Here is a 227762-nt window from a genome sequence, read left to right on the forward strand (position 1 = left end):
GGGTTCCCCATAGCCGGGCGGTGCCTCGTAACCGGGGGCCTGGTAACCCGGCGGTGCCTGGTAACCGGGCGGGGGCGGAACCGTCGGCGGTCCGAAACCTGCCGGAGGAACATTGCCTGCCGGAGAAGGCTGGGCTCCCGGCCGCTGCAGTGGAGGTACCTCGTCAGGGTTGCTCATGGCACTTACTGTAGACCGCGAGGGTGCCAGTATCGAGGGGTTGGGAGCATGGCGCCGGGCATGTCGACAATGTTGGGCATCCCCTGCGTCCCCGGGGTACAGTCCTATACCTCCTTCGGATGACACGGCGTCAGGCATCGGCCCGTTCAGGTTAAACGCAGCACCCCGCAAAGTCCAAGGACAATGCGGGGTGCCGACGGCCGGAGGCCGCAGGAGGGCCGGTCCTGCCAGCCCTCCGGGTGCAGCCGACTATGCTGCCGGTGCGATGAAAGCCAGTTCGAGGTTGATGGCGACCTTGTCACTGACGAGCACGCCGCCGGCTTCGAGGACGGCGTTCCAGGTCAGGCCGAAGTCCTTGCGGCTGATCGTGGTTTCGGCGGACAGTCCGGCGCGGGTCATGCCGAACGGGTCAACCGCAACGCCGTTGAACTCGGTCTCCAGGGCAACCGGACGGGCAACGCCCTTAATGGTGAGTTCGCCCTGGAGTTCGTAAGCGTCGCCCTTGGGGACGATGGCGTGGGAGACAAAGGAGATCTCCGGGAACTTCTCGACGTCGAAGAAGTCTTCGCCGCGGACGTGGCCGTCGCGGTTGGCGTCGCCGGAGTCGAAGCTCGCGGTCTTGATCGTGGCGTTGACCTTGGAATCAGTGATGTTCTCGGCGAGGTCAAGGCTGGCTTCCGCATCCTTGAACTGGCCGCGGACCTTGCTGATGCCCGCGTGGCGGACGGTGAATGCAATCTCGCTGTGGGAGTTGTCGAGGGTCCAGGTGCCGGTGGTGACGTTGGCGGGAAGTGCCATGGTGGTTCTCCTTGAGTCGGGTGGGCAGTTCAGGTGGGCTGATCGTCAGTCGGCTCTTCATTTGTTGAAGTCTCAACTAACTGCTTCACCCAGTATAAACATGCATTTGCATCTTTTATTCCAACCGCAGGGAACATTTCGTAAAACTCTCGAGTTCTACTTGTCGTAGAAGATTTCGTCATTACCCCTGCCCTTTGAGAAACTGGTACACATGCCCCAAGCCACTGTCCATTTGCTCCGCCACGGCGAGGTCCACAATCCCGACGGCGTCCTGTACGGCAGGCTGCCCGAATTCCACCTCTCCGAGCTCGGCCAGGAGATGGCCCGGATGCTGGCGGAACACTTCAGTGCGAGGTCCGCGCAGGGAGCGAACATCGTCCACCTCGCAGCCTCCCCGCTAACCCGAGCGCAGGAGACGGCCCAGCCCATTGCCGCCGCCCTGCACCTCGAGATCGCCACCGAGGGCCGGATCATCGAGGCCGCCAACTACTTCGAGGGCCTCCACGTCGACAAGGCTGAACTCCTCCGGCCCAAGCACTGGCCCATGCTGCGCAACCCCTTCCGGCCCTCCTGGGGCGAGGCCTACAAAGACCAGGCCGCCCGGGTCATCGCTGCGGTGCAGGATGCCAGGCTGCGCGCCGTCGAACTCGGCGGTGACGGCGCCGAGGCGATCCTCGTCAGCCACCAGCTGCCCATCTGGACCACCCGGCTCAGCGCCGAGGGCAAGCCGCTGTGGCACGATCCGCGCAAACGCGAATGCACCCTTACCTCGGTCACGTCCCTGGTGTTCGACGACGCCGGCAGCCTCCTGCGCGTCGAATACAGCGAACCCGCGGCCTCCCTGCTTCCCCGTGCCTCCAGCACCCCCGGAGCCTGAGGATGAGCCGAAAACGCGCCTCGTCACCCGTGTCCCGCCGCAGTGTCCTGACGGCGGGCGGTGCCGCGCTCGCCGTCGTATTGGGGCTCTCCGGCTGTGCGCAGGAGGATGCGCTGGCCCAGCAGGCCAGAGCGGGCGACAACAAGAACTACGTCGCCGGTGACGGTTCGGTGACGGAATTCGCCGTCGCGGACCGCAAGAGCCCCATCGCCATCCAGGGGACCCTCTTTGACGGCACGGCGGTGACGGCTGAGGCGTTCCAGGGCAAAGTGACAGTGCTCAACTTCTGGTTTGCGGCCTGCGCGCCGTGCCGGGTGGAGGCGCCCACGCTGGAAGAGCTGCACCAGGAGTTCAAGAGCCAGGGTGTGCAGTTCTTCGGGGTCAACCTCCGGGACGAGAAAGCAACGGCGGAGGCCTTCGACGAGACGTTTAACCTGACGTATCCGAGCTTCAACGACAAGGACGGGGCCGTCCTGTTGGCCGTCTCCGGTCTGGTTCCGCCGGGAGCCGTGCCCACCACGCTGGTGCTCGATAAACAGGGCCGGGTCGCGTCCCGAGTGCTGGGCGAGATCCAGAAGGGCACCCTCAAGTCCCTCATCGCCGCCGCCGTGGCCGAGTAGCGGACAGGCGCCGCCGTGAACAGCCCCTTCGCCGAAGCCATCCTGAGCGGGTCGCTGCTGCTTGCCATCCCCGTGGCGCTGCTTGCCGGCTTTGTTTCCTTCCTGTCCCCGTGCGTACTTCCCCTCGTCCCGGGGTACCTCGGCTACGTCACGGGGCTGACCGGCGTCGACCTCCAGAAGCAGAAGCGCGGCCGCATGCTGGCCGGGATCGGGCTCTTTGTCCTCGGGTTCTCGGTCATCTTCGTATTGCTCGGCGGTGCCTTCGGGCAGTTGGGGACGCTGATCACCGGCTCGCAGAACGCCTGGATCACCCAGATGCTGGGCATCCTGGTGATCATCATGGGTGTGGTGTTCATGGGCGGCTTCGGCTGGCTCCAGCGTGACGCGAAAATTCAGTCGAAGCCGCCGGCGGGGCTGTGGGGGGCGCCGCTGCTGGGCATCACCTTTGGCCTCGGCTGGGCACCCTGCATCGGTCCGACCTATTCCGCGGTCCAGCTGCTGAGCCTCTCCGGTGGGTCCTCGGCTGCCAAAGGAGCGTTCCTTGCCTTCGTGTACAGCCTGGGCCTGGGCATTCCGTTCCTGCTGATCGCGCTGGCTGTCCGCCGGGGGATCGGCGTGATGTCCTTCTTCCGCAAGCACCGGCTTGCAATCCAGCGCATTGGCGGCGGAATCCTCGTGGGCCTTGGCCTGCTGATGGCCAGCGGCGTGTGGGGAACCTGGGTTTCCGAGTTGCAGTACTGGTTCCAAACCGATGTGAAATTGCCGATCTGATGAGCGAGCGAGTGAACGTAGAGAAGAATGCCCCGGCCCCCGGCCCCACGCCTGACAACACCACGCCTGACGGCCCCGCACACGAGCGCACGGCCGGTAAACCCGGTACGTCGCGCAGGCCCGGCAAGCCGGGCAGGTCCGCAGCGGGCAGCACGGTGGCCGCCGCGAAAGCTGAAGCTGTCCTGCCTACTCTTGGTCCGCTGGGCATGCTCCGCTGGGCCTGGACCCAGCTGACCAGCATGCGCACCGCGCTGTTCCTGCTGCTGCTGCTGGCCGTCGCCGCGGTACCCGGCTCGCTTTTCCCGCAGCGGCCGGCCAACCCGTCAATCGTCACGCAATACATCAAGGACCATCCGGACTACGGCAAGATCCTCGACTCGCTCCAGCTGTATGACGTTTACTCTTCGGCGTGGTTCTCCGCGATTTACATCCTGCTGTTCATCTCGTTGATCGGCTGCGTGGTCCCGCGCGCCATTGCGCACTACAAGGCCATGCGGTCGCAGCCGCCGCGGACGCCCGCACGGCTGTCCCGCCTCCCCGAATACGGCACACTGGTGATTTCCGCGGACGCCGGCGTCCCGGCGTCGCGCGCCATCACCGATGCCGCCGGATTGCTGAAGAAGCGCGGCTACCGCGTGGATATCCGCGACCGCGACGGAGCCTGGCCGTCTGTGGGCGCCGAGCGGGGGTTCCTTCGGGAGGTCGGCAACCTGCTCTTCCATACGTCATTGATCGGTGTACTGGTGTCCGTCGCGGTGGGTGGCCTGTTTGGCTACAGCGGACAGCGGATCCTGGTGGAGGGCGACACCTTCGTCAACACGCTCGTCGGCTACGACCAGTTCACCCCGGGCTCCAACTTCCAAAGCAGCCAGTTGCAGCCGTACTCGGTCCAGCTGGATAAATTCCAGATCACCTTCGACCGGGAGTCCAAGGGCAAGTTCGGCCAGCCCATCGACTTCAAGGCCGATGTGACCACGAAGGAAACACCGGATGCCCCCGCCAAGAAAGAAGTCCTGAAAGTCAACGACCCGCTCAGTCTGGGTGGCACCAGCATGTACCTCACCGGCAATGGCTACGCACCCGTAGTGACCGTCCGCGACGGCGCAGGCAACATTGCGATGCAGGGCCCGGTGGTCGCCAAGCTGCAGGGCGAGAACTACTACTCCTCCGTGGTCATCAAGGTCCCCGACGCCAAGCCGGAGCAGCTCGCCTTCGCGGGGTTCTTCCTGCCCACCGCGTTTGTCACCGATGCAGGCGTCTCCTTCAGCGGGGATCCCGAGCTGATCAACCCGCAGCTGACCCTGAACTCCTACTACGGCGACCTCGGCCTGAACGATGGTGCGCCGCAGAACGTCTTCGAACTCGACGTGAAAAAGCTGACGCCGCTCAACGCCCGTAACCTCGACACCAAGGGCATTGTCCTGACGCCGGGGACCACCCACACCCTTCCGGACGGCAAGGGCACCATCAGTTTCGACGGCGTGAAGCGCTACGTGGGCGTCGACATCCACCACAACCCGGGCCAGCTCTATGCGCTGATCTTCGCACTTCTGGCGGTGGCCGGTCTGGTCACCTCGCTGTACGTGAACCGCCGTCGGGTCTGGGTCCGGACCGGCACCCACGAGGACGGCCGCACCATGGTCGAATACGGGCTCCTGGCACGCGGCGAGGACCACCGGCTCGCCGGGGAGGCAGCCGCGATCCGCAAGCTGTTCGCCGGTGCCTGGGACCTTGACGACGACACCTCCCAGACTGCTCCCAGCGGAAGGGCGGATAATGACCGGGCGGATAGCACACAGCCCGGTGCCGGGACCGAGCCCGCCCCCGCACACCCCGCAGCGGGCTTCACCCAGTCCGCAGCAGGCTTCACCCAGTCCACAGCAGGCTCTTCCGAGTCAAAGAAGGATAAGTAATGTTCCCCATCAACGAAACCATGGGCCAGTACAGCGAGTTGTTCATGCTCCTCGCGGCCGGCACGTACACGGTGGCCTTCATCGCCTTCGCCTGGGACCTGGCCAAGAGCAGCGAGACGCTGCGCGCAGTGGACCTCAAGGCGGCGGAACTGTCCGGCGCCGAGGCAGTCCGCGTTCCGGTGGGCGCCGGCGTCGGGGCCTCCGGCGGAACTGTTGACCGGGCCGACGCAGACGTGGCCGGGCCGGTGGGCCGGGCCGAACGCCCGTCGTCGGCCGTGGCAGGGGCTGGCGGTGGGAATGCCGCCGGCGTGGGCCAGACTGCTGACGGCGCCATGCGGTACTCCGCTGAACGCCGTGCTCCCGCACGGGTAGCTGTGGCCCTGACTGTGTTGGGCGTCGCCATCCACGCAGCCGGCGTCATCACCCGGGCCATCGGTTCGGGCCGGGTGCCGTGGGGCAACATGTACGAGTTCCTCACCACCGGCGCGTTCGTCGCTGTAGCTGTTTTCTTGGTGGTCCTGATCCGTCGCGACCTGCGCTTCCTGGGTACATTTGTGGTGGGCCTGGCAATCATCATGCTCGTGGCTGCCTCGGTGGCCTACTGGACCCCTGTGGGCCACCTCGTGCCGGCGCTGCAGAGCTACTGGCTGATCATTCACGTCTCGATCGCCGTGCTGTCCTCCGCACTGTTCACCTTGACCTTCGCCATGTCCGCACTGCAGTTGGTTCAGTCGCACCGGCAGAAGACCATCGCGGCAGGCGGCGCCGACAAGCTTGGCTTCATGCGCTTGGTTCCGTCCGCGCTGAGCCTGGAGAACCTTTCCTACCGAATCAATGCCATCGCCTTCGTCGGCTGGACCTTCACGCTGATGTTCGGCGCCATCTGGGCCGAAAAGGCCTGGGGCCGCTTTTGGGGCTGGGACACCAAAGAGGTTTGGACCTTCGTGATCTGGGTGGTCTACGCCGGCTACCTGCACGCCCGCGCCACCCGTGGTTGGACCGGAACCCGTGCGGCCTGGCTGTCGATCGTCGGTTACCTCTGTGTGGTCTTCAACTTCACCATCGTGAACCAGTTCTTCAACGGACTGCACTCCTATTCGGGGCTCTAGCCCTCGCCTCACGGGCTTCCCCGCCGTTTCCGGGCCTGCCCCGGAAATGTGCCACAAATGGCCGCTAAGCCGCACCGCTTAGCGGCCATTTGCGTCAGGTGGGTGGCCGGGGTCGCGGCTTGGCGGCCATTTGCGTCAGGTGGGTGGCCGGGGTCGCGGCTTGGCGGCCATTTGCGTCAGGTTGGTGGCCGGGGTCGCGGCGCTTCGCTGGGAGACCGTGATGGGCTCGGCCGCTACCATCCCCAGCCCTGCCGGGCCTGGCGCTCCGTCGGTTCGCCACAAATGGCCGCTTGGCGGTTCCGTCCGGCGCCCATCCACCACAAATGGCCGCTAAGCCGCACCGCTTAGCGGCCATTTGCGTCAGGTTGGTGGCCGGATCGCGGCTTAGCGGCCATTTGCGTCAGATGGGTGGCCGGGCTTGCGGCTTGGCGGCCATTTGCGTCAGGTGGGTGGCCGGTGAGCAGGCCGATAGATCGGGAAAGCGGCTACGAGGGTCGCCTTGGCATAGAACCACGGCCCGGCGCCCAGCCACGCTCCGTCAGGGCCCTGCGCACCCTTGTCACGGCACTCGGGTCCATACCGGGCGCCAGAGGGTGCAGGTCGCGTTGCGTCAGCACGACGACGCGCCACCCCGCATCCCGGGCGTTCTCATCCCGGTAAATGTCGCTGCGGCGTTGCAGGGGATCGGCGTGGTGCCCGCCGTCGTACTGGATCGCTACCTTTTCCCGTTCGTAGGACAAATCAGGATCTTGAATCCAGTTTCCGTTCTCGTCCAGGATGGGAATGTTCACTCCGGGCTCCGGCAAGCCGTATCTAACCAGGATCAGGCGGAGTTCGGTCTCCTTAGGGGAGTCCGTGTTGGCGCGCATCAGTGCCCGGGCCTGCGTGGCGCGCCGGTAGCCTTTCCTGCCGTGTTTCCCGGACAGAAACTCGTCCAAGGTGGCCGGTGTCGTGAGCGGGTTTCTTCGCCGCAGGAGGAAGTCGCCAGCGATCACCAGGTCATCGAGGCTGAGTATTCCGGCAAGGTCGAACCAGGTCCGTACGGGGGAGGTGCAGTTCATCCAGGCGCCGGTTACGACTTCGGCAGGCTCAAGGAACTGCTGATGGCCCACCACATACTTGTGCCGCACGGCCCGCCTGCTCGGATCACATGTCAGGTGGATGACAGCCGGACTCTCCAGCGCGGGCGGCAGGGGGAATCGCCAAAGCACGGCCGCGGACAGGTGACTGACAACTGCGCCGGTCACAGCAGCCAGCGCGCGCAGACGTGCCGTCCATATGTCCGGCATGGCGGCCGCGGTTCGGACTCCGTGACACGGGCTTGCGAGATCCCGAGCCCGTGTCCGACGTCGGCTTAGGCCTGCAGCGCGGGCCTGGGCTACAGTGAAGGGCCGGTTTTGAAGCTGCGGGGGAAGGTCATTGGCCGGACGCATACGAGTAGCCTGCGCCCGGCAGCAGTGAACTCTGGGGTTTTCCACAGAGTGGAGGACGAGTGCGGGGCACGGGATCTCTGGGTGCCTGGCGCGGCCGCGGGAAGGAAGGCCGGGGGAGTGGCTGGAGTGCCTGGAGAAGGCTACTTGACCCCGTCGGTGCCTTGCGGATCGCCGCTGCCGTGGGCTTCGCCCGGTTCATTCGTGTGCTTGCCCGAGTCGTCTCCCACGGTGCGCTCCTTCGCATCAAGATCTGCCTTGAGCTTCTTGAGGCGGTCCGCCTCGGCCTGGTTGCGGCGGCGGAGCTCCAGGTTGCGCAGGAAATCCGGGTCGTCGTCCGGCGCTACGGTGTGGCTGTACGCGGGACGGGCGGGGGCTGTGCCGCGGGGTCGGCCGATAAGGAACCAGAGGATGGCCCCAATTACCGGAAGGACGATCTGCACCACAATCCAGGCTGGCTTCGAAATCCCCTTGGTCTGGCGCGAATCAGTGCGGATCACGTCGATGAGTCCGTAGACAAAGACAACGAGTATTGCGACGGCAACCACTACACGGAGGAGCATGCTTCCAGTTTAGCCGTCGGGGGAGCTCACGGCGCCTCCTCGTCCGCATCGTACGCAGGATGCAACCTCGGTGGGGCGGGCCGGCCGGCGGCGGCTAAACTTGGAGTGTGGATTTCTTGAAATACTCCCTGATCCGACTGGCGCTCTTTGTGCCCTTGTTCGCACTGTTCGTCTACCTTCAGCTCGGCTGGCTGCTCGCCGTCCTGTGCGCAGGTATGATGGCGTTCGCGATTAGCTTCCTGTTCTTCCAGAAGCAGCGCGACGCCGCTGCTGCGTCGCTGCACCAGCGTTTCTCCGGCAAGGCCAAGCCTTTGCGCAGCGCTGGGGAAATGGCAGACGCGGACGCCGAGGACCGCCTGGTTGATGCGCACCCGGACATCACCGTGCACAAGGACAGCCGCCCGAAGGACTCCTAGCTCCCGAGACCGCTGGCACTGCTGGACTGGCGCCGCTGACCCGCGGCCGCTGGACGGGCGCCGCTGTGCCCCAGCGTCTATGCCCGCAGCGTCTACGCCCGCGTCCGCAGAAACGTGTCCCGGAGGCCGCCGAGGGACCAGGCGCCTAGAAACCGTGGCTCAGCACCAAACCGAGCGAGAACAACACGGCGTAGCCAAGATTGATGAGTCCGGTCTGTTTGAGCACCGGGATAAGGCTCTTGCGGCGCCGGCCGGCAATCATCAGCCAGGACGGCATCAGGCTCGCCGGGATCAACAGCAGCACAATCAGCACCCACGGCCGGGCCGGTGCCAGCACAACCGGCAGCAGGATGGCCACGGCGAGCATCAGCACATAGCTCTCCCGGGCATGCTTGTCCCCGAGCCGCACGGCCAGAGTCCTCTTTCCGGCTTGCCGGTCGGTGGGGATGTCGCGGACGTTGTTGGCCATGAGCAGCGCGCAGGCGATGAGGCCGGTGCCGATGGCGCCGACGATGGCGGGGACGCTGATCTGACCGGCCTGCGTGTACGTGGTGCCGAGGGTCGCGACGAGGCCAAAAAACACAAACACGAACAGATCGCCCAGGCCCAGGTAGCCGTAAGGGTTCTTCCCGCCTGTGTAGCCCCAGGCAGCGAGAACGCAACCCAGACCCACCAATATCAGCCACCAGGCCTGCGAAAGGATCACCAGGCCCAGGCCGAACACCATAGCCAGCCCGAACGCAGCGAACGCGGCGTACTTGACGTGCTCGGGTTTTGCCGCGCGGGAGCCCACCAGCCGGAGCGGGCCCACCCGGTCCTCGTCGGTTCCCCGGATGCCGTCCGAATAGTCGTTCGCGTAGTTGACGCCGATCTGCAGCAGCAAGGCGACCAGCGCGGCCAGTACGGCGTTGAGCGGGCGGAAGGAGTCCAGTTCGAACGCGGCGGCGGTGCCGATCAGCACCGGCGCGATCGCGGCCGGCAGGGTGCGCAGTCGGGCGCCTTCGATCCATTGAGCGGCTGTAGCCACGTTTTAGTACCTCGTGTTGGTTGGGCGGGGCCGGGAGTGCCCGGCTTATCTATTTTCCCTGATGGAGCTCGGAGAGCCGAACCGTCATGGCAAGCCGGTCCGGTTTCCCGTTCGGCAGCCACAGCAGGTCAGCGGCGGCCAGCACTGTTTTGGGGGCCCGAGAACCCAGGGCGGCAGCCCACGGGACCCCTGCGGTGAAGGCCGCCAGGCCCTGCGGTGAGCTGTCCTCTACGACCACGTACGCCGCGAGGGCCTGGCCCCATTCTGCGGAGGGGACGCCGGCGACGAAGGCTGCCAGGACGCCGTCGAACTGCTCAAGCTCCGCCTGTACGTGCGCTGCGGACACCTTCAGGCCGCCGGTGATGACGACGTCGTCGGCCCGGCCCAGAACGGTCAACTTCCCCGTAGCGTCGATGGAGCCGAGGTCGCTGGTGCGGTACCAGCGGACACCGTCCTCCTCGAAGAAGGCGGCTGCGGTGAGTGCGGGTTCGCCGAGGTAGCCGGCGGCCAGAGTGGCGCCGCCCAGCAGGATCCTGCCGTCCCCGTCCACCCGGGCCAGCACGTCCTCAAGCGGGAAGCCGTCGTACACGCAACCGCCGCAGGTCTCCGCGGAACCATAGGTGGTGATCACGCGGGCACCGGCGTCGCGCGCGGCGGCCAACAGTTCGGGCGAGGCAGGGCCGCCGCCGAGCAGGATGCCGTTGAAGCGCCGCAGCACGGCAAGCGTCTCGGCCGAGGGGGAGTCCAACAACCGCTGCAGCTGGGTGGGAACGAGTGAGGTGAACCGGATCTTATCTGTGAGCTCCAGGGCGGCCGCGGTGAACGCAGCGGGCGTGAACCCGGCGGAGAGGTCCATGGCCCACGGCCGGGTGCCGGCGAACAGGGAGCGCACCAGCACCTGTACCCCGGCCACGTACTGCACGGGCAATGCGAGCAGCCACTGGCCCTCACCCTTGAGTGCGAAGGCCGTTGCCACGGAGGACGCCGCCAGGGCGTCCACGGTGAGGACCGTCGCTTTGGGCGTGCCCGTGGATCCGGACGTCCGCACCACGACGGCGGCATCCTCCACAGCGGGCGTCTCCACCAGTTCCACCACGGCGGAACCGTCAGTTCCCGCGGAAAGCTCGACGGCGGGACCCTCGCCGCCGAGGGCAGCCGCGAGCGCCGCCAGCACTTGATCGAGGGTTACAGCTCCGGAGGTCATGGGGCCGCCTTAGAAGTAGTACGGGAAGCTGGACCAGTCCGGATCGCGCTTCTCGAGGAAGGCTTCCTTGCCCTCCACGGCCTCGTCCGTCATGTACGCCAGCCGGGTGGCTTCGCCGGCAAAGACCTGCTGGCCGGCCAGGCCGTCGTCGGCCAGGTTGAAGGCGAACTTGAGCATCCGGAGGGCCTGCGGGGACTGCCGGGCGATGTCGGCGGCATACTCCAGCGCCACCTCCTCCAGCCGCTCGTGGTCCACCGCCTCATTCACGGCCCCCATCCGGACCATGTCCTCGGCAGAATATTCGCGGGCAAGAAAAAAGATCTCCCGGGCCGCCTTCTGCCCGATCTGGCGGGCCAGCAGCGCCGAGCCGTAGCCGGCGTCGAAGCTGCCCACAGTGGCATCGGTCTGCTTGAACTTGCCATGCTGCCGGGAGGCGATGGTGAGGTCGGAGACGACGTGCAGGGAATGGCCGCCGCCCGCGGCCCAGCCGTTCACGACGGCGATCACCACTTTGGGCATGGTGCGCATGAGCCGCTGTACTTCCAGGATGTGCAGGCGGCCGGCACGGGCCGGGTCGATGGTCTCGGTCGTTTCGCCCTGTGCGTAGCGGTAGCCGTCCCGGCCGCGGATCCGCTGGTCCCCGCCGGAGCAGAACGAGTGGCCGCCATCCTTGGGGGAGGGGCCGTTGCCGGTGAGCAGCACGGTGGCCACGTCCGGTGTCATCCGGGCGTGGTCCATGGCGCGGTAGAGCTCATCGACTGTGCCGGGACGGAAGGCGTTGCGGACCTCGGGCCGGTCGAAGGCAATGCGCACCGTCGGCAGGTCCCGGACGGTGGCGCCGTCGGCGGAACGCTTCACCTGCCGGTGGTAGGTCATGTCCTGAAAGTCGTCGAAGCCGGACACAGTGCGCCAGCGGGAGGGGTCAAAGACGTCGGATACCTTGGCGGGGATTTCGTTGCTCACAGTCCGAGTCTAGTAATCGGCTCAGCTGATACAGAACTCGTTCCCTTCCGGGTCCGCCATGGTGTACCAGGAATGCGGGCCTTCGTTGGCGGTCCAGAGGTAGGTGGCGCCGCGGGCTTCGAGCGCTGTCCGGACCTCGTCCTTGTCGGCGCCGGCCAGGTTGACGTCCCAGTGGATGTGGTTCTTGCCGGTCTTTTCCTCCGGAACGCTCTGGAACAGGATGCGGCGGGTGGGCAGTTTGGCGTGAAGTTCGTCCGGCGGCCGGATCGCGGCTCCCGTCCGCCAGACGAGGTTGCCGTGGTGTCGGGTGGTTTGCTCCTCCGTCGCGAAGCCCTGCTCGATCATGGAGCGGATGAAGCCTTCATCCTGGGGCTCCACGGCCCACTCCAGGCTTTCGGCCCACCAGTCGGCGAGTTCGTGCGGGTTCCGGCAGTCGACGACGATCTGGATGTTCAGTGTCATGGAAAGAACCTACGACGCCGGAGCCCCCGGCGGTAGGGGCACGGCGGATGTTTAAGCTGCCCTCCGGACCCGTGGCGGGCTGCATTTCAGCATGCCGCCGGCGGACCCAGCGGGGTTCTTGAGTCCGCGATGCGCCAGATCGTTCCATCCCACTGCATGACGTAATCCAGGGCCCAATCCGAGCAGGTTTGACCCGCTGGCCCGTGCCCGGCATCCTGGACAGTCCGAAGCCGGACCGACGCGATCAGCTCCGGTCCCGACGTTCTGACGTCTGCGATGTCCAGACTGCGCCAGAAGGATGAGCCCAAACCTGAGCGCCATGTCTCCAATCCGCCCATTCGCTGCTGCATCTCAGGGCTGAGGACGGCAAAGGCCTGGTCGTAGGCGCCCAGATTGATGGACTGGCCGTGGAAGACCAGGCTCCGTGCGATGTTAACGGCTTCGACGTGGTTCGAGCTGACGGTGACAGCAATGGAGCTGGCTTCACCAGCTGGAGGCGTCCCGCAACTGACCGGGGCCACTCCCGCGGTACGGTTCCGCCAGCTCTCGACCGCAAGGGCAGCTTTGCGGCCGTCCACCGCAAAAGCCGTGCCTTCGGCACTGTAATTATCAGGGCCGCTGGTCCCGAAAACCCAGGCCCGTTTGGAGCTGACGACGCCGGCCACCTCGCCCTCCAGCGTCAGCAGGGGCCCGCCGCTATTGCCGGGATTGATGGCCGCGTCCGTTTGAATCAGGTTGGTGACGGTTCGGGTGCCGATTGTTTGCTCCCGGTTGAGTCCGCTGACACGGCCTGCAGTGAAGGTGAGATCTGCATCCAAAGGGTAGCCCAGCGCTGCCACCTCTTCGCCAAGTTCCGGCGCGTTGCCCACGAACCCGAAGACGTGGCCGTCGACGGGACGGGCGGTGCGCAGGAGTGCGAGGTCAGCTGGTTCGTCGACACCCAGCACCTCGGCGCCCACGATTTCCGTTCCGACGCTGACGCTAATGTCAGCCTGGTCCTTGACGACATGGGCCGCCGTCACGATCAAATCATTCTTAACCAGAAACCCTGTGCCCACCCCTCCGCCGTCGCAGAGCGTGACGTTGATCTTCGCCACCCCGGAGCGGACGTCGGCCACAGTGTTGGACCAGCCAGCAGGAGGCTGGACTGGGGTTGTGGCCGCAGTGACCGGCGGCATGGGTGCAGCCGTAGAGGGTGCAGGCGGCGTGGCCGCAGGCGGCGTGGCCGCAGGCGGGGTGGAGGCGGGCGGCGGAGCAGCCGCCGGCGCCTGGGACTGTGCCGACGCGGTATTTGGGGCAGGCGGGGAATTCTGCGGCGGAACGTTGATGCAGCCTGACAAGGACAGGATCAGGCTGACGAGCGCCGCCGGTACCGCAACTGCGGCTGGAGCGGAGTTTCGGGAGGCAGGTGATGTCATGGCGGTCCTTCCCCGCAACGAGGTTGCCGCTTTAGCCCGCCCAAACTATCGCGAAGTGACCCCAAGATAGCCCATCAGCGGGCCTGCGACCAGAGCCAAAGCGGTCTTTGTCTGCCACAAGGGGCGCAGACTGGTGCCCATATCCCTGCCGCCTCGGCTTAGCCCTGGACTTTTTGGAGCTGCTCCATAACATCCGGCGGGATGGCGTAGATAAAGACGACGGCAAGCAGATTCTTCACAGCGTGAACGAAGTAGGAGAACATCATGTTCTTGCCGGTCCAGACGTAGACGAACACCAACACGGCGCCCATCGCGAGATATGGCATGAGCACCGGAAGCGTCAGGTCCTCCTGGCCCACGATGTGCAGGGCGGCGAACAACGCAACTGACAAAGCACAGCACACCCAGAGGTTAACCCGCCGGCTGAGTTTGCCAATCAGCAGGTTCCGAAAGATGTACTCCTCCACGAAGGGCCCCACGATCACGAGCAGGGGCACCATCAGCCAGGCCGGAACCTGCTGCATCAGCGCCTGCAGACCGGCCTGGTTGGCGGACGTCTGCGGCGTCCCCGTGATGGAAACCAGGACCGCCGTGAGGATCATCATGGCCGCCAGGGACAGCGGGATCATCAGCAGGGTGAACCAGGGCCGGGTGGCGAGGACCCGCAGGTCGCGCGCGGCGACGTGCCGGACCGCGGCCAGAGCCAGGATCCCGATGCTGCCGTAGAAGATGAGGTTCACCGAGTAGGACGCCACGGCAGGATTTGGCGACAACTGGAGCATCAGCGGGACAAGAAGGCTCCCGGCCACCGCAAAGAAAGCAGCCACGGCCACGTAGAGCCCGGCCGTGAGGTAATCAAGCCGTGAGAACCGGTACAGTTCCGGCCGGGATGCTGGTGTGCGAAGAGCGGTGCCCATGCCACCAGCCTAGCGCCGCGGCAGGACGGCCGGGCCATGTGCAACCGGTCACCGCCAGCGTCTTAGTACCTCAGCCACAGCCGTCGGTGTCATACTTGACGACTCCGGTCGCCGACGGGCAAGCAGCCACCTATTTACGAGGACACCTTGAGCGAACATCTCCGCCTTTCCGGCGTATCCCATGGTTACGGGGACCGCCAGCTGTTTGCCGGCGTCGACATCGCGATCACGGTTGGTGAACAGGTGGCGATCGTCGGTGAAAACGGTGCGGGCAAATCCACGCTGCTCCGCATTTTGGCCGGCCTCGAGACCCCGGACGAGGGCGCCGCCGTCACCCTGGGCCGCGTGGGGTACCTGGCCCAAACCCTCGGCCTGCCAGAAGCATTCACGGTGAGCAATGCGATCGACGCCGCACTGGAATCACTTCGCGCCTTGGAGGCCGAGCTGGAGCGTCTGGAAGACGGGCTGGCCGACGCAGAGGAAGCGGAACTGGAACTCTACGGAAACCTGCAGACGCAGTACCAGCTCCGGGAAGGCTACGCCGCGGAATCCCGGGTCGAGGCGGCACTTGACCGGCTTGGCCTGGGCGGGCTGGACCGGACGCGGACCCTGGGCTCGCTCTCCGGCGGTGAACAGGAACGCGTGGCACTGGCATGCGTGCTGGCCGATCCTGCGGACATCCTCCTCTTGGACGAACCCACTAACCACCTCGACGCCAGCGGTACGGCCTGGCTGGAAGGGCGGCTGGCCACCCACCGCGGAACCGTGGTGGTGGTCTCCCACGACCGCGCCCTCTTGCGCAAAGTGGCATCGACTGTGATTGAAGTCGACGCCGAACGCCTAGCGGTCCACCGGTATGGCAACGGTTACGAGGGATACCTGCGGGAAAAAGCGTCCGAACGCCAGCGCTGGGCGCAGCAATACCAGGGATGGCTGGACTCGATGGCGGCCGAACGGCTCCAGGCGGACACCGTCGCGGGAAAGATGGGCTACGCCCGCCAACGCGACAACGACAAGATGGGGTTCGACTTCAAAGCCGGGACGTGGCAGAAGGCGGCCACCAGCAAAGTCCGCAACGCCCAGGAACGTCTCCGCAGGCTGGAAGAGAATCCCATCGACCGTCCTCCGGTGCCCCTGACGCTGGCAACGGATCTGCAGGCGGACGTTGCAATGGGTCCTGCCCTTGAAGCGACGGGGGTAATGGTGCCCGGGCGCCTGAAACCGACAGACGTCCAGGTGGAGGCGGGCCAGAAGATTCTTATCACGGGGCCCAACGGTGCAGGCAAATCCACGCTGCTCTCCGTCCTTGCGGGCGCGCTGGAACCAGCTGGTGGCACCGTGGTGAGACACGGCCGGGTTGGTTACCTGCAACAGGAACTGGAACTTCCGCGACGCCCCGGGCTCCGTCTGTTGCCAGCCTTTGCGGCGGGCCTGGGAGGCAACATCGATGAGCACGCCGAGGGGCTGTTGCGGCTTGGGCTCTTTCGGACCAGCGAGTTCCACGTCCCGGTGGGCAGCCTTTCCGCGGGCCAGCAACGCAGGCTGGCGCTGGCCCGGCTTCTTCTGGGCGGTTTTGGGACGATGCTCGTGGATGAGCCCACCAACCATTTGGCGCCCGTGCTGGTGGAACAGCTGGAAACGGCCCTTTCGGATTTCGATGGGACGCTGGTCATGGTCAGCCATGACCGGGCACTGGGCGAGTGGTTCAGCGCACGCGCCAGCGAAAACAACACCAGGAACGGCTCCGGGCACGGGACGGGGGCCGGAAGCTGGCTCCGCTACACCATGACGGACGGCGCCCTGGTGTTGCCCGCGTCACGGCCCGGCCCAGTTTGCTAGTACGATGGATGAGCCGCGCGAGCTTCGACACTTGTGAGGTTTAGTACACGGGTTGGCCCCCGTAAGTGGGCTGACCCCGAATTTTGTGTACTCTAACCTCCGGTCCTCTCCCGGCCCACCACGACCTACAAGGAAACAGCTGTGCCATCAATTACCCCCACAGAATCTAAGAGCCGCACGGCGCCGCCCGCCGTCGTCGACTCGACCCTCAGCGCCGAGGGCTACAAGAAGTCCCTGAGCGGCCGCCAGGTCACCATGATCGCAATGGGCGGCGCCATCGGCGTCGGACTGTTCATGGGAGCCGGCGGCAGGTTGGCCTCCACCGGCCCGGCCCTCGTCTTTTCCTACGCAATTGCCGGCGTCATCGCCTACCTGCTGATGCGCGCCCTGGGCGAACTGATCATGTACCGCCAGACGTCGGGCTCCTTCGTTAGTTACGCCGGGGAAATGTTTGGCAAGAAGGGCGCCTATGTGTCCGGCTGGATGTACTTCATCAACTGGGCCATGACCGGTATCGCCGAGCTCATCGCGATCGGTCTGTACTTCCAGTTCTTCTTCCCCAATGTGCCGGTTGAACTCTCCGCCATCGCTGCGCTGTTGCTGCTGGTGGGTGTGAACCTCCTGAGCGTCAAGGCGTTCGGCGAATTCGAATTTTGGGCCTCCTGCCTGAAGGTCGGCGCCATCCTCATCTTCCTCGTGGTGGGCACTTTCATGGTGGTCACCAACGCCCAGGTGGGCGACGGCAACGCCTCGGTCAACAACCTCTTCGCCGCCGAAGGGGGCATGTTCCCCAAGGGCGCGCTCGTGATGATTCTGGTCCTGAACGCCGTGATCTTCGCTTACAACGGGATCGAACTCGTGGGCATCACCGCCGGCGAAATGCAGGATCCGGCGAAGGAAGTACCCAAGGCCATCCGCGCTGTTGTCTTCCGCATTGTGGTCTTCTACGTCGGTTCGGTGACGTTGCTGGCCATGCTGCTGCCCTCGGACCAGTACGTGGCCGGTACCTCGCCATTTGTGACCGTGTTCGGCCAGATGGGCCTCGGCTGGATGGGCGACGTCATGAACATGATCGTCATCACCGCAGCCCTGTCCTCCTGCAACTCGGGTCTGTACTCGATCGGCCGGATCTTCCGCACCATGGCCAACAACGGTCATGCCCCGCAGTGGTTGACCCGGATGTCCAAGAGCCACGTGCCGTACGCCGCCATCCTGGCCATCGGCGGGGTCTACCTCGTGGGCATCCTGCTCAACATCTGGCTCGGCGGTTCGCATGCCTTTGACCTCGCGCTGAACTCCGCGTCGATCGGTGTGATTTTCACGTGGGGTGCCATCTTCGCGAGCCAGATCGCGCTGCGTAAGACCAAGGGCAAGGTGTCATCGCTGCCCGCACCCGGCGGCGTCTGGGTCAGCTGGGCGGGCCTGGTGGCCTTGCTGGCCATCACCGTGCTCATCGGTTTCGACACCATGACCAGCAAGTCCGGCGAGGTCTTCCCCCTCGGACTCTGGACCCTGGCGACCATTCCATTCTTCGCGCTGCTGCTGTGGCTGGGCTGGCACAAGGTCAAGAACAACGAACCGAAGAACGCGCTCTTCAACTAGGGCCTCCCGCCCCACGCAGCAACCGACGACGGCGACCCCCACCGCGGGGGCCGCCGTCGTTGCGTCTACAGCCTGCACCGCTTTGTCTTCTGCGGGCCCGGATTGCCGTGCCGTGCCGTTGCCGCATCGACTTGACGGAGATGGCCGCCATACGGGGTGGCATGGCGGCCGTTTGCGGCGACTCGGCGGCCGGGTTGGTGGCAGGGTGGCCGTTTGCGGCGACTCGGCGGCCCGAAAGTTCTCTAGGGCGTCCCCGCTCCGAGGCAGCGGCATGGCCTGGCGCGTCCGGGCACAAAAAAGCGACGGCGGTCATCCCCCAAAGGAATGGCCGCCGTCGCGAGTTGTGAAAACTAGTCCTTCTTGAAGGCGTCCTTGACGTTCTCGCCGACCTTCTTTGCGTCGGACACGACCTGGTCCTTCTGGCCCTCAGCACGCATCTCGTCGTTGTTCGTTGCCTTGCCAGTAGCTTCCTTGGCCTTGCCGCCGAGGTTCTCTGCCTCGTTCTGAATCTTGTCTCCGATACCCATGGCGTGAACCACCTCTCGTTTACAGTTGAACTACAACGTTTTCCAACACTAACACAAAGCATGCTTAGTAACTCAAGGGTCCACCATGGCGCCGGGATTAAATCTGCGGCGAGGCCGGGCTAGGCTCGAAGCCATGGACGATGAAACCAGCCTGACCCAGCATGTCAACGCGCCGGCAGACAAGAGGTGGGCGGTTACGTCCAACCTTCCGGGCTCCGCCGCCACGTTGTCCGGCGTCGATTCCAGCCGGAGGCTGTCCGCGGAAACAACGGCACGGGCCGTGACGCCCTGATGGCACGGACGGCAGGTCAGAAAGCGACGAAAGTGACCGCCCCGCGGCTCAGCCCGGTCCGGTTGGAGGACCTCCGGGAGGACCACTCCCCGGACTTCCGGTCCGGCGAACGTTACGACGGCGTCCGGTACACCAAGGCAACCGCGGACGGGCTGGATCTTGGCGGCACCGACTTCGCTGAATGTGATTTCCGGGGGATTTCCTTCAATGAGACCCAGTTGCGGGGTGCGTCCTTCCGGGACTGCATCCTCGCAGAGCTGTACGCCCCGGTGTTCACGGCCGCCCGGAGCACCCTGCGCGACGTCGAGATCGGCAATCCGCGCTGGGGTTCCGCTGAGCTCTACGAGAGCGGCTGGCAGTCCGTACGGATCGACGGCGGAAAACTCGATTACCTCAACCTTCGCGGTTCCAAACTGACAGACGTGCAGATCAGCGACTGCATCATCAACGAACTGGACCTGGGGTCCTGCGCTGCGACCCGGATGTCGCTGAAGAACTGCACCATCGGCACCCTCGATATCTCCGGCGCCCGGCTCAAAGACGTCGACATCCGCAGCACGGACTTCCGTGCCATCAGCGGACTGGAAAGTCTTGCCGGCCTCGTGATCGATGATTACCAGCTGGGCCTGCTCGCCCCATTAATGGCCGGCCACCTGGGCGTCGTCATCGCGTAACGCCACGGGGCCCCGATTGACCCCCTTGCCGCGCCGTGTAATCTTTATAGAACGAACGGTCGGTAATTTGGCGCCCCTGCGGAACGAGTGCAATGGGCGCCGCCGATGAGAATTCTTTCGATGACAGTGCCGTTTATCGCGTGAAGGGTGTACCCATGGCATCAGCAGTTGCAGGACCACAAGCATTTCTGGTGGGCGGTGCCCGTACTCCGGTGGGCCGGTATGGCGGCGCGCTCTCCGCGGTCCGCCCCGATGATTTGGCTGCCCTGGTGGTCCGCGAGGCCGTGTCCCGCGCCGGCCTGGACCCGGACAGCATTGACGAGGTGATTCTCGGCAACGCCAACGGCGCCGGTGAGGAAAACCGGAACGTCGCCCGGATGGCCACCATCCTGGCCGGCCTGCCGCTGCACATTCCCGGGATCACCGTCAACCGGCTCTGCGCGTCCGGGCTGAGCGCCATCATCATGGCCAGCCACATGATCAAGTCCGGGGCCGCTGACATCGTGATCGCCGGCGGCGTCGAATCCATGAGCCGCGCCCCCTGGGTCCAGGAGAAGCCGCAGACCGCTTTCGCCAAACCCGGGCAAATTTTCGACACTTCCATCGGCTGGCGCTTCGCGAACCCGCTGTTCCAGAAAGGCGAGCTCTCCCGCGGCGGGAAGATGACCTATGCCATGCCGGAAACGGCCGAGGAAGTCGCCCGCGTGGACGGGATCAGCCGCGAAGACGCCGACGCCTTTGCTGTCCGCTCCCACGAACGCTCCCTCGCGGCTATCGCCGCCGGCCGCTTCGCCGACGAGATCGTCCCGGTCACGGTCAAGACCCGCAAGGGCGAAACCGTCGTCGATACCGACGAGGGCCCCCGCGCCGGCACCACGATGGACATCCTCGCCGCCCTCCGCCCTGTCGTCGCCGGCGGCACGGTGGTCACGGCCGGAAACTCCTCCACCCTCAATGACGGGGCCTCCGCCATCATTGTCGCTTCTGAAGCCGCCATCGAGCGGCTTGGGCTCACGCCGCGCGCCCGGATCATCGACGGCGCCTCCGCCGGCTGCGAGCCGGAAATCATGGGCATCGGCCCCGTCCCGGCCACCCGGAAAGTGCTTGACCGGACCGGACTGAGTGTCGGTGACCTCGGCGCGGTCGAACTCAACGAAGCCTTCGCCACACAGTCGCTCGCCACCATGCGCCGGCTCGGCCTGGACCCCGAGATCGTCAACCGCGACGGCGGCGCGATTTCTTTGGGCCACCCGCTGGGTTCCTCCGGTTCCCGGCTCGCAATCACCTTGCTGGGCCGGATGGAACGCGAGGACGCCAGGGTCGGCCTTGCCACCATGTGCATCGGCGTCGGCCAGGGCACCGCGATGCTGCTGGAGCGTGTCTAGTGGCGGCCGCCGCGACGGGTTTGGACCCGCAGCATTTCAGCACGCTGCTGGTCGACGAGCGCGCGGACCGGCTGGTGGTGCTCCTGAACCGCCCCGAGGTCCGCAACGCCATCGACCAGCAGATGGTCGATGAACTCCATGCCGTCTGCGCCGCTTTGGAGCAGACCCCGAAGGTGCTCATCATCGCCGGCACTGAGGGGGTCTTCGCCTCCGGAGCGGACATCGGCCAGCTGCGCGAACGGCGCCGCGATGACGCGTTGCAAGGCATCAACTCCACCATTTTTGTGCGGATCGCGAAGCTGCCGATGCCCGTCATCGCGGCCCTGGACGGGTTCTGCCTCGGCGGCGGCGCCGAGCTGGCGTACGCTGCGGACTTCCGGATCGGCACCCCTTCCGTCCGGATCGGCAACCCGGAGACAGGCCTGGGCATCCTGGCCGCCGCCGGTGCAAGCTGGCGTCTGAAGGAGCTCGTGGGGGAGCCGGTGGCCAAGGAGATTCTCCTGGCCGGGACCGTGCTGCGGGCCGATCGGGCCCTCGCGGTCAACCTCATCACCGAGATTCACGAAGCACCTGAACTGATGGCAGCAGCCCATGCCTTGGCTGACAGGATCGCGGGCCAGGACCCCCTGGCGGCGCGGATCACCAAATCGGTGTTCCACGCCCCTGCTGAAGCCCACCCCCTGATCGACCAGTTGGCGCAGGGAATTCTCTTTGAATCCCAGGCCAAGTTCGACCGCATGCAGGCTTTCCTCGACCGAAAGTCCGAAAAGAAGTCCGAGCAGGATCCAGACCGGAAGAAGAACTGACGATGAGCAACTCCGTACTTCCCGCGAACCTTCCTACCGCCGTCGGGGTGCTGGGCGGTGGCCGGATGGGTGCCGGCATCGCGCACGCTTTCCTGATCAACGGCGCCGACGTCCTCGTCGTCGAGCGCGACGACGAGTCGGCCGAGGCGGCCCGGGAGCGGGTGGAATCGGCGGCGGCCAAGAGCATCGAGCGGGGCGCCACGGATGGCAATCTGGACGAGATGGTCTCGCGGCTCTCGGTGACAGTGGACTACGACGATTTCAAGGACTGCCAGCTGGTCATCGAGGCCGTCCCCGAGGACTGGGACCTGAAGGTCGCCTCGCTGCGCGGCATCGAGGAGCGCTTGGCCGGCGACGCCTATCTCGCCTCCAACACATCCTCCATTTCCGTCGATGCCCTCGCGCGCGAGCTGCAGCGCCCGCAGAACTTCCTGGGCCTGCACTTCTTCAACCCGGTGCCCGCGTCAACCCTCATCGAGGTGGTACTCGGCGAACACACCTCCGAGCAGCTGGCCCAGGCCGCCCGTAGTTGGGTAGACGCGCTGGGCAAGACCGCCGTCGTCGTCAAGGACGCCCCCGGATTCGCGTCCTCACGGCTGGGGGTCGCGATTGCCCTCGAAGCGATGCGCATGGTGGAGGAGGGCGTGGCATCCGCCGAGGATATCGACAACGCCATGGTCCTGGGCTACAAACACCCCACCGGCCCCCTGCGGACCACGGACATCGTGGGGTTGGACGTCCGTCTCGGCATCGCCGAATACCTCGCCTCCACCCTGGGGGAGCGGTTCGCCCCGCCCCAGATCCTGCGCGATAAGGTGGCCCGTGGCGAACTCGGGCGCAAGTCCGGCAAGGGCTTCTTCACCTGGGACAAGTGACCCCGGACAGATCAGTCGAGGATGCCCACGATGTAGCCGATAAAGTAGAGCATCATTAGCAGCACCACCACGGCGATCATGATGATCCACAGGTACTGGACGAAGCCCCGGCCCTCGCGGATCCGCGGCCCTTGGGGTCCCACCGAGGTTCCCTCCCCGGGTGGTGTTTCGCCGGGCGGCACGCCGCCGCCCGGCTCGAGGCCGGTCAGGTTGTTCTCGAGGGGATCCGGATTCTGGGATGTCACGGTGTGCTCCTGTTCCGCACAGCGCCGCTACAGCGATGCTTGGGAGTCGAGGGTCTTTTTCATTCCGTCCATGGCGGGGCCGGAAAGGGAGTTGAACGCCGGCCGGACAAACGGTTCAGCGGCTTTGAGCCAGCCCTTGAGCTGGAACTCCGCCGTGTAGTCCACCTTGGAGCCCGCCCCGGACGGCGAGACTTCAATGGTGTCCACAGAGATCACTGACTTGTTCTCACCGCGCAGCTTGATACGGCTGGCTGTCAGTTCGATCACTTCATAGGTCAGCGCCTGGCGCTTGCCTCGGAACTCGGCTTCGGCGTGGTACCGGTGCCCTACGGCCACCGGCCCTGTGGAGAGCTTGTTCACCACAGGGGTTCCGGGGTCCCACTCCGGCGTGTGCTCAAACGTTGACAGGTAGTTGAAGGCCCTTGCGGGGTCAAGGGCTGAGGTGGCGGTGCCGCGGACTGTGATCATGACCCCAGCCTAACGAGGTTGCCGGGCGTCAAACCAGTGGGGGGCAATCCGGTCCACCTCCCGGATGCCCCTAGGATGGTGCCGTGACTTCCCTGGACCGGCCTGCGATCGCCCCTATCACCTTGACCGGTAAGCTCGTCGTCCTTGAGCCGCTCAGCCGGGACCACCACGACGGCCTCGTGGAGGCTGCCCGCGACGGAGAACTGTGGCGCCTTTGGTACACGTCAGTGCCCGCCCCGCAGCAGATGGCCGGCGAGATCGCCCGGCGCCTGGCCCTGCAGGAGGCCGGCGCCATGCTGCCCTTCACCACAAGGCTGCTTAACCCCGCCACCGGGGCGCCCGGCAAGGTGATCGGCATGACCACCTACATGAACATCGACGCCGCTACGCCGCGGGTGGAGATAGGCTCCACCTGGAACGCTGCGTCAGCCCAGGGCAGCGGCAGCAACCCGGACTCCAAGCTGCTGCTCCTGCGGCACGCCTTCGAAACATTGGGCTGTCCCGCCGTCGAGTTCCGGACGCACTGGCTGAACCACCAATCCCGCGAGGCGATCGCCCGGCTGGGTGCCAAGCAGGACGGCGTCCTCCGCGCCCACACCCGCAGTAGCGACGGAGCGCTGCGGGACACCGTGGTGTTCTCCATCCTGGCGCACGAATGGCCGATGGTCCGGAACGCCCTGGAGTTCAGGCTGGCCAGGCGGCGCTAGCGGGAGGAATAGGCTCCGGCCTTACTCAACGCTGCGTAGTACGCCTCGTAGCCTTCCGCGTTTGGGTGGAAGTTGTCGGGGCTGCCCAGGTTGGCGAGGTCCAGATTGATCCAGGGATCTGCCGAGTTGATGCCGTGGCCGGCGAAAGCAGTCCTGACATCGACATACGTCGCTCCGGTGGCAGCGGCAGCGCCCGCAATGGACCCGTTCAGGCCGTCAGCCAGGAAAGTGGCCTTGTCGATGAATACTGACATGGGATCGGCCGGATCGAGCGTGCCCGGGTTGTAGAGGTAGGGGTAGCCGGTCAATACCACCTTGGCATTCGGTGCCGCGGCCTTCACGCTCTTAACCATCTCGGCCACGGCGCCGGCGAGTTGTCCGCTGGCGAGCTGGGCCGCCGCATCAGCGCTGGCCTTGTCGCACAGCGGAGCCGCGGTGGAATCGACCATGGCGTTGCCACACTTGGTGACTATATCCCCGAACTTAAGGTCGTTGCCGCCTGCGGTAATGGTTACCAGTTCGGTGCTCTTGTTCAGCTGGCGCAGCTGGGTGTCCACGACCTCCTGGGTGGTTTTGCCGCTGCAGGCGGCATTCCTGACCAGCTTGATGGCTTTGACTTCAGCAGCGAGTTCGGAATAGGCACTCTCACTGCGGTAACAGCCATCCAGATACGGACCCGCTCCCTGCCCGGCGGCGTACGAATCGCCGAGCGCAATATATTTCATCTTGTCCACGGCCTGCGCCGGGACCGCCGCCGCGCCGACCGCCATCGCCAGAGTGGCGAGACCAGCAGCCAGGGCCGTTCGCCGGCGTCCAAGTGTTGCCATTCCCATGGTGTTCCCCTCAAAGGCGGGTAGATTCAGGCTCCCGCGCCGGGAGGTGAACCAGTCCTGGCGGCAGGCGTACTGAAGAAAAGCGCCCGGCGGCTACCGGGTCAACGCCACCTTACGCGGACACCTCCACCCGCACCACGGCCAGGAGACCCGTTGCCGAGATCCTTCGAATTCGGGTTCTGGATCGGCGCCGGAGCGTGTGCTTAACTTTCTTAGATGACCCATCCTGCCGATTCCGGTGGCCCCGCCCAGCCAACGGGTGCGCCAGGCGCGTTCGGGCACTCCGGTCTGGATGACCAGGACGCAGCAGTCCGGTGGAACGGCGCGGTCAACGCCTGGCACGTTGCTGGAAGCGTTTTTCGGATGGGGCGTCGCGAATGGCTCACCGAGGCGGGGTGGCAGCAGGCGTACGACGACGGCATCCGGACGGTGATCGATCTCCGCAACCCCGACGAGATCCGCCGCCGGGACACCGATCCCCTGGTTGGAGCCGAGGCTTTGGCGGTGTTCGACGTCGTCCATGCCCCTACCGAGGACCCCGGAAACGCCGAATTCCGAGCACTCTGTGTTCCCTACCTGAATGATCCGGCATCCTATGCGGACAACGCCCGGATCTTTCCGGGAAAGCTGGCCGGAGTTTTCAGAGCCGTGGCGTCGGCGCGCGGCGGCGTCGTGATTCACTGCTCCGCGGGCCGGGACCGCAGCGGCATGATCGCGGCCATGCTCCAAGACCTCGCCGGAGCCGGCGAGGACGCCATTGCCAGGGGTTACGAGCGCGCCATGCGCGGTATCAACGAACACCACCGGGTGTCGGGAGTGCCGCATCCGCATGAGCGGTATCTGCCCGAGGACGTCCTCGTGTCGATGCTGGAGATACGGCTGGAGAGCCTGCGGCGGTTCATCCGTCATGTGGGAACCAGGGAATTCCTGCGTCACAATGGCATCACAGACCGGGAGTTGGCAGCCATTCTCGCCAAGGTGGGGCGCTAGAGTGACCGGGTGAAGACTCCCAGGAATCAGCTGACAGGGCGGGCGGTGGCGGCTGCCGCCATCGCGCTCGCGGGATCGTTCTGCTCCGTTCCCGCTCTGGCCGAAACCGGGGGGCCGGACCCCGCGCCGTCGGTCTCGTCGGCAGCTCCGACGACGGCGGTTCCCAGGCCCACGGCGGACGCTGCGACCAGTGCCGTTTCAGCCGTGCCGGCGGTTCCGGGGATCAACGAAGCCGGGCTCGCCGCGGCCGTCCAGCGGGATCTGGGCATGACGGTTGAGCAGTTCAATGCAGCCGGCCAGCTCGGCAGGACGGCGGCCGACGCCGTGCCGTCGCTGCGCGGACTGCCGGGTTATCTGGGCGTCCGCCTGCGGGACGGCAAGATTCTGGTCGAAGGCAGCGGCCCTGAGCTGCAGGCCCGCGTCGATGAGCTGAACGTGGCCGCGGCCGTGTTTGCGCTCGTGGCGCCCGTGGCGGAGCCTCCGACCACCCCGGTTGCACCTCCTGCGGAACTTTCAGCGGACCCGGTTGCGCAAGCGCCCGCACATTCCGCCACGTCTCCGTCGAAGGCGGACCTCGTGGCCTCCAGTACCGAGCAGCTGTTCCAGGAGTACGTCCGCGAGGTGGGCGCCGCCGGCCTGCAGGCCGTCGCCTATTCCGGTGGAAGCTTCATCATCCGTACCGGCGGGACCAACACAGCGGAAACCGCGCTATCCCCGCAGCAGCAGACCACTCTGCAGCCGCAGACCGGCAAGGCGTCCACGGCTGAGGCCGCGCCGGGAAAGATCTCTCCGGCCGACTTCGTGGCGCGTTACGCCAACGTCCAGCTGGAGCTTGCAACCCCGGTCGCCACCGAAGCGGACGTGTACGGCGGGGACGGTTATGTCATCGATGCACCGCCCTGGCGGACCATCTGTTCCACCGGCTTTGGAGCGTACAACGGAAGCGGCCTGCCGGTCGTACTGACCGCCGGGCACTGCACCGAGGACGGCACCGGCGCGGTCCTGGGTCTTGAGCCCCGGGCGTCGGCCCCGGCGGGCGGCACGGCGCCCCTCCCGGAACGCCTCGCGCCGTTTGGCACCTTTGGATACAGCCAGTTCGGCGGACAGGACAACTCCTGGGTCCTGAACCCCGACTGGAACACGGGCGATGTGGGCGACCCCGGCAACGTGGGCACGGACATCGCCGTCGTCGAAGCACTCAGTGACGCCGTCAACCTCCGGCCCGCCGCGAACACTTGGGCCAGTGCGGCAAACCCCGGCGCCACTGCCGTGAAGATCATCGGCACGGTGGCGCCGTTCAAGGGCCAGAACGTGTGCCGCTCCGGACGGACGGACGGCTGGTCCTGCGGGCAGGTGGAGGAGACCGGCATCTATGTTGTGGGCGGACGGACCACCAATCCAGCGGATGTACGGGCGTTCCGCGGGTTTCTCTCCAAGAACGTCCAGTCCAGCGGAGGCGACTCCGGCGGCCCCTGGATCAGCGGGAACTTCGCTGTGGGCACCCACTCGGCCGGCGAGGCCCCGCCGGCGGATGGACAACCCGCAGCCCCGAACTTCGCCATCGCCACGACGCTGGAGGACTCCCTTACCAAGTTCCCGTCCGCCGTCGAACTGCAGCTGTTCCTGAACAAACCTCAGCTTGCGGCAGCGGTTGATGGGACCGTCATGGCAGGTCAACCCATCATGGGCCGGATCCCGGCAGCCCCGGCATCTGCCGTCGCCGCCGGCTCAAAGGTTCGCATCGTTGTTGGCAACAAGAAGCCGGTGGTGGTGCCCGTGGACTCCGCCGGGAACTGGTCGTTCCCCGCACCGGAGACCACCGGCCCGCTGCGGTTCACGGCCGAGACGGTAAACGGTTTCAGCCGCTCGGGCGCGGCGTCCCTCATGGTTACGGTTTCGGACCTTGACGCGCCGGTGATCAGCACGCCGGCCGAGGGGGCGGCGTTGAAAGAGCTCGCCCGCATCGACGGCACCGGCACGCCGGGGCTGGCGGTTCACGTCACCGGCGGTATCAGCGGCTCCGCCGTCGTAGCTCCGGACGGCAGCTGGAGCGTTCCCACCGGCGGGCCCGTCGCTGGCCGGATCTCGTTCCACGCCGTCCAAACGTCCCCCGGCGTCGTGGACAGCCCCTCCGCCACCCGCACCTTCACTGTGGCCCCGGCAGCCCCGGCCCTCACCTCCGTCAACGATGGTTCCCGCCTCAGCCAGGACTCGCTTCCTGCAACGCTCTCGGGAACGGGAATCGATGGCGCGGCCATCGCCGTCGTGGTCGATGGGAGCCCGGCAGGCGCTGCCCGGGTGCTGGCGGAGGGCGGACGCTGGAGTGCGCCGTTCCCGGCAGACCTTGCCACCGGTGTGCATACACTTTCGGTCACCCAAGCGGTCGACGGGGTTGTTTCGGACCCGCTGCTGGTCACCTTCAGCATTGAGGCGTCCGCAGTGGTGCCCGCGGCACCCGGCCCGGAGCCTGACCTTCCGGCCGTCGTTCCGCCCGCTCAGGCACCCGTGCTTCCGGCCGGCGCCGGGCAACCGGTTGACACCGGCGCCGGGCAACCGGCCGGCACCGGCGCCGGCCAACTGGCGGACACCGGCGCGAGCCTCCTGGTGCCGACGGCGGGACTAGCCGGCGGCACGATCCTGCTGGGCGTGGTCCTGCTGGCCATGACCCGGCGCCGGGTCATCCGTTAGCCACCGGGGATACTGATATCAGTGCCGATCGCAGTCGCCACGCCACTTAGCCGAGTCGACCACCTGGACGGCAACGCCAAGGGTGCCGTTATCCAGACTGCCCCACGCATACACGATCGTGTTTTTTCCCGCCGTCACCGGGACGTCCGCCGGGCCGATCAGGGGCGCGGTTGTTCCGGCGGCCGCAACCGACGCGGACACCGTCCCTGCCTCCAGGGTCAGCACCTTCTGCTTAGGGTTGCGCAGGTTCTTAATGACAGCGGTGTCGCCGGCCAGGATGTCAACGGCGGGCGCCGCGGCCACGTGCCTGACGGTCAGCTTTCCCTGGCCCTCGGGACTCGCCGAGGTGCTGTTCTTAAACAGGGTGGCAGTGGGCGCTCCGGCAGCATCCAGGTGCGCCACAGCGGTGTAGTTCCGGCCTTCCTTGAGATGAACCTTGACCGGTCCGATCACCGGGTTGTCCGCGCTGGTGGCGTCGGCTGCCGTGATCGCGATCTTGTAATCGCCGGCGTCAAGTTTCAGCGGCCCCGCGAGGGTTCCGGGGGTGAAGTCGTCCAAGGTGAGCTTGCCGTCCACCCACACGTCCACGGTGAGGCCCGGGACGCCGTGCAGGACGGAAAGCAGGGCGTCGTCGCCATGGTGCCGGCCGCCGTCGTGATTTCCGCTCGCCTGGGCGGGGGCTGCGAACGTGAGCGCCGCCAGCAGGGACAGTGTCCCGGCGGCATAAACGGATTTGCGCATGTCTAACTCCTCATTGAGTTGCCCGGTTCCGGGCGGTGATGTGCTTACACCGTTACTACCGGCCGGGGAGCGCCTTTGGATGCAGTTCTCGGAATCCCTGCCCGCAACCTCAGCCTTTGCGGTCCAGCAACAGGTTGGTGATCCGCAGGGTGCAGAGCCGCTGACCGGCCTCGTTGGTGATCAGCACCTCGTGGGTGGTCACGGTGCCGCCCAGATGGATGGGCGTCGCGGTGATGGTGATGAGGCCTTCACGGGCGGACTTGTGATGGGTGGCCGAGACGTCGACGCCGACGGCCGTTTTGCCCATCGTGCTGGCGTGGATGACCGCCGCCCAGGAGCCCACAGCCTCCCCGACGGCCAGTGAAGCTCCGCCATGAAGGAGCCCGAACGATTGCCGGTTGCCCTCCACCGGCATGGTGGCCACGACCCGGTCGACCGATTCCTCGACGATCCTCACGCCCATTTTTTTGTCGAGTTCACCAAGGGTGATCTTCCACAGCTCGGTGTTCGAGGGCTCGGGCGTCATCGCGTCTCCTTTATGGCCTGCAGACCCAAGGGCTCGGGCCGGTCCGTGCCGCCGCAGCTAGTGTGCGGCAGGCCTCATTCATGTACTGTAGACATATTACCGAACGGACGGTCAGTAATGCTGGCCGTGTTGATCTTGCCCCTGTTGGAAGGACCCGTCAACGATGACCACCACTGCAACCGCTCCGGAACCCACAGTAGACACTGTCGGGATCGTTCCAAGCTTCATCCGGGATTCCTGGTGGACCCCCGACGCGGGATCGGCGGCTGGCGCCGCCTCCGTGCGGGACGCCAGCACCGGTGAACTCCTCGCCAAAGTGAGCACTGAGGGACTGGATCTTGCCGCCGTCGTTGACCACGGACGCACCACCGGCCAGGCGGAACTGGGCAAACTGACTTTTCACCAGCGCGCGCTCAAGCTCAAGGAGCTGGCGCAGTACCTGAACGGCCGCCGCGAGGAGTTCTACGCGCTCTCCGCCCAGACCGGCGCCACTAAAATCGACTCAATGGTCGATATCGACGGCGGCATCGGGGTCCTCTTCACGTTTGGATCCAAGGGCCGGCGTGAGCTTCCCAACTCCCAGGTCATTGTGGACGGCCCCATGGAGGTGCTGTCCAAGGACGGATCCTTCGCCGGCGAGCACATCTACACCCGCATCCCGGGCGTAGCCGTGCAAATCAACGCCTTCAACTTCCCCGTGTGGGGCATGCTCGAGAAGCTGGCACCCGCGTTTATCGCCGGCGTGCCTACTATCGTCAAGCCCGCCACCCCCACCGGGTACGTCACCGCCGCCGTGGTCAAGGCCATCATCGAATCCGGCATCCTGCCCAAGGGCTCCCTGCAGTTGGTTTCCGGCTCGGTCCGGACCCTGCTGGACCACCTCGATTACCGCGACCTCGTGGCTTTCACCGGGTCGGCGACCACTGCCAACACGCTCAAGTCCCACGTCAACGTGGTGCGGGGCGGGGTCCGCTTCACCTCGGAGACCGACTCCCTGAACGCCTCGATCCTGGGCCCGGACGCCGTCAAGGGCACCCCGGAGTTCGACGCTTTTATCAAGTCCCTGGTCAGTGAGATGACCGCCAAGGCCGGGCAGAAGTGCACGTCCATCCGCCGGGCCATTGTGCCGCAGGAGCTGGTACAGGACGTCATCGCCGCCGTGGGGGAACGGATCAACGAGCGCATCGTCCTCGGAGACCCGCGCGCCGAGGGCGTCAACATGGGCGCCCTGGCATCCCTGGAGCAGCTTGCCGATGTGCGCGCCGCCGTCCAGTCCATGCTCGACGCCGGCGGGGAACTCGCCTACGGCACGCTCGATTCGCCGAAGGTCACCAGCGCGGACGGCAGCGTTGGCGTCGTCGCGGACGGGGCGTTTATGTCCCCTGTGCTGTTGAGCTGGGCCGACCCGGAAGCCGGGGAGGTCCACTCCCTGGAGGCCTTCGGTCCGGTCTCCTCGGTGATCGGTTACACGGACCTGGCCGACGCCGTCCGCCTCGCCGCCCGCGGCGGCGGCTCGCTGGTCGCCTCGGTCTGCACCAACGATCCGGCCGTTGCCCGCGAACTCGTCACCGGCATCGCCGCCCACCACGGCCGGGTGCACATGCTCAACCGCGAGGACGCGCGCAGCTCCACCGGCCACGGTTCCCCGGTCCCGCATCTGGTCCACGGCGGACCCGGCCGTGCCGGCGGCGGCGAGGAGCTCGGCGGCATCCGTTCCGTCCTGCACCACATGCAGCGCACCGCCATCCAGGGCTCACCGAACATGCTGACCGCCGTCACGGGCGTCTGGCACACCGGAGCGGACCGGAACTTCACCCTCGAGACTGAGGGCCAGCACCCGTTCCGGAAACACCTGAGCACGCTGCGCATCGGTGATTCGATCCGCTCCGGGCTCCGCGAAGTGACGCTGGAGGAAATCACCAAGTTCGCGAATTCCACCGGCGACACTTTCTATGCCCACACCAACCAGGAGGCAGCGGCGGCCAACCCGTTCTTTCCGGGCATCGTGGCCCACGGGTACCTGTTGCTGGCCTGGGGCGCCGGGTTGTTCGTGGAGCCTGCGCCGGGTCCGGTCCTGGCGAACTACGGACTGGAAAGCCTGCGCTTCATCACGCCGGTGGCCGCGGGCGATTCGATCCGGGTCACCCTGACCGCCAAGAAGATCACGCCGCGCGAGACCGACGAGTATGGCGAGGTGGCCTGGGATGCTGTCCTGACCAATCAGAACGACGAGATCGTCGCCACGTACGACGTCCTCACCCTCGTGGAGAAGTAGACCCCTTCCGACGCTCCCTCAGGTCTGGCGGTTCCCGGATGGATGCTCCCTCACCCTGAGGGAGCATCCATCCTTGGGGTGCCGAACGTGCGGGAGCGTCACCAGGGTGGGGAGCCGGCAGGCTCTTTTTGCCCGCCACCGGCGTAAAATCGTCCTCGTAGGAGGTGGCGATATGACCCTAGTTTTGAACACAGCCACAACGGTCCTGCCAGTCGATGATGCAGAGCGAGCCCACCGCTTCTATGCGGACACACTGGGCCTCCCGCACCGTGGAGTGACAGAGGACGGTAGTGAATTATTCGGCAGCGACGGCGGCCCCACGCTGCAGTTGATGCCCGTCAGGGACGGAAAGCATTCCGAGCACACAACCCTGAGTTTTGAAGTCTCCGAGATCGAGCGGACCGTCCAGGAGATGGAGTCCAGGGGCGTCCAGTTCCAGGACTACAACCTGCCGGATCTCAAGACCGAGAACCACATCTGCACAACGGATTCGCAGAAGTGCGCCTGGTTCATGGACACGGAGCACAACATCCTGTGCGTTCACGAGAACATCACGACGGCAGCTGACTACCAGCTCTAGCCGGCAACGTCTCACCCAACAGCGTCCCGGCCTGCCGGGGCGCTGTTCCATGCACCGCGCGGCGCCTCAGCCTGCCCCCGGGCCGCCCGGGCCGCCCGGGCGGGACCAGGGCGAGACGGGCCGGGATTGAAGCACACCGTCGACCGTCAGGTCGACCCGCTCATTGAAGAAGCTGATAAGCCCGTGGATCTGGGCGGCATCGAGGAATCGCCGGTCATAGCTCCACGCGATGTTCCGGCCCTGCGCCGAGCCCGGGACGCTCCAGTAGCTGGCCTGGCCCTTGTACGGGCAGAGCGTCCGCTTGGGGCCCTCCTCCAGCAGGTCCAGCCGCACATCCGCGGGCGGGATGTAATAGCGCACCGGGAGCAACGTCTCGTAGAGCAGTTGTGCGCCGTGGGTGCCGGCCAGCTTCACGCCGTCGAACACCACCTCCACCTCCAGGGACGACGCGCGGATGTCAACCCGGTGGAATGGATCCCGCGGATGGCCGATGATTTCCTCGTCGTCCTCAAGCCAGGTGAAGGCATCAAATTCCAGGACGACATAGCCGGCCAGATCCGTGTCCTCGAACCGGAACGCGCCGCGGTGAACGGTCGCCACTGGTGTCACGACGTCGAGTTCCTCGCCGGCGCAGGTGTGCCTGCCAAACCCGGTCCCGGGGTCCAGCGCCGTTGGCGCCCCGCCCGCCCGAACGGCGAAGGGGTGCTCTTCGACGGCGGCCGGCGCCAGGGAAGGCGGTGCGAGGTCGGCGCGAAGGTCCTGTTCCGGCACGGCATACAGGGGTGTGATCCGGCGCGGTTCCCAAACCAGGCAGGCCTGCAGTGTGTCGACGACGGTGATCCGGCTGTGGCTTGCTCGGATCCTTTTGGCAGTGGGCTCGTACCTCAGCTGCGGGAGGGTGCCCAGGAGCACCTGGGAAAGTTTGGTGGCCATCTTCTCAGCGTGGCCCGGGCGCCGGTCGCGGTCAATGGGGTCTTGCTGGCGCCCCGAACCATGCCCCTAGCGGGGGACGTGCAGGCCGTGGAAGGCCATGGTGATGACGTCGTCGGCGAGTTTCTCCGGAGAGAGGGAGCCTCCGGGTTTGTACCATTCGACGATCGAGTTGATGGTGCCGAAGAGCAGCCGGGTCACGGTTCGGGGGTCGATGTCCTGGCGGAGTGAACCCTCGTCGCGGGCCGCGGAAATCAGGGCCGCCACCTTGTGGTCGAACGTGCGCCGGCGTTCCATGGCGTTCCGCTCAATTTCGGTGTTCCCGCGGAGGCGCAGCAGCAACGTGACGAACGGGAGCCGTTCCACCAGCACCGAGATGGTCTCGCGAAGAACGAACTCAAGCCGCGCCTCGGCCGTGCCGGTCAGAGCCTGGGGCTGGTCCAGGATGGCTTCGAGCCCACCGAGGGCGTGGTCCAGTGCCAGCTTCAGGAGGTCCCCCTTGGAGGGGACGTGGTGGTAGATGGCGGACTTGGAGATGCCCAAGTTCTCCGCGAGGATGCCCATGGAGGTGGCATCGTAGCCGTGGCGGTTGAAGACGTCCACGGCGATCACCAGCACCGACTGCTGGTCATAACCGGGACGGCCGCGCTTGGTGCTGCTTGCTGTGGTGGGCATACTCGCTAGTTTCTCATGAACGGTCGGTCGGCCCGGCAGGTGTGGCTTTTCAAGGGACACCCAGCCGGGCCGGCCGTCGCGGCGGAGCGTGGAAAGGGGCTCAGGCCTTGGGGCGCATGTCGTAGATCCGGCGGAGCTTGCCGTTGGACCGCTCCAGGGAGCCGGGCTCGACGACGTCGACGGTGCAGGAGGAGCCGACGTGGATCTTGATTTGTTGCTGCAGGACCTTGGCCGCGGAGGCGACTCCCTCGACTGTGACGGACTCGCGGCGTTCGATCCTGACGGTCAACTGGTCCATCCGCTGGCCCTCGGGACGGGTGAGTTCCAGCTGGAAATGCGGGCTCAGCTCGGGGACCCGGAGTGCGATCTCCTCAATCTGGGAGGGGAACAGGTTCACGCCGCGAAGGATGATCATGTCATCGCTGCGGCCGGTGATGCGGCCCATGCGGCGGTGCGCGGGCCGGGCGGTGCCGGGCAGCAGCCGGGTGAGGTCCTTCGTGCGGTACCGGATGATGGGCAGCGCTTCCTTGGTCAGGGACGTGAAGACCAGTTCGCCGTGTTCTCCATCGCCCAGGACCACCGAGGGATCGAAGGCGTCGATGATCTCAGGACGGAAGTGGTCCTCCCAGATGTGGCTGCCATCCTGGGTTTCCACGGCCTCGCCGGCGACGCCCGGGCCCATGACCTCGGAAAGCCCGTAAATGTCGCAGGCCTTGATGTTCATGGTCGCTTCGAGCTCATGGCGCATTTCCTCAGTCCACGGCTCTGCGCCCAGGACGGCGTACTTGAGCGAGGTGGAAGCCGGGTCGATGCCCTGCTTCATCATGGCGTCGGCGATGGTCAGCAGGTAGGTCGGGGTGGCCAGGATCGCATCCGGCTTGAAGTCCTGGATGAGGGTGATCTGGCGTTCGGTCTGGCCGCCGGAGATCGGGATGACTGTACAGCCCAGGGCCTCGGCGCCGGCGTGGGCACCCATGCCGCCGGTGAACAGGCCGTAGCCGTAAGCGTTGTGGACCTTCATGCCGGGGCGGACGCCGGAGGCGCGCAGCGATCGGGCCACGAGCTTGGCCCAGTCGGCGAGGTCCTGCTTGGTGTAGCCCACCACCGTGGCGCGGCCGGTGGTTCCCGAGCTCGCGTGGATGCGGGCCACCTGCTGCTGCGGGACGGCGAACATGCCGAAGGGGTACTCCAGCCGAAGGTCCTCTTTGGTGGTGAAGGGGAACTTGGCGAGGTCGGAGAGTTCGCGGAGGTCGGCGGGGTGGACGCCGGCTTCGTCGAACTTGCGCTTGTACAGGGGGACGCGGTCGTAGGCGTAGGCCACGGTGTGCTGGAGGCGGCCGAGCTGCAGCGCTTCGAGTTCGTCGCGTGAGATGGTTTCTTCGCGGTCCAGGACAGCATCACTGGTGGTGGCGACGGTTTCTTGGGTCATCTGGGGTTCCCTGTTTCTATTTCTTGGAGATGGTGCGGCTGCGGCCGCGGAACTCTGCGATGAGTTCCCACGCAGTGGCGTTGGTGGCTGTGTCGGTGGGGAGGCTTCCCGGAACCGTGGCGGGGACCTGGCCGGCGGGTGCCGACTGCGGTGCCGTCGGCGTGCCCGCACCGGGATCGGCGGCGTAGATCTGGATGTCGTAGAGGCCGCTTCGTCCGGTGCTGGCGCGGCGGTTGGCGACGGCGGTCAAAACCTGGCCGCGGAAGGCCGGTTTGAGGAAATTGATGTCGACCCCGGACGCCACGGTGATGGTGCCCGGGTCGATTCCGGCTTCGCCCGGTCCCGGGGTGGCCGGATTGCAGGCCAGCGCGAAGGCTGTGTCGCCGAAGGCGAAGATCATGCCGCCGTGGGCCATCCCGAACCCATTGAGCATTTCCTGCCGGAGTGTCATGCGGATCGTGGCATGCCCGTCGTTCAGGGCCACCACCTCAATGCCCATCCATTCCGAGGCATAGTCGTCCTTCAGGATGGGGTGGGTGGTCCCGGACATCGTCAGTTCAGCCATGCGTCATTGCCTCCAGCTTTATTTACCGAATGTTCATTAGGTAATCCCATTCGGGTGCCTTCTGTCAAGAGATGGCGACGCGGAGGCCCGGGTTGTAGACACATTCCGGGGGGCAGCGGTGGGGGAGAATAAGGACTCAGCCCCGTTGGAACGTCAGGTCCCAGGGTTCGCGGCCGCGCCCGGTCTGGGCCCATCCGTCGCGCTGAAGGTCCCTGACGAGCTCCTCCAGGCTGCGGGTCAGCCCCGGGGCCCAGGCCTCCTCGGGTGGCACCGGTGAGACCGGCGTCGGGGATGAGAACGTCGAACTTGAGTAGCGGATTTCGCCGCCCACACGGCCAATGAACCGGAGCTGAGTGCTTCCCGTCTGGGACGTGAGGGTGGTGAAGATGCGGGCCCACCAGGCCGTGCCGCCGACATCCTGCAGTTCAATCCGGCAAGTTTCCGCGTGATCCTCCATGCTCCCCACACTGGCTTGCGGGTCCCTGGCGGGCAAGAGGCCAAAGTCCTGCGGCCGGTGTCCGCGGCTACGTGGAGAAAGCGGTACAACAAGTGAAAGTATGGACGGACCGAGCACCACTCCGGCACAACCTAAGGGCGGACCATGGCCAAGGGGATTTACGTCAGCGCGACCACACCGGGATCCGGGAAGTCACTCGTAGCGCTGGGGCTGGCGGACACGCTGCACCGCCACGCGGACCGGATCGGTTTCTTCAAGCCTGTGGTCAACGGATCCGACCCCGCCGCCGACCCCATGGTGGCCCTGATGAAGTCCCGGTTCGACCTGGATGACCAGCGCTGCCGCGGGGGCCTGACCTTCGCCGAAGTCCGTGGACTCCTGGCCGAGGGGAACAGGGCCGAGATCGACGCCCGCTGCGTGGAGATGTTCGCCGAAATGTCACATCACGCCGACGTGGTGATCATCGAGGGAACCGACCTTACGGGCCAGGACGCCGCCGTCGAATTCGACCTCAATGCCCGCCTTGCCAACAACCTGGCCGCGTCCATCGTGGCCGTCGTGGGCGCCAAGGGACGGACTGTCGCGGAGGCGGCCGACGCCGTCGAGGTCGCCCGGAAGGAACTCCTCGCCGAACGCTGCTCGCTCCTGGCGATAATGGTGAACCGGGCCGACCCGGCGGACCTGGAGGCCATTGCGGCAGCCGTCCGTCCCGGCGCCTCGGGCCGGCCCGTGTATGTGCTGCCGGAGCTGGAGGCCATTGCCCGGCCCACCACCGGCGAGGTTGCCGCAGCCCTTGGCCTGGGCCAGGTGGCCGGATTGCCGGACCTGGAACGTGACGTGCATTCGGTCAAGGTGGCCGCTATGAACGTGGCCAACTTCCTGCACGTGCTCGACGACGGCGCCCTGGTGATCGTTCCCGGTGACCGGGCCGACGTGCTGGTTGCCTGCCTGGCGTCGTCGTTTTCGCATGACTTCCCGGTCCCGTCAGCGCTGATTTTGACCGGCGGCCTGGCTCCGGATCCCACCATCTATTCGCTGCTGGCACAGGCCCCGTTCCCCATTTTTGCCGCCCAGGATGACACCTATTTCACTGCCAAGCGGGTCTCTGAGGTGCGCAGCGAAATCTGGTCCGGGCATCGCCGTAAGGTGGCCTCTGCCCTGGGTTTGTGGGCCCGACGGGTGGACGAGGCCGAGCTGCTCGAACGGCTGCACCTGCCGCGGCCGGAACGGATGACGCCGTTGCGGTTCCTGCACGACCTCATCGAACGGGCCCGGCTGCAACGCCGGCACATCGTGCTGCCCGAGGGGGAGGACGTGCGGATCCTGCGGGCCGCTGAAATCCTGCACCGCCGGGACGTGTGTGAGCTCACCATCCTGGGCAACGAGTCGGCGGTCCGGGAGCTGGCGTCCACCCAGGGCGTCGACCTCGCCGGCATGAATATTGTGGACCCGGCGACGTCGGAGCTGCGCCAGGAGTTTGCCCGGAAGTATGCGCAGCTGCGCGCGCACAAGGGTGTGGACCTCGCCCGGGCGCTGGAACTCATGCTGGACGGCAGCTACTTCGGCACCATGATGGTGCAGCTCGGGGTGGTGGACGGCATGGTTTCCGGCGCCGCGCACACCACCGCGCACACCATCCGGCCGGCGCTGGAGTTCGTGAAGACGCGCGAGGGCGTGAAGATCGTCTCCTCGGTGTTCCTGATGCTGATGCCGGACCGGGTGCTGGTCTACGGCGACTGCGCGGTCAATCCCGATCCAAACGCCGAGCAGTTGGCGGACATCGCCCTGGCCTCCGCCGAGACTGCCGTTCAGTTCGGCGTGGAACCGCGTGTGGCCATGCTGTCCTACTCCACCGGCGGCTCGGGGACCGGCGAGGCGGTGGACAAAGTCCGGCAGGCCACCGAGATGGTCCGCACCCGCCGCCCGGATCTCGCCGTCGAAGGCCCCATCCAGTACGACGCGGCCGTGGACGCAGCGATCGCCCAGTCAAAAATGCCCGAATCGTCCGTCGCCGGGCAAGCCACGGTGTTCATCTTCCCGGACCTCAATACCGGCAACAACACCTACAAGGCAGTGCAACAGTCCTCGGGAGCGGTCGCCGTCGGGCCCGTCCTCCAGGGGCTCCGGAAGCCCGTCAATGATCTCTCCCGCGGGTGCACCGTGGAGGACATCGTCAACACGGTGGCCATCACCGCGGTCCAGGCGCAGTCCGTGGGGCCGGCCGTGGAGCCGGCGCCCGCGGCTGTGCATGCCTAGCCAACCGTCTTCCGGGCAGCTGTTTCCCGGTCAGCTGTTTCCCGGCTCCACCGGGCTGTCCGGGTCTTCCTGCTCGGCAGGTTCGTCAGCCAAACCTGCCGGTGTGAGGTCCAGGTCCTCCAGGTTCTCGGGGGGCTGGGGCGCTTCTCCGACCTCGGCGGCCTTGAGGTTGCCCGTGTCGTCCAGGGCCGGGTTGGCGCCTTCGACGCCGGTGGGATCTGTTGATCCGGACGTGCTGGGCTCGGTGCTCTCCGGCTCGGTGCCCTCTGGCTGGGTTGCTTCGTCAGTCATGTAAATCCCTTCGTGAGTGTCCTGGTGGTCCGCCGACTCTAGGCGCCCGCCGGAGCTTTCGCAACGGATGCCCGCGCGTGCCGGTCCGGCAATTTATAGTGGGTCCCACGGAGTGCTCTGCCAGGCTCCGGCGAATGCCAAATCCGGCGCACCCTCCGGGGTCGGCGCAACAGCCAAGGCGTAGGAGGCCCCATGCTCGTGCTCGTTATCAACTCAGGCTCGTCCTCGCTTAAGTACCAGGTCCGCGATATTGAAGCCGGCAGCGTGCTCGCCGAGGGACTGGTCGAGAAGATCGGAATGGGCACCGGCGGCGACGGCGACGGCCAGATTGAGGGTCCCCGCGACCACGCAGAGGCGCTGGAGCAGGTGGATGAGGAGATCCATGCGGCCCTGGGCGGCCGGGTTCTTGACGCCGTGGGGCATCGGGTGGTGCACGGCGGGGAGCGATTCTCCGCCCCGGTCCTGATCAACAACGAGATCACGCGGGCCATTGAGCGGCTCAACCCGCTGGCGCCCCTACACAACCCCGCGAACGTGCTGGGCATCCGTGCGATCTCGAAGAAGTGGCCGGACATGCCGCAGGTGGCCGTGTTCGACACGGCCTTCCACCGCACCCTCCCGGAGCACGCCTGGCGCTACGCGGTGCCGGATGAGCTGTATACCAATCACGGGATCCGCCGCTACGGCTTCCACGGCACCTCGCACGAGTACGTCGCGCACCGGGCGGCAGCGCTGCTGGCTGTTCCGGTAGAGGAGTTCGACGCCGTCATCGCCCACCTGGGCAACGGAGCCTCCGTCACGGCGATCCGCGGCGGGCAGTCTGTAGACACCTCGATGGGCTTCACTCCGCTGGAGGGTCTGGTGATGGGCACCCGATCCGGCGACCTGGACCCGTCCATCCTGGTGTTCCTCGGCCGGGCCGGCTGGTCCCCGGAGGATCTGGACGCGATGCTGAACCGGCAGTCCGGGCTCAAGGGCCTGGCCGGTAACAATGACATGCGCACGGTGGTGGAGGCCGCCGACGCCGGGGACGCCAAAGCGGCCATGGCACTCGCCGTGGCGTCCTACCGGCTCGCAAAGTACATCGGCGGCTACCACGTGGCCGTCGGCGGGGCCAAGGCGCTGGTGTTCACCGCCGGAATCGGGGAGAACTCGCACCGGTTCCGTGCCCTCGTGGCGGAGCGGCTCGCTGCCCTCGGCGTGGAGCTCGACGCCGGCCTGAACGGCGAACGCTCCAAGAAACCCCGGGTGATTTCCTCGGCGTCCTCGGCCATTCCTGTCCTCGTGGTGCCCACGGACGAGGAGCGTGCCATCGCCGAGGCCACGGCCGCCGTCGTCACCGGCTCACCCGCTGCTCCTTGACGGCGCTTTTGCGGTCCGGAACGGCACGTGTGGACCAACCAATGGGTAGCGTGGGGGCCATGACGGAACTGAACCTGCCCCTGCGCACCAAACGGCTGGTATTGCGCCCCTTCGAGGCCACGGACCTGGACCCATACTTCGCTTACCAGTCGTTGCCCGAGACCGCCCGGTTCCTGCCCGGGGAGGCGAAAAGCTACACCAAGTCCATGGAATCCGTGGGCAAGTATGCCAACTTCGTCTTCGAGAAGGAGGGCGACTGGATCTGCCTGGCCATCGAGGCCGCAGACTCGCCCGGGCTGCTCGGCGAGGTGGTGCTGAAGTGGCTGCCCGGCCGCGGCCAGGCCGAGATCGGCTGGAGCCTGGCCCCGGAGGCCCGCGGCAAGGGAATCGCGTCCGAGGCCGCCGGTGCGCTGCTGAAGCTGGGTTTCGGGGAACTCGGCTTCCACCGGATCAACGCCAAGCTCGATGCGCTCAACACGGCCTCTGCGGCACTGTGCGAACGGCTCGGTATGCGGCTGGAATCCACCCAGCTGGATAAGTGGCACTACAAGGGCCAGTGGGCCACGGAAGTGGTCTACGCCCTCCTCGCGGATGAGTGGATTGCCCGGCAGCCAGCCAAAGGCTCTACGGCCTGACGGCCTGCCCGTGCAGGGCCCACCGGTTCGCCACAGATGGCCGCTAAGCCACACCTTGAAACCGGCGGTCCCATAGCGGCCATCTTCGGCAGATGGGCGCCCGAAACAGACTCCGGCCAAGGGGCGCCGGCGAAAGTGTCTGCCCCCGGCTCCGGGGCCCGAAGGCCCAAGCGCACTCACGGCCTCGGCCGCCCAGACGACCTACGGCGCCGGCGGGGCCGTGGCTTTCGGCGTCGGCGGGGCCGTGTTTGTCGGAGCCGTGTTTGTCGGGTCCAGCGACGGCGTGACCGGAACCGGCGCGGTGGCCGTGCCTGCGGACTGCGTGGGCTGCGGCTCCGCACTCGCCGGGGACGTGGCGGCCGGGGCCATACCGGCGGGAACGGTGGCCGCGGTCCCGCCTGGCGTGGGGCGCGGCGCAGGGTCAGTAGTAGGGCCGGGGGTCGCCGTCGGGCTCGGTCCCGGCAAGCTGCCCGTGGTGGCGGGAGCCGTGCCGGACGAAACACCCGGTGTGGCGCTGGGGTCGCTCTTGATGACGTCCATGATCTGAACCTTGAAGGCGTCCAGTCGCCCCTGGATCTCCGAGAGCGGCACATTCTGCAGATTCCGGCCGTATTCCGTGATCTGCTGCCAGAGCCCATTGAGCCGGGCCATGCCATCGGCGCTCAGCGGCCCGTCCAGCGTGAGGACCAGCTGGCTCGCCAGGGCGTAGGTCAGGCACCGGACGCAGTTGTAGCTCGCGGCTGCAGACAGATTCTCCGGAACAATCACGTCGGTCTGGCCCACGATCAGCACCACCTGGAACCCGACCGCGACGGCGGCGCAGTCCGCGCAGTTGGCGAAGGCATAGGCCTCGTTCCGGGTGGTCACATCCGTCCCGTCGTCGGCCCAGACCAGCGCGAAGGCGACGTCGTAGACAACGGAACCGTCGGTGGTGTTGACGGCGAGCGACTGGTTGCCGTCCTCCTCCGGCGCGGCCGGCTGGTCGAAGGGGAACACCCACGACGGCGCCGCCGCCGTTCCGGCAGAACCGGCAGTACCGGCGTCCCGCGGCACCAGCACCATGCTGAGTTGCGGTTCCTCCCGTGTGGGCTTCCTGGCGCCGGCGGGCCAGAGCGCGACGGTCCGGCCGGCCTGGCCTTCCCGTATCCCGGTGGCGGTGCCGGCCGGGAAGATCGCGGTAGTGGCGTCGGCCAGCGTGCCCCGCTCATAGGGCTGGACGGGACGGTAGCTCTCGGCGCCGGGCCACCACGCCCAGGCAAGTCCGGCCGCCACGGCCACGATCGCCGCAAGGGCGGTCCCGCGCTGGAGTGCCTTGCCCCGGGTCTTCTGCCACACACCGGTGAACAGTTGCCGGCCCAGGCGGAACAGGATGAAGAAGATGCCGACGACGGGCAGGGCAACCGCGGCGATCGCCAGGATCCGCACGGCGGCGTCGACCACGTCCCCGCCAGCGAGGCTGTGGTTGAACATTGCGTACTGCTTTTGCCCGCTGTCCCATGCGGTTCCGAGGAGCCGCGGCACGGACAGCACCATCATGACCAGGCTGAAGACCAGCAGGGGAACGGTGATGAGCACCCACGCGGTCACCACGGCACGGGCCCACGGCTTGAGGACCTGCGCTTCCGGATCTTTCGGGCGCCACGGCAGGAGGCTCAGCAGGGTCGGCTTGATCCGCTGGAACAGGTCCGGGACGCCGGCGGCGTCCGCGAGGATGTGGTAGCCGTCGAAGCGGACCAGTGGCATCAGCTGTCGGACCATCTGCAGCACCTGGGTCACGACGACGAGCAGCAGCGCATCGAAGCCGGTGGCCCACCAAATGCCCATGATGGCAACAGCGACGATCGCGTTGAAGTACAGGCCACCGAGGTCGGTCCGGAAGCGCCCGGCCCGGCCCAGCCGGTAGGAATCGGTGACGTCGGTGAAGAACGCGGGCCAGATCAGGTAGAGGCCGGTGCCCATCGCTCCCGGGGTCGCTCCGCCGCGGCGGGCCGCCGCAGCATGCCCGAACTCGTGGAAGCCGGCGGACAGCACGGTCACGGCCAGGATCAGCAGCACGAGTCCCGGGTTGGCGAAGGCCTCGTGCGTGGCCGAAGCCAGGCCCTTCACCATCAGCACCCACCAGCAACTGGCGAGGAACGCCGCGGTGACAAGGACCACGATCAGCGGATTGAAGAGCACCGCGAAGGGCGCCGTGATCCGGCGGGTGCGGTCCGGGTCGCTGACGGTGTAGCGGAACTTCATTCCCAGCAGCGGGTCGGCCTTGCGCACTTCGGGCTGGGAACCGTCGGCCAGCTGCAGCAGTCCCAGCGGCAGCAGTTGTGAGTCGATCAGGGTCCGGACGTTGTCAGCGCTGACCAGCCGGCCGGACCCGGTGCTGGCGTGGTTGGCGATCTCCTCCATCCCGCGGGTGCCGTCCATCGCTTCGAGGACCAGGTACAGCAACCGGGTCAGCTGGAGGGCTTGGCCGTCGGCGCGGCGGACCAGGGAAGGCGCCTCGCGGTAGCCGGAGCCCTGTGTTTCGCCGAGCAGCTGGACGCCGCCGGCCCGGACCGGGACCATCGCCGTGCCAGCCGCGGACGACGGCGCAGCGGAGACCGGCGGGCCGTCCGGGAGGGACGGCCCGCCGTGCGGAATGCTCATCCGGGGAACTACTGCCGGAGGTCGGACTGCTGGTCGGCCGTAGCCGTGGCTTCGCCCGCGATGTTCTGGTTGATGACGGCGTCCTGCTGCGAGACGGCGAAAGCGTTGCTGTCGATCGAACCGATGTTTGCGGCGACGGCGGCATCGATCGGGGCGGCGACGTTGGCGTTGGCGGCCACGGCACCGTTGATCGGGGCGGCGATGTCGGCAGCGGCGTCCAGGTCCACGTTGACGTTGAGCAGGTTGGAATTGAGGGCGCTGTTGACGTCGGTCGGCAGTGCGCTCTCCTCCGCCGTGACATCCGTGGCGCCAGTGTCGGTGCCGTCGGTGCTGCCGGTGTCCTGCTCGATCGAGCTGTCCTGCGCGGATTCAGCCGTGGCGTCGGCGTCGATGCCCTGGTTGATGATGACGCCCTGGTCTGAAAGCGCCTGGGCGTCCGAGCCGAAGGACAGGATGTTCGCCGAGGCCGCGGCATCGATCGGGGCGGCGACGTTGGCGTTGGCCGCGACGGCGAGGTCGATCGGCGCAGCCGCATTGAGGCCGAGGTCAAGGTCGGCGTTAAGGTCCAGGACGGAGGCCACCTCCTTGTCCGGAAGTGCAGTGCCTGCCTCCGCCATCAGCTCGTCGTCGCTCAGCGGTGTCAATCCCTGTTCAGTGCTCACGAAAAACTCCCGTTCCGGCACGGCTTCTGCTGCCCCCAGTGAGCAGTGTCCAGACCGATGTGCCTCATGCGAGTCAATAGTAAGCATTGTTAGCATTTATCCGGTAGGCGGCTCCCGAAATTCCGCGCCAAGGCCGTCACCAGCCTCTGAACAGCCACAACACCCACGGAGCTGCTGAAGCCCCCGGACCCCGGCGTCAACGGGAGCCTTGTGTCCCATGCGAGTCACCTGCGCCCCGCCCAGTTGCCACTGCCCGCACCACCGGGAAACCGCGGCAACCCCCGGATACACCCCGCTCCCCGTGGCTGAGCCGGCCTCCCGCTGCGAGCAACTGGGCTGGAGCGCCGCGCCCGGCGGCCCGGCCCGGACCGGGACACGGATGATGCCGGCGCATCCCGACGACGGAGCAGCCGATCCTCAGAGGGGGCGGCCTACGTGAGCCCGGCCCCCGGCAGCAGCCCGGTCGCGCCCAAAGAGTCGGCGACGAAGGCGTAATCCCAGGCCCGTTCCTTCCACTGCACGTAGCGGCCTGACGCACCACCGTGGCCGCCCTCCATCTCGATCTTCATCACGATCGGCTCGCTGCCGGTGTTCAGTTCGCGCAGCCGCTGCACCCATTTGGCGGGCTCCACGTAGAGCACCCGCGTGTCGTTGAAGGAGGTGACCGCCGCAATCCTGGGGTAGTCCACCGCGCGGACGTTCTCGTACGGCGTGTAGGACTTCATGTACTCGTACACGTCCCGGTCCGTGATCGGGTTGCCCCATTCCTCCCATTCCAGGGCAGAGAGCGGCAGCTCGGGATCCAGGATGGTGGTCAGGGCGTCCACGAACGGGACTGCAGCCACTATTGCCGCGTACTTTTCGGGTGCCAGGTTGGCCACAGCGCCCATGAGGAGGCCGCCGGCCGAGCCGCCCATGGCCGCAATCCGCGCCGGGTTTACCCAGCCGGATCCAGCCAGCCAGTCGGTGGCCGCGATGAAGTCCGTGAAGGTGTTCTTCTTGTGCAGCTTCTTGCCGTCGTCATACCAGTGCCGGCCCAGTTCCCCGCCGCCGCGGATGTGCGCGATCACAAACACGATACCCCGGTCCAGCAGGGAGAGCCGGGCGATGCCGAAGCTGGGATCCATGCTCATCTCGTAGGAGCCGTAGCCGTAGACCAATCCGGCTGCCGTGGAGTCGCACGCCACCGAGGCATGGCGCAGCACCGAGAGCGGGATGCGCGTCCCGTCGGGTGCCACTGCCCACTCCCGTGTGGCGATGTAGTCCGCGGCGGAGTAGCCGCCCAGGACCGGGCTTTCCTTGCGCAGCAGCAACTCGCCGGCGGGCTGCTCCGCGGTGGGCAGCACAAAGTCGTAGACCCTCGACGGCGTGAAGTAGGAGGTGTAGCCCATTCGGATCACGGGGGCCTCGTAGTCGGAGCCGGCGACGCCCGCGGTGTACAACTCCTCCTCAAACGCCGGCTCTACCGGGGTGCCCTGCGCCGGGGTGCCCAGCCGGGCCAGCGGCAGGACCTGCACCCGTTCGATCGTGTCCTTCCGGATGGAGACCACCAGGTGGGTGGAGGTGACTCCGGCCCCGTTGACGCGCACCTGGTCGGAATGATCGACGACGGTAATCCAGTGCTGCTCGGCCACCGGCTTGGCGAGCTCGGCCGGGTCCACGAGCGAGACCATGGAGTTGATGGCGTCCCTGTTATGGGTCAGCAGGATGGTTTCGGTGCGGGCCCCGGAGGCGTCGGCCAGCAGGAAAGGCTCCGCCTCGTAGAGGATGCGTTCGTCCCGGGAGATCACGGTGCGGAGTCCGGCCTCGAGGGCGTCGAAACGCAGCAGCCGCGTCTCGCTGAATTCGGAACAGCCGATGCCCAGCACCAGGTGCCGCCGGTCTGCGGAGAGTTCGAAGCCAAGCCACATGGCGACGTCGTCCTCCTGGTAGATGACCTCGTCGGACTCGACGGGTGTGCCGAGCACATGGGCTTTCACCTGGTAGGGCCGCCAGGCGTCGTCCACCACGGTGTAGAAGATCCGGGTGCCGTCGGGGGAGAAGGAGATGCCGTAGAAGACGTTCTCGATCACGTCCGGCAGGAGCTCGCCGGTCCGCAGATCCTTAATGCGCAGTGTGAACCGCTCGTCGCCGGCGTTGTCCACGGCGTAGGCGTAGAGGTTCCCGTCGATGCTGACGGCAGCGCCGCCGACAGCGAAGAACGGCTGGCCCGCCGCCTCGATGTTGCCATCCAGCAGGATTTCCTCGCCTTCAATGCCGACGCCGACCTCGACGGCGGGAGGCGTCCAGTCCGCGACGCTGTCCCCGGTGTCCTGGGCGCGGACGCGGCACTGAATGCCGTATTCCTTCCCCTCCACCGAGCGGGTGTAATACCACCAGCCGTCCTTGCGGTTGGGAACGGAGAGGTCCGTTTCCTGGGTGCGGCCTTTGATTTCCTGGAAGATCGCCTCCCGCAGCGGCTCCTGGGACGCGGTAACGGCTTCCTGGTAAACGTTCTCCGCTTGGAGCAAAGCCACCACTTCCGCTGATTCCTTGTTGCGCAGCCACTCGTAGTTATCCTCGAAGGCGTCGCCGTGGTGCGTACGGACGGCGGGAATTTTCTTGGCAACGGGGGGCTGCGGGGACGGCCGCACGGGAGTCTGGGTCATGGCACCAATCTACCGCCCAAGCGGGGGCGGGACGCCCGTAACCGGCGCCCGCCGCGGGCCGGCCGCCGGAGTGGCCACCGGGTGATGCAAAGTCAGTTCCCGTTCTGCAGATTGTTGGCGGCGATGTACTCGGGCAACGTCCCGGCGGTCAGGGCGGCGGCGACCGCGGCGGTGGCTGCACGATCCTGCAGGACGATGGACTGTCCGTCGTTGCTGGTTCCGGTGCCGGCGGTGGGAAGCGTGAAAAACACGGCGTTGCCGGCCGGTGTGCTCCGCAGGCTGAAGGCCAGCCGTTCCAGCGTCTCCAATGTAAGACCGGGATCCACCGTGACGTGGGGGAGGACGGTTGCCAGGAGTTGCTTCACGGTGTTGCGGTCCGACAGGCTACCCTCCGCGGCCATCTTGGCCATCACAGCCTGGATAAAGGCTTGCTGGTTCCGGACCCGCTGGTAGTCGCCGTCGGCGAACGCGTGGCGCTCGCGGACAAAGGCCAGGGCTTGAACGCCGTTGAGCCTGTTCACACCCTGCGGAAAGGTCACGAAGTCATCGACTGTCCCTTGGAACGCCTGTTTGATGTCGACGTCGACACCGCCGAGCGCATCGGTCAAAGCAGCGAAGCCCTGGAAGTCCAGCATCACGGTGTGGTCGATGTGCTGGCCCAGCAGCGACTCCACCGTCTGCGTCATGAGGGGCACGCCGCCCAGTTCGAGTCCGGCGTTGACCTTGGCGGCCCCGTAGCCGGGGATGTCTACCCAGAGGTCGCGCATGACGGAGATGCCGTAGACATGCTGGCGGTCCGCCGGGAGGTGGATGAAGACGAGGGCGTCCCCGCGCTGGTCCGAGGCTGCGCCGGAGGCCGCGATGGCCCGTTCGTTTACCCGGCTGTCGCTGCCGATCAGGAGAATGTTGAGGGCGCCGGGCGGCGGATCCGGGGTCGGGGTCGGGGCCGGGGAGGACTCCGCCGCGGGCGCGGACGTTTGGACCGGGGCCGCGGATTCGGTGCGGGGCCGGTTCAGCAGGAACGCCGCAACAGCGAGGGCAAGGACCACCAGCCCGGCAATGACGGAGATGGCGATTGTTCGACGGCGGTGCCTCCCACCGGATGCCGCGGCAGGGCCGGCGGCGTCAGCTGGTTCCGGTGTGGTTCCCATGGCCGGACACTACCACCGCGACCAATTCAAGCGGACGGGTACAAGGACACATGTGGAAGCCGGCGGTCTACCCGACCACATGTCGGTGTGCTTGACGCATCTCCAGCCTTCCGCATATCCTGAACGAACGGTCGGTAATTATTTATCGGAAATGCATAGGAGCAACCATGGCATCGCAGACCCTGCAGTCAGTGCCCGGAGGGCCATCAGTGGCACAGCACGAACAGAGCCTCGAAGATGCGGCCCGGCACGACGCTGACGGCCAGGCATACTTCGACAAAGTCATGGCGGATGATTCGCGGATCGAACCCCGCGACTGGATGCCCCCGGCGTACCGGAAAACCCTGTTGCGCCAGATTTCGCAGCACGCGCACTCGGAGATCATCGGCATGCAGCCGGAAGCCAACTGGATCTCCCGCGCCCCCAGCCTTAAGCGCAAGGCCATCCTCATGGCCAAGGTTCAGGACGAGGCCGGCCACGGACTGTATCTGTACTCCGCTGCCGAGACCCTCGGCCAGCCGCGCGATCAGATGATGCAGGACCTGATGGATGGCAAGGCCAAGTACTCCTCCATCTTCAATTACCCCGCCCGCACCTGGGCGGACATGGGCGCGATCGGCTGGATGGTCGACGGCGCCGCGATCGCCAACCAGGTGCCGCTCTGCCGTGCCTCGTTCGGTCCCTACGGACGCGCCATGGTCCGGGTCTGCAAGGAAGAATCCTTCCACCAGCGCCAGGGCTTCGAGATCCTGCTGGAACTCTCGCACGGCACGCCCGAGCAGAAGCAGATGGCCCAGGACGCCGTGAACCGCTGGTACGCCCCGGCCTTGATGATGTTCGGCCCGCCGGATGATGATTCGCCCAACTCCAAGCAGTCCATGGCCTGGAACATCAAACGCTTCAGCAACGATGAACTGCGCAACCGCTTCGTCGGCATGATGATGGAACAGGTCAAGGTTCTGGAGCTCACCCTCCCGGACAAGGACATCCGCTTCAACGAAGAGACCAAGAAGTGGGAGCACGGCCCCTTGGACTGGGAAGAGTTCCACGAAGTCCTCGCCGGCCGTGGCCCCTGCAACGCCCAGCGCCTGGAACGGCGCCGCGAAGCACACAATGACGGCACCTGGGTCCGCGAAGCCGCCGCCGCCTACGCGGAAAAGCAGGCCGCGAAGCAAGCAGAAAAGGAATTTGCAGCATGAGCCCCCACGGCAACCCGGAGTTTCCGGCCAGCACCGCAGACAGCGGCTCCCGCGCCCTTGACAATGCGGAAAACCAGTCCGCGGAGCGCGCAGCAGCTGCGGCGCCCGCAGCCACCAAGGCCGTGACGGGTGAGCCCAGCTCAGCCAAGGCGCCCCGCCCCGCCGGTGTGACCGCCAACGTCTGGCCCATCTGGGAAGTCTTTGTCCGCTCCAGCCGCGGCCTCTCCCACGTCCACGCAGGATCCCTGCATGCTCCCGACTCTGCCATGGCACTGCGCAACGCCCGTGACCTCTACACCCGCCGCAACGAAGGCGTGTCCATCTGGGTTGTCCCGGCAGACGCGATCGCTTCCAGCGATCCGGACGCCAAGGGCTCGTTCTTCGAGTCGCCCCAAGGCAAGGACTACCGGCACGCGACGTATTACACCAAGAGCGAGGGCGTGAAGCACCTGTGAGTACTCTCGACGAAACTGCCGGCCACGGGGACCTCTCCGTCGGTATCAAGACCTCCGGTAACAGCGGCGAGGCAACGGCCAGCGCCACCCGCATCACCCCCGGCAACGCCCTCCGCCCCGAAGACATTGCCCTCGCCGTGAGCCGCGGCGCCGCGAAGCCGAGCGAGGACGCCGCCGAGTTCGCCCTGCGCCTCGGCGATGACGCCTTGATCCTCGCGCAGCGGCTGGGCCACTGGATTTCCCGGGCACCTGAGCTCGAGGAAGACATCGCCCTGGGCAACATTGCGCTGGACCAGCTGGGCCACGCCCGGTCCTTCCTCAGCTACGCCGGCGGCATGGACGGCCGAAGCGAGGATGACCTCGCCTACTTCCGCCGCGAGCATGAATTCCGCTCCGTGGAATTGTTCGAGCAGCCCAACGGCGACTTTGCCGTCACCATCGCCCGCCAGTTCGTGGTCAGCTACTACCAGTTCGAGCTCTACCGCCGGCTGACGCAGTCCACCGACGCCACCCTTGCCGGCATCGCCGCCAAAGCGGTCAAGGAAGTCGATTACCATCGCGACCACAGTGCCCAGTGGGTGCTGCGCCTTGCCCAGGGCACGGACGAGTCCCGGGAGAAGATGATCCACGGCTTCAAGGTCATCTGGCCCTACGTCGAGGAACTCTTCCGCGACGACGAGCTCACCGCCCGCCTTGCCGCCACCGGTGCCGCCGTCGAGCCCTCCAGCCTGCGCACCGACTTCGACCGGCTCACCGGCGAGGTCCTCACCGCGGCCGAACTCGATGTTCCCGACGTCCGGCCCGCTCCCGGCGGCGGGCGCAGGGGGCTGCACTCGGAGCATCTCGGCTACCTCCTCGCCGAAATGCAGGTGCTCGCCCGCGAGTACCCCGGAGCAAGCTGGTAATCATGGCCGAGACGGACACCACGGCAGCCGAACAGAAGGCCTGGAACATCGCGGCCACGGTCTGCGATCCGGAAATCCCCGTTCTCACGGTCGCTGATCTGGGAATCCTCCGGAACGTCCAGCTCTTCGACGACGGCGGGCCGGTTCCCGCAGTCCAGATCACCATCACGCCCACCTACTCCGGGTGCCCCGCGATGGACGCCATCCGGGACGACCTCACCACGGCGTTCCAGGGCGCCGGCTACCCCCACGTCCGGGTGGAGCTGGTCCTGTCCCCGGCCTGGACCACGGACTGGATGAGCGAGGCCGGCAAGGCCAAACTGCAGGAATACGGCATCGCCCCGCCGTCCGGCCACTCAGCCGCAGTACGCCACGCGGGGCCGGTCCGCCTGTCCCTGGCCGTGAAATGCCCGCAGTGTTCATCGCTGCACACGAAGGAACTTACCCGCTTCGGTTCCACGTCCTGCAAGGCGCTGTATGTCTGCCAGGACTGCAAGGAACCGTTCGACTACTTCAAAGTTTTGTAAGGAACAGGTGCTCCCATGACTATCGTTCGCCAGACCGCCGCTGAGACGGCGGCTGCCACCGGCCGCCGTCGCGCATCCTTCCACCCGCTGACGGTCGATGACGTCCGCCGGCTCACCGATGATGCCATCGAGGTGAGCTTCGGCGTTCCGGCTGAGCTCGCCGGTCAGTTCGATTACCTCCCGGGCCAGTACGTCGCCCTGCGCACCACCCTCCCGGACGAGAACGGGGAGCCGAAGGAAACCCGGCGCAGTTACTCGATCTGCGCCGAACCGCGGAGTTTCGCGGACGGCAGCAGCGAGATCCGCGTCGCGATCAAGAAGGACCTCGGCGGCCTGTTCTCCACCTGGGCCAATGCCGAGCTCAAACCCGGCGACGTCCTGGACGTGATGAGCCCGATGGGCGCGTTCGTGTCCCGGCACGGCCGGAACGGCAAAGAGCAGAACCTCATGAACTCTTTAAACCATCCGGAGGCCATGGCGGGTGAGCTGGCGGGGGAGCCGGGCTCCTTCGTCGCCATCGCCGCCGGCTCCGGGATCACCCCGGTCATCGCCATTGCCCGCACCCTGCTCGCGGCGCACCCGGAAACCCGCTTCGACCTGGTCTACGCCAACAAAGCCGCCATGGACGTGATGTTCCTCGAGGAACTCGCCGACCTGAAGGACAAGTACCCGGCCCGGCTCGCCCTTCACCATGTGCTCTCCCGTGAACAACGGATCGCGCCGCTGCTCAGCGGCCGGATCGACGCCGAGAAACTGCAGGCCCTGCTGGGAACCGCCATCCACGCCGACGACGTCGATGAATGGTTCCTGTGCGGCCCGTTCGAGCTCGTCCAGCTCTGCCGGGACGCCCTCGCCGAGCGCGGCGTCAACCCGGAGCATGTCCGCTTCGAGCTGTTCACCACCGGCAAGCCGGACCGCCCCGAGGGCAACATCGGCCGCCCGGTGGTGGTGGATGAATCACAGGCCGCCTACAAGATCACCTTCAAACTCGACGGCCTCCAAGGCGAAGTGGCCAGCCCCACGCACGCCCGCGAGTCAATCCTGAACGCGGCCCTGCGGGTCCGCCCGGACGTCCCGTTCGCGTGTGCCGGCGGCGTGTGCGGCACCTGCCGCGCCAAGGTGGTCACCGGTGCCGTCACCATGGACGAGAACTACGCTCTGGAGCAGGATGAGCTGGACAAGGGCTATGTGCTCACGTGCCAGTCCCATCCCACGACGCCGGAAGTCACCGTCGACTTCGACGTCTAAGCCGTTCCGCGTTCTTCCCGCCCTACCCCAGGAGCCCCATGATTTCCCTCACCATCGCCGACGGCATCGCCGAAGTGGTCCTAGACGCCCCGCACAAGCTCAACTCGCTGGACGAGCAGGGCCTCCGGGAACTGTCGAAGGCGTACGACGACGCAGCTGCCGCCGTCACCCGCGGTGAGGTGCGGGCGCTGCTGCTCAGGGGCGTGGGACGCGCCTTTTGCGCGGGCCGGGACATCGCCGGTGTGACGCCGGAGACTGACGATGTGCAGGGCTATCTGGGCGGGCTCCTGCAGCCGCTCTTGAAGAAGATGGCGGCGTTCCCGGCGCCCACCTTCGCGGCAGCCCAAGGCGCGTGCCTGGGCGTGGGCCTTGGGCTGTTGCTGGCGACCGACGTGGTCTATGTAGCGGAGAACGCCAAATTCGGTTCCCCGTTCGCCAACCTGGGGGCCACCCTGGATTCGGGCGGCCACTGGTACTTCGCCGAACGCCTCGGCATGCACCGGACGCTGGATTTGATCTACACGGCCGAACTGATCAGCGGCGCGGAGGCTGTGGCGCAGGGAATGTTCAGCAGGGCCATGCCCGCGGCGGACCTGCTGGAGAACACCCGGTCCATCGTGGCCAAAGCCGCCACGGGCGCTACCGGCGCGTTCACCGCCAGTAAGGAACTCGTAGCGCACATCCGGGACCAGCGGCTCGGCCTGTGGGAGTCCATGGTTGAGGAAAACGCCGAGCAGGCCCGCCTCTGCAGCACCGCGGATTACGCCGAGGGATTCCGGGCCTTCCAGGAAAAACGGACCCCGGAGTTCAAGGGCCGGTGAGATCAGGCCGCCGGGTCATCCACCATGATGACGCTGTCGCGCAGTTCGCTCCAAAGCCCTGCTTCCGTAGGCAGATCAGCGGGGCAGACGAGGGTGAGTTCCATGAGGCCGTTGCTGGCGGGCATGGACCGCGCCGCGATCCGGTACACCAGATCCGTGCTGCTCTTGTTCTGGAACCGCAGTTCGGCTTCCTGGAGTTCAATCATTTGCCCGTTCGAGTTGCGCAGCTTGGTGTAGGACGAACCGGCCTCAGTCACCACCGATACCGGTGACCCAGCCAAGGTTTTGACGCCCTCGATCTCCGCTTTCATGGTGTCAGCGGTCGCTTGCTCGTCGGCTGTGGCGTCCCGGGGCGGCAGGATGGCCTGGTGGGTGGTGAAGATGCAGGGGTTCTCGCCGCTGCGGTACGTGATGGTGCCGCCCTTGACATTGGACATCTTCCAGCCCCCGGGTATTTTAATGGACCAGACCGGGGGCGAGGTGAAGTCCGCATCCTGGAAGAGGTACACGTCGCCGCCGGAAGCTGCGGCGGAGGATCCGTCGGTGGCGGCCCCGCCGCCGGCCTCCGCGGGTCCCGAGCTTCGCGTGCTTTCAGTGGGCGCCGGAGCCGGCGCCGCTTCGTTCCCCTTGCCCGAAACGAGTCCGCCCAGGACCATGACCCCGGCAACGGCCAGCACGGCAGTTATTCCGATGCCGCCGGCAACCCAGCCCCAGACGGGGATGCCGCCCTTGGGTGGCGGCGCCTGCCCGAACTGACCCGGTCCCGGCTGGCCGTACGGGCCCTGATAGGGGGCGCCGTACGGCGGCTGGCCAAAGTTGTCCTGGCCGGCGCGCGGGGGATAGGGCGGCTGGCCGCCTGCGGTCTGGTCCTGGTGCGGAGGATAGGGCGGCTGGCCGCCTGCGGTCTGGTCCGGGTGCGGAGGATAGGGCGGCTGGCCGCCTGCGGTCTGGTCCGGGCCGGGTTGCCCTTGCTGGTTCTGCTGGGCCGGCTGCGGCCACCCGTTGTTCTCCGGATGCTGCGGCACTCCGGGCTGCTGGTCGTTACTCAAGATGTCCCCCAAAATTAGTGAAAGCTGCAACCTGCAGTATGTCCGATAAAACCCGGTCCTGCGACGGGACGCGTGCCCGAGGGCCCGTTAAAGGGATTCTGTTTATCGGGGCGTACTTGTAAGGTTCGGTTATGACTTTGGGGAAAACCATCAGAAAAGCCGTCATTCCTGCTGCCGGATTGGGAACGCGTTTTCTGCCCGCCACCAAGGCGATGCCAAAAGAGATGCTGCCGGTGGTGGACCAGCCGGCCATTCAGTACGTCGTCGAAGAGGCCGTCAAAGCAGGCCTGACAGACCTTTTGATGATCACCGGACGCCAGAAGCGCGCCTTGGAAGACCACTTCGACCGTGAACCGAACCTGGAGCGCACCCTGGAAGCCAAGGGCGACCTGGACCGCCTGGGCGCGGTCCAGCACGCTTCGAGCCTCGGACCCCTGCACTACGTCCGACAAGGCGACCCCAAGGGCCTGGGGCACGCCGTGCTCTGCGCCCGCCAGCACGTGGGCGAGGAACCCTTCGCTGTCCTGCTGGGTGATGATTTGATCGACGAGCGCGACGAACTCCTGAGCACCATGATCGAGGTGCAGGCCCGGACGGGCGGGTCCGTCGTCGCCCTGATCGAAGTGGACCCCGCCGAAATCAGCGCCTACGGCTGCGCCGATATTTCGGCCATTGACGGCGAAGGCCACGTACGCGTCAACCGTCTGGTGGAAAAGCCCTCAGTCGCCGACGCCCCTTCGAACCTGGCCGTCATAGGAAGGTACGTCCTCCACCCCGCGGTCTTTGACGTGTTGGAGCAGACGCCGCCCGGGCGAGGCGGCGAAATACAGCTCACCGACGCCCTGCAGAGCCTTGCCACATCGGACGGCGAAGGCGCAGGCGTGTACGGGGTGATCTTCAAGGGCCGCCGCTACGACACAGGCGACAAGCTGAGCTACCTCAAGGCTGTCATCTCGATCGCTTCGGAGCGCGTGGAGTTCGGCGAAGAGCTCAAGGCCTGGATGAAGGCCTTCGTCAGCTGATGTCAGGGCCCGTCCCGTGGGCAAAGAGTCTTTCCGCCAGGAAGAATCCCAGCAAGGCGCCTCCGGTGTTGGTGGCGATGTCGATCAGGCTCGGGTAGCGGTGCTGCAGAAACAGCAGTTGACCAAGTTCGACGCAGGCGGAGACCAGGGCGCCGCAGCCGGCAATTTGCCACCAGGTGCTGCGGAAACCGGCGGCGGCGGCAAATCCGGCGGGAACGAAAAGAAGAACGTTGGCGCTTGCTTCAAGCGTGTTGTAATCGATCCAGTCGGGCACTCCGGCTGCGTGCAACTGGGCCAGCGCCTGGCCCAGAAATCCCTGGGCCGGCGCATCCACAGGGGTGGGCCAGAACCCCACGAGTGCCAGGGCGGCCAGATAGGCTGCGAGGACCCATCGCCACGGCTTACGCCCCCTCCGGTGTGTCATCCGCTGCTCGCCGTATCCTTCGTGCGGGTGTGGTGTATGGATCCCATCAATAGCACAGTCCGCTGGGGCTGGCGTGGCTACCGGGTGTCCACATCCTCGAACACCAGGAAGGTCTGTGTGTCCAGGACGCCCGGCATGGACTGCAGCTGGTCGAAAATCACCCTTCGTAAATCAATGTTGTCCACCGCCCGCACCAGCAGGATGACATCGAAATCTCCACCCACGAGGGCGATGTGATGAACCTCCGGAATGGCGCGGAGCAGTTCCCGCAGTTCCCGCCAGGAGTGCTGCCTGACCTTCAGGGTTACGTAGGCCGAGGACTTGAGGCCGGCCTTGATCGGATCCACCAGTGCCGTGAACTTCGTCAGCACGCCCTCTCCGGTCAGCCGCGCGATCCGCGTATATGCATGGGCGCGCGAGATATGGACGTTCTCCGCGACCTGCGTAACGGACATCCGGCCATCCCGGGTCAGCTCGGCAATGATGTTCCGGTCCACGTCATCAAGAGGGACTGCCGCCTGGTCCGCCTCATCCTCTGCCATTCGTCTACAACTTCCGCCCGTAATCCAGCTCACACTAACAATTTGTCTCCCAGAATAGGCCATTTCTTTGGACATCTCCACGATCGTGGCGGCGGGTGGATACGAAACATCGTCCAGGCCCATACTTGGAACGAATAGTGGCTACAGAAGGACGGACCAATGACGATCTCCGCAGACTCCACTGCGCAGCTTCCGGCAGCAGCTGACAAGGCACGAAACGCCGCCAGTGAGGCCGTGCGCAAGTTCGGCATCACTGTCGAGGACTACATGCTGCCGGCCCGGCACCCGATCCAGATGGTGGGCCCGGACGGCACCCTGAACCCCCACACCGAACAGGGCGCCCAGCCCGGCCACGAGTACACCCTGCCCGGCGACGCCGAATTGCTGGCCGCCTACGAACAGCTCGTCGTCGGCCGCCGCGTCAACGACCAGAACTCCGCGCTCGTCAGGCAGGGCCGCATGGCCGTTTACCCGTCCAGCCACGGGCAGGAAGCCTGCCAGGTCGCCGCCGCCTTGTGCCTCTCCGAGGGCGACTGGATGTTCCCCACCTACCGCGACTCTGTGGCCGTCATGGCCCGCGGCGTGGACCCCGTCCAGACCATGACGCTGTTCCGCGGCGACTGGCACGGCGGGTACGATCCCGCCAAGCACAAGGTTGGCATCCAGTGCACCCCGCTGACCACCCAGCTGCTGCACGGTGTCGGCGTGGCCCATGCCGCCAAGCTGCGCGGCGAGGATACGGTCGTCCTTGCCATGTGCGGCGACGGCGCCACAAGCGAGGGTGATTTCCACGAGGCGCTGAACTTCGCGGCCGTGTTCCACCTGCCGGTCGTGTTCTTCGTCCAGAACAACCAGTACGCCATCTCCGTACCGCTGGCACACCAGTCGGTAGCGCCGTCACTCGCGCACAAGGCCGTGGGCTACGGCATGGCCGGTGAACGGGTGGACGGGAACGACATCGTGGCCCTCCTCGCCGTGCTGGACCGCGCCGTCCAGCTCGCCCGCGAGGGGTCCGGGCCTCTGCTGGTCGAAGCGCACACCTACCGCATGCAGGCCCACACGAACGCCGACGACGCCACCCGCTACCGCCAGGACAGCGAAGTTGCCGAATGGGTGGCCAAGGATCCGCTTAGCCGGATGAAGACCTACCTCACGGACCGCGGACTCTTGGATGATGACCGGGCCGCACGTATTTCTGACCGGGCCGAAGCCGTGGCCGCCCAGCTCCGCGAGGGCCTCAGCGAGGATGTGCCGGTGGAACCGCAGGACCTCTTTACCTACGTTTTCTCCACGCCCACTCCCCAGCTAAAAGAACAATCCGCCTTGCTCGCCGACGAACTCGCCCGCGATGCAGCCTCGACGACGGAGTCAACACGATGAGCCCCACTATCACCACCTCCTCCGAAGCAAACGGCAACGTCAGTGCCGCCACGGCCCGGGCGGCCGCCAAAGCGGCAGCTGTTGCCGATCAGACCGGACCGCAGACCGTGACCCTGGCCAAGGCGCTCAACACCGCCATGGCCGACGCCATGCACAAAGATGAGTCGGTCCTGGTCTTCGGCGAGGACGTCGGCATGCTCGGCGGCGTCTTCCGCATCACCGACGGCCTGACCAGGACCTTCGGAAAGGACCGCTGCTTCGACACCCCGCTGGCTGAATCCGGCATCGTGGGCATGGCGGTGGGCATGGCCATGAACGGCATGCGCCCGGTCATTGAGATGCAGTTCGATGCCTTCGCCTATCCGGCTTTCGAACAGATTGTCAGCCACGTCGCCAAGATGCACAACCGCACCAAGGGCACGGTGAAGCTGCCCATCGTCATCCGCGTCCCCTACGCCGGCGGTATCGGCGGAGTGGAGCACCACTGCGATTCCTCCGAGGCCTACTACGCCCACACCGCCGGCCTGAAAGTCTTCACTCCGGCCACCGTGGCCGACGGCTACCGGATGCTCCGGGAGGCCATTGACTCCGATGACCCGGTGATGTTCATGGAGCCCAAGAAGCTCTACTGGTCCAAGGACCAGGTGGACCTGGATGCGCTCCGGGCCGAGCACACGGCGAACACCGAGCAGGGGACCTCCTCGGAGGGCCGCGCCGCCGTCGCCCGCCCGGGCACCGACGCAACCCTGATTGCCTACGGCCCGTCCGTCCCGACGGCCCTCGCCGCAGCCGCGGCTGCCGCGGAGGAGGGCCGGTCGCTGGAAGTAATCGACGTCCGCTCGATCGTGCCGTTCGACGATGAGACGGTCTGCGCGTCGGTCCGCAAAACCGGCCGGGCCGTCGTCATCGCCGAGGCCCACGGATTCGCCTCCGTGGCCTCAGAAATCGTGGCCCGGGTCCAGGAACGGTGTTTCCATCACCTCGCCGCGCCGATCCGTCGGGTCACCGGCTTCGACGTGCCGTTCCCGGCGCCCAAACTTGAGCACTACTACCTGCCCGGCGTGGACCGCATCCTCGACGCCGTTGACGACCTCCAGTGGGAAGACTGACCATGAGCGAACCGAAAGTATTCCTCCTGCCGGACCTCGGTGAGGGCCTCACCGAGGCCGAGCTCGTCAACTGGCTCGTGGCCGTGGGGGACGAAATCCGCGTGGACCAGCCGATCGCCGAGGTGGAGACCGCCAAATCCATGGTCGAAGTCCCCTCCCCGTACGCCGGCACCGTCGCCGTGCTGCACGGCGAACCCGGCCAGACGCTCGACGTCGGCAAGCCGCTGATTTCCGTGACCCCCGTGGGCGCCGCGGCGGGTTCCATCCCCGCAGGCAACGCCGCCAGTGCCCCTTCCGCTGAGGCATTGCCTGCGGCCGCTGTGGTCCCGGACTCGCCTGCTGCTGTTGCGGCCGAAATCTACCGCGAGGAGGAAAAGGCCGGGTCCGGCAACGTCCTGATTGGGTATGGGACCCCGGGCGGGCATGGGGTTGCCCGGCGGACGCGGCCGCGCAAGCAGACCGCCGGGACCGCACCAGCCGCGCCGGTCTCCGCGGCGGATAAGGCTGCCGACGATCTCCTGCTGATGCGGACCCGGGTTCCGGGGAAGCTGGGGGCCGTTATCTCACCGCTGGTCCGGCGTATGGCGCGCGATCATGGGGTTGATCTGGGGGACCTTCAGGGCTCGGGGGCCAGCGGCCTGATCATGCGCCGCGATGTCGAGGCGGTCATCAAACCCGCCCGGGCAGTCGAGGCCCCGGCTTCCTCTCCGGCCCGGGTGCCGGCCGAGGCAAGCCCCACCGCCGGGGGCAGCGATCCGCGCACCGGTCTGGGCATCACCGGGCGGACCGCGGTCCGGGGCGTGCGGAAAGCCGTTGCCGCGAACATGAGCCGCAGCCGTTCGGAGATCCCCGAGGCCACCGTATGGGTGGACGTTGATGCCACCGCGCTCGTTGAGCTGCGGGCCGCGTTGAAGAAAGCGGACCCGCACCACACCCCGGGGCTGCTGGCGTTCATCGCCCGGTTTGTCACCGCCGGGCTCAGGAAGTTCCCGGAACTGAACACCAGGATCGTCACCACCGAGGACAACAAGGGCGGCGAAAGCCAGGAGATTGTGGCCTTCGACGGCGTGAACCTGGGCTTCGCGGCCCAGACGGACCGCGGCCTGATGGTGCCTTCAGTGCGCAACGCGGACAAACTCAGCGCCCGCGAACTGGACGCCGAAATCCGCCGGCTGACCGCTGTCGTCCGCGACGGCAAGGCCACCCCCGCGGAGCTTGGCAGCGGCACGTTCACGCTGAACAACTATGGCGTCTTTGGGGTGGACGGGTCCGCCGCGATCATCAACCATCCCGAGGTGGGCATCCTCGGCGTCGGCCGCATCATCGACAAGCCCTGGGTGGTCAACGGGGAACTCGCCGTCCGCAAGGTCACCGAACTCACGCTGACCTTCGATCACCGGGTCTGCGACGGCGGCACGGCCGGCGGCTTCCTGCGCTACGTCGCTGACGCGATCGAAAACCCGGGGTCCGTTCTGGCGGACCTCTGACCCTGCTGAAGGAGAAGAAGGCACTGCGCGGGATGAAAGTCCGCCCGCGCGGTGCCGGCTTCCAGCGCCCGGCCAGCTCCGGTGGGTAGAATCGGGCGCAGAACATCGCACCAACCACCCCGGAACGCCCCGGAATACGGAGATTAAATGTCACGATGGCTTGAGGTTGGCCCGGACAACTACGTCCTGACCACCCAAGGTTCCCTGCTCAACACCGGCCTGGTGATCGGGTCTGAACGAGCCCTGGTGATAGACACCGGGAGCGGTCCGCGGCAGGGCCGCGAGATCCTCGGCGCGGTGCGGGAAATGACGGACCTGCCACTCGTCGTCGCCAATACCCATGCCCACTACGACCACTTCTTCGGCAATGCGGTGTTCGCCGAAGCCGGGGTGACCGAGTTCTGGGCACACGAGAACTGCGCGGCGGAAATCGAAGAAAACGCCGAGAGCCAGCGCAGCGCCGTCGCCGCCGATGAGCCCGAAATGGCTGCCGGCGAGGGCAGCGGCACCGAACTCGTGGTGCCGAATGCGATTGTGAAAGACCAGCCGGTCCTCGTGGACCTCGGCGGGCAGACCGTCACGTTCTTTTATTTGGGCCGCGGCCACACCGATGGCGACCTCCTGGTAGGAACGGGGACCACCCTGTACGCAGGGGATCTGGTGGAACAGGGCTCGCAACCGTCCTTTGAAGATTCCTACCCGGAGGAGTGGGCCGACGCCCTCCGGCACCTCTCGGCCCTGCGCCGCCGGTACGAGTTCCTGATCCCGGGCCACGGGGAACCGTGCAGTGACCAGTTCGTCAAAACCATGGCCAACACCATGACGACGGCGGTCCGGCAGGCCACCCAGGCGACCCGGGAAACCCCGGATGACGCCACCAAGGCCATCCCCATCCTCCCCTATGGGCCGGAGCAGTCCCGCTGGTTCATCCGGCGCCTTCGGGAGACCCGCGCACACCACTGAACTGCCGGTGATCCGGGCGCCCGCGGAGGCAGAAGGCCCCCTGATCTGTTCCGTCCGGACACCCGCCGCGCCTACCGCGACTTTGCTGCCGTGATCGTTGACGGCTACGTTTAGGCAATGACCAACAACGCCGGGGACGAAGCCGCCCTGCAGCTGCAGGACCTCCTGATGGGAACCGAGAACGTCGAGGACTTCCTCGGCCGGCTCGCTGAATTCTCCGCCGCTACGCTCAGCTCCGCAGCCGGGGCTGAGATTGACTGCGGCGTCACGCTGCAGCGCCGGCGGAAGACCATGACGGTGGCAGGAAGCAGCCCCCGGGCCGTCATGCTGGACCGGATTGAGCAGAGCCTCGGCGTGGGCCCGTGCATTGACGCCCTCCGGACCAAGTCCGTGCGCCTCCTCGCTGACGTGGGTACCGATCCACGCTGGCCGGCCTACCAAGAGCAGCTGGCGGCCCACGGTTGCCGCAGCACTCTCGGTGTACCCCTGGAAATCGGCCCGGACGCTGCTGCTGCCCTGAACTTCTTCGCGCCGGGCACCGGTATCTTCACCGAGCACATTATCGCGGAGGCCGCCGGCTTCGCCGACCTCGCCGGCCGCTGCCTGCGCCTGGCCGTCCGGATCGGCACCGCGCAGTCCCGGGCCGAGGACCTGACCGCCGCCATGGAACACCGCACCTCGATCGACCTCGCCTGCGGTGTGGTGATGGCCCAGAACCGCTGCAGCCAGGAGGAAGCGATGCGCATCCTCACCACGGTCTCCAGCAACCGGAACCAAAAGCTCCGCGTCGTCGCAGCTGAAATCCTCAAGAACGTCACCGGCGGGGACGTCCGGACGCACTTCGAGTCCTGAGCGCCGAGGCGTGCCGGCCGCCCTGGGATGCGTCCTAGGATGAAAGCAATGACCACCACAAACACCGCCCCCTTCAGCCTCCGCAGCATCGCTGTACCCGCCTTTGGGCCGGCGCTGCTGTTCAGCATTGGGGAAGGCGCCATCCTGCCCGTGGTGGCGCTGTCCGCCCGCGACCTCGGCGCCTCGGTGGCCGTCGCCGCCCTGGTCGTCACCCTCATTGGCCTCGGTTCCTGGTTCTTCAACCTCCCTGCCTCGCTCATCACGCTCAGATTCGGTGAACGCTGGGCCATCGTCGGGGCCGCCGCGGCCAGCGCCGTCGCCCTCATTGCGGCCGCGCTGGCCCCCCAGGTATCCGGCGGGCTCTGGCTGCTCGCGGCAGCCATGGTCGTCGTCGGCATGGCCGCGAGCGTCTTCAGCCTGGCCCGGCAGAAATACCTGACCGAGGCGGTGCCGGTGACCCTCCGGGCCCGGGCCCTGTCCACCCTCGGCGGCGTCAACCGGATCGGCATCTTCATCGGGCCGTTCATCGGCGCCGCTGCCATGCAGTTCTCCGGTATCACCGGCGCCTACTGGGTGGGTGTTATCGCCATGGCTGCGGCCGCCGCCGTGTCCGTCACCATCCCGGACCTCGTGGCCAAGCCCGCGGCGGACGACGGCGTCCCCGTTCAGCAGGCGACACTGCGCGGCGTCGCCGTCTCCCACGCCGGAGTCTTCCTGAGCGTGGGCATCGGCGTGTTGCTGCTCAGTGCGCTGCGCGCCTCCCGGCAGGTGGTGATTCCGCTCTGGGCCGAGCACCTCGGGATGGACGCGACGCAGGCCTCGCTGATCTACGGGTTGTCCGGCGCCATTGACATGCTCGTCTTTTATCCGGCCGGCAAACTGATGGACCGCAAGGGCAGGCAATGGGTGGCTGTCCCGTCGACGCTCATCATGGGCGCTGCCATGATGTTGATCCCACTCACCGCCGGATTTGCAGGTCTGCTGCTCGCAGCACTCCTGATCGGCTTCGGCAACGGCATCAGTTCAGGCTTGAACATGACACTGGGCGCCGACTTCTCACCCGACAACGGCCGCGGGCAGTTCCTGGGTATCTGGCGCTTCATGGCCGACGCCGGAGCCACCGGTGGCCCTGTGCTGCTCTCAGGCGTGACCGCCGCCGTGTCGCTGGGTGCCGGGGTGTCCGCCACGGGAGTCCTGGGTTTCGCGGCGGCGGCGGTCTTCGCCGTCACCATTCCCCGGCTCAGGCACCGGCGCAACTACTGACGGTCCTGCCACCCGTCGCGCGAGGTGCTTAACCACGTACGCCGCGTCCCGGTCCACGCCACCGATCAGGCCCGAAGTGAGGGCGTACTGGAACGGCATGCCGACGAAGTACAACCCCGGGGTCCGGGGAACCACTCCGCGGCGCGTGGCCGGCCAGCCCGACGCCGCCAGTTCCAGCCCGTCGATCCAGTCCAGATCCGCGCGGTAACCGGTGGCCCAGATGACCGTCCGCACGGGGGCGGGGCTGCCGCCGACGAGGACGGGCTGGCCGCCCGCCGTGCCGGCCAGCCTCGGCACCCGGACCACGCCGGCGGCCTCCAGATCCTGGCGGGAAATCCGGAGCAGGGGAGCGCCGCGCCGGTGGAAGTCTGCCGCCACCTGGCGTCCGACAGGGGTGCCCACCGTCAGCACCGAATGGATGAACAACCAGTACGCACCGCCGGCGTAGCGGAGCACCGGACCGGGAACGTGCGGGGTGGGGCGGCCGGAGAGCAACACGCGGTGGCCGCCGGAAAGCTCCATTGCAATTTCCGAGCCCGAGTTTCCGGCGCCCACCACCAGCACATCGCCGCCGGGAATGTCCGCCGGGCTGCGGTAGTGCGAACTGTGGAGCTGCTGGATGGCGGAATCCAATCCTCCGGCAGCACCCGGAACGCGGGGGAGCGCGTGGGCTCCGGCGGCCACGATCACATTGCTCGCCCGCACGGTGCCGGCCGGAGTCTCGACGATGAACCCCCCGCCCGCCCGGCTGACCCGTGTGGCCTCCACACCGGTGCGCACCGGCAGGTCGAGGCCCGCGGCATAATCCTCAAGGTAGTCCGCAAACTCGCCCTTGCCCGGAAACGAATTTCGCGCCGCCGGAAAGGGTCGGCCTGGAAGTCCGTCATGTTGGGCGGGCGTGAACAACCGCAGGGAGTCCCAGCGGCGGCGCCACACCTCGCCAACCCTTGGGTCCTTTTCCAGAATCTCGAAGCGGAGGTCCGCCCGGGCGAGGTAGTGACCGGCGGCAAGGCCGGCCTGGCCCGCGCCGATGACGACGGCATCCAGCTGCTGATTGTCCTGACTCATGGCCCGCTCCTTGCTGAGGGCAATTCCACATCCTTTTCATTAGAATAACGTTCCAGTGACTGGAGCGATAGTCTAAATAGATGGAAAGAACCACCAGACGGTCGATTCAGGCGGCAGGCACCCGGGAGGTCATCGTGGACTCGGCTGGCAGGCTGTTCGCCACCGACGGATACGTCCGTACCACCATTGACGGGATCGCCGCCGAGAGCGGGGTGGCCGTTCAGACGGTGTACAACTCGGTGGGCAACAAGGCCGCTTTGCTCTCGGCCGTGCTGGATAACGCCGCCGCGGGACCCGGAGCGCAGGCCGGGGTTCTGGAGTTGATGCGGGAGCGGACGCGGCAGGCCGGCGACTTCGAGGCCCTGATCGGCGTACTGGCGGACTGGTTTGCTGAGGTTCATCCGCGCACCGCCGCGATCACGGCTGTCATCGCCCAGGCCGCAGCCGTGGATGACACGGCGGCGCGGCTGGAAAAGGACCGCGGACAGCAACGGCTTCGGCGCTACGCAGAAGCCGCCGCGGCGGCCCGGACCCGCGGCGGGCTTAGTTCCGGAATGTCCGACGCCGAGGCCGCCGCTGCTATTTGGTCGCTGGGCCACCCCCAGGTCTACCGGGCCGTGGTCCAGGACGCCGGCTGGTCCGTGCCGGCCTACCGGGACTGGGTTGCGAAGGCGCTCGCGGCAGCCCTCGGCTGAGGCGACAAACCCCGGGCGGGCCGCGGGGGACGGCCGGTCAGGGCCGCGGTGCGCTCCGCCGTCGGGCGGCATGCCCGAAGAGCCACACGCCGGCGACCGTGGCCAGGTAGCCGGTGATGACGATCAGTGAGGTTCCGGCCCAGAAGTAGTTGGTGGTGCTGCTCTCCTGCCCTTGGCCCGGCGCAATCTTCACCAGGGAGTATCCGGCGACGACGGCCGCGGCTAGGCCCGCCAGTGCGGGGAGCGCCAGCCACAGCCGGGAGCAGGCCCAGAACGCGCCATAGCCGTTCCAGACATTCCAGCGCGGCCCCTTGCGGATGATCAGCCAGCCCGCAGGGAGCATGAACACCGCCACGACGAGGAAGGCCGCGACGACGTCGGCCGGCCGGTGCCACTGGTTGATCAGGGTGGACACCCCGGTAGCGACGGCGAAGCTGCCGCCGAGAAACCCGGCCAGCGGACGCCAGCGCGGCGACACCATCAGGAACACCGCGGCAGCGGCCGAAGCCGCCAGGGTGGTGTGCCCGGAGGGCAGCGAGTTCAGTTCCAGGGTTTCGATCCCGCGGTATGGCCGGACGGGAACGACGTTTTTGATGATCTGTGTGGCCACGTTGGCACCAACGCAGGCGGCCACGGCAATGCCGGCGGCCGCCCACCGCCGTTTCAGGACCGTCACCACCAGGACCACCACCGCGGCGAGGAGCAGGGACAAAGCCGGCAGCCAGTCCAGGAACCGGGTGGTGGCCTTGCCTGCGGTGCCGTGGATTTCGATGGCCTCCACCAGCGCGGATTCGTCGATGAACTGGCCCGTGGTGGTGCGGACAAAGAAGTAATAGGTGGCGGCGAGGGCAGCCACGCTGGCGAGCATGGCCAGCACGAACAGGAATCCGGTGAACCGGCCCGGGGTTCCGGCGTCGGCGGCGGCACCTGCCCCGGCGCCGGGCTGCGGATCCCGGTACTCCGATGCCACGTGCCCGCTGGCGTATTCCTCCCGAAAACTCATGCGTATCAGGTTCCCATAAAATCCTGCGAACTTTCTGAGGGCGTCCTTGCCCGCCCGCGCCCCGCCTGAGCCCGTCCCGCTCCAGCCTGCGCCCGTCAGATGCCCCGCGGGGGCCGAACCGGGTATGGGACGATGATCCGGTGACTTCCCCCGCCCTCGTCCCCGTATGGCACCGCGGCCCATCCGGCCGCCGGTCCGTCGGGCCGGCGGCTGCGTGCCTGGCATTGCTGATTGGCGTGGCAGGGTGCTCGGCCCCGGCCGCAGTGGTGTCCTCGGGCCCGGTGGGCGGAAATCTTCTGCCGGCTGGAACGCAACCGACTGTTGCGGAGTCCGCCGTGACCGGCGGGACCCCTGCACCTTCCGCTGCACCTTCCGCTGCGCCCAGCGCGGCCAGCGCGGTGGCGGCAGCCCTGACGTCGCTGGTTGCTGCGACGCCGCGGCCCGGCCGGGAGCAGATCCGTGCAAGCCTGTCCGCGGCAGGTTTCGCGCCGGCCGCAGTGGAGGTGTCGGCGTCCCGCACCCCCACCGGGCTGGCCGCCGACGCTGTGGAGGTGGGCGTGCTGACCGGTCACCAATGCATCATGGCGCAGATCCGTTCCGGGACCGTGCAATCGTCGGTCCTGCCGGCACTGGCCGACGGACGGTGCTTTGTCGGCAGTGTCCCGCGGTAGGCGGCCCGAGTGACATGTCGAGGGCATTGAACCGCGCAGAGGGCGCCCAGGGAACCCCAGGACCCGGCCGTCGTCGTTCCCTGGTCGCCGTCCACGTCGTGGGCGAACTGCTGGTCACCCTCGGCGTGATTGCCCTGCTCTTTGTCGCCTGGCAATTGTGGTGGACCAACGTGGAAGCGGACGCCACGCAGGGTGCCGCCGTGCAGCAATTCGTGCAGCAGCACCCCGCGCCCGTTCCGACCGGTCGTTCGGCCACAGCGCCGGCCGAGCCGGAGGCCACCCCGGCCGGGACCGTACCGGTCGAGGCCACCCCGGCCGGGACCGTACCGGTCGCCGGCGCCCCCGGCCATGGACAGGCGATCGGGGTTCTCTACGTACCCCGTTTCGGCACCAACTACAGCAGGCCGGTTATCGAAGGCACCAGCCCGGACATCATTGACACGCTTGGCTTGGGCCGTTATGCGGGCACGGCGATGCCGGGCGCCCTGGGAAACTTTGCCTTGGCCGGCCACCGCCAGACCCACGGAGCGGTGCTGGACAACATCCACACGCTGGTGCCGGGGGACAAAATCTACGTGCAAACCGCCGACGGGTTTTACACCTACGTCTTCCGGAACCAGGAAATTGTCCTGCCGGACCGGACGGACGTTCTCCTGCCGGTTCCGGCCGCACCCGGCGCGGCACCCGGGCAGCGGCTGCTGACGCTGACAAGCTGCAATCCCCGCTTTGGATCGGAAGAGCGCATCATCGCCTACTCCGTTTTTGATTCCTGGCGGCCGCTCAGCGCCGGCCCGCCGGCGCCCATCGCCCGACAGCTGACTGAACTTCAAGGGAAGGGCTAGCTCATGTACGCCTGGCTTTTTAGGCGCCTTCCGGGGCCGCTGTGGCTGCGGATCGTCCTCGCCGTGGGAATCTTTGGCGGCGTCCTTCTGGCGCTAATCGAGTACGCGTTTCCGTGGATTGCCGGAATGACGCATTTGACCGACTCGACGGTGGGCTAGCCCATGCAGCTTCCCGCCCTGGACGAGCTTCTCGCCGGTGCCCATGTGGTGAGCCTGCCGATGCGGGTAAAGTTCCGCGGCATCCTCCAACGCGAAGCCCTGCTCTTAAAGGGCCCGCGAGGCTGGGGTGAATTCTGTCCCTTCCCCGAATACGGAGCCGTGGAGGCTTCCCGCTGGCTCGCTGCCGCGCTGGAGGCCGGCTGGCACGGATTTCCGGAGCCGCGGCGGGCGCTCATTCCGGTCAATGCAACCGTGCCCGCCATTGCAGCTGACCGAGTGCCGGAGATTCTGGCCCGGTTTGGCAGGGTGGACGCCGTCAAGATTAAGGTGGCTGAGCCAGGTCAGGACCTCAACGACGACGCCGCCCGGGTCGCCGCGGTCCGTGCGGCGCTTCCGGACGCCGCCCTGCGGGTCGATGCGAACGGCGGCTGGGACGTCCCATCGGCCGTCGAGGCACTGACCCGGCTGTCCGCCGTCGGCCTGGAATACGCCGAACAGCCGGTTCCGGACATCGCCGGCCTCGCCGAGGTCCGCCGCCAGCTGCGCGCCGCCGGGATTCCGGTCCTGATCGCGGCGGACGAGAGCGTGCGCAAGGAGGATGACCCGCTCAAGGTGGCCCGCGCCCGCGCCGCGGACCTGATTGTGGTGAAGGTGGCCCCGCTCGGGGGAGTGCGGCGCGCCCTGGACATCGTGGCGCAGGCCGGGCTCCCCGCCGTCGTCAGTTCCGCGCTGGACACCTCCGTGGGCATCCGCGCCGGGCTGGCGCTCGCCGCCGCGCTGCCGGAGCTGCCGTATGCCTGCGGGCTGGGTACCGTGTCCTTGCTCGCCGCCGACGTCACCCGGGATTCGCTGGTGCCCGACGACGGCGCCATCCGGATCCGTGAGGTCTCCGCCGATCCGGAATTGCTTGCGGAGCATGCCGCCGCGCCGGAGCGCCGCGACTGGTGGCTGGAGCGCCTGCGCCGGGTCCACGCCGTGCTGGCCTCCCCGGGCACGAAGCCAGGCGTTCACCGCAACTTCATCTAGGAGACAGTTCCGCGATGTTCGGGGCTGGGAGGGTAGGCGGGATCGCCGCCCACTTCTTGGAAGGTCTCTTTCATGTCTGTTCCCTCCGGACGCAAGTTCTCCCTGCTCCCCATGCTTGGCCACACGAAGGGCAAGCGCAGCGCCGTCACCTGTGCGCTGAAATGCGACAACGCCTGCTCCGGCGAAGTATGCAACACCAGCTCGAACAGCTATTTCCGCGATGTCGCCTCCGCCACCATGTCCCGCCGCGCCGCCCTGGGCTTCGGCGCCGCCGGTGCACTCGCCGTCGCGTTGGGCGGATCCCCGGGCTCGGCCGGGACCGCAGTGGCCGACGGCGGCCCGGGCCTGTCCGCGGCAGCCAGGAACGGCTACGGCAAGTCCAGGCTCCGGTTCAGCGCCATCGCACCGGTGGACGCCGCCGTCGACGCCCTCACGGTGCCGGACGGTTTCACCTGGCAGCCCGTGATCCGCTGGGGGGACCCGATCTTCAAGGACTCACCGGACTTCGATCTGGGCAACCAGAGCGCTGCGGCGCAGGCACGGCAGTTTGGCTACAACAACGACTACACCGATATCCTGGAGATTCCGGGCTGCAAGGGCCGCCGCGCGGTGCTGTTCGCCAACCACGAATACACGAACGAAGCCATCATGTTCCCGGCGGCGATGGCTGCCGCGGATGTGCGCGCCATCGGCGCCGCGGCGCACGGGCTCTCCGTGGTGGAGCTGGAACGCAAGAACAAGAACAAACCGTGGACCTACGTTAAGGGCGCCACGCTGAACCGCCGCTACCTGAACACCACCCCGTACGAGCTCACCGGCCCGGTGGCCGGGTCACCGCTGGTCCGCACGACGGCGGATCCATCCGGCCGCACCATCCTGGGCACGCTGGGCAACTGCTCGGGCGGCACCACCCCCTGGGGGACCATCCTTTCCGGCGAGGAGAACTTCAACGGCTACTTCGTCGCGCCCGGCACCTCGGCCGCCGACTTGCGCTACGGGCTCACCAACAAGCCGACGGCCCGTCAGTGGGAACTTGATGACCCGCGCTTTGACACCCGCAATCCCGGCTTCGAAAACGAGGCCAACCGTTTCGGCTGGATTGTCGAAGCGGACCCCTTCGACCCGGCCTCGACGCCGAAGAAGCACTCAGCGATGGGCCGCTTCAAGCACGAAGGCGCCAACGTCATCGTGGCCGAGTCCGGCCACGTGGTCGCGTACATGGGCGACGACGAGCGCTTCGATTACCTCTACAAGTTCGTCTCCAAGGACAAGTACAAAGAGGGTAACCGCAAGCACAATATGACTCTGCTCTCTGCCGGTGACCTGTTCGTCGCCCGGTTCACCGGCGATTCGCCGGCGGCGGACATCGATGGGAAGGGCACCGTTCCGTCCGACGGCAGTTTCGACGGCATGGGTGAGTGGCTGCCCCTCGTGGTGGGCGGCAAGTCGGCAGTGCCCGGGATGTCCGTCGAGGACGTGCTGGTGTACACCCGTCTCGCCGCGGACAAGGTGGGGCCCACCAAGATGGACCGCTGCGAGGACGTCCAGCCCAGCCTGCTGACGGGCAAGGTTTACGTCGCCTGCACCAACAACTCGGACCGCGGCAAGGCCGGGAAGGAAGGCGCCACCGAGGTCAACCCGCGGACCGAAAACCGCGACGGCCACATCGTGGAAATCACCGAGACCGGCGATCAGACGTCCACGGCGTTCACCTGGAACCTGCTGATGGTCTGCGGCGATCCCTCCACCGGTGACGTCACCTACTTCTCCGGGTTCCCGGCGGACCAGGTCTCGCCGATCTCCTGCCCGGACAACCTCGCCTTCGACTCCGTGGGAAACCTTTGGATCTCCACCGACGGTGCGCCCTCCGGCATCGGCAAGGCCGACGGGCTGTTCAAGGTCACCCTCGACGGCGCCGAGCGGGGCCGGGTGGAACAGTTCCTGGCCGTCCCGCGCGAGGCCGAAACCTGCGGACCCATCATCCACGACGAGGAACGCAGCGTGTTCGTCTCCGTCCAGCACCCGGGTGAGGACGGCTCATTTGCGGACCAGCACTCCTTCTTCCCGGACTATGTCCCGGCCGGTTCGACGCCGGCGCGGGGCCAGGTGCGTGCCCCGCGTCCCGCCGTCGTCCAGGTTTTCCGCGGCGACGACTAACAACTTGCGGACGCTCCCTCACGATCCGCAGTTCGACGGCGGGATGTGAGGGAGCGTTTGTTCGCGGCGGCCGGTTCACGTTCCTGACCCGACCGGGGGGGGCGCAGGTGTTTCCGGCCACGAAACAAGTATGGGGTCCGTCCCAGCCTGCGTTGATGCTACTCGTGCGCTGACACGGTTGTGCCCGTATTCTCCGCCTTATCAGGGGGAACCGATGAGGCGGGAGTGTTTGACATGGACATCACCAGGCGAACTCTGTTTGAGGCGGGCGCTGCGGCCGGTGCAGGCTTGTTCTTGGCGCCGGTCATCACAGCCACAGCCTCTGCGGCCGTTCCAGCAGGGGTCACACTTTTCACCGAGCAACTGCCGACGCTGGCGCAAATGGGCGTCATCGATGCTACGGGCGGTGGCAGCGCAACCATCGAAATGGTCAACGCAAGCCATCAATTCCATAGTGCGATGACCGCGACACCGACGTTTGCCTACCGGGGTGGTCCCGTCTCGCAGAACTACCTTGGCCCAGTTATCGTGGCGAAGCAGGGTGTCCCGTTCAACCTGACAATGGTCAATAGTCTCGGCACGCACCCGCTGGCTTCCGCGATCGACTACGGACTCGACGGCGTCGTCGCCGCCGACGCCACCGCCCCACGGGCCTCCATCCACCTGCATGGCGGGAACTCCAGCCCGGGCAATGACGGCGACCCCACCGACACCTTCGTCACTGGCGCATCGAAGACCTACCACTACGGGAACACCCAGGAGGCCGCCGGTCTTTGGTATCACGATCATGCCCTGGGCATCACGAGGCTCAACGTGTTCGCGGGACTTGCCGGCGGCTACCTGGTCCGCAACGGCGATGACCCCGGCGACGGCACCACCGGCCTGCCCCCTGCCCCGTTCGAGGTGCCGCTGGTCATCCAGGATCGTATGTTCAACAGCGACGGCACCTTCCTCTACCCGCCCAATGCCAACCCCGGGACGTCCGGCCAACCCTGGGCACCCGAATTCTTCGGCGACGTCGCCACGGTCAACGGCAAGGCGTGGCCTAACCTTAATGTCGCCCGCGGCAAGTACAGGTTCCGCGTCTACAACGGGTCCAATGCCCGGTTCTACAGTCTCAGTCTCAAGTCCGCCGGCCCCGCCGGCACGTTTTTCCAGATCGGCTCGGATGGTGGCCTGCTCAACGCTCCCGTTCCGCTAAAAACCCTGTTGCTTGGCCCCGGTGAACGGGCCGACATCGTGATCGACTTCGCCGGACTGAAGCCGGGCGCCACGGTCCTTCTCACCAACGACGCCCGTGCGCCGTTCCCGGGCGGGCCGCGCTCAGTGCGGCGAGGAGGTTTGCCCCTTCCTCAAATCATGCAGTTCACGGTGACCAGCGCACCAGGGTGGACAGTACCGCTGCCTGCGACGCTGCGCGCAGTGCCCATCACCCCGCTGGCCCCCGCGGCCCGGCCTGTTGCAGCCATCCGGACCATGACGATGGTTGAGAACCTTAACACGTTTGGTTCCCCGCTCATGGCGTTGCTGAACAACAGGAACTTTGAGGCACCGGGGGCCACCACAACCGTTGCCACGAACACCCTCGAACGGTGGGATCTGGTCAACACCACCGTCGACGCTCACCCGATCCACTTGCACTTCACCCAGTTCCAGGTGCTCAACAGGCAGAAGTTCGACTCTGCGGGATATCTGGCAGCCACTTACGGGCCGCAACCGTTGGCGGCCAACACCGGTTCCTTCCCGCCGCCACCCGTTGCCGCGTTCCTGCGAGGCGGGCCGAAGGCACCCCCCGCCAACGAACGAGGATGGAAGGACACCGTCGTCGCCATGCCGGGGGAGGTCACCCGGATCGTTGTACCGTTCGGAGCGAACGCGGGCGGCTCCGCGACCGCATTCCAGACCTCGTTCACCGGGCCATACGTATGGCACTGCCATATCCTCGAGCACGAGGATAACGACATGATGCAGCGCTACGTCATCGCCTAGGCACCGCCCGCGGCCGGGGGTGTGGCGGAACTGATAATTTGAACAGTGTGAATAATCCGGCCGAAATGGTTGTCCCCAGAGTCCAGGCAGCAATTGCCAGCGCGTTCGGCGAAGATTACCGCGGGACGGATCCGGTGGTCCGGCCCTCGCAGTTCGCGGACATCCAGATCAACGCCGCCATGGCCCTGGCCAAGAAGGTGGGCATGCCGCCGCGGGACGCCGCCACGAGGATTGTTGACGCCCTGGACCTGGACGGGATCTGCACCGCGGCGGAGATCTCCGGCCCCGGCTTCATCAACCTCACCTTCGACGGCACGTGGATCGAAGAGCTGCTCAACGCTGCGTCGCCTGGCGCTCCGGCGGTGCCGGCGGCGCAAGCCCAGCGCGTCGTCGTCGACTATTCCTCCCCGAACGTGGCGAAGGAAATGCACGTCGGCCACCTGCGCACCACCGTGGTGGGGGACAGCCTGGTGAAGGTTTGTGAGGCACTGGGGGACACCGTCATCCGGCAAAACCACATCGGCGACTGGGGCACCCCGTTCGGCATGCTGATCGAGCACTGGCTGGAAATCGGCGAAGAGTCCCCGGAAGCGGCCCTCCTGGTGGAAGACCCCAGCGCCTTCTACCAGGCAGCCCGCGCCAAGTTCGATGCCTCCGCGGCCGAGGACGACGGATTCGCCACCCGCGCCCGGTTGCGGGTGGTGGCGCTGCAGGGCGGCGACGAGGAATCCTTCGCCATCTGGCAGCGGCTCGTGGCCCAATCCAAGCGTTATTTCAACGCCATCTACGCGGTCCTGGGAATCAGCCTCACCGACGACCACATCGCAGGCGAAAGTTCCTACGACGCGCACCTCGCGCAGCTGTGCCAGGAACTCGAGGACCGCGGCCTCGCCCGCGTCAGTGACGGCGCCCTGTGCACGTTTCCGGCCGGCTTCACCGGACGTGACGGCCAGCCGCTGCCCCTGATCATCCGCAAGTCCGACGGCGGCTACGGTTACGGCACCACGGACCTCGCCACCATCCGGTACCGGGTCCGGGACCTCGAAGCCAGCCGTGTCCTGTACGTGGTGGGCGCGCCGCAGAACATGCACCTGCGCATGGTCATGGCCACGGCCCGCGACGCCGGCTGGCTGCCCGACACGGTCGAGGCCGTGCACGTGCAGATCGGCAACGTGCTGGGGGAGGACGGGAAGATCCTCAAATCCCGTTCCGGTGCCCCGGTCAAGCTGATGGCCCTGTTGGAGGAAGCCGTCGACCGTGCCCGCGCCGTTATCGATGCCAGCAGGCCGGAGCTCACCGACGAGGAACGGGCCGTGACCGCCCGGCAGGTGGGCATCGGGGCGGTCAAGTACGCCGACCTCTCCGTCGGGCACGACACGGAATATGTTTTCGACTTCGACCGGATGCTGGCCCTGAGCGGCAACACCGGACCATACGTGCAGTACGCCGCCGCGCGCATCCGCTCGATCCTGCGCAAGGCCGGAACGTTGGCGGGGCACGACGCCGCACGGGCCGCCGGAACTTTCCGCGGCGACGCTGCCGGCGCAGCCGTTGCCGGGGCTGCCCTGACCACCAGCCACGGCGGTGCCCCGGCGACGCCGATCGCCGTCGTCGAACCCGCCGAACGTGCGCTGGCCCTGCACCTGCTGGAGTACGGCGCCACCCTGCACAAAGTACGCGAGGCGCTGGAACCGCACAGGCTGTGCACGTACCTGTTCGAACTCGCCCAGCTGTTCACGACCTTCTACGACCAGTGCCCGGTGCTGAAATCCGGCGAATCGGTCCGTGAGTCGCGGCTTGCGCTGTGCGCCCTGGTCCTCCGCCGGCTCTCCGAGGGGCTGGACCTGCTCGGCATCGAGACGCCGGAGAACATGTGAGTTCCGCTGAGCTCAGCGCCCTGGACGCGGCGCGGATCGCCGTCGCGGCCCTGCTGCTGGAAGGAGTCCGCTACGTGGTGGTGGCGCCCGGTTCGCGCTCCGCGCCCATGGCATACGCCCTGGCCGAGGCCGACGCCGCCGGCCGGGTGGAGCTGCTGGTCCGGATCGATGAGCGCGACGCCGGGTTCACGGCCCTCGGCCTTGCCCTCGCCACCGGCACGCCCGCGGCCGTGCTCACCACGTCCGGCACCGCCGTCGGCAACCTGCTGCCGGCGGTGATGGAGGCCAATCATGCCGCCGTCCCTCTGGTGGTGATCTCGGCCGACCGCCCGGTGGAGCTCCGGGGTACAGGAGCCAACCAGACAACCGTGCAGCTCGACCTTTTCGGTGAGCATGTCCGCTTCGCCGCCGATGTGCCCGCCGGCAGCGATCCGCGGCGCGCCGTCGAGACCGCGCTCAGTGCCGCCACCGGAGCGTTCGAGGACACCCCGCCCGGTCCGGTGCAGCTCAACCTGGCCTTCCGCGATCCTTTGGTTCCCGCCGCGGGCGACGGACTGCCGCCCGAGTCGGGCCGCCGGGTGTACCGGGCGGCCCGCGGCCCGCTGGTCCTCGACTTCCCGCCGGCCGCAGGTTCTTTGCCGGAGCGGCGCACCGTGGTGCTGGCCGGGCACGACGCCGGGCCGGTTGCCGAGGCGTTTGCCCGCGCCCATGGCCTGCCCTTGCTGGCCGAGCCGTCCTCCAACGCGCGGTTCGGGCCGAACGCCGTGGGCCCGTACCGGCTCCTTCTGGAGGCCTTCGGGCCGGATTCCGTGCAGCCGATCGAGCGTGTGGTCCTCTTTGGCCGGCCCACCCTGTCCCGGCCGGTGAGTGCCCTGCTGGCCCGGGCCGATGTCCCGTCCGCTTTGTACCAGCCGGTGCCCGTGGCCTGGTACGAGCCCGGCCGCCGGACCGAACTCCCGCTCGATAACCTGGCCGACCTTGCCGACTTCGCGGGCGTCGGCTCCGCAGCCTGGCTGGACGCCTGGCTGCTGGCCGGGGCCGCCGCCCAGCACGCCGTGGACCAGGTCCTGGCTGCTATCCCCGGGGTGACCGGGCCCGCCGTCGGTGCCCTGGTCTGGGAGCACTCGCGCGGACAGCTGGTGCTGGGCTCTTCCAACGGTATCCGCGACGTCGACCTCGCCGGGGCGCCCGCCCCGGAGCCCGGCAGCACCGTCTTCGCCAACCGCGGCCTCGCCGGGATCGACGGGACTCTCGCCACAGCAACCGGAATCGCCCTCGGCGGCGGTCAGGAGACCACGGTGCTGCTGGGCGACGTCACGTTCCTGCACGACGCCGGCGGGCTGCTGCTCGGTGCCGGCGAAGCGGAGCCCACGTTGCGGATCGTGGTCCTCAACGACGCCGGCGGAGCCATCTTCGGGTTGCTGGAACACGGTGCCGTCGAGGCCGCGGGCCGCTACGGAACCGCCGTCGAGCGCCTCTTCGGCACGCCGCACAGCGTAAACCTTGCGGCACTGGCGGCAGCTTACGGCGTCGCACACCGGTCGGTCAGCACGACGGCGGAGCTCGCCGCGGCGCTGGCGGAGCCGTGGGAGGGCCGCAGCCTCATCGAGGTGCGGACGGAGCGGCGCGGGCTGCGGGACCTGCACGCGCGCATCAAGGCCGCCGTCGGGGCCGCCGTGGCCGGGGTGCTCGCGGCGGAGTAGCGTTTCCGTTGCTTACGTGGGCTCGGTGCTGGCGGGGAAGGCCGCGCTCACGTGCGAGATGAGGGCAGCCCGGGTCCGCGACGTGCCTCCACGCGCCCCGCGACGCCGAACGTACCTCCTGACGCGCCAAATGCCCGGCGCGCCCGTATACCGACCGCGTCAGGATTTTCGCGCCGCGCACAACCGGAAGGGTGTCGCAGGATGAGGGGGCAACCGCGCGCAACCAGCCGGGCAATGCGCGGGGGTACCTGACGATGCGCTATCAGCCCTGCGACGCCGAACGTACCTCCTGACGCGCCAAATGCCCGGCGCGCCCGTATACCGACCGCGTCAGGATTTTCGCGCCGCGCACAACCGGAAGCGTGTCGCAGAACGGAACCGCGTCGCAGAACGGAACCGCGTCGGGTTATCCACATCGCCGCCCCGGGGCATGGTGCGGCCGCCGACGGGCTGGGACCTTCGTTCCATGAACGAGCTGCCAAAGCTGATCCTGGCCCGCGAGCACATCCAGCACGGGCTGACCCCCAAGGAGCTGGCCAGCCGCTGCAACTCGGGTGCGCTGGTCCGAGTGCGCCGCGGCGTCTACGTCGACGGTGGCGTCTGGCGGGCCTTGAAGCCTTGGGAGCAGTACCGGGTCCGGGTCGGTGCCGCCGCGGAGTCCTTTGTTGCTCCGACGGTCTTCGCCCGGCACTCCGCCGCTGCCGTGTGGCGCATCCCGACCATCGGACTGCGGCACCCCGTGCACGCACTGACCCTGCAGAACGACGGCGGCCGCTCGCGGGCGGGAGTGCTCCGGCACTATGCCCCGCAGGCCGGATTAAAGTGCGTCCGGAGGGACGGGCTTCTGGTGACCGGGAGGGTTCGCACAGTGCTGGACCTCGCAGCCTTCTCACCGTTTGTCGAGGCCGTAGTGCCTGTCGACCATGTGCTCAAACCGGATGTTGCCCAGGGTCTGCCGGCTCTCACGAAGGAGCAGCTCTTGGCCGGAGTCGGGGGAAATTACACCGCGGCTGCCGCGAGGCGGATCCGGGTGGCAGTGGAGTTTGCCGATCCGCGGTCCGGGTCTCCCGGCGAGTCATACAGCAGGGCCCTCATGTGGGTGGCCGGGTTTGAGGCGCCGGAACTCCAGCGTGAGATCCGCGATGGTTCAGGGCTCGTCGGCTACACGGACTACTACTGGGACGGCGTGCGGGTGGCGGGGGAGTTCGACGGCGTCGAAAAGTACGTCAAGCCCGAGTATCTGAAGGGCCGGACTGTCTCGCAGGCCGTCGTCGACGAAAAGGACAGGGAGAACAGGATCCGGGCTGTGGGAAACGGCGTGGTCCGCTGGGTCTGGGCCGATCTGATGGCAGCCGGGCAACTCGAAAGGACGCTGACAGCGGCGGGCGTGCCCCGGCGTCGTGCACGTTCTGCGCGGTGATAGCGACGCACAATCGGCCTCATGACGCGCAAAAGCCCTCACGCTGCCGTAATCCGGTAGCGCCAGGGCTTTTGCGCGTCGCCAGGCTAAATAAGCAGCGCCAAGGGGTACCCGGGTGCGCCAAGGCATCCGCGCCTCGCCAACCGAAAGCTGCAGCTACAGCACCCGGCGGAGGAACTCCTTGGTGCGGGGATGCTGCGGATTGGCCAGGACCTGCTGGGGATCACCGGATTCCACCACGACACCGCCGTCCATGAACGTCAGGCGGTCGCCCACCTCGCGGGCGAAGCCGATCTCGTGGGTCACCACAATCATGGTCATGCCCGACTTGGCGAGGTCCTTCATGACGTTCAGAACATCGCCCACCAGCTCGGGATCCAGCGCAGACGTGGGTTCGTCGAAGAGCATAAGTTCCGGATCCATGGCCAAAGCACGAGCGATCGCCACCCGCTGCTGCTGCCCGCCGGAAAGCTGCGACGGGTAGTGGCCGGCGTGATCCGAGAGCCCCACCCGGTCCAGCAGTTCCATGGCCCGCTTCCGGGCAGCGTCCCGGGACTGGCCCTTGACCTGCACCGGCGCTTCCATAACGTTATAGAGGGCCGTCTTGTGCGGGAAGAGGTTGAAGCGCTGGAACACCATGCCGATCTCGCGGCGCTGGGCAGCGATTTGCCTGGTTTTGAGGTCGTGGAGCCGGCCGTTGACGTCGCGGTAGCCGATCAGCTTCCCACCGACGGAGATACGGCCGGCACTGATGGTCTCCAGCAGGTTCACGCACCTGAGCATGGTGGACTTACCGGACCCCGACGGGCCAATGACCACGGACACCTCGCCCCGGTTCACCTCGAGATCAATGCCGCGCAGCACATGGTGCTGGCCATAAAACTTATGGAGGCCCTCGATCCGCACCTGCGGTGTCGCAGTGGTCGTCGTCATTTTGCCTCCTCCACGGGGTAGTCCTTCTTCATCGTCGGATCGGCCGCGCCACCCGGCGCACCGGCTCCGGCGGCTTTGGCTGCCGCCGGGTTGATTGCGGCCGGAGCAAGGTTGTCCACGCCCTTGCCGTAGTAAGCCTCGATGTAGTGCTGGCCCACCATCAACAAGCTGGTGATCACGAGATACCAGATTGCCGCGACGATCAGCAGCGGTACGGGCAGATAGGTCCGGTTAGCCAGGGTGTTCGTGGCAAACGTCAGGTCCAGGGTGAAGGGCACGGCCAGGACCAATGAGGTGGTCTTCAGCATGCCGATGGTTTCGTTGCCGGTGGGCGGCACGATCACCCGCATGGCCTGTGGCAGGATGATCCGCCACATGATCTTGGTCTTGCCCATGCCGAGGGCCTCGGCAGCTTCCTCCTGGCCGCGGTCCACTGACTTGAGGCCGGCCCGAAAAATCTCCGCCAGGTAAGCGGACTCATTCAGGCCCAGGCCCAAAATGGCTGCAGCTGTGGTGGTGACCACGGTGCTGGTGTCCACGGCGAACCACTCGGGACCGAACGGGATGCCGGCGGTGATCTTGGGATACAGGACCGAGATCAGGCCCCAGAAAACCAGCTGCGTGTACACCGGAGTTCCGCGGAAGAACCAGACCCAGGCCCAGCTGGACCAGCGGAACACCGGATTTTCCGACTGGCGCATGAACGCCAGGAGGATGGCAAGGACGATGGCCAAGACCATGGCGGCCACCGTCAGCAGCAGCGTCCAGCCGACGCCCTGCACCACCTTCGTGTCGAGGATGTACGTCCCCACGATGTCCCAGCGGAAGTTGGGGTTGGTAACCAGGCTCTGGAGGAACAGGGCGAGCACACCGAGGATGATGACGGCGCTGATCCAGCGGCCCGGATGCCGCACCGGCACCGGATCATTAAGCACTACCGGGGCTTCCGGTCTTTCCTGCTGGCTGTCCATCTGTTTACCTGAGGGGTGGCTGGTGGCGGGAAAACTCAAGAGCCGACCGCCGGGTTGACCTCGGACTTGGTGAGGGCGCCGTCGGCGTTGCCCCAGCCTTCCAGGATCTTCTTGTACGAGCCGTTCTCCATGAGCTTGGCGACGGTCTTCTGGACGAGCTCGGCCAGGGCAAGGTCGGACTTGGCCACGGCAATCCCCTGCGGTGCGGAATCGTAGACGTCGCCGATTTTCTCGATCTGGCCGTTGGTCTGGGTGATGGCGTAGCCAATGATGGGCGAATCGGCGGCCATCGCATCGACGCTGCCGTTGACCAGGCGTGTGGTGATGTCCGTCTGGTTCTTGAGCGTCACGACGTTGATGGGCTGCTTGCCGTCCGCGACGCACTTCTTGCTGCGGTCCGACAGGTCCGGATCTTCCTGGACGGTGCCGGTCTGTACGCCCACGGACTTGCCGCAGAGCTCATCCAGCGAGATCTTCTTCGGGTTGCCCTTCTGCACCGCCCAGGCGGTGCCGGCGTTGAAGTAGCTGACCATGTTGACCGCGCCGAGTCGCTCCGGGTTGATCGTGAACGAGGAGATACCGAGATCGTACTTCGGGCCCAGGGCCGGCAGGATGCCGGTGAATTCCGACGTCTGCACCTGGACTTTCAGACCGAGGGTGGCGCCGATTGCCTTGGCGATGTCGACGTCGTAGCCCACGGGGGTCTGGCCGTCGGTGCCCAGGAATTCCGCAGGCGCGTAAGAGGTATCCGAGCCAACGGTCAGGGTGCCTTTGGTCTTGATGGCTTCGGGGACCATGGCTGCCAGGGCGTCGTCCTTCTGGACGGTGCTCGGATCGAAGCTGGCCGCGGCACTGCCGGACACGGAGGGCGCGGCAGGGGTTGCAGTTTCGGAGGCGTTGGTGCAGGCGGTGAGCGCCAGGGCGCCAACGGCAAATACGGTGGCTGCCTTGAGTGTGGAGGTGCTCAGGAGCGAACGGGAGATCTGCATTTTCATACCTTTTGTAGCAGGAGGGATGCGTTGGGCTAAGTCGGTTTATAGTGTATCGCCGAACGAGAGATGTACATCACAGAAAACTAAGTTTTACTATGAGATAACAAATCCGGGCACACTGACAAGACTTTCACATGCTCCCGTGTCTGAAATCCCGGATTCCCCGGACCGGCAGTCCAGAGCCTAGCTCTCGATGCCGAGGGACTCCAGCATGGGCCGGAACTTTGCCCATGTCTCGGCCAGCTCCACTTCCGGCACGGAGCCCTCCACGACGCCGCAGCCGGCGTAGAGGCGTACGGTCTGCGCAGACTCGATGACGGCCCCGCGCAGCGCTATGCCCCATTCCCCGTTGCCGGCCGCATCAAGCCAGCCGACCGGTCCGGCATAGGGGCCGCGGTCCAGGTGCTCCAGCTTGCGGATCAGGGCGCCCGCCACCGTAGTCGGGGTGCCGCAGACCGCCGCCGTTGGGTGCAGGGCATTGATCAGGGCCAGGCTGGTGGGCACGTGACCTTCAACCTCCGTGAGCTCGGCCTTCACATCGGAGGCAAGATGCCAGACATTCGGCAGTTCAAGAATGAACGGCTCGCTGTGCGCGTTCATGGCCTCGGAGAAGGGCGCCAGCTGGGTGGTGAGGGACTGGATGGCGATGTCATGTTCATGCCGCTGCTTCTCGGATCCGGCCAACACCCGCTCGGCAAACTCCAGCGGGGAGCCGTCCAGGCCGTCGGCGTCACGGCGGTCGAGGGTCCCGGCCAGGACCCGGGCCTGGGCGGTGCGGCCCTCCACCTGGATCAGCATCTCGGGGGTGGCGCCCACGAGTCCGTCGACGCCGTAGGTCCAGCATTCCCGGTACCGGACGGCGAGCTGGCGGAGGATCTCGGCGGCATTCACCCCGGCAGGGACGGTGGCAACAATGTCCCGGGCCAGCACCAGCTTCTCAAGCGCCCCGGTGCGGATTTCCGCTACGCCGGCGGCCACGGCGGCCATCCAGTCCGCCTCACTCAGCGACCCGGTGGCCAGTGTCGCTTCCCGCGGCGCGGCCTCGGCGTCAATTTCCGTCCCGGAGGGAACGACGCCGGGTGTCCCCAGCCAGCGGTCCAGCGCGGCGCGGGCGCCCGCCTCGGTGAGGCCGCCGTCGTCGAACGTTAACTGGGTCAGCCACGCCTTGCCGTCCCGTAGTCCAACGACGATTTCGGGCACCACCAGCCTTGAGGCGTGCGCGGAGGCCTTGGAGAAGGCGAACGAGCCGAAAGCGACGGGGCCGGTGCCGGGCCACTCCACGCTGTCCTGGATCTCGGCCTCCAGGACCAGGTGGCGCCACCAGATGTCGGCCTCAAGGAACCGGTCAGGACCCGTGGCGGTGAAGCGGGCCACCTCACCGAAGCCAACCAGCCCGGCTTCGCGTCGGGTCCAGTAGAGGAGATCGTCCCGGACCAGAAGCGACGGCAGCCCCCCGGGGAATGCACCAGCGTCGAGGGGGACTGTCAAGGTTCGGAACGTGCTCGTCATAGTGAGACAACACTACTCCCGCGCCCGCGGAGGCCCTGATCAAGGCGTGGTTCGGAGGTGTGCCGAACATTTGAGACAATGACAGGGTGAACCGAGCATCCTTGGATAAGCGTCCGGACGAAGTAGCCACGATGTTTGACGACGTCGCCCCCAAATACGACGTCGTCAACGACGTCCTGTCGATGGGGCAGACGCGCCGTTGGCGCAAAATTGTGGTTGAAGCCATGGGCGTGAAAGCGGGCCAGCGGGTGCTGGACCTCGCCGCAGGCACCGGCACTTCCAGCGAGCCGTATGCCGACGCCGGCATTGACGTCATCGCCTGCGACTTCTCGCTCGGCATGCTCAAGGTGGGCAAGCGCCGCCGCCCCGACATCGATTTCATCGCCGGTGACGCGACGCGTCTGCCCTTCGCGGACAACACCTTCGATGCCAGCACCATCTCCTTTGGCCTGCGCAACGTCAACGAGCCGAAGAAGGCTCTGGATGAGATGCTGCGGGTTACAAAGCCCGGCGGCAAGCTTGTCATCGCTGAGTTTTCCCAGCCCGTCGTGCCGCTGTGGCGCACCATGTACACCGAATACCTGATGCGCGCGTTGCCTGCGATCGCTGTCAAGGTCTCTTCCAACCCGGATGCCTACGTCTACCTCGCCGAGTCCATCCGCGCCTGGCCGGACCAGGACCACCTCGCCGCTTGGCTGCAGGAAGCCGGCTGGGAGAGCGTCACCTACCGCAATCTCAGCGGCGGCATTGTCGCGGTGCACCGCGCCGTCAAGCCCGGCGGCGGGCCCGGCCCCGAAAACGGTCCGGCAGCGGCCGCCGCCGCCCTCGCCGCGCACACCGGACCCGTAGCGAAGCTGCGCCGCAACACCCGGCCCGGGCGTTAGTTTGCCGCGGCCGTGAAAGTACTGATCGTCGGAGCCGGTCCGGCCGGGTCCACCGCCGCCTACTACCTGGCGCAGGCGGGCCTTGACGTCACGGTGCTGGAAAAAACCAGCTTCCCGCGCGAAAAAGTCTGCGGCGACGGGCTCACCCCCCGCGCCGTCCGCGAGATCCAGAAACTGGGCCTGCCGCACCCCGAGGCCGACGGCTGGCGCCGGAACAAGGGGCTGCGCCTGCTGGCAGGCGGCCGCAGCATCGAACTTCCCTGGCCCGAGGTCTCCGACTTCCCGCAGTACGGGCTGATCCGGACCCGGCTGGGCTTCGACGAAGAACTGGCCCGGCATGCCCAGTCCGCCGGCGCGCTCGTGCTGGAACACCACAGTGTTACCGGGGCGCTGCGCTCGGACGACGGCCGGGTCACCGGGGTCCGCGCCGCCCTGCTGGACGACGCCGGCCGCAAAACCGGCGAAACCCGCGACTTTCCCGCCGACGTCGTCCTGGCCGCGGACGGAAATTCCAGCCGCACCGCGGTCTCGCTGGGACTTCGTAAGCGCGACGACCGTCCGCTCGGCGTGGCCGTCCGCACCTACTTCACGAGCCCGCGCACCAACGACGACTGGATGGAAGGCTGGCTGGAGCTCCCCGGCCGCGACGGCAAGCTGCTGCCCGGTTACGGCTGGGTGTTCGGCGTCGGCGACGGAACCTCCAACGTGGGCCTGGGCATCCTGAACTCCTCCAAGGAATTCGGCAAGCTGGACTACAAGCAGGTCCTGCGCGAGTGGACGGCCGGCATGCCTGCGGACTGGGGATTCACGCCGGAAAACCAGGTGGGCGAGATCCGCGGAGCCGCGCTGCCCATGGGCTTCAACCGCACCCCGCACTACTCCCCGGGGCTGTTGCTGCTTGGCGACGCCGGCGGCATGGTTTCCCCGTTCAATGGCGAGGGCATCTCCTACGCAATGGAGTCCGCCCGGTTCGCGGCCGAGTTCATCGTTGACGCCGCCGCCCGCTCCGTTTCCTCCGGCGGAACGTACGACGCCGACGCGCATCTGGCGCGGTACGCGGACTACATCCGGGACCAGTGGGGTTCGCACTTCACGCTGGGCCGGGCCTTCGCTGCCCTGATCGGCAAGCCGGCCGTCATGAAGCTGGCACTCCGGACGGGCATGCCCATTCCCGTCCTCATGCGGTTTGTGGTGCGGTTACTGGCCAACCTGACGGATCCCGCGGCCAAGGGGTTCGAGGACCGCGTCATCCGGGTTCTCGAATCGCTGGTTCCGGCCACATTCAACCAGGGCCGGTCCGACTCGTTTACCTCCAGCGCCAACTCCGCGGATTCCGCAACAAAAGTTAGGGTTAACCCGTGACCAACTCTGCAGACCAAAGCTGGACGCACGCCGGACACGGCCTGCCGAGCTCTGAGCCCAGCCTCAACACCACCGCCATTGCCACCGGTTTGCAGCTGCCGGCCGGATTTGCCGCCATCGCGGGGGACCCCGACCTTGGTCCCGAGATCACCACCAACCTGGCCCGCGTCGAGAAAAAGCTCCGCGAAGCCATTGCCAACTCGGATCCGCTGGCTGACGCTACTTCGCGCCACCTCGTTGAAGCCGGCGGCAAGCGCATCCGTCCGCTCCTGACACTGCTCTGCGCCCACCTGGGTGACGCCTCCCGGCCGGCGGTGGTTCAGGCCGCCGTCGTGGTGGAACTGACCCACCTGGCGACGCTCTACCACGACGACGTGATGGATTCCGCGCCGTTCCGCCGCGGGGCCCCAACGGCGCACGAGGTCTGGGGCAACTCCGTTGCGGTGTTGACCGGTGACCTGATCTTCGCCCGGGCGTCCATCCTGGTCTCGGAACTCGGCTCCAGGGCCCTCGGCATCCAGGCCCGCACCTTTGAGCGGCTCTGCCTGGGCCAGCTGCACGAAACTGTTGGCCCCCGCCCGGACGAGGACCCTGTAGAGCACTACCTCTCGGTCATCGCCGACAAGACGGGCTCACTGGTGGCCGCCTCCGGCCAGCTGGGTGCGATCTTCTCCGGCGCCGATGAGACCTACGAGGCCTTGCTGGTCGAGTACGGCGAGAAGGTGGGCGTGGCTTTCCAGCTGGCCGACGACGTCATTGACGTCACAGGTGTCAAGGTCAAGTCCGGCAAGTCCCCGGGCACCGACCTGCGCGAAGGAGTGCCGACACTGCCGGTGCTGCTGCTGCGCAAGAAGGCCGAGGGGGGCGACCAGTCCGCCGTCGAACTCCTTCAGCTGATCGACGGCGACCTCAGCTCCGATGAAGCCCTCGCCGCCGCCGTCGCCGGTCTCCGGGAGCACCCGGTGACCGCGGAATCCTGGGTAGTCGCGCGGGCCTGGGCCGATGAGGCCATTGCCGCACTCGCGCCGCTGCCCGAAGGTGTTGTGAAGAGCTCGCTGACCCACTTCGCGCAGGCCGTGGTGGACCGCGCCAGCTGAGCGTGGTGAGCGGGGACGAGGTCCCGCCTTCGGCGGTGCATCTGCGCCGCACGCCTTGTGTGCCTTGGGCGGTTCTCCCGATGCAGCGGAATGGCCCCGGTTTCCCACAACGTTCCGCGTCAGTCGTTGTGTCGAACCGGGGCCATTTCTCCGTTCGCATCAGATCCACCGGAGGCATTCAGTGAACCCATAAATGAGACTATGACAGAAATGTCACACTGTCCAGACCTCTTGTAAATCACGTGTCACATGATTCTGACGATGTCCAGGCGGAGTCTCCCCGCCGGTGGCCGGGCTGACCGACACGCTGCGGCAGGCCTTGCGGTGTCGGCCCCCGGTGGATCCCCGGTGTCGGCCCCGGTGTCGGCCCCCGGTGGATGCGGCGGTCATGGTGGAAAGCGCCTTGCGGCAAGGACGTACGACCCTGGAGCGACGGCTGCCCGGAAACCGGAACGGTGCCGCATAGGTCCTCCGGGGCCGGGTCATCCGCTGAGCCGAAGCCTAGTCCTCGTCGTCGTCGGTGAACGCCCATTCGAACATGTCGAAGACGAACTCCGAGAACGTTCCTTCTTCACTCTTCCACTGGCCGCGGGCATTATTGCGGCGGTACACAATGGGGTCCGGGACGCTGAGGTCGCCCACGCGGAAGCCCCAGGTGAACTGTTCCTCCTCGTCCTCAAGGAACATCAGGAAGCCTTCATCGTCGACTTCGAGTTCCTCGGGGTCCCAGAAGTAGTGGTACGCCTCCATGATGTCCTCGCAGCCGCCGACCGCGAGGTAGAACTCCCGCAGCACCAGCGGAACCTGGAACTGGTGCTCGTCGAGTGCCGAGTCGAGTTCGTCAGGGGCCAGGCCATCCTCTTCCTGCCATTCGTCTTCGAGATACTTCGGAACAAGCGCGCGGAATTTCTCGAGGAACATGTCAGTCATGGTTCTCATCCTAGCTAATTCCTGGTGCCGCCATCCGCCGCCCCCAGGCCGAGCCGGTGCCAGCCGCGGACCGCCAGCGGGACGTGCCATTGCCGCCGCCATGCGGTGACGCGGAAGGCGAAGACGATGGCCGCTACGGCACCGGCGGTTACCGCGTTGAAGGTGCCGGTGATGGTCAGGCCCACGGTCAGCGCGGCCCCCGCAAACGCCGGCAGCGCATAGAGATCCTTCGGGTCGAACAGCTGCGGCACCTCATTGGCGGTAATGTCCCGCAGCAGGCCGCCACCCACCGCTGTCGTGACCCCGAGCAACAGCGCCGCCACGGGATTCATCCCGGCGCCCAGAGCCTTGAGGGTGCCGGTGATGCAAAAGAGCGCCAGCCCGCCGGCGTCGAACAGGATGAGCAGCGAGGTGTAGCGCTGGAAGCTGGAGAACAGGAAGTACACCAGCACCGTGGCGAGCAGCGGCGGCGCCAGATAGGCAGGGTTGGTGAAGGCTGCGGGCGGGCCGGCGTTGATGATGATATCGCGGATCACGCCGCCGCCCAGGCTCACCACCGAGGCCAGCAGCAGGGAGCCGATGATGTCGAACTGCTTCCGCGCCGCGAGCAGCGACCCGGACACCGCGAAGAAGAACACACCGGCGAGGTCCAGCCACACCAGGACGGCGCTGAAGGAAAAAGTCATGGAGGGTCCCGGTCCAGTCTCGTGGGGGCGGATGGGGCGGCTCCAAGGTTACGCTAACGGCTATGAATAGCCCCATCCTGATTGCCTGCGCCCATGGCACCTCCAGCACCCAGGGCGCCGCTGAAGTCAATGCCCTCCGGGACGGGATCGCCGCGCTCCGGCCGGGATTGGAGGTCCGCGAAGCCTACGTCGACGTCCAGGAGCCCGAGCTGCCCGACGTCGTCACGGGCCTGCCCGCGGGGGAGACCGCCGTCGTCGTGCCGCTGCTCCTCAGCGTCGGCTACCACGTCAGGGTGGACATCGCCCGGGCCGTTAAGAGCCGGCCAGACACCCGCGCCGCCGCGCCGCTGGGGCCCGACCCGCGGCTGGCGGCACTTCTGGACGTCCGGCTGCGGGAGGCCGGGGTCACCGACAACGACGCCGTGGTCCTCGCCGCTGCCGGGTCCTCCGATCCCACCGCCGCGCAGAACGTGGAGGAACTCGCAGACCAGCTCCGCGCTCTGCGTTCGAACCGCATTGTGGCCGCGTACGGTGCGTCCGCAACGCCGTCAGTGCCCGACGCTGTCGCCATGCTCCGCGAGGAGGCCGCCGGCGGCGCCGGCGCGGGGGAGTCCGCCGGGGCAGTGGATCTAGGCGGCCGGGTGGTGATCGCCGCCTATCTGCTGGCCCCGGGATTCTTCCACGACCAGCTCGGCAGGGCCGGTGCGGACCTTGTCACGGCGGCCCTGCTGCCATCCCCGGTGCTGGCCGAGATTGCGCTGGAACGCTACGATGCAGCCCTCGCCGTCGGCGGTTCATGACGATTTGTTGCCCAAGGTGACCCCGCGTTTCTGACCCGTTGGAACGGCATCAGGCCCCGCCCTACAGTCGATCCATGACTGATACAGCTCTAGCCGGAGCGTCCCGGGACCAGGTTGGTCCGGGCCGCGTCCACCGCCCCGCCCGCCCCGCCGCAAAGCCGCACGGGCAGTGGAAGGTGGACGGCACCGCGCCGCTGAACGCCAATGAAACCTGGAAGCAGGAGGACAACGGCCTCAATGTCCGCGAGCGTATCGAGTCCGTCTACGCCAAGCACGGCTTCGATTCGATTGACGGCACGGACCTGCACGGCCGCTTCCGCTGGTGGGGCCTCTATACCCAGCGCAAGCCCGGGATCGACGGCGGCAAGACCGCCACGCTGGAACCGCACGAGCTGGAGGACAAGTACTTCATGCTGCGGGTACGGATCGACGGCGGCGCCCTCACCACCGAACAGCTGCGCGTCATCGGGCAGATCTCCGTCGACTTCGCCCGCGACTCGGCCGACCTCACCGACCGGCAGAACATCCAGCTGCACTGGATCCGGGTTGAGGACGTCCCGGAAATCTGGCGCCGCCTCGAATCGGTGGACCTGTCCACCACCGAAGCCTGCGGTGACGTGCCCCGCGTCATCCTCGGCTCCCCGGTCGCCGGGATCGCCAAGGACGAGATCATCGACCCGACACCGCTGATCCATGAGCTCGCCGCACGGTTCATCGGCGACCCGGAACTGGCCAATCTGCCGCGCAAGTTCAAGACCGCCATCACCGGCCACCCCAGCCAGGACGTGGTCCACGAGATCAACGACGTCGCCCTGGTGGGCCTGGTCCACCCCGGGCTCGGCATCGGCTACGACCTCTGGGTGGGCGGCGCGCTGTCCACCAACCCGATGCTTGGCAAGCGCCTCGGCGCTTTCGTCCGTCCGGACCAGGCCGCCGACGTCTGGCTCGGCGTCACGAGCATCTTCCGCGACTACGGCTACCGGCGCATGCGCACCAAGGCCCGGCTGAAGTTCCTGCTGGCCGACTGGGGGACGGAAAAGTTCCGCCAGGTCCTCGAGGACGAATACCTCGGCTACAAACTCGACGACGGCCCGGCCGCCCCCAAGCCCTCCACACCGGGGGACCACGTCGGCGTGCACGAACAAAAGGACGGCAGGTTCTTCATCGGCGCCACCCCGCTGGCCGGCCGGCTCTCCGGCGGCCAGCTCGTGAAGCTCGCCGAAGCACTCGAGGCACGCGGCTCCCAGCGGCTGCGCACCACCCCGCACCAAAAACTCGTCGTCCTCGACGTGCCCCGGGACCAGGTGGAGCCCCTAGTGGCCGAACTTGACGCCCTCGGCCTCTCCGCCCGGCCGTCCGTGTTCCGCCGCGGCACCATCGCCTGCACCGGCATCGAATACTGCAAGCTTGCCATCGTCGAAACCAAGCTCACCGCCGCCACCGCGGTTGCCGAACTGGAACGCCGCCTCGCCGACCTCGTCGAATCGCAGCAGCTCCCGCAGGCACTCTCCCTGCACATCAACGGCTGCCCCAACTCCTGCGCCCGGATCCAGACCGCGGACATCGGACTCAAGGGCATGATGCTCCCCACGCCCGACGGCGACCCCGCCCCGGGTTTCCAGGTGCACCTCGGCGGCGGGCTGGCGTCCGACAGCCGGGAGGAAGCAGGCCTCGGACGGACCGTCCGCGGGCTCAAGGTCACAGCCGATGACCTTCCGGACTACGTGGAGCGCGTGGTCCGGAAGTTCGTGGCCGACCACACCGACGGCCAGACCTTCGCCGAGTGGGCTTTCGCCGCCGAAGAGGACGATCTGCAGTGAGCGCCGTCCTCCGCACCCACGACGAGCTCACCGCCCTCGCCGGGTCCGGCGCCGCCGAGCTTGGCTGGGACGCCCCGGCCGGCGAGGTCATCGCCTGGGTGGCGCGCAACTTCGAGCTGCCCGCCGTCGCCGTCGCCTGCTCCATGGCCGACGCCGTCCTCCCGGCGCTGGTCGCGGACCAGCTCCCCGGCGTCGACGTGCTTTTCCTGGAGACCGGCTACCACTTCCCGGAAACCCACGCGACCCGCGACGAGGTCGCGGCGAGCCTGCGCGTCAACGTCGTCGACGTCCTGCCGGAGGCCACGGTGGAACAGCAGGACCGGCTCCTCGGCAAGGACCTCTTCGCCCGCGATCCCGCCACGTGCTGCGCGCTGCGCAAGGTTGCCCCGCTGCGCCGGAGCCTGGCCGGTTACGAACTGTGGTTCACCGGGGTACGCCGCGACGAGGCGCCCACCCGCACCAATACCCCGCTGGTGGCCTGGGACGAAACCAACGGCCTGGTCAAGGTCAATCCCGTCGCTGCCTGGAGCTTCGACCAACTGGTCCAGTACTCCGGGGACAACCTCCTCCCCGTCAACCCGCTGCTTTCCCAGGGCTACCCGTCCATTGGCTGCCAGCCCTGCACCCGCAAAGTAGCGCCGGGCGATGACCCCCGCGCCGGACGCTGGGCAGGAACCGACAAGACAGAATGCGGGCTACACGTATGAGCGCACAAATAATCGAGGACCGGGCAATCGGCGTCGCAGCACCGGGCCGCCTCTCTTGCCTGGACACCCTTGAGTCCGAGGCGATCCATATTATCCGCGAGGTCGTTGCCGAGTTTGAGAGGCCTGCGTTGCTGTTCTCCGGGGGCAAGGATTCCGTGGTGATGCTGCACCTGGCCACGAAGGCGTTCTGGCCGGGTAAAGTGCCGTTCCCGGTGCTGCACGTGGACACCGGGCACAACTTCCCCGAGGTCCTCGAGTTCCGGGACCGGACCGTGGAGCGGCTGGGCCTGAAGCTCGTCGTCGGCAGTGTCCAGGAGTTCATCGACTCCGGCGAGCTGGCGGAGCGCGGCGACGGCACCCGCAACCCGCTGCAGACCGTCCCGCTGCTGGATGCGATCCAGCGCAACAAGTTCGACGCCGTTTTCGGCGGCGGGCGCCGGGACGAGGACAAGGCCCGGGCCAAGGAGCGCATCCTGAGCCTGCGCGACGAATTTGGCCAGTGGGATCCGCGCAACCAGCGCCCCGAACTGTGGAACCTCTACAACGGCCGTCACACCGTCGGCCAGCACGTCCGCGCCTTTCCGATCAGCAACTGGACCGAACTGGACATCTGGCGCTACATCGAACGCGAAAACATCGCCCTCCCTGGCCTGTACTACGCCCACGACCGCGAAGTCTTCGCCCGGGACGGCATGTGGCGCGCGGTCGGCGACGTCTCCCAACCCCGCGAGAGCGAGGAGGTCATCACCAAGACCGTCCGCTACCGGACCGTCGGCGACATGTCCTGCACCGGCGCCGTCGAATCCGCCGCGGCGACCGTGCGCGACGTCGTAATCGAAGTTGCCGCCTCCACCATCACCGAACGTGGCGCCACCCGGGCGGATGACCGCATCTCCGAGGCCGCCATGGAAGACCGCAAGAAGGACGGCTATTTCTAATGAGCACCACCGCAACTGTGCCTGACGCCGCTGCCGCCAGCCTCGGGCTGGACTCCGCCTCACTGTTCAGGTTCGCCACGGCCGGCTCGGTCGACGACGGCAAGTCCACCCTGGTGGGCCGGCTCCTGCACGACTCGAAGGCGATCCTCGCCGACCAGCTCGACGCCGTCGCCCGCACCTCCGCGGACCGCGGCTTCGGCGGGGCCGGCGCCATTGGCACACAGGCGATTGACCTCGCGCTGCTCACCGACGGCCTGCGCGCAGAGCGTGAACAAGGCATCACCATCGACGTCGCCTACCGTTACTTCGCCACAGACCGGCGCAGCTTCATCCTCGCGGATTGCCCCGGGCACGTGCAGTACACCAAGAACACCGTCACCGGCGCGTCCACTGCGGATGCTGTCGTCGTGCTGATCGATGCCCGCAAGGGAGTCCTGGAGCAGACCCGCCGGCACCTGTCGGTGCTGCAGCTGCTGCGGGTGGCCCACGTGGTGGTCGCCGTGAACAAAATCGACCTTGTGGACTTCAGTGAGGCCGTGTTCCGGGAGATCGAGGCGCACGTGCAGCAGGTGGGCCGGGAGCTCGGGCTCGGCCGGAAAGATCCAGCTGCCGGCGTGGGTACCGATTTGCTGGTCATTCCCGTCTCCGCGCTGGACGGCGACAACGTCGTGGACCGCTCCTCCCGTATGCCCTGGTACGCCGGCCCGGCCCTGCTGGAGGTCCTTGAGACGCTGCCCGCCGCCGACGAACTGGAAAGCCACCTGGAAAGCTTCCGCTTCCCGGTGCAGCTGGTTATCCGGCCGCAGGGTGCGCTGGCGCCCGACGCCGTCGCCGGTGGACTGGACGCGGAGACTTACCGCGACTACCGCGCCTACGCCGGCCAGATCACCGAGGGTTCCGTAACGGTGGGGGACAAGGTCAGCGTGCTGACCCCCGGGCAGGCTCCGCGCAGCACCACTGTGACCGGGATCGACTTCGCCGGGCGCAAGCTGACCGAGGCCACGGCCCCGCAGTCCGTCGCGCTGAGGCTCGCGGACGAGTTCGACGTCGCCCGCGGTGACACGATCGCGGCGGCCGGGCCCGACGGCGGTGCCGTACCGGAGTCGACGGCTGACCTCTACGCAGCACTCTGCTGGCTCTCGCCGAAGCCGCTGCGGGAAGGGATGAAGGTCCTCGTGAAGCACGGCACCCGCACCGTCCAGGCGCTGGTGCGCAATGTGACGCGGAAACTGGACCTGACCACGTTCCAGCTGGAAGGTGCGTCGGCGCTGGCGCTCAACGACATCGGCCACGCCCAGCTGCGGCTCGCAACAGCCCTGCCACTGGAAAACTACCTGCACCACCGCCGCGCCGGGGCGTTCCTGGTGATCGACCCGCAGGACGGCAACACGCTGGCTGCAGGCCTCGTCAGGGATCACCCCGGCGACCGCGAGGATGAGCGCTACGCCATTTGAGCTGCCCGTTGATCGACCAGTTGGACGCTGCTATACCGGGGTCATGAATCCCGAATCCGATCTGTCCGTCGCTCTTGTCGTGGCGCACCCCGATGATGACGCCTACGGAATGGCGGGCACTGTGGCCCTCCATGCGCTCAATCCCGACTTCCGCTACATCCTGATTCATGCGACGGACGGCGAAGCCGGCGAAATCGCCCCGGGGATCGAAGCCACGACCGAGACTCTGGGGGAGTTCCGGCGTCGAGAGGATGAAGCGGCCTGGCAGGCACACGGGCGTCCACCGGAGCGCCATGAATGGCTCCGCTACCCGGACGGAGGACTGTCAGCCGTGCCTTTCGAGGACCTCGCAGGGAGAATCTCCGCCATCCTGCGAGCGGAGCGGCCGCGGGTGGTATGTACCTTCGGCCCGGACGGAATAACAGGGCATCCCGACCACATCGCGGTTGGCCGGGCAACCGACGCGGCCTTCACCCGGCTTCGCGAGGATGGCGTTCCGGGCATGGAACGGTTGCTGCACGGCGGCCTGCGCGAATCAACGTTTCTTCGGTGGAACTCGGCACGGCGCGAGCATGGGCTGGACCCCTGGAACCCCGGGCAGATTTACCACCTTCGCCCCGTCCCGGACCAAGCCATCGGAGTCGAAGTGGACACCCGGTCCGTGGCCGCGCAGGTGCTCGCAGGTTTGCTGGAACACCGCAGCCAGCGGCACGTCCTTTTTGCCCGGACACTGTCCAGGGAACAACAACTGCGCGTACTCGGCCGGGAGTCCTATGTGATGGCCTGGCCAGTCAGAACCGTCGGGGAACCGTTGCTCGCTGACATCTTCGAAGGGCTCGGCTAAACGCCCCGGCGGAAGCCCGCACTCTCGCGGCGGAACGGCCACGGGTACGCAAACGCGCGGAATATGACGTCGCGTGAACCCTTGTGACCCCGGGTTTCCCGGCCATTGAACCCGGCTCCCGACGCTCCCTATGGTGAACGAATGTCCAAGCCATCCACCCCTGTACCTCCGAACCCCGGCCCGGGCGCCGGCCGCCAGCCTGGAACCACCCGCATCGTCGCCGGCGCACCCGCCAGGCCCACACGCAAGCACACCCTGGAAATCAGCCTGGCAGCCGGCCTGGTGCTGTTGATCGGCGTCGGCGCGGCCGTGGCCTCGACAGCGTCTCCCAACGAGGACACCGTGCCGGCCGCAAGTGTCCAGACCCCGGCCGCTGAACTCAAACTCGGCTACTTCGGCAACATCACCCACGCCCCGGCGCTCGTCGGGGTCAGCCAAGGCCTGATCGCCAAAAGCCTTGGCGGGACCAAGCTCAGCACCCAGGTCTTCAACGCCGGTCCGGCCGCAATCGAGGCGCTCAACGCCGGCGCGATCGACGCCACATACATCGGCCCCAACCCGGCCATCAACTCCTACGTCAAGAGCAAAGGCGAATCGGTCAGCATCATTGCCGGTGCCGCCTCCGGCGGGGCCCAGCTGGTGGTCAAGGCCGGGATCGCCTCGGCAGCAGACCTCAGGGGCAAGAAGCTGGCGACGCCGCAGCTCGGCGGTACCCAGGACGTGGCACTCCGCGCCTGGCTGGGCAAGCAGGGCTTCAAGGTCAACACCGACGGCAGCGGCGACGTCGCCATCAACCCCACCGAGAACGCCCAGACGCTCAAGCTGTTCCAGGACGGCAAGCTCGACGGCGCGTGGCTCCCGGAACCCTGGGCCTCCCGGCTCGTCCTGCAGGCCGGGGCGAAAGTCCTTGTCGATGAAAAGGACCTGTGGGACAAGGGCGAGTTCACCACCACTGTTCTGATCGTCAACAGGAAGTTCGCTGCCGCGCACCCTTCCACTGTCCAGGCCCTGCTGAAGGGCCATGTCGAATCCGTGGACTGGCTCACCGCCGCCCCGGCTGCGGAGAAGTCCGCGGTCCTCAACGCCGCCCTCAAGGAATCAGCCGGTGCCGCGCTGCCGGCGGACGTGATCGACCGGTCGCTTCAGAACATCGTTTTCACCGCAGACCCCCTCGCCGGTACCTTTCCGAAGCTGCTCCGGGACGGGGTGGACGCAGGAACCACCACCCAGGCGGACATCCAGGGCCTTTTCGACCTCACGGCCCTGAACAGTGTCCTGAGCGTTTCCTCCGGGACCAGGATCCCGGCGCAGGGACTGGGCAAGGACTAGCCTGTTCCCGCCGCCAGCACCGACAACTAGTGAGGACGTAACCATGCCAGTCGTACTGGAAAATCTGGGAAAGCGCTTCGGTGACGGCGCCCCGGTGCTGGACGACGTCAACGCCCGCATCGGGCAGGGCGAGTTCGTGGCCCTGCTCGGTGCCTCCGGCTGCGGCAAGTCCACGCTGCTGAACATCATGGCGGGGCTGGAAGCACCGACGTCGGGCGCCCTGGAGGTCCCCAGCGACGGCGCCGCCTTCATGTTCCAGGATGCGGCGCTGTTCCCCTGGCTGACCGCGCGCGGGAACATCGAGCTCGCGCTGAAACTGCGGGGTGTGGGGAAAGCGGAGCGCCGGGCAAAGGCCGCTGACCTCCTGGACCTGGTGCATCTGGGCGGCGCGGGGGACAAGCGCCCGCACGAGCTTTCCGGCGGGATGCGCCAGCGGGTGGCGTTGGCCCGTTCGCTGGCCCAGGACCGCCAGCTGCTGCTGATGGACGAGCCGTTCGCGGCCCTGGATGCAATCACCCGCGACCTGCTGCACGATGAGCTGGAGCGGATCTGGAAGGAAACCGGCAGGACCATCGTTTTTGTCACGCACAATGTCCGCGAAGCCGTCCGGCTGGGCCAGCGCGTCCTGCTGCTCTCCTCCCGGCCCGGACGCGTAGTGCGCGAATGGCCCGTCTCCGAGGAACACCGTACAGACGCCGGCCTGGCCGGCCAGCTCACCGCTGACATCACCGCCCGGCTTCGCGAGGAGATCCGCCGCCATGCCCAGTAGACCCACATCCCTTGCGGAGGCCCGCGAAACCGGCCTCCTCACCGCGGCCCGGACCAGGTCCTCCGGCGGCCCGGCCGGCCTCCGCGAGCTCGAAGCCGGACTGGACTCGCTGCAATCCAGCGCCGCTCACAAAGCGCGGGTCGACTGGAGCCGGATCCTGCTGCCTGTGGCTGCGATCGCCGTCCTCATCCTGATCTGGCAGGTGTACGTCTCCCTGGGCTTCAAACGCCAGGATCTGGTGCCCGGACCGCTGGACGTGGCGGCCCAGTTCGGTCACATCTGGGCGGAGGGAAAGCTGCAGGAAGCGGTGTGGACCTCCCTGCAGCGCGGACTCGCGGGATTCCTGATCAGCGTGGCCATCGCCACGCCGATCGGACTCGTGCTGGCGCAGGTCGCCCCGCTGCGCCGCGCGTTCGGGCCGCTGATCTCCGGGCTGCAGGTCCTGCCCTCCGTGGCCTGGGTGCCGGCCGCCATTATCTGGTTCGGCCTCACCGACGCCACCGTGTACTTCGTGGTGTTCATGGGCGCCATCCCATCAATCATCAACGGGCTGATCTCCGGCGTGGACCAGATCCCGCCGCAGTATCGCAGCGTCGGGACGGTTCTCGGCGCCTCCCGGGTGCAGCTGGCGCTCCAGATCATCCTCCCCGCCGCGCTGCCCGGGTACCTGAGCGGCCTCAAGCAAGGTTGGGCCTTCTCCTGGCGCTCCCTGATGGCCGCGGAAATCATCGCCGTCGGCGGCACCATCGGCTTTGGCCTGGGCTCCATGCTGAACCAGGGCCGTGACCTGTCCGACATGACCATCGTAATGTCCGCGATCCTGCTGATTCTCGCCGTCGGCATCCTGATCGAAGTGCTGGTGTTCGGTCCGATCGAAAAGCGGCTGCTCCGCCGTCGGGGCCTCCTCACGGGCAGCACCCGGTAGGCACCCTGCCAAGCGGCAGCGCTCCGGCCGTTAATCGAACGGCGGGGGACCCAGGATCTCGATGCCGCCATGCACCCGCCCGGATTCTCGGATCCGGTCAAAGTCGACCACCCCCGCAGCGCCGTCGCCAGCACCGAGGGGCTCGCTGGCACCAAAATAGAAGGCCTGTGCGCCGCCGGGCGTGTGCAGACAGAGCACGCGGGTGCCCTCCTGCAGGACCTTGAAGGCGTGGGGAACGCCGCGCGGGGCAATGGTGAGTCCGCCTGCGGCCACCCGGTGCTCCGAGCCGTCCATGTTCATCAGGATCTCGCCGGCCAGGATGTACATGGTCTCGTCGGAATCCGGATGGGTGTGCAGCGGCGTGAGCTTGCCCAGCGTCATTTCATCTTCAAAAAGAAGGAACGCCCCCGCGGTGTCTTCCTCCGTCGCCTTCCAGGTCTGCACGCCGCCGCCGAAGAACCATCGCCTGGGCCCTTCGCCAGGCTGCCGGACTACTGCCGATGCTGAATATTGTGTCTCCATGATGGCCGCCTCGATGTGTACGGAGAACTTATGGGACTGTTATCCCGTAATAAGACTTGTGTACTATAAAGCACATGTCAAGACCCTACGTGGACAATGGCCGGACGGGCCAAAAGCGCCGCACTTTGGATGCATTGGTCGCAGCGGCCCGCCAGCTCGTCGCAGCGGGCAGCACTCCCACAGTGGACGACGCCGCGCTGGCCGCCGGGGTGTCCCGCAGCACCGCCTACCGCTACTTCCCCGGACAGCGGGAGCTGCTGGCGGCCGCGCATCCGGAAACCGCGCGCCGGTCCATGCTGCCGGATGTGCCCCCGGAAGGCGTGTCGGACCGGCTGGATGCCGTGGTCGTCGAGTTCACCCGGATGATCCTCGAAACTGAGGCACAGCAGCGGACCATGCTGCGGCTCTCGCTGGAGCCGGCCGGCAACAATCAGCAGAGCCTGCCGCTCCGTCAGGGCCGCGCCATCGGCTGGATCACCGAAGCCCTGTCCCCACTCCGGTCACAGCTGCCGGATCAGGAAATTCACCGGCTGGTACTGGCTATCCGCAGCGTCATAGGCATCGAAGCCTTGGTCTGGCTGACGGATGTAGGCGGACTGAGCCGCGAAGCTGCCGTCGCGTCGATGCGGTGGACCGCCGGTGCCCTGCTCAACCAGGCCCTGTCAGCAGGGCTCCCCGGGGCTGACTTTGATCCCGTCCGCGACGGCCCGGTCCCTATGTGACGTGGCGTTACCCCGCGTGAACTGGTGTTTCCACGGCGTTGTTCCGCCATCTGGCGCCGCCCTATCGTCGATGCATGGCAATCCAGGACATCTACCCCACGGCCCTGCGCCTCCTCGGCCGCCCCGTGCTGGTGGTCGGCGGCGGACCGGTCGCCGCGCGCCGTGCGAAGGGACTGCTCGACGCCGGCGCCCGCGTCACCGTCGTCGCCCCCCTGGCCTGCCCCGCCCTGACTGAGCTTTCCGGCGCCGGGCTCCTTGCCTGGGAACGGCGCGCCTACCGCACGTCGGACGTCCACGGCGCCTGGTTCGTTCAGACCGCCACCGGCAATCCGGCCGTTGACGCCCGGGTTTCCGCCGACGCCGAGGCGCAGCGCATCTGGTGTGTCAACGCCTCCGACCACGAGGCCTCCGCCGCCTGGACGCCGGCCGTCGCTGTCGTGGACGACATCAAGATAGCGGTGAACGCCGGGGGAGACCCGCGCCGCGCCATGGCCCTGCGCGACGCCGTCGCCACCGCTTTGGAAACCGGGGACCTGCCGCTGCGCCGGCGCCGGGGGGAGTCCGGCGCCGGCACCGTAGCCCTTGTTGGCGGCGGACCCGGTGACTCGGGGCTCATCACAGTCCGCGGCCGGAGGCTCCTGGGCCAGGCTGACGTCGTCGTCGCCGACCGCCTCGGGCCGCGAGCGCTGCTGGCCGAACTGGCGGTCGATGTCCGCATCATCGAGGTCGGGAAAACCCCCGGCCACCACCCTGTTCCGCAAGCCGAGATCAACCGCATCCTGGTCGATGAAGCCCTGCAGGGCCACCGGGTAGTCCGGCTCAAGGGCGGCGACCCGTACGTCCTGGGCCGCGGCGGCGAGGAGGCCGAGTTCTGCCGGCAGCACGGCGTCGAGGTCGAAGTGGTCTCCGGCGTGACGTCTGCCATCTCGGTACCGGCCGCCGCCGGCATCCCGGTGACGCACCGCGGCCTCGCCAAGGGGTTCAGTGTGGTTACGGGCCACGAGGAGCTCGCCGAGGTCCCCGCCCGCGCAGACCACACCGTGATCCTGCTCATGGGCGTGGGCCAGTTGCGCGGTTCCACGGCCTCGCTGAAACGCGCCGGTTTGCCAGCGGAGACGCCTGTTGGCATCGTAGAGAATGGATACCTGCCAAACCAGCGGGTGACCATCGGAACGCTCGGGACCATCGCGGACCAGGCGGAGGCTGCAGGCGTCGCGAACCCCGCCGTGATCGTGATCGGTGACGTGGTCCGCGTCAGCCCGTACGCGCCGCCGCATTTCAGGACCGCGGATTACAGCACCACCTCCCCGAACGCCCCGCGCGTCCCCGCCCGCTAGCTTCGCCCGCAGTACCGGATCAACCCAAAGGAACACAGCCGTGTCAATGAACGCCCCCGTAGGAACCGCCGCCCGCCCGCTGCGCATCGCCGTCGTTGGTTCCGGGCCCGCCGGTGTCTACGCCGCGGACCTCCTGACCAAAAGCGAGGCGGTCAAAAGCGGCGAGCTCAGCGTCAGCATCGACCTCTTCGACCGGTACCCGGCACCCTACGGCCTCATCCGCTACGGCGTGGCGCCCGACCACCCGCGCATCAAGGGCATCGTCAACGCACTGCACAAGGTCCTGGACCGCGGCGACATCCGCTTCTTCGGCAACGTGGACTACGGCACCGACCTGTCCCTGGCGGACCTCCGCACCCACTACGACGCCGTCATTTTCGCCACAGGTGCCATCAAGGACGCCGACCTGAACATTCCCGGCATCGAGCTCGAGGGCTCCTACGGCGGCGCCGATTTTGTCTCCTGGTACGACGGACACCCGGACGTCCCCCGGGACTGGCCGCTGGAGGCCAAGGAAATCGCCGTGATCGGCAACGGCAACGTCGCCCTGGACGTCGCCCGCATGCTCTCCAAGCACGCCGACGATCTCCTGGTCTCGGAGATTCCGGACAACGTCTACGCCGGCCTGAAGTCCTCCCCGGTCACCGACGTGCACGTCTTCGGCCGGCGCGGCCCGGCCCAGGTGAAGTTCACCCCGCTGGAGCTGCGGGAGCTGTCCCATTCCAAGGACGTCGACATCATCCTCTACGCCGAGGATTTCGAGTTCGACGCCGAATCGGACCGCCAGATCCAGAGCAACAACCAGACCAAGACCATGGTGGGCACGCTGACCAACTGGATCGCCGAGCAGCCCGAGGACCCTGCCGAGTTCACCGCCTCCCGCCGCCTGCACCTGCACTTCCTGCACAGCCCGGTCGAGATTGTTGGAGAAAAAACAGCTGACGCCGCGCACCCGGGCAAGGTTGCCGGCATTAAGTTCGAACGCACAGCATTGGACGGGACGGGCAACGCGCGAGGCACCGGCGAGTTTGTTACTTACCCGGTGCAGGCCGTCTACCGCGCCATTGGCTACTTCGGGTCCTCGCTGCCTGAGGTCGAGTTTGACCACATCAGAGGTGTGGTCCCGAATGACGGCGGCCGGGTTCTGGACGCTTCGGGCACCCAGGTGCCGGGCATTTACGCGACGGGCTGGATCAAGCGCGGCCCGGTCGGCCTGATCGGGCACACCAAGGGCGACGCCCTCGAAACCATCACCCACCTCCTCGGAGACCGCCAAAACCTCCCGCTGGCAGCGGCCCCCGCACCGGAGGCCGTCGTCGAACTGCTGGAAAACCGCGGCGTGCAGTACACCAGCTGGGAAGGGTGGCTGGCCCTGGACGCGCACGAGCGGTCCCTGGGGGAACAGGCAAGTGCCGGCGCCGGCGGGCCCCGTGAACGCATCAAGGTGGTTCCGCGCGGGGCCATGGTCCAGATTTCCCGCGATGGGGTGGCCGCGGAAGTCTGAGCCCGCGTTGTTTGTGGGGTGGCGAAAATTGGGGGTTTAGTCAGTAGGCTTATCGTTATGGATGAGCTGCGCATGCCACCGACCCCCGCACCGAAGACTCCCGCAGGGGCCCCCGCACCAGGGTTGCGCCGGTGAGGCTCCGGCGCAGTAACGCGTCCGGCCGCGGCTACCGGCGCGTCGGCTCCGGGACAGGTTTCAGCTACAAGGATCTGGACGGTTCCACCCTGGCCGCGGGGCCCGTGCGTGAGCGGCTCGAAGGCATCGGCATTCCGCCGGCCTGGACCGACGTCTGGATTGCCCCGTTCGACAACGGACACATCCAGGCCACCGGGGTGGACGCCGTGGGCCGGCGCCAGTACATCTACCACCCGGGCTGGCGGGAACGCAAGGACCGGCTGAAGTTCGACCGTTCGCTCCAGCTCGCGGAAACATTACCGGCGGCGCGGCGCCGCGTCACCCTCGACCTGCGTTCTGAGGGCCTCACCCGGGAGCGGGTGCTGGCCGCTGCCTTTCGGATGCTGGACAGCGGCTCGCTGCGGGTCGGCTCGGAGCGCTACACCAACGAGAACGGCAGCCACGGCCTCGCGACCTTGCTCTGCGCCCACGTGAAGGTGCACAAGGACGAGCTCCGCCTCAGTTTCCCCGCCAAGAGCGGGAAGACCTGGGAGTCGCGGATGCACGACGCCGACCTCGCCGCCGTCGTGCGCCAGCTCAAGCGCCGCGGCGGCAACGCCCGCCTGTTGGCCTATAAGGAGGGCAGGCACTGGCACCCGGTGTCCAGCTCCGAGATCAACCAGTACGTCAAAGAACGCACTGGCCAGGACTTCACGGCCAAGGACTTCCGGACCCTGAGGGGGACGGTGGCGGCGGCGGCCAGCCTGGCCCGAAGCGGTCCGCAGCCCAAGGTCTCCACCCGCAAGCGCGCGGTGAGCCGTGCCATGGTGGACGCGTCCGAAGTCCTCGGCAATACGCCGTCCATCGCCCGGAAGAGCTATGTTGATCCGCGGCTCCTGGACCACTTTGCCGCGGGGGACACCATCGACCCGAAGCGGCTGGACTCCGCCGAATCCGAGGTCCGCGCCCTGCTCTACCGCGAGGGGGACGTGGTCCCGCTGCGCTGACAGGACCGCCCGGTGCTACATCCTCCCGAAGCGTGCCCGGACCAGCGCGAACGCTCCGTAGGCGATGAAGCCGGCGCCTATTGCCAGGAGGAGGACGGGCCCCCACGGATGGTCCTGCAAGGCCTTGAGGCTGCCGTCCAGGCCGGTGGACGAGGCGGGATCATTCGTGGCAGCAGCGATGACAAACAACAAGCCCGTCAGCAGCAGGGCTGCCCCTTTGGCGATGTGGCCGGCTACGCCCAGCCCGCTGACCAGGCGGCCACGGTGTGTGCCCTCAAAGTGGTGCAGCTCCTCCTTGAATTTCTTTCCCGCGCCTTTGACGATGAAGTACACCCCGATGCCCATGATGATCAGTCCCAGTCCAATGAGCGCCGGGACCCCGAAGGGGCTCCGGACTAGCGCGGTGCTGAAGTCCCGGGTCGAGTCGCCGGAGTCGCCGCCGTTGCCCAGCGCGAAACCCGCGAAGCTGAGCCCCACGCTGCCGTAGCCAATGCTGAGGAACCCGGAGGACGCAAGCTTGCCGAGCCGTTGCCGGCGCGCCAGGTGCCGGGCCCGCAAGGTCGCCTCGCTCAGCTGCCACAGGGCGAGCCCCGCGCACGCGGTGAAGCCCGCCCACATTACTGCCGGCCCCCAGGGGTTGGCTGAAAGCTGTTCGATCGCGCCGGTGGGGTCCGCCTGGCCCGGGGCGCCAAGAACCAGCGCTACCGCGATCCCCCCGATCACAACATGCAGCAGCGCCATGACTGCGAAGCCGGACCGGGCGACGACGTCGAGCGCCGCGGTGTTGGACACCTCCTCCGCGGCGTCCGCTGCATCGCCGGCGGCCTCCCCGAGGCTGCGGTTGCTGCTCTCAGCCGCCGCGAAAGGCGGGCTCGCGGGCCCCGAAATTTCCATGCCAGCGATTCTACCCAAGGCCCGGGTTTGGTTTTGGACTATCACCTTTTTCGTAAGTGTGCTTACTATAGTTGGACGCGGCCTCGCTGGCCGCAACAGTTTCGGATTCGACCTTTGACGATAGGAAGCTCACCATGGCAGGTAATCTTGTTGCCCGATCCATCCACGACCTGACGGCGGGCGCCTGGTTCGGCGGCTCGCTGATGGGTGCCATCGGACTGAACGGTGCGAGCGCAGAAGCGAAAGATCCGGCCGAACGCACGCGGCTTTCCAGCCTGGGCTGGAAGAAGTGGGCCCCGTACCAGACCGCGGCATTCGGCGCGCACCTGGTGTCCGGGCTCGCCATCATGTGGGAAAACAAAGACCGCATGGCCAAGCAGGACGGCGTCACCCGCCTCAGCATCTACAAGTCCATCGTTACCCTGGCGGGTGCCGGCGTGAGCCTGTACGCGGGTCTGCAGGGCGCCAAAGTGGACAAGCTGGCCGGCCAGGGCGGCGCAGGTGCCACCGAGCCCAAGCCCGGTGCCTCCGACGAGCTCCGCTCGGCACAGCAGCAGCTGAAAATCCTGCAGTGGGCCATTCCGGTCTTTGCCGGCTGGGTCATCGTCCTTGGCGCCAAGCACGGTGAAATGCAGCGTCCCAAGAACGTCCTGAAGGGCCTCAAGCGCTAGACCCGTGCAGTAACGCTGACCCGCTGAAGAGCCCAGTAACCTCAAGGGCCTTCGCGCCGGAATTTCCGTTCCGGAGCGGAGGCCTTTGTTGTGTCCGGGCAGGTTAGGGCTGCAGCCAGTCCGCGCAGGAGTTCAGGTTCCGCTGCACGCTATCGACGGCGGCCAGTTCGTTGCGTGCGGCGATGGCATCCACGAGCTCGTCGTGACCTTCGGACGGGAGCCCATTGAAGCCGCCGCGGCGGCGCTGCTGGCGGAGAAGGTCCGCGCGGAAGAGGGCGCCGAAGCTGGAGTAGAGCTCGTGCAGCAGCGGATTGCCCGACGCCTGCGCCACGGACGCATGGAAGTCCCAGTCAGCCCGGGCCCAGCGGGAATGGTCCCCGGCCTCCCACGCCCGACGGCGTTCCTCCAGCAGGCCGCGCATCGCCTCGACGTCGACGGCGGTGGCGTGGCGGGCGGCAAGCCGGGCCGACTGGGTGTCCAGGCCAACGCGGACCTCGAGGACGTGGACCTGCGAGTGGTCCCGGTACAGGCGCTGGGCGGTGCCGGAGATCTCGCTGGTGGCGCGGACATAGGTGCCGTCACCGCGCCGGACGTCCAGCATGCCGCTGTGGGCGAGGGCTTTGACGGCCTCGCGCAGGGTGCCCCGCGAGACGCCCAGCATGGCCATAAGTTCGGGTTCGGCCGGGATCCGTTGCTGCATCGGCCAGGTGCCGGAGTGGATCAGCTCGCGCAGCGTGGCGGTGACTTCCTCCACCAGGGGCGGCCGGTGCGGCGCAGCGGTGTTCATCACCGGCCGGCCCGGGCCGCTGCCGGGGCGGCGGCTTGAGGCCTGGCAGTCAACAAATGGCCGACGGCGATCTGGCCCACGGCCACGGCCAGCAGCAGGACCAACGGCAGTGTCCAGGCACCGGTGGCACTGTGCAGCAGCCCCATGCCGAACGGGCCGAGCGTTGCCAGCAGGTAGCCGGCGGATTGCGCGACGGTGGACATTGCCGTGGTTTCGGCGGTGGTGCGGCCGCTGCGGCTGATCATCACCATGACCAGCGGGAAGATGCCCAGCCCGAGACCAAGCAGCACCGCCATCAGCGGCGCCCAGGCGACCGGCAGGACCAGCATTGCCAGGACGCCCGCAGCCATGGTGAGTGTGGCCAGGTAAAAGGCGGCGCGTTGCCTCCGCGGGCGTGGGCCGATCGCGACGAGCACCATGCCGGCCGGGACGGAGACGAGCTGCATCAGGCCAAACATCAGGCCGCTTTCGGAGGCGGAAAGGCCCAGGGTGACCAGCATGTAAGGGAACCAGCTCAGGACCGAATATGCCAGCAGGGCCTGGACGGTGAACCCGAGGGTGATCAGCAGCCCGGCACGGGTCCGCAGCAACGGCCAGGGGGACACCCTCCCGGCCTTGACGGCGGGGGCGTTCCGGTGGGCATGCAGGGCGATGGGCAGGAATCCAAGGCATGCGCCGAGGGCCAGGAAGCCGATCGCACCCACCCCGGCGGAGGGGGAGCCGAGCTGCTGCGCGACGGGAACGATCAGCACCGCGACCACCGTGGCGCCCGTTGTCATGGTCACGGTGTACAGGGCGGTCATCAGCGACGTCCGGCGGGCGAAGTGCACCCTGATAAAGGACGGCATGGCCACGTTGCAGATGGCCAGACCGGACATCCCGATGACGGTGCCGGCCAGCAGCATGCCCGTGGACGGAATGCCGCGGACCAGCAACCCGGCCGCGAGCAGCACCAGGGAGAGCAGGATCGCTTTCTCCAGCCCCAGGACCCGGGTGAGCCATGATGTCGCGGCACCGGCCACGGCGAAGCATAGCGTGGGAATGGAGGGGATGATGGCGGCGATGAGGGGCCCGTACCCCAGCACGGCCTGCAGGTCATGCAGGAGCGCGGAGGCCCCGGTGATACCGGCGCGCAAGTTGAGGCCGATCAGCACGATCGCGACGACTCCGGCAATGACGGCGCCGCGGGGTGTGCGCACGACGGCGGGTGGTTCTGTTTCGGGAAGGGCGGACGTCGCCGTGCTGCTGGCCATCCCTAAACGTTAGACGTTTGACGTTTGCGGCCTGACTTTTAGTGGCGCATCTCTCCACCACCACGGTTCACGTCAGTGCGGGTGCCGGGCGCTCAGGCGCTGCACGGCGAGCGCCAGCCAGAGCTGGACCCGGTCCGAGGTCTGGGCGGGGTCGTAGCCGGTGAGTTCGGTGATTTGGGCAAGGCGGTAGCGGACCGTGTTCCGGTGCAGGGTGAGTTCTTCGGCCACGGCGGCGACGGAGCCGTTGTTGTTCAGATAGCTCTCGAGCGTCGTGAGCAGCTCGGCTCCATGGGTGGCGTCAAAGGTCCGGAGCGGATTAAGCGACTCGTTCGCCATGTCCGCCAGCGGCACGTCCTCACTGGCCAGCAGCAGCGAAGTCAGGCTCAGCCGTTCGGGTTCGTTCACGGGCAGTCCGTGGCTTGCCGCCTCACGGGCCTCGAAATAGCTCCAGCGCAGGCCGTTCGGCTTGGTGTAGGCGCCGCCAATTCCGATCGTGGCGTGGATCCCGGCCTCGGCCAAGTGATCGCTCAGGCTCCGGGCAAGCGCGCCGGCGCCGTTGCCGTCGTCGGGGACTACCGCTACAAGGTCCTTCCCGACGACCGCGGTCACCGCATGATCGAGCGGCTGCGGCAGGGAGGAGGTCTCCAGCTGCTTGGAATGTGCACCGGATTCAGCCAGCAGGACGACGTTCCTGCGGGTGCTGATGATGCCGATGCCGGCGAGCCGCCGGGCGGACTCGCTGGCCTCCAGGGTTCCGTGGATGACGTCCTCCAGGACCTGACCGGCCAGGGTCCGCTGGGCCTGCCGCTGTTTGACCATGTTGTTGAGCTCCACGCTGATCAGGTTCTGGGCGTAGCCCACTATCCCCGAGTCCTCGAAGGGCTGCTTCACCCACAGGGTGCACGCGTCACGGCGGCCGGTGGGAATGGGGAAAGATACCCAGTCCTCGGTGGTGGGCCCCGGATGGCCGGGGAGGCTGCTGTAGAGCTGGGCGGTGAACTGGGTCAGTACGATCTCCGTCCGCAGCATGGAGCTCAGGTGCTTGAGAAGCTCGGCGAGGCCGCCGCCGGTGAGGAGTGCGCGGGCCAGGATCTGGTGCCCGGCGATGAGCCGTTCCAGCTTGGTGAAGTGGTCCGTTGACTGGGCGTCAGCGACGAGCTTGCCGATCGCGATGAAGGGCGTCTCGTACGGGACCTCCACTACCGGCAGCCCCCAGCGGTTGGCCTCGGCAAGAAGTGCCGGCGGCACGCCGTCGTGCGTCAACCCGACCCCGAATCCAATTCCCACCGCCCCGGCGCGCTGGACCTGGCGGACGAAGCGTCGCTGTTCGGGGGCGCTCTTGAGCCGCATCCCGGTGGTAAGGATCAGCTCCCCGCCGTTCAGGAACCGCTGCGGGTCCTCCTGTTCGGTGACGGCCACCCAGACGATGTCCTGGTGCCACGTGGTCTCGGCGAGGCCGGCCTTGGTGAGCTTGAGGGACGGTACCCCGAGCAGGGCGGCGAGTGAAATGGCCATGCCATCAGGATAACTGCGGGGGCTGGTCAAGCGCACTAAAACATCGCGTAGCCGGTGTGCAGGTGGCTATTCCCCCCGCTTGACCGGCTGGCATAGGCTCGGTGCAGTCTCATTGGGTCCTTTTCAGCGCGAAAGAGGTTGTACACCGTGGTTCAAACCTTGCAAAACTTCATCAACGGCGAGTTCGTCACTCCCGCCGGGGCCGGCGTCCTGGACATCGTTAACCCCGCCACCGGCGACGTCGTGGCGCAGTCCCCGATCTCCGTCCAGGCCGACGTCGAAGCCGCCATGACGGCTGCGAAGGACGCCTTCAAGAGCTGGAAGCACACGACGCCGGGACAACGACAGCTCATGCTGCTCAAACTCGCCGATGCCGTCGAGGCCAACAGCGACGAACTCGTCGAGGCCCAGCACCGGAACACCGGGCAGGTGCGGTCCCTGATCGCGGCTGAGGAAATTGCCGCCGGGGCAGACCAGCTCCGCTTCTTCGCCGGGGCCGCCCGCATTCTGGAGGGCAAGTCTGCCGGGGAGTACTTCGAGGGCCACACTTCGTACGTCCGGCGCGAACCCATCGGGGTGGTAGCCCAGGTGGCGCCGTGGAACTACCCGTTCCTGATGGCCATCTGGAAGATCGGCCCGGCCCTGGCCGCGGGGAACACCGTGGTGCTCAAGCCCTCGGACACCACCCCGGAATCCACGCTGGTCCTGGCCCGCCTCGCCGGCGGAATCTTTCCGGCGGGCGTGCTCAATGTCGTCCTCGGCACCGGTGAGACCGGTGCGCTGATGGTGGACCACAAGGTTCCCGGCCTCGTCTCCATCACCGGCTCGGTCCGGGCCGGCATCGCCGTCGCCTCCGGCGCCGCTAAAGGCCTCAAGCGCGCCCACCTGGAACTCGGCGGCAAGGCCCCTGCGGTGGTGTTCGCCGACGCCGACATTAAGAAGAGCGCCGCGGCCATCGCCGAATTCGCCTTCTTCAACGCCGGCCAGGACTGCACTGCGATTGCCCGGGTGCTGGTCCAGGACACCGCGTACGAGGATCTGGTCGCGGCCCTCGTGGAGCACACCAAAACCCTGCGCACCGGCTCGCAGAACGACGAGGACAACTACTTCGGCCCCTTGAACAACGTCAACCACTTCAACCAGGTCAGATCCCTGGTCGAATCCCTTCCGGAGAACTGCCGGATCGAGACCGGCGGCCACCAGGCCGGGGAGAAGGGGTTCTTCTTCGAACCCACCATTGTCAGCGGCGCCAAGCAGAGCGATGACATCGTGCAGAAGGAAACCTTCGGCCCGGTCATCACAGTGCAGAAGTTCAGCACCGAGGAAGAAGCCGTTGAAATGGCGAACGACGTCGACTACGCCCTCGCCTCCAGCGTCTGGACCTCCAACCACGGAACCGCGATGCGGTTGAGCCGGGATCTCGACTTCGGCGCAGTCTGGATCAACACGCACATCCTCCTCACCGCCGAGATGCCGCACGGAGGCTTCAAGCAGTCCGGCTACGGCAAGGACCTGTCCATGTACGGGGTGGAGGACTACACCCGTATCAAGCACGTCATGAGCGCGCTCGACGCTTAGCAGCCCACTCCACGCTTAGAAAGGCTTTCCCATGACCACCACCGCCCATGACATCACCTACCGTCTCGAACAAAAGCGCCGCGTCCAGGCCGATTTCCCGGGACCGAAGTCCGTCGCCCTGACCGAGCGCCGCAAGGCCGTGGTCGCCGCAGGGGTTGCATCCAGCGTTCCCGTCTTCGTCGCCGACGCCGACGGCGGCATCATCCACGACGTGGACGGCAACTCGTTCATCGACCTCGGAGCCGGCATCGCCGTGACTTCCGTCGGCGCCTCCGACCCCGCCGTCGTCGGTGCGGTCAAGGAAGCCGTGGAGCACTTCACCCACACCTGCTTCATGGTCACCCCCTACGAAGGCTACGTCGCCGTCGCCGAGCAGCTGAACCGACTCACCCCCGGCGACCACGAGAAGCGCACGGTGCTGTTCAACTCCGGCGCCGAGGCTGTGGAAAACGCTGTGAAGGTGGCCCGCCTGGCCACCGGCCGGGACGCCGTCGTCGCCTTTGACCACGCGTACCACGGGCGGACCAACCTGACCATGGCCCTGACCGCGAAGGCCATGCCGTACAAGACCAACTTCGGCCCGTTTGCGCCCGAGGTCTACCGCATGCCGATGAGCTACCCCTTCCGCGAGGAAAACCCCGGGATCACCGGCGCCGAGGCCGCCAAGCGCGCCATCACCATGATCGAGAAGCAGATCGGCGGCGAATCCGTTGCCGCGATCATCATCGAACCCATTCAGGGTGAGGGCGGTTTCATCGTTCCCGCCGACGGCTTCCTCCCCGCGCTGGCGGCCTGGGCCAAAGACAAGGGCGTCGTCTTCATCGCCGACGAAGTGCAGTCCGGCTTCTGCCGCACGGGAGAATGGTTCGCCGTAAACCACGAGGGCGTCATCCCGGACATCGTCACCATGGCCAAGGGAATCGCGGGCGGCATGCCGCTGTCCGCCATCACCGGCCGTGCCGACCTGCTCGACGCCGTCCACCCCGGCGGTCTGGGCGGCACCTACGGCGGCAACCCGGTGGCCTGCGCCGCGGCGCTGGCCGCCATCGGCTCGATGGAGCAGTACGACCTCAACGCCCGTGCCCGCCACATTGAGGAACTCGCCCTTGGCAAGTTGCGGGAGCTCGCCTCCGAAGAGTCCGTCATCGGGGACGTCCGCGGCCGCGGGGCCATGCTCGCGATCGAACTGGTCCAGGCCGGCTCCAAGGAGCCGAACCCGGAGCTGACCAAGGCCGTCGCCGCTGCGTGCCTCAAAGAGGGCGTCATCATCCTCACCTGCGGTACCTACGGCAACGTCATCCGCCTGCTCCCGCCGCTGGTCATCAGCGATGAGCTGCTGCTGGATGGCCTCCAGGTCCTGGCCGCGGCCATCAAGGCCAACGCCTGACGTAGCCCGGGAAACCGGACACCAGCCACATCTGAATCACACAGGGGAGCCGCGGACCGCCGTCCGCGGCTCTCCTGCGTTAAGTGGCGCCGCCGCGTCCTGCCGCTGCGCTGAGAACCACGGCCCATCCCGGCCACTTCAGTGCCCTGCTGGGCTAGAGTCGTTCCTACCACTGCAGGAACGCAGACCGGCCGACGGCGCCCGGGATCCCCCGAGCAAGGCCGGCTTCTGCCCCAGACCCATAAGGGGTTCATACATGCGATACGTAGTTGGCTACACCCCCAGCGACCGCGGCGCCGACGCCGTTGCCCTGGCCTCCGCCATGGCCCGCGCCCAGGGCGCACACCTTGACCTGGTCTACGTTGTGGACCGGCGCACGCCCTACGTCGCGATGAACCCGGAGGGAAGCCGAGTCAGCGCCGCCGAGCAGGAAGTGCTTAGCGCGGAGCGGGAGGGGTTGTCCCTCATCCCCAAGGACATCGAAGCCCGGTTCCACGTCCGCCAGGCCGACTCGCACGCCGCAGGCCTCATTGATGCGGCAGTGGAATACAAGGCCGGCCTGATCGTCGTGGGTGCCGCCAGTTCAGGACTGTTCAAGCGGTACACCATCGGCAGCGCCGCGAACGCCCTGCTCCACGCCTCGCCGGTTCCGGTGGCCCTGGCCCCGCGGGGCTACCGAAGGACGGAGCCAATCACCCGGCTGACCCTCGCAGTGGGCCAGCGCACCGGCGCGGAGGCAGCGATCGACGTCGCCATCGATTCCGCAGAGCGCCGCGGGGTCCCGCTGCGGCTGGTGTCCCTTCTGGCACTCGACGTCGAGGGTGACAGCGGCGAAAACACCAACGCGGCGCACGTCCACGCCAATACCGTCCTGACCGCGGCCGCGCAGCGGCTCCCGGCCGGGCACCACGTCAGCGTCGAAGTAGCCCACGGGCGCACTATCGAGGAAGCGATCGATGACCTCGACTGGGACGAGGGGGAGATCCTTATTGTGGGCTCCTCCCGCCTGGCAGAGAAGAACAAACTGTTCATCGGCAGCACCGCCCACAAGGTGCTCCTGGCGCTGCCGGTCCCCATGGTGGTGGTGCCCCGCGACTACAAGCGGATCAACACCAGCCCGGAGGACTGAGCGCCGGAGCGTGCGCGTCCCGCCGCCCGGGCCGGTCTCAGGCGGCGGCGCGGGCCCGTTTGCGCATGACCGAGTTCTTCCGGGTGGCCAGCAGCATGTCCACCGTGAGCACCAGCAGCGCCAGCCAGACAACGCCGAAACCAATCCAGCGGTCGGCTGTCATCGGTTCATGGAACACGGCCAGGGCCACAATGAACTGCAGCACCGGGGCGAAGTACTGCAGCAGGCCGATCGTGGTCATCGGCAGGCGCCGGGCTGAGGCGCCGAAGAACAGAAGCGGCACAGCAGTGATGATTCCCGACGCCGCGAGGAGCCAGAAGTGCCCGGCGCCGTTGGCCGCCAGCGTCGCTGCACCGGTCAGGGCCAGAACCACCATCGCGGCGGCGGCCACCGGCGCCAGCACGATTGTCTCGACCGAGAGGCTGGTGATCGCATCAACGCGCGGGCCGACGCGCTTCTTGACGAAGCCATAGAGGCCAAAGCTGAACGCAAGCGTCAGGGCGATCCACGGAAGTTTGCCGTAGGACACCGTGAGGACCCCGACGGCGACGAAACCGATTCCGACGGCGGCCCACTGCAGCGGCCGCAACTTCTCCTTCAGCGCCACCACCCCGAGCAGGACCGAGACAAGCGGATTAATAAAATATCCCAGAGACGCTTCCACAGCCTGTCCGGTGGTCACACCGTAAACATAGGTCAGCCAGTTCACCGCGATCAGGACCGCCGCAATCATCAAGGGAACGATCAGCGTGCGGTTCCGGAAGGCGGCACCGAGGACCCGCCAGGAGCGGGTAACGGTGATCAGCAGGACGCAGAAAATGAGCGACCACAACACCCGGTTGGCCACAATTTCAACCGCCCCGGCCGGTTGCAGCACAAAGAAGTACAGCGGCATAAGCCCCCACAGGCCGTACGCGCCGATCCCGAAAACGATTCCCGCCGTCGTGTCTGTATCCACCGCTTTCAGGGCCGCCGTCGGGCGCTGCGAGGTGCTTCCGCCCGGGGCCGGGGCGCCCGGTGCGGTCAGCGCGGTCGGGGAGGGGAGGGATCCGTCGGGTGTAGGCACAAGGACAATAACACCACCGGCCGGGTCCCTATTCCTGCCTGTCGGTTCGGACGCGGCCGGCGGCTGGAAAGGATGCCTGCGATGTCCGCCACGTGGGACCCCATAGCCTCCCGCGGACATTTAGAATGGGGAACTGTGCGCTGCAAGTGCTGGCGCCGCCGCTAAGACTCAGAAGGGCAACCGGTGTCCACCTCAGCCGAAACCACCTCCAGACGTCCGCTCCGCGTTGCGATTGTCGGCGCCGGACCGGCCGGCGTCTACGCCGCGGATATCCTGACCAAGTCCAACGAAGTCAAGGACGGCGACTTCGACGTCAGCATCGACCTCTTTGAGGCGTACCCTGCCCCGTACGGCCTGATCCGGTATGGCGTGGCACCGGACCACCCCCGGATCAAGGGGATCGTCAACGCCCTGCACAAGGTCCTGGACCGCGGCGACATCCGCTTCCTTGGCAACGTCACCTACGGCCGCGACCTGACCCTGCACGACTTCCGCGCTTTCTACGACGCCGTGATTTTCTCCACCGGAGCCATCAAGGACGCAGACCTGGAGATCCCGGGCATCAACCTCGAGGGGTCCTTTGGCGGGGCCGACTTCGTTTCCTGGTACGACGGGCATCCCGACGTGCCGCGTGACTGGCCACTGGAGGCCAAGGAGATTGCGGTGATCGGGAACGGCAACGTGGCCCTCGACGTAGCCCGCATGCTGGTCAAGCACGCCGACGATTTGCTGGTGACAGAAATCCCGGACAACGTCTATCAGGCGCTCCGGGACTCCCCGGTCACGGACGTGCACGTGTTTGGGCGCCGGGGACCGGCGCAGATCAAGTTCACGCCGCTGGAGCTGCGCGAACTCTCCCACGCACGGGACGTCGACATCGTCCTGTATCCGGAGGACTTCGAATTCGACGAAGCCTCGGACGAGGCAATCCGCAGCAACAACCAGATCCGCACCATGGTCAACACCCTGACGAACTGGCTCGTCGAGGAGCACGCCGAAGCGGAGCAGCCTTCCTCGCGCCGTTTGCACCTGCACTTCCTGCACAACCCGGTGGCCGTCCTGGGAACAACCAGCGACGCCGACCGCCCCGGCAAGGTTACCGGCATCAAATTTGAGCGCATGCAGCTGGACGGCACCGGCAACGTCAAAGGCACGGGGGAATACCTGGACTACCCGGTCCAGGCGGTCTACCGCGCCATCGGCTACCACGGCTCGCCGCTGGATGAGTTGGAATATGATGCCCGCCGCGGTGTCATCCCCAACGAGGGCGGCCGGGTGCTCGATGCCGGGGGCAACCCCGTCCCGGGCATCTACACGACAGGGTGGATCAAACGCGGGCCCGTGGGCCTGATCGGCCACACCAAGGGCGACGCGCTGGAGACTATCGGCTTCCTGCTGGAGGACCGGCTGAGCCTGCCGCCGGCGCAAAACCCGGACCCCCAGGCGATCATCGACCTTCTTGAGGCGCGCGGGATCGAGTACACCACCTGGGAGGGCTGGAACAACCTTGACTCCTACGAACTTGCTCTCGGCGCGCAGTGGTCCGCCTCCAGCGACGCTAACGGCGTTGTTCGGGAACGCATTAAGGTGGTTCCCCGCGAGGAGATGGTCCGGATTTCCCGCGGCTAGTGCGGTCTCCCGCGACGCGCTGCTTGTTCCGCGACGCGGAAATACGCCGGCGCCCAGGGTATTCGGGCGTCGAAAAAGCCTTGGCGCAGCGGGAATGCGTTCGAGCGTCGCCACGAGCCGGACCGGGGGAGCCTCTGGCGGCTGCCCGGACCCCGCACTACACTGAAATGACTTCGGTTGCCCCCGGCACGCCGTCGCGCCCGTCCGGTGGGAGTTCGATGACGAAAATGATCCATCCGGCACCGCTGTACCCGCCGGCAGGCGGGCTGCCCGCAGCGTTGCGCCAGCAGTATGCCAGCGCCGGCCACGAGCAGCTGGACTCAAGGAGATTCGAGTTCCCCGCGGATGTGCAACTGCCCGGGCTCAGCAGCCTGATCCGGGAGTCGTGGCGCCGCTCCGCCGAGCTGCAGGCTAATCCGGACAACCCGGAAGCCCCGCTGGCCATGGACCGCGACGAACTTGAGGAGTACCGGCGCCAGCATCCGCTGGCCGCCATCATGCCCGTGATCCACAAGCTCCTGGTTTTGCCCAGCCACGACAGCGGCATGCTGGTGGCCGTGGGCGATGAGGTTGGCCGGTTGCTCTGGGTGGAAGGCGACGCCGCCATGCAGCGCCGGGCGGAACGGATGATGTTCGTGCCGGGCGCCGACTGGTCCGAAGCCACCGTGGGCACCAGCGCGCCCGGCACAGCCCTGGCCCTGGGCCGCGGTATTCAAATCTCCGGCGCAGAGCACTACAAGCGTTCCGTCCACCCGTGGAGCTGCACAGCCGTGCCGTTCCACGATCCCGATTCAGGCGCCCTGCTGGGCGTCGTGGACATCACCGGAACGGAATCCGCCGTCGCACCGCACGCACTTTCGCTCGTCGAGGCAACGGTGGCAGCCGCCCAGGCGCACCTCCGCGTCGAGCGGCTGCAGCTCGCTGCCGCGCATCAGTCTCCTCCGTCCCGGCGCCGGGGTCCCGGGGCGGCCGGCAGGGAGGGCGCCGGGCCCGGCAGCCTGTACCGCAACAGCCTGCAACTCCTCGGCAGGGACCAGGCGCTGCTCAGTATTGACGGGCGCACTGTGCCGTTGTCCGCCCGGCACAGCGAAATCCTGGCTCTGCTCAGCACGCATCCGGAAGGCTTGAACGCGGAGGAGCTGTGCACGCTCCTGTACCCGGGCAACGCCTCAACCATGACGCTCCGGGCTGAGATGGTCCGGCTCCGCAAGGTCCTCCAGCAGCTCAACCCGGACGCTGTCCCGGAGTCCCGCCCCTACCGGTTGCCGCTGGATCTGGTTCCGGACTCCGGCCAGGTCCTGAACTGTCTGCAGCGCGGCGCCCACCGGATTGCCCTGGAAATCTACCGCGGCGCCGTGTTGCCCCGCTCCGAGGCTCCCGGGATCATCGAGTTGCGGCACCGGGTCTCCTCGCTGCTCCGCGATGCTGTCCTTACGGACGGCAGCGCCGAGTCGCTGCTGAGGTACGCCGGGCTCCCCGAGGCCAAGGACGACGTCGAGGTCCGGGCAGCGGCCCTGAAAATCCTGCCGCTGCGGTCACCCAAACGGGCTGCCGTCGTCGCCGACCTGGAACGGCTCGAGGCGGAACTCGGCGCATGAGCCGCCCGTTCGCGCCAAGGTGATCCCGGTCACGCCCACTGCAACCTGACTGCAACCTCCCGACTCCTAAGCTGGACGCATCGGCGGTGCCACCAACGGGCCGCTATCACTCTTGCACAGCAAAGGAGCTGCAATGACTGTCTACGCACAGCCCGGTACCGAGGGCTCGAAGGTCACCTTCAAAGACCGTTACGAGAACTGGATCGGCGGCGAGTGGGTTGCCCCGGTCAAGGGCCAGTACTTTGAGAACATCACTCCGGTCACGGGCAAGGTCTTCTGTGAGGTGGCCCGCGGCACCGCCGAGGACATCGAGCTCGCCCTGGACGCCGCCCACAAGGTCGCCCCGTCCTGGGGCAAGACCTCCGTCGCCGAGCGCGCTGCCGTCCTGAACAAGATCGCCGACCGCATCGACGAGAACCTCGAGATGCTTGCCGTCGCCGAATCCTGGGACAACGGCAAGCCGATCCGCGAGACCCTCAACGCGGATATCCCCCTCGCAGCCGATCACTTCCGTTACTTCGCTTCCGCCGTCCGCGCACAGGAAGGCCGGCTGTCCCAGCTCGACGAGGACACCACCGCCTATCACTACCACGAGCCGCTCGGCGTCGTCGGCCAGATCATCCCCTGGAACTTCCCGATCCTGATGGCGGTTTGGAAGCTGGCCCCCGCGCTCGCCGCCGGCAACGCAGTCGTCCTCAAGCCTGCCGAGCAGACCCCGTCCTCGATCCTGGTCCTGATGGAACTGATCGGCGACCTCCTGCCGGCCGGCGTCCTCAACGTCGTCAACGGCTTCGGCGTCGAGGCGGGCAAGCCGTTGGCCTCCAGCCCCCGGATCCGCAAGATCGCGTTCACCGGCGAAACCTCCACCGGACGCCTGATCAGCCAGTACGCCAGCCAGAACCTGATCCCGGTCACGCTCGAACTGGGCGGCAAGAGCCCTAACATCTTCTTCAACGACGTCGCCGACCAGACCGACGATGCGTTCTACGACAAGGCCCAGGAAGGGTTCACGCTCTTCGCCTTCAACCAGGGTGAAGTCTGCACCTGCCCGTCACGGGCCCTGGTCCAGGAGGACATCTACGATTCCTTCATGGCCGACGCCGTCGCCCGGGTCGAGAAGATCATCCAGGGCAACCCGCTGGACACCGAAACCCAGCTCGGCGCCCAGGCCTCCAACGACCAGTTGGAGAAGATCCTTTCCTACATCGACATCGGAAAGCAGGAGGGTGCCAAGATCCTCACCGGCGGCGCCCGGGCCGAGATGCCCGGGGACCTGGCCGGCGGCTACTACATGCAGCCGACCATTTTCGAGGGCCACAACAAGATGCGGATCTTCCAGGAGGAGATCTTCGGCCCGGTGGTGTCCGTGACCCGCTTCAGCGACTACAACGACGCCATGGGCATCGCCAACGACACCCTCTACGGGCTCGGCGCCGGCGTCTGGTCCCGTAACGGCAACGTCGCCTACCGCGCCGGCCGCGAAATCCAGGCCGGCCGGGTGTGGGTCAACAACTACCACGCCTACCCGGCAGGCGCTGCGTTCGGCGGCTACAAGTCCTCCGGCATCGGCCGTGAGAACCACTCGATGATGCTGGACCACTACCAGCAGACCAAGAACCTCCTGGTCAGCTACAACGAGAACAAGCTCGGCTTCTTCTAAACCGCAACAGTCCTGCGCGGGGCGGATCAGCATTGATCCGCCCCGCATTCTGCACAAGCCTTTCAGTCACACCCCGCGCATGATGACGCAAGGATTTCGCTATGACGACGACAACGACGACGATGCAGGCAGCAGTAGTAACCGAATTCGGTAAGGACCTGCAGATCCAGACCCTCCCCGTTCCTGTGCCGGGCCGGGGGCAGGCGCTGGTCAAGGTCCTCACCACCGGCGTCTGCCACACCGACCTTCACGCCGCGGAAGGTGATTGGCCCGTGAAGCCGACCCCGCCGTTCATTCCCGGCCACGAAGGCGTCGGCGAGGTGGCTGCCCTCGGCGAAGGCGTGACGGACCTGGCCGTTGGCGATCTCGTCGGGAACGCCTGGCTTTGGTCCGCGTGCGGTGACTGCCAGTATTGCCGCACAGGTTGGGAAACCCTCTGTGAAGCCCAGCAGAACGCCGGCTACAGCGTCGACGGCTCCTTCGGCGAGTACATGCTGGTGGACACGCGCTTCGCGGCCAGAATCCCGGCAGGATCGGACCCCGTCGAGGTCGCCCCCGTCCTCTGCGCCGGAGTGACCGTGTACAAGGGCCTGAAGATGACCGAAGCGCGGCCCGGCCAGTGGGTCACGATTTCGGGCATCGGCGGGCTGGGGCACATCGCCGTGCAATACGCCGTCGCCATGGGCCTCCGGGTTGCCGCGGTGGACATCGCCGACGACAAACTCGCCCTGGCCAAGAAACACGGCGCGGAGCTGACCGTTAACGCCCTGCACGAAGATCCTGTCGAAGTCATCCAGCGCGAAACCGGAGGTTGCCATGGAGTCCTGGTTACTGCAGTGCACCCGTCAGCGTTCGGCCAGGCGATCGGGATGGCCCGCCGCGGCGGAACGATTGTGTTCAACGGCCTTCCGCCGGGTGACTTCCCGGCGCCGATTTTCGAGATTGTGCTCAAAGGCCTGACCGTCCGCGGCTCCATCGTGGGAACCCGGCAGGACCTGGAGGAGGCCCTGGACTTCTATGCCCAGGGCAAGATCCACCCCACCGTCTCAACCCGGGAGCTCTCGGACGTCAATGCCGTCCTCGACGAAATGAAGCACGCCAAAATCGACGGCCGTGTGGTAATCAAGTACTGATGCGGAAAGGACTCTGATGCCCCCGACAAACCTCGACGCCGCAGTGACTCTCCCCGGGGAGGATTTCTCCCGGGTGGCGCTCACCCCGGCGGCCGTGGAGCTCCTGCGGAAAATGTGGCGCCAACACGGACCACTGATGTTTCACCAGTCTGGCGGCTGCTGCGATGGTTCCTCGCCCATGTGCTACCCCGCAGGGGAGTTCATCACGGGGGACTCGGACGTGCAGCTCGGCCTGTTCGACATCTCCGATGGCCTGCAGCCCCAGCCGATCGAGTTCTGGATGTCGAAAGAACAATTCAACTACTGGAGCCACACCCACCTGACAGTGGATGTGGTGCCGGGCCGGGGGAGCGGCTTCTCGGTGGAGGCCCCCGAAGGCAAGCGGTTCCTGATCCGGTCAACGCTGATGGACTGGCCGGTGTAGCCGGCCGCTAAGGGAGCTGGCCACCTCAAGGGCGGGGCGTGCAGGGAAGCCTGCACGCTCCGCCCTTTCGTCTCACTATCTGGAATCGGACAGGCCATCCAGTGGATGGACACTACTATGGATAGGTCTGTTTCCAACCAGCTACCGAGATTGTGGACTTTGCTATGAACCTATTCCGGACCAAATCAATCGAGCAGTCCATGTCGGACGCCGATGAACCCGGACGCAAGCTGAAGCGCTCACTCAGCTCCTGGGACCTGATGATCATGGGCGTCGCCGTTGCCGTCGGCGCCGGGATTTTCTCGGTGGGTGCGAAGGCTGCAGCAAACTTCGCGGGCCCGGCCGTCACCCTCTCCTTCGCCATCGCCGCCGTCACGTGCGCCTTGGCCATCATGTGCTACGCAGAGTTCGCCACAGCCATCCCGGTGGCCGGCTCCGCCTATGTCTTTACCTACGCCACCATGGGTGAGCTGCTGGCGTGGATCATCGGCTGGAACCTCATCCTTGAGTTGTTCACCGCCGGTGCAGTGATCGCCAAGTACTGGGGCATTTACCTCAGCAAGGTGTTCGCGCTGATGGGCGTAGACATTCCGCCGTCGATTTCGCTGGGCGGCGTCGACCTGTACTGGGGCGCCTTCCTGATCGTCGCTGTATTCACCGTGCTGCTGGTGCTGGGGACAAAGCTGTCCGCCCGCGTCGGCAACATCTTCACGCTGATCAAGATCGGCGTCGTACTTTTTGTCATCGTGGTGGGCTTCAGCTACGTGAAGTTCGAGAACTACGCCCCCTTCGTCCCGGCCTCCCAGCCGACCGGCGGCAACGGTACCGCCGACGTCCTGAAGCAGTCCTTCTTCGGCTTCCTCACCGGTGCCGCCCCCGCGCAGTACGGCACTCTCGGCATCTTTGCCGGGGCTGCGCTGGTCTTCTTCGCGTTTATCGGTTTTGACGTGGTGGCCACCTCGGCGGAGGAGGTCAAAAACCCGCAGAAGACGCTGCCCCGCGGCATCTTCGGCGGCCTGGCTGTCGTCACCGTGCTCTACATCCTGGTGTCGCTTGCGCTCACCGGCATGGTCCCGTACACCACGCTGGCCGAGGCGGAGAACCCCACTCTCACCACGGCGTTCGAGGCAGTCGGCAACACCGACGCCGCCAAGGTCATTGCCTTCGGCTCCCTGATCGGCTTGACCACGGTGATAATGGTGCTGCTCATGGGTCTCTCCCGCGTGGTGCTCGCCATGAGCCGCGACGGGCTGCTGCCCCGCTCTCTGTCCAAAACCAGCACCATCCGCGCGACGCCGATCCGGCTTCAGATCATCTGCGGTGCCGCCGTGGCGCTAGTCGCGGGACTCACCAAGGTGGATCTTTTGGAAGAAATGATCAACATCGGCACGCTGTCCGCGTTCGTGACGGTCAGCCTGGGCATCCTCGTGCTGCGCAAGAAGCGCCCGGACCTCAAACCGGCATTCCGTGTCCCGTTCGGCAAGGTGGTCCCGGTTGTCTCGGCGGTCCTCTGCCTGTACCTCATGACCAACCTGGCCGTGGAGACCTGGATTTTCTTCGCCGGCTGGCTCGTGATCGGCGTCATCATCTACTTTTCCTACGGCCAGCGGCACTCCCGCCTGAACGAGAAGTTCGCCGAGGCCAAGGCGTCTGTGAACGGGCCGGGCAATAAGAACGCTGCCGAGTCCGAGGCGGTAGTCGAGAACCTTGAGACGCTCACGCGTTCCTAGCCGCGTTGTCCGGGGGCTGCTGCATCATCCAGCAGCCCACCCGAAACCGCCCGCCGATCCCCGGATCGGCGGGCGGTTTCGTGCGTCCGGTGCTGAGGCCACCGGCACGACGGCGACGCCGGCGCCCACTCGGTCCGTTTCATGCGGGGAGCTGGCTTTTCGACCGGCCACGGAGGAGTGTCGTCGCCCGTTGGCGGTGTTCGCGGCGATACGTTCGGCGTTGCTTGTGGCTCGTGGCCGCGGCGGGGTCCCGTTTCGTGTCTTCAGTCCCTGCCCCACCATCGGAGCGGGAACCGGTCCCAGCACCGGCAGCTGTTCCGGCGCTTGTTCCGGCGCTTGTTCCGGCGCTTGTTCTGGCGCTTGTTCTGACGCTTGTTCCCGGTAGCGGGGGTGCGGTGGACTGGTAGGTGTGGCCGGTGGGGGTGGTGAGGTCGAGGGTGTGCCGGTGGCCGGGTTTTGGTCCGGGGCGGGGTTGTGCGGACCAGCCGGGGGTTTCTTTGGTGTGGTTGCAGGCTTCGCAGAGTCCGGCGCCGTTGGTGTCGATGGTGGTTCCGCCGCTGTGCCAGGGGGTGATGTGGTCGTAGTGGCGGATGGGTGCGTCGCAGTACGGGGTGCGGCAGGTGTCGTCCCGGAGGGTGAGGAAGCGGCGGAGCCCGGGCGGGAAGAGCCGGGCGCGGGAGTCCAGGGCGGTGAGGGTGCCGGTGCCGGGGGCGGTGTAGAGCCGACGGAGCCAGACGCTCAGCTCGTTCTCCCCGGCGGCGATGCCCGCTTTTTGCCCGGCAGTGTCGCCGGAGGTGTCGTGGGCGGGGGCATCGTTGCCCCTGCCCCTGCCCCTGCCCCTGCCCGTGTCGGTGCCCGTGCCGGTGCCGGTGAGGAGGTCCCGGGCCCAGCCGCCGGGGACGATTCCGTAGCCTGGCAGGCGGGCGGGTTCACTGTCGCCTTGGAAGAGGGTGCGGTCGGTCATGACGAGCTGGATCTCGATCCCGCTGAGCCCGCCGGGGGTTCCGGTGATGCGTTCGATCAGGGCGTCGGCCATGAGTTGTCCGCGGGTGCGGGGGTCCCCGCCGGAGCGGGCGGTGTCAGCGTGCCGGGTCAGGGCGGCATGGACGGCGACGCCCGCGGCGACGGGGAGCAGGGCGGTGAGGTAGCACATGGTGTCCGGGGCCGGGCGGAGACTGACGTGGCGTTCGGTCACCGCGTGACTGGCGCGCTGGGTCACTGAGCGCGGGTCGAGCCGGTAGGCGGCGGTCCGGGCGGCGGCGATCAGCGCGCGGTCTCCGGCGCCCTCGAACGTTCCGGTGTCGGGGGCGAGCTCGGCGTCGACCGCGGCCCGGTCCTCAACGGTCAGGCACGCGGTCTCCTTCACGAGGAGGGTGGCGCGCCATTCGTTGAGCTGCCCGGTCTCCAGCGCGGCCAAGGTGTGGGACATTTCGGTGACGAGTGCCTTCGCCAGGCCCAGGAGCCGGCCGCCCTTGGCCGGGGATTCGCGGCGGGCGAGGGCGATCTGCGTACCCACCCCGGCACCGAGCTCCCCGGCCGGCACCCCGAGTTTCCGCTGGTCGCGGCGCTGGTCCAGGTCAAAAGCGACCGTGATTCTCGCCTGCAGTGCCGCGGCGGCGGACTTCACGTCCTCGAGTTCCCGGAGCTGGCAGATCAGCCCAGCACCGTCGTCGGACGGGCGGACGGCCGCCAGCAACCGGGCCACCTCCGTGACCGTCACCTGCCCGGGCCGGACCCTTTCGAATCCCTTCTTGCCGTCCATGGAAACAGACTAACGGGCACCTGTGACATTTTAGACCGGCGAATCCGAGGCTCCCGGGCCAGCCACAGATGGTCCGTTCCCGGCGGTAGGCTTCGAGCCATCCACCGACAGCGTCAGGACGGCTCGCTTTCGGGTGTTGCCCCGCGACCACCGGCTTCGAGCCCGGACGGAGCCCAGAAGAAGCGCAGAACCCGGAAGACGTCTGGATGAGGTAGTCAAACACAGCACCGCGAAGCGACAGCAGAGGCGTGGTGCCTTGGTCGGTGCCTCGCTGATGGACAGCACCCCAGCCTCGGCCGGTCAGGGGGCGGCGTAACGGCCGATCCACTCCACCAGGGGCCGCAGTTCCTCCCAGCGGTGGGCCACCTCCTCAATTGCGCCGGGCCCGGCCAGCCAGCCGGGCCGCCCCACGTTCACGGCTGCGGTCAAGGACTTGTGTTTGAGAAGACCGGACCGGGGATGGTCTTTGTCGAAACCCCGCGGGACGGTCTTCAGGCTCGCACCCTCTACGGCAAAACCGGCCGTCTCGATATCTTTCAGGATCGCCTCCAGCGCCTCCCCGCTCGCCGGCGCATCAACGGCGCTGCGGAATCGTGCCAGCTGGGCTGGCGTCTGGGTGTGGCAGCCACCGCCTATGAGGAAACCGTCAGCACTGAGCTGGAGATAGAAGCCCACACCGTCGGCAACAGAGGTGAGGGCGCCTTGGGCGGTCTTGTACGGTGACTTGTCCAGGGAGAAGCGGACGTCCCTGTTCGGCCGGAACAATTTCGCCGGGCCGAAGCGCGGCTCCAGCCCGGCGAGCAACCCCGTGAGCGGATCCTTCACGGCGGCGTCGTAGACGGGCTTGTGCTCCAGCCACCAGTCCCGGTTGTTGTTGTGCTCAAGGTCTGCGTAGAACCGGAAGGCGTCATCCGGAATGCCTGCGAATGTGGTCATGCCCGAATCCTATGGACCCGGCGCGCGTCGTGGCGAGGGCCGGGAACACCGAAGTGGAAAACAGCAAAACGCCCCGCCGCGGACGTCCGTGGACGACATCCGTTGCGGGGCGTAACAGCTGCAAAGCCGGGGCGCCCGGCCAGCACTGGTGCTGGGTGGTTAGACCTTGTTGGCGGCCTCGGCGTCGGACTCGACCTGGCCGGCACCGAGGTTGGCGCGCAGCTTGGCGCCGAACCCGGCGTCGACGTTTGTCCAATACTGGATGGCGCGTTCCTTGATCCCGGCGTTCTTGACACCGCTGACGGCACCGGTGACGGTGTCCAGCAGGCGGGCCTTGGCGCCGTCGTCGAACACCTCGCGGTACAAGGCGCCTGCCTGGCCGAAGTCGCCGTCCTCAGCGTGCAGGGAGTGGGCGGAGAGTGTCAGCGCGCCGTCGTTCTCCCAGCCGCCGGCCGGACTCTGCGGCTCCACTGCGGCCGGCCCGCCGACGGAGTTCGGTGCGTAGACCGGAACCGACGGGGCGTTGAACTGGTACCGGCCCTGGCCGTCCTGGCTGTAGTTGTTGACCTGGTTCTTAGGCAGGTTGACCGGCAGCTGAGCGTGGTTGGTGCCCACGCGGTAGCGGTGTGCGTCCGCATAGGAGAAGATGCGGGCCTGCAGCATCTTGTCCGGGGACGCGGCGATGCCCGGCACGAAGTTCGACGGCGCAAAGGCTGCCTGCTCGATCTGCGCGAAGTAGTTCTCCGGGTTCCGGTTCAGTTCCATGGTGCCCACCTTGACCAGCGGGTAATCCGAATGCGGCCACACCTTGGTCAGGTCGAACGGGTTGAAGCGGTACGTCTTGGCGTCTTCGTACGGCATGACCTGGACGTGGAGGTCCCAGGACGGGAAGTTGCCGGCCGCGATGTTTTCCTGCAGGTCGCGGATGTAGAAGTCGCCGTCGGCGCCGGCCAGTGCCTCTGCCTCGTCGCCCGTCATGGAATTGACGCCCTGATTGGACTTGAAGTGGTACTTGACCCAGAAGCGCTCTCCGGCGGCGTTGATCCACTGGTAGGTGTGCGATCCGTAGCCCTGCATTTCACGCCAGGAGGCCGGCAGGCCGCGGTCGCCCATCAGCCAGGTGACCTGGTGTGCGGACTCAGGGGACAGGGTCCAGAAGTCCCACTGCATGTCGGCGTCGCGCAGATGGCTGCCCGGCAGGCGCTTCTGCGAGTGGATGAAGTCCGGGAACTTGATGCCGTCACGGATGAAGAACACCGGGGTGTTGTTCCCGACGAGGTCGTAATTGCCCTCGGTGGTGTAAAACTTCACGGCGAAACCGCGCGGGTCCCGCCAGGTGTCGGGAGAGCCTGCCTCGCCGGCGACGGAGGAGAAACGGATGAGCATCTCGGTCTCGGTGCCCGGCTGGAACAATGCGGCTTTGGTGTAGCGGGAAACGTCCTCGGTGGTCGTGAAGGTACCGAACGCACCGCCGCCCTTGGCGTGGACTACACGCTCCGGCACGCGCTCACGGTTGAACTGCGCGAGCTTTTCGATCAGGTAATGATCGGTGAGGATAATCGCTCCGTCGGCGCCGACGGACTGCGAGTGGGCATCGGACGTGACCGGGGCACCGGACTGTGTCGTGGACACTGCGGGCGCAGAAATGTTCTGAGTCATCGTTCTCCTATTTCTTGTTGTGCTTATTTACGTTCGGCGGGAAGTTGTTGGCTGCGCTGGCAGTCCTGGCAGACGCCCTGGTACAGCACGTCGGCGATCTGGATGGTCATGGGCGTGGCGTTCGCGTCCCAATGCGGGGTCAGGCAGGGGGCGTGGCCCACAGCGCATTCGACATCCTCCACCCGGCCGCAGCTGATGCACACGGCGTGGTGGTGGTTATCGCCCACCCGTGTCTCATACAGGGCCGGCGAGTGCGGGGGTTCGAAGCGGCGCAGCATGTGCAAATCTGTCAAATCACCCAGGACCACGTAGACGGACTGGGCGGTCAGTTCGGGAAGATCCTGACGGGCGGCCGCGAGGATCTGCTCGGCCGGGGAATGCGGGTGATGTTCGACGGCGGTGAGCACCGCCAGCCGCTGTTTGGTCACCCGGCGGCCGTGGGCACGCAGGGCGCCGGCCCATGCCTCGTGGGTGCCTGCCGAATCCGTCATGCCCTCATTCAAGCACTTATTTTTAGCAATTCACAATAAGGCGTGACTTAGTTGCCTTGGTGTCCTACTAGAGTTGCCCGGTGGGGAAATATCTGGCGGACATTACGCCGTTGCGTGAAAGCCCGGCGTTCCGTCGCCTGTGGCTGGGATCCGCCGTCGCAGCCCTTGGGAGCCAGCTGACCCTGGTGGCCGTCAGCCTGGAGGTTTACCGGCTCACCCAGGACAGCCTCTACGTCGGCTTGCTGAGCATCTTTGCCCTTGTCCCGCTGATTTTCGGCGGCCTGCTGGGCGGCGCGATCGCGGATGCCCACGACCGTCGCAGGGTGGCGCTGCTGGCTTCCTCCGTGCTGTGGCTGACCACCGCCTGCCTCGCCCTGCAGGCCTGGCTGCACCTGGGAAATGTGTGGCTGCTCTACGTCCTTGTCGCTGTGCAGAGCGGCGCGCAGGCCATTAACCAGCCGGCCCGCAGCGCCATCATCCCGGTGCTGGTCCGCAAGGAACTCCTGCCGGCGGCTAACGCGCTGAGCATGATCAGTTTCGGCCTCAGCCTCACGGCCGGGCCCCTGCTGGCAGGACTGCTCGTGGCCACCGTGGGATTCGCCTGGACCTACACGATCGACGTCGGCACGTTCGTTTTCGCCTTGTGGGCCCTGCTGAGGCTACCCGCCATGCCGCCGGGCGAACACGCGCGGCCGGCCGGGCTGCGGTCCGTCCTCGAAGGTTTCCGCTTTCTGGGTACACGCCCCAACCTGCGGATGACCTTCGTCATCGACCTCGTCGCCATGATTTTGGCCCAGCCCCGGGCGTTGCTGCCCGCAATCGGCGCCGTGATGATCGGCGGCGGTGAAACAACGGTGGGAATCCTGCTGGCTTCCACAGCCGTCGGCGCGTTCCTCGCCGGCCTCTTCTCCGGACCGCTGGGGGCGGTCCGGCGGCAGGGAGCCGCCGTCGTCTGGTCTGTCATGGGTTGGGGAGCTTCCATTGCCGGTTTTGGCCTGGTGGTGGTCCTCGCCGGAAACGCCGGCGCCGGCGGAGTGACGTGGTGGCTGCTGCCCGCCGCGCTGTGCTGTGCGCTGGCGGGCATCGCAGACTCGGTCAGTGCCGTCTTCCGCACCACTATCCTGCAAGCCTCAGCACCGGACCACCTGCGCGGCAGACTGCAGGGCGTGTTCGTCGTGGTGGTGGCGGGCGGCCCGCGGGTGGGGGACATGCTGGCGGGCGGTGCGACTAAAATCCTGAGTGAAGGCTGGGTTCTACTGTGGGGCGGGCTGTTGTGCATCGCCGTGGCCTGGGCTGCGGCGCACTGGCAGTCAGGCTTCCTGAAGTATGACGCGCGGAACCCGGTACCGTAGCTATCCGGTAGCGGAAGCCGGGGCACCGCAACTTTTCCAGATCGCCCGGGAGCTCTCTGCCACGGCGCACCAGCTGATGCCGCCGGCCCTTGTCGGTTTGAGCCCACAGCCCGTCGCCGGCGCCTCAACTGGCGAAGAGTCGCTCGCCCACGAAGCCGCCGGGCCGCACACCCGGGGGGACGGCAAACAGGCCGGAACCTGTGTGTTCCAGATATTCCACGGCCAGGGTGTCCTGCCGGGCCATGGCCAGTTGCATTGGCACATAGTGGGTGCGCGGATCCCGGACGAAAGCAATAAAGAAGAGCCCGGCATCCAGATGCCCCAGTCCATCTGAGCCGTCCGTGTAGTTGTAGCCGCGGCGCAGCATGTGCACCCCGTTGTTGTGCGAAGGATGCGCCAGCCGCACATGGGAACTCGCATCGATCAGTGGTTCGCCGGCCCGGCCCTTGGCAGTAAAGTCCGGGGCGGTGAACTCGGTCCCGCCGGATAATGGGGCGCCCTCGGACTTGGTCCTGCCGATGAGGCCTTCCTGCTCCCGCAGCGAGGTCCGGTCCCAGATCTCAATGTGCATCCGGATGCGGCGGGCCACCAGGTAGCTGCCGCCCTCCATCCAGGCTTCCGGCACACGCGCCCCGGCGGGCACCCACACGTGGTCGTTCAGGAGCCCGGCGTCCTCGGACTTCACGTTGTTAGTGCCGTCCTTAAAGCCAAACAGGTTCCGTGGCGTCTGCTGGGCGCGCGAGGTTGAGGCTGTGCGCCCAAAGCCGAGCTGGGACCAGCGCACCTGAGCCTTCCCAAAGGCAATGCGCGCCAAATTGCGGATGGCGTGGACGGCCACCTGGGGATCGTCCGAGCAGGCCTGGACTACGAGGTCCCCGCCGGTCCGTTGCTCCTGGAGCTGGTCGGCGGGGAAATGCGGCAGGTCGATGAGGGCCGCGGGCCGGCGGCCCTCCAGCCCGAAGCGGACACTGCCACCCTTCTCGAAGAGGGAGGCACCGAAACCGAAGGTCAGCGTCAGCCGCCCGGCGGCGAGGCCCATCGCTTCCCCGGTGTCCTCCGGAGGAGCGTCATAGGGCCCGTTCACGGCGCCGGTGGCTCCGGCTTCCCTGCCGGCCGTCAGGGCCGCGGCGGCCTCGGTCCAGTCCTTCAGCAGGGCAATGAGCTCGGCGCGGTCTTCGGTCAGCACATCGAAGGCGGCCATGTGGAGCCTGTCCTGGGCCGGGGTCGTGATGCCGGCCTGGCGCTCGCCGTAGAAGGGCACCGTGTCGGCCGGCGGCACCTCGGCGTGACCCGCGGCTGCGTCCGAGCCGAAGATTCCGGCGGCAAGACCCGCCGCAGCCCCGATGCCGCCGGCTCCGGCAAGGGACAGGATGCCGCGGCGGGATACGGTACTCACAGGACGACTGCTGCAGTCAGCCGGGACAGGGGTTCGCCCAGAGTGTCCACCAGGGCTGCGAGCTTCCGGACCTGTTCCGGGGTCAGCTCGTTGTAGAGGGCGAATCCCTCCCCTCGGGCATGGGTCGTGAGTTCGGTCTGCAGGGCGGAAAACTTGGTCTTCAGCTCCACGGCCAGCGCAGGATCTTTCTTCTCAAGAACGGGACTAAGGTTCTCAAAGGCGATCCGGGCGCCGTCAACGTTCGCCTGGAAGTCCCAAAGATCCGTATGCGACCAGATCTCTTCCTCCCCGGTCACTTTGCCGGTGGCTACCTCGTCGAGGAGTTCCTTGGCTCCGTTGCCGAGTTTGTCGGCCGTCAGCGTGAGGGTGCGCGTTCGCCGGTAGAGGTCCTCAGTGTCCGCGACGAGTTGAGTGGACAGGGCGGCGCGTTCCGCGCTGGTCATTGCCGTGTAGCCTGCCGGGGCGAAGAGATCCTTCTCGGCGCGGTGCCAGCCGGTCCAGGATTCCCCGGGTTCCAGATCAGCCTCGCGCAGGTCAAGTCTGGGATCCAGGTCGCCGAAGGATTCGGCCACGGGTTCGATCCGTTCCCAATGCATGCGCGTGGAGGCATACAGCCCGCGGGCGGACGTGGACTCCCCGGCAGCGAACGCCTCGGCGAAAGAACGGGTTCCGGCCAGCAATTGCTCGGTCTGGTCTTTGACGTAGGCGGTGTACTGGGCAGCGGCAGTGTCAGTGAGTTTCTGCACGTCGTCGTCGACCGGGACGGACTGGTTCGAACCGGTGACCGTGAACGCGGCACGGAGGCCGTCCCCTTCCATCCCCGGCTTGCAGGCAGTGAGGTACTTTCCGGCGGGCACTGTGGCCACCAGGTTGCGGGTGATGCCAGGACCGATGTTCTCGACTTCGGCCAGGATCCGAAGCCCGTCCTCGGCGAGGAGGTAGAACTCGGTGACCCGGTCGCCGTCGTTCTTGATGGCGAAGGTCAAGTTGCCACTTGGAGCCTCCGTGGCGGAGACCGCGCACGCACCGTTGGTGCTGGAAACAGTGATCGCCGCGGCGTCCGTGGAGGCAGCGGGCGCTGCGTTATCCGTGCAGGCGGCGAGCGTAAGGGGTAGCAGCGCCGCGGTGGCGGCGATTCCGAGCCGGGCTGGAAAACGGCGCGGGGAAGTGCGGAGTGCAGTCATGGGAATCCTTCGGGGTGCGGGCGGGGGTGCGGGCGGAGAGGCGCGGACTGGGGTGTCAGGCCGCGGCGGAGACTGACGGGACGGCGGTTTCGCCCGGGGGCCGGCGGAGGCTGCGGCGGTATGAGTAAAGGTAGAGCGCCACCACCGGCACCACATAGAGGACCCAAGCGCTGGCCTCAAGCCAGGTGGTGGCGGGGGAGAAGTTAAGCGTTCCCTTCAGCAGGGTGCCGTACCAGGACGACGGCGGCACCGCCGCCGTGACGTCAAAGGCAAGGGACTGCAGGCCCGGGAGCAGGCCGGCCTCCTGAAGGTCATGGATGCCGTACGCCAGGACACCGCCGGCCACCACGATGAGCGCTGCCCCGGTCCACGTGAAGAACTTGGCCAGATTGACCCGCAGGGCGCCTCGGTGGAGCAGGTAGCCGAGCCCGGTGGCCGCGGCCAGGCCGAGGATGGCTCCGAGCAGTGGTGAGGACGACTGCCCGGCCGACTGGGCCGCGGCCCAGAGAAAGAGGGCCGTTTCCAGTCCTTCCCGGCCCACGGCCAGGGCAGCGGCGGCGACGAGGCCCCAGGCGGCGCCGTCGGCAACCTTGTCGATCCTGCCGCGGAGATCGGAGCCGAGGGTGCGCGACGTGCGGGCCATCCAGAAGACCATCCAGGTGACGAGGGCGACGGCGGCAATGGACAGGCTGCCCCCAATCGCCTCTTGAGCCTGGAAGGTGAGCCCACGCGGGCCGAAGGTCAGGAGGGCACCGAAACCGATGGAGACCGCCACCGCCAGGCCGACGCCGGCCCAGATGCGGGGAACAAGGTGCCTCCGTCCGGTCCGCGCCAGGTAGGCCAGCAGCAGGACCACGATCATGGCGGCTTCAAGGCCCTCTCGAAGGCCGATCAGGAAGTTCGCGCTCATAGTGATGCTTTCGGGTAAAAGTAACTAACTAAGGGTTGCCTAAGAACAAAGGTAACCCTTACTCCCCGAATTACGAAAAAAGTACGTGACCTAATTGTCCGGCGGTCCACCTTTCCATGGCGCGTAAGTGGCCCGGTGATGCGAAAAAGGGTTGTCGCTACCGGAACACCAGTAGCGACAACCCTTTTTCTGCGCGTGCGCCAGTCTGCGCCGCGATGGACTGCTAGCTGCGGAAGTTCACGAACTGCAGGTCGGCCTCGTCGAAGCCCTTCAGCAGGTTCATGGTTTCCTGCAGGTCGTCGCGGGACTTGGATGTCACCCGGAGCTCGTCGCCCTGGATTTGCGACTTCACCGATTTGGGACCTTCGTCGCGGATGAGCTTGTTGATTTTCTTCGCGAGGTCCTGGGCGATGCCCTCCTTAATAGTGGACTCCAGCCGGAACTCCTTGCCGGAGGGGTACGGCTCGCCCGTATCGAGGGATTTCAGGGAAATGCCGCGGCGGATGAGCTTGGATTGCAGCACGTCCAGGACCGCAAGCACACGTTCTTCGGAGTTGGCCTTCATGAGGATCTTCTCGCCGCTGAAGTCGACCTCCGCGCCGACGCCCTTGAAGTCGTAGCGCTGGACCAGTTCCTTCTGCGCCTGGTTCAGCGCGTTGGCAACCTCCTGCTTGTCGACTTTGCTGACGACGTCGAATGTAGATTCGCCTGCCATGACTGTCCTCCTGATGGTTGGGGGGTGCCCGGGAAGGGGCTGTGGTGTCTGCAATCAAGCCTAGTACGGATGCCTGCGATGTGAAGGCTGGTGGAGCGCTGCCCGATTCACAGTCCGCTCATAGCTGAGTCAGGGCGGGTATGAAGCTAAGGGCGGCAAAGTTGCACGGGCTGGAAGATCCACTCGAAAGGTGCAGCTCATGCCAAACCAGGCCGTCCGGTACGTCATCCGCTCCACCGCGACAGCGGCCGGCGGCATCGCAGCGGCCGCAACACTCGCGGCATCGATCATCTTCAGCCCGGCCGCGGATGCCTCATCCCGGCTGGATGGCGTGCACGAAGACCTTGCCCGGGCGGTGCAGCTGAACCAGATCACGCAGGAGCAGGCCGCGAAGTTCGAATCAAAACTCGCCGATCGCATCCTCGGTGAGTCCTGAGTGTGAGGGGAGACCGGAGGGCTGACAGCCGGGTTTTTCCAGCTGCCGGGCGCCGATTCGATTCTTCGGCGGAAGTTCTGTAAAGTTGTCTTGCCCGCGGTTACTGGAAGCGGAACGTCCTGGAAACAGGCGTTCTGAACACGGAGGCCGCGTGTGATCTTCTTTTGAAGTTCGGCAGATTACCCGAGCGGCCAAAGGGGGCTGACTGTAAATCAGCTGGCAACGCCTACGGGGGTTCGAATCCCTCATCTGCCACCCTTGAAAAGCCTCCGGAACCCAGGTTCCGGAGGCTTTTTCTTTGCCTTGGCCTCGCGGCCGCTGCCTATGGGCGGCGGGCAGCCAAGGCAGCGGCCAGCGCAGTGGCGGAACTGGTGCTGCTATTGATCCGCCAGTCTGTTTCCTTGTTGAAGTTGAACCAGACCACTGCCGTGACGTCGGCCTGCCCAGCGAGATAGCTGATCAGCGCCGTGTTCCAGCCCGCTTTGGATCCGCCTTGTTCCGCTGACGAAGTCTCCGCGATGAGCACCTGTTTGCCGGGGGCCAGCCGCCTGAGTTCGGCGAGTCCGGGCGCAAACAGGTCTGTCGGCGAAATCCAGCTGGTCCCCACCGCCGAAGTGCCCCAGTTGTAGCCGTCGAGTGCCACCGCGTCCACATACCCGGGGCCGGGGTAGAGGCCGTCCAGCGGCGTTGAGCCCCAGTAGGGGACATTGGGATTCCAGACCCAGGTGATGTTGGTGGCGCCGGTTGCAGCCACGACGTCGTGAACGTGCCGCCACGCTGCGGCATAGTCGCCGGGTCCGTTGCTGTTAAGGCCCTCGGACCACGGGTACCAGTTGCCGTTCATTTCGTGCCCGAAGCGCAGCATCACCGGATGCCCCCAGGACGCCAGCGCAGCGCCCCACCGCGTCAGGTAGGGATCGAAATCACCGGCGGTAACGCGGTCCAACGCGTATGCGGGCTGTGCGGTTCCGCCGCCCCACGTCCAGGGCTCCCACGTCAGCAGCGTTGTCGCACCCCGGCTGCGAGTGGCCTCCAACTCCGCCACAGGCGGGGTCTGCTCGAAATCTTTGTAGGACAGGACAACGGACGGCGCCTCCCCGGCGAGGGCCGCAGCCTCGTCCAGTTCAGCAGATGCCAGCGGCCCTCCCGGTGTGCCAACACCGAAACGCAACGGGGAACTGCTGATGGCCGGCGGCACGGGGTTCGCAGCCGGGGCAACAACCTTAAAGGCCGCTGACGCAGTGACTGTCCCGGCCGTGGCGGTGATGTTAACGGCCGGTTGGGTTGTTTGGGGGATGACGACGGCGGCCGTGAAGAAACCGGAGGCGCTCACCTGGAAAATGGCGGGCCCGGCTCCGGCGTTTACGGTTCCGGAGCTCTTTTTCGGAAAACCGGTACCGGTCACGGTGACGGTGGTTCCCGCGGGGCCCTGGGCCGGACTGAGGCTGATGGAAGCGCTGGCGGCCTGCGCCGGTGCGGCTACCAGTGACAGGCACAGGACCACCAGTGCCAGGACGCAGGAAACAATTCTTCTCGGCTTCATGGGGACTCCTCGGCCGGACGCCGGGCGCGGCGGGGCGTTGTGGCGGCAGCCGGCCCCCACCGGAAGCCGTGGCTTTCAGTATCCGCTATGCCCCGGGCGTTCGGGCGTCCTGGCGGAGATAAGGAGGGGCAGGAGATCCCGAGGATTGCCCCAGCTTCTGCTCAGTCATGCAGCGGGGACGTTGACAGAATCCAGGTGTTCGTTCCCTCCTGCCGCCGAAATGTCACGGTGGTGACTAGGGCTCGGATGAGTGCGAGCCCGCGCCCGGATTCAGCTTCGCCGCCGGGCATCGCCGCGTCCGTATCCATCGGGTCGGGATAGGCCGCGCCGAAGGCGCTGACCCGGGCCTCTAGCCTGACGGGTGTGACGCTGATGTCGACACCAAGTTCCACCGGGTCCTCGGACTCGGGAACGGCATGCTGCACCACGTTGCTGGCAGCCTCGATAACAGCCGTGGCGAACGTCATCCGGTCCACGTCCGGGACAAACGACGCGTCATTCCACAGGCCGTCCAGTTCCGCGTGCACGGTATCGATGACCTCCGGACGGGCCGCCTGCCGCAGCGTCCGCCGCGCGAGAACGTCAGTCATTGCCGAAAGCTTCGGTGGCGGAGGAGTACGACGTCAGGACCTTGTCCATGCTGGTCAGGCCAAGGACCATCTGGACCTGCGGTTGGACTGCGGCGATCCGAAGGTCGCCGCCGGCTTGCCGCGCGGCCTTTAAACATCCGATGAGCGCCCCGAGACCTGAAGAGTCCATGAAGGCCGTCTCCTGCAGGTTGATCACAATTCGGGAGGAACCTGCAGCAACAACTTCCGCAACCAGTTCCCGCAGTTTCGGCGCCGAGACCATGTTGAGCCGGCCCGCGGCCCTTATCTCGGCGTAGCTGTCTTTCACTTCATAGCTCAGGTCCACGGAGGGCCCTTTCTCTGGATGACTCTGGGGTGCTGTCGGTCTCGCCGCCGGGATCGCTGGCAGCGTACCCGCGGTACAGGACTGCCCTGACCAGGATGCTCATGATGACCAGATCAAACATCACCCACACTACGTTGACGAGGGTGCCAATCGGCTCGGACAGTCCGGCAGCAAGCCGCCCAATCCCAACAACCGCCGCGCTGACCAGCAGGACGGATACAGCAATCTGGGGCCGGATCAGGCTCCATCGCGGGCCGCCGGACTGACGATTCTTGGGGGTGACGGCGAACCCGAGGGGATGTCCTAGCCAGACGTTCCGGGCCGCCGTCGTGCACGCCTTGATCCAGGTTGGAAACAAGGCGAGGCTGTACTGCTGCCCGCGCCACGTGGGGATGCCCTTCCCGACGATGGCGAAGAGGAGCTGGTTCACCGCCATGAACGGTAGGAATCTTATAAAGAAGTCCGCGCTGAGGCTGGTAACGGGCAGCGTCCCGAACAGCAGGTAGACGATTGGTGCGGCGAAGTAGACAAGGGCGGCGAACCCGCTGAGGTACGTCCACATGGTCGCGAAGTACATCAGCCGCTGGCCGAACTTGAGTCCCCGTTGGACCAGCGGGTTCTCACGCAAGAATACCTGCATGGTGCCCTGGGCCCAGCGGAGCCGCTGGGTCATCATGGTGCCGATGTCTTCGGGGGCAAGCCCGTAGGTAAGAACCTCATGGTGGTACACGCTTTGCCATCCCAGCCCGTGGAGCCGCATGGCCGTGGCCATGTCCTCCGTCACTGAGATGGTGGCCAGCGGCATGACCGGCTGAGCCTCGTCAGTGCGCTCCACCGATAACGCGTCCAGCACCGCCTGGACAGACTCGATGGCACCAAGGGGGGACCAGTCCCTGGCCGACATCCGTTGCACGGCGTCATCGGTCACTACCGGGACACCCGATTCTCCGACCTCGACCGGAGACATCGCTGCGATCTCCTCCAGATCGGCTTGCAGGGCGGACACATCAGCGAGGACCAATGACTCGACAGCGCGGTCCACCCGCCGTCTCGCCCGGTAGGTGATCTCGCTGAGCGACTCACCGTCGTCGAGCCGGCGGCGGGCGTCCTGGGTTGCGGCTTCGACTTCGTCCAGTGCCTTCTGCAAGAGGAAAGACTCGCTGGAGGCGGCCTTCCGCGCCTTGCGGATCGCCGCCTCGGATGCGTTGAGGGCACGCCGGACGCTCTTTTCGGTCTCTTTTACGTAGCCAACAAGGCCCAGCTGCATCAGAGCCTCCCGCCGGAGGACGGCGTTGGAGCCGCAGAAGAAAGCAGCATTCCAGCCGTCTTTGCCCTGCTGGATGGGACCGTAGAACAACGGTGCCTGGCTGCCCAGGGGATCGGACGCGGGGACGTTGCTGAAGTACTGCGGTGTCTGGACGAGGGCGACGCGGCGGTTGTTGAAGTAGCCCAGCGTTTTTTCCAGAAAGTCCCGGTCGGGGACCTGGTCCGCATCCAGGATGAGCAGGAATTCACCTGCAGTGAGCATCAGTGCGTTGTTCAGGTTCCCGGCTTTGGCGTGGCGGGGCATCCCGCTCCAGGCAGCACCGCGGGTCACGTACCCCAGACCGTGTGCGGCGGCAAGGTCGCGGAGTTCCGGCCGGTTGCCGTCGTCGAGGATCCACGTGCTGTGCGGATGCCGGATCTCCTTGGCCGCCAGCGCCGTGGTCATCACCAAGTCCAGGGGCTCGTCGTAGGTAGTGATGAAGACGTCGACGGTGGAGTCGTGCGGCGCCGGGGGCGGTGCTGGGCGGGTCTTGAGCCGCCAGACGGTCATCCCGAAGAGCAGCACATCAATCAAGCTGTACGTTTCGGCGAGGACGAGCGGGACGGCGATCCACCATGCGTCCCAGTTCAGCGAGGCCAGCCAGCGCCAACCAATGTAGTTCACCCCGGTCAGCACCGTCAGTGCAACGACAAGGCGGATCCAAAAGGGCCTCACACAGTTTCCCGGCGGACGGCAAGGACTGTGACGTCGTCGGGGTTCGAAGTTCCCAATGACAGCTGGCGCACCGCGTCGACAAGTTCTTCGGCAGATCCTGCGGAGACGGCCAGCTTCCCGATTTCGTCAACCGCGGCGAGGGTCCCGTCGTAAAGATCCAGGACACCGTCACTGAAGCTGACGATCATGTCCCCGGGGTGAAGCCATGTTTCCTTGGATTCCCAGCGGGTGTCGGGGAGCAGGCCGACCGGAAAGTTGTCCGAGGCGAGCCGTTCCCACGTTCCTGCCGCGCGGACCACCAGCGTCAGGCCGTGGCCGGCGTCCGAGAACAAGATCCGGCCATCAGAGGCCCTGAGGCGGGCATGGAAGAGCGTGGCAAACGATCCCGCCTGGCTCAGATCGGTGGCCAGGCAGTCCTGCATCAGGGTCAGGGCCGTCGCGGGGTCGCTGCTGTTTCGGGCACTGCGGATGACAGCCCGTGTCGTGGCGGCGATCATTCCTGCGCCGGCTCCCTTGCCCATAACGTCGCCAAGGGTGAACCCGAGCCCGCCTTCAATGAGGTACCAGTCGAAGAAGTCCCCTCCTACGGCGGTGGAGGGAATGCAGGCGCCGGCCGTCTGGTAGCCAGAGAGGGGAGCGGCGTTTTTTGGGAGCAGGAAGCGCTGGATTTCTGCGGCCCGGCTGAGCTCGGCCGTTGCTGTGGCCGCTTGCTCGCGCGCGGTGTGGAGCCGGCGTCGCGCCCGCTGCGCCAATTCGTTCACCACGAGCGCGCCCAGGACGAAAATCATGGTGCTGTACAGCCCGCGGAAGAGCTCGTTGGGGTTCGCATCGATACTCGACCCAAGAGCGAACGGGATCATGATGGCGACCGTGGCGCCCACCGCCGCATACACCACATGGCGGCGTCCCTGCATCGCGGCGAACCAGAGCACCGGCAACAAAACAATCGATGCGTAGATGGAGTGGCTTTCCCCCGTGCCATGCCGTAAGGCTCCGGCCGCCAGGAAATCCAGGGAGGGCGCAAGGACGGCATAGCGTGCCAGGCCGGGTTTGGATGCCACTGCCGCGAATCCGGTGGCCGCCACCGTCAGAGCGGCTCCGGCCGCCAGCGCCGCCCAGTCGCTGACCGTAAGGGTCGGGATTGCACTGCTCATGGCTGCAGCCACGGCAAAGAACAGCAGGAATGGCAGCTGTTTGCGCAGGGGCGACAGCTCGTCCACGCCGGTCCCGATGATGGCAATTTGGTGCCGCAGCCATGGCTGGTCTTCCGTCACGGTCCCAACGGTTTCATGCGTTGCAGTTACTGCCACCGACCCCCCCTTGTCCAGAATTCCCAGTTCTTGTCTCCATGAATCCTACCGATCCTTTTTCTTAGCCCGCGCTTGCTCCGCTCGCCGGTCCGGATCCGCGCCTCACCCGAAAGGGATGATGCGGCTGCCTCCTGTAGGCGCTGTAGTGGTTATAGGGTCCGCGTGGCACACCACTGGACCTCATCAAGAGACCTCGCGCCCATCCGAAGCGGTCGCATCATCCCGGCGCGGGCAGCGGCGGCCGACAGATGTCATTCGCAGGGCCACCTCGAGGCCGCGCCCACATCAGAACGGAGAAGCCCGTGACAACCACTCCGGAGACAGAGGCCCACGGGCCCGTCGACTTTGTGCTCCTCGAGTTCCCTATGAAAGGGCTGACGGGACGGGCAGGAGACGAACTGGTGCGGCTCGTTGATCAAGGCGTTATCCGGCTGTTCGATCTCCTCATTGTCGCGAAGAACGAGGCGGGCACGGTCGAGGTACTTGAACTCAGCGACCCGGGCGGTCCCGCGGAAGCGTTCGCATTCTTCGACGGCGCGCATTCGGGCCTTCTCGGTGAAGAGGAAATCGCGGAAGCGGCGGCCGCGATTCTGCCGGGAAACCTGGCCGCACTGATTGTCTACGAGAACATCTGGGCGGCACCTTTTGTGGCTGCCGTCCGGGACGGTGGCGGCGAGCTCGTCGCGAGCGTGCGGATCCCTGCGCCGGACGTGATGGCAGCGCTTGAAGCCCTGGACGCTGCGCCGCCCGTCTCCTGACCGGTAAGACAGGATGGAAGGAACGAGATTATGGGTCTGCTAAGGGGTATGGCACGGACCGCAGTGGTTGCCGGGACAGCATCAGCGGTCAGCGGCCGCGTCCAGCGCCGGCAGGCGTCGCGGTTCGCTGACAGGGACGCCGAGATCGCCGCCAAGCAGCAGCAGGCGTACCAGGCGCAGACGGGGCAGCAGCAGGCTGTGTATCAGGAGGCGGCCCCGCAACCGCAACCGGCTCCGCCCCCGCCTGCCACCGGCGGAATCTCGAACGAGGCCATCGCGCAGCTCAAGGAACTCGGAGCCCTGAAGGCGCAAGGGATCCTTACGGAAGAGGAGTTCTCGACCCAAAAAGCGAAGATCCTCGGCGGTTAGGGCCGTCGTTAAGCCCTGACCCGCAATACACCCCCGTCCTGCCGGCGAAGCAAGACGGGGGCGTTTTTGCGGGTCCGTCGGCCCGGGCGGGGTCAGTTGACCGTCGAACCGGCGAGGATGGCGTCGATTTGGCCGAGGGCCTGCCTCATTCCCTCCTCCATCCCCATGGCGAGAACCTTTTCCAGTGCATCCACGGAATCAAAGGTCGAAACGATGGTCATGCGGGTGCGGTGGTCCACCGCCTCAAGCCTCATCACGGCGTGACTCGTGCCCATGTCGGGGACCGGATCGCCGTTGTCGTCGGCAAAACCATCATCGAACTCAAGGCGGTGCGGCGGCTCGATTGCCGTGAACCGCCACCAACCACGGCTCTTCTCGCCGTCGGGCCCGGTCATGTAATAACTGGCGCTGCCTCCGGAAGCAAAATCGTGGCTTTCGAACGTCGCGGGCCAGGTGGGAGGGCCCCACCAGCGCTCCAGCTGGCGAGGGTCTTCCCAGACCTGCCATACCCGTTCGACGGCGGCGTCGAACTCGGCGACGACGGTAATGCTCAGGGCTTCGGCGTTCTTCTGTGAACTGACAACTGTCATGACGACACTCTCCCTATTCCTCTGCGAGAATTTCCGCGATCCGGTCGGCCCGCTGCCGCCAGATGGCCTCGTACTCATCGAGCAGCCGCCGAGCCCTCTGAAGGCCCCCGTGGTGGGCCCGCACGATCTGCTCCCGTCCGCGCTTTTCCTTCGTGACGAGGGAGGCGCGCTCCAATACCGCCACGTGCTTCTGTACGGCGGCAAAACTCATGGCGTAGTGCTCCGCGAGCCTCGACACTGACGATTCGCCGGCCGTCACCCGCGTAACGATGTCCCGCCGGGTAGCATCGGCAAACGCGTGGAACAGGCGGTCAAGGCCGGCCTCCGAAAGCTTATCTACAACCATTTGGTTGTAGAATAGCCAGCTGGCTCTGCTATGTCAATGGAAGGGCCCGCCTACCTGTTCATCCCGGGGCGCACCGCAACGAACTCGATCTTGTTCGCGGGCTGGACCGTCTTTTTCGGCGCCCGGGAGAATCCTTTGGCATCCAGGTGGTTTCCGGCCCGGAACGCCGCCAAAGCCTCGTCATAGACGGCGTTGAGTTGCTGACCCGAAAACTCCTCCGACGAGCCATCGTGGAAGGTGACGGTGATGACGGTGCTGCCGGGGTAGTGCCTGTTCATGCGGATGAAGCCTTCGGCGTCCTGCTGAAGATTAATCAATGAGTCCTACCTTCGTGATCCGGGGATTCCAGTCTCCCGCACCTTTGCCGGTCCGTTGTGCGTCGTCGGCCGGCGCTCCCGGATCACGGCGGAAGGCCCCTTGCGTGAGGAGCCTTCCGACGACCTTCGGTGCTACACCTTTTCCCGGGTCCGGACTGAGGCTGCCGGGTCCTCGGCCGCGGGCTTCTTGCCGCGGCGGGGGAAGGCCCAGAACTTGAAGTCAGGGGCCGCCGCCCGGGGTTGCTGGCGCGCCTCCCTGTCCTTCGAATCGTCCTTTTTGACGTCCTGCCGGACATCCTTGTTGTACGAATAGCACATCACACACCTCCTTTTCGTGACCGCCCGTTAATCCTCCTCCGCATCCTTCCCGGCGTCGATACCCCGCTTATTTTGAGGGCGGCGGCGGCGCAGGTCCCCCTGGCGGCGATGAGGAATCCCGGGAGCTCTTCGATAGAGTTCCCGTCATGGATGACAAAGCGGTCCTGCACAGCTACCTGCGGACACGGCGCGCCAACCTGCTCGGAAAACTCGACGGACTGAGCGAATACGACGCCCGCAGGCCGATCACACCAACGGGGACCAACCTTCTGGGCCTGGTCAAGCACGTTGCCAGCGTGGAGCTCGGCTACTTCGGCAAGGTCTTCGGCCGGCCAAGTGGTGTGGAACTGCCGTGGCTTGCTGAAGACGCCGAGCCGGACGCCGACCTGTGGGTGCCCGCAAACCAGACCCGGCAACAGATCATCAACCTCCACCGGCTCGCCGCCGAGCACAGCGATGCCACGATCGAGGCGCTGCCGCTGGACGCGGTCGGAGAAGTGCCATGGTGGAATGCGGAGCGCCGGCAGGTGACCCTGCAGCAGATACTGGTGCACATGTGCGTTGAAACCGCCCATCACCTCGGACACGCCGATATCCTGCGTGAGCTGATCGACGGGGCTGCCGGTCAAAGTGCCGGTGACCCCAACCTCTCGCACCGGACGCCAGGGGAGTGGGCCCTCCACTGCGCGAGTATTGAGGCGGCAGCCCGCGCTGCTGCTGCCGCCGCGGAAAAGCGCCCGTAGCGCTGCCCTGCCAACGTCCGGCGGCATCCGCCACGCAGAAGTGGTCAACCTAAGCGCCGGAGAGCGGACAGCTGAATAACGCCGTGTCCTCGCCAGCCAGGCAGTAGTGTGGTGCCGTTCACCGTCGAATCAAAGGAGCCTTAGTGAAATCGTTTGCCTGTGGAGACGTAGTACCCGGTTGTGAAGCCCGATGGGTCTGCAGCACCGAGGACGAAATCCTCGTCAACGTTGCCGCGCATGCCGCATCCTCGCACGGCCTGGTGAACCTGCCGGATGAAACCGTCCAGTCGATCCACCGAGCAATCGTTCCGGTGAGTTGAGCAGTCCCGCGGCAGGCGGCCCGTCTTCCGGTGACGGTGCCGCGCCTGGGCCGGACTGGGAAGAACTGCTGGCAGCCGCCTGCCGCGGAGACGGGCTGGCCGCCGCATATCAGCCGATTGTTGATACGTCGCGCGGGACCGTGGTGGGGTACGAAGCGCTCGCCCGTTTCCCGGGCTTCACCGAAAAGAACCCCGAGGTGTGGTTCTCGGCCGCCCGTGCCCACGGGAAATCCGCGCAGCTGGAATCCGCGGCGCTGCGGGCTGCGCTCGGGGCCCGCTCCACCCTGCCACCGAACTGCTTCCTGACCCTCAACGTCTCTCCCGAACTGCTGACCACTGAGGAAATCCGAAGCGTCTGGCGGGACCAGGGGAACCTCGGCGGCCTTGTCGTCGAGCTCACCGAACAGACGCCCATCGATTCCTACGTGGGGCTGGAGCCGGACCTGAACCAGTTGCGCGCGGCCGGTGCGCTGATCGCCGTCGACGACGCCGGCGCTGGCTATGCGGGGTTGCGGCACCTTCTGGCACTGCGTCCTTCGCTGATCAAGATTGACCGCGAATTGATCCAGGACGTCGACCGCGATGAAGCGAAGCGCGCCCTGATTGAGATGCTGGGAACCTTCGCAGGCCGGGTCGACGCATGGATCCTGGCCGAGGGAGTGGAACGGCTGGAGGAACTGGACACCCTGGTGTCCCTGGGGGTGCCCCTGGTGCAAGGCTATTGCCTTGCCAGGCCGGCCCCGGACTGGTCGGGCATCGACCTGGACCTGGCGCACCGCCTCGCCTCGAAGCCGCCGGTGACTCACAAGGGGGTGGTTCGCGATGTCCTCGAATCCGCCACGACTGCCACCACTGCCGCGCTCGCCGCGGACGTCTTCGCGGAGAACCCGGATCTTCAGTTGGTGGTTCTGATCGGGGATCACCTCCGGCCGATTTCGGTGCTGAACCCTGCAGCTGCCGGGCTGGGAATGGTGAGTCAGGGGATGCGCGTGAACCTTGACACGCCGCTGAACGAGGCACTCGCCCGGTCCATGACGCGGACCTCTTCCAGCCGGTTCGAGCCCCTGTTGGTGACGGACAACGCCGGGCGCTATGCCGGCGTCGCACGCATGGAACGGATGATCACCGCCCTGGCGGCACCGGGGGAGTAGTCCTGTCTGTCCCCGGCGGAAGGCCGGTACGACGGGCGAAACAGCGGAACGCCCTAGGCGGCACCAAGGAGCCGGTCCGTGGCCGCATCAGGGCGCCCGCCGAAGTATTCTGCCAGGACCTCCTGGAACACGCGCTCGCCGGCGTCCGCCCGCAGAAAGAGAGTCATCGACGAGTGCAGCTTCCGCTCATCGATGCCGCCGAAGATCTGTTCCGCAGTACGCCCCCTAACACCCTCCACCGCCCGGGCGCATTCGAGCAGCCGGGGACCCAGCACCGGATGCTGCAGGTACGCCTTGGCCTCATCCAGCGACGCTACGGCATATTTCCTGGCCGTAGCGCTCTGGCCCAGCCCTGCGATCTGCGGGAACACAAACCACATCCAGTGGGTGCGTTTCGACCCGCCCCGGAGCTCCTCGAGGGCGCGCCGGTAGGTTCCGCCCGAATTCTGCGCGGTCACGAACCGATCCAGCCTGTAGGGATCCCCCGCCGGATCTTCCCCGGTTTCGCGGGACATCACGCCTCGAACCGAGCCGTGATGTCGGTATCGCCGGCGATGGATGCCACGACAGCGGCCGCGACGTCGCGGATCTTCCGGTTCCGGTTGTTGGAGGTGTTCCGCAGAATCTTGAAGGCGGCCTCCCGGGTGCAGCGGTTTTGGGCCATGATGGCTCCAATGGCCAAATCGATGGTGGTCCTGGATTGCATGGCGGCGGCGATGTCGTCCAGGGATGTCCTGAGCCGGGAGAATTTCAAGGCCAGACGAAGTGCCGGGGAAGCGTCCGCGAAGAGCTGCCGGGCCTGCGCCACATCATCCGGGGCAAAGGCCGCGGAACGGACCGAGAAGAGGCGGACGACGGCGGAATCCCCGCCGTCGAGCACCACAAGGACTTGGAGGATGCTGGCGGATCCTGCTCCGGTGCTCCCCGAGGCCAGGGACGGCTGCTTTTGCCGGGTGACGGTAATTCCGCACGTCACTGCGCGGCCAGGCCGGGACAATTCCTCGGCCGCGAGGCTGGCCAGCCCGGCGAGAAAGTCTTGCACCCCGGAGCCGGCGTCGGTGCTTTCCAACACTAGATCCAGCAGCGTGCTGCTGGTACCCACCTTCTGCCATGCTGATGATACGGCGTGGTCATCCTGCATGCCTGCCCCCAAATTCCCGCCGCCTACTGACAAGGCGGCAGCTTCTTCCATCCTATTGCGGGGCATCGGCTGGCGGTAGGGAGGCCCCCAGCGTAATGTCGGCGGCTATGGAATGGAGCTTGGTGTCCGTTGCCCTGGCCGCCTCGTGCAGCAGCTCCATGGCCCGTTCCCTGCTGCACCGGTTCTGGATCATGATCAGGGCGACGGCGGCGTCAACGATAGCCCGGGACTTCAATGCGGAGCGGAGATGCTCGGGGTAGATTTCCGGTGGGTGGACCCTGGAGGCCAGCCGCAGGATCCGCGAGATCGACGCGGCATGGCGCTCCACCGCTGCCACTGTGGCGGGGTCAAAGACGCCCTTCGAGCGTGCGTAACAATTCAGTGCCGCGCCCGCCCCTGGGTCCGTAGCGATCGGTACGGCCAGGACCGAAACGATGCCCTCGCCGGAGACTGTCGTGCCGTAGTGTTCCCACCGGACGGTATCCGCAACGTCGGGAACCAGCACAGTGATGCCCTGCCGGAGGGCAGTGAGGCACGGACCGTCGTCGAACGCGTACTGCTTCTCATCCAGCAGTTTCGCGTCCTCGCTGCTGCTGGCCACGGTGGCGGGAGTGCCGTCCCGCTCCACCGTGATGGCGCACAGCATGGGCTCGGGGCCGCCGAGCCGCGTCGCCGACAGCGTGGTCAGCCCAAGGAGGAACTCAGCGAAGCCCGGACTCTCCAAGTGGAGGTCCTGCAGTTGCTCGGGTGTTGGAGATGTGCCGGTACCGGAAACCATGCCGGCCTCAATCCTACGAACGCCCAGGCATGTGTGACACGAAGGCTCAGCGGCTGGGGACTCTTGGTCGCCCGCAACCCAAATAGCGCACCTTGACCCGGTTGGAGCCAGCAGTCACTACTAGCGACAGTACGCTGTGCCGGGGCCGGTGAATACAGGCGCCCCGCCAGGCCGCCGTATGCTTGGATCCTGCGGCGATGTGCGCCGGCTGGCATTGTGCTGGTACTGGACTTCCGAGGTGGACATGAGCGTGGAACTGCCGCTGGCCGACGAGATCACCGCTGTGTTCGCCCGGGCCTCGAAGCTGCTGCTGACCGAAGAAACGGTGGCCCAGGCCCTCCGGCTCATTACGGACGCTGCGACGGCGGCGATCCCCGGTGCGATCGGCGCCGGAGTAACCCTTATGGACCGCTCGGGGCAGCCCGTGACGGCGGCAGCGTCCGACGCTGTGGTGGCCGCCGCTGACGGGCTCCAGTACGAACTGGAGGAAGGCCCCTGTGTCACGGCGTGGGCGAGCGGAGAGACGGTCCTGGTGGAACATCTGGCTTCGGACCAGCGCTGGTCGCGTTGGGCGCCCGCGGCGGCGGCGCTTGGCATTTCGTCCTCGGTGAGTTGCCCCCTGGTGTCCGGGGGGCTGGCGCTGGGGGCCGTGAAGGTGTACTCGGACGGCGGACGCCTCGCCGGCAATGGCACGGTCCGGCTGGCCGAACTCTTCGCTCAACAGGCGACACTCTTCGTGATCCACTCCCTCGCCCGCGAGGCTGCCCGGACACTGAGTGACCGCCTGCAGGATTCCTTGGCGCAGAGGGACGCCATCAGCATGGCCAAAGGCCTGCTGATGGCCCGGAACGGCACCAACGATGAAGTGGCACTCCGGGAACTGATGATGATCTCGCGGCAGACGGGCAAGCCCCTGGCCGTGGTCGCGGCCGAACTGACGGCTGCGGCCAAGGCCTTCGAAGACTGAGCGCAGGACGACGGCATGGCCCTGGGCGGCGAAGAGAGCGAGCAACGGCGGCGGTTTGCCGACTCGCTGCGGCACGCGGACGTCAGCATAGAAGAGCTCTGGCTGAGATATTTTACGCTGGGGGGCCATGCCGGACAGTTCGAGGTCGAAGCATACATTCACGGGGCCATCGCCCTGCCGGCCCTCCAGCGGGACATTCTCGCCCACGCCTTGAACGAGCGCCTGGACGAGCTGTATTCCGGGGCGCCCCGGGCACCCTACAGTGTCGACAGTACCAAGGAAGCTCCCGACCAAACGCCCGATGATGGGGCCGGCGACGAAGCCGGCGAGGGGCCGGAAAAGGAGTCCGGAGAGCGCTGACCTCCTCTTGCTAGAGTCAGCACCGGGGACAGTGATTCCGGACCGTGATCCTCGGTCGGTCCGCTGCTGCGAGGGTTGAGGAAGGGGACAGCATGTTCGCATTCTTCACCGATACAAGCCTGGTGGAAGCCGGACTCCTGCTTGCGACGTTTGTGTTGTGTTCGCTGATCGGCATCGAGCGCCAAGTCCGGCAAAAGAGTGCGGGCTACCGGACGCACGTGCTGGTGGGACTCGGCTCGTGTGCCTTCACGTTGGTCTCCGCTTACGGCTTTGCGTTCGTGCGGGAGCCCGGAGCCGTCCTGGATCCATCCCGCATTGCGGCCCAGATTGTGAGCGGGATCGGTTTCCTGGGCGCCGGCGTCATCTTCAAGGGCCGGGACGTGGTGCGGGGCCTCACGACGGCCGCCACCATCTGGGTATCCGCCGCGGTGGGCATGGCCTGCGGAGCCGGCATGGTGTCCCTGGGTGTTGTGCTGACCATCTTCCATCTCTTCACCTTGTTCATCATTGCCCCCGCGGTGCGCAGGATACCGTCCGTGGACAGGAACCGTGTCATGCACATCGACTACGCCGACGGCCAGGGGGTGTTGCGGCAGATCCTTGAAATCGCCACCACCATGGGATTCAGCTCCTCCATCCTGCGCACCCGGCGGACCGGCGACGAGCAGAATCCGATGGTATCGATGGAGGTGCGGTTTTTCGGACGCCATCCGCTGCGCAACCTTGTCCTCCCGCTTATGGACTTGCACGGCGTCGCAAGCGTGACCGTGCGGGGAACCGACTCAAGCGAGGACGATGACGACGACGATGACGAAACCTGAGCTTCCGCCCTCCAGCGGCCCGGTCCTGGCCGGCAGCGTCCGGGTTCGGGTACTACGGGTGTCCGACGCGGACGCCATGAGCGCCGCGTATCGGCGCAACCGGGAACACTTGGCGCCGTGGGAGCCGCTGCGGGCAGAAGAGTTCTACACCGTCGATGGTCAGATGATGAGCGTGCAGTCCAAGCTGGCCCTGTTTATCGCGGGGTCCGATGTGCCTTGGGTCCTGACGGACGGCGATGCGATTGTGGGGCTGATGACCCTCAGCGGAATCGTCCGCGGGCCGTTTCTCAGTGCCCACCTCGGGTACTGGGTGGACAAGGATTACACCGGCCGGGGCATCGGATCCGCGGCCGTCGAATTCGCCGTCGCCGCGGCGCGCAACGAACTGGGACTGCACCGGCTGCAGGCTGCGACGCTTCTGCACAATGGCGCTTCGCAGAAAGTCCTCCGGCGCTCCGGTTTTTCGGAGATCGGCGTGGCGCGGTCCTATCTCAACATCGCCGGGTCCTGGCAGGACCATATCCTCTTCCAACGCATTTTGGCGTGACCCTCCCGGCCTGGGACGGCGGGGCCGACGCCGGCCGACGTCGGGCGTAGTGCCCCGTTCAGCGCACCATTCGCTGGATCCGGACCGGCGTGCCGGCCAGCTCATGCTCGGCGGTCGCCCCATCGAGGGCAAAGCCGTTGCGCCGGTAAAAGGCGAATGCGCGGGGGTTGTCGTGCGCAATCCAGAGGTAGGCGCCGCCGTCACCCACCGCTGCGTCCAGGAGCACCTGTCCTGCCCCCGAGCCGTAATGACTGGCCAGCACGTAAATTCCATTCAACTCCCTGGGGCGCGGGGCGTCATCGTCGCGTCCCGCCCCGGCGCTGGCCCAACCGATGATGTCAGTCCCGGCGCAGGCCACCCAGATGTCCGAGGCGGCTGTGGCGATGATTTGGCTCCATCTGGCTTCCCGCGGACCCTGGCGCAGGGCCGCCAAGGCCGCGGCCGGCAGGAGGTGGGCGTAGGTTTCGCGCCAGGCCTGGAGGTGCACCCGGGCAATGGCCGCGGCGTCATCCGCCACGGCCGCCCTGACGGTCAGGTCCGTTTCCATCCGCACAGCCTAATACGGGCGCACGGGCGCACGGCCCGGGCCCGCTCCTTGGCAGCTTTGTTACCCGCGGGTAACATGGTGGCCATGCACCTGCTCCTGCGCACCCTCTTGCTGCTCTTTACGTCTTCCCGCCGCCCGGCATTGGGCATTTGGGATACCGCGTCATTGCCACTACGGGTTCTCCCCACCGACATCGACATCGCGATGCACGTCAATAACGGGATGTACTTTTCGCTGATGGACCTGGGCCGGTTTGATCTGATGGCCCGCAGCGGAACTTGGAAGGCCATGCGCCGCCGCGGATGGAGCCCCGTGGCGGCCGGGGAAACCATCGCCTTCCGCCGCTCGCTGCAATTGTGGCAGCGGTACACCATCGAAACGAAAATTATCGGACTCGATGAGAAGGCCATCTACTTCGAGCAGCGCATGGTGGTTGACGGGGAAATTTACGCCCGGGCCTTCATTGCCACCCGTATGGTCAGCAAAGGCAAGCCGGTCAGCCAGGAGGACATCATCCGCGAGTTCGGAGCGCCGCCGGCGGACCTGGATCTTCCCGCCTGGATCCACGAATGGCGCGAAACCAATGCCCTTCCCGGGGCGCGGCGGCCCGCCCCCCACGTCTGGGCCTAGGCCGTCACAGGACATGCCAACAGCGAAATGCAGGGGACAAGCCCCGGCTGCTCGCGTACCGTTGACACATGGCAACCGTAAACATCACAGGTGAACAGTTCGCATCAACTGTCGAGGACAACGACATTGTCCTCGTCGATTTCTGGGCTGAATGGTGTGGCCCGTGCAAGCAGTTCGGACCCACTTACGCCGCAGTTTCCGAGAAGCACCAGGACGTCGTCTTCACCAAGGTGGATACCGAGGCCGAGCAGCAGCTCGCCGCTGAGGCGGGCATCACTTCCATCCCCACGCTGATGGCTTTCCGCGAGAAGGTACTGGTCTTCTCCCAGCCGGGCGCCCTGAACGCCCAGCAGCTCGAGCAGGTTGTCGACGCCGTCAAAGCGTTGGACATGGAGGAAGTCCACGCGCACGTGGCCAGGTCCCAGGCCGAAGCCGCCGCTGCAACTAACAAGCAGGACGGCAGTCAGATCCCCGAGGTCTAGGCGCCCGGGCTCACCAGCTCTGGGGGTTTAGAGCTTCACGAGCTTGACCGGCTCGGCCAGCAGCGCGCTGAGTGATTCGTTGAGGTCCTGGACCGCGGTGCCTTTCGAGTGCTTGTCCAGGTCCTCCTGGGTCGCCCACTGCTCGGTCAGCACCAGTTTGTCCTCGCTGGCCTCGGTGAGTTCATAGCGGATGCAGCCGGGTTCGTTGACTACCTCGTCAATCGCGATCTCCAGCGCGAGCTTCACACGGAAGAACTCGCCGTCGTTGGGGATGAAGGTGGCCTGGAGATTGATAGGTGCGCTCATGGTTTTCACCCTACCGGCCCGCGGCTTCATGTCCCGACGATTTTGTAGGACATCCAAGCTTTAGTCTTCTTTTGCCGGCCGAGTATTGGTAGCGTTCCAGCATGCTTGCATACACAGCCGGGGACACTGACGTCCCGCTGCTCGGAGAAACCATCGGCGATAACTTCGAACGGATCGTGGCCAGGTACCCGTACCAGGACGCCCTGATCGAGGCCGCGGCGGTGCCGGGGGAAGAGGCGCGGCGCTGGAGCTACACCAAGCTCAATGACGACGTCGACAGGGTGGCGCGGGCGCTGCTGGCCCTGGGCGTAGCCAAGGGCGAGCGGATCGGCATCTGGAGCCCGAACTGCGCAGAATGGACCATCCTGCAGTACGCGACGGCCAAGGTGGGCGCGATTCTGGTCAACGTCAATCCCGCGTACCGCAGCCATGAACTGGAGTTCGTGGTCAAGCAGAACGGCATGCGGATGCTGGTCGCGGCACCTTCGGACCGTAACAACGACTACACGGGCATGGCCCGGCAGGCGCTGGCCGAGTGTCCGGACCTGCGCGAACTCGTTTTCCTGCCCGGCGCCGGCCTGCCGGCGCTCACCGCCGGCGTCCCGGAAACGCCGGCGGAGCGGACGTTCGCGGAGCTGCTCAAACGGGCCGACGACGTCGCCCACTCCGCGTTGAAGGCGCGCATGGCCGAACTGGACCCCCACGACGCCATCAACCTGCAGTACACCTCGGGCACCACCGGTTTTCCCAAGGGCGCCACGCTCTCGCACTACAACATCCTGAACAACGGCTACTCCATCGGTGAGCTGCTGGACTACACCGAGCACGACCGTGTGGTGCTTCCCGTGCCGTTTTACCATTGCTTCGGCATGGTGATCGGCAACCTTGCCGCGCTGAGCCACGGCTGCGCCACCATCATTCCGGGCCGGGGTTTCACGCCCGCCGCGGCGCTGGAAGCGGTGCAGGATTTCGGCGGGACGTCCCTCTACGGCGTGCCCACCATGTTCATCGCCGAACTCGCCCTGCCGGATTTTTCCTCCTACGACCTGTCCACCCTGCGCACCGGGGTCATGGCGGGCTCGCTGTGCCCGATCGAGGTGATGAACCGGGTCATCTCGGAGATGAACATGCGCGATGTGGCCATTTGTTACGGGATGACGGAGACCTCGCCGGTGTCCACCATGACCCGCAGCGTCGACACCATGGCCCAGCGGACGCAGACCGTCGGCCGGACCATGCCGCACCTGGAGAACCAGATCGTGGACCCGATGACCGGCGAGGTGCTGCAGCGTGGGGAAATCGGCGAACTGTGCACGCGCGGCTACTCCGTCATGAAGGGTTACTGGAACCAGCCCGACAAAACCGCAGAGGCCATTGACGCCGGGCACTGGATGCACACCGGGGACCTGGCCCGGATGGACGAAGACGGCTACATCGTGATCGAGGGCCGGATCAAGGACATGGTGATCCGCGGCGGTGAGAACGTCTATCCCCGCGAGATCGAGGAATTCCTCTACACCCACCCGGACATCCAGGACGTGCAGGTGATTGGGGTGCCGGACTCCAAGTACGGTGAGGAACTGATGGCCTGCATCATCCTGAAGACCGGCGCGGCCCCGCTGGATGCCGCGAGCCTGGCCGAGTACTGCCGCGGCAAGCTCTCGCACTACAAAATTCCCCGCTATGTGGACGTGCGCGAAAGTTTTCCCATGACCGTCTCCGGCAAGATCCGCAAGGTGGACATGCGGCAGGAGGCAGTGGCCCGGCTTGGGCTTTGATTCCGCGTTGTGGTGGGGCTAGTGGGCGCGGTGGTCCTGGATGGTCATCCGCGGGCCGAACGTGGGTTTCCGGTAGCCGCTGAGGCCGATCATCCGGACCACGCGCTGGCGGTGGCCGGCCCACGGGGCCAGCAGTCGGAGCATCCCGGCGTCGTCCGTGCGGCGGCCCGTGAGTGCCGCGCCTACATAGGCCGCGAGGTGGTAATCGCCTACGGCGATGGAATCCGGGCACCCATGGGTGCGCTGGACCACCTCAGCGGCGGTCCACACTCCGATGCCGGGCAACGTCTGCAGCTTCGCGGACGCCTCCGCGGCCGGGACTTCGGCGAGCCGTTCCAGCGCGGCGGCGGAACGCAGCGCCCGCATGATGGTCGCCGACCGCTGCGGGCCCACCCCCGCCTGGTGCCACTCCCAGGACGGGATGCGCAGCCACTGCTCGGCTGTGGGCTGGATCATCAGATTGCCGGGGGCGACGGTGCCGGCCCCGGGTGCCGGCGTTCCGAAGCGGTACACCAGGTACCGGTAGCCGCGCCGGGCTTCGATGACGGCGACCTTCTGCTCCAGAATGGTCGGCACGAGGGAATCGAGCATGCGGCCCGTGGCGGGCAGCCGCACAGTGTGGTTCCGGCGGCGTGCCTCGACCACCATCCGGGGAAGCGTGGCGTGGAAGGAAGGCTCGTCGAAGCCTGACCAGTCGTCGTCGCGGCCCAGCATCCGGGGCACGGAATCGGCGGCGGCGCACGCTCCAGGCCCCCAGGCCTGGACGTCGATGGCCGGGTCCGCCCGGGGCCCGGCGGCAGTAAGGCGGAGTGTGGCCGGGCCCGCCGGCGTCGTGAATCCCAGCCAAAGTCCGTCCGCTGCTGTGCGGATGGACGGGTCGCCGTGCCCGCGCAGGAGCGTACCCAGGGTCAGGGACAGGTCGAAAGGGGCGCCCGGGTGCCAGCGCAGCGAGGCGTCCGCCGCGGCGGCAACGCCGGCGGGCACCTCTGCGATGGTCATCTGACCATGATTCCACGAACGCCTGACAGCGAAGGTACGGGTCCTGGCCCGGTCAGCGCATCCCCGCGGTGAGCCACAGCGCCACCACTGCCAGCGGGACGGTGAGGACGACGGCGGCAAGGCCGGCGACCGCGAACCCGCCCCAGCGGACCTCGACGTTGAGTGCGCGGAGCCGTTCGTGCCAGAGCAGGGTGGCCAGCGATGCCCACGGGGTGACCAGCGGGCCGAGGTTCACCCCGATCAGCAGGGCCGCGAGCCGCACCGGCGAGTCGCCCACCGGCTCCAGCGCAAGGTACGCCGGCAGGTTGTTCACTGCATTCGCCGCCCCGGCACCCAGGCCCGCGAGTTGCAGCAGTGCCGGCAGGGTTTCGCCGGAACCCGCGACGCCGGCCAGGAACCGCGTCAGGCCGTGCGCGTGCAGGGTCTCCACCACCATAAACAGCCCCGCGGTGAGCAGGAGCGGCCGCCAGGGAATCATGGACCAGCGCAGGGCCGAGCGGCGGCGCCAGAGGAAGAGGCCCAGCAGTACCGCCGCCGCAGCCAGCGCCGGGAACTGCACGGGGACGCCGGAAACGAGGGCGGGCAGCAGCAGCACCATCACCCCGGACGCCGAGTACAGCAACACCTTGTCCCGCGCTTTGCGGACCGGCTGCGGCCCGTACCGGCCGGCGAGGTCCTTCCGGAAGGCCAGCCACAACAGCACGATCGGGACCACGACCCCCACCAGGGCGGGGGCCCAGACGAGGCGGGCGAAAGTAACCGGACTCAGCCCCAGCCGGGCCTGGGCCAGCAGATTCGTCAGGTTCGACACGGGCAGCAACAAGGATGCGGTGTTGGCCAGCCAGATGGTGGTCAGGGCAAACGGCAGCGGCGGGATCCGGGCGTGGATGGCGAGGAGGACCACGACGGGAGTCACGAGCACCGCCGTCGTATCCAGGGACAAGAACACGGTAGAGACCGTGGCCAGGCCGATCACCAGCAGCCACAACAGGAAAACCCGGCCCCTGCCCAGTGCCGCGAGCCGCTCCGTGACCACCCGGAACAGGCCGGCCCCGTCAACCAGTTCCGTCACCAGGGACATCGCCACGACGAAGGTCAGCACCGGGACGGTCCGGCCGGCCAGGTCCTCGAAGGCCGGCCAGGGCAACAGGCCCGTAAGCAGCGCCGCGGCGCCCACCGCCAGCATGCCGGCGGGGAGCAGATAGCTCTTCAGCCCCTTGGGCCAACGCCAGCTCGTCACCGCATAATCTTCGCACCAGATGGCGCCGGCTAACCCACCGGACGTGACTGAATCCGCCCTTGGCTGGTGGAGACGGTAACTTTGTATGTATGAAGTACGCCCAGTCCGTTCTGGACCTCATCGGCAATACGCCGCTCGTCAAGCTGCACCACGTTACCAACGGCATCGGGGCCACGGTCCTGGTGAAGCTGGAATACCTGAACCCCGGCGGTTCCATCAAAGACCGCATCGCGGTGAAAATGATTGAGGAGGCCGAGCGCAGCGGCAAACTCCTGCCGGGTGGGACCATCGTGGAACCCACCTCCGGAAACACCGGCGTCGGCCTTGCCCTCGTAGCCCAGCAGAAGGGCTACCGGTGCATCTTCGTGGTGCCGGACAAGGTGGGCGAGGACAAACGGGCCGTGCTCCAGGCCTACGGCGCCGAGGTTGTGGTGACTCCCACCGCCGTTGCCCCCGACAGCCCGCAAAGTTACTACGGTGTCTCGGACCGGCTGGTCAGTGAGATTCCCGGCGCCTATAAGCCCGACCAGTTCTCCAACCCGGCCGCCCCGGCCAGCCACTACGAATCGACCGGCCCGGAAATCTGGCGCGACACGGACGGCAGGATCACGCACTGTGTGATCGGTGCCGGAACCGGGGGCACCATCACCGGCACCGGCCGGTACCTCAAGGAAGCCTCCGCCGGACGCGCGGAAGCCGACGGCGGCGTGGTCAAGATCATCGGCGCCGACCCGTCGGGTTCGGTCTACTCCGGCGGCACCGGCCGGCCGTACTTCGTCGAAGGTGTCGGCGAGGACATGTGGCCCGCCAACTACGAAAAAGCCGTCCCCGACGACGTCATCGCGGTGACCGACGCCGACTCCTTCGAAATGACCCGCCGGCTGGCCCGCGAGGAAGGCCTGCTCGTGGGCGGCTCGTCCGGCATGGCCGTCGTCGCTGCACTGCAGGTCGCCAAGGACCTGCCCGAGGACGCCGTCGTCGTCGTCATCCTGCCGGACTCCGGCCGTGGCTACCTGGCCAAGATCTTTAACGACCAGTGGATGCGCTCCTACGGCTTCCTCGCCGGCGGGGACGAAGCGTCCGTCGGCGAGATCCTCAAGGCCAAGACCGGGGAAATGCCGGACCTGGTGCACATCCACCCGAACGAGACCGTCCGCGATGTCATCAACATCATGAACGAGTACGGCGTCTCGAACATCCCGGTGCTGTCCCAGGAACCTCCCGTGGTCATGGGCGAGGTCCTCGGCTCCGTCGATGAGCGCACCCTGACCGCGAAGCTCTTCCGCGGGGAGGCCAAGCTCTCGGACAAGATTTCCGAACACATGGAGCCCCGGCTTCCGGTGATCGGTTCCCTCGAGTCGCTTTCGACGGCCCGGGAGCTCCTCTCCGGCTCGGACACCCTCATGGTGACCTTCGTCGGCGCGCCGGTAGGGATCCTGACCCGCCACGACCTCCTCGCCTACCTGAGCAGCTGACTCACCGGCTTTTCCCAGCACCTCATCCACCGACCCGGATGCCGGAGCGCCCTTGCCGGGCCTCCCGGCGGCCGGCCGAAAGGAACGCATATGACTTTGCCAGAGAGCCACTCCGCGAAAGCCGCAGGCTTCAACACCCGGGCCGTGCATGCCGGCCAGGCGTTCGAGCCCCGCACCGGCGCCGTCGTCCCGCCCGTGCATTTCTCCACCACCTACGCCCAGGAAGCGATTGGTGTGCTGCGTGCCGGGTACGAATACGGCCGCGGAACCAACCCCACCCGTGATTCGCTGCAGGAACAACTGGCCGCGCTCGAAGGCGGGACCGCCGCGTTCTCCTTCAGCTCGGGGCTCGCTGCCGAGGACTCGATGATCCGGGCGCTCACCCGTCCGGGGGACCACATCGTGCTCGGCAACGACGCCTACGGCGGCACCTACCGGCTGATCAGCCGGGTGCTGGGGGAGTGGGGCATCGGCAACACCCCGGTGGACATGTCCAACCTTGAAGCAGTGGCGTCGGCCGTGGCGGCCGGTGGGCCGGACGGTGGCAGGACCCGCCTCGTCTGGGTGGAGACGCCGTCGAACCCGATGATGAAGATCACCGACATCGCGGCCCTCGCCACGGTGGCGCACGACGCCGGGGCCCTCCTGGTTGTGGACAACACCTTCGCGTCCCCATACCTGCAGAACCCCCTGGCCCTGGGCGCTGACGTCGTGGTGCACTCCACCACGAAATACATTGGCGGCCACTCCGATGTCGTCGGCGGCGCGATCGTGGTCAACGACGCAGGGCTGGCCGAGAAGATCGGCTTCGTCCAGTTCGCTGTCGGTGCCGTGTCCGGCCCGATGGACGCGTTCCTCACCACCCGGGGCCTCAAGACCCTGGGCGTGCGGATGGACCGGCACAGCGACAACGCCCAGGCCGTAGCCGAATGGCTGCTGCGGCGCCCCGAGGTCGAGGCCGTGCTGTACCCGGGCCTGCCCTCACACCCGGGGCATGAGCTGGCCAAAAAGCAGATGAAGAAGTTTGGCGGCATGATCTCCGTGCAGTTCAAGGGCGGCGAAGCGGCAGCCCGGAAGGTGGCCGAATCCACGTCGGTGTTTACCCTCGCAGAGTCCCTCGGCGGCATCGAGTCACTGATGAACTACCCCTCGGAGATGACGCATGCTTCGGTCAAGGGCACCGAGCTGGCCGTTCCGGTCAACCTGATCCGGCTCTCCTGTGGCATTGAGGACGTCGAGGACCTGATCGCTGACCTGGAGCACGCCTTCGCGCAGATCGAGTCCGCGGCCGGCGAGTCAGGCAGCTAACCACCTGTGACCACCACCACCACCAGCGCCACGCCCTCTACCACCCGCGGCTGGTTCGCGACGGCGGCTGGCGCGCTCGCCGTCGTCGTCGCCCTGGTGGTGCTGTACTCGGCGTACATTCCGCTGATGAACGACTTTGAGGTCTACTTCTACGGCGGCAACCGGGTGCTCCAGACCGGCGAAACCGGCGTCAACGAGCTCTACGCGCCCAGGGACGGCCTGCCGTTCACCTACCCGCCGTTCGCCGCGCTGCTGTTCGCGGCCATGGCGGCGCTGGGGCAGGGCGTCGGCAGCCTGGTGTTCATCACCACGGCGCTGCTGGGCGCCGCCATCGTGTCCGCCTGGCTCGCGCGGCACTACTTCCGCCTCGGCAGCTGGCGGAACGCCGTCGCGGATTGGCGCTTCCGTGCCGTTGCGCTGGCCGGGACCGCCGCGATTCTGCTCCTGGGTCCCTGGCGGGACACCTTCGACTTCGGGCAGATCAACATCATCCTGATGGGCCTGATCCTGGCCGACTTCGCGCTCTACGGAAAAGCACGGGCCGCCCAGATACGCTGGTCCGCGGGGTTACTGATCGGCATCGCGGCAGGCATCAAGCTGACCCCGCTTGCCTTCGGGCTCTATTTTTTGGTCCGCCGCGACTTCAAGGCCCTCGGCTGGATGGCGGCAGGATTCTTTGGCTCGATCGGCCTGGCCTGGGCGGTGCTGCCCACGGCTTCCCTCACTTTCTGGACCAAGATCCTGCCCGACACCGGGCGCATCGGCGGGCCGGCCTACGTGGACAACCTCTCGGTTAAAGGCTTGTTGCTGCACCTGGGGCTGCCGGACTCCGGCTTGACGAGCCTTGTGTGGCTGGTGCTCGCGCTCGGCCTGGCCGCCGTGGCCGCGCTCGTGATCAAGTGGGCGGTCGACGCGGAGGAGAACTTCGTCGCCGTCTCCGCCACGGCCGTGCTGATGCTCCTGGTCAGCCCGGTGTCCTGGTCCCACCACTGGGTGTGGATGGCAGTGGCACTGCCGTGCATGGGGTTCGCCATCCACCGGGTGCCGTCCCGGAACGGACGGATGCGCCTCGCCGGATGGATCATCGTCGCGTTCTCAGCCTTGTCCTTTTACCTCACGCCCAAGTACCTGGCGGTGATGGCCGGCGCCGCCGAATGGGGGAAGGACCCGCAGACCCAGTGGCAGCTCATCGTGGCCAGCCTGGGCGTACTCTGCGGCATCGCCATGCTGGTGTACTGGGCGCTGGCGTACCGGCCCTCCCGCGCCTCGCTCCGCCCGGACGCCTAGCCTGCGACCCTGCCCGCCCGCCGCCGTGAGAGTTCGCACTTCGCGGCCATGCCGCCCGCGCAACATTGCCGCGGGAATCGGCCTGCTGGTCCTGCCTCTGCACTTGCTGCAGGCGCCATCCGGGACGCCACGGGCCAATACACCTATGCCTGGTTTGGCGCCGCCGCGGTGTGCACCCTAGCGGCAGTCATCAGCGCGACCATCCGCAGGGACGCCGGCAAGACGGACGCGGTCCCGGTCCCGGCTTAGGGGTTCGGTAGGATGGCAGCAGGGATCCCGCCTGCGGCCGGCACCCGACCACACATACCTGGGGGATGCATGCCACCGCCTGAAGCCGAAACCCGGCCAATTCCCGTACCAGTCACGGCGGAAGAGCCTGCAGGTGAAGCCAGACCCGGACGGACCTTTGCCTGGGTCTCGGAGCGGCTCTACGTCCCGCAGCTGCTCCAGGTTTCCACAGTCCTGGCCTTGGCCGGCCTGATCTACCTTGTGTGGCACTGGCTCGGCGTCTGGGGTGCACAAGGTCTGGACTTCAGCGTCTACTGGTACGGCGGAACCATTCTTAACGAGGCGGGCCAGGCGCCGTCGGATCTCTACCGGGGCAATATTGACTGGGCCGGCGGCCCGCAGCTTCCGTTCACCTATCCGCCGTTTGCCGCGTTGCTCTTCAGCCTGCTGGCCAGGGTGCCGCAAGGAATTGCCCTCACCCTCTTCAATGCCGCCGGCGCCGGCGTGGCGCTGTGGGTGGCCGTCCGCGGTGTCCGGTATTGGAATGCCGCTGCGGACTGGCGCACCACCTTCCAGGCTCCGGGCAACCGGTGGGCGGCAGCTGTGCTGGTCCTGGCGGTACTGAACCTCGGCCCGTGGCGCGAGACCCTGGCGTTCGGTCAAATCAACATCCTGCTGATGGGCATGATGGCGCTGGACCTGCTGGCCCGCAACCAGCGCTGGATGGTCGGCTTCCCCGGCAGCGGCTTCCTCGTAGGTATTGCCGCCGGCATCAAACTGACCCCGCTGGTTTTTGGCCTGTACTTCCTGGTCCGCAAGGACTGGCGCGGACTGTTCAACATGGGTGCGGGGTTCGCCTGCACCGTGGTTCTTGGCTGGCTGGTGCGGCCGGCGGAATCCCTGGAGTTCTGGTTTCAGATTCTGCCCGACACGTCCCGGATCGGCGGCGCAGGCTACGTCGACAACCTGTCCCTCAAAGGCGCCCTGCTGCACTTCGGCGTCCCCGAAGCGTCCGTGACCTTCCCCTGGCTGGCGCTGAGCATGCTCGTCGTGGTGCTGGCCGCACGGATCATCAAAGCCGCCAGCGACCAGGGGGCCCGGGTGGTCGCAGTCTCGACGACGGCGCTGGCCATGCTGCTGATCAGCCCGGTCTCGTGGTCCCACCACTGGGTCTGGGTTGCCGCCGTGCTGCCGGCCTTCGCGTGGACCCTGCGCGAGACCCCGCACCGCTACCGCGGGCTGCGCTGGTTGATGGGCGGGGTGCTGGGGGTGTCCGTGATGGTGTTCCTGTTCTCGCCCAAGACCATTGGCACGGCCCTCGGGGCAGAGGACCTCAACGTTCAAACCCCCGGATTGTGGATCATGGCTTCCAGCGCCGGAGTGTTCTGTGCCGTGGCGATCCTGGTGTGCTGGCTGATGGTCTTGCGGCGCGGCGCCGTGACCCCGGCCGCTGACCTGGACCAGGACGGGGAACGGAACCCCGCCGAGACGGCACTTCGCGGCAATAGGCCTGCAGGAGATCGCCGCGACGTGCCAACCCGGGGTTAGCGGAAGGCGGCCAGTCCGGTGATGTGCTGGCCCAGGATCAGGGTGTGGACCTCGTCAGTGCCCTCGTAGGTACGGACCGACTCAAGGTTGGCGGCGTGCCGCAGCGGGGAATAGTCGAGGGTGATGCCGTTCCCGCCCAGGACGGTGCGGGCCTCGCGGGCGATGGTGATCGCCTCCCGCACGTTGTTCAGTTTGCCCAGTGAGATTTGCTCCGGCCGCAGCTGCCCGGCGTCCTTGAGCCGGCCCAGCTGCAGCGCCAGCAGGGTGCCTTTTTGGATCTCCACCAGCATGTTGACCAGTTTCTCCTGGGTCAGCTGGTACCCGGCGAGCGGCTTGCCAAACTGCAGCCGCTCCTGGGAGTACTTCAACGCAGCCTCGTAGGAGTCGCGGGCCGCGCCCATGGAGCCCCACACGATCCCGTACCGGGCCTCGTTGAGGCAGGTGAACGGGCCGCGCAGGCCGCGGGCTGCCGGGAGCATGGCTTCCGGACCCAGCCGGACGCCGTCGAACGTGACATCGCACTGGATCGAGGCTCGCATCGAGAGCTTCCGGCCGATCGGCGACGCGGTGACCCCGGGCGTGCCGGCGGGGACCAGGAAGCCGTGGACGCCGTCGTCGGTCATGGCCCACACCACCAGCACATCGGCCACCGAGGCGAGACCGATCCAGCGTTTGGCTCCATCCAGGATCCAACCGGCGCTCTCTCCGGTTCCGTCGCGGCGGGCGAAGGTCTTCATCGAGGCTGGGTCGGAGCCGGCGGTCGGCTCGGTCAGAGCGAAACCACCGATCAGTTCACCGGCGGCCATGCGGGGGAGCCACTGCAGTTTCTGCTCTTCGGAGCCCCACCTGTGGATGGCCGTCATGGCCAGCGAGCCCTGCACAGAGACGAACGTCCGGATGCCGGAATCGCCGGCTTCCAGCTCCATCGCGGCCAAACCGTATTCCACGGCGGAACGGCCCGGGCAGCCGTAGCCCTCCAGATGCATGCCAAGGACGCCGAGTTCGCCCAGTTCGGGGGCCAGTTCCAGTGGAAACACGCCGTCGTCGTACCAGCCTGCGATGCCGGGCCGGATCCGGCTGTCCGTGAAGTCGCGGACGCGCTCCCGGACAGCGAGCTCTTCGGCGCTGAAGAGGGAATCGATTGCCAGGACATCGGAAGGGTCAGGACCAGCAGGAAGATCAGCGTCGTTGCTCATGCCAGCATCCTACGGGGGCACCCGCTAAACAGCGGCGACGGCGGTCCTCTTGCCCTGGCGGAAATAGTCCCTGGTTGACGGCGCAAAACGGCACACCGCGGCCAGCACCGCGCCGAGACCCAGTAGCACCACGCCGCTGACGAAGGCCCCGCCGACGCCCAGGATACTGGTGCCGCCGTAGCCCGGATCCCACATCTGCACGGCTGAGATGCAGAACGCGCCCGTCAGTGCCAGGGCGCCCAGGAGCGGCAGGATGCCCCGGAACCAGAGGTTGCGGGCCGAACTGCGCAGCGTTCCGCGGAAGTACCAGACGCAGGCGAACCCGGTCAGCGCGTAATAGAAGGCGATGAAGAGGCTGATGGAGCTGATCGAGTCGGAGAGCAGGTTCTCACTCAGCAGGCTCATCAGCACGTAGTAGAGGATGGCGGCGGCGCCCATCACCTTGGTCGAGAACCCGGGGGTCTGATAGCGCGGGTGGACCTCGCGGAACTTCGCGGGCAGCGCCCCATGCGCCGCCATGGACAACGTGCCGCGGGCTGTGGGCAGGATGGTGGTCTGGGTGGATGACAGCACGGAGGCCAGGACGGCGACGACCATCAGCCAGCCCCAGGGCCCGAGAACCACGTCCTTCATCGCCAGGAAGACGTCGCCCTTGTTGGCGTCGTTGCCCAGGCCGATTCCTTCCGTGCCGACGGTGGCATACATCATCACCAGCAGGGCCACGGATACGTAAATGGCCACCAGGACCAACGCCGAAATGATCGCGCCGCGGCCGGGCGTCGTGGCAGGGTTTTCCGTCTCCTCGTTCAGCGCGAGGCAGGTGTCCCAGCCCCAGTAGATGAACAGTGCCAGCAGCGATCCATGAACGACGGCGCCCGGATCGGCGAAGGCGCCGGCCGGGTTGAACCACTCAAAGTCGAAGGCCTGGCCCTCGGGGACGCCACCGGCGATCCTGAACACAATCGCGACGGCGAAGATGCCCAGCGCTATGTACTGTACGTAGGTCAGGACCCGCTGGACATGCTCACCGAGCCGGATGCCCCGGTAGTTCACCACGGTCATGAAGGCAATGAACGCCACCCCCGTGGCGGTTACCACGAGGCTGTTCGCTGCCAGCGAGCCGTCCCCGACCAGCAGCCACAGGTACTGCCCGGCGACCTGGCCAAGGTTCGCCAGTACCACGACGCCGGCCAGCGCCACGCCCCAGCCGCCCAGCCAGCCGGCCCAGGGGCCGAATGCGCGCCGGGTCCAGATGAACGTGGTGCCGCAGTCCGGAATGGCGCTGTTGAGTTCGCGGAAGGCGTAGGCGATGAACAGCACCGGGATGAAGCCCAGGAGCAGGATCAGGGGGGTGTAATTTCCGTTTACCGCCACGATGAGGCCCAGGGTGGCGGCGAGCGAATAGACCGGGGCGGTGGACGCCAGGCCCAGCATGACCGAGTCGCCGAGATCCAGGATTCCGGCGCGCAGCCCCTTGGAAGGGACGGCGCGCTGTTCGCCGGGGCTGCCGGCCGTCGTCGTGGTACTCATGATGCGGTGCCTGCCTTGCTGGAATGGGCGTTCGATGGAGGGGTGAGTGGGGCTGGCGAGTCGATGGTGTTAGGGACGAAGCGGCAGAAGTAGTCGGTGATGGGGCCATCGGATTCGCGGATGCCGCAACCGACGGATTCGCCGTCCACCACCCAGAGCCCGAGCACCGGACGGTTGCCGTCAAAATCCGGCAGGGCGTGGAACTGCTGGTAGCACCAGCCTTCGCGGCCGTACCCGCCGGGCTGTTCGAGATTGATGCCGGCGGCGTGAATCTTGATGTTGTCCCCTTCGCGGCCGTGCAGCGGCTTGGCCACCCAGTCGGTGAGCGGGCCGGGGCTGTCCAGGTACGCGGGCAGCAGGTTGGGATGGTCCGGGTACAGGTGCCACAGGGCCGCGAGCAGAGCCTTGTTGGACAGCAGCATCTTCCAGGCCGGCTCAACCCAGCGCGGGTTGTGCGCACGCTGGAGCAGCCGCTGGCCGAACGGCTCTTTCATCATCAGCTCCCAGGGATAGAGCTTGAACATGGTGCTGATCATGAAGTTGTCCAGGTCCACGAAACGGTTGAGGTTCGGATCCCAGCCGATATCGGACATGTTGATTCCGATCGTGGTCCACCCGCCCTGGCCCGCGACGTCGCGCATGTAGGCAGCCGTCATCCAGTCCTCACCGGATTCCTCCGCTTCGGCGTGGGCGACATGCAGGGTATTCATGCCGGTCCGGAACTGCAGGTTCTTCCACTGCCGCACCAGGGCCTCGTGGATGCCGTTCCACTGGTCCTTGCCGGGGAAGACGTCCTGCAGCCAGAACCACTGCGCCACGGCCGCCTCGATGAGCCCGGTGGGGGTGTCCGCGTTGTATTCGAGCATCTTGGCCGGCCCACCCCGGCCGTCGTAAATGAAGTCGAAGCGCCCGTACACGTCGGCGTCGCCGGCCTGCAGGGACTCGGCGGCGAGCTCGAGTGCCTGCGGCCCGATCCCGATGGTGCCCATGGCGCCGGTCGCGAGGAACTTCGCCGCTTCCACGGACATGAGGTGCATTTCCTCCGCGGTCTGTTCCAGGGCCTCCACCTCGTCCATGGTGAACTCGTAGTAGGCGCCCTCGTTCCAGTACTCAACGGTGCTGCCGCCCTGCAGGGTGGTCGTGGAGAAAACGAGGCCCTGCTGTTCAATCCGCTGCTTCCAGGCCGGCCTGGGCACGGAAATGTGTCGTTTCATGCCTAGCCGCCTGTGCTTCCGCCCTTGGAACTGGATCCGAAGCCGCCCCGGCTCACGGTCCCGCCCTTGGTGCTGTACCCCGTCGACGCTTTCGCGCCGGACGGGACGCTCTTGGTGTAGCCGGGGTAGCTGGACCGGTTCTGTCCCAGCGCCGGCACACTTCCACCCCGGGAGTAGAAATACCAGGCGTAGGCGCCGGAGCTGCGTCCTCCGGTGCTGCTGTTGCCGCACTGGGTGTCAGCGACGCGCTCGCCGGTGCCGTCGTCGATGCACACCTGGGCGTAGTCGGCGTCGTCCTCGTTACTGGCCACCATCGCGGTGATGGTTCCGGCCAGCAGCGCTGTCACGCCAAGCGCCACCACCACGGTACGCCGCTGGTTGCGCTTCTTCCGGCGCGGAGCTGATGCCAGCTCCTTCGCACGTTCACGGCCAAATGGGTCCTGAACGGGGGTCGGCGGGACGGGACCCGCCGGAGACGGGAGGGCATCGGGCGCTGCTGGCTGGGGCTTGTCCACCAATTCGGGCCGGAGGGCGGGCTTGGGGACCTGCCACGGGGGCTGGTGCCCGTCTTCGCCCGGAGGCGGCGGGGTGAAGTCCACCGGCGCAGTTCCCCCCGCCGGCTGCACTCCTTCTCTCACACCACGCCCCGGCTTCGCTTTCCCCGGTTGTTCCTGCTCGTCCATGCTTCCCCTGCGTTCCCCTGGCTTGCATTCCTAAACTCACGGCCGTAGGGCCGGAGCCAGCCTAACCGCCATCAGTTCTCCCGGCCACCAAAATCGCGCGCAGATCTCCCCATGTCTGCCGCGAAGGTGCCCGCGGGCCCGGCCTACACTGGTGCCATGGACACTGCCTCTGTTCTTGCCGTCTGCCGGGTGCATCAGCTGCTCAGCGACCCCGGGAGCGTGGGTGTGACGGCCATCGACAAACGGCCCGTCGCCGGACCGGTCAAGGTGCACAGGCTCGGACTGCGCGGTGACATCCAGGCCAGCCGCATCGATCATGGCGGCGAGGACCAGGCGCTTTACGCCTACACCCAGGAAGACACCGACTACTGGGCGGCGGAGCTCGGCCGGGAATTACCGCCCGGGATCTTCGGCGAAAACCTGCGCGTTGCCGGGATCAGCGCCACCGACGCCATGATCGGCGAGCGCTGGAAAATCGGACTCGACGTCGAGGTCGAGGTGACGTCGCCCCGGATCCCCTGTGCAACTTTCCAGCGGCGGATGCACGAAGAGCGCTGGGTCAAGCGGTTTGCTGACGCGGGGCGGGTGGGAACGTACCTGCGGGTGGTGCGGGTCGGCAGTATCCAGGCGGGAGACCACGTCCACCGGATCTTTGTTCCCACCCACGGCGTCACCGTCGGGAAGTGGTTCAGCAGCCCCACGCTGGAGGACATGGAGGCTTTGCGGGACGCCGACGCCGACGGAGAAATCCGTTTGCAGCCCGAGTATCAGGGGGAGTTCGCGAAGTTGAAGCGCCGCCTCAGCGGGTAGCCGGGCAGGGCCCGTGTGCGCAAGCTCACCGCCGTTCCGGGCCCCCGGGTTACCCATGCGCGGATTCATGACCTACAATTGAACTATCCCCCACTCCGGAAATCCCTTATTTCCTGCCCAATTCTTGAGGCAAGACTGGTAAGTGTTGGGGCCCGCGCATATGAGATGCGGGCATTTTCATAGGGAGAGCCGGCTAAAGAAAACGCTGTACAGACTGCTGGGATAGCAGCCAAGAGATGCAGCGGGAAGTCCTGCCACGGGATTGCGAAAGCGCCGGGCTTCTATGTGACCTGCCGGTCAAGTACGTCCGGCACTCCGGTCACGCGTACTGCGGCTCCGCTCACCTCGGGTTGTGCCGCTTGGCCCCTATGAATGAGGATATTCACCTATGCCCGAAAATCAGAACAACTCCGTCGACACCGAAAACCTTCAGAGCGACGTCGAGACTTCTGAAACGGCTGCCCCCGCGGCCGGCTCCGCCCCGGAATTCACCGAGGCGCCTGCGGACCACGAAGCTCCGGCCGCCGCCGAAGCCGCACCGCAGACCGAATCCAAGCCCGAAGCCGCATCAGCTCCGGCGAAGGAAGAAGACGCCGAAGACGAAGGCGTCAAGTTCGTAGACCTCGGCATTGACGGCCGCGTCCTCGCCGCCCTGCAGGATGTGGGCTACGAGAAGCCTTCGCCGATCCAGGCAGCAACCATCCCGTTGCTGCTCGAAGGCCGCGACGTCGTGGGCCTGGCCCAGACCGGTACCGGTAAGACTGCAGCATTCGCAGTACCGGCACTGTCCCGTCTCGCCGAGCTCCACGACCTCAACGGCCCGTCCCGCAAGACCCAGGCCCTGGTGCTCGCACCAACCCGTGAGCTCGCGCTCCAGGTTGCAGAGGCGTTCACCTCCTACGCCAAGCACATCGACGACTTTACCGTCCTTCCGGTGTACGGCGGCTCCGCCTACGGCCCCCAGCTCAACGGCCTGCGCCGCGGAGCCCAGGTGGTTGTCGGTACCCCCGGCCGTGTGATCGACCACATCACCAAGGGGTCCCTGGATCTGTCCGAGCTCCAGTACCTCGTCCTGGATGAAGCCGACGAAATGCTCCGCATGGGCTTCGCCGAAGACGTGGAGCAGATTTTCCAGCAGACCCCCGCGGGCCGCCAGGTTGCCCTGTTCTCCGCCACGATGCCGAGCCAGATCCGCCGCTTGTCCAAGCAGTACCTGAACAACCCGGCCGAGGTGCAGGTCAAGTCCAAGACCACCACGGGCGCCAACACCCGCCAGCGCTACCTGCAGGTCATGGGCCCGCACAAGCTCGACGCGCTGACCCGCATCCTCGAGGTTGAAGAGTTCGAGGGCGTTATTGCCTTCGTGCGGACCAAGATGGCCACCGAGGACCTCGCCGACAAGCTCCGCGCTCGCGGTTTCCAGGCGGCCGCCATCAACGGCGACATCCCGCAGCAGCAGCGTGAGCGTACGGTCGAGGCCCTGCGTGACGGCAAGATCGACATCCTCGTCGCGACCGACGTCGCGGCCCGCGGCCTCGACGTCGAGCGCGTCAGCCACGTGGTCAACTACGACATCCCGCACGACACCGAGTCCTACGTGCACCGCATCGGCCGGACCGGCCGCGCGGGTCGGTCCGGCGACGCGATCCTCTTCATGACGCCGCGGGAGAAGTACCTGCTGCGTTCCATCGAGAAGGCGACCCGCCAGCCGGTGGAGCAGATGCACCTGCCTACCGCCGAGTCGGTCAACACGCTTCGCCTGGGCAAGTTCGCGGAAAAGATCACCGAAACCCTGGCCTCCGAAGACGTGGCCGCGTTCCGCGACCTCATCGCTTCCTACGAGGAAGAGCACAACGTCCCGGCCTCGGAAATCGCTGCCGCACTGGCAGTGATGGCACAGGGCGGCCAGCCGCTGCTGGTCAAGGAACTGCCCGCAGCTCCTGAATTCCAGAAGCGCGAGCGCGCCAAGGACGGCTTCGGCTCCCGCGGCCCCACCCGCACCCTGACCGAGGGCAACGCCACCTACCGGATCGCCGTCGGACGCCGTCAGCGCGTGATGCCCGGCTCGATCGTTGGAGCCATTGCCAACGAAGGCGGTATCTCCTCGGCCCAGATCGGCGGCATCGACATCCGCGCCGACCACTCCCTCGTGGAGCTCCCGGCGGATCTCAGCGCCGACCAGCTCAAGGCGCTGTCCCGCACCCGGATCGGCGGCGAGCTGATCCACCTCGAACTGGACAATGGCCGCAAGCCCTCCGGTGACCGCGGCGGCTACCAGGGCGGCAGCCGTGGCGGAGAGCGCGGCGGGTACTCCGGCGGCGGTGACCGTGGCGGGAACTTCAAAGGCAACGGCGGCTTCAAGCGCGAGTTCCGCAAGAACGACGGCGAGCGGTCCTCCGCTGACCGCGGCGGGCGCTCCTTCAGTGACCGCAATGAGCGCGGCGTCGGCACCGACGCAGCCCGCAAACCGCGTACCAAGTGGTAATCTCCAGCCGCTAAGCACTGATTCACCCTGAGAACGGGCCGGCTCTTCTGCCGGCCCGTTCTTCGTTAAGTTCCCTTGGTCACATGCATGCGGGCGGCCGGGTCCGGGAACCTCTCGTGGTGCCGGCCAAGGCGCCCGCAGCCGGGCATTTCCGCCGGTTTTGGCACTCTGCGGGCGTGCCCGGCACCGATTTGTTGGGAGCGGAATCATCCGGTAGAGTATTTACTCGTTGCCCCCCTAGCTCAGTGGTAGAGCGCGTTCTTGGTAAGAACGAGGTCACCGGATCGATTCCGGTGGGGGGCTCGGAATGAGGGCCTGTGTCAAGGCGGTTTTTGACCGGCTTAGCACAGGTTTTCCTCATTTATGGCGGCGTAGCTCAGTTGGTTAGAGCGCACGACTCATAATCGTGAGGTCGGGAGATCGAGCCTCCCCGCCGCTACAAAACGACCCTGCAGGCCCAGCCTGGAGGGTCTTTTTGTTTAACCGCCGGGCAGGGTTGTGGGACAGAATGGGACCATGACTCGAATCGTAATCATTGGCGGCCACGGCAAAGTGGCTCTGGAATTGTCCCGCATCCTCTCCGCGGAGGGCGCGGACGTCACATCCGTTATCCGGAACCCGGACCAGGGGGCGGATGTCACGGAAGCGGGGGCCACCCCGGTGGTCCTCGACGTTGAACAGTCCACGACGGCGGAGATCGCCGAAGCGCTGCGGAACCACGATGCTGTGGTCTGGTCCGCTGGCGCCGGCGGGGCAAGCCCGGAGCGGACCTACGCGGTGGACCGGGACGCAGCCATTCGGTCGATGGACGCGGCAGCGGAGGCCGGCGTCGGACGGTACATTATGGTGTCCTACCTTGGTGCCGGACCGGACCACGGCGTGCCCGAGGACAACAGCTTCTTCGCCTACGCGGAAGCTAAGGCAGCGGCCGACACCTACCTGCGGGGCACCGGCCTGGCCTGGACCATCCTGGGCCCGGGAACGCTCACCGACGGGCCCGGCGACGGCCTGATCGATGTCAACCCCGCGGAAGACGCCGGAAGCCGGGATACGGCCCGCGCCAACGTGGCCCTTGTCGCCGCGGCCGTGCTGGGCCTGCCGTCAACCGCCGGACGCACCATCGAGTTCCGGGACGGCGACCTGCCTGTCGCGGCCGCCCTGGAAGAGGTGAGCTAGCTCCCCGGACGCACCAGTTCGAGCTCCAAAGCGTTCGCCTCGACGTAGTCCAGCGCATGGCGGACAGCGCCGACGGTGACAATCGAGGCCCCAAGGGATGAAACCGTCACGAGCGGGGGAGTGGCCGTGAAACGGGGGAGCAGGGCGGTGATGCGCGGCAGCAGGACCCCCGCCGAGGCGGCCACGGCCCCGCCGATCACCACCTGCTCGGGGTTGATGAAGCTCGCCAGGGAGGCGATGATCCGGGCCATCCGGTCCGCGATCCGGTCCAGGATGGCGAGGGCCGCCGGGTCCCCGGCGGCGGCATCCTGGAAGACGCGGCGGGCGCTGGCCTCGCCCCCTGCTGCGGGGCCGCCCCCGGCCGCCGACCACTGCCGCGCCAGGCTGGCGATGCCGTCGCTGGAGCCAACGCCCTCCACGAGGTCCAGGTACCCCATTTCGCCTGCCGCGCCGCCCCGGCCGTGGAGCAGCCGGCCGGACTCGAGCACGCCGGCACCCAGCCGCTCGCCGGCCAGCAGGACCACAAGGTCATCGACGCCGGTGCCGGAACCCCGCCAGCGTTCGCCCAGGACGGCCAGGTTTGCGTCGTTCTCCAAGAGCACCGTCCAGCCGTGCAGGTCCTTCAGCGCCGTGCGGAGCCCGACGTCGAACAGGCTCCAGAAATGCTGGCTCACCAGCACGTTCCCGTCCCGGTCCACCGGCGCGGCGATGCCCGCGCCGACGGCCAGGACGGTGTCCGGGCCGGTCCCGGCGTCCGCCAGTGCCTGCCGGCAGGCGCGGTCGACGACGGCGATCCGCTCCGCGGCGGGGATGTCGGCGGCGCGGAAGCTCCCGCTGGCGCGCCCGACGACGGTCCCGCGCAAATCCGCGACTGCAGCGGTGGTGGTGGCGGCACCTATGTCAAGGCCCAGCACGAAACCGGCAGCCCTGTTGAGCTCAAAGCGCCGCGCGGGACGTCCCTTGCCGGGATTTCCGGGATGGTCTCCGCCGCGGGGGCCCAGTTCGCGGATCCAGCCGCGCCGGAGCAGGTCTTCACAGACGGCAATGACCGAGGCCCGGGACAGGCCGGTCCGGCTCATGAGCTCACTTCCCGTGGCCACGTCCGTGGCGCGGATGACGCCGAGGACGGACCGGGCGTTGACCCGGCGCAGCAGCTGGGGTGTGGCGGCGGCTGCACTCGGCTGCAAAATCTTGACCTCTTCCGGATCCGGACCCATAATTGTTCAGGCAATATATTTAGCTTGTATCTAAATTACCAGAAGCCTGTTTCGAGCCCCGAAGGATTACCCCTTGTCCAACACCGCCACGCTGGCAACCCTGTCCGGATCCGAACTCGCCGCCGACCCGAACTGGTGGCGCCAGGCATCCGTTTACCAGATTTACCCGCGCAGCTTTTCCGACTCCAACGGTGACGGGCTGGGCGATATCAACGGCATTACGGCCAAGGTCCCCTACCTGAAGGACCTTGGGATCGACGCCGTCTGGCTCTCCCCGTTCTATCCCTCGGCCCTGGCCGACGGCGGCTATGACGTCGACGACTACCGCGACGTGGACCCGAAGCTCGGAACTCTGGAAGACTTCGCCGAAATGTCCGCCGCGCTGCACGCAGCCGGCATCAAGCTGATCGCGGACATCGTTCCGAACCACTCCTCCAACCGGCACGAATGGTTTGAGGAGGCCCTCGCTTCCCCCCGCGGCTCCGACGCCCGTGAGCGCTACATCTTCCGGGACGGAAAAGGCGAAAACGGCGAGCTCCCGCCGTCGGACTGGGAATCGGTGTTCGGCGGCCCGGCATGGGAACGCATCACCGAACCTGACGGCACCCCTGGCCAGTGGTACATGCACATCTTCGCCACGGAGCAGCCGGACCTGAACTGGTCCAACCGCGAGATCCGCGACGACTTCCTCAAGACCCTGCGGTTTTGGTCCGACCGGGGCGTGGACGGCTTCCGCGTCGACGTGGCCCACGCCCTGACCAAGGACCTGACCGAGCCGCTGCTGTCCCGGCTGGAGCTGGGCGAAGCCAACACCGGCGCCGACGGCCACGCTGACGGTTCGCACCCGTTCTGGGACCGCGACGAAGTCCACGAAATCTACGTCGAGTGGCGCGAGGTCTTCAACGAATACAACCCGCCCCGCACCGCCGTCGCCGAGGCGTGGGTGCACGCCAGCCGCCGCGGCCGCTACGCAAGCCCCGAGGGCCTGGGCCAGGCGTTCAACTTCGACCTGCTCCAGGCCGACTTCGACGCGGACGAGTTCCGCGAAATCATCACCCGCAACCTCGCGGAAGCCACCGAATCCGGTGCCTCGTCCACCTGGGTGTTCTCCAACCACGACGTCGTCCGCCACGCCACCCGCTACGGCCTGCCTCAGGGCGGCGGCAAGCACGCCAAGGGCCAGGACGGCAAGGGCTGGCTGCTGGCCGGCGCACCGGCCGGGGAACTCGACGTCGACCTCGGCCTGCGCCGCGCCCGCGCGGCCACCCAGCTGATGCTGGCACTCCCGGGCTCCGCGTACCTGTACCAGGGCGAGGAGCTCGGGCTGCAGGAGGTCGCGGACATCCCCGATTCCGAGCGCCAGGACCCCACGTTCTTCCGCAACAAGGGCGTGGAGATCGGCCGGGACGGCTGCCGCGTGCCGTTGCCCTGGGCGGCCGAGGGAACCTCCTTCGGGTTCGGCGACGCCGGAGCGCATCTGCCGCAGCCGGCCTGGTTCAGCCGCTACGCCGTCGAGGCCGAGGACGGCGTGGAAGGATCCACCCTCGAGTTCTACCGCCGGGCGCTGAAACTGCGCCGCGAGCTGCAGACCTCGGAGGAACTGCAGTGGCTGGAGACCGGCAACGCCCACGTTCTGCACTTCACCCGTCCCGGTGGCTGGCACACCGTGACGAACTTCGGTGCGGAACCCGTGGAGCTGCCGGCCGGAACGGTGCTGCTCAGCAGCGGACCCCTGGAGGGCAACCTCCTGCCCGGCAACACCACCGTCTGGCTGCGGTGAGCTCCACTTCTGGACCAGGACCGGCCGGGCAGCCCGCCCAGGAACTGATATATGGCTGCATGGGCCTGGGCGGCAGCTGGTCACCGGAGCCGTACGGATCCGCTCACGTGGACCAGGCGGCTGCCGTGATCGCTGCTGCCCGTGCGGCCGGCATCACCGTGTTCGACCATGCCGACATTTACCGTGGCGGCAAGTCCGAGGCGGTTTTCGGCGAGGTTCTGGCGCAGACGCCCGGACTGCGGGAGGAGATCCGGCTGCAGACCAAGTGCGGCATCCGGCTCAACGAACAGGGCCTGCAGACGTATTACGATCTCAGCCGGGACAGCATCCTGACGAGGGTTAACGAAAGCCTCGCCCGGCTAAGGACGGACTACGTGGACGTGCTGCTGCTGCACCGCCCCGACCCGCTCATGGACGCTGCCGAGGTCGCATCCGCCGTCAGCCAGCTGATGAGGGAAGGCAAGGTCCGGGCCCTGGGCGTATCCAACATGTCCGGGCCGCAGATCGAGATGCTGCAGGACCGGCTGGAAACGCCGGTGGTGGCCAACCAGCTGGAGATGAGCCTGCACAACCGCGCCTGGCTGGAGAGCGCGGTCCTGGTCAACCATGCCGAGGGTACCGATTACAGCTTCCCGCACGGGACGGTGGAGCACTGCGTCCGGCACGGTATCACGCTGCAGGCCTACGGTGCCCTGGCCCGTGGCCTCTATACCGGCTCGGCCGGCGCCATACCGTCGGTCGCGGAAGAAGCGACCACCGGGCTGGTGGCCGAACTGGCGGCGGAGAAAAATACCACCGGGGAATCCATCCTGCTGGGCTGGCTCATGAAGCACCCGGCCGGGATTTCCCCGGTGATCGGCACCGCCAATCCGGACCGCATCCGCGCCTGTGCGGCAGCGGCGGAGGTGGCCGCGGGGATGACCCGGGCCCAGTGGTACCGGCTTTGGGTGAGCGCGCGGGGCAGCACCATCCCCTGAGACCGCTGACCTGGCAGCAAAGGCTGTTGTGAGGGCTCAAAACGGTGTCAGCCGCCAGCCGGCTGGGTCGGGACGCGTTTTTGGTCGTAATGGTCGCCTGCGGGGGCCCAAATACTTCGCGGGGGACACCCCGGAACGGATAGCGTAGAGACATGACCTCCACCACCACCGCCGGGACCGTCCGGCCTCAACGCAACATTCCAGCTGAAATCGCCCGTTCCTGGCTGCTGGTCAACGCTATGAAAACCGAGCTTTTCGACCAGTCCTCCGTTTCCCGCGCGGACGCCGTCATCCTCGATATCGAGGATGCAGTGGATCCCTCCCAGAAGGATGAAGCCCGCGGCAACGTCGTGGACTGGCTGACGGCCGGGGGCAGCGCCTGGGTCCGCATCAATGACGCCACAAGCCCGTTCTGGGCAGATGACCTCGCCGGACTCCGCGGCACCCCGGGTCTGCTCGGTGTGATGCTGGCCAAGACCGAGTCCGCGGACCAGGTCACCGAGAGCTACCACCGGATGGACGGCAAAACCCCGGTCATCGCGCTTGTCGAGTCCGCCGTCGGCATCGAGGAAGCCAACCATATTGCCAAAGCCCAGGGTGCGTTCCGCCTGGCGTTCGGCTCCGGCGACTTCCGCCGCGACACCGGCATGGCGGCCAGCCCCGAGGCCATGGCCTACCCGCGCGCCAAGCTGGTGGTGGCCAGCCGGGTCGGGAACCTGCCGGGCCCCATTGACGGCCCCACCGTCGGCACCAACCACCCCATCCTGCGTGAGCAGACCGGCATCACGGTGATGATGGGCATGACCGGCAAGCTGTGCCTCGCCGCCGATCAAACGAACGTCATCAACGAGGTCATCAGCCCGACGCCGTCCGACGTCGCCTGGGCCACTGACTTCATGGCCGATTTCGAGGCCAACGGCCGCGTCATCCGGGACGGCTCGGACCTGCCGCGCCTGGGCCGCGCCGAGAAGATCATGAAGCTCGCGGTAGCCTTTGGGGTGCAGCCGGCCCAGTAGCCGGACCGAACCGAGGAGACCCCGTGCCCGATACCTGCTATCTGGTCCACGGGGTCTTTTGGGATTCCGGGCCGGCCGGCCCGGCGGGCTCAGCGGTGCCCGCCGCCGGGAGCCCGGCGATGCGACTGCAGAACCCTGAGGGCGGCTTTACCGAACTGCCGCTCGACGCCGGAACCCGGCTCGGTTTCAGGCTCGCCGCCGCAGGGAAGAAATGCCTCGGGCACCACGTGGTCCACGGGCCGGCCGACCGCGATCACATTCTGTGCCCGGAGAATGCCCCGGCCGTAAAAGGCAGCCAGTGTGAGCGGTGCTTCGTCATGGACGATTCGCGGCTCATCCACGATTTTCACCGCGGCGGGCGCGTGCCGGCCGGGCTGCGGACCTACCTGATGCAGCCGCACTGGCTGTACATCGCCAGCTTCGCCAACGGTGCCAGCAAGGTGGGCACCGCCGCGAACCTGCGGAAATGGAAGAGACTTGCGGAGCAGGGCGCCGTCGCCGCCCGCTACGTCGCCCGGGCCGACGACGGCCGGGTAGTAAGGCTTCTCGAGGACCTGGTGACCCGCGACGCCGGTATCCCGCAGCAGATCCGCGCCGCAGCCAAGGCCGCAGCACTGGTCAGCCCGGCGCCCGCCGCCGAACTCGATGCCCGGAACAGCCGGCTGGCCGCGGAGGTCCGCATGCTGTTGGCCGGTGCCGGCGGCGGCGGCTTCGAGGTCGTGGAGGAGCGCTGGCTGCGGCCGGGCCTGTCGGATGCGGTCTGCGCCCCGGCTGCCCGGCATGCGTACCCGCAGGAGCTCAGTACCGGTGCCCACGGCTTCCGGATCGACTCGCTGAGCGGCAGCGTCGCGCTGGCCCGGCTCGACGGCGCCGATCTTGAATTCATCGTCAACCTTGGCCAGCTGAAGGCACGGACAATTGTGCTCGGCGACCATGGCTCTTGCGTCCCGGCGGTCCAGGAGTCCCTGTTCTGAGGCTGATTGCCCCGCGACTCTTGCCCCGCGACGCGCAAAATACCGGACGCGCCCGGATTCCCGCGTCGCCAGGAATTCTGAGTGTCGCCAGGCATATTCCGGGCCCGCTGGGGTGGCGGCGCTTCCCGGTAGACTGGTGCGGTGCTGAAAGAATTCTGGGAGTCCGCTTCAACCACCTACAAGGTGCTGGTTTTCAGCGCAATGGGGTTCCTCGGCGTCGGCATCGTCCTGAACGTGATTGGCAACAGTTCCGGCAACCAGGACCTTGCGGTCGGTTCCCTGGCCGTGATTGGGCTGGGGCTTATCCTGCACATTGCCGGCATCGTGGTCCGCGGCCAAACGATCCGGCAAAACCTTAAGCGCTAGCAGCAGCGTTCCGGCGCACATGGCTGCGGGCGTGCGCCACCGCCTCGGGCAGGGACGAAAACAGGTGGTTGTGGTGCCGCAGTGACCGGATCACCCCGACATTGGTTACCAGCTCCAGATGCTGCGGCTGGACACCCTTCAACAGGACTGTCACCCCGCGCAGCTCCAGGGCCGAGATGACCTCGACCAGGGTATGGGCGCCCGTCGCGTCGAGCATCCGCACCTGGGACAACCGGATGATGGCCACCTGGATGTCTTTGACCTGGCTGATTTCCTGCAGAACCCTTTCCGCGGCGCCGAAGAACATGGCCCCGTCCAGCCGGAAGATCGCAATGTGCTGGTCCCCGTCCTCGTGCGGTTCCGGGATTTCCTCACGCCTGACCCCGCTGAGCGAAGCAAACTTCCGCAGCGTGAAGAGGGCCGCGGCGATGAGCCCGATTTCGATGGCCACTATCAGGTCGAAGGCCACGGTGATCAGGGCCGTCAGGACGAACACAAAGGCGTCGGCCCGGGTGGAGCGCAGAATAGCGGTCACCGTGTGCCGTGAAACCATGCGGACTGCTGTGACCATCAGGATCCCGGCCAGGACCGCCAGCGGAATCTTTCCCACCAGGCCGGCCGCCAGATAGATGATGGCCAGCAGCACCAGGGCGTGAACAATGGCGGAGAGCCGGGTTTTGGCTCCGGAACGGACGTTGACGGCGGTGCGGGCGATGGCGCCGGTGGCCGGCATCCCGCCGAAGAATCCCGCCGCGATGGAGGCGAGGCCCTGCCCCATGAGTTCCCGGTCGGGGCTGTACGCCCCGGAGGGCCTTCCGTCCGGCCCCACCATGCCGGCAGCAACCCGTGCGGAGAGCAGGGATTCAATAGCGGCCAGCATGGCAATGGACACCGCGGGCATGACCAGCCCGCCCAGCGCGGCAGGATCCAGCGAGGGCAACGACGGGGCGGACAGCGAGTGCGGCAGCGCCCCAATCCGTGGGATGTCCAGCTGGAGCAGTTCGGCGCCCACGGTGGCCAGCAGCACCGCGACCAGGCTCGCGGGCAGCGGCTTATACAGCTTCGGGAGCAGGAACATGACGGCAGCCACGCCCGCGACGACGGCGAGTGTCTGCAGAACAGCGGGCACCGTGGCCGCCGACGCGCTCTCGACAGCGGCCAGCAGCGTATTGTGGCCCGGTATCCCCTCGGTGCCGGCGGCCATCGGCACCTGCTGCAGGAAAATGATTGCGGCGATGCCGAGGGTGAAGCCTTCCACCACAGGCCAGGGGATGAAGGCTACGGCCCGCCCCAGCCCGCTGATGCCCAGGATGACCACCAGCAGACCGGCCAGCAGCGAAACCAGGGCGATGCTCCCCACCCCATGCTGGGCGACAACGGGGGCCAGCACCACCACCATCGCCCCGGTGGGGCCGGAGACCTGGACGTGTGAACCGCCCATGACCGCTGCCACCAGGCCGGCGACGACGGCCGTGACGAGTCCGGCCTCGGCGCCGACGCCGGAACTCACTCCAAACGCCAGCGCCAATGGCAGAGCCACAATCCCCACGGTGATGCCCGCCAGCACGTCCGTTTTCCAGGTTGAGCCCAACCCGTCGTAGTCCCGGCGCGACGGCAGGAACCTCGTGAGCCGTGCGCGTGCTGCACTCATGGGGTGAAGCCCTTCAGGTGCTCGCTGGGGAGTGTCCGCGCAAGTTGCAGTTGTTCATTGGAGTCGGCCAGGCTGTCAAGCAGGAACGCCCGGGCGATCGCCAGCAGGTCGGCGATCTTCGGATTGGCGAGCCGGTAGGTCACCGCGTTCGCGGAGCGGGCAGAGGTCACCACTTTGTGGCGGCGCAAGGTGGCGAGGTGCTGGGACAGGTGGGACGCTTCCAGCCCCGTCTCCGCCAACAGATAGCTCACGGGCGCCGCGTGATCCGGCGCGGCGGACAGCAGCTCAAGCACCCGGATGCGCGCAGGATGGGCCAGGGCCTTGAAGAGGTTGGCTTTGATCTCGTAGAGGGGGGTTTGCGCGGGCGAAATCATGGCTGCCTGGGCTTTCTCGTTGCCTGGAGTCTGGAACGGACATGGGATGATGAAATGATGATTTCATCATACCGCACACGGGGTGCGGACCTGGCCGCCAGCTTTCCACCCGCCGGCGGATGCTCCCGGCCGCCGGCACCCTGACGCTAGGCTGGAACCCATGACTATCAATCCGGATCTGCAGGGACGCAGCTACCCTGCCAAAGAGGTGTACGACGTGGGCCGCGAGAAAATCCGCGAGTTCGCCCGCGCGGTCAAAGCCACCCACCCCGCCCATTTCGACGTCGACGCGGCCAAAGCCCTGGGCCACAGTGACGTGGTGGCCCCGCCCACGTTCGCCATCATCGTCGCGCAAAGGGCCGACGCCCAGCTGATCGAGGACCCTGAGTCGGGCATCGATTTCTCCCGCGTGGTGCACGCGGACCAGCGGTTCATTCATCACCGGCCCATCCTGGCCGGGGACCGCCTGGTGGCCGAGCTGCACGTCGACGGAGTCCGCGCCATGGGCGGCGGAGCCATGATCACCACCCGCTCGGAAATTTTCGCCCTCGCCGGCGGTGCTTCCGCCGGCACGGCCGGCGATGCAGCGCGCGAGCCCGTCGCCACCGCCACCTCATCCATCCTGGTCCGCGGAGAAGGACAGTAGCTATGACACCCGTACTTTCAGATCTCGCCGTCGGACAGATTATCGGCAGCCGCAGCATCGACGTCACCCGCGCGGACCTCGTCAAGTACGCCGGCGCGTCCGGCGACTTCAACCCCATTCACTGGAACGAGGCCTTCGCCACCGGGGTGGGACTGCCCGGTGTGATCGCCCACGGCATGTTCACCATGGGCTCCGTCGTCCAGCTGGTAACCGACTGGGTCGGCGACCCCGCCGCCGTCGTCGATTTCCAGACCCGCTTCACCAAACCGGTTCCGGTGTCCGATACCACAGGAACGGCCGAGGCCGGCGCCGTGATTGAGGTCAGCGGCGCCATTGGAGCGCTCGACGCCGGGGCGGGCACCGCCCGCGTGGATCTCACCGTCACCTCGGGTGGCCAGAAGGTGCTGATGAAGGCCCAGGCCGTCGTCAGGCTGGCCTAGCCGCATGGCCGATGCCGTCGAGGTGGGCGCGGGCCAGGCTGCTGAGATTACGCACTGGCGCAACGCGGTCGTGGTTGCGTACGCGGTCAGCGGCATCGCGTTCGCCACCTGGGTGTCCCGGCTGCCCGCCATCCGCGACGGCCTGGACCTCACGCCAGGCAGTGTGGGGCTGCTGCTGCTGTGCATGACCCTGGGCTCGTTTCTTTCTGTCTCCGCGTCCGGGCTGATCGTGCTGCGGTTCGGGTCCAGGCAGACCATCCGGATAGGCAGCATCATGGTGGGCGCCGGCCTGGTGCTCGCGGGCCTGGGAACTTCCGTGCTGGTCAACCCGCTGGCCGTTGCCGCAGGTTTGGCCGTCATTGGGCTCGGCACGGCGAGTTGGAATACCGCATCCAACGTCGAGGGAGCCGCGGTGGAACGGGCAGTGCGCCGGCACATCATGCCGCGGCTGCACGGCGCGTTCAGCCTCGGCACTGTCGCTGGCGCCGCGACGGGCGCGTGGGCCGCGGGGGCCGCCGTGCCCGTTTTCTGGCACTTCGCCGGAGTGGGGCTGCTGGTCGCGGGTTCCGTGGCCACAGCCGCCGCGTGGTTCCGCGCGGACATCACACCGGTCGAAGCGCGGCGGACGTTCCAGGCATCCGGGCCGGATACCTTCGAGGACCCCTCCACCGGACCCATTCCCTTGGTCAGGACGGACCGCCCGGAGGCACCGCTGGACAGCAAGCGCCAAATTGCCCAGGCCTGGCGGGACCGCCGGACCCTCCTGCTCGGGGTGCTGGTGCTGGGGCTGGCCCTGGCCGAGGGGGCTGCTGGGGACTGGGTGGCCCTCGCGCTCGCCGACGGCCACGGCCAGTCCGACGCCGCGGGTGCCGCGGGCTACGGACTTTTTGTCACGTTCATGACCATAGGACGCTTCGCCGGCACCGTGGTGCTGGACCGGTTTGGCCGTGTCCCGGTGATGCGGTGGTGTGCGGCCCTGGCCGTGCTGGGCCTCGGTTTGTTCGTCTTTGCACCTGTGCCGTGGGTGGCCTATGTGGCCCTGGCAATCTGGGGGCTCGGCGCCTCGCTCGGTTTCCCGGTGGGCATGTCTGCTGCCGCCGATGATCCCGTCAAGGCCGCCGCCCGGGTGTCCGTGGTGTCCACGATCGGTTACGGAGCATTCCTTTGTGGCCCGCCGCTGCTGGGCCTGCTGGCGGAGCACATCGGAATCCTGCATTCCCTCTTGGCCGTGATGGTAATGCTCGTGGTCAGTTTCCTGCTCTCGCCGGTCGCCCGGAAACTCGGCTAGGAACCGGGGCTGCTTAGGGCCGTCCGGTCAGGGCGGCTAGGCTGGTCGGGTGACCCAGACACTGCTCTCCGCCCTGACCACCGCCGCCGTCGGAGGCCCCGCCGGTTGCTTCATCGAGGCCCGGACCGAGGCTGCGATCATCGATGCTGTCCGCTCGGCGGACGCAGCCGGTGGGCCGCTGCTGATCATCGGCGGCGGCTCCAATCTGCTGGTATCCGACGCCGGGTTCCCCGGCACCGTCCTGAAGATCGCCTCGGAAGGGTTCACGGTCACTGCGGAGGACTCCTGCGGCGGTGTTGCCGTGGTGGTTCAGGCCGGCCACAACTGGGACGCCCTGGTGGAACACGCCGTGCTGCACGCCTGGTCCGGAATCGAGGCGCTGGCCGGCATCCCCGGCGCCACGGGCGCCACCCCGGTTCAAAACGTCGGGGCCTACGGCTCGGACGTATCCCAGACCATCGCGGCCGTACGTACCTGGGACCGGCAACGCAACGCCGTGCAGACCTTCACCAGCTCAGAGCTTAAGTTCGGCTACCGCGATTCCATCCTCAAGCAAACCACCGTCAACGGCTCCCCGCGCTACGTGGTGCTCACCGTGGAGTTCCAGCTGCCCCTGGGCCGGATGAGCGCCCCCATCCGCTACGCCGAGCTGGCCCGCGCGCTGGGCGTGGAAGTAGGCCAGCGGGCCTACGCCAACGACGTTCGGCGCGAGGTCCTCCGGCTCCGGGCCAGCAAAGGGATGGTTTGGGACGCCGCGGACCGGGACACGTACTCCACCGGCTCGTTCTTCACGAACCCGATCGTGCCGGCGGACGTGGCAGCCGGGCTTCCGGACGGTGCACCCCGCTACCCGGGCGGTACCGACGGGCTGACCAAGCTTTCGGCGGCCTGGCTGATCGACCAGGCCGGCTACGGCAAGGGGTTCGGGCTCGAGCCCGGCAGCGTCGCCGGCGGCCGGGCATCGCTGTCCACCAAGCACACCCTGGCGATCACCAACAGGGGAACGGCGAGCACGGCGGACATGCTGGCCGTCGCCCGTGAGGTGCGCCGCGGCGTCGTCGAACGTTTCGGCATTGAACTGCACCCGGAACCGCTGCTGATCGGTGTGGAGCTCTAGGAAGCGGAACCCACTTGCTCCGCAGGTGGCGCCTGGCGTCGTTCTGCCGCTGCGGCAGCCAGCGCGTTGGCCCAGCCGGAAGCGGCCAGGGCCGGATAGAAGAACGCCGAGGCGGGGCTGGTGGGCTTCGGCGGCCCGAGGGCGCCGCTCAGTTCCCGCTGCGGCGCCCTGCGACCCGGCTGAACAGCATGAAGGTGAAGCCGGAAGCGGCGGCACCCAGGAAGAAAACCTGGCAGAACGCCACGGACTGGTCACTGGGGCCGCTGCGCAGCAGTAAACCGGCGAGCGCGAAGACGACGGCCCCGGCCAGCAGCGCCAACGAGCCGAGCAGGAAACTCTTCACGGTATCGGGCAACTCGCCCCGGTGGTGGCCGGCCGGCGCGTCAAGGGCGTCCTGCTGCAGTGACCTCGGTTGCACGGAGGCAGCCGTGACAAAGCTGGCCACCGCTACCGCCATGGACACGACGGACACGAGCTGCATGGTGCTCATCAGGGGCGAGAGGCGGGTGCCGCTGGCGATGGCGACGGCGAGCCCGGCGGTCATGCCGGCAGCGCTGGAAACCCAGCCAAGCAGGGCCAGCCTCCTGCTCAGGGGCCGCAGCAAGGGCCACATCTCACTCAAGGTCATCCCTCAAGGGTAGGCAGTCCGGCTGGACGGCGGCTGTGAACGGCCCGTCCGCCGTCCTAGCATGGTGTGCATGATGGCAGCGGCGCGTACCAGGTTGAGCAAGGGGATCCTTGGCCGGCTGCGGCTGGCCTCGCAAGGCCTGGCCGGGCCTGGACTCGGCAGCGTCCCGGCGGCCGTTCGCTGGATGGCCGCGATGCAGGCGCAGGATCTGCAGTCCGCACTCTGGGCTGTCGGCCAGCGTGTGCCGGGTTCCCGAATCGCCGAGGTCCGCAGCGCCCTTGACCGCGGGGAAGTAGTCCGATCCTGGCCGATGCGCGGCACCCTGCACCTTCTGGCTCCCGAAGACTTGAAGTGGGTGTTGGCCATCACCTCAGCGCGGCATATCCGGGGCATAGCCGGGCGCCACCGTGAGCTGGGCATCTCCGCCCCTGACGTTGACGCTGCGGCTGAAGCCGCACTGGGGCTGGTCTCGGGAGGCGCCGCCGCCAGCAGGGCGGAAGTGTTCCAGGCTTTCGAACGCGCAGGCCAGCCGGCGGGCGGCCAGCGTGGCATTCACCTGCTGGGAATGCTGTGCCAGCGGGGCTTGCTGGTGCAGGGCCCGCTGGCGGGAAACCAGCAACTGGTGGTGGCTTTCGATGACTGGATTCCGGAGTCGCGGATGCTGGACCGCGAGGAAGGGACCGCCGAGTGGTTGCTGCGCTACCTGCGCAGCCACGGACCCGCCACGGTGCGGGATTTCTCCTGGTGGTCCGGTATTTCCTTGCTGGAAGTCCGCGCTGCCCTGGCTCTGGTGCGTGGCCAGCTGGAGGAGCTGGAGTTCGAGGGCATCCGCTACTGGCTATCCCCGGAGACGGCAGCGTTGCTGGACGAGGGCGTTCCGGCCGGGCGGGGAGTGCTGGTACTGCCGGGATTTGATGAGTTCCTGCTGGGCTACGCCGACCGGTCGCTGGTGCTTGCGCCCGAACATGCCAACAGGATCGTCCTCGGCGGCAACGGGGTCTTCCGGCGGACGATGATTGCAGGCGGCCGGGTCGTTGGCACCTGGGCTGTCTCCCGCACCGGCCGGGCCGCCAAGGTGGTGCCCGAACCGTTCGACGACGTTAACGGGTTGCGGCCCGCAGCCCAAAGGTCCTTTGAGCTGCAGGCCGCGAAGTACCGCAGATTCCTCGGCACCTGAACGGGGAAGGGTCCTAGAGGTTGCCGGTGGCGATCTTGAGCATGCGGCGCAACGGTTCCGCCGCACCCCACAGCAGCTGGTCGCCGACGGTGAAGGCACTGATGTACTGCGGCCCGATCTCCAGCTTCCGGATGCGGCCCACCGGGATCTTCAGGGTGCCGGAGGCTGCCACGGGCGTGAGTTCCTCCATGGAGGCCTCCTTCGTGTTGGGCACCACGGTGGCCCACTCGTTGTCCGCGTCCAGGAGCTTCTCGATCTCCAGGACGGAGAGGTCCTCGCGCAGCTTCAGCGTGAGCGCCTGCGAGTGCGAGCGCATGGCACCAATGCGGATGCACAGGCCGTCCATGATGATGTGCTCGTCGCCGGAGGTGCCAAGGATCTTGTTGGTTTCCTTCCCGGCTTTCCACTCTTCCTTGGACTGGCCGTTGCCAAGGTCCGCGTCGATCCACGGGATCAGCGACCCGGCCAGCGGCACGCCGAACTGGGTGGCGTCGATGCCGCTGCGCTGGTGTGCCAGGACCTTGCGGTCGATCTCCAGGATGGCCGACGCCGGATCGCCCAGTTCCGAGCTGACCTGGGCGTTGAGCGTGCCGAACTGGCTCAGCAGCTCCCGCATGTGCCGGGCACCGCCGCCGGAGGCAGCCTGGTAGGTCATGGAGGTGCCCCACTCGACGAGCCCGTTCTTGAAGAGTCCGCCGAGGCCCATGAGCATGCACGAGACCGTGCAGTTGCCGCCGATGAAATCCTTGGTGCCGTTCGCGAGGCCTTTGTCGATGACGTCGCGGTTGATCGGGTCCAGCACGATGATCGAATCGTCGTTCATCCGGAGGGTGGACGCAGCATCTATCCAGAGACCGTCCCAGCCGCGGCTGCGCAGCGCGCTGTGAATCTTCGTGGTGTACTCACCGCCCTGGGCGGTGACGATCATCGGCAGCTTGGCGAGGGTCTCGACGTCGAACGCGTCCTCCAGCCTGCCGGTGTCACCCCCGGCGGGACCAGCCAACGAAGGGGCGGGGCCTCCGGCGTTGGAGGTGGAGAAGAAAACGGGGTTGATAGTGGCGAAGTCGCCCTCCTCCTGCATACGCTGCATCAGGACGGAACCGACCATGCCACGCCAACCGACCAGTCCTACGGACGGGGTAGCTGCTGTAGTCATTCGCCCAGTTTAGACTTTCCCGGCTTCGCGGCGCAGCCGGTTACGTCACCGCTCCATTAATCTGCCGGGGGCCGGGCCCGGGACTGCCGCTTTTCCGACGGCCGGGAAAGGGTATGCGCTGTCGGGGTAGTTCTGAAGATGTCGCCAACTGTGCCGGAGCGGCGCCTCTATTCGCCCGTGCGCTCCGTGAGGAGGGCGTGCTTGCGCCGGCGCAATGCCCACACCGCGCCGAAGGCGAAGGCCTGGGTGATCACCACCAGCACGATCGCGCCGATGATCTTGTTGCCGCCCAGGATCATGGTCAGTCCTACAATCGCGGACAGCAGCGCCAGCAGCGGCAGCAGCATGTAGCCCAGGACAAAGAGGGTTTCGGGTTTCTTCAGCATTGCTTTAGTGCTCCCTCCGGCGCCAGACGCTGATGCGGTAGCGCGTGCCGTTGCCGGCGGTCTCCCAGCCGTCCACCGGCAGGCTGCCTTCCAGGGTCCAGTCGTAGTCGAGGTCCGGCGCGAACGTGTCGCCTTCCGTAGCGGTATCGATGGTGGTGATCACGGCGACATCGGCGAGGTCCATGGACTGCGCAAAGATTTTGCCGCCGCCGATGATCCACACCATCTCATTGCCCGGCGCAAACTGGGATTCCAGAAGCGCGTCATCCAGGGACCTGACTGCGGTGGAACCCGCGGCCGCCGGAGTTGCCCCCCAGGTTTCCTGGCCGGTGATGACGATGTTCGTCCGCCCGGGCAAGGGACGGTACTTGTCCGGAAAGGACTCCCACGTCTTGCGACCCATAATCACAGGGTGGCCGGTGGTAAGCCGGGCGAAGTGCGCCATGTCTTCAGGAAGGTGCCACGGCATGCCCCCGTCCTTGCCAATGACTCCGGTACTGGTTTGGGCCCAGACCATGCCGAGTCCTGCGAGGGCGGCCAGCTTGTCGGGAAAGTCTGCGGGCTGCTCGCCCGGCATGGTGTCATCGCTCATACGGCTATCGGGGCCTTAATCGTCGGGTGGTGCTGGTATCCGATTACTTCGAAGTCATCGAGGGTGTAATCGAAGATGGAGTCGGGCTTCCGGGTAATGTTCAGCTGCGGGTAATCGTAGGGTTCGCGCGCAAGCTGTTTGAGGACCTGGTCCATATGGTTGTCGTAAATGTGAACGTCGCCTCCGGTCCAGACAAACTCGCCCGGTTCCAGCCCGGTTTGCTGCGCGATCATGCGGGTCAGCAGGGCGTAGGAGGCGATGTTGAACGGCACACCCAGGAAGGTGTCCGCGGAGCGCTGGTACAGCTGGCAGGAGAGCTTGCCGTCGGCCACGTAGAACTGGAAGAACGCGTGGCATGGCGGGAGGGCCATGTCCTTGAGTTCGGCGACGTTCCAGGCCGAGACGATGTGCCGCCGGGAATCCGGGCTGGTTTTGAGGTTTTCCATCAGTTCGGCGATTTGGTCGATGTGGTCGCCGTCCGGGGTCGGCCAGGAACGCCACTGGACGCCGTAGACCGGGCCAAGCTCGCCGTCGGCATCTGCCCATTCGTTCCAGATGGTGACGCCTTGGTCCTGCATCCATTTCACATTGGTGTCCCCGCGGAGGAACCACAGCAGTTCCACGGCGACTGACTTGAAGTGCACGCGTTTGGTGGTGATCAGCGGGAAACTCTTGCTCAGGTCGAAGCGCAACTGCCGGCCGAACACGCTCAGGGTGCCGGTGCCGGTCCGGTCCGATTTGTGCGTGCCGTGGTCCAGGACATCGCGCAGGAGGTCTTCATAGGGCGTTGGGATGCTCACCGACCCAGTCTATGCACCGGCATGGAATGCCCCAAGATTCACCAGAAATGTATCAAGTACTTGATACATTGCTGGTGGTTGCTGGAAAGGGTCAAGGACCTCAGTCGTCGAAGGGCCTGAACCGCTCGACCGCGACGACCTTGTTCTTGCTGTGGTGGGCAACGTGGCACACCACGATCTCGCCGGGGGCCAGGAACGGGTCAGCGTCCGGCAGTTCGGCGCGCAGCCGGGATCCCATATGCTTGCCGAGCTGGGCAAATACCGTGGGCAGGGCCGGGCGGTGGGTGCATACCGCCACAGCCCGCTGCTTATCGAAAAGGTTTTCGACGGCGGCGGCGGTTCTGTGCGGGTGGCGGTTGTGCCGGTGCTCCGTGAGGGCCTCGTTCAGCTTCACCTTCGCCTCCGATGCTTTGGCATAGGGGGCGATCGTGGCGACGCACCGAAGCCAGGGGCTGGAGACAACGCGCATGGGTTTCCAAGCCTGCAGGAGGCGTCCTACTGCCTGGGCCTGCCGCATGCCGGTGGCAGCGAGCGGCCTGTCCCCTTCGGCTTTGGACCAAGAGGAGCGCGGCTTGGCCTTGGCGTGGCGCACAATCACGAGCGGCCAGGTCTTCAGCTCACCGCGGGCGTGGGCCGCCGCCAGAAACTCCAGCGGGGCAACGTCGCCTGGGTTGCTGAGCAACCGGGCAGCCTTCTCCGGCGAGCACCACATGACGCTGTCCACCTCTTTGCCATCGGGCAGGAGCGCGGCGCCGTTGACGTCAACAGCCCAGTAGTGGACCACCTTCCGGCCGGCGGGAACCTGGTAGTGGATGGCGGGCAGGGGGATTCCCAGCGGGGCTTTCAGCCCGATTTCCTCATCGACCTCCCGCGCGGCACATTCGGGCACGGTCTCGCCGGGGTCAATTTTGCCTTTGGGCCAGGACCAGTCGTCATAGCGCGGACGGTGGATCAGCAGGACCTCGAGTTGGCCTTGGTCGCCCGGGCCCACCCGCCACGGAAGGGCTCCCGCGGCGACCACCGCAATTGCATCGCCGGAGTGGTCTGTTTGGTCGGCAACCAGTGAATCGCTACTCAAAGCCAGAGCCCCTACCGCAGACCAGACGACCGCTGCCGCGAGCGCGAGTTGAGCAGCCAGGACTGGATGTCCTCGAGATCGGAACCGTCTTCCGCGAGGTGGTGCCGGGTCCAAACCGCCTCATTGTCCAGATGCCAGCTGGCGGTTTCCGGATCCATGTAGCGGCGCAGCAGATCCATGACGTAGGTGGTGTCGTCCCCGCTGGTGAGCTGGACCAGCGCCTCCACCCGGCGGTCAAGGTTCCGGTGCATCATGTCAGCTGAACCGATGTAGACCACGGGGTCCCCGCCGTTGGCGAAGGCGAATACGCGCGAGTGCTCCAGGAAACGGCCCAGCACAGACCGGACGGTGATGTTGTCGCTGAGCCCGGGCACCCCGGGTCGCAGCGAGCAGATGCCGCGCACGATGATGTCCACCGGAACGCCGGCCTGGGATGCCCGGTAGAGGGAATCGATGATGGCTTCGTCCACCATGGAGTTGACCTTGATCTGCACGCGGGCGGCGAGGCCGGCCTTGGCGTTGCGGATCTCGGTTTCGATCCGGTCGATCAGCCCGGAACGTACCGACCGCGGCGCCACCAGGAGACGCTTGAAAGTGGACTTCGGGGCGTAGCCGGAGAGCTGGTTGAAGAGCTTGGACAGATCCTCGCCCACCTGTTCGTTGGCCGTCAGAAGACCGAGGTCCTCGTAGTAGCGGGCCGTGCGCGGGTGGTAGTTGCCGGTGCCGATGTGGCAGTAGCGCCGGAGCCCGTCCACTTCCTGGCGTACCACGAGGGAGAGCTTGCAGTGGGTCTTGAGGCCCACGATGCCGTACACCACATGGACGCCGGCTTGCTCCAGCTTCCGGGCCCACGAAATGTTGGCCTGCTCGTCGAAGCGGGCCTTGATCTCGACCAGGGCCAGGACCTGCTTGCCGGCCTCGGCGGCGTCGATCAGGGCATCGACGATCGGCGAATCGCCCGAGGTCCGGTACAGCGTCTGTTTGATGGCCTGGACCTTGGGGTCCGAGGCCGCCTGCTCCAGGAACGCCTGCACCGAGGTGGAGAAGGAGTCATAGGGGTGATGCAGGAGGATGTCACGCCGGCGCATGGCGGCGAAGACGTTCGCTGCCTTGGACGTTTCCGATTCGTTCAGGTGCCGGGAGGTGTGCGGGACGTGCTTGGGGTAGTGCAGGTCGGCGCGGTCGATGCCGGCGATGACTGAGAGCCCGCGGAGATCCAGGGGTGCGGGGACCGAGTACACCTCCGACTCTTCGACGCCGAGTTCGCGGATCAGCAGCGCCCGGATGTTCGGATTGATGTCGGTGGTGACTTCGAGCCGGACCGGGGGGCCGAAGCGGCGGCGCAGCAGTTCTTTCTCGAGAGCCTGCAGCAGGTTCTCGGCGTCGTCCTCTTCGACTTCGACGTCCTCGTTGCGGGTGACGCGGAACGTGTGGTGCTCGAGCACCTCCATCCCGGCAAACAGCTGGTCGAGGTGGACGGCGATGACTTCCTCGAGGGCGATGAAGCGGGCCACCCGCCCGGGCACCGAACCGGCGCGGGGGCCGTCAATGGAGATCAGCCGGGGGAGCTGGTCCGGGACTTTCAGGCGGGCGAACAGTTCCTTGTCGCTGACCGGGTTGCGGACCACGACGGCGAGGTTCAGGGACAGCCCCGAGATGTACGGGAACGGGTGGGCCGGGTCCACGGCCAGCGGGGTCAGGATCGGGAAGACCTTCTCCGCGAACATGGCGCTGAGCTGGTCCTTGGCCTGGGAATCGAGCTCGTCCCAGTGCATGAGATGGATGTGCTCGTAGGCAAGCGCCGGGCGGATTTGCTCTGCGTAGACGCGGGCGTGTCGCTGCTGCAGCCGGTGGGCTTCCTCGCCGATCTGTTCCAGCACCTGCATCGGGCTGAGCCCGGCGGGGGAGGGGACAGCCAGGCCGGTGGCGATCCGGCGCTTGAGTCCGGCGACGCGGACCATGAAGAACTCATCCAGGTTGGACGCAAAGATGGAGAGGAAGCTGACGCGTTCCAGCAGGTGCAGGTTCGGATCCTCGGCGAGTTCCAGCACACGGGCGTTGAACGAAAGCCAGCTCAGCTCGCGGTCCAAAAAGCGGTCAGGGCTGAAATCACCTTCCGGCTCCAGGTTGGGCGCAAACTCAGGAATGTCGATCCGGTCCTGGGTGGCACGCGAGGCGGGCACTTCGGAAGAACCAAACCGGGCACGCGCGGGCCGGACTTTCTTGTCCGACTTAGCGGCCTCAGACGTGGCGGTCCGGGCAGATTCCCCTTGCATGGTCTCTCCTAATGCTGGCGCGATTTGCTTCAACCTTACAAGCATTCAGGCTGCGGTCAGCTTTCAAAGATCCAGATTTCCCCCGGCGGACATTTGTCGTACGCCGAGTGGATTTTTACTCCTCCAGCGGGGCATACATGACGTCGACGTCCCAACGGGTGAAGCCCAGCCGCCGGTACAGTGAAACTGCCGGAAAGTTGTCCGCGTCCACGTACAGCATCACGGCGTGCAGGCCCTGCTGCTGCAGGTGCCGGATGCCGGCCACCGTCAGGGCTTTTCCCAGCCCGGTACCCTGCGCATCGGGGGTCACGCCCACCACGTACACTTCGCCGATCGCCGGATGACCGCCCTGGCCGGGGTGCACCTTGGTCCAGTGGAAGCCGAGGATCCGGTCCGCAGCGTCGACGGCCAGCAGGAACCCCGCGGGGTCGAACCACGGCTCGGCCATCCTGGCGCCCAGGTCACCCCGCGTCATATTCCCCTGCTCCGGATGGTGCGCGAAGGCGGCGCGGTTCGCGGCAAGCCAGGGGTCTTCGTCCCGGCCCGGGACGAAGGGGCGCAGCATCACCCCTGCCGGCACCGGGACGTCGGGCAGGTCAGCGGCGGCGGTGGTGAGCCGCATCTTCCAGAGTTCCCGGACGGCCCCATAGCCGTAGCGTGCGGCGAGCTCCGCCGCGGCTTCGTGGTTGCCGTGGGACCATGCCTTAAGGCCCGAGAAGCCGCGGGTGCTCTTGAGTTCGTGGACCAACCGGTCCGCGACGCCCTGGTTCCGGTAGCTGGGGTGGACGGCAATCTCCAGCACGCCGGTACCGTCCGGTTCCTCGATGACGACGGCGACCCCGGCCAGGTCCTGGGCCGTCGCCGGGTCGGACCCTTCATCGGGGCTGTACAGGGCCAGGGTCAGCACCGAGTGCCCGCCGTCCGCGGCTCGCAGGGTCACGAGCGTCTGCTCCGACAACGGCGGATTTGCATCGGATTCCTCGGCGGCGGCCGCGAGGGCTTGAACATCTCGAAGGAGCTGCGGATCCGCGGCTCCTTCGATGGAGAGCACGGGCCAGTTCTCGGGATGCGCAGGACTCATGCTGCAAGGCTATACGGTGCAGCCCTGGCGGGCCCGATTTGGTGGTTCCCGGAACTGTTGCGTATAGTCGCTATCTCATCCGGCTGACCGGTCCAGAAGCGTTTCTTCTGGAAAAGCCAGTCCTGGTGCGAGGGGGATCCACCACTGGGGTGGCCTCGATACGTTCGACCCGTATGTCCTCCACTGAAACGCAGAAAGCCCCGGACTAAGGTCCGGGGCTTTCTGCGTTGCCGGGCCCCTTGGGCCGGTCTAGGCCCCGGTGAATTCTTCCTCCGGCTGCCGGGCCAGGGTCAGGCGGTACCCGACGTTGCGGACCGTGCTGATGAGGTTCTCGTGGTCCGCGCCGAGCTTCGCCCGCAGGCGCCGGACGTGGACGTCCACCGTGCGTGTGCCGCCGTAGTAGTCGTAGCCCCACACCTCGGTCAGCAGCTGCTGACGGGTGAAGACCCGCCCGGGATGCTGGGCCAGGTACTTGAGCAGTTCGAATTCCTTGAACGTCAAGTTGAGCGGCGCACCGTTGACCCTGGCGGTGTAGCTGGCTTCATCGATGACGACACCGGCCGCGCGGATCTCGCTCGGGGCCTCGTCCCTGTCCGGCACGGCCCGCGCAACACCCAGTCGGATCCTGGCTTCAACCTCGGCGGGCCCGGCGGATTCCAGCAGGATGTCATCAACTGCCCAGGCCGAGGACACGGCGGCCATGCCGCCCTCGGTCAGGATGAGCATCAGGGGGGCGCTCAGGCCGGTGGCCTTGAGCAGCTGCGTCAAGGAACGTGCTCCGACGAGGTCTTTGCGGGCGTCCAGCAGGACGATGTCGCACGGGTCCGTCTCCAGCAGGGCAGTCGGTTCGGCGGGGAGAATGTGGACCCGGTGGTTCAGTAGTTCCAAAGCAGGCAGGACGTCCACCGATGAGCCGGTGCTGTTCGTCAGTAGCAGGATGTGCGACATGTTTCCTCCAAGGGGTGTCCGCGCATCATTGGGCGTCTCTAGCTGGGTTTGAGTATACCCAACGGCCCCTTCCCGGACACTCTTCCGTCACCTGCATTCGGCCCCTTTGCGACACAAAACGGTCATATAGGGCAGGATTGGACCGTCGGGGCCCGCAGCCCCCTGACGCAAGATCAGGTCGAATTGGGGTCCGCAGTGAGCGAAAGTACGACGATGACCGGAAGACGAATGACGGATATGACGATGTCGGCTAAACAGTGAAGTCTTGGACCATCGGCGTTATCGGGCTGGCCGGACTCGCCGCCATCGTCGGCGCTTCGTACATTTCCCCGGAAGCCCTCCTCGGGGTAGGGGTTCTCATCGCCGTCGCCGTTGGCGTGGGCTGGCCGCATTTCCTGGGTATCCCGGCCAAGAAAACCCTGGCTGTGCTGATCGGGCTGCCGGGCGCGGGCGCCATGGTGGCTGCCACGTACCTTCCCGGGCCGGGCTTCCTGGACTGGACGCCGTCGTTCCTGGCCGCCGGAGTGATGGCGGTCTTCGTGATGCAGCTGATCCGCGGCACCGGGCAGGCACAACGGCTGGAATCGACACTGGGTTCCAGTGCAGGCGTTCTGTTGTCCTGCCTGGGTGCCGGCTGGATTGCCTGTGCCCGGTTCAACGGTGTCCGTGAAATGTTGTTGGTCGCCGCCATCAGCGCCGCGATTGCCCTCCTGGCCAGTTTGATCCGCTGGCCGGACCGGGTGGTGGCACCACTGGGTGTCGTCGGCGCCGGGCTGGCAGGGCCGCTGGCGGGCCTGGTCTTCTCCGACATCGCGGTTCTGCCGGCCGCGGTTGTCGGGGTGGTGGTAGGAGCGGTGCTGATGAGCTTTCGCCGGCTGGTCATTCTCCGCGGCGAATCGCTAAACTTTCCGGCAGCTCTTGGAATGGGCCTGGGCCCGGTCGCCGCCGTCGGTTCGCTGGCGTACTTCATTGACAAACTACTCATCCACTAACGCGCTAGGATGGCATCATGTCCGTACTTGCATTTGAAATCTTCTTCCTTGTCCTGCTCGGCGTTGCCAGCCTGGCCATGGCGTGGTTTGCCGGCTTCGTTGTTTACCGCCTCTTCAAAGGCCAGAAGTAAACGCCAGAGATATCTAGCCGTCTTCGTTTCCAGAGGTAGCTGCTGTGCCGATTGAAATACCCACAGATCTGACGCCCGAACTCGTTCCCCTGTCCTGGCTCATTGGTGAGTGGGAGGGCGGGGGCCGGCTGGGAGCCGGTGAAGAGGACTCCGAGCATTTTCGGCAGCACGTGTCCTTTGTGCACAACGGGTTGCCGTACTTGCAGTACCGGGCCGAGAGTTGGCTGACCGACGACGCCGGCGCCACCTTGCGGCCCCTGACCGTCGAAACCGGTTTCTGGGCGCTGGAGCGCAAACAGCGCGAAGAGGACGGCGGTCCCGGGCTGATCCCGGCCGATATCGTTCCGGTGCTTAAGAGTGCCGACGAAGTCGAGGAGCTGCGCAACGAGGACGGCGGCTTTGACATCTCCGTGTCCATCTCGCACCCCGGCGGTATCTCCGAGTTGTACTACGGCCAAATCAAGGGCCCCCAGATCCAGCTCAGCACCGACATGGTGATGCGCGGCAGCCACTCCAAGGAGTACACGGCCGCAACCAGGATCTTCGGTCTGGTGGACGGTAACCTCCTCTGGCGTTGGGATGTCGCAGCCGGCAACGGCCCCTCGGCGGGCAGCGGCCTGGAGGCCCACGCGTCCGCCATCCTCGCCAAAGTCAGCTGACCGCACCGGTCCGGGTGCCACCTAACGGGCCAGTCGAAGGGCCGCACTGAATTTCCGTAGTCCGCAGCGACCGCAGGGAGCACCACAGTGAACGAGACAGCCGCACCGCCCACCGATTTCAGCGACCTGAAAGCCGTGTTCTTTAACGGCACTCTCAAGAAGTCCCCGGAGACCTCCAACACCCAGGGCCTGATCGAGGTCAGCCGCCGGATCATGGACAAACACGGTGTCGCCACCCGCGTGATCCGGACGGTGGACCACGACATCGCCGCCGGCGTCTATCCCGACATGCGTGAGCACGGCTGGTTGACCGATGAATGGCCGGAGCTGTATCCGGCCGTCCGGGAAGCCGACATCGTCATTGTGGCCGGGCCGATTTGGCTGGGTGACAACTCCTCGCAGACCAAGAAGCTGATCGAACGCCTCTACGCCCACTCCGGTGAACTCAACGACAAGGGCCAGTGGGCGTTCTATTCCAAGGTGGGCGGCTGCCTGGTCACCGGCAACGAGGACGGCATTAAGCACTGCGCCATGAACGTCCTCTACAGCCTGCAACACATCGGGTTCAGCATTCCGCCGCAGGCCGACGCCGGCTGGATCGGCGCCGTGGGCCCGGGCCCGAGCTACCTTGATGAGGACTCCGGCGGGCCGGAGAGCGACTTTACCAACCGCAACGCCACCTTCATGACGTGGAACCTGCTGCACATGGCCCGCATGCTCAAGGACGCCGGGGGCATCCCCGCCTACGGAAACCTGCCTGAAGCCTGGAAGGCCGGAACCCGGTTCGATTTCGAAAACCCGGAATACCGCTGATCTCTAAGGACTTCTACTACATATGACTATCAAAAGCCCCCTGTTGGCGCGCCCCGGCGCCGTTGAAGCGGCCGGGGCGGACGCCGGCGTCGCCTCCCATTACGGCGAACCGCTGCGGGAACAGCGGGCGCTGGCCGCCGGTACCGCCCTCGTGGATCTGTCCCACCGCGGTGTGGTCACCGTGACCGGACCGGACCGGCTGAGCTGGCTCAACACCCTGTCCTCACAGCAGCTCACGAACCTCCCGCCCGGTCAGTCCACCGAGCTGCTGCTCCTGAGCGTGCAGGGCCGGATCGAATTCGACGCGCGGGTGGTGGACGACGGCGCCACCACCTGGCTGATCGTCGAGGCAGCCGAGGCCGGACCGCTCGCCGAATGGCTCAACAAGATGAAATTCATGCTCCGGGTCGAGATTGCCGACGTGTCGGCGGACTGGGCCGTGCTGGGTTCCACCCGCCGGGTGCCTGAATTCTCCGGCCTGCTGGTCTGGGAGGATCCGTGGCCGCATGTCGGCGCAGGCGGCTACTCCTACGCGGTGGTGGATGAGGCCGGTCATCCAGGTCTTGAGCGGCCGTGGTTTGAATACCTGGTCCCGGCCGGTGAGTTGGAAGTTACCGCCGGCGAACGCCCGCTCGCCGGGGTCTGGGCGGCCGAGGCCCTGCGCATCGCAGCCTGGCGTCCGCGCTGGGGTGCCGAAACGGACGATCGGACCATCCCGCACGAGCTGGACCTGCTCCGCACCGCCGTGCACCTGGACAAAGGCTGCTACAAAGGCCAGGAGACCGTGGCCCGGGTCCACAATCTGGGCCACCCGCCGCGCCGGCTGGTGTTCCTGCAGCTCGACGGCTCGCAGCACACGATGCCCGCGGTCGGCAGCGAGGTCCGTTCCGGGGACCGGTTGGTGGGCGCCGTAACGTCCGTAGCGCAGCACTACGAGATGGGTCCCGTGGCGCTGGCCGTCGTCAAACGCTCTGTCGCCCCCGGGGAAGTGCTGACAGTCCTTGACGGCGAAGAGCCTTACACCGCGGCGCAGGAACTTATTGTGGCTCCGGATGCAGGCCAGGTTGTGGGACGGCGAACCGGTTTCCTGCGGGGAACCCGATGACCGGGGCGTCCCCGGCCCCTGACGAGGAGACCGTGGCGCTCGCCCACAAGCTCCTTGACGCCGCCCGCCAGGGGGATACCGCGATTCTTGGCAGCTACCTGGCCGCCGGGGTGCCGGCCACGCTGACGAACGCTGCCGGGGATTCGCTGCTGATGCTGGCCGCCTACCATGGTCACGCCGGCACCGTCCGGGTGATCCTTCAGCACGGCGGAGACGCCGGCGCCGCCAATGACCGCGGCCAGACACCGCTCGCCGGCGCGGTCTTCAAGGGGTACACGGATGTTGCGCAGGTGCTGCTCTTGGCCGGGGCCGACCCCGACGCCGGGACGCCCTCCGCCCGGGCGGCCGCGCAGATGTTCGACCGCAAGGACATCCTGGCCGTGCTCGGCTGATCGCTTCCCTCCGCACGGGATTTTTGCGTCGTAATACTCCATGTGGAATAGTTCTCTTGGAATAAGGGCGGAGCCGCTGGTGCCGCCGCAGGACGTATCGCGGGAAGGACAAGGCCTTATGGCGCGAACCGCACCCCTCACACCGCTCGGCGTTGCCGCACTGTCCCTGCTGGTCGAGGAGCCCATGCATCCGTATGAGATGTACCAGCTTCTGATGGCACGGCATGAGGACCGCCTCCTCAAGGTCCGGCCCGGAACGCTGTACCACGCGGTCGGACGGCTTGAAGAGCAGGGCCTGGTGGCAGCAGCCGGCACCGACCGCGAGGGCAACCGTCCGGAACGTACCACCTACGAGATTTCCGAGGCAGGGCGGGAAGCCTTGACCCACAGGATCCAGGACATGCTGTCCAGTCCCGTCAACGAGTATCCGGCGTTTCCGCTGGCTGTCTCGGAGGCGTACAACCTTCCGGCCGGGGTGGTGACCGAACTGCTCGACCGCCGTCTCAAGGGTTTGACGGAGCAGTTGGAGTTCCTCTCCGCGGGCGAGGACCGGCTCCGGACCAAGGGTGTCGAACGCAAGTACTGGATCGACATGGATTACCAGCGGGTCATGTTGACCGCCGAAATCGGCTGGATTCGGGACCTGCAGGACCGGCTGCACAGCGGCCGGCTTCCCTGGTAGCCCGTCCCGGACCCCGGCGCCGACGAACACCTTTCGCCGCACACTTTATACCTCCTCAACCTCAAAGGAATCCCATGGAAATCGTTGCCAGGCCGTGGCCGGCGCTGTGGTCACTCGTGATCGGGTTCTTTATGATCCTGATCGACACCACTATTGTCTCGGTGGCCAATCCCCGCATCATGGAGGGCTTGAACGCTGACATCAACTCAGTCATCTGGGTAACCAGTGCCTACCTGCTGGCCTACGCCGTGCCGCTGCTGATCACCGGCCGGCTGGGCGACCGTTTCGGCCCGAAGAAGCTCTACCTGACGGGGCTGGTCGTCTTTACGCTGGCGTCCCTGTGGTGCGGGCTCTCCGGGAACGTGGAGACGCTGATTCTGGCCCGCGTCTTCCAGGGCTTCGGAGCGGCGCTGATGACGCCGCAGACCATGGCCGTGATCACGCGGATCTTCCCGCCGGACCGGCGCGGAGCCGCGATGGGCATCTGGGGTGCCACTGCCGGCGTCGCCACCCTCGTGGGACCGATCCTTGGCGGCGTTCTCGTCGACGGTTTCGGCTGGGAATGGATCTTCTTCATCAACCTCCCGGTGGGAGTCGTCGGGTTTTTCCTGGCCCTGCGCTATGTTCCGTCGCTGAGCACCCACCCGCACAAGTTCGACATCCCCGGCGTGCTGCTCAGTGCGGTCGGGCTGTTCCTGCTGGTGTTCGGCATCCAGGAGGGCGAGACCTACAACTGGGGCACCATCTCCGGTCCCATCACGGTATGGGGGCTCATAATCGCCGGGATCGTCGTCCTGGTGGTCTTCGTCGTCTGGCAGAAGCTGAACAAGGGTGAACCGCTTCTGCCGCTGTCCCTCTTTAAGGACCGCAACTTCTCGCTGGCCAATATCAGCATCACCACTGTCGGTTTCACGGTGACTGCGTTCAGCCTGCCGTTGATCTTCTATTACCAGATCGTCCGTGGCCTGACCCCCACCGAGTCCGCGCTCATGATGGTCCCGATGGCCTTGATTTCCGGTGGCCTCGCGCCGGTGGTCGGCAAGATCATCGACCGGGTCAACCCGAAGTTCATCACCGCGGCCGGGCTGGTCCTGATGTCGGTGGCGCTGGTATGGAACGCGTCCCTGATGCACCCGGACACGCCGATTTGGCTGTTCCTGCTGCCCAGCGCGGTGCTGGGGTTCGCGAACGCGGGCATTTGGGCCCCCCTGAGCTCAACGGCCACCCGCAACCTGCCCCCACGCCAAGCGGGCGCCGGCTCGGGTGTCTACAACACCACCCGGCAGATCGGAGCCGTTCTCGGCAGTGCCGCCATTGCCGTCCTGATCCAGTCCCGGCTCGCGGCGGAGCTTCCGGCCGCCCCGGGTGCCTCCGGCGAGGCCAGCCCCATGGCCTTCGGCGGTGCGCTGCCCGAGGCGCTGCAGGAGGGATTCTCGACGGCGATGGGCCAGTCCATCCTGTTGCCCGCTGCCGTCATCCTGGTCGGCGCGGCGGTGGCGCTGTTCTTCGCCAAGCCCCAGCCGGTGCAAAGCTGGGGCGCGCCTGCTTCCGCTCCGGCAACGCCTGAGGGATCCGCAGTAAAGTCCGGCTGATGTTGAACGGGTGTGCTGCCGGATCAGCCCAGCAGCACACTGGTTTGGATGCCGCCGGCGGTGAAACCCAGGCTGCGGGCGACAGCCAGGGACCCTTTGTTGCTGACATCGGCGCGCCACTGCAGTGTCAGCCCGGAGGCGAGAGCCTCGTGTGCCGCTACTGAGGCGGCCAGGGAGCCCAGCCCGCGGCGGCGCCATTGCGGGGCCACCAGTACCCCCATTTGGGCCAGGATGCCCTCCCACTCGGTGTAGGCTCCGCAGGCCACCGGGGTCCGCCGGCCGTCCTCCATGTGCATGATGGTGAAGCGGTGCTCCAGGTCCGAGAGGCTTACTTCGTTGACGTCGTCCGGCGGGCAGAAGGCTTCCAGCTCCACGGCTTCCGGGCTTCCCTGCGAGACGGTCAGTTCGCCGGAGGGCTGGCGCAGCGGCAGGTCGTCCGCAAAGAACAGTGCCGAGGCCCCGAGCCCGTGCCCGCTGTGGTCCCGCGTAAGGGTCAGCAGGGTGCCGTGCTGCGCCAGTTCGCCGTCGGGCAGCCCGGCGGCGGCGTCGAGGGCCCATTGCGGGCCCACCAGAGCGGAATTGCCGAACAGCCGAATGAATTGGACAATCCGGGCGGTATCGTCGGCATGGATGATGCGGTCGCCCGCGGCAGCAGCAAACGCGTCGTCGTCGAGCCCCAGACGGCGGGCCCAGGCGAGCTGGATGATGGCGACCGAACCGGGCTCAAGAGTCATGCATCCACCCTACCCACCGGTGCGGCGGCGCCCGCCCGGGGCTCAGCCGAAGAGGACGGCGGCCTCGTCGTAACGGTTCTGCGGGACAGTCTTGAGGTTGCCCAGGGCGGCGTCGAAGCCAACATGGACGATGTCAGTTCCGTTCAGGGACACCATGGTGCCCCAGCGCTGTTCGACAACCGAGTCGATCGCGGCCATGCCCAGGCGGGTGGCCAGCACACGGTCGAACGCGGTCGGGACGCCGCCGCGCTGGATATGGCCCAGGACAGTCGCCCGGGTCTCGATGCCGGTCATGGCCTCAAGCTCAGGAGCCAGCCGCTCGGAAATTCCGCCGAGCCGCGGACGGCCAAAGGTATCCAGCCCGCGTTCTGAGTGCGGGGTTTCCTGATCGTCCGGGACGAATCCTTCCGCTACCACCACGAGCGGGGCACGGCCACGGTCGCGGGCGGAGGTGACCCATTCGGCGATCTGCTTCATGGAGGCTTTCTGCTCCGGGATCAGGATGGCGTGGGCACCCGAGGCCATGCCGGCGTGCAGGGCGATCCAGCCCACGTGGCGGCCCATCACCTCCGCGATCATGCAGCGGTGATGCGACTCTCCCGTGGTCCGCAGGCGGTCGATCGCCTCGGTGGCAATTTCCACGGCTGTGTCAAAACCGAAGGTGTAGTCCGTGGCATCGAGGTCGTTGTCGACGGTCTTGGGAACCCCGACGATCTTCAGCCCGGCGTCCGTGAGGCGTTTGGCCGCGGCCAGGGTACCTTCGCCGCCAATGGCAATAAGGGCGTCGATGCCCAACCGGTCCATGTTGGCCTTGATGACGTCGGGCCCGCCGTTGTTTTCAAACGGGTTGGTGCGGGAGGTGCCCAGGATGGTCCCGCCCTGCTTGGCGATGCCGCGGACCATGGTGCGCGGGATGTCGATGGTGTCGCCCTCGACAACGCCGCGCCAGCCGTCCAGGAACCCCACGAATTCGTGGCCATGGACGGCGATGCCCTTCAGGACGGCGCCGCGGATGACGGCGTTCAGTCCGGGGCAGTCGCCGCCACTGGTGAGGATTCCTATTTTCATGTCTCGGCTCAAATCCTGGTTCGAAGGTGTACAGGCAGAGCGCCACGCTGAGCTCACCCTAGAGTCTAATGGCGCATGTGGGGCAGGACACAAACGGTGACTATGCCGAGATGCCCCCGCCGGAGGCAGGGGCACAGGGGTCCTTTTCGGGACGGTCGTTCTTTGTCGGAACAGTCGTTCTTACGGGCGCGCTGAGCGGTTCGCCAGGAGCGACTCAAGGACGATGCCGTTTCGCTGGTCGGGCAGGAGCAGCCAGGCCACGAGATAGAACACAAATGCCGGTCCGGGGAGCAGTGCGAAGAGCAGGAAAGCGATCCGGACGAACGCCACGTCCACATTGAGCTTGGCGGCGATGCCGCCACAGACTCCGCCCAACCAACGCTGCGGACCACGTTTCAGGCCGAGGCCCCTGACGGTGCTGTAGAACTTTTCCATGGCTTAAGACTTCCGTGTTGAGGTGGCTTTGTCACGTCCGCGGGCGGAAAGCAGCCCGCCGACCACGAGTGCGGCGCCCGCGCCGATCATCAGGCCGATCAGCACGTAGGTGCCGTTGAGGGCCACGATGCCGAGTTGGGCGACGATGATGAGCGCTGCGAGGGCCACCACGATCAGCCCCCAGACCACGGTACCCACGCGGGGTGAGGAGTCCTGCTGCGGTACGTCGGGGCCGGACGGGGCGCCCGGACTGCGGCCTTTCCGCCCGCTGGCCGGCGCGTCGTAAGTGCTCATGTCAGTTGCCTTCCTTGATGGTGACGTTGCTGAAGGTGCCGTCGATGGTGAGGATCAGCGTAGCCCCCGGCTTGCCGGTGTTGTAGGTGCGCTGCTGGCTGGTCATGCCTCCGTGGCTTTGGCTGCCTTCATTGAGGTTGCCCATGGTGATGTCGGCGCGGACCTCCACCGGTACCGTGTCCGGGATGACCACCGTGAGGTTGCTGGCCGTTGCGTCGATTGGGACCACAAGGTCCGTTCCCAACGGAGGGTTCAGCGCGAGCCGGGTCAGGTCCACGGTTCCGGTTCCGGCGGTGATGTCGAACCCGCCGCGGGCCTGGTCGATGCTCGCGGGGTACCAGTCGGCGTTCTGCGGGCGGAAGCGGTCGCCGTTGGGGAGGACATTGAAGATGCCGCCCACGATCAGGGCCACCGCGGCGAAGAACCCGAGGATGCCCGAGGTGCGGCACCTGAGCCCGGACACCAGGATGCCGAGGCCCAGGATGACGGCGCCGCTGGCCCAGACGATGGCGTTGCTGGAGGTGCCGAGATCGATGACGTTCGCGGCGTCGAGGGCCTTGAGACCGCCGCCCACCAGCAGCGCCAGGCCAACGGTCACCGCCACTGCGGGGGAGCCGGGACCGGGGTTCCGGGGTTTGACCGGCGGGATGGATGCCCCGCCGGGGTCCGGCCGGTAGCCGCCGCCGGGCGGAGGGGCAGGAGTGGACGGCGGGGGCGTGCCCCAACCCGCTGCGGACGCTGGCGGGCCGCCGTAGCCGGGGAAGGGCGTGCCGCTGTAATCCGCCGGGGTAGTTCCGCTGTAATCCGCCGCGGTATAGGGGTCGGTTTGGGGGGTGGCTGTCTTGGGGGTGCCTTCATTCCGGGATTTGTTGCGCTGGGTCAGGTAGTAAATGAGGTAGATGACCCCACCCACCCAGAAAACGGTCCAGATGAACGGGCCCGCGCCGTAACGGTCCCAGCCCCAAAACCCGGTGCCCAGGCTGGGGAAACCGATCACTGTGGTGATCAGGGCCCCGGTCATCCCTGACGACCAGCGGCCTGCGGCCGCTTCCTGGACGTGGATCCGGCCGTCGGGTTCGGGCAGGAGTGCCCATGCGATGCCGTAGAGGACGACGCCGACGCCGGCAAAGACGGTCAGGACAATAAGGATGCCGCGGACAATCAGCGGGTCGACGCCGAAGCGCTCGGCGATGCCGCTGGCCACCCCGCCGACCCACCGCTCCCGGCCGCGGCGGATGCCCTGGCGGCGGATCCAATCGAAGAAGTTCTCCGGCTGGCTGCCGGCCGGCGGGGGTGTCGGGCCGGGTGTCGGGCCGGGGGCCGGGCCGAGATAGGGCGGTGGCGGAGGAGTTCCTGCGCCGGCGCCGGCGGCAAAGTCCAACGGAAGGGTCGCGGACATGTCCACCGGTGCGGTCGCCGTAGTCTCTGCTGACATCCCCGCGGAGGACGCCCCGGGCTGCCCGGTCGTTTGGTCCGGGACGGGCGCCGCGGAGGGCCCAAGCGATTGTCCGGCGGATTGTCCGGCGGTGCCGCCCGCCGGGGCGGAACCGTCATCGGGGTGCTCAGTGTGCGGATTCATACTTCGATCCTCCCGCCCGTTCCGGATCCGCTCTACTGGGGAACACCCTGAACCGCCCCTGAGTGGCCCCCGGTTCGCGCCGAATACACCTCCGGGGAGCCCTGATCCGTGTTTGGATTGACACATGACAACCGCCGCTTCCCGCCCGCCGCTGGTCCGCGGCGGCGACCGGGTGATCGCCGGCGTCTGCGCCGGCCTTGCGCTGCACCTGGGCTGGCCGGTGAAGATGGTGCGGATCGGCATGGTGATTGCGGCGCTCGCCGGCGGCGCCGGCATCGCGTTCTACGCCTGGCTGTGGATTATGGTCCCCACCGCGGACGAAAGCGCCAAACGCAACGCCCGCCGCCCGGCGTCGCCCATCGCTCCCGCGGTGAGCGAGCCGTACCCGGGTCCCAATGCCGGCGCCCTTCAGTGGCAACCGACGGCGGCAACCTTCCCGGGGCCGGCGGCCGCAGGGGCAGCAGCGGGAAGTCCGGCAGCGGGACCCGACACCGCCGTGGGCGCCAACGTCCCTGCCAGTTCCTGGCAGGGACGGGTCACCGCCATGCGTTACGGCAAGGAGATCCTCCTCGGGGCGGCCCTGCTGCTGGCCGCCGGCATCCTGATCGCCCGCCTGCTCGGCGTTGAGGTTCCCCTCGGCACCTTGATACCGGTTGCGGCCATCCTGGGTGGCGCCGCAATCGCGTGGATGCAGTTGGACGAGACACGGCGGGCTGGTCTTGTGGACCGGACCAAGGCGGACCAGGCCGGCGGCTGGGCCAGGCTGGCCGCCGGACTGGCACTGGTGGTGACCGGGGTCCTGCTCATGGTGTCCGGCTCCGGTTCCTGGGAACAGACCTGGCTTGCGTTGCTGGCCTCGGTGGCAGTGCTGGGCGGAGTGGCCCTGGTCCTGCTGCCCTGGGGGCTGAAGTTCTGGCGCGACCTGGAAACAGAACGCGCCGGCCGGGTCCGTGCCACCGAACGCGCCGAGATCGCCGCCCACCTCCACGACTCCGTGCTGCAGACACTGGCACTGATTCAGCGGCGCGCCGGCAACGAAACCGACGTCGTCCGCCTCGCCCGCGCCCAGGAGCGCGAGTTGCGCGGCTGGCTGTACCGGGATCCGGGCAAGGACGCGGGTCAATTGTCCGAGGGCGTCAAAGCTGCAGCGGCAGAAGTGGAGGACACCCTGGGCAACGCGGTGGAGGTGGTGGCGGTGGGCGACTGTGCCATGACTGAAAGCCTGGAGGCGCTCGTGCAAGCCGCGCGTGAGGCGATGCTGAACGCGGCCCGCCACGGCGGGGGCGCCGTGTCGGTGTACTTGGAAGTCACCGATGGTGCGGCCGAGGTCTTCGTCAAGGACCGCGGCGCCGGCTTCGACCTGGACGCTGTCCCGACTGACAGGCTGGGAATCCGGGAATCCATTATGGGCCGGATGAAACGCCACGGCGGTACCGCCGGCATCAGCAGCAGCCCGGAAGGCACCGAGGTCCGGCTGAGGCTGTCGCGCTCGGCCGGACCATCCATCGGCGCCGCCACCAACAACAGCAATCGAGAGGCAACACTGTGACCAACGCCGAAGCGGAGGCGGCCCCGCCCGTCATCCGCGTGGTGATCGTGGATGACCACGCGATCTTCCGCTCGGGTCTGAAAGCCGATCTGGACCCGGCCATAGTGGTCGCCGGGGAGGCCGGGACAGTCGAAGAGGCCCTTGCTGTGATCGCAGCGGTACGTCCCGACGTCGTGCTCCTCGATGTCCACTTGCCCGGCGGGCTGGGCGGTGGGGGACGCGAGGTGCTGGCCGGTTCGGCGCCCCTGATGGGCAGCACCCGGTTCCTTGCCTTGAGCGTCTCGGACGCGGCCGAGGACGTCGTCTCGGTTATCCGTGCCGGGGCCCGCGGCTATGTCACAAAAACCATCTCCGGAGCCGGGATTTCCGACGCCGTCCGCCGGGTGGCCGGCGGAGATGCCGTCTTTTCGCCCCGGCTGGCAGGGTTCGTCCTGGATGCCTTCGGGACCGCCCCGGCCGACATCGCCGACGACGAACTGGACAGGCTGTCCGTCCGGGAACTGGAGGTGATGCGGCTCATCGCTCGCGGCTACAGCTATAAGGAAGTCGCCAAGGGGCTCTTCATTTCCATTAAGACGGTCGAGACACATGTTTCCGCTGTCTTGCGCAAGCTCCAGCTCTCCAGCCGCCACGAACTCACCCGCTGGGCCGCCGAACGCAGGCTCCTCTGACCCGGGACACCACCAAAACCGACGCTCCGGCACTTCCGCCGGCTATCCGGCGGACGCAGCAGCAGCAGCAGCAGCAGGCGACGGCTGCGGGAGCGTCCGTCTCCGGGCTGCGAAACCTGCGGGAGGGTCGTTACCCGGCCTTGCCGAGGAAGTCCTGCAGGCGCGCGACGCCGGTTGCGAGGTCGTCGTCGCCCAGGGCATAGGAGAGGCGCAGGTAGCCGGACGGGCCGAAAGCCTCACCCGGAACTACAGCCACCTCGACTTCATCAAGGATCAGGGCAGCCAGCTCCGCGGACGTCGACGGCCGGACAGGCCCGTTCGCGGAGGGAAATTCCTTCCCGAGGAGGGCGCGGACGTCGGCGTAGACGTAGAAGGCGCCCGTCGGCGTCGGGCATTCCACACCCTCGATTGCGTTCAGCCCGGCCACGATGGCTTTCCGGCGCCGGTCGAAAGCGAGCTTCATCTCATCGACCGCTGTCAGGGGGCCCGAGACCGCGGCTAGGGCCGCCATCTGCGGAATGTTCGAGACATTGGAGGTGGCGTGCGACTGCAGGTTCGTGGCGGCCTTGATGACATCGGCCGGGCCGATCATCCAGCCCACACGCCAGCCGGTCATCGCGTAGGTCTTTGCCACGCCGTTGAGGATGACCACCTTGTCACCGAGCTCCGGAACGGCCGTGGCGATCGAGGTGAACGGCACCCCGTCATAGGTCAGGTGCTCGTAGATCTCATCCGTAACCACCCACAGGCCCTTGGCTGCCGCCCACTGTCCGATCTCGCGGACCTGATCCGGAGAGTACACCGCGCCCGTGGGGTTGGAGGGGGAGACGAAAAGGAGGATCTTGGTGCGGTCCGTGAGCGCGGCTTCGAGCTGCTGGACCGTCACCAGGTATCCCTGTTCCGGTCCGGCGAACACCTCGACCGGCACGCCGCCCGCCAGGCGGATGGCCTCCGGGTAGGTGGTCCAGAACGGCGTCGGGACAATGACCTCGTCGCCCGGATCCAGCAGTGTGGCGAAGGTGTTGTACACGGCCTGCTTGCCGCCATTGGTGACAAGCACCTGGGCTGCGTCGGCCCGGTAACCGGAGTCGCGGAATGTTTTCTCGGCGATTGCCTGCTTCAGTTCAGGCAGGCCGCCGGCCGGGGAATACCGGTGGTACTTGGGCTGCGTCGCGGCTGCGATGGCTGCCTGCACGATGTAGTCAGGGGTCGGGAAGTCCGGCTCGCCGGCGCCGAAGCCAATAACCGGCCGGCCGGCCGCCTTCAGCGCCTTCGCCTTGGCATCGACAGCCAACGTGGCGGATTCGGCAATAGCGGAAATTCGCTGTGAAATGCGGGCGGCAGGCATCGCGGGTCCATTCTTCGCTAGCAGCCTCAGTGGCTGTTGGTGGGGATTCGACAGAACCTACTCTAAGCCGTTCACCGGATCGATTGCGGTGCCGGCGGGCAAATGTGACTGCCCAGCCGCGATGTCCTTCGGCGGCCAGCAGTCCGGCCCGCCCCACGCCCGTACTTCCCGGTATGAGTTCGGTATCTGCCCGGGAATTCGGGGGCCTCCCGCGCCCGGGAGGGGCCGGTTCGACGTAGCCGCAGTTGTTGCGTAGACTGGTTCTCCGGTGTTGAAAACACGATGATGGTCTGCGCCTCAGGAAAGTCTGAGGATGTTGGCAGCGGCGGGTTTTCAATCCATAGGGTAGTGGCGCAATTGGTAGCGCAGCGGTCTCCAAAACCGCAGGTTGCAGGTTCGAGTCCTGTCTGCCCTGCGCAAGCTGTTCCGGTTTCTCCGGAACAAGCGCAGCAACCATGGTTCAGTTCAGAGCCGGGAAATCCGACATTGCGAGGATGAGTGAGATCCAGGTGACCGAAACGGCTGCAAGCAGCTCCAGTGGCCGCCCCGCCAAGAATGCCCCCAAGGCAGGCTTCTTCGCTCGTATCGCGCTTTTCGTCCGCCAGGTGATCGGCGAGCTGAAGAAGGTCGTTGCACCCACCCGCAAAGAACTGATCAACTACACGCTCGTGGTGCTGGTGTTCGTCGTCATCATGATGCTCATCGTCACCGTGCTGGATCTGGCTTTCGGGGTCGGCGTGGGCTGGGTCTTCGGCGGCACGGGCCCCTCCGACCGCTAAGGCGACCGGTCCGCAGACTGCGTGGACAACCCCCGGGATTCCGGCGGTGCCGCGGGGTGTGCGGAATTGAGTCATTTAAATAGGCATGTTAGGCAATGAGGAAGCAGGAGACCAAGTGTCTGAGCAGGAGCTCGAGGTAACTGAGGCTGAGCTGGAGAAGAGCCAGGACGCCGCGGTGGAAACCGGGGAGCAGTCCGAGGCCGTATCCGCTGCGCCCGCATCCGACGTCGCTGACGAGGCCGCTCAAACGGCCGAAGCCGACGCAGAAGAAGAGGCCGCGGCAGATGAGTCGGCCGAAGCGGATTCTGACGCCGCAGCCGCTGGCGACGAACCGGCAGGCGAAGAAGCAGCCGGAGCGGAGTCGGACGATGACGCGCTGGCCGCCGCCGCCGCTGCCGCTGAGGTGGATCCGGCTGACGAGTTCAAAGCCAAGCTGCGCCGCCAGGAGGGTGATTGGTACGTCATCCACTCCTATGCCGGCTACGAAAACCGCGTCAAGGCCAACCTTGAAACCCGCATCCAGACCCTGGACATGGAAGATTACATCTTCGAAATCCAGGTTCCGATGGAGGAAGTCGTTGAGATCAAGAACGCTCAGCGCAAGGTCATCAACCGCGTCCGCATTCCCGGTTACGTTCTGGTCCGCATGGACCTGACGGATGCCTCCTGGGGCGCGGTCCGCCACACCCCCGGTGTCACCGGCTTCGTGGGCAACGCCCACAACCCGGTCCCGCTGCGCCTTGATGAGGTCTTCTCCATGCTCGCCCCGGTCTTCGAAGAAGAGCAGGCCGAGAAGGGCAAGCCGGTCAAGCACGCTGCCGCGCAGATCGACGTCGACTTCGAGGTTGGCGAGTCGGTCATCGTCAAGGAGGGTCCGTTCGAAACCCTCCCGGCCACGATCTCCGAGATCAAGGTGGATTCCCAGACCCTCGTGGTGCTGGTGTCCATCTTTGAGCGCGAGACCCCGGTCACGCTGGCCTTCAACCAGGTAAGCAAGATCTAGTTTCCCCACAGAATTCGCCCCGGGCTGCCCGCTTTAGCAGCCAGGGGCGGCCGGTCGCCTCGCCATGGCGGCCAAGAACCTGAGGCACGCTCCTGTGTCCCAGGAAGTAATTGAGAGAAGGACCCTACATTGGCTCCCAAGAAGAAGGTCACCGGCCTCATCAAGCTGCAGATCCAGGCAGGTGCCGCTAACCCGGCCCCGCCGATCGGTCCTGCGCTTGGCCAGCACGGTGTCAACATCATGGAATTCTGCAAGGCGTACAACGCTGCGACGGAAGCCCAGCGCGGCAACGTTATCCCGGTTGAAATCACGGTCTACGAGGACCGCTCATTCACGTTCATCACCAAGACCCCGCCGGCCGCGGAACTGATCAAGAAGGCTGCAGGCGTTGCCAAGGGTTCACCGACCCCGCACACCGTCAAGGTCGCCAAGCTGACCCAGGCCCAGGTCATTGAGATTGCCACCACCAAAATGGAAGACCTCAACGCCACGAGCCTCGAAGGCGCTGCGAAGATCATCGCCGGCACCGCCCGTTCCATGGGTATCACCGTCGAAGGCTAAGAGCCTTCCCCGCCGGGCAACCGGCACCACCTACACATTGAAATGTCGGCGGTTCATTTCAGGAATCCCGACTGTGGCAGGGCCCAGCGCGGTCCGCAGACCACAACTGCACAAGGAGAAATAAGCAGCATGGCAAAGCGCAGCAAAGCATATGAGGCAGCCGCAGCCAAGATCGACGCGGAGAAGTTCTACGCGCCGTTCGAGGCAGTGACGCTCGCCAAGGACACTAACCCGTCCAAGTTCGACGCCACCGTTGAGGTCGCTTTCCGCCTCGGCGTTGATCCCCGCAAGGCCGATCAGATGGTCCGCGGCACCGTTATCCTGCCCCACGGCACCGGTAAGACCGCCCGTGTTCTCGTTTTCGCAACGGGCGACAAGGCTGAGGCAGCAATCGCTGCCGGCGCCGACTTCGTTGGTTCCGATGACCTGATCGAGAAGATCGCCGCCGGCTGGACCGACTTCGACGCCGCCGTCGCGACCCCTGACCTCATGGGCAAGGTTGGCCGTCTCGGCAAGGTCCTGGGTCCGCGTAACCTGATGCCGAACCCGAAGACCGGCACCGTGACCGCTGATGTCACGAAGGCCGTCAACGACATCAAGGGCGGCAAGATCGACTTCCGCGTCGACAAGCACTCCAACCTGCACTTCATCATCGGCAAGGTTTCCTTCGACGCCCTCAAGCTGGCGGAGAACTACGCCGCCGCACTGGAAGAGGTTCTTCGCCTCAAGCCGTCCGCTTCCAAGGGCCGGTACATCCAGAAGGCCACCGTTGCCACCACGTTCGGCCCGGGCATCACGGTTGACCCCAACGTCACCAAGGTCCTGACCGAGGTCTAACCGCAGCCGCCGTTCAGTCGGCAGCAGCACCAGGTAGGTGGAAAGACCGTCCCGCATTCGCGGGGCGGTCTTTCCTGCGTTCCGGGCCCCGGATGCTCCCGACGCCGGGGATTTCCTCGACGTCGGGGAATTCTGCGAGGAGCTGACACAGCGGACCTGGGGAAACCCCGACCTGGAGCGGCCGCTACCAGGAACGGTATGCCGGACGGCTCGCCGTGCTGATGTTGAGCCTAAGCACTGATGCCCCGTGGGCGGCTTCAGCCACGCTTGGGAGGGATGGGATGTAGCACGGGTGCGCCATATCATGGCCACCTGGCGGCGCGCCGGCTGGGGCGGGGAATGGTAACGGACAGTCAGTGCCGCCTGAGGCGCGAAAAGGGCTACGCCACCCATTGCTGGCGGAACATATTTTGCCGAACACGTTGATGGAACGGCAGCCCGAACCGGCATATGCTGGCGGTGGTAGCCCGGTTCTCGCCGGGTTTCCGGCGCCCATGGATGGCAGAACAGCTGGGGATGATGCCCGTTATGGCAAATGATGTACGGATAGAACAGCTGTGGATTCCCGATTCGCTGGACGGCGCGGACGCTGCCGACTTCATAACCGCGGTCGAAGTGGGACGCAGGGTGCGGATGCAGACGTGGGGGAGTGACGACCTCGCGTACGCACCGCAGGAAAAATTGCTCGAGATGGCTGACCCTTACGAGCGCCAGGTCATTCTTGTAGCCAGGGTAGACGGGGACATCGTCGGAACCGTCGACATTGCCTTGCCTCTGGCGGATAACCTGGACCTCGCGGAATTCGCGCTGGATATTCTGCCGGAATTCCAAGGACGGGGCGTGGGCAGGCGACTACTGGAGGCTGCCGAGCACTTCGCCCGGGGCGAAGGCAGGCACACCATCCTGATTGACACGAACCATTCGCGTGCCTCCCTGGGTGACAGCGGCGCCGGGCAACTGATTCCCGGCACGGGCCTGGGCTTCGTTCCAATGAACAGCCGGGAGGTCGAATTCGCCCGCCACAGCGGCTACACCCTTCAGCACATCGAACAATTCAGTGCCTGCACTCTGCCGCTGGACAGCAAGCTCGTGGAGGAGCTGGAAACCGAGGCCCAGGAAGCCAACGCAGGCCGCTACCGCCTGCACCACTGGACAGATCAGTGCCCGGATCAATGGCTTGAAGCCGTCGTGAAGCTCGAAAACAGTGCGGGCGAAGACGGCGTGCCGGGGGCCGATGACACGGATATGGTGTTCGACGGCGGCATCCTCCGCGAGGCGGAAGACGTCGCCATCGCGCAGGGCCGCCGGACGGTGGTCACCGCCGTCGAGGAGATCGCTACCGGCGAGCTGGTTGGACTGACGACGATCAGCGTCCTCGCCCTCAGACCCGATGTCGTCTTCCAGGATGACACCGTGGTCCTGCGCAAGCACCGGGGGAACAAGCTGGGTCTGCTGATCAAGGTCGCGAACATGGAACGGCTAGCCGAGCAGTTCCCGGGCGCCCGGGTCCTCTACACCTGGAATGCGCCGGAAAACCGGTACCTGCTCAAGGTCAACCAGCAGTTGGGGTTCACCACGGCCGGAGTCACGGGCCTCTGGCAAAAGGAACTCCCGGACTTCGGCCCCAGCACCAGCTGAACGGGGCGCACGGGGTCCGATTTGGAACACCCGCTCCGACTCGCGTAAGCTGGGTAAACCAAAGACCGTCGGTTGTTGGAAATTCACTCTCCCAAGCAAGGCTCACTTCTGCAGTCGCGCCGGGAGAGCCAGTGGATTTCCAGACGAAGGACCCTGAACAGAGGGCGGCCGGCGCAGGTGAACGAAGCAAAGCTCCGCAGTCATGGACTGCGTCGAGACAAGCCCCGTGCATCTGCGCGGGGCGTTTTTAGTTTTTAGCTCTTTTGAGCGGGGACCGGGACTCACCGGCACTATCCCCGGAAGGAGGGTTATGGCAACGCCTAGCAAGGTTTCAGCAGTAGCTGAGATCACTAACGATTTCAAGGAATCGAACGCCGCTGTCCTGACCGAATACCGTGGGCTCACCGTTGCACAGCTCAAGCAGCTGCGTGTCTCGCTCGGCCAGGACACCAAGTTCTCGGTCGTCAAGAACACCCTGACCGCCATTGCAGCCAAGGAAGCTGGTGTCGAGGCATTCGACGGCCAGCTCGCCGGCCCCACTGCAATCGCGTTCATCAAGGGTGACGCAGTTGCCGCTGCCAAGAGCCTGACGGATTTTGCCAAGACCAACAAGCAGCTGGTTATCAAGACCGGTTACTTCGAGGGCAAGGCTCTGAACGCCAGCGAAGTTGCTGCCCTGGCAGCACTCGAGTCCCGCGAGCTGCAGCTCGCCAAGGTTGCAGGCATCCTCAAGGCTCCTGCTGCCGCCGCTGTTCGCATCATCGACGCACTGCGCCTCAAGCTTGAAGAAGAGAACGGCGCACCGGCTGAAGCCGAAGCGCCCGCCGCTGAAGAAGCCCCGGCCGCCGATGCAGCAGTTGAAGCTCCGGCTGACGCCGCAGCCCCCGAAGAGAACTAACTCTCTAAACCAGACTCCGGTGCGAGGGCACGGCTCCGGCCGCCGAGCACCACTATAGGAAGGACGCCACACCATGGCGAAGCTCACCAACGAAGAGCTCATTGAAGCTTTCAAGGAACTGACCATCATCGAACTCTCTGAGTTCGTAAAGCTCTTCGAAGAGACTTTCGAAGTTACTGCTGCTGCTGTTGCTGTTGCTGGCCCCGCTGCCGGCGCCGCTGCAGAAGAAGAAGAGCAGACCGCATTCGACGTCATCCTGGAGCACCCGGGCGACAAGAAGATTGCAGTCATCAAGGAAGTTCGCGCCATCACTTCCCTGGGTCTGAAGGAAGCTAAGGACGTTGTTGACAGCGCTCCGAAGGCCGTCCTCGAAGGTGTCACCAAGGAAGCTGCCGAGAAGGCTGTTGCACAGCTCGAAGAAGCCGGCGCACGCGTTACCCTCAAGTAACTCACCGCTTCTGGAACTGTACGGGAACCTCGAGTTCCCGTTCCGCTCCGGGAAACCCCGTCCACTCCGGTGGGCGGGGTTTCCTGCGTTTCGGGCGAACCAACGGCACATGAAATCCCGGAAAAGACCGTTGGCTCTCTGTTCTCCCGCGCAGGCGCGCGCCTAGACTGAGGCTTCGTGCCGACAGGCCGCCACCGTTGAGGAGCTCACACAAATGACCGACGCCACTCCCTCGCTCTCCCGCCGCGCCATGCTTGCCGCGGCCCTCGTGGGTGGTGGCACGGCCGCCGCGACGCTGGCCGGAGCCCCGGCCGCCAACGCCGGCCCTGCATCAGCCCGGAAGCGGTTCACCCTGACAGTGCTGGGCACCACCGACCTGCACAACAATGTCTTCAACTGGGATTACTTCAAGAACCTGCCCTATGCCGATACCGCAGGAAACAAGATCGGCATTGCGCAGGCATCCACCCTGATCAAAGCGATGCGGGCCGAACGCGGCGCCGCGAACACGCTCACCATCGACGCCGGCGACACCATCCAGGGAACGCCCCTGGCCTACTACTTCGCCAAAATCCGCCCCATTTCCGCGACGGTGACGCACCCCATGGCCTCGGCCATGAACGCCGTGGGCTACGACGCCGCCGGCCTCGGCAACCACGAATTCAACTACGGCATCCCGCTGCTGCGGACCTGGGAACGGCAGCTCGACTTCCCGCTGCTGGGCGCCAATGTCCACGACGCCGTCACCGGCCAGCGTGCTTTCACGCCCTACGTCCTTAAACGCGTGAAGACGGACAACGGCTGGCTGACCGTGGGCGTGGTCGGCTTCGTTACCCCAGGGTGCGCGCTCTGGGACCGTGACAATGTCCAGGGAAAGCTGGACTTCAACGGCATCGTTGAGGAGGCCAGGACCGTTATCCCGCAGCTTAAGGCGGCGGGCGCCGACGTCGTCATTGTCACGAGCCACTCGGGCGCAACTCCGGGCTCCTCGTATGGGGATGCCCTGCCGTTCGCGGAGAACGCCTCCACGCAGCTCGCAGAAGAGGTTCCCGGCATCGATGCCATCCTGGTCGGCCACGCCCATCTGGAGATTCCGGAACGCTTCGTCACCAACAAATCCTCCGGCAAGCAGGTCCTCCTGACCGAACCGCTCAAGTGGGGCATGCGGGTCTCTGTCATGGATTTGGAGCTAGCCAGGGACAAGGGGCAGTGGACGGTCACCGCGGCACACTCGCACCTGCTGGACGCCAAAACGGTCGATGCCGACCCCGCCGTCGTGCGTGCCGTCCGGTCCGGCCACGAGGCCACCGTGAAGTACGTCAACGAGGTCATCGGAACGTCCACCGCTCCGCTCACTACGGCGACGGCCTGCTGGGAGGACTCTGCAGCCATCGACGCGATTAACTACGTCCAGGCGAGCACGATCAAGGCCGAGCTTGCCAACGGGCCGGCCGCCGACCTCCCGGTGCTCTCCATTGCTGCGGCCTTTTCCCGCTCCGTGGACGTCAAGGCCGGGCCGCTGACCATTCGGGACGTCGCCGGGCTGTATATTTTCGACAACACGTTGCTCTCCATCAAAGTCACCGGGGCCCAGGTCAAGGATTACCTGGAATGGTCCGCGCAGTTCTTCCAACCGGTCACCACCACAACGGCCCGCGCCGCTGATGTCACCAACGCGGTCACCACCATGGCACCGGGAGGGACGCCGGATTACAACTACGACGTCGTCTACGGCCTCGACGCGCCGTTGAACTACGAGATCGACCTCGCTAAGCCCGTGGGGCAGCGCATCGCCGGGCTGACCTACGGCACCGGCGCCCTCCGGATGGACCAGGAATTCGCCCTGGCCATCAACAATTACCGGCAGAGCGGCGGGGGCAACTTCCCGGCTGTGAAGACGGCGCCGGTGCTCTCGAACAGCCAGCAGGAAATCCGGCAGCGGATCATCGACTACGTCGTGGACCGCGGCACACTGGATGTGGCCGTTTTTAGCCAGGCCAACTGGCGGCTCACGGTCAACGGAGCGGCCCTCACTATCACCGCGTAGCGGGGATTTAACCCGACCGGGCTAAGTCCCGCCTAACCCGGTTCGGAGATGTCCGCGACGACGGCGTCGAGGGCGGCGGTCAGGGCGTCTGCGTCCACGAAGGCGCTGTAGCCGTGGTCGCCCGCGCCCAGGGAGATCCTGCGTCCGGCGATGCTCCGGTCCGCGTAAACCGGCCAGGCGCCGGTACTTCCAAGCGGTGTGATGGTGCCGCGCTCGTAGCCGGTCGCTTCCAGGGCGACCTCCGCCGCCGGAAGTGACAGCTTGTTAACGCCGACCAGGGCACGGAGCTTGGGCCAGGAAATCTGCCGGCCGCCCGGGATGAGGGCGAAGAGGAACCTGCCGTCCTTGCGCTTGACCACAAGGGACTTCACGATATCTTCTTCCCGGATTCCGAGTATCCGGGCCGCTTCCACGAGGCTGCTGGCGGCGGGACGCTCCACGAGCTGAACGTCCACGCCGCGGGCAGCAGCGTCCGCCAGAAACCGTTCCCGGCCGGAGCCGCCGGCACCGCTGGCCGCCCCTGCGTGGTCAGCCACGGCACCGAACGCCACGGCACCGACCGGTAATTCAGGGTCCGGCGCGGCGCAGCCCGGCACTTCGGGGCCCGCCATGGGGATCAGTCGCGGAACAGCAGGAGCGCTTCGCCTTGGCCGCCGCCGCCGCAAAGGGACACAGCAGCCTTGCCAGCACCGCGCCGTTTCAGTTCGTGCGCTGCATGCAGGGCCAACCGGGCACCGGAGGCGCCGATCGGGTGGCCCATGGCGATTGCACCGCCGTGGATATTGCACTGCTCCAGCGGGTAGTCGAGGTCCTTGAGCGACTGCACGGCGACGGACCCAAAGGCCTCGTTGATTTCGATGAAGTCCAGATCCGTGGCGGCCCAGCCGGCTTTGTCCAGCGCGCTCTTGATGGCGTTGGAGGGCTGGGAGTGCAGGGAGTTGTCCGGGCCGGCCACCTGCCCGGGCCTGCCGACGACGGCCAGGTACTCAAGGCCGTTGTCCTCGGCGAATTTCCGTGAGGACAGCACCAGGGCGGAGGCGCCGTCGGACAGGGGAGAGGAATTGCCGGCGGTGATGGTGCCGTCCGTGACGAACGCCGCCCGCAGGCCCGCCAACGAGTTCACGGTCGTGTCCGGCCGGATGCCCTCATCCGCGGACAGAACGATGGGCTCGCCTTTGCGCTGTTTCACGCTGATCGGAGCAATTTCGCCGTCGAAAACGCCGTCCTTGGCGGCCCGGGCGGCGCGTTGGTGGGACGCTGCTGCCACCTCGTCCTGGGAGGTCCGGTCAATGCCCAGCGTCAGGTTCTTGGCTTCGGTAGACAGGCCCATGGATTGCCCGTCGAAGGCGTCCGTCAGTCCGTCGTGGGCGGCGGCGTCGAGGGCCTGGATGGACCCGTAGGTCCAGCCCTGCCGTGAGCCAGGGAGGAGGTGCGGAGCGCGGGTCATGGATTCCTGGCCGCCGGCGACGACGACGGTGGCATCACCGCCGCGGATCATGCGGGCCGCATCGATCACGGCGGTCAAGCCGGACAGGCAGACCTTGTTGATGGTCAGCGTCGGGACGTTCCAGCCGATGCCGGCGCCGATGGCGCTCTGGCGGGCGGGGTTCTGGCCGGCCCCGGCCTGCAGCACCTGGCCCATGATCACCGAGTCCACCTGCTCGGCCTTCACGCCACCTGCAGCCAGGGCCGCTCGAATCGCGTGGGAGCCGAGTTCCACGGCGGTGAAGCTCGCAAGCTGTCCGTTGAGGCGTCCCTGGGGAGTGCGGGCGGCGGCGAGGATGACAACATCATTGTTGTCTGCAGAGTTGCTCATGGTTTCTCTTCCAATCTTGAACGATGTACAGCAAGGCTATCGCGATGCCAGCGGCCGGGCCATTGTCCTGCCGCGGACACAGAGCCGCGGACGGGCCGCGGCCGCGCCGCGGCCGAAATGGGGCGGGGATCGGGGGCGCCGGAGTGTGCTTGCAATCCCGCGCGAAGTGGGGTAGACAAGTAGGTTGCTTTGCCGTATCGTAGATATTTGCGTCTTCCCTGTTTACCTTCAGCCTTCATATAGCGGTGGGCTTAGCCTGGCAGCTGCGCCATCAATGTGCCGTCTACAACGTGCACCACCCATGGCCAGCGCGGGTCCCGGGTCATATAGCGGAACCGGATTGGTAGCACTGCGGAGTCACTCCGCAGGGTGCATAACGGGGGAGATCTGACAACGCCTGAAGGTCTGTGGAAGGATCCCTCTTGGTCGCCTCGAGCACCTCTAATGTAAACAACGCTGCAACCGCTATCAACGCCGACAGTACCGACGGTGCAACCCGCCGGCTCTCATTCGCAAAGATTCACGAACCTCTTGATGTTCCGAATCTGCTTGCCCTGCAAACGGACAGCTTTGACTGGCTGGTCGGAAACGAACGCTGGCAGGCCCGCGTAGCCAAGGCCGTCGAAGAAGGCGACCTCAGCGTCGCCACCTCCTCGGGTCTGTCCGACATCTTTGAAGAGATCTCCCCGATCGAGGATTTCCAGGGCACCATGTCCCTGAGCTTCTCGGAGCCGGAGTTCGCTGATCCGAAGTACACCATGGCTGAGTGCAAGGACCGGGACGCTACCTACTCGGCTCCGCTGTACGTCAAGGCCGAATTCATGAACAACAACACGGGCGAAATCAAGCAGCAGACCGTGTTCATGGGTGACTTCCCGCTGATGACCGAGAAGGGCACGTTCGTGGTCAACGGCACCGAGCGTGTCGTCGTCTCACAGCTGGTCCGCTCCCCGGGCGCCTATTTCGAGCGCACCGCCGACAAGACCAGCGACAAGGACATCTTCACCGCGAAGATCATCCCGTCCCGCGGCGCCTGGTTCGAACTCGAAATCGACAAGCGCGACCAGGTCGGCGTCCGCCTAGACCGGAAGCGCAAGCAGTCCGTCACGGTGCTGCTGAAGGCCCTCGGCTGGACCGAAGGCCAGATTCTCGAAGAGTTCGGCCAGTACGACTCCATGCGCGCAACGCTGGAGAAGGACGCCACCGAGACCCGCGAAGACGCCTTGCTGGATATCTACCGGAAGCTGCGACCGGGCGAGCCGCCCACGGTCGAGGCTGCCCAGTCCCTGCTGGACAACCTGTACTTCAACTCCAAGCGTTACGATCTGGCCAAGGTTGGCCGTTACAAGATCAACCGCAAGCTGGGCATCGACCGCTCCCTTGGTGACAAGGAAGCGTCTGTCCTGCACGTTGAAGACATCGTCGCCATGATCAAGTTCCTCGTTGCCCTGCACGCCGGTGAGAAGACCCTCACCGGAAAGCGCGACGGCCAGGACCACGAGCTGCGCGTTGAGATCGATGACATCGACCACTTCGGCAACCGCCGCATCCGCGCCGTCGGCGAGCTCATCGAGAACCAGGTCCGCACCGGCCTGTCCCGGATGGAGCGCGTTGTCCGCGAGCGGATGACCACCCAGGACGTCGAGGCCATCACGCCGCAGACCCTGATCAACATCCGCCCTGTTGTGGCAGCGATCAAGGAGTTCTTCGGAACGTCCCAGCTGTCCCAGTTCATGGACCAGAACAACCCGCTGTCGGGTTTGACCCACAAGCGCCGCCTGTCGGCGCTTGGCCCGGGTGGTCTGTCCCGTGACCGTGCAGGCATGGAAGTCCGCGACGTCCACCCGTCGCACTACGGCCGTATGTGCCCCATCGAAACTCCTGAAGGCCCGAACATCGGCCTGATCGGTTCGCTGGCATCCTACGGACGCATCAACCCGTTCGGTTTCATCGAGACCCCGTACCGGCTCGTCGCCGAGGGTGTCGTCTCCGACGAGGTCCAGTACCTCACGGCCGACGACGAAGCAGAGGTCCTGATTGCCCAGGCCAACGCTCCGCTCGATGAGAACAAGAAGTTCGCCGAAGAGACCGTCCTTGTCCGTGCCCGCGGCGGTGGAGGCGAACCGGTTCTGGTTCCCGCCGCCGACGTCGAGTTCATGGACGTCTCCCCGCGCCAGATGGTGTCTGTGGCTACGGCCCTGATTCCGTTCCTCGAGCATGACGATGCAAACCGCGCACTCATGGGTGCCAACATGCAGCGCCAGGCCGTGCCGCTGGTCCGTTCCGAGGCGCCGTTCGTCGGCACCGGCATGGAGCGCGCCGCCGCTGTCGACGCCGGTGACGTCACCATCGCGAAGAAGGCGGGCGTGGTGACCGAGGTCTCAGCTGAGCTCGTCATCGTGCTCAACGACGACGGAACGGAAACCAACTACCGCATCAACAAGTTCGCCCGCTCCAACCAGGGCAACTGCTACAACAACCGCGTTCTGGTGAACGAAGGCCAGCGCCTGGAAGTCGGCGGCATCATTGCCGACGGCCCGGCAACGGACCAGGGCGAACTGGCCCTCGGTAAGAACCTGCTCGTGGCGTTCATGTCATGGGAAGGCCACAACTTCGAGGATGCCATCATCCTGTCCCAGCGGATCGTAGCTGAGGACGTTCTTTCCTCCATCCACATCGAGGAGCACGAGATCGATGCCCGCGACACCAAGCTTGGTGCCGAGGAAATCACCCGTGACATCCCGAACGTGTCCGAGGAAGTCCTGGCAGGCCTGGACGAGCGCGGCATCATCCACATCGGTGCCGAAGTCGAAGCCGGCGACATCCTGGTCGGCAAGGTCACGCCCAAGGGCGAGACTGAGCTGACCCCGGAAGAGCGCCTGCTGCGCGCCATCTTCGGTGAGAAGTCCCGCGAAGTGCGCGACACCTCCCTGAAGGTTCCGCACGGCGAGTCCGGCACCGTCATCGGTGTCCGCGTCTTCGACCGCGACAACGACGACGAGCTGCCCCCGGGCGTCAACCAGCTGGTCCGCGTCTACGTCGCTGCCAAGCGCAAGATCACCGACGGCGACAAGCTGGCCGGCCGTCACGGCAACAAGGGCGTCATCTCCAAGATCCTTCCGATCGAGGACATGCCCTTCCTTGCCGACGGCACCCCCGTTGATATCGTTCTGAACCCGCTGGGTGTTCCGGGCCGTATGAACGTCGGCCAGGTCCTGGAAACCCACCTCGGCTGGGTTGCCAAGACCGGTTGGAAGATCGAAGGCGAGCCCGAGTGGGTCAAGCAGCTGCCGAACCTGCCGCGCGAGAGTGGTTCAACCACTGTTGCAACGCCGGTCTTCGATGGTGCGCGCGAAGAGGAAATCACTGGTCTCCTCGATTCCACCAACGTCACCCGCGACGGTGTCCGCCTGATCAACTCCTCAGGCAAGACCCGTCTGTTTGACGGCCGCTCCGGCGAGCCGTTCCCGGATCCGATCTCGGTCGGCTACATGTACATCCTGAAGCTCCACCACCTGGTGGACGACAAGATCCACGCCCGCTCCACCGGCCCGTACTCCATGATCACGCAGCAGCCGCTGGGTGGTAAGGCACAGTTCGGTGGCCAGCGCTTCGGTGAAATGGAAGTGTGGGCGCTCGAAGCTTACGGCGCCGCCTACACGCTTCAGGAGCTCCTCACGATCAAGTCCGATGATATCCACGGCCGCGTGAAGGTCTACGAAGCCATCGTCAAGGGCGAGAACATCCCCGAGCCGGGCGTTCCTGAGTCCTTCAAGGTCTTGATCAAGGAAATGCAGTCGCTGTGCCTGAACGTGGAAGTACTTTCCACGGACGGAACCACAATTGAAATGCGTGACTCTGATGACGCAGTCTTCACGGCTGCGGAAGAACTGGGCATCGATCTGTCTCGTGCAGAGCCCAGTTCCGTAGAAGAGGTTTAGCAGGCGTCCGGGAAAGGCAGTGGCGTCCGCCGCGCTGCCTTTCCCGGGTTCCTCCCTCTTCCCGTAACCCAAGACTTCAGAATTTAGAGAACAAGAGAGAACAGGGACCATATGTCCAGCGAATCCTCCTTCGGCCTCATGCAGATCGGCCTCGCCACCGCGGAAGACATCCGTGGCTGGTCTTACGGCGAGGTTAAGAAGCCGGAAACCATCAACTACCGCACGCTCAAGCCTGAGAAGGACGGCCTCTTCTGCGAGAAGATCTTCGGCCCGTCCCGCGACTGGGAATGTTACTGCGGTAAGTACAAGCGCGTGCGCTTCAAGGGCATCATCTGCGAGCGGTGTGGCGTTGAGGTCACCCGCGCAAAGGTCCGCCGTGAGCGCATGGGCCACATCGAACTGGCCGCCCCGGTCACGCACATCTGGTACTTCAAGGGTGTCCCGTCCCGTCTGGGCTACCTCCTTGACCTGGCGCCGAAGGACCTCGAGAAGGTCATCTACTTCGCTGCCTACATGATCACGAGCGTCGACGCCGACAGCCGCCACGAAGAACTGCCCAACCTCCAGGTTGAGCACGACATCGAGAAGAAGCAGCTGATCGACAACCGCGACTCGGACATCGCCACGATCGCCCGCGACCTTGAGAACGAGCTTGCCCGTCTCGAAGGCGAAGGCGCCAAGGCTGCGGACAAGAAGAAGGCCCGCGACTCCGCGGACCGTCAGATGGCCAATGTCCGCAAGCGTGCGGATGCTGAAATCGAGCGGCTCGAGCAGGTGTGGGACCGCTTCAAGAACCTCAAGGTTGCCGACCTCGAAGGTGACGAAGGCCTGTATCGCGAACTGCGGGACCGTTACGGCATGTACTTCGAAGGCTCCATGGGTGCCGAAGCCATCAAGAAGCGTCTTGAGAACTTCGACATGCAGGCCGAGTCGGACATGCTCCGGGACATCATTGCCAACGGCAAGGGCCAGCGCAAGACCCGCGCCCTGAAGCGGCTCAAGGTGGTCAACGCGTTCCTGACCACCAACAACAGCCCGCTCGGCATGGTGCTGGACGCCGTCCCGGTGATCCCGCCGGAACTGCGCCCGATGGTCCAGCTGGACGGTGGCCGCTTTGCGACCTCCGACCTCAACGACCTCTACCGCCGTGTGATCAACCGCAACAACCGCCTCAAGCGCCTGCTTGATCTGGGTGCTCCGGAGATCATCGTCAATAACGAGAAGCGCATGCTTCAGGAAGCCGTTGACAGCCTCTTTGACAACGGCCGCCGCGGCCGTCCGGTCACCGGACCGGGCAACCGTCCGCTGAAGTCCCTGTCCGACATGCTCAAGGGCAAGCAAGGCCGTTTCCGCCAGAACCTCCTGGGTAAGCGCGTCGACTACTCCGGCCGTTCGGTTATCGTCGTCGGCCCGCAGTTGAAGCTGCACCAGTGTGGTCTGCCGAAGCAGATGGCTCTTGAGCTCTTCAAACCGTTCGTGATGAAGCGCCTGGTTGACCTCAACCACGCGCAGAACATCAAGTCCGCCAAGCGGATGGTTGAGCGTTACCGCCCGCAGGTCTGGGATGTCCTCGAAGAGATCATCACCGAGCACCCTGTGCTGCTGAACCGTGCACCCACCCTGCACCGTCTCGGTATCCAGGCGTTCGAACCGCAGCTGGTCGAAGGCAAGGCAATCCAGCTTCACCCGCTGGTTTGCGGCGCCTTCAACGCCGACTTCGACGGCGACCAGATGGCAGTTCACCTGCCGCTGAGCCCCGAAGCCCAGGCGGAAGCCCGGATCCTGATGCTGTCCTCGAACAACATCCTGAAGCCGTCCGACGGCCGCCCGGTGACCCTGCCGTCGCAGGATATGATCATCGGCCTTTACCACCTGACCACCAAGCGTGTCGGTTCAGCTGGCGAGGGCAGGATCTTCTCCTCGGTGTCGGAAGCCATCATGGCGTACGACCTGCACGAGCTGCACCTGAACTCCCAGGTCAAGATCCGGCTCGAAGGCTTCGTGCCTTACGCCGGCTGGGAAGCTCCGGAAGGCTACGAGCCGGGTCAGACCGTCCTCGTGGAAACCTCCCTGGGCCAGGTTCTCTTCAACGAGACCCTGCCGGCGGACTACCCGTGGGTCGAGAACGTTGCTGACAAGGGCGAACTGTCCACGATCGTCAACGATCTTGCCGAGCGCTACCCGAAGGTCATCACGGCGGCAACGCTGGATAACCTCAAGGATGCCGGTTTCTACTGGGCCACCCGCTCCGGCGTCACCGTCGCGATTTCGGACATTGAGGTTCCCAAGGACAAGCCGCGGATCCTCGCCGGTTACGAAACCATGGCCGCCAAGATCCAGGGCCAGTACGACAAGGGCCTGATCGACGACGACGAGCGTCGCCAGGAACTGATCGAGATCTGGAACAAGGCAACGAACGAGATCGCCCAGGCGATGCGTGACAGCCTGTCGCCGATGAACACCATCAACCGCATGGTCTCCTCCGGTGCACGTGGTAACTGGATGCAGGTCCGCCAGATCGCGGGTATCCGTGGCCTGGTGGCCAACCCTAAGGGCGAGATCATCCCGCGTCCGATCAAGTCCTCGTACCGCGAGGGCCTGTCGGTGCTGGAATACTTCATCGCCACGCACGGTGCCCGTAAGGGTCTGGCTGACACCGCGCTGCGTACCGCCAACTCGGGTTACCTGACCCGCCGTCTGGTCGACGTATCGCAGGATGTCATCGTCCGGGAAGAGGACTGCGGCACCGAACGCGGCCTCATGACCGCGATCGCCGTGGCCGACGCAAACGGTGAGCTGGTTTTGGACGAGAACGTCGAGAACAGTGCGTACGCCCGTACCCTGGCCGTGGATGTCGTTGACTCCAAGGGCAAGGTTCTGGCAGCCGGCGGCACCGACTGCGGCGACGTCGTCATTGCCGAACTGTTCGCCGCCGGTATCACCGAGGTCAAGGTCCGCTCCGTACTCACCTGTGAGTCCAGCGTCGGCACCTGCGCCCTGTGCTACGGCCGTTCGCTTGCCACGGGTAAGACTGTGGACATCGGTGAGGCCGTCGGTATCATCGCCGCACAGTCCATCGGTGAGCCGGGTACCCAGCTGACCATGCGTACGTTCCACACCGGTGGTGCTGTTTCCTCCAGCGGTGGCGACGACATTACCCAGGGTCTGCCCCGTATCCAGGAGCTCTTCGAAGCCCGTACTCCGAAGGGTGTTGCGCCGATTGCTGAAGCAGCCGGCCGCATCACCATCGAAGAGTCCGAGCGCCAGATGCGCCTGGTCATCACCCCGGATGACGGATCTGAAGAGATCGCCTACCCGGTGCTGCGCCGTTCACGTCTTCTCATTGAAGACGGCGACCACGTCAGTGTCGGCCAGAAGCTCATCAACGGTCCGGTCGACCCCAAGCAGGTGCTGCGCATCATGGGCCCCCGTGCCGCGCAGAAGTTCCTCGTCGACGAAGTCCAGGGCGTGTACCGCAGCCAGGGCATCGGTATCCACGACAAGCACGTCGAGGTTATCGTCCGCCAGATGCTGCGCCGCGTCACGGTCATCGAGTCCGGCGAATCGGACCTGCTGCCCGGCGAGCTCGCCGAGCGCAGCCGCTTCGAAGACGCCAACCGCCGTGTTGTGTCCGAGGGCAAGACGCCGGCTTCCGGCCGTCCCGAGCTCATGGGCATCACCAAGGCCTCCCTGGCGACCGAGTCCTGGCTGTCCGCAGCTTCCTTCCAGGAAACCACCCGCGTCCTGACGCAGGCGGCCATGGAAGGCAAGAGCGATCCGCTGCTCGGCCTCAAGGAAAATGTCATCATCGGTAAGCTCATCCCGGCCGGCACGGGTCTCCCGCGCTACACCGAGGTCACAGTGGAACCGACTGAAGAAGCGAAGGCCAACCTGTTCACCGGCCCCAGCGCGTTCAGTGACTTCTCCTACGATTCCCTGGGCGGCGACGGAGCTCCCGAGTTCCACGCCATTCCGCTGGATGACTACGACCTGGGCAGCGACTTCCGCTAGCAGGCCGCTGAGTGACTGAAAGGCCCCGTTCCCACCTCGGTGGGGGCGGGGCTTTTCCGGTCCTGGACCCCGCCGATTAAGGGCTGGGACCCGCCCGTGGTAGGCTTGATACTAATTGTTATTGTGGCAGTGGATGAGTGCGCCGGTACAGCTGAAAGGCTGAACCAGGACGACGTTTCCGGTTTGCACGGTTCTTGTGCAGCGTATGCCACATTTTCGCATGCCTAGGGGCAATCCGGGGAGCAATCCACGGATCCCGGCGTGCGGCCCGACTATTAAGGCTTCGCCCAGCTGCTCCGGACATCTTCAACGCTTGAGCGGCGGGGCGCAGCGACGAGAGAGCGGCTGCCAACGGCCGCTCCGGATAAAACGGAGAACACGAGAGTGCCTACGATTAACCAGCTGGTCCGCAAGGGCCGCACGCCGAAGGTCAAAAAGACCAAGGCCCCCGCGCTTAACGGCAGCCCGATGCGCCGCGGTGTTTGCACCCGCGTGTACACGACGACCCCGAAGAAGCCGAACTCGGCTCTGCGTAAGGTTGCGCGTGTCCGCCTCAACGGCGGCGTTGAAGTGACCGCGTACATCCCCGGTGTAGGCCACAACCTGCAGGAGCACTCCATTGTGCTCGTCCGCGGTGGTCGCGTTAAGGACCTCCCGGGTGTCCGTTACAAGATTGTCCGTGGTGCCCTCGATACCCAGGGTGTCAAGAACCGTAAGCAGGCTCGTAGCCGCTACGGCGCAAAGATGGAGAAGAAGTAATATGCCTCGCAAGGGTCCGGCCCCCAAGCGGCCGCTAGTTCTAGATCCCGTTTACGGTTCCCCGCTGGTCACCCAGCTCATCAACAAGGTCCTCGTTGACGGCAAGAAGTCCACCGCGGAGCGCATCGTTTACGGTGCCCTCGAAGGTGCTCGCGCCAAGTCCGGCGGCGACCCCGTTGCGGCCCTCAAGAAGGCCATGGAGAACGTCAAGCCTTCCCTCGAGGTCCGCTCCCGCCGCGTCGGTGGCGCAACCTACCAGGTTCCGGTTGAGGTCAAGCCGGGCCGCTCCACCGCCCTCGCACTGCGCTGGCTGGTCGGCTACTCCAAGGCCCGCCGCGAGAAGACCATGACCGAGCGCCTCCAGAACGAAATCCTGGATGCCTCGAACGGTCTCGGTGCCGCTGTGAAGCGCCGCGAAGACACCCACAAGATGGCCGAGTCCAACAAGGCCTTCGCACACTACCGCTGGTAATACTTCCCGCACGCCGCCGGCTCAACCGAGCCGGCGGCGGACGTGCAGTCCATCCGAAAGGGAGACACCGTGGCACAGGACGTGCTTACCGACCTTAGCAAGGTCCGAAATATCGGCATCATGGCCCACATCGATGCCGGCAAGACCACTACTACCGAGCGCATCCTGTTCTACACGGGTGTGAACCACAAAATCGGCGAAACGCACGACGGCGCTTCGACGACTGACTGGATGGAACAGGAAAAGGAACGCGGCATCACCATCACGTCTGCCGCCGTGACCTGCTTCTGGGAAAACAACCAGATCAACATCATTGACACCCCCGGCCACGTGGACTTCACGGTTGAGGTTGAGCGCTCCTTGCGCGTCCTCGACGGTGCAGTTGCCGTGTTCGATGGCAAGGAAGGCGTGGAGCCGCAGTCTGAGACTGTCTGGCGCCAGGCTGACAAGTACAACGTCCCGCGCATCTGCTTCGTCAACAAGATGGACAAGCTCGGCGCTGACTTCTACTTCACCGTCGACACCATCATCAGCCGCCTCGGAGCCAAGCCGCTGGTCATGCAGCTGCCTATCGGCGCCGAGAACGACTTTGTCGGCGTCGTCGACCTCCTTTACATGCGTGCACTGGTCTGGCCCGGCGACTCCAAGGGTGACGTCACCATGGGTGCCAAGTACGAGATCCAGGAGATCCCGGCTGACCTCAAGGAAAAGGCCGAAGAGTACCGCGCAACGCTCGTTGAGACCGTTGCAGAGTCCTCCGAAGAGCTCATGGACAAGTACCTCGAGGGTGAAGAAATCACCGAAGACGAGCTCAAGGCCGGCATCCGCAAGATGACGATCAACTCCGAGCTCTACCCGGTCTTCTGTGGCTCGGCCTTCAAGAACCGCGGCGTCCAGCCGATGCTTGATGCTGTTGTCGATTACCTGCCGAACCCGCTCGACGTCCCGCCGATGATCGGTCACGATCCCCGCGACGAAGAGAAGGAACTGACGCGCAAGCCGTCTTCGGAAGAGCCGTTCTCGGCTCTGGCGTTCAAGATCGCCACGCACCCGTTCTTCGGTCAGCTCACCTTCATCCGCGTGTACTCCGGTCACGTTGAAGCAGGCTCCCAGGTGGTCAACTCCACCAAGGGCAAGAAAGAGCGCATCGGCAAGCTGTTCCAGATGCACGCCAACAAGGAAATGCCGGTTGACGGCGCTACCGCCGGCCACATCTACGCAGCAATCGGGTTGAAGGACACCACCACGGGCGACACCCTGTGCGACTCCAGCAACCAGATCGTCCTGGAGTCCATGAGCTTCCCGGAGCCCGTGATCTCTGTTGCGATCGAGCCGAACACCAAGGGTGACCAGGAGAAGCTCTCCACCGCCATCCAGAAGCTCTCCGCTGAGGACCCGACCTTCCAGGTCTCCCTCAACGAAGACACCGGTCAGACCATCATCGCCGGCATGGGCGAGCTCCACCTGGACATCCTGGTGGACCGCATGCGCCGCGAATTCAAGGTCGAGGCCAACGTGGGCAAGCCCCAGGTTGCCTACCGTGAAACCATCAAGCGCGCGGTTGAGCGTCATGACTACACGCACAAGAAGCAGACCGGTGGTTCAGGCCAGTTCGCGAAGATCCAGATCGCGATCGAGCCGCTGGACACGTCCGATGGTGAGATGTACGAGTTCTCGAACAAGGTCACCGGTGGCCGTATTCCGCGTGAATACATCCCGTCGGTTGATGCCGGTATCCAGAGTGCGCTGAACGACGGCGTCCTGGCCGGTTACCCGGTGGTCGGCATTAAGGCGACGCTGATTGACGGCGCGTACCACGATGTCGACTCCTCGGAAATGGCGTTCAAGATCGCCGGCCGTATGGCTTTCAAGGAAGCTGCACGCAAGGCGAATCCTGTCCTGCTCGAACCGCTGATGGATGTCGAGGTCCGCACACCTGAGGAATACATGGGTGAAGTTATCGGTGACCTCAACTCCCGCCGTGGCCAGATGCAGTCCATGGAAGATGCCCAGGGTGTCAAGGTCATCCGCGCGCACGTTCCGCTGTCCGGCATGTTCGGCTACATCGGTGACCTGCGCTCGAAGACCCAGGGCCGCGCTGTGTACTCCATGACGTTCCACAGCTACGCGGAGGTCCCGAAGGCATTTGCCGACGAGATCATCCAGAAGAACCGCGGCGAGTAGTCCCCAGGGCTTCCGCAGCAACAGACTCGGCGTTTTTCCGGTGACGGAAATCCGCCTGGTGCAGGCGGCCGGCTCCGGTCCGCCGGGCCGGCTGCCTGCACCGACAGACTTGAGGGACTAGTATTAGTTCCTGAATCTGCAATTTCATCAATCCAAAGCCCCCCAAGTAGACTTACTGAGGTTTCGCCGCGACAAGCGCGGTCGAAGAGTAAGTCATTTGAAAACGTTCTAGGAGGAACCTGTGGCAAAGGCAAAGTTCGAGCGGACTAAGCCGCACGTCAACATCGGCACCATTGGTCACGTTGACCACGGTAAGACGACGCTGACGGCCGCGATTTCCAAGGTGCTGTACGACAAGTACCCGACTCTCAACGAGAAGCGTGACTTCGCGTCCATTGACTCTGCTCCCGAAGAGCGTCAGCGCGGCATCACCATCAACATCTCCCACGTTGAGTACCAGACCGAGAAGCGCCACTACGCACACGTAGACGCCCCCGGTCACGCTGACTACATCAAGAACATGATCACCGGTGCTGCTCAGATGGACGGCGCGATCCTCGTGGTTGCCGCTACTGACGGTCCGATGGCTCAGACCCGTGAGCACGTTCTGCTCGCCCGCCAGGTTGGTGTTCCCTACCTGCTGGTGGCCCTGAACAAGGCTGACATGGTCGATGACGAGGAACTCCTCGACCTCGTTGAAATGGAAGTTCGTGAGCTCCTGAGCTCACAGGGCTTCGATGGCGACGAAGCACCGGTTGTCCGCGTTTCGGGCCTGAAGGCACTGGAAGGCGACCCGGAGTGGGTCAAGTCCGTTGAGGACCTGATGGCTGCAGTCGACGAGTCCGTTCCGGACCCGGTTCGTGACCGTGACAAGCCGTTCCTGATGCCGATCGAAGATGTCTTCACGATCACCGGCCGTGGCACCGTTGTTACGGGCCGCGCCGAGCGTGGAACTCTCGCCATCAACTCCGAGGTCGAGATCGTCGGCATCCGCCCGGTCCAGAAGACCACGGTTACCGGTATCGAGATGTTCCACAAGCAGCTCGACGAAGCATGGGCCGGCGAGAACTGTGGCCTGCTGCTTCGCGGTCTGAAGCGTGACGATGTTGAGCGCGGCCAGGTTGTCGTCAAGCCGGGTTCCATTACCCCGCACACCGACTTCGAGGCTAACGTCTACATCCTCTCAAAGGACGAAGGCGGACGTCACAACCCGTTCTACTCCAACTACCGCCCGCAGTTCTACTTCCGCACCACGGACGTAACCGGCGTTATCACCCTGCCGGAAGGCACGGAAATGGTTATGCCCGGCGACAACACTGAGATGACCGTTGCGCTCATCCAGCCGATCGCAATGGAAGATGGCCTCGGCTTCGCTATCCGCGAAGGCGGCCGCACCGTTGGTTCAGGACGCGTCACCAAGATCATCAAGTAGTACTTGCTGATCAGAGTCTTGCTGCTGACCGGAACCGCCGTCTGACGGTCGCCGGAACGCAAGGAACAGCCCCGCTGCACTCGCAGCGGGGCTGTTCTTTTCGGTGTCGGGACCGCGGAGCCCTGCCCAATGCTATATATTTTATCTAGTCATTGGAGATACTGAGGCTGGGCGGTTACGGACAGCCGGAACCACGAAGGACCACTATGTCGACCGCTGCCTCTCTGTTGCTGGTGCTTTTGTTGCTGGCGGGCGCGCTCCTGCTGGGCAGGCGCTGGGGGGAGGCTCGGGAAAACACCCGGTCCACATCAGCTGCCAGCGGCTTCTTCGCCGCAGGTTACCGCGCCGGCCACGTCCAGGGGTGGGCCGACAGCCGTGCGGCAGAAACTCCCGGAGCGCCGCCTCCCGTATCTGCGCCGACTCCCGTCCCGCCACGCGAGCAACCGCCGGTCGTCAGGCCGGTTCCAGCCCTTCAGGCCGTGGTGCCCCCGTTCCCACAGTCGCGCCCGGTTTCCGCGGGACAGCGTCCACCGCTCCCGGTGTCCCGGCGTCCGTTGGTACCCCCGCCTCTGCCCGCGAAGGAATCCGCCGCGGACCGGGCCGCCCGCAAGGAGAAGCGGGACCGGCAGAACATCAATATCACCCTCTACGTCGCGAGCCTGCTGCTGGTGGCTGCCGGTGCCCTTTTCATCGGTGCCGCGCTGCCAGCAGGACTCCGGTTCGCCGGCGTCGGTGTCATCACCGCTCTCTTCTATGCCGCCGGCCTGATCCTGCACGCGCAGGCTCCCCGGCTCCGTCCCGCCGCAGTCGCCTTCGCGGGCACCGGCCTCGCGCTGATCCCGCTGGCCGGCCTGGCCATGTTCAACCTCACTCTGCACAACGGACCAGCGGCCTGGCTGATCAGCTCGGTGGTCGGCACGGTGGCATACGTCAGCGCCGCAGTCCGGATGGACAGCAAGGTCCTCGCGTACCTGTCCCTGACGTTCGTGGTTTCTACGGGC

Annotated in this window: 215 protein-coding genes, 4 tRNA genes and 2 pseudogenes (2 of these 221 running past the window's edge); 130 read left to right on the forward strand and 91 right to left on the reverse strand. The window is 66.4% G+C overall.

The genetic code is table 11. From position 1 onward, the window contains the following. Together RCH15_RS00825 and RCH15_RS00830 are read right to left on the reverse strand one after the other, a co-directional pair. Positions 1–177: the 5' end (the start) of a hypothetical protein gene (locus tag RCH15_RS00825; RefSeq protein ID WP_326957081.1), read on the reverse strand. Its footprint begins 555 nt before the window's first position; 177 of the gene's 732 nt are visible here — the first part of the coding sequence; its start codon is at positions 175–177; its stop codon lies off the left edge, out of view. 249 nt (positions 178–426) lie between these two features. After that, complete coding sequence (locus tag RCH15_RS00830) at positions 427–975, reverse strand: YceI family protein (protein WP_326957083.1); 549 nt, start codon at positions 973–975, stop codon at positions 427–429. Positions 976–1186: 211 nt separating this feature from the next. Here RCH15_RS00830 and RCH15_RS00835 point away from each other — a divergent pair, with 211 nt between their 5' ends. The 5 genes from RCH15_RS00835 (at position 1187) to ccsB (ending at position 6265) form a co-directional block, all read left to right on the forward strand. Next, entirely contained in the window at positions 1187–1852 is a 666-nt protein-coding gene (locus RCH15_RS00835) for a histidine phosphatase family protein (protein WP_326957085.1), read from the forward strand. A 2-nt stretch (positions 1853–1854) separates the two neighbouring features. Continuing rightward, on the forward strand, positions 1855–2472 hold the full coding sequence (locus RCH15_RS00840; RefSeq protein ID WP_326957087.1) for a TlpA family protein disulfide reductase: 618 nt from the start codon (positions 1855–1857) through the stop codon (positions 2470–2472). A 15-nt stretch (positions 2473–2487) separates the two neighbouring features. After that, on the forward strand, positions 2488–3243 hold the full coding sequence (locus tag RCH15_RS00845) for a cytochrome c biogenesis CcdA family protein (RefSeq protein WP_326957089.1): 756 nt from the start codon (positions 2488–2490) through the stop codon (positions 3241–3243). 206 nt (positions 3244–3449) lie between these two features. Beyond that, on the forward strand, positions 3450–5156 hold the full coding sequence (gene resB / locus RCH15_RS00850) for a cytochrome c biogenesis protein ResB (protein ID WP_326957709.1): 1707 nt from the start codon (positions 3450–3452) through the stop codon (positions 5154–5156). Further along, positions 5156–6265 carry a c-type cytochrome biogenesis protein CcsB gene (ccsB, locus tag RCH15_RS00855; protein WP_326957091.1) on the forward strand — a complete coding sequence of 370 codons (1110 nt, stop codon included), beginning with the start codon at positions 5156–5158 and terminating at the stop codon, positions 6263–6265. The genes resB and ccsB overlap by 1 nt, the downstream gene beginning before the upstream one ends. 485 nt (positions 6266–6750) lie before the next feature. Here the strand turns inward: ccsB and RCH15_RS00860 are convergent, their stop codons facing one another. Further along, positions 6751–7395, reverse strand: a complete 645-nt coding sequence (locus tag RCH15_RS00860; RefSeq protein ID WP_326957093.1) for a hypothetical protein — start codon at positions 7393–7395, stop codon at positions 6751–6753. Positions 7396–7838: 443 nt separating this feature from the next. Then, positions 7839–8258 carry a PLD nuclease N-terminal domain-containing protein gene (locus RCH15_RS00865; protein ID WP_326957095.1) on the reverse strand — a complete coding sequence of 140 codons (420 nt, stop codon included), beginning with the start codon at positions 8256–8258 and terminating at the stop codon, positions 7839–7841. Between the two features lie 107 nt (positions 8259–8365). Here RCH15_RS00865 and RCH15_RS00870 point away from each other — a divergent pair, with 107 nt between their 5' ends. Then, the gene (locus tag RCH15_RS00870) at positions 8366–8674 is read left to right on the forward strand and encodes a DUF4229 domain-containing protein (RefSeq protein WP_326957096.1); all 309 of its coding nucleotides are present in this window, start codon (positions 8366–8368) and stop codon (positions 8672–8674) included. Between the two features lie 145 nt (positions 8675–8819). Here RCH15_RS00870 and RCH15_RS00875 read toward each other — a convergent pair whose 3' ends face one another. From RCH15_RS00875 to RCH15_RS00900, 6 genes are all read right to left on the reverse strand, one after another. After that, positions 8820–9701 carry a 1,4-dihydroxy-2-naphthoate polyprenyltransferase gene (locus RCH15_RS00875; protein ID WP_326957098.1) on the reverse strand — a complete coding sequence of 294 codons (882 nt, stop codon included), beginning with the start codon at positions 9699–9701 and terminating at the stop codon, positions 8820–8822. 49 nt (positions 9702–9750) lie between these two features. Then, positions 9751–10905, reverse strand: a complete 1155-nt coding sequence (locus RCH15_RS00880; protein WP_326957100.1) for an AMP-binding protein — start codon at positions 10903–10905, stop codon at positions 9751–9753. Between the two features lie 9 nt (positions 10906–10914). Beyond that, positions 10915–11868, reverse strand: a complete 954-nt coding sequence (locus tag RCH15_RS00885) for a 1,4-dihydroxy-2-naphthoyl-CoA synthase (RefSeq protein ID WP_326957102.1) — start codon at positions 11866–11868, stop codon at positions 10915–10917. A gap of 21 nt (positions 11869–11889) precedes the next feature. Next, positions 11890–12330: a VOC family protein gene (locus RCH15_RS00890; RefSeq protein ID WP_326957104.1), complete on the reverse strand. Its 441-nt coding sequence runs from the start codon at positions 12328–12330 to the stop codon at positions 11890–11892. A gap of 86 nt (positions 12331–12416) precedes the next feature. Beyond that, entirely contained in the window at positions 12417–13748 is a 1332-nt protein-coding gene (locus RCH15_RS00895) for a S1C family serine protease (protein ID WP_326957106.1), read from the reverse strand. Between the two features lie 158 nt (positions 13749–13906). After that, positions 13907–14665 carry a CPBP family intramembrane glutamic endopeptidase gene (locus tag RCH15_RS00900; protein ID WP_326957108.1) on the reverse strand — a complete coding sequence of 253 codons (759 nt, stop codon included), beginning with the start codon at positions 14663–14665 and terminating at the stop codon, positions 13907–13909. A gap of 147 nt (positions 14666–14812) precedes the next feature. On the opposite strand from RCH15_RS00900, the gene RCH15_RS00905 reads away from it, so the two are divergent. Then, positions 14813–16504: an ABC-F family ATP-binding cassette domain-containing protein gene (locus tag RCH15_RS00905; RefSeq protein WP_326957110.1), complete on the forward strand. Its 1692-nt coding sequence runs from the start codon at positions 14813–14815 to the stop codon at positions 16502–16504. Between the two features lie 141 nt (positions 16505–16645). Further along, positions 16646–18106 (forward strand): amino acid permease, encoded by a 1461-nt coding sequence (locus RCH15_RS00910; RefSeq protein ID WP_326957112.1) that lies wholly within the window; start codon positions 16646–16648, stop codon positions 18104–18106. A 350-nt stretch (positions 18107–18456) separates the two neighbouring features. On the opposite strand, the gene RCH15_RS00915 is transcribed toward RCH15_RS00910, so the two are convergent. Further along, positions 18457–18633 carry a CsbD family protein gene (locus RCH15_RS00915; protein WP_326957114.1) on the reverse strand — a complete coding sequence of 59 codons (177 nt, stop codon included), beginning with the start codon at positions 18631–18633 and terminating at the stop codon, positions 18457–18459. Between the two features lie 133 nt (positions 18634–18766). On the opposite strand from RCH15_RS00915, the gene RCH15_RS00920 reads away from it, so the two are divergent. The 5 genes from RCH15_RS00920 to RCH15_RS00940 all read left to right on the forward strand — a co-directional run bounded on the left by RCH15_RS00920 (position 18767) and on the right by RCH15_RS00940 (position 22665). Further along, positions 18767–18925, forward strand: coding sequence for a hypothetical protein (locus RCH15_RS00920; protein WP_326957116.1), 159 nt, complete (start codon positions 18767–18769; stop codon positions 18923–18925). Then, on the forward strand, positions 18925–19599 hold the full coding sequence (locus tag RCH15_RS00925; RefSeq protein WP_326957118.1) for a pentapeptide repeat-containing protein: 675 nt from the start codon (positions 18925–18927) through the stop codon (positions 19597–19599). Before RCH15_RS00920 ends, RCH15_RS00925 begins: the two co-directional genes overlap by 1 nt. Before the next feature lie 155 nt (positions 19600–19754). Beyond that, the gene (locus RCH15_RS00930) at positions 19755–20984 is read left to right on the forward strand and encodes a thiolase family protein (protein WP_326957120.1); all 1230 of its coding nucleotides are present in this window, start codon (positions 19755–19757) and stop codon (positions 20982–20984) included. Continuing rightward, positions 20984–21790 (forward strand): enoyl-CoA hydratase/isomerase family protein, encoded by an 807-nt coding sequence (locus RCH15_RS00935; RefSeq protein WP_326957121.1) that lies wholly within the window; start codon positions 20984–20986, stop codon positions 21788–21790. Before RCH15_RS00930 ends, RCH15_RS00935 begins: the two co-directional genes overlap by 1 nt. A gap of 2 nt (positions 21791–21792) precedes the next feature. Further along, a complete protein-coding gene (locus tag RCH15_RS00940) occupies positions 21793–22665 on the forward strand; it encodes a 3-hydroxyacyl-CoA dehydrogenase family protein (protein ID WP_326957124.1) in 873 nt (290 codons plus the stop codon). A gap of 11 nt (positions 22666–22676) precedes the next feature. Here the strand turns inward: RCH15_RS00940 and RCH15_RS00945 are convergent, their stop codons facing one another. After that, positions 22677–22910, reverse strand: coding sequence for a DUF6480 family protein (locus RCH15_RS00945; protein WP_326957126.1), 234 nt, complete (start codon positions 22908–22910; stop codon positions 22677–22679). A gap of 27 nt (positions 22911–22937) precedes the next feature. Further along, positions 22938–23378, reverse strand: a complete 441-nt coding sequence (locus tag RCH15_RS00950; protein ID WP_326957129.1) for an SRPBCC family protein — start codon at positions 23376–23378, stop codon at positions 22938–22940. 83 nt (positions 23379–23461) lie between these two features. On the opposite strand from RCH15_RS00950, the gene RCH15_RS00955 reads away from it, so the two are divergent. Continuing rightward, on the forward strand, positions 23462–24085 hold the full coding sequence (locus tag RCH15_RS00955; protein WP_326957131.1) for a GNAT family N-acetyltransferase: 624 nt from the start codon (positions 23462–23464) through the stop codon (positions 24083–24085). Here the strand turns inward: RCH15_RS00955 and RCH15_RS00960 are convergent. Continuing rightward, complete coding sequence (locus RCH15_RS00960) at positions 24082–24912, reverse strand: SGNH/GDSL hydrolase family protein (RefSeq protein ID WP_326957133.1); 831 nt, start codon at positions 24910–24912, stop codon at positions 24082–24084. The genes RCH15_RS00955 and RCH15_RS00960 overlap by 4 nt on opposite strands. Positions 24913–25134: 222 nt before the next feature. On the opposite strand from RCH15_RS00960, the gene RCH15_RS00965 reads away from it, so the two are divergent. Both RCH15_RS00965 and RCH15_RS00970 read left to right on the forward strand, forming a co-directional pair. Beyond that, complete coding sequence (locus tag RCH15_RS00965; protein ID WP_326957135.1) at positions 25135–25908, forward strand: tyrosine-protein phosphatase; 774 nt, start codon at positions 25135–25137, stop codon at positions 25906–25908. 9 nt (positions 25909–25917) lie between these two features. Next, complete coding sequence (locus RCH15_RS00970; RefSeq protein WP_326957137.1) at positions 25918–28596, forward strand: S1 family peptidase; 2679 nt, start codon at positions 25918–25920, stop codon at positions 28594–28596. Between the two features lie 18 nt (positions 28597–28614). On the opposite strand, the gene RCH15_RS00975 is transcribed toward RCH15_RS00970, so the two are convergent. Then, a complete protein-coding gene (locus RCH15_RS00975; protein WP_326957139.1) occupies positions 28615–29337 on the reverse strand; it encodes a DUF4397 domain-containing protein in 723 nt (240 codons plus the stop codon). A 109-nt stretch (positions 29338–29446) separates the two neighbouring features. Beyond that, positions 29447–29863 (reverse strand): PaaI family thioesterase, encoded by a 417-nt coding sequence (locus RCH15_RS00980; RefSeq protein ID WP_326957140.1) that lies wholly within the window; start codon positions 29861–29863, stop codon positions 29447–29449. A 163-nt stretch (positions 29864–30026) separates the two neighbouring features. Between RCH15_RS00980 and paaZ the strand changes: the two genes are divergently transcribed. Beyond that, positions 30027–32138 (forward strand): phenylacetic acid degradation bifunctional protein PaaZ, encoded by a 2112-nt coding sequence (gene paaZ, locus RCH15_RS00985; RefSeq protein WP_326957142.1) that lies wholly within the window; start codon positions 30027–30029, stop codon positions 32136–32138. A 172-nt stretch (positions 32139–32310) separates the two neighbouring features. Further along, on the forward strand, positions 32311–32718 hold the full coding sequence (locus tag RCH15_RS00990; protein ID WP_326957144.1) for a VOC family protein: 408 nt from the start codon (positions 32311–32313) through the stop codon (positions 32716–32718). A 66-nt stretch (positions 32719–32784) separates the two neighbouring features. Here RCH15_RS00990 and RCH15_RS00995 read toward each other — a convergent pair whose 3' ends face one another. From RCH15_RS00995 to RCH15_RS01015, 5 genes are all read right to left on the reverse strand, one after another. Further along, positions 32785–33651: a DUF427 domain-containing protein gene (locus tag RCH15_RS00995; RefSeq protein ID WP_326957146.1), complete on the reverse strand. Its 867-nt coding sequence runs from the start codon at positions 33649–33651 to the stop codon at positions 32785–32787. Between the two features lie 66 nt (positions 33652–33717). Further along, positions 33718–34323, reverse strand: a complete 606-nt coding sequence (locus tag RCH15_RS01000; protein WP_326957148.1) for a TetR/AcrR family transcriptional regulator — start codon at positions 34321–34323, stop codon at positions 33718–33720. Positions 34324–34423: 100 nt separating this feature from the next. Next, positions 34424–35752: a phenylacetate--CoA ligase PaaK gene (gene paaK, locus RCH15_RS01005; RefSeq protein ID WP_326957150.1), complete on the reverse strand. Its 1329-nt coding sequence runs from the start codon at positions 35750–35752 to the stop codon at positions 34424–34426. A 16-nt stretch (positions 35753–35768) separates the two neighbouring features. Then, entirely contained in the window at positions 35769–36317 is a 549-nt protein-coding gene (locus RCH15_RS01010; protein ID WP_326957152.1) for a hotdog fold thioesterase, read from the reverse strand. Between the two features lie 136 nt (positions 36318–36453). Further along, entirely contained in the window at positions 36454–36774 is a 321-nt protein-coding gene (locus RCH15_RS01015; RefSeq protein WP_326957154.1) for a hypothetical protein, read from the reverse strand. A gap of 144 nt (positions 36775–36918) precedes the next feature. Here RCH15_RS01015 and pta point away from each other — a divergent pair, with 144 nt between their 5' ends. Then, the gene (gene pta / locus RCH15_RS01020; RefSeq protein WP_326957156.1) at positions 36919–39030 is read left to right on the forward strand and encodes a phosphate acetyltransferase; all 2112 of its coding nucleotides are present in this window, start codon (positions 36919–36921) and stop codon (positions 39028–39030) included. A 30-nt stretch (positions 39031–39060) separates the two neighbouring features. Here the strand turns inward: pta and RCH15_RS01025 are convergent, their stop codons facing one another. After that, positions 39061–39321: a hypothetical protein gene (locus RCH15_RS01025; protein ID WP_326957158.1), complete on the reverse strand. Its 261-nt coding sequence runs from the start codon at positions 39319–39321 to the stop codon at positions 39061–39063. Positions 39322–39513: 192 nt separating this feature from the next. On the opposite strand from RCH15_RS01025, the gene RCH15_RS01030 reads away from it, so the two are divergent. Further along, positions 39514–40683: an acetate kinase gene (locus tag RCH15_RS01030; protein ID WP_326957160.1), complete on the forward strand. Its 1170-nt coding sequence runs from the start codon at positions 39514–39516 to the stop codon at positions 40681–40683. A 59-nt stretch (positions 40684–40742) separates the two neighbouring features. After that, positions 40743–41318 carry a GNAT family N-acetyltransferase gene (locus tag RCH15_RS01035; RefSeq protein WP_326957162.1) on the forward strand — a complete coding sequence of 192 codons (576 nt, stop codon included), beginning with the start codon at positions 40743–40745 and terminating at the stop codon, positions 41316–41318. 201 nt (positions 41319–41519) lie between these two features. On the opposite strand, the gene RCH15_RS01040 is transcribed toward RCH15_RS01035, so the two are convergent. The 4 genes from RCH15_RS01040 to RCH15_RS01055 form a co-directional block, all read right to left on the reverse strand. Continuing rightward, a complete protein-coding gene (locus tag RCH15_RS01040; protein ID WP_326957164.1) occupies positions 41520–43958 on the reverse strand; it encodes a hypothetical protein in 2439 nt (812 codons plus the stop codon). 8 nt (positions 43959–43966) lie between these two features. Next, entirely contained in the window at positions 43967–44620 is a 654-nt protein-coding gene (locus RCH15_RS01045; RefSeq protein ID WP_326957166.1) for a peptidoglycan-binding protein, read from the reverse strand. A gap of 431 nt (positions 44621–45051) precedes the next feature. Further along, entirely contained in the window at positions 45052–47268 is a 2217-nt protein-coding gene (locus RCH15_RS01050) for a S9 family peptidase (protein ID WP_326957168.1), read from the reverse strand. 92 nt (positions 47269–47360) lie between these two features. Further along, a complete protein-coding gene (locus RCH15_RS01055; RefSeq protein ID WP_326957170.1) occupies positions 47361–48419 on the reverse strand; it encodes an LCP family protein in 1059 nt (352 codons plus the stop codon). A 167-nt stretch (positions 48420–48586) separates the two neighbouring features. On the opposite strand from RCH15_RS01055, the gene paaA reads away from it, so the two are divergent. From paaA to RCH15_RS01085, 6 genes are read left to right on the forward strand one after another with little or no spacing between them, the layout of a single operon-like run. Continuing rightward, the gene (gene paaA, locus RCH15_RS01060; RefSeq protein WP_326957172.1) at positions 48587–49618 is read left to right on the forward strand and encodes a 1,2-phenylacetyl-CoA epoxidase subunit PaaA; all 1032 of its coding nucleotides are present in this window, start codon (positions 48587–48589) and stop codon (positions 49616–49618) included. Then, positions 49615–50073 carry a 1,2-phenylacetyl-CoA epoxidase subunit PaaB gene (gene paaB / locus RCH15_RS01065; protein ID WP_326957175.1) on the forward strand — a complete coding sequence of 153 codons (459 nt, stop codon included), beginning with the start codon at positions 49615–49617 and terminating at the stop codon, positions 50071–50073. Before paaA ends, paaB begins: the two co-directional genes overlap by 4 nt. Then, complete coding sequence (paaC, locus tag RCH15_RS01070) at positions 50070–50978, forward strand: 1,2-phenylacetyl-CoA epoxidase subunit PaaC (protein WP_326957176.1); 909 nt, start codon at positions 50070–50072, stop codon at positions 50976–50978. The genes paaB and paaC overlap by 4 nt, the downstream gene beginning before the upstream one ends. 2 nt (positions 50979–50980) lie before the next feature. After that, the gene (paaD, locus tag RCH15_RS01075; protein WP_326957178.1) at positions 50981–51505 is read left to right on the forward strand and encodes a 1,2-phenylacetyl-CoA epoxidase subunit PaaD; all 525 of its coding nucleotides are present in this window, start codon (positions 50981–50983) and stop codon (positions 51503–51505) included. Between the two features lie 15 nt (positions 51506–51520). Continuing rightward, entirely contained in the window at positions 51521–52753 is a 1233-nt protein-coding gene (paaE, locus tag RCH15_RS01080; protein ID WP_326957180.1) for a 1,2-phenylacetyl-CoA epoxidase subunit PaaE, read from the forward strand. A 38-nt stretch (positions 52754–52791) separates the two neighbouring features. Beyond that, the gene (locus tag RCH15_RS01085; protein ID WP_326957182.1) at positions 52792–53574 is read left to right on the forward strand and encodes an enoyl-CoA hydratase/isomerase family protein; all 783 of its coding nucleotides are present in this window, start codon (positions 52792–52794) and stop codon (positions 53572–53574) included. A gap of 2 nt (positions 53575–53576) precedes the next feature. On the opposite strand, the gene RCH15_RS01090 is transcribed toward RCH15_RS01085, so the two are convergent. Next, entirely contained in the window at positions 53577–54623 is a 1047-nt protein-coding gene (locus RCH15_RS01090) for a hypothetical protein (protein WP_326957184.1), read from the reverse strand. Positions 54624–54754: 131 nt separating this feature from the next. Here RCH15_RS01090 and galU point away from each other — a divergent pair, with 131 nt between their 5' ends. Then, positions 54755–55645 carry a UTP--glucose-1-phosphate uridylyltransferase GalU gene (galU, locus tag RCH15_RS01095; protein WP_326957186.1) on the forward strand — a complete coding sequence of 297 codons (891 nt, stop codon included), beginning with the start codon at positions 54755–54757 and terminating at the stop codon, positions 55643–55645. Here galU and RCH15_RS01100 read toward each other — a convergent pair. Together RCH15_RS01100 and RCH15_RS01105 are read right to left on the reverse strand one after the other, a co-directional pair. Continuing rightward, a complete protein-coding gene (locus tag RCH15_RS01100) occupies positions 55638–56069 on the reverse strand; it encodes a VanZ family protein (protein WP_326957188.1) in 432 nt (143 codons plus the stop codon). The two genes, galU and RCH15_RS01100, sit on opposite strands and share 8 nt — an antisense overlap. A 77-nt stretch (positions 56070–56146) precedes the next feature. Continuing rightward, positions 56147–56611: an Lrp/AsnC family transcriptional regulator gene (locus tag RCH15_RS01105; protein ID WP_326957190.1), complete on the reverse strand. Its 465-nt coding sequence runs from the start codon at positions 56609–56611 to the stop codon at positions 56147–56149. A 159-nt stretch (positions 56612–56770) separates the two neighbouring features. Between RCH15_RS01105 and pdhA the strand changes: the two genes are divergently transcribed. The 6 genes from pdhA (at position 56771) to RCH15_RS01135 (ending at position 63665) form a co-directional block, all read left to right on the forward strand. Continuing rightward, a complete protein-coding gene (gene pdhA / locus RCH15_RS01110) occupies positions 56771–57991 on the forward strand; it encodes a pyruvate dehydrogenase (acetyl-transferring) E1 component subunit alpha (RefSeq protein WP_326957192.1) in 1221 nt (406 codons plus the stop codon). Then, on the forward strand, positions 57988–59100 hold the full coding sequence (locus RCH15_RS01115; protein ID WP_326957194.1) for an alpha-ketoacid dehydrogenase subunit beta: 1113 nt from the start codon (positions 57988–57990) through the stop codon (positions 59098–59100). The genes pdhA and RCH15_RS01115 overlap by 4 nt, the downstream gene beginning before the upstream one ends. Before the next feature lie 2 nt (positions 59101–59102). Continuing rightward, positions 59103–60587 carry a dihydrolipoamide acetyltransferase family protein gene (locus RCH15_RS01120; RefSeq protein WP_326957196.1) on the forward strand — a complete coding sequence of 495 codons (1485 nt, stop codon included), beginning with the start codon at positions 59103–59105 and terminating at the stop codon, positions 60585–60587. 147 nt (positions 60588–60734) lie between these two features. Then, complete coding sequence (locus RCH15_RS01125; protein ID WP_326957198.1) at positions 60735–61550, forward strand: MBL fold metallo-hydrolase; 816 nt, start codon at positions 60735–60737, stop codon at positions 61548–61550. Positions 61551–61667: 117 nt separating this feature from the next. Beyond that, positions 61668–62402, forward strand: a complete 735-nt coding sequence (locus RCH15_RS01130; protein WP_326957199.1) for a GAF and ANTAR domain-containing protein — start codon at positions 61668–61670, stop codon at positions 62400–62402. 48 nt (positions 62403–62450) lie between these two features. Further along, positions 62451–63665 (forward strand): MFS transporter, encoded by a 1215-nt coding sequence (locus RCH15_RS01135; protein WP_326957201.1) that lies wholly within the window; start codon positions 62451–62453, stop codon positions 63663–63665. 486 nt (positions 63666–64151) lie between these two features. Here the strand turns inward: RCH15_RS01135 and RCH15_RS01140 are convergent. Continuing rightward, positions 64152–64733, reverse strand: a pseudogene (locus tag RCH15_RS01140) (flavin-containing monooxygenase); the annotation flags it as partial. Positions 64734–64813: 80 nt separating this feature from the next. Between RCH15_RS01140 and RCH15_RS01145 the strand changes: the two are divergent. Further along, the gene (locus tag RCH15_RS01145; RefSeq protein WP_326957203.1) at positions 64814–65428 is read left to right on the forward strand and encodes a TetR/AcrR family transcriptional regulator; all 615 of its coding nucleotides are present in this window, start codon (positions 64814–64816) and stop codon (positions 65426–65428) included. A 37-nt stretch (positions 65429–65465) separates the two neighbouring features. On the opposite strand, the gene RCH15_RS01150 is transcribed toward RCH15_RS01145, so the two are convergent. Beyond that, positions 65466–66431 carry a phosphatase PAP2 family protein gene (locus RCH15_RS01150; RefSeq protein WP_326957204.1) on the reverse strand — a complete coding sequence of 322 codons (966 nt, stop codon included), beginning with the start codon at positions 66429–66431 and terminating at the stop codon, positions 65466–65468. Between the two features lie 140 nt (positions 66432–66571). Between RCH15_RS01150 and RCH15_RS01155 the strand changes: the two genes are divergently transcribed. The 9 genes from RCH15_RS01155 (at position 66572) to RCH15_RS01195 (ending at position 78275) form a co-directional block, all read left to right on the forward strand. Beyond that, the gene (locus RCH15_RS01155; protein WP_326957206.1) at positions 66572–67102 is read left to right on the forward strand and encodes a DUF6993 domain-containing protein; all 531 of its coding nucleotides are present in this window, start codon (positions 66572–66574) and stop codon (positions 67100–67102) included. A gap of 14 nt (positions 67103–67116) precedes the next feature. Then, positions 67117–67944 carry a class E sortase gene (locus tag RCH15_RS01160; RefSeq protein ID WP_326957207.1) on the forward strand — a complete coding sequence of 276 codons (828 nt, stop codon included), beginning with the start codon at positions 67117–67119 and terminating at the stop codon, positions 67942–67944. A 3-nt stretch (positions 67945–67947) separates the two neighbouring features. Beyond that, the gene (locus tag RCH15_RS01165; RefSeq protein WP_326957209.1) at positions 67948–68103 is read left to right on the forward strand and encodes a hypothetical protein; all 156 of its coding nucleotides are present in this window, start codon (positions 67948–67950) and stop codon (positions 68101–68103) included. Positions 68104–68106: 3 nt separating this feature from the next. Continuing rightward, on the forward strand, positions 68107–69129 hold the full coding sequence (locus tag RCH15_RS01170; RefSeq protein WP_326957211.1) for an o-succinylbenzoate synthase: 1023 nt from the start codon (positions 68107–68109) through the stop codon (positions 69127–69129). Between the two features lie 72 nt (positions 69130–69201). Then, a complete protein-coding gene (locus RCH15_RS01175; protein WP_326957213.1) occupies positions 69202–71286 on the forward strand; it encodes a PhoX family protein in 2085 nt (694 codons plus the stop codon). 234 nt (positions 71287–71520) lie between these two features. After that, a complete protein-coding gene (locus RCH15_RS01180) occupies positions 71521–73275 on the forward strand; it encodes a multicopper oxidase family protein (RefSeq protein WP_326957215.1) in 1755 nt (584 codons plus the stop codon). 65 nt (positions 73276–73340) lie between these two features. After that, entirely contained in the window at positions 73341–75152 is a 1812-nt protein-coding gene (gene argS / locus RCH15_RS01185) for an arginine--tRNA ligase (protein ID WP_326957216.1), read from the forward strand. Further along, on the forward strand, positions 75149–76855 hold the full coding sequence (menD, locus tag RCH15_RS01190) for a 2-succinyl-5-enolpyruvyl-6-hydroxy-3-cyclohexene-1-carboxylic-acid synthase (RefSeq protein ID WP_326957218.1): 1707 nt from the start codon (positions 75149–75151) through the stop codon (positions 76853–76855). The genes argS and menD overlap by 4 nt, the downstream gene beginning before the upstream one ends. 466 nt (positions 76856–77321) lie before the next feature. Further along, positions 77322–78275 carry a hypothetical protein gene (locus tag RCH15_RS01195; protein WP_326957220.1) on the forward strand — a complete coding sequence of 318 codons (954 nt, stop codon included), beginning with the start codon at positions 77322–77324 and terminating at the stop codon, positions 78273–78275. A 156-nt stretch (positions 78276–78431) separates the two neighbouring features. On the opposite strand, the gene RCH15_RS01200 is transcribed toward RCH15_RS01195, so the two are convergent. The 4 genes from RCH15_RS01200 to RCH15_RS01215 form a co-directional block, all read right to left on the reverse strand. Next, the gene (locus tag RCH15_RS01200) at positions 78432–79208 is read right to left on the reverse strand and encodes an amino acid ABC transporter ATP-binding protein (protein WP_326957222.1); all 777 of its coding nucleotides are present in this window, start codon (positions 79206–79208) and stop codon (positions 78432–78434) included. Next, positions 79205–80179 (reverse strand): amino acid ABC transporter permease, encoded by a 975-nt coding sequence (locus RCH15_RS01205; RefSeq protein ID WP_326957224.1) that lies wholly within the window; start codon positions 80177–80179, stop codon positions 79205–79207. Before RCH15_RS01205 ends, RCH15_RS01200 begins: the two co-directional genes overlap by 4 nt. Before the next feature lie 35 nt (positions 80180–80214). After that, positions 80215–81168: an ABC transporter substrate-binding protein gene (locus tag RCH15_RS01210; RefSeq protein WP_326957226.1), complete on the reverse strand. Its 954-nt coding sequence runs from the start codon at positions 81166–81168 to the stop codon at positions 80215–80217. Positions 81169–81354: 186 nt separating this feature from the next. Next, positions 81355–82680: an isochorismate synthase gene (locus tag RCH15_RS01215; RefSeq protein WP_326957227.1), complete on the reverse strand. Its 1326-nt coding sequence runs from the start codon at positions 82678–82680 to the stop codon at positions 81355–81357. Positions 82681–82766: 86 nt separating this feature from the next. Here RCH15_RS01215 and RCH15_RS01220 point away from each other — a divergent pair, with 86 nt between their 5' ends. From RCH15_RS01220 to RCH15_RS01230, 3 genes are read left to right on the forward strand one after another with little or no spacing between them, the layout of a single operon-like run. After that, a complete protein-coding gene (locus RCH15_RS01220; RefSeq protein ID WP_326957229.1) occupies positions 82767–83564 on the forward strand; it encodes a demethylmenaquinone methyltransferase in 798 nt (265 codons plus the stop codon). Positions 83565–83576: 12 nt separating this feature from the next. Further along, the gene (locus RCH15_RS01225) at positions 83577–84926 is read left to right on the forward strand and encodes a geranylgeranyl reductase family protein (protein WP_326957230.1); all 1350 of its coding nucleotides are present in this window, start codon (positions 83577–83579) and stop codon (positions 84924–84926) included. Then, positions 84923–86023 carry a polyprenyl synthetase family protein gene (locus RCH15_RS01230; RefSeq protein ID WP_326957232.1) on the forward strand — a complete coding sequence of 367 codons (1101 nt, stop codon included), beginning with the start codon at positions 84923–84925 and terminating at the stop codon, positions 86021–86023. The genes RCH15_RS01225 and RCH15_RS01230 overlap by 4 nt, the downstream gene beginning before the upstream one ends. 501 nt (positions 86024–86524) lie before the next feature. On the opposite strand, the gene RCH15_RS01235 is transcribed toward RCH15_RS01230, so the two are convergent. Both RCH15_RS01235 and RCH15_RS01240 read right to left on the reverse strand, forming a co-directional pair. Then, complete coding sequence (locus RCH15_RS01235; RefSeq protein ID WP_326957234.1) at positions 86525–86953, reverse strand: hypothetical protein; 429 nt, start codon at positions 86951–86953, stop codon at positions 86525–86527. 14 nt (positions 86954–86967) lie between these two features. Beyond that, positions 86968–87639, reverse strand: coding sequence for a trimeric intracellular cation channel family protein (locus RCH15_RS01240; RefSeq protein WP_326957238.1), 672 nt, complete (start codon positions 87637–87639; stop codon positions 86968–86970). Between the two features lie 62 nt (positions 87640–87701). On the opposite strand from RCH15_RS01240, the gene RCH15_RS01245 reads away from it, so the two are divergent. The 9 genes from RCH15_RS01245 to RCH15_RS01285 all read left to right on the forward strand — a co-directional run bounded on the left by RCH15_RS01245 (position 87702) and on the right by RCH15_RS01285 (position 97225). Next, a complete protein-coding gene (locus RCH15_RS01245; protein WP_326957240.1) occupies positions 87702–88439 on the forward strand; it encodes a sirohydrochlorin chelatase in 738 nt (245 codons plus the stop codon). A gap of 74 nt (positions 88440–88513) precedes the next feature. Then, positions 88514–90259 (forward strand): nitrite/sulfite reductase, encoded by a 1746-nt coding sequence (locus RCH15_RS01250; RefSeq protein WP_326957241.1) that lies wholly within the window; start codon positions 88514–88516, stop codon positions 90257–90259. Then, entirely contained in the window at positions 90256–90966 is a 711-nt protein-coding gene (locus tag RCH15_RS01255) for a phosphoadenylyl-sulfate reductase (RefSeq protein WP_326957243.1), read from the forward strand. The genes RCH15_RS01250 and RCH15_RS01255 overlap by 4 nt, the downstream gene beginning before the upstream one ends. After that, complete coding sequence (cysD, locus tag RCH15_RS01260; protein WP_326957245.1) at positions 90963–91904, forward strand: sulfate adenylyltransferase subunit CysD; 942 nt, start codon at positions 90963–90965, stop codon at positions 91902–91904. The genes RCH15_RS01255 and cysD overlap by 4 nt, the downstream gene beginning before the upstream one ends. Next, entirely contained in the window at positions 91904–93358 is a 1455-nt protein-coding gene (locus RCH15_RS01265) for a sulfate adenylyltransferase subunit 1 (RefSeq protein WP_326957246.1), read from the forward strand. Before cysD ends, RCH15_RS01265 begins: the two co-directional genes overlap by 1 nt. Before the next feature lie 43 nt (positions 93359–93401). Beyond that, complete coding sequence (locus RCH15_RS01270) at positions 93402–94202, forward strand: PIG-L deacetylase family protein (RefSeq protein WP_326957248.1); 801 nt, start codon at positions 93402–93404, stop codon at positions 94200–94202. Between the two features lie 141 nt (positions 94203–94343). Next, positions 94344–95531: an ABC transporter substrate-binding protein gene (locus tag RCH15_RS01275; protein ID WP_326957250.1), complete on the forward strand. Its 1188-nt coding sequence runs from the start codon at positions 94344–94346 to the stop codon at positions 95529–95531. Between the two features lie 43 nt (positions 95532–95574). After that, positions 95575–96300 (forward strand): ABC transporter ATP-binding protein, encoded by a 726-nt coding sequence (locus RCH15_RS01280; RefSeq protein ID WP_326957252.1) that lies wholly within the window; start codon positions 95575–95577, stop codon positions 96298–96300. Beyond that, on the forward strand, positions 96290–97225 hold the full coding sequence (locus RCH15_RS01285) for an ABC transporter permease (protein ID WP_326957254.1): 936 nt from the start codon (positions 96290–96292) through the stop codon (positions 97223–97225). Before RCH15_RS01280 ends, RCH15_RS01285 begins: the two co-directional genes overlap by 11 nt. A gap of 30 nt (positions 97226–97255) precedes the next feature. Here the strand turns inward: RCH15_RS01285 and RCH15_RS01290 are convergent, their stop codons facing one another. Beyond that, complete coding sequence (locus tag RCH15_RS01290; protein ID WP_326957256.1) at positions 97256–97747, reverse strand: cupin domain-containing protein; 492 nt, start codon at positions 97745–97747, stop codon at positions 97256–97258. Between the two features lie 74 nt (positions 97748–97821). Between RCH15_RS01290 and RCH15_RS01295 the strand changes: the two genes are divergently transcribed. The 4 genes from RCH15_RS01295 to RCH15_RS01310 all read left to right on the forward strand — a co-directional run bounded on the left by RCH15_RS01295 (position 97822) and on the right by RCH15_RS01310 (position 102431). Continuing rightward, positions 97822–98469: a TetR/AcrR family transcriptional regulator gene (locus tag RCH15_RS01295; protein WP_326957258.1), complete on the forward strand. Its 648-nt coding sequence runs from the start codon at positions 97822–97824 to the stop codon at positions 98467–98469. A 74-nt stretch (positions 98470–98543) separates the two neighbouring features. Next, positions 98544–99806 carry a uroporphyrinogen-III C-methyltransferase gene (gene cobA, locus RCH15_RS01300; protein ID WP_326957261.1) on the forward strand — a complete coding sequence of 421 codons (1263 nt, stop codon included), beginning with the start codon at positions 98544–98546 and terminating at the stop codon, positions 99804–99806. A 46-nt stretch (positions 99807–99852) separates the two neighbouring features. Next, on the forward strand, positions 99853–101310 hold the full coding sequence (locus RCH15_RS01305) for an FAD-dependent oxidoreductase (protein ID WP_409016865.1): 1458 nt from the start codon (positions 99853–99855) through the stop codon (positions 101308–101310). A gap of 131 nt (positions 101311–101441) precedes the next feature. Then, positions 101442–102431: a DNA topoisomerase IB gene (locus RCH15_RS01310; protein ID WP_326957265.1), complete on the forward strand. Its 990-nt coding sequence runs from the start codon at positions 101442–101444 to the stop codon at positions 102429–102431. Positions 102432–102446: 15 nt separating this feature from the next. Here RCH15_RS01310 and RCH15_RS01315 read toward each other — a convergent pair whose 3' ends face one another. Then, positions 102447–103325: a DUF1206 domain-containing protein gene (locus tag RCH15_RS01315; protein ID WP_326957267.1), complete on the reverse strand. Its 879-nt coding sequence runs from the start codon at positions 103323–103325 to the stop codon at positions 102447–102449. Positions 103326–103459: 134 nt separating this feature from the next. On the opposite strand from RCH15_RS01315, the gene RCH15_RS01320 reads away from it, so the two are divergent. Next, positions 103460–103996: a hypothetical protein gene (locus RCH15_RS01320; protein ID WP_326957269.1), complete on the forward strand. Its 537-nt coding sequence runs from the start codon at positions 103460–103462 to the stop codon at positions 103994–103996. A 103-nt stretch (positions 103997–104099) separates the two neighbouring features. Here the strand turns inward: RCH15_RS01320 and RCH15_RS01325 are convergent, their stop codons facing one another. The 3 genes from RCH15_RS01325 to RCH15_RS01335 all read right to left on the reverse strand — a co-directional run bounded on the left by RCH15_RS01325 (position 104100) and on the right by RCH15_RS01335 (position 107551). After that, positions 104100–104783 (reverse strand): FadR/GntR family transcriptional regulator, encoded by a 684-nt coding sequence (locus RCH15_RS01325; RefSeq protein ID WP_326957271.1) that lies wholly within the window; start codon positions 104781–104783, stop codon positions 104100–104102. Continuing rightward, positions 104783–106036, reverse strand: a complete 1254-nt coding sequence (locus tag RCH15_RS01330; RefSeq protein ID WP_326957273.1) for an MFS transporter — start codon at positions 106034–106036, stop codon at positions 104783–104785. The genes RCH15_RS01325 and RCH15_RS01330 overlap by 1 nt, the downstream gene beginning before the upstream one ends. Positions 106037–106108: 72 nt before the next feature. Further along, positions 106109–107551, reverse strand: coding sequence for a PucR family transcriptional regulator (locus RCH15_RS01335; RefSeq protein WP_326957275.1), 1443 nt, complete (start codon positions 107549–107551; stop codon positions 106109–106111). Positions 107552–107698: 147 nt separating this feature from the next. Here RCH15_RS01335 and RCH15_RS01340 point away from each other — a divergent pair, with 147 nt between their 5' ends. From RCH15_RS01340 to RCH15_RS01350, 3 genes are all read left to right on the forward strand, one after another. Next, complete coding sequence (locus RCH15_RS01340; RefSeq protein ID WP_326957277.1) at positions 107699–109129, forward strand: gamma-aminobutyraldehyde dehydrogenase; 1431 nt, start codon at positions 107699–107701, stop codon at positions 109127–109129. Between the two features lie 31 nt (positions 109130–109160). Further along, positions 109161–110516, forward strand: coding sequence for a 4-aminobutyrate--2-oxoglutarate transaminase (gene gabT, locus RCH15_RS01345; RefSeq protein ID WP_326957279.1), 1356 nt, complete (start codon positions 109161–109163; stop codon positions 110514–110516). A gap of 256 nt (positions 110517–110772) precedes the next feature. Then, positions 110773–111645, forward strand: a complete 873-nt coding sequence (locus RCH15_RS01350; protein WP_326957281.1) for a universal stress protein — start codon at positions 110773–110775, stop codon at positions 111643–111645. Positions 111646–111682: 37 nt separating this feature from the next. Here the strand turns inward: RCH15_RS01350 and rarD are convergent, their stop codons facing one another. Then, positions 111683–112711 (reverse strand): EamA family transporter RarD, encoded by a 1029-nt coding sequence (rarD, locus tag RCH15_RS01355; protein ID WP_409016854.1) that lies wholly within the window; start codon positions 112709–112711, stop codon positions 111683–111685. A gap of 183 nt (positions 112712–112894) precedes the next feature. On the opposite strand from rarD, the gene RCH15_RS01360 reads away from it, so the two are divergent. The 6 genes from RCH15_RS01360 (at position 112895) to RCH15_RS01385 (ending at position 120885) form a co-directional block, all read left to right on the forward strand. Next, the gene (locus RCH15_RS01360) at positions 112895–114340 is read left to right on the forward strand and encodes an FAD-dependent oxidoreductase (RefSeq protein WP_326957283.1); all 1446 of its coding nucleotides are present in this window, start codon (positions 112895–112897) and stop codon (positions 114338–114340) included. Between the two features lie 218 nt (positions 114341–114558). Further along, complete coding sequence (locus RCH15_RS01365; protein WP_409016853.1) at positions 114559–115938, forward strand: GAF domain-containing protein; 1380 nt, start codon at positions 114559–114561, stop codon at positions 115936–115938. A gap of 133 nt (positions 115939–116071) precedes the next feature. Next, positions 116072–117598, forward strand: a complete 1527-nt coding sequence (exaC, locus tag RCH15_RS01370) for an acetaldehyde dehydrogenase ExaC (protein WP_326957286.1) — start codon at positions 116072–116074, stop codon at positions 117596–117598. 122 nt (positions 117599–117720) lie between these two features. Then, the gene (gene adhP, locus RCH15_RS01375; RefSeq protein WP_326957715.1) at positions 117721–118731 is read left to right on the forward strand and encodes an alcohol dehydrogenase AdhP; all 1011 of its coding nucleotides are present in this window, start codon (positions 117721–117723) and stop codon (positions 118729–118731) included. Between the two features lie 16 nt (positions 118732–118747). After that, positions 118748–119155: a DUF779 domain-containing protein gene (locus tag RCH15_RS01380; RefSeq protein WP_326957288.1), complete on the forward strand. Its 408-nt coding sequence runs from the start codon at positions 118748–118750 to the stop codon at positions 119153–119155. A 164-nt stretch (positions 119156–119319) separates the two neighbouring features. After that, positions 119320–120885 (forward strand): APC family permease, encoded by a 1566-nt coding sequence (locus tag RCH15_RS01385; protein ID WP_326957290.1) that lies wholly within the window; start codon positions 119320–119322, stop codon positions 120883–120885. A gap of 139 nt (positions 120886–121024) precedes the next feature. On the opposite strand, the gene RCH15_RS01390 is transcribed toward RCH15_RS01385, so the two are convergent. The 4 genes from RCH15_RS01390 to RCH15_RS01405 form a co-directional block, all read right to left on the reverse strand. Then, entirely contained in the window at positions 121025–122647 is a 1623-nt protein-coding gene (locus tag RCH15_RS01390) for an HNH endonuclease (protein ID WP_326957292.1), read from the reverse strand. Positions 122648–122947: 300 nt separating this feature from the next. Continuing rightward, positions 122948–123583, reverse strand: coding sequence for a DUF2461 domain-containing protein (locus tag RCH15_RS01395; protein ID WP_326957294.1), 636 nt, complete (start codon positions 123581–123583; stop codon positions 122948–122950). Positions 123584–123742: 159 nt separating this feature from the next. Then, on the reverse strand, positions 123743–125242 hold the full coding sequence (locus RCH15_RS01400; protein WP_326957296.1) for a catalase: 1500 nt from the start codon (positions 125240–125242) through the stop codon (positions 123743–123745). A 23-nt stretch (positions 125243–125265) separates the two neighbouring features. Continuing rightward, positions 125266–125733: a Fur family transcriptional regulator gene (locus RCH15_RS01405; RefSeq protein WP_326957298.1), complete on the reverse strand. Its 468-nt coding sequence runs from the start codon at positions 125731–125733 to the stop codon at positions 125266–125268. Positions 125734–125813: 80 nt separating this feature from the next. On the opposite strand from RCH15_RS01405, the gene RCH15_RS01410 reads away from it, so the two are divergent. Then, positions 125814–127085, forward strand: a complete 1272-nt coding sequence (locus tag RCH15_RS01410; protein WP_326957299.1) for an MFS transporter — start codon at positions 125814–125816, stop codon at positions 127083–127085. A 124-nt stretch (positions 127086–127209) separates the two neighbouring features. Here the strand turns inward: RCH15_RS01410 and efeB are convergent, their stop codons facing one another. From efeB to RCH15_RS01435, 4 genes are all read right to left on the reverse strand, one after another. Beyond that, positions 127210–128481: an iron uptake transporter deferrochelatase/peroxidase subunit gene (gene efeB / locus RCH15_RS01420; RefSeq protein WP_326957301.1), complete on the reverse strand. Its 1272-nt coding sequence runs from the start codon at positions 128479–128481 to the stop codon at positions 127210–127212. Continuing rightward, a complete protein-coding gene (efeO, locus tag RCH15_RS01425; protein WP_326957303.1) occupies positions 128478–129665 on the reverse strand; it encodes an iron uptake system protein EfeO in 1188 nt (395 codons plus the stop codon). Before efeO ends, efeB begins: the two co-directional genes overlap by 4 nt. A gap of 55 nt (positions 129666–129720) precedes the next feature. Then, positions 129721–130575 carry an iron uptake transporter permease EfeU gene (gene efeU / locus RCH15_RS01430; RefSeq protein ID WP_326957306.1) on the reverse strand — a complete coding sequence of 285 codons (855 nt, stop codon included), beginning with the start codon at positions 130573–130575 and terminating at the stop codon, positions 129721–129723. 223 nt (positions 130576–130798) lie between these two features. Then, positions 130799–131290, reverse strand: coding sequence for a YajQ family cyclic di-GMP-binding protein (locus RCH15_RS01435; protein ID WP_326957308.1), 492 nt, complete (start codon positions 131288–131290; stop codon positions 130799–130801). A 199-nt stretch (positions 131291–131489) separates the two neighbouring features. Here RCH15_RS01435 and RCH15_RS01440 point away from each other — a divergent pair, with 199 nt between their 5' ends. Further along, positions 131490–131726 (forward strand): hypothetical protein, encoded by a 237-nt coding sequence (locus RCH15_RS01440; protein ID WP_326957310.1) that lies wholly within the window; start codon positions 131490–131492, stop codon positions 131724–131726. Between the two features lie 173 nt (positions 131727–131899). Next, positions 131900–131981: transfer RNA gene (locus RCH15_RS01445), tRNA-Tyr, on the forward strand. 67 nt (positions 131982–132048) lie between these two features. On the opposite strand, the gene RCH15_RS01450 is transcribed toward RCH15_RS01445, so the two are convergent. The 5 genes from RCH15_RS01450 to RCH15_RS01470 all read right to left on the reverse strand — a co-directional run bounded on the left by RCH15_RS01450 (position 132049) and on the right by RCH15_RS01470 (position 137475). After that, on the reverse strand, positions 132049–133269 hold the full coding sequence (locus RCH15_RS01450; protein ID WP_326957312.1) for a glycoside hydrolase family 26 protein: 1221 nt from the start codon (positions 133267–133269) through the stop codon (positions 132049–132051). Between the two features lie 161 nt (positions 133270–133430). Continuing rightward, positions 133431–133859 (reverse strand): ATP-binding protein, encoded by a 429-nt coding sequence (locus RCH15_RS01455; protein ID WP_326957314.1) that lies wholly within the window; start codon positions 133857–133859, stop codon positions 133431–133433. Beyond that, entirely contained in the window at positions 133852–134184 is a 333-nt protein-coding gene (locus tag RCH15_RS01460) for an STAS domain-containing protein (RefSeq protein ID WP_326957316.1), read from the reverse strand. The genes RCH15_RS01455 and RCH15_RS01460 overlap by 8 nt, the downstream gene beginning before the upstream one ends. After that, a complete protein-coding gene (locus RCH15_RS01465; RefSeq protein WP_326957318.1) occupies positions 134168–136165 on the reverse strand; it encodes a glycosyltransferase family 2 protein in 1998 nt (665 codons plus the stop codon). Before RCH15_RS01465 ends, RCH15_RS01460 begins: the two co-directional genes overlap by 17 nt. Beyond that, positions 136162–137475: a PP2C family protein-serine/threonine phosphatase gene (locus tag RCH15_RS01470; RefSeq protein ID WP_326957320.1), complete on the reverse strand. Its 1314-nt coding sequence runs from the start codon at positions 137473–137475 to the stop codon at positions 136162–136164. The genes RCH15_RS01465 and RCH15_RS01470 overlap by 4 nt, the downstream gene beginning before the upstream one ends. A gap of 302 nt (positions 137476–137777) precedes the next feature. Between RCH15_RS01470 and RCH15_RS01475 the strand changes: the two genes are divergently transcribed. Next, on the forward strand, positions 137778–138233 hold the full coding sequence (locus RCH15_RS01475; RefSeq protein WP_326957322.1) for a DUF6325 family protein: 456 nt from the start codon (positions 137778–137780) through the stop codon (positions 138231–138233). Positions 138234–138281: 48 nt separating this feature from the next. After that, complete coding sequence (locus tag RCH15_RS01480) at positions 138282–138602, forward strand: SHOCT domain-containing protein (RefSeq protein ID WP_326957324.1); 321 nt, start codon at positions 138282–138284, stop codon at positions 138600–138602. Positions 138603–138694: 92 nt separating this feature from the next. Here the strand turns inward: RCH15_RS01480 and RCH15_RS01485 are convergent, their stop codons facing one another. From RCH15_RS01485 to RCH15_RS01500, 4 genes are all read right to left on the reverse strand, one after another. Continuing rightward, positions 138695–139192: an SRPBCC family protein gene (locus RCH15_RS01485; RefSeq protein ID WP_326957326.1), complete on the reverse strand. Its 498-nt coding sequence runs from the start codon at positions 139190–139192 to the stop codon at positions 138695–138697. 13 nt (positions 139193–139205) lie between these two features. After that, positions 139206–139538 carry an ArsR/SmtB family transcription factor gene (locus RCH15_RS01490; protein ID WP_326957328.1) on the reverse strand — a complete coding sequence of 111 codons (333 nt, stop codon included), beginning with the start codon at positions 139536–139538 and terminating at the stop codon, positions 139206–139208. Positions 139539–139588: 50 nt separating this feature from the next. Further along, positions 139589–139855, reverse strand: a complete 267-nt coding sequence (locus RCH15_RS01495; RefSeq protein ID WP_326957330.1) for a hypothetical protein — start codon at positions 139853–139855, stop codon at positions 139589–139591. A 132-nt stretch (positions 139856–139987) separates the two neighbouring features. Continuing rightward, a complete protein-coding gene (locus RCH15_RS01500) occupies positions 139988–140173 on the reverse strand; it encodes a hypothetical protein (RefSeq protein WP_326957332.1) in 186 nt (61 codons plus the stop codon). A gap of 146 nt (positions 140174–140319) precedes the next feature. Between RCH15_RS01500 and RCH15_RS01505 the strand changes: the two genes are divergently transcribed. The 3 genes from RCH15_RS01505 to RCH15_RS01515 all read left to right on the forward strand — a co-directional run bounded on the left by RCH15_RS01505 (position 140320) and on the right by RCH15_RS01515 (position 142387). Beyond that, complete coding sequence (locus RCH15_RS01505; protein WP_326957334.1) at positions 140320–140916, forward strand: DinB family protein; 597 nt, start codon at positions 140320–140322, stop codon at positions 140914–140916. Positions 140917–141059: 143 nt separating this feature from the next. Continuing rightward, the gene (locus RCH15_RS01510; protein WP_326957336.1) at positions 141060–141236 is read left to right on the forward strand and encodes a DUF1059 domain-containing protein; all 177 of its coding nucleotides are present in this window, start codon (positions 141060–141062) and stop codon (positions 141234–141236) included. Next, positions 141233–142387 (forward strand): EAL domain-containing protein, encoded by a 1155-nt coding sequence (locus tag RCH15_RS01515; protein WP_326957338.1) that lies wholly within the window; start codon positions 141233–141235, stop codon positions 142385–142387. Before RCH15_RS01510 ends, RCH15_RS01515 begins: the two co-directional genes overlap by 4 nt. A 53-nt stretch (positions 142388–142440) precedes the next feature. Here the strand turns inward: RCH15_RS01515 and RCH15_RS01520 are convergent, their stop codons facing one another. The 3 genes from RCH15_RS01520 to RCH15_RS01530 are packed head-to-tail and all read right to left on the reverse strand — an operon-like array spanning position 142441 to position 144306. Further along, positions 142441–142902, reverse strand: a complete 462-nt coding sequence (locus RCH15_RS01520) for a DUF1810 domain-containing protein (RefSeq protein ID WP_326957718.1) — start codon at positions 142900–142902, stop codon at positions 142441–142443. Beyond that, on the reverse strand, positions 142902–143528 hold the full coding sequence (locus RCH15_RS01525; protein ID WP_326957341.1) for an ANTAR domain-containing protein: 627 nt from the start codon (positions 143526–143528) through the stop codon (positions 142902–142904). The genes RCH15_RS01520 and RCH15_RS01525 overlap by 1 nt, the downstream gene beginning before the upstream one ends. Before the next feature lie 52 nt (positions 143529–143580). Next, complete coding sequence (locus RCH15_RS01530; RefSeq protein ID WP_326957343.1) at positions 143581–144306, reverse strand: GAF and ANTAR domain-containing protein; 726 nt, start codon at positions 144304–144306, stop codon at positions 143581–143583. Between the two features lie 178 nt (positions 144307–144484). On the opposite strand from RCH15_RS01530, the gene RCH15_RS01535 reads away from it, so the two are divergent. From RCH15_RS01535 to RCH15_RS01550, 4 genes are all read left to right on the forward strand, one after another. After that, entirely contained in the window at positions 144485–145273 is a 789-nt protein-coding gene (locus tag RCH15_RS01535) for a GAF and ANTAR domain-containing protein (RefSeq protein WP_326957344.1), read from the forward strand. 15 nt (positions 145274–145288) lie between these two features. Further along, the gene (locus tag RCH15_RS01540; RefSeq protein WP_326957346.1) at positions 145289–145633 is read left to right on the forward strand and encodes a hypothetical protein; all 345 of its coding nucleotides are present in this window, start codon (positions 145289–145291) and stop codon (positions 145631–145633) included. A gap of 92 nt (positions 145634–145725) precedes the next feature. Then, the gene (locus RCH15_RS01545) at positions 145726–146454 is read left to right on the forward strand and encodes an MgtC/SapB family protein (protein ID WP_326957348.1); all 729 of its coding nucleotides are present in this window, start codon (positions 145726–145728) and stop codon (positions 146452–146454) included. After that, a complete protein-coding gene (locus RCH15_RS01550) occupies positions 146441–147001 on the forward strand; it encodes a GNAT family N-acetyltransferase (RefSeq protein WP_326957350.1) in 561 nt (186 codons plus the stop codon). The genes RCH15_RS01545 and RCH15_RS01550 overlap by 14 nt, the downstream gene beginning before the upstream one ends. 58 nt (positions 147002–147059) lie before the next feature. Here RCH15_RS01550 and RCH15_RS01555 read toward each other — a convergent pair whose 3' ends face one another. Next, complete coding sequence (locus tag RCH15_RS01555; RefSeq protein WP_326957352.1) at positions 147060–147548, reverse strand: GNAT family N-acetyltransferase; 489 nt, start codon at positions 147546–147548, stop codon at positions 147060–147062. Positions 147549–147632: 84 nt separating this feature from the next. Here RCH15_RS01555 and RCH15_RS01560 point away from each other — a divergent pair, with 84 nt between their 5' ends. Further along, entirely contained in the window at positions 147633–148178 is a 546-nt protein-coding gene (locus tag RCH15_RS01560; protein ID WP_326957354.1) for an acyl-CoA thioesterase, read from the forward strand. A gap of 68 nt (positions 148179–148246) precedes the next feature. Next, positions 148247–148660 (forward strand): thioredoxin, encoded by a 414-nt coding sequence (gene trxA, locus RCH15_RS01565; protein WP_326957355.1) that lies wholly within the window; start codon positions 148247–148249, stop codon positions 148658–148660. Between the two features lie 27 nt (positions 148661–148687). Here trxA and RCH15_RS01570 read toward each other — a convergent pair whose 3' ends face one another. Continuing rightward, positions 148688–148966, reverse strand: a complete 279-nt coding sequence (locus tag RCH15_RS01570; protein ID WP_326957357.1) for a putative quinol monooxygenase — start codon at positions 148964–148966, stop codon at positions 148688–148690. 101 nt (positions 148967–149067) lie between these two features. Here RCH15_RS01570 and RCH15_RS01575 point away from each other — a divergent pair, with 101 nt between their 5' ends. Continuing rightward, positions 149068–150744, forward strand: coding sequence for an AMP-binding protein (locus tag RCH15_RS01575; RefSeq protein ID WP_326957359.1), 1677 nt, complete (start codon positions 149068–149070; stop codon positions 150742–150744). An 18-nt stretch (positions 150745–150762) separates the two neighbouring features. Here the strand turns inward: RCH15_RS01575 and RCH15_RS01580 are convergent, their stop codons facing one another. Both RCH15_RS01580 and RCH15_RS01585 read right to left on the reverse strand, forming a co-directional pair. Further along, on the reverse strand, positions 150763–151743 hold the full coding sequence (locus RCH15_RS01580; RefSeq protein WP_326957361.1) for a DNA-3-methyladenine glycosylase family protein: 981 nt from the start codon (positions 151741–151743) through the stop codon (positions 150763–150765). A 52-nt stretch (positions 151744–151795) separates the two neighbouring features. Next, positions 151796–152929 (reverse strand): SLC13 family permease, encoded by a 1134-nt coding sequence (locus RCH15_RS01585; protein WP_326957719.1) that lies wholly within the window; start codon positions 152927–152929, stop codon positions 151796–151798. A gap of 143 nt (positions 152930–153072) precedes the next feature. Here RCH15_RS01585 and RCH15_RS01590 point away from each other — a divergent pair, with 143 nt between their 5' ends. The 5 genes and pseudogenes from RCH15_RS01590 (at position 153073) to RCH15_RS01610 (ending at position 158829) form a co-directional block, all read left to right on the forward strand. Then, positions 153073–154458, forward strand: a complete 1386-nt coding sequence (locus RCH15_RS01590; protein ID WP_326957363.1) for a cystathionine beta-synthase — start codon at positions 153073–153075, stop codon at positions 154456–154458. Positions 154459–154548: 90 nt separating this feature from the next. Continuing rightward, entirely contained in the window at positions 154549–155766 is a 1218-nt protein-coding gene (locus tag RCH15_RS01595) for a cystathionine gamma-synthase (protein ID WP_326957364.1), read from the forward strand. A 6-nt stretch (positions 155767–155772) separates the two neighbouring features. Beyond that, positions 155773–157053, forward strand: a complete 1281-nt coding sequence (locus RCH15_RS01600) for a glycosyltransferase 87 family protein (RefSeq protein ID WP_326957367.1) — start codon at positions 155773–155775, stop codon at positions 157051–157053. A 93-nt stretch (positions 157054–157146) separates the two neighbouring features. Beyond that, positions 157147–157302, forward strand: a pseudogene (locus RCH15_RS01605) (MFS transporter); the annotation flags it as partial. Positions 157303–157371: 69 nt separating this feature from the next. Further along, entirely contained in the window at positions 157372–158829 is a 1458-nt protein-coding gene (locus RCH15_RS01610; RefSeq protein ID WP_326957369.1) for a glycosyltransferase 87 family protein, read from the forward strand. Here the strand turns inward: RCH15_RS01610 and RCH15_RS01615 are convergent. The 4 genes from RCH15_RS01615 to RCH15_RS01630 are packed head-to-tail and all read right to left on the reverse strand — an operon-like array spanning position 158826 to position 163452. Further along, a complete protein-coding gene (locus RCH15_RS01615; RefSeq protein WP_326957371.1) occupies positions 158826–160025 on the reverse strand; it encodes an acyl-CoA dehydrogenase family protein in 1200 nt (399 codons plus the stop codon). The genes RCH15_RS01610 and RCH15_RS01615 overlap by 4 nt on opposite strands. A gap of 24 nt (positions 160026–160049) precedes the next feature. Next, positions 160050–161555 carry an APC family permease gene (locus tag RCH15_RS01620; protein WP_326957372.1) on the reverse strand — a complete coding sequence of 502 codons (1506 nt, stop codon included), beginning with the start codon at positions 161553–161555 and terminating at the stop codon, positions 160050–160052. Next, positions 161552–162769 carry a glutathionylspermidine synthase family protein gene (locus RCH15_RS01625; protein WP_326957374.1) on the reverse strand — a complete coding sequence of 406 codons (1218 nt, stop codon included), beginning with the start codon at positions 162767–162769 and terminating at the stop codon, positions 161552–161554. The genes RCH15_RS01620 and RCH15_RS01625 overlap by 4 nt, the downstream gene beginning before the upstream one ends. 2 nt (positions 162770–162771) lie before the next feature. Further along, a complete protein-coding gene (locus tag RCH15_RS01630) occupies positions 162772–163452 on the reverse strand; it encodes a Tat pathway signal protein (RefSeq protein WP_409016850.1) in 681 nt (226 codons plus the stop codon). Between the two features lie 156 nt (positions 163453–163608). On the opposite strand from RCH15_RS01630, the gene RCH15_RS01635 reads away from it, so the two are divergent. The 5 genes from RCH15_RS01635 to RCH15_RS01655 all read left to right on the forward strand — a co-directional run bounded on the left by RCH15_RS01635 (position 163609) and on the right by RCH15_RS01655 (position 167923). Continuing rightward, on the forward strand, positions 163609–164262 hold the full coding sequence (locus tag RCH15_RS01635) for an MOSC domain-containing protein (protein ID WP_326957378.1): 654 nt from the start codon (positions 163609–163611) through the stop codon (positions 164260–164262). A 388-nt stretch (positions 164263–164650) separates the two neighbouring features. Continuing rightward, on the forward strand, positions 164651–166747 hold the full coding sequence (locus tag RCH15_RS01640; RefSeq protein WP_326957380.1) for a DEAD/DEAH box helicase: 2097 nt from the start codon (positions 164651–164653) through the stop codon (positions 166745–166747). Positions 166748–166978: 231 nt separating this feature from the next. Beyond that, positions 166979–167050: transfer RNA gene (locus tag RCH15_RS01645), tRNA-Thr, on the forward strand. 62 nt (positions 167051–167112) lie between these two features. After that, positions 167113–167186: transfer RNA gene (locus tag RCH15_RS01650), tRNA-Met, on the forward strand. Between the two features lie 77 nt (positions 167187–167263). Then, positions 167264–167923: an NAD(P)H-binding protein gene (locus RCH15_RS01655; protein WP_326957382.1), complete on the forward strand. Its 660-nt coding sequence runs from the start codon at positions 167264–167266 to the stop codon at positions 167921–167923. Here RCH15_RS01655 and RCH15_RS01660 read toward each other — a convergent pair. Next, a complete protein-coding gene (locus RCH15_RS01660; protein ID WP_326957383.1) occupies positions 167920–169140 on the reverse strand; it encodes an ROK family protein in 1221 nt (406 codons plus the stop codon). The genes RCH15_RS01655 and RCH15_RS01660 overlap by 4 nt on opposite strands. A gap of 73 nt (positions 169141–169213) precedes the next feature. Between RCH15_RS01660 and RCH15_RS01665 the strand changes: the two genes are divergently transcribed. The 5 genes from RCH15_RS01665 to RCH15_RS01685 all read left to right on the forward strand — a co-directional run bounded on the left by RCH15_RS01665 (position 169214) and on the right by RCH15_RS01685 (position 174253). Continuing rightward, entirely contained in the window at positions 169214–170920 is a 1707-nt protein-coding gene (locus RCH15_RS01665; protein WP_326957385.1) for a glycoside hydrolase family 13 protein, read from the forward strand. Then, complete coding sequence (locus tag RCH15_RS01670; protein ID WP_326957387.1) at positions 170917–171897, forward strand: aldo/keto reductase; 981 nt, start codon at positions 170917–170919, stop codon at positions 171895–171897. The genes RCH15_RS01665 and RCH15_RS01670 overlap by 4 nt, the downstream gene beginning before the upstream one ends. A 152-nt stretch (positions 171898–172049) precedes the next feature. Next, a complete protein-coding gene (locus tag RCH15_RS01675; RefSeq protein ID WP_326957389.1) occupies positions 172050–172913 on the forward strand; it encodes an HpcH/HpaI aldolase/citrate lyase family protein in 864 nt (287 codons plus the stop codon). Between the two features lie 23 nt (positions 172914–172936). Then, complete coding sequence (locus RCH15_RS01680; RefSeq protein ID WP_326957391.1) at positions 172937–173887, forward strand: DUF2797 domain-containing protein; 951 nt, start codon at positions 172937–172939, stop codon at positions 173885–173887. Positions 173888–174028: 141 nt separating this feature from the next. Continuing rightward, positions 174029–174253: a DUF3188 domain-containing protein gene (locus RCH15_RS01685; protein WP_326957392.1), complete on the forward strand. Its 225-nt coding sequence runs from the start codon at positions 174029–174031 to the stop codon at positions 174251–174253. Here the strand turns inward: RCH15_RS01685 and RCH15_RS01690 are convergent. Together RCH15_RS01690 and RCH15_RS01695 are read right to left on the reverse strand one after the other, a co-directional pair. Further along, on the reverse strand, positions 174243–175904 hold the full coding sequence (locus RCH15_RS01690; protein ID WP_326957394.1) for a SulP family inorganic anion transporter: 1662 nt from the start codon (positions 175902–175904) through the stop codon (positions 174243–174245). The genes RCH15_RS01685 and RCH15_RS01690 overlap by 11 nt on opposite strands. Then, the gene (locus RCH15_RS01695; protein WP_326957395.1) at positions 175901–176278 is read right to left on the reverse strand and encodes an ArsR/SmtB family transcription factor; all 378 of its coding nucleotides are present in this window, start codon (positions 176276–176278) and stop codon (positions 175901–175903) included. The genes RCH15_RS01690 and RCH15_RS01695 overlap by 4 nt, the downstream gene beginning before the upstream one ends. A gap of 160 nt (positions 176279–176438) precedes the next feature. Between RCH15_RS01695 and RCH15_RS01700 the strand changes: the two genes are divergently transcribed. From RCH15_RS01700 to RCH15_RS01715, 4 genes are read left to right on the forward strand one after another with little or no spacing between them, the layout of a single operon-like run. Continuing rightward, positions 176439–176924, forward strand: coding sequence for an FAS1-like dehydratase domain-containing protein (locus RCH15_RS01700; protein WP_326957397.1), 486 nt, complete (start codon positions 176439–176441; stop codon positions 176922–176924). Between the two features lie 2 nt (positions 176925–176926). Next, positions 176927–177364: a MaoC family dehydratase gene (locus tag RCH15_RS01705; protein WP_326957399.1), complete on the forward strand. Its 438-nt coding sequence runs from the start codon at positions 176927–176929 to the stop codon at positions 177362–177364. 4 nt (positions 177365–177368) lie between these two features. Next, positions 177369–178652 (forward strand): MFS transporter, encoded by a 1284-nt coding sequence (locus tag RCH15_RS01710; RefSeq protein ID WP_326957401.1) that lies wholly within the window; start codon positions 177369–177371, stop codon positions 178650–178652. A gap of 49 nt (positions 178653–178701) precedes the next feature. Next, on the forward strand, positions 178702–179769 hold the full coding sequence (locus RCH15_RS01715) for a UDP-N-acetylmuramate dehydrogenase (protein ID WP_326957403.1): 1068 nt from the start codon (positions 178702–178704) through the stop codon (positions 179767–179769). A 148-nt stretch (positions 179770–179917) separates the two neighbouring features. Here RCH15_RS01715 and RCH15_RS01720 read toward each other — a convergent pair whose 3' ends face one another. Then, complete coding sequence (locus RCH15_RS01720) at positions 179918–180397, reverse strand: hypothetical protein (protein WP_326957406.1); 480 nt, start codon at positions 180395–180397, stop codon at positions 179918–179920. Between the two features lie 73 nt (positions 180398–180470). On the opposite strand from RCH15_RS01720, the gene RCH15_RS01725 reads away from it, so the two are divergent. Further along, the gene (locus RCH15_RS01725) at positions 180471–181574 is read left to right on the forward strand and encodes a winged helix DNA-binding domain-containing protein (RefSeq protein ID WP_326957721.1); all 1104 of its coding nucleotides are present in this window, start codon (positions 180471–180473) and stop codon (positions 181572–181574) included. A 13-nt stretch (positions 181575–181587) separates the two neighbouring features. On the opposite strand, the gene asd is transcribed toward RCH15_RS01725, so the two are convergent. The 8 genes from asd to RCH15_RS01765 form a co-directional block, all read right to left on the reverse strand. Beyond that, entirely contained in the window at positions 181588–182730 is a 1143-nt protein-coding gene (gene asd, locus RCH15_RS01730; protein ID WP_326957408.1) for an aspartate-semialdehyde dehydrogenase, read from the reverse strand. 167 nt (positions 182731–182897) lie between these two features. Further along, entirely contained in the window at positions 182898–183116 is a 219-nt protein-coding gene (locus RCH15_RS01735; protein ID WP_326957410.1) for an NF038396 family protein, read from the reverse strand. Positions 183117–183120: 4 nt separating this feature from the next. Beyond that, positions 183121–183708, reverse strand: coding sequence for a dihydrofolate reductase (locus RCH15_RS01740; RefSeq protein WP_326957412.1), 588 nt, complete (start codon positions 183706–183708; stop codon positions 183121–183123). Beyond that, the gene (locus tag RCH15_RS01745) at positions 183705–184508 is read right to left on the reverse strand and encodes a thymidylate synthase (protein ID WP_326957414.1); all 804 of its coding nucleotides are present in this window, start codon (positions 184506–184508) and stop codon (positions 183705–183707) included. The genes RCH15_RS01740 and RCH15_RS01745 overlap by 4 nt, the downstream gene beginning before the upstream one ends. 100 nt (positions 184509–184608) lie before the next feature. Further along, positions 184609–185586, reverse strand: coding sequence for an NUDIX hydrolase (locus RCH15_RS01750; protein WP_326957416.1), 978 nt, complete (start codon positions 185584–185586; stop codon positions 184609–184611). A gap of 11 nt (positions 185587–185597) precedes the next feature. After that, the gene (locus RCH15_RS01755; RefSeq protein ID WP_326957418.1) at positions 185598–187862 is read right to left on the reverse strand and encodes an RNA degradosome polyphosphate kinase; all 2265 of its coding nucleotides are present in this window, start codon (positions 187860–187862) and stop codon (positions 185598–185600) included. 115 nt (positions 187863–187977) lie between these two features. After that, the gene (gene mshD, locus RCH15_RS01760; RefSeq protein WP_326957420.1) at positions 187978–188943 is read right to left on the reverse strand and encodes a mycothiol synthase; all 966 of its coding nucleotides are present in this window, start codon (positions 188941–188943) and stop codon (positions 187978–187980) included. A gap of 249 nt (positions 188944–189192) precedes the next feature. After that, a complete protein-coding gene (locus RCH15_RS01765; RefSeq protein ID WP_326957421.1) occupies positions 189193–189891 on the reverse strand; it encodes a winged helix-turn-helix transcriptional regulator in 699 nt (232 codons plus the stop codon). A 257-nt stretch (positions 189892–190148) separates the two neighbouring features. Here RCH15_RS01765 and RCH15_RS01770 point away from each other — a divergent pair, with 257 nt between their 5' ends. The 7 genes from RCH15_RS01770 (at position 190149) to RCH15_RS01800 (ending at position 196257) form a co-directional block, all read left to right on the forward strand. After that, a complete protein-coding gene (locus tag RCH15_RS01770; RefSeq protein WP_326957423.1) occupies positions 190149–190883 on the forward strand; it encodes a permease in 735 nt (244 codons plus the stop codon). A gap of 175 nt (positions 190884–191058) precedes the next feature. Then, entirely contained in the window at positions 191059–191673 is a 615-nt protein-coding gene (locus tag RCH15_RS01775) for an FABP family protein (protein WP_326957425.1), read from the forward strand. Positions 191674–191760: 87 nt separating this feature from the next. Next, complete coding sequence (locus RCH15_RS01780) at positions 191761–192486, forward strand: flavodoxin family protein (RefSeq protein WP_326957427.1); 726 nt, start codon at positions 191761–191763, stop codon at positions 192484–192486. Positions 192487–192508: 22 nt separating this feature from the next. Then, complete coding sequence (gene ygfZ, locus RCH15_RS01785) at positions 192509–193591, forward strand: CAF17-like 4Fe-4S cluster assembly/insertion protein YgfZ (protein WP_326957428.1); 1083 nt, start codon at positions 192509–192511, stop codon at positions 193589–193591. Continuing rightward, positions 193588–193983, forward strand: coding sequence for an ankyrin repeat domain-containing protein (locus tag RCH15_RS01790; RefSeq protein ID WP_326957430.1), 396 nt, complete (start codon positions 193588–193590; stop codon positions 193981–193983). Before ygfZ ends, RCH15_RS01790 begins: the two co-directional genes overlap by 4 nt. 118 nt (positions 193984–194101) lie before the next feature. Continuing rightward, entirely contained in the window at positions 194102–194665 is a 564-nt protein-coding gene (locus RCH15_RS01795) for a PadR family transcriptional regulator (RefSeq protein ID WP_326957432.1), read from the forward strand. 74 nt (positions 194666–194739) lie between these two features. Further along, a complete protein-coding gene (locus RCH15_RS01800; RefSeq protein ID WP_326957435.1) occupies positions 194740–196257 on the forward strand; it encodes a DHA2 family efflux MFS transporter permease subunit in 1518 nt (505 codons plus the stop codon). Positions 196258–196280: 23 nt separating this feature from the next. Here the strand turns inward: RCH15_RS01800 and RCH15_RS01805 are convergent, their stop codons facing one another. From RCH15_RS01805 to RCH15_RS01825, 5 genes are all read right to left on the reverse strand, one after another. Then, complete coding sequence (locus tag RCH15_RS01805; protein WP_326957437.1) at positions 196281–196991, reverse strand: GNAT family N-acetyltransferase; 711 nt, start codon at positions 196989–196991, stop codon at positions 196281–196283. Positions 196992–197033: 42 nt separating this feature from the next. Beyond that, on the reverse strand, positions 197034–198059 hold the full coding sequence (locus RCH15_RS01810) for a 6-phosphofructokinase (protein WP_326957439.1): 1026 nt from the start codon (positions 198057–198059) through the stop codon (positions 197034–197036). Between the two features lie 180 nt (positions 198060–198239). After that, positions 198240–198494: a PspC domain-containing protein gene (locus tag RCH15_RS01815; RefSeq protein WP_326957442.1), complete on the reverse strand. Its 255-nt coding sequence runs from the start codon at positions 198492–198494 to the stop codon at positions 198240–198242. A gap of 3 nt (positions 198495–198497) precedes the next feature. Beyond that, complete coding sequence (locus tag RCH15_RS01820) at positions 198498–198788, reverse strand: hypothetical protein (protein ID WP_326957444.1); 291 nt, start codon at positions 198786–198788, stop codon at positions 198498–198500. A 1-nt stretch (position 198789) separates the two neighbouring features. Further along, the gene (locus tag RCH15_RS01825; RefSeq protein ID WP_326957446.1) at positions 198790–200367 is read right to left on the reverse strand and encodes a PspC domain-containing protein; all 1578 of its coding nucleotides are present in this window, start codon (positions 200365–200367) and stop codon (positions 198790–198792) included. A 124-nt stretch (positions 200368–200491) separates the two neighbouring features. Between RCH15_RS01825 and RCH15_RS01830 the strand changes: the two genes are divergently transcribed. Beyond that, entirely contained in the window at positions 200492–201916 is a 1425-nt protein-coding gene (locus RCH15_RS01830) for an ATP-binding protein (protein ID WP_326957448.1), read from the forward strand. Further along, positions 201913–202587 (forward strand): response regulator transcription factor, encoded by a 675-nt coding sequence (locus tag RCH15_RS01835; protein ID WP_326957450.1) that lies wholly within the window; start codon positions 201913–201915, stop codon positions 202585–202587. The genes RCH15_RS01830 and RCH15_RS01835 overlap by 4 nt, the downstream gene beginning before the upstream one ends. A 130-nt stretch (positions 202588–202717) precedes the next feature. On the opposite strand, the gene RCH15_RS01840 is transcribed toward RCH15_RS01835, so the two are convergent. Further along, positions 202718–203935 carry a pyridoxal phosphate-dependent aminotransferase gene (locus RCH15_RS01840; protein WP_326957452.1) on the reverse strand — a complete coding sequence of 406 codons (1218 nt, stop codon included), beginning with the start codon at positions 203933–203935 and terminating at the stop codon, positions 202718–202720. Positions 203936–204277: 342 nt separating this feature from the next. Between RCH15_RS01840 and RCH15_RS01845 the strand changes: the two genes are divergently transcribed. The 9 genes from RCH15_RS01845 (at position 204278) to RCH15_RS01885 (ending at position 212146) form a co-directional block, all read left to right on the forward strand. Continuing rightward, positions 204278–204350 (forward strand) — tRNA-Trp (locus tag RCH15_RS01845). Positions 204351–204429: 79 nt separating this feature from the next. Then, on the forward strand, positions 204430–204714 hold the full coding sequence (secE, locus tag RCH15_RS01850; protein ID WP_326957453.1) for a preprotein translocase subunit SecE: 285 nt from the start codon (positions 204430–204432) through the stop codon (positions 204712–204714). 115 nt (positions 204715–204829) lie between these two features. After that, positions 204830–205717, forward strand: a complete 888-nt coding sequence (nusG, locus tag RCH15_RS01855; RefSeq protein WP_326957455.1) for a transcription termination/antitermination protein NusG — start codon at positions 204830–204832, stop codon at positions 205715–205717. A gap of 129 nt (positions 205718–205846) precedes the next feature. After that, positions 205847–206278 carry a 50S ribosomal protein L11 gene (rplK, locus tag RCH15_RS01860; RefSeq protein WP_326957457.1) on the forward strand — a complete coding sequence of 144 codons (432 nt, stop codon included), beginning with the start codon at positions 205847–205849 and terminating at the stop codon, positions 206276–206278. Positions 206279–206407: 129 nt separating this feature from the next. Further along, positions 206408–207115, forward strand: coding sequence for a 50S ribosomal protein L1 (gene rplA, locus RCH15_RS01865; RefSeq protein WP_326957459.1), 708 nt, complete (start codon positions 206408–206410; stop codon positions 207113–207115). 528 nt (positions 207116–207643) lie between these two features. After that, on the forward strand, positions 207644–208753 hold the full coding sequence (locus RCH15_RS01870) for a GNAT family N-acetyltransferase (RefSeq protein ID WP_326957461.1): 1110 nt from the start codon (positions 207644–207646) through the stop codon (positions 208751–208753). A 310-nt stretch (positions 208754–209063) separates the two neighbouring features. Further along, entirely contained in the window at positions 209064–209651 is a 588-nt protein-coding gene (rplJ, locus tag RCH15_RS01875) for a 50S ribosomal protein L10 (protein WP_326957463.1), read from the forward strand. A 73-nt stretch (positions 209652–209724) separates the two neighbouring features. Then, the gene (gene rplL / locus RCH15_RS01880; RefSeq protein WP_326957465.1) at positions 209725–210099 is read left to right on the forward strand and encodes a 50S ribosomal protein L7/L12; all 375 of its coding nucleotides are present in this window, start codon (positions 209725–209727) and stop codon (positions 210097–210099) included. Between the two features lie 214 nt (positions 210100–210313). Further along, a complete protein-coding gene (locus RCH15_RS01885; RefSeq protein WP_326957467.1) occupies positions 210314–212146 on the forward strand; it encodes a bifunctional metallophosphatase/5'-nucleotidase in 1833 nt (610 codons plus the stop codon). Between the two features lie 32 nt (positions 212147–212178). Here the strand turns inward: RCH15_RS01885 and RCH15_RS01890 are convergent, their stop codons facing one another. After that, entirely contained in the window at positions 212179–212757 is a 579-nt protein-coding gene (locus RCH15_RS01890) for an aminoacyl-tRNA deacylase (protein ID WP_326957469.1), read from the reverse strand. Between the two features lie 5 nt (positions 212758–212762). Next, positions 212763–213962, reverse strand: a complete 1200-nt coding sequence (locus RCH15_RS01895) for an acetyl-CoA C-acetyltransferase (protein ID WP_326957471.1) — start codon at positions 213960–213962, stop codon at positions 212763–212765. A 422-nt stretch (positions 213963–214384) separates the two neighbouring features. Between RCH15_RS01895 and rpoB the strand changes: the two genes are divergently transcribed. From rpoB to RCH15_RS01930, 7 genes are all read left to right on the forward strand, one after another. Further along, positions 214385–217903, forward strand: coding sequence for a DNA-directed RNA polymerase subunit beta (rpoB, locus tag RCH15_RS01900; protein ID WP_326957473.1), 3519 nt, complete (start codon positions 214385–214387; stop codon positions 217901–217903). Positions 217904–218014: 111 nt separating this feature from the next. Further along, entirely contained in the window at positions 218015–221914 is a 3900-nt protein-coding gene (locus RCH15_RS01905; RefSeq protein WP_326957475.1) for a DNA-directed RNA polymerase subunit beta', read from the forward strand. Positions 221915–222298: 384 nt separating this feature from the next. After that, positions 222299–222673 (forward strand): 30S ribosomal protein S12, encoded by a 375-nt coding sequence (rpsL, locus tag RCH15_RS01910; protein WP_011692814.1) that lies wholly within the window; start codon positions 222299–222301, stop codon positions 222671–222673. A gap of 1 nt (position 222674) precedes the next feature. Continuing rightward, positions 222675–223145 (forward strand): 30S ribosomal protein S7, encoded by a 471-nt coding sequence (gene rpsG / locus RCH15_RS01915; RefSeq protein WP_011692813.1) that lies wholly within the window; start codon positions 222675–222677, stop codon positions 223143–223145. Between the two features lie 69 nt (positions 223146–223214). Continuing rightward, positions 223215–225329, forward strand: coding sequence for an elongation factor G (gene fusA, locus RCH15_RS01920; protein ID WP_326957477.1), 2115 nt, complete (start codon positions 223215–223217; stop codon positions 225327–225329). Between the two features lie 241 nt (positions 225330–225570). Then, positions 225571–226761: an elongation factor Tu gene (gene tuf / locus RCH15_RS01925; protein ID WP_307045584.1), complete on the forward strand. Its 1191-nt coding sequence runs from the start codon at positions 225571–225573 to the stop codon at positions 226759–226761. Between the two features lie 554 nt (positions 226762–227315). Beyond that, on the forward strand, positions 227316–227762 hold the 5' portion of the coding sequence (locus RCH15_RS01930; RefSeq protein WP_326957482.1) for a hypothetical protein. Its footprint extends 3321 nt past the window's final position; only the first 447 of its 3768 coding nucleotides appear in the window; the start codon lies at positions 227316–227318; the stop codon falls past the right edge of the window.

It is taken from the genome of Arthrobacter sp. MP_M4, from assembly GCF_035984855.1.
Classification (GTDB): Bacteria; Actinomycetota; Actinomycetes; order Actinomycetales; family Micrococcaceae; genus Arthrobacter.

Bases quoted from the DNA above. Each gene is read 5' to 3' on its own strand.
- RCH15_RS00830 (WP_326957083.1), bottom strand. From the start codon at position 975: ATGGCACTTCCCGCCAACGTCACCACCGGCACCTGGACCCTCGACAAC.
- RCH15_RS00835 (WP_326957085.1), top strand. From the start codon at position 1,187: ATGCCCCAAGCCACTGTCCATTTGCTCCGCCACGGCGAGGTCCACAAT.
- RCH15_RS00840 (WP_326957087.1), top strand. From the start codon at position 1,855: ATGAGCCGAAAACGCGCCTCGTCACCCGTGTCCCGCCGCAGTGTCCTG.
- resB (WP_326957709.1), top strand. From the start codon at position 3,450: ATGCTCCGCTGGGCCTGGACCCAGCTGACCAGCATGCGCACCGCGCTG.
- ccsB (WP_326957091.1), top strand. From the start codon at position 5,156: ATGTTCCCCATCAACGAAACCATGGGCCAGTACAGCGAGTTGTTCATG.
- RCH15_RS00865 (WP_326957095.1), bottom strand. From the start codon at position 8,258: ATGCTCCTCCGTGTAGTGGTTGCCGTCGCAATACTCGTTGTCTTTGTC.
- RCH15_RS00880 (WP_326957100.1), bottom strand. From the start codon at position 10,905: ATGACCTCCGGAGCTGTAACCCTCGATCAAGTGCTGGCGGCGCTCGCG.
- RCH15_RS00890 (WP_326957104.1), bottom strand. From the start codon at position 12,330: ATGACACTGAACATCCAGATCGTCGTCGACTGCCGGAACCCGCACGAA.
- RCH15_RS00895 (WP_326957106.1), bottom strand. From the start codon at position 13,748: ATGACATCACCTGCCTCCCGAAACTCCGCTCCAGCCGCAGTTGCGGTA.
- RCH15_RS00900 (WP_326957108.1), bottom strand. From the start codon at position 14,665: ATGGGCACCGCTCTTCGCACACCAGCATCCCGGCCGGAACTGTACCGG.
- RCH15_RS00915 (WP_326957114.1), bottom strand. From the start codon at position 18,633: ATGGGTATCGGAGACAAGATTCAGAACGAGGCAGAGAACCTCGGCGGC.
- RCH15_RS00920 (WP_326957116.1), top strand. From the start codon at position 18,767: ATGGACGATGAAACCAGCCTGACCCAGCATGTCAACGCGCCGGCAGAC.
- RCH15_RS00925 (WP_326957118.1), top strand. From the start codon at position 18,925: ATGGCACGGACGGCAGGTCAGAAAGCGACGAAAGTGACCGCCCCGCGG.
- RCH15_RS00930 (WP_326957120.1), top strand. From the start codon at position 19,755: ATGGCATCAGCAGTTGCAGGACCACAAGCATTTCTGGTGGGCGGTGCC.
- RCH15_RS00940 (WP_326957124.1), top strand. From the start codon at position 21,793: ATGAGCAACTCCGTACTTCCCGCGAACCTTCCTACCGCCGTCGGGGTG.
- RCH15_RS00950 (WP_326957129.1), bottom strand. From the start codon at position 23,378: ATGATCACAGTCCGCGGCACCGCCACCTCAGCCCTTGACCCCGCAAGG.
- RCH15_RS00960 (WP_326957133.1), bottom strand. From the start codon at position 24,912: ATGGCAACACTTGGACGCCGGCGAACGGCCCTGGCTGCTGGTCTCGCC.
- RCH15_RS00965 (WP_326957135.1), top strand. From the start codon at position 25,135: ATGACCCATCCTGCCGATTCCGGTGGCCCCGCCCAGCCAACGGGTGCG.
- RCH15_RS00975 (WP_326957139.1), bottom strand. From the start codon at position 29,337: ATGCGCAAATCCGTTTATGCCGCCGGGACACTGTCCCTGCTGGCGGCG.
- RCH15_RS00980 (WP_326957140.1), bottom strand. From the start codon at position 29,863: ATGACGCCCGAGCCCTCGAACACCGAGCTGTGGAAGATCACCCTTGGT.
- paaZ (WP_326957142.1), top strand. From the start codon at position 30,027: ATGACCACCACTGCAACCGCTCCGGAACCCACAGTAGACACTGTCGGG.
- RCH15_RS00990 (WP_326957144.1), top strand. From the start codon at position 32,311: ATGACCCTAGTTTTGAACACAGCCACAACGGTCCTGCCAGTCGATGAT.
- RCH15_RS00995 (WP_326957146.1), bottom strand. From the start codon at position 33,651: ATGGCCACCAAACTTTCCCAGGTGCTCCTGGGCACCCTCCCGCAGCTG.
- RCH15_RS01000 (WP_326957148.1), bottom strand. From the start codon at position 34,323: ATGCCCACCACAGCAAGCAGCACCAAGCGCGGCCGTCCCGGTTATGAC.
- paaK (WP_326957150.1), bottom strand. From the start codon at position 35,752: ATGACCCAAGAAACCGTCGCCACCACCAGTGATGCTGTCCTGGACCGC.
- RCH15_RS01010 (WP_326957152.1), bottom strand. From the start codon at position 36,317: ATGGCTGAACTGACGATGTCCGGGACCACCCACCCCATCCTGAAGGAC.
- RCH15_RS01015 (WP_326957154.1), bottom strand. From the start codon at position 36,774: ATGGAGGATCACGCGGAAACTTGCCGGATTGAACTGCAGGATGTCGGC.
- pta (WP_326957156.1), top strand. From the start codon at position 36,919: ATGGCCAAGGGGATTTACGTCAGCGCGACCACACCGGGATCCGGGAAG.
- RCH15_RS01025 (WP_326957158.1), bottom strand. From the start codon at position 39,321: ATGACTGACGAAGCAACCCAGCCAGAGGGCACCGAGCCGGAGAGCACC.
- RCH15_RS01030 (WP_326957160.1), top strand. From the start codon at position 39,514: ATGCTCGTGCTCGTTATCAACTCAGGCTCGTCCTCGCTTAAGTACCAG.
- RCH15_RS01035 (WP_326957162.1), top strand. From the start codon at position 40,743: ATGACGGAACTGAACCTGCCCCTGCGCACCAAACGGCTGGTATTGCGC.
- RCH15_RS01040 (WP_326957164.1), bottom strand. From the start codon at position 43,958: ATGAGCATTCCGCACGGCGGGCCGTCCCTCCCGGACGGCCCGCCGGTC.
- RCH15_RS01050 (WP_326957168.1), bottom strand. From the start codon at position 47,268: ATGACCCAGACTCCCGTGCGGCCGTCCCCGCAGCCCCCCGTTGCCAAG.
- RCH15_RS01055 (WP_326957170.1), bottom strand. From the start codon at position 48,419: ATGGGAACCACACCGGAACCAGCTGACGCCGCCGGCCCTGCCGCGGCA.
- paaA (WP_326957172.1), top strand. From the start codon at position 48,587: ATGGCATCGCAGACCCTGCAGTCAGTGCCCGGAGGGCCATCAGTGGCA.
- paaB (WP_326957175.1), top strand. From the start codon at position 49,615: ATGAGCCCCCACGGCAACCCGGAGTTTCCGGCCAGCACCGCAGACAGC.
- paaD (WP_326957178.1), top strand. From the start codon at position 50,981: ATGGCCGAGACGGACACCACGGCAGCCGAACAGAAGGCCTGGAACATC.
- paaE (WP_326957180.1), top strand. From the start codon at position 51,521: ATGACTATCGTTCGCCAGACCGCCGCTGAGACGGCGGCTGCCACCGGC.
- RCH15_RS01085 (WP_326957182.1), top strand. From the start codon at position 52,792: ATGATTTCCCTCACCATCGCCGACGGCATCGCCGAAGTGGTCCTAGAC.
- galU (WP_326957186.1), top strand. From the start codon at position 54,755: ATGACTTTGGGGAAAACCATCAGAAAAGCCGTCATTCCTGCTGCCGGA.
- RCH15_RS01100 (WP_326957188.1), bottom strand. From the start codon at position 56,069: ATGACACACCGGAGGGGGCGTAAGCCGTGGCGATGGGTCCTCGCAGCC.
- RCH15_RS01105 (WP_326957190.1), bottom strand. From the start codon at position 56,611: ATGGCAGAGGATGAGGCGGACCAGGCGGCAGTCCCTCTTGATGACGTG.
- pdhA (WP_326957192.1), top strand. From the start codon at position 56,771: ATGACGATCTCCGCAGACTCCACTGCGCAGCTTCCGGCAGCAGCTGAC.
- RCH15_RS01115 (WP_326957194.1), top strand. From the start codon at position 57,988: ATGAGCCCCACTATCACCACCTCCTCCGAAGCAAACGGCAACGTCAGT.
- RCH15_RS01120 (WP_326957196.1), top strand. From the start codon at position 59,103: ATGAGCGAACCGAAAGTATTCCTCCTGCCGGACCTCGGTGAGGGCCTC.
- RCH15_RS01125 (WP_326957198.1), top strand. From the start codon at position 60,735: ATGTCACGATGGCTTGAGGTTGGCCCGGACAACTACGTCCTGACCACC.
- RCH15_RS01130 (WP_326957199.1), top strand. From the start codon at position 61,668: ATGACCAACAACGCCGGGGACGAAGCCGCCCTGCAGCTGCAGGACCTC.
- RCH15_RS01135 (WP_326957201.1), top strand. From the start codon at position 62,451: ATGACCACCACAAACACCGCCCCCTTCAGCCTCCGCAGCATCGCTGTA.
- RCH15_RS01145 (WP_326957203.1), top strand. From the start codon at position 64,814: ATGGAAAGAACCACCAGACGGTCGATTCAGGCGGCAGGCACCCGGGAG.
- RCH15_RS01150 (WP_326957204.1), bottom strand. From the start codon at position 66,431: ATGAGTTTTCGGGAGGAATACGCCAGCGGGCACGTGGCATCGGAGTAC.
- RCH15_RS01160 (WP_326957207.1), top strand. From the start codon at position 67,117: ATGTCGAGGGCATTGAACCGCGCAGAGGGCGCCCAGGGAACCCCAGGA.
- RCH15_RS01165 (WP_326957209.1), top strand. From the start codon at position 67,948: ATGTACGCCTGGCTTTTTAGGCGCCTTCCGGGGCCGCTGTGGCTGCGG.
- RCH15_RS01170 (WP_326957211.1), top strand. From the start codon at position 68,107: ATGCAGCTTCCCGCCCTGGACGAGCTTCTCGCCGGTGCCCATGTGGTG.
- RCH15_RS01175 (WP_326957213.1), top strand. From the start codon at position 69,202: ATGTCTGTTCCCTCCGGACGCAAGTTCTCCCTGCTCCCCATGCTTGGC.
- RCH15_RS01180 (WP_326957215.1), top strand. From the start codon at position 71,521: ATGGACATCACCAGGCGAACTCTGTTTGAGGCGGGCGCTGCGGCCGGT.
- argS (WP_326957216.1), top strand. From the start codon at position 73,341: ATGGTTGTCCCCAGAGTCCAGGCAGCAATTGCCAGCGCGTTCGGCGAA.
- RCH15_RS01195 (WP_326957220.1), top strand. From the start codon at position 77,322: ATGAACGAGCTGCCAAAGCTGATCCTGGCCCGCGAGCACATCCAGCAC.
- RCH15_RS01200 (WP_326957222.1), bottom strand. From the start codon at position 79,208: ATGACGACGACCACTGCGACACCGCAGGTGCGGATCGAGGGCCTCCAT.
- RCH15_RS01205 (WP_326957224.1), bottom strand. From the start codon at position 80,179: ATGGACAGCCAGCAGGAAAGACCGGAAGCCCCGGTAGTGCTTAATGAT.
- RCH15_RS01210 (WP_326957226.1), bottom strand. From the start codon at position 81,168: ATGCAGATCTCCCGTTCGCTCCTGAGCACCTCCACACTCAAGGCAGCC.
- RCH15_RS01215 (WP_326957227.1), bottom strand. From the start codon at position 82,680: ATGACGAGCACGTTCCGAACCTTGACAGTCCCCCTCGACGCTGGTGCA.
- RCH15_RS01235 (WP_326957234.1), bottom strand. From the start codon at position 86,953: ATGACTGACATGTTCCTCGAGAAATTCCGCGCGCTTGTTCCGAAGTAT.
- RCH15_RS01240 (WP_326957238.1), bottom strand. From the start codon at position 87,639: ATGACTTTTTCCTTCAGCGCCGTCCTGGTGTGGCTGGACCTCGCCGGT.
- RCH15_RS01245 (WP_326957240.1), top strand. From the start codon at position 87,702: ATGAATAGCCCCATCCTGATTGCCTGCGCCCATGGCACCTCCAGCACC.
- RCH15_RS01250 (WP_326957241.1), top strand. From the start codon at position 88,514: ATGACTGATACAGCTCTAGCCGGAGCGTCCCGGGACCAGGTTGGTCCG.
- cysD (WP_326957245.1), top strand. From the start codon at position 90,963: ATGAGCGCACAAATAATCGAGGACCGGGCAATCGGCGTCGCAGCACCG.
- RCH15_RS01265 (WP_326957246.1), top strand. From the start codon at position 91,904: ATGAGCACCACCGCAACTGTGCCTGACGCCGCTGCCGCCAGCCTCGGG.
- RCH15_RS01270 (WP_326957248.1), top strand. From the start codon at position 93,402: ATGAATCCCGAATCCGATCTGTCCGTCGCTCTTGTCGTGGCGCACCCC.
- RCH15_RS01275 (WP_326957250.1), top strand. From the start codon at position 94,344: ATGTCCAAGCCATCCACCCCTGTACCTCCGAACCCCGGCCCGGGCGCC.
- RCH15_RS01280 (WP_326957252.1), top strand. From the start codon at position 95,575: ATGCCAGTCGTACTGGAAAATCTGGGAAAGCGCTTCGGTGACGGCGCC.
- RCH15_RS01285 (WP_326957254.1), top strand. From the start codon at position 96,290: ATGCCCAGTAGACCCACATCCCTTGCGGAGGCCCGCGAAACCGGCCTC.
- RCH15_RS01290 (WP_326957256.1), bottom strand. From the start codon at position 97,747: ATGGAGACACAATATTCAGCATCGGCAGTAGTCCGGCAGCCTGGCGAA.
- RCH15_RS01295 (WP_326957258.1), top strand. From the start codon at position 97,822: ATGTCAAGACCCTACGTGGACAATGGCCGGACGGGCCAAAAGCGCCGC.
- cobA (WP_326957261.1), top strand. From the start codon at position 98,544: ATGGCAATCCAGGACATCTACCCCACGGCCCTGCGCCTCCTCGGCCGC.
- RCH15_RS01305 (WP_409016865.1), top strand. From the start codon at position 99,853: ATGAACGCCCCCGTAGGAACCGCCGCCCGCCCGCTGCGCATCGCCGTC.
- RCH15_RS01315 (WP_326957267.1), bottom strand. From the start codon at position 103,325: ATGGAAATTTCGGGGCCCGCGAGCCCGCCTTTCGCGGCGGCTGAGAGC.
- RCH15_RS01320 (WP_326957269.1), top strand. From the start codon at position 103,460: ATGGCAGGTAATCTTGTTGCCCGATCCATCCACGACCTGACGGCGGGC.
- RCH15_RS01325 (WP_326957271.1), bottom strand. From the start codon at position 104,783: ATGAACACCGCTGCGCCGCACCGGCCGCCCCTGGTGGAGGAAGTCACC.
- RCH15_RS01330 (WP_326957273.1), bottom strand. From the start codon at position 106,036: ATGGCCAGCAGCACGGCGACGTCCGCCCTTCCCGAAACAGAACCACCC.
- RCH15_RS01335 (WP_326957275.1), bottom strand. From the start codon at position 107,551: ATGGCCATTTCACTCGCCGCCCTGCTCGGGGTACCGTCCCTCAAGCTC.
- gabT (WP_326957279.1), top strand. From the start codon at position 109,161: ATGACCACCACCGCCCATGACATCACCTACCGTCTCGAACAAAAGCGC.
- RCH15_RS01350 (WP_326957281.1), top strand. From the start codon at position 110,773: ATGCGATACGTAGTTGGCTACACCCCCAGCGACCGCGGCGCCGACGCC.
- RCH15_RS01365 (WP_409016853.1), top strand. From the start codon at position 114,559: ATGACGAAAATGATCCATCCGGCACCGCTGTACCCGCCGGCAGGCGGG.
- exaC (WP_326957286.1), top strand. From the start codon at position 116,072: ATGACTGTCTACGCACAGCCCGGTACCGAGGGCTCGAAGGTCACCTTC.
- adhP (WP_326957715.1), top strand. From the start codon at position 117,721: ATGCAGGCAGCAGTAGTAACCGAATTCGGTAAGGACCTGCAGATCCAG.
- RCH15_RS01380 (WP_326957288.1), top strand. From the start codon at position 118,748: ATGCCCCCGACAAACCTCGACGCCGCAGTGACTCTCCCCGGGGAGGAT.
- RCH15_RS01385 (WP_326957290.1), top strand. From the start codon at position 119,320: ATGAACCTATTCCGGACCAAATCAATCGAGCAGTCCATGTCGGACGCC.
- RCH15_RS01390 (WP_326957292.1), bottom strand. From the start codon at position 122,647: ATGGACGGCAAGAAGGGATTCGAAAGGGTCCGGCCCGGGCAGGTGACG.
- RCH15_RS01395 (WP_326957294.1), bottom strand. From the start codon at position 123,583: ATGACCACATTCGCAGGCATTCCGGATGACGCCTTCCGGTTCTACGCA.
- RCH15_RS01400 (WP_326957296.1), bottom strand. From the start codon at position 125,242: ATGACTCAGAACATTTCTGCGCCCGCAGTGTCCACGACACAGTCCGGT.
- RCH15_RS01405 (WP_326957298.1), bottom strand. From the start codon at position 125,733: ATGACGGATTCGGCAGGCACCCACGAGGCATGGGCCGGCGCCCTGCGT.
- efeO (WP_326957303.1), bottom strand. From the start codon at position 129,665: ATGACTGCACTCCGCACTTCCCCGCGCCGTTTTCCAGCCCGGCTCGGA.
- efeU (WP_326957306.1), bottom strand. From the start codon at position 130,575: ATGAGCGCGAACTTCCTGATCGGCCTTCGAGAGGGCCTTGAAGCCGCC.
- RCH15_RS01435 (WP_326957308.1), bottom strand. From the start codon at position 131,290: ATGGCAGGCGAATCTACATTCGACGTCGTCAGCAAAGTCGACAAGCAG.
- RCH15_RS01440 (WP_326957310.1), top strand. From the start codon at position 131,490: ATGCCAAACCAGGCCGTCCGGTACGTCATCCGCTCCACCGCGACAGCG.
- RCH15_RS01450 (WP_326957312.1), bottom strand. From the start codon at position 133,269: ATGAAGCCGAGAAGAATTGTTTCCTGCGTCCTGGCACTGGTGGTCCTG.
- RCH15_RS01455 (WP_326957314.1), bottom strand. From the start codon at position 133,859: ATGACTGACGTTCTCGCGCGGCGGACGCTGCGGCAGGCGGCCCGTCCG.
- RCH15_RS01480 (WP_326957324.1), top strand. From the start codon at position 138,282: ATGGCACGGACCGCAGTGGTTGCCGGGACAGCATCAGCGGTCAGCGGC.
- RCH15_RS01485 (WP_326957326.1), bottom strand. From the start codon at position 139,192: ATGACAGTTGTCAGTTCACAGAAGAACGCCGAAGCCCTGAGCATTACC.
- RCH15_RS01490 (WP_326957328.1), bottom strand. From the start codon at position 139,538: ATGGTTGTAGATAAGCTTTCGGAGGCCGGCCTTGACCGCCTGTTCCAC.
- RCH15_RS01500 (WP_326957332.1), bottom strand. From the start codon at position 140,173: ATGTGCTATTCGTACAACAAGGATGTCCGGCAGGACGTCAAAAAGGAC.
- RCH15_RS01505 (WP_326957334.1), top strand. From the start codon at position 140,320: ATGGATGACAAAGCGGTCCTGCACAGCTACCTGCGGACACGGCGCGCC.
- RCH15_RS01520 (WP_326957718.1), bottom strand. From the start codon at position 142,902: ATGTCCCGCGAAACCGGGGAAGATCCGGCGGGGGATCCCTACAGGCTG.
- RCH15_RS01525 (WP_326957341.1), bottom strand. From the start codon at position 143,528: ATGCAGGATGACCACGCCGTATCATCAGCATGGCAGAAGGTGGGTACC.
- RCH15_RS01530 (WP_326957343.1), bottom strand. From the start codon at position 144,306: ATGGTTTCCGGTACCGGCACATCTCCAACACCCGAGCAACTGCAGGAC.
- RCH15_RS01535 (WP_326957344.1), top strand. From the start codon at position 144,485: ATGCTTGGATCCTGCGGCGATGTGCGCCGGCTGGCATTGTGCTGGTAC.
- RCH15_RS01540 (WP_326957346.1), top strand. From the start codon at position 145,289: ATGGCCCTGGGCGGCGAAGAGAGCGAGCAACGGCGGCGGTTTGCCGAC.
- RCH15_RS01545 (WP_326957348.1), top strand. From the start codon at position 145,726: ATGTTCGCATTCTTCACCGATACAAGCCTGGTGGAAGCCGGACTCCTG.
- RCH15_RS01550 (WP_326957350.1), top strand. From the start codon at position 146,441: ATGACGAAACCTGAGCTTCCGCCCTCCAGCGGCCCGGTCCTGGCCGGC.
- RCH15_RS01555 (WP_326957352.1), bottom strand. From the start codon at position 147,548: ATGGAAACGGACCTGACCGTCAGGGCGGCCGTGGCGGATGACGCCGCG.
- RCH15_RS01560 (WP_326957354.1), top strand. From the start codon at position 147,633: ATGCACCTGCTCCTGCGCACCCTCTTGCTGCTCTTTACGTCTTCCCGC.
- trxA (WP_326957355.1), top strand. From the start codon at position 148,247: ATGGCAACCGTAAACATCACAGGTGAACAGTTCGCATCAACTGTCGAG.
- RCH15_RS01570 (WP_326957357.1), bottom strand. From the start codon at position 148,966: ATGAGCGCACCTATCAATCTCCAGGCCACCTTCATCCCCAACGACGGC.
- RCH15_RS01575 (WP_326957359.1), top strand. From the start codon at position 149,068: ATGCTTGCATACACAGCCGGGGACACTGACGTCCCGCTGCTCGGAGAA.
- RCH15_RS01580 (WP_326957361.1), bottom strand. From the start codon at position 151,743: ATGACCATCGCAGAGGTGCCCGCCGGCGTTGCCGCCGCGGCGGACGCC.
- RCH15_RS01585 (WP_326957719.1), bottom strand. From the start codon at position 152,929: ATGCTGGCGGTGGGCGCCGCGGCGCTGCTTACGGGCCTGTTGCCCTGG.
- RCH15_RS01590 (WP_326957363.1), top strand. From the start codon at position 153,073: ATGAAGTACGCCCAGTCCGTTCTGGACCTCATCGGCAATACGCCGCTC.
- RCH15_RS01595 (WP_326957364.1), top strand. From the start codon at position 154,549: ATGACTTTGCCAGAGAGCCACTCCGCGAAAGCCGCAGGCTTCAACACC.
- RCH15_RS01610 (WP_326957369.1), top strand. From the start codon at position 157,372: ATGCCACCGCCTGAAGCCGAAACCCGGCCAATTCCCGTACCAGTCACG.
- RCH15_RS01615 (WP_326957371.1), bottom strand. From the start codon at position 160,025: ATGAGCAACGACGCTGATCTTCCTGCTGGTCCTGACCCTTCCGATGTC.
- RCH15_RS01620 (WP_326957372.1), bottom strand. From the start codon at position 161,555: ATGAGTACCACGACGACGGCCGGCAGCCCCGGCGAACAGCGCGCCGTC.
- RCH15_RS01625 (WP_326957374.1), bottom strand. From the start codon at position 162,769: ATGAAACGACACATTTCCGTGCCCAGGCCGGCCTGGAAGCAGCGGATT.
- RCH15_RS01630 (WP_409016850.1), bottom strand. From the start codon at position 163,452: ATGGACGAGCAGGAACAACCGGGGAAAGCGAAGCCGGGGCGTGGTGTG.
- RCH15_RS01635 (WP_326957378.1), top strand. From the start codon at position 163,609: ATGGACACTGCCTCTGTTCTTGCCGTCTGCCGGGTGCATCAGCTGCTC.
- RCH15_RS01640 (WP_326957380.1), top strand. From the start codon at position 164,651: ATGCCCGAAAATCAGAACAACTCCGTCGACACCGAAAACCTTCAGAGC.
- RCH15_RS01655 (WP_326957382.1), top strand. From the start codon at position 167,264: ATGACTCGAATCGTAATCATTGGCGGCCACGGCAAAGTGGCTCTGGAA.
- RCH15_RS01660 (WP_326957383.1), bottom strand. From the start codon at position 169,140: ATGGGTCCGGATCCGGAAGAGGTCAAGATTTTGCAGCCGAGTGCAGCC.
- RCH15_RS01675 (WP_326957389.1), top strand. From the start codon at position 172,050: ATGACCTCCACCACCACCGCCGGGACCGTCCGGCCTCAACGCAACATT.
- RCH15_RS01690 (WP_326957394.1), bottom strand. From the start codon at position 175,904: ATGAGTGCAGCACGCGCACGGCTCACGAGGTTCCTGCCGTCGCGCCGG.
- RCH15_RS01695 (WP_326957395.1), bottom strand. From the start codon at position 176,278: ATGATTTCGCCCGCGCAAACCCCCCTCTACGAGATCAAAGCCAACCTC.
- RCH15_RS01700 (WP_326957397.1), top strand. From the start codon at position 176,439: ATGACTATCAATCCGGATCTGCAGGGACGCAGCTACCCTGCCAAAGAG.
- RCH15_RS01705 (WP_326957399.1), top strand. From the start codon at position 176,927: ATGACACCCGTACTTTCAGATCTCGCCGTCGGACAGATTATCGGCAGC.
- RCH15_RS01710 (WP_326957401.1), top strand. From the start codon at position 177,369: ATGGCCGATGCCGTCGAGGTGGGCGCGGGCCAGGCTGCTGAGATTACG.
- RCH15_RS01720 (WP_326957406.1), bottom strand. From the start codon at position 180,397: ATGACCTTGAGTGAGATGTGGCCCTTGCTGCGGCCCCTGAGCAGGAGG.
- RCH15_RS01725 (WP_326957721.1), top strand. From the start codon at position 180,471: ATGGCAGCGGCGCGTACCAGGTTGAGCAAGGGGATCCTTGGCCGGCTG.
- asd (WP_326957408.1), bottom strand. From the start codon at position 182,730: ATGACTACAGCAGCTACCCCGTCCGTAGGACTGGTCGGTTGGCGTGGC.
- RCH15_RS01735 (WP_326957410.1), bottom strand. From the start codon at position 183,116: ATGCTGAAGAAACCCGAAACCCTCTTTGTCCTGGGCTACATGCTGCTG.
- RCH15_RS01740 (WP_326957412.1), bottom strand. From the start codon at position 183,708: ATGAGCGATGACACCATGCCGGGCGAGCAGCCCGCAGACTTTCCCGAC.
- RCH15_RS01755 (WP_326957418.1), bottom strand. From the start codon at position 187,862: ATGCAAGGGGAATCTGCCCGGACCGCCACGTCTGAGGCCGCTAAGTCG.
- mshD (WP_326957420.1), bottom strand. From the start codon at position 188,943: ATGAGTCCTGCGCATCCCGAGAACTGGCCCGTGCTCTCCATCGAAGGA.
- RCH15_RS01765 (WP_326957421.1), bottom strand. From the start codon at position 189,891: ATGTCGCACATCCTGCTACTGACGAACAGCACCGGCTCATCGGTGGAC.
- ygfZ (WP_326957428.1), top strand. From the start codon at position 192,509: ATGACTATCAAAAGCCCCCTGTTGGCGCGCCCCGGCGCCGTTGAAGCG.
- RCH15_RS01790 (WP_326957430.1), top strand. From the start codon at position 193,588: ATGACCGGGGCGTCCCCGGCCCCTGACGAGGAGACCGTGGCGCTCGCC.
- RCH15_RS01795 (WP_326957432.1), top strand. From the start codon at position 194,102: ATGGCGCGAACCGCACCCCTCACACCGCTCGGCGTTGCCGCACTGTCC.
- RCH15_RS01800 (WP_326957435.1), top strand. From the start codon at position 194,740: ATGGAAATCGTTGCCAGGCCGTGGCCGGCGCTGTGGTCACTCGTGATC.
- RCH15_RS01805 (WP_326957437.1), bottom strand. From the start codon at position 196,991: ATGACTCTTGAGCCCGGTTCGGTCGCCATCATCCAGCTCGCCTGGGCC.
- RCH15_RS01810 (WP_326957439.1), bottom strand. From the start codon at position 198,059: ATGAAAATAGGAATCCTCACCAGTGGCGGCGACTGCCCCGGACTGAAC.
- RCH15_RS01815 (WP_326957442.1), bottom strand. From the start codon at position 198,494: ATGGAAAAGTTCTACAGCACCGTCAGGGGCCTCGGCCTGAAACGTGGT.
- RCH15_RS01820 (WP_326957444.1), bottom strand. From the start codon at position 198,788: ATGAGCACTTACGACGCGCCGGCCAGCGGGCGGAAAGGCCGCAGTCCG.
- RCH15_RS01825 (WP_326957446.1), bottom strand. From the start codon at position 200,367: ATGAATCCGCACACTGAGCACCCCGATGACGGTTCCGCCCCGGCGGGC.
- RCH15_RS01830 (WP_326957448.1), top strand. From the start codon at position 200,492: ATGACAACCGCCGCTTCCCGCCCGCCGCTGGTCCGCGGCGGCGACCGG.
- RCH15_RS01840 (WP_326957452.1), bottom strand. From the start codon at position 203,935: ATGCCTGCCGCCCGCATTTCACAGCGAATTTCCGCTATTGCCGAATCC.
- secE (WP_326957453.1), top strand. From the start codon at position 204,430: ATGAGTGAGATCCAGGTGACCGAAACGGCTGCAAGCAGCTCCAGTGGC.
- rplA (WP_326957459.1), top strand. From the start codon at position 206,408: ATGGCAAAGCGCAGCAAAGCATATGAGGCAGCCGCAGCCAAGATCGAC.
- RCH15_RS01870 (WP_326957461.1), top strand. From the start codon at position 207,644: ATGGCAAATGATGTACGGATAGAACAGCTGTGGATTCCCGATTCGCTG.
- rplJ (WP_326957463.1), top strand. From the start codon at position 209,064: ATGGCAACGCCTAGCAAGGTTTCAGCAGTAGCTGAGATCACTAACGAT.
- rplL (WP_326957465.1), top strand. From the start codon at position 209,725: ATGGCGAAGCTCACCAACGAAGAGCTCATTGAAGCTTTCAAGGAACTG.
- RCH15_RS01885 (WP_326957467.1), top strand. From the start codon at position 210,314: ATGACCGACGCCACTCCCTCGCTCTCCCGCCGCGCCATGCTTGCCGCG.
- RCH15_RS01890 (WP_326957469.1), bottom strand. From the start codon at position 212,757: ATGGCGGGCCCCGAAGTGCCGGGCTGCGCCGCGCCGGACCCTGAATTA.
- RCH15_RS01895 (WP_326957471.1), bottom strand. From the start codon at position 213,962: ATGAGCAACTCTGCAGACAACAATGATGTTGTCATCCTCGCCGCCGCC.
- RCH15_RS01905 (WP_326957475.1), top strand. From the start codon at position 218,015: ATGTCCAGCGAATCCTCCTTCGGCCTCATGCAGATCGGCCTCGCCACC.
- rpsG (WP_011692813.1), top strand. From the start codon at position 222,675: ATGCCTCGCAAGGGTCCGGCCCCCAAGCGGCCGCTAGTTCTAGATCCC.